This is a genomic window from Streptomyces sp. NBC_01515 (genome assembly GCF_045040345.1).
In the GTDB taxonomy this organism is placed as follows: Bacteria; Actinomycetota; Actinomycetes; order Streptomycetales; family Streptomycetaceae; genus Streptomyces.
In genome coordinates, this window is record NZ_CP109416.1 from 2564167 (window position 1) to 2792391 (window position 228225).

Below are 228225 nucleotides of genomic sequence, written 5' to 3' on the forward strand. Positions count from 1 at the left end.
TTGGGGGACCGCTCGTTCGGATTCCTCCAGGTCCAGGACGTCCTTGACGTGGAGGTAGCCCATGAAGGCGCCGGTCTCCGCGGCGATCGGGAAGCGGGAGTAGCCGGTGCGGGCCGTGAGGGCGACGATCTCGCCCGGGGTGACCGAGGGGCTGACGGTCACCAGGTCCTCGCGGCGCAGGAGGACGTCGGTGACCGGGCGGGAGCCCAACTCCAGGGCGTCCTCCAGGCGTTCCTGTTCCTCCGGGTCGAGAAGTCCGGCCTGTCCTGAGTCCTCCACCAGGCGGTTGAGCTGTTCGCTGGTGAAGACGGCCTCGACCTCGTCCTTGGGTTCGACGTGGAAGAGCCGCAGGATGCCCTGGGCTACGGCGCCGAGGGCCACGGTGATCGGCCTGCAGACGCGGGCGAAGGCGACCAGGCCGGGGCTGAGCCACATCGCGGCCTTCTCCGGCGCGGCCATCGCGAGGTTCTTCGGAACCATCTCGCCGATGACGAGGTGGAAGAAGACGACCGCGGCGAGCGCGAGGACGTAGCCGAGGGGATGGATCACGCCCTCGGGCAGGTGCATCCACTCGAAGACCGGCTCCAGGACGTGCGCGACCGTCGGCTCGGCGACCGCGCCCAGCGTCAACGAGCAGATGGTGATGCCGAATTGGGCCGCCGCCATCATCTGCGGCAGTCGCTCAAGGCCGTAGAGGACCTGGCGGGCGCGGGCCGTGCCGAGGGGTTCGATCTGGCTGCGGCGGACGGAGACGAGGGCGAACTCGGCGCCGACGAAGAAGCCGTTGGCGAGCACCAGCAGGACGGCGAAGAGGAGTTGGAGGACGGTCATCGGGCCGCCTCCATGACGTTCACCGCGGGAGTCGTGCGGACGAGGCGGACGCGTTCGGCGCGGTAGTGGCCCACCTGGCGCACCGAGAGCCGCCAGCCCGGGAGTTCGGCCTTGTCGCCGGGGGCGGGGATGCGGCCGAGGAGGTCGGCGACCAGTCCGGCGACGGTCTCGTACGGGCCCTCGGGGACGTCGAGGCCTATGCGCTGGAGGATGTCGACGCGGCAGCTGCCGTCGGCGTCCCACGCGGGCTTGCCGTCCTCCGGTAGTGCCGCGGCGAGTTCGGGGACGTCCTGGCCGTCGTGCTCGTCGCGGACCTCGCCGACGAGTTCCTCGACGATGTCCTCCAGGGTGACCACCCCGGCCGTACCGCCGTATTCGTCGACGACGACGGCGATCGGCTGTTCGCTGCGCAGCCGGGCCAGCAACGGTTGCACGGGCAGGGTCTCGGGGACCAGTACCGGGGCCTTGGCGATACTGGTGACGGACGTGCGGAGTCGGGCGTGCGAGGGGACGGCCAACGCGTCCTTGAGATGGACCATGCCGACGATCTCGTCGATCTTCTCGCGGTAGACGGGGAAGCGGGACAGACCGGTGGCGCGGGTCAGGTTGACCACGTCCTCGGCGGTCGCCGACGACTGGAGCGCGCTGACCTTCACCCGCGGGGTCATGACGTGCTGCGCGGTCAACTCGCCCAGCGACAACGTCCGTACGAAGAGATCGGCGGTGTCCTGCTCCAGCGTGCCGGCCTGCGCCGAGTGCCGGGCCAGGGAGACGAGCTCGCCGGGGGTGCGGGCCGAGGCCAGCTCCGCGGTGGGCTCGACGCCGAGGGCGCGGACGAGCTTGTTGGCGACGGTGTTCAGCGCGGCGATCACCGGGCGGAACAGGCGGGCAAAGGCGTGTTGTGGTGCGGCGACGAAGCGTGCGACCTGCAAGGGCCGCGACACCGCCCAGTTCTTGGGCACGAGTTCACCGATCACCATCTGCACGGCGGAGGCCAGCAGCATGCCGACGACCACGGCGACGCCGGAGACGGCGCCCTCGGGGATGCCGATCGCGCTGAACGGACCGTGCAGCAGCTCCGCCAGGGCCGGTTCGGCGAGCATGCCGACGACCAGGGAGGTGATGGTGATGCCGAGCTGGGTGCCGGAGAGCTGGAAGGACAGCTCCTTGAGCGACTCGACGACCGTGGCGGCCCGTCGGTCGCCCTCGGCGGCGGCCTTCTCGGCCTCGGGACGCTCCACGGTGACGAGCCCGAACTCGGCCGCGACGAAGAAGCCGTTGGCCAGAATCAGCAGCATCGCCGCTCCGAGGAGCAACAAGGGGATGGTCATGCCGCCGCCTCGATATGTCGGGAGGGGGCGGCGCAGGTACTACAGGACGATCCGTCCATCGCTGGAGGGAGTCACTCCTCGGGTCGCAGGGTGCCTCTGAAGACAGGGGGGAACATCGGTGGCGGAGGCGGGAACGAAAAACGCCACCGACAACAGATTAATCAAGACATGGCCATCTACGGCAGATCCCTCAGGGACCGGTCCTCGGCGAGGGCCCGCAGAGCGCGCGCGTCGGCGATGGCCCGCTCCTTGGCGATACCGGGCTGGATGCCGAGCACGGGCAGGCTGGTGCCGTCGCTGAGGTTGAGGAAGACCCAGGGGTCGCCGGGGCGCAGATTCACCTGGAGGATCTCGGCCCAGGCCAGCCGGCGCCTGCTGACGATGTTCACGACGGTGACACCGGACTCGTCGGCGACGACCTTCACCCGGGCGAGCATGGCCAGTACGCCGAAGAGGAGGGCACCGGTGAGGACGAAGCTGAGCTTCTCCCCCGGGGTGAGCTGCTCCAGGAGCATCGCGACGGTCGTGATGACGACGAAGATCGCGATGCCCGCGGTGAGCAGCACGGCACGGGTGCGGCCCGGCCGGAACGTGACCGGCAGGGCGGGGAGTTGAGACATGGCTGGCGTGTTCCTCAGAGACGGCAGGCGTGGATGGCCGTCGTCAGGATGGCCCGGGCGCCGATGTCGTACAGGTCGTCCATGATCCGCTGGGCTTCCTTGGCGGGGACCATCGCGCGGACGGCGACCCAGCCCTCGTTGTGCAGCGGGGAGACGGTCGGGGACTCCAGGCCGGGGGTGAGCGCGACGGCCTTCTCCAGCTGCTCGACCCGGCAGTCGTAGTCCATCATCACGTACGTCCGGGCGACCAGGACGCCCTGGAGGCGGCGCAGGAACTGCTGGACCTTGGGCTCGGCGGTGTCGTCGGTCTCGCCGCCGGTGCGACGGATGACGACGGCCTCGGACTTCATGATCGGGTCGCCGAAGACCTCAAGTCCCGCGTTGCGCAAGGACGTTCCGGTCTCGACGACGTCCGCGATGACCTCGGCGACACCGAGTTCGATGGCGGTCTCGACGGCGCCGTCGAGGTGGACGACGGAGGCGTCGACGCCGTTGTCCGCGAGGTACTTGGCGACGATGCCCTCGTACGAGGTGGCGACCGTCTTGCCCTTGAGGTCCGCGAGGGTGTTCGCGGCGCCCGGCTTGGAGGCGAAGCGGAACGTGGAGCGGGCGAAGCCGAGCGGGAGGATCGGCTCGGCACTCGCGCCGGAGTCGATGAGCAGGTCGCGGCCGGTGATGCCGATGTCGAGGCGTCCGGAGGAGACGTAGATCGCGATGTCGCGGGGGCGGAGGTAGAAGAACTCGACCTCGTTGACCGGGTCGACGATCCGCAGCTCCTTGGACTCCCGGCGCTGCTGGTAGCCGGCCTCATGCAGCATGTCCGCCGCAGGTCCTGACAGGGAACCCTTGTTGGGGACGGCGATGCGCAGCATGAGGTCGGCTTCCTTCGCGTGAAGAGTGGTGAGGAAAGGGGTGAACTGTCGGAAACGGTTCTAAAGGGGTTTTACAGGTGGGCGTAGACGTCGTCCAGCGAGATTCCGCGGGCGACCATCATCACCTGCACGTGGTAGAGCAGCTGCGAGATCTCCTCGGCGGCCGCCTCCTTGCCCTCGTACTCTGCGGCCATCCACACTTCGGCGGCTTCTTCCACGACCTTCTTGCCGATGGCATGGACGCCCTTGCCGACCAGCTCTGCGGTGCGGGAAGTGGCGGGGTCGCCGGTGGCGGCCTTCTGCTGGAGCTCGGTGAAGAGCTCCTCGAACGTCTTATTGGACATGGTGCTGCCCACCCTATTGCAAACAATCGTGGGCTTAACGCCACGGTTCAGATACTGAGCGGAGCGTGGCCGCCGTCGCGACGGCCGCGGTCACCGCCTCGTGCCCCTTGTCCTCGTTCGACCCCTCCAGGCCGGCCCGGTCGAGGGCCTGCTCCTCGGTGTCGCAGGTCAGGACGCCCATGCCGACGGGGACGCCGGTCTCGACCGAGACCTGGGTGAGGCCCTGGACCACGCCCTGGCACACGTACTCGAAGTGCGGGGTGCCGCCCCGGACGACGACACCGAGGGCGACGATCGCGTCGTAGCCCCGGCCCGCCAACACCTTTGCCACGACCGGGAGTTCCCAGCTGCCGGGGACCCGGAGCAGGGTCGGCTCGTCGATCCCCAGGTCGTGCAGGGCGCGCAGGGCGCCGTCCACCAGACCGTCCATCACCTTTTCGTGCCACTGCGCCGCGATGACGGCGACCCGCAGGTCTCCGACGTTGCGTACGGACAGTTCCGGTGCACCCTTGCCGCTCACGTTCTCTGGTCTCCTCGGTGACTTCTGAAGGTGTCCTACGGGTATTGCCGGTTGCTCTTACTGGTTGCCGCAGGTGGACACGGGGGCCGTGTCCAGCCAGGGCAGGTCGTGCCCCATCCGGTCCCGCTTGGTGCGCAGGTAGCGGAGGTTGTGCTCGCCCGCCTGTACGGGCATCGGCTCCCGGCCGGTGACCTTGAGGCCGTGCCGGACGAGCGCGTCGGTCTTGTCGGGGTTGTTGGTCATCAGGCGCAGGCTGTGGACGCCGAGGTCCTCCAGGATCTGCGCGCCGGCGCCGTAGTCCCGGGCGTCGGCGGGCAGGCCGAGTTCCAGGTTGGCGTCGAGGGTGTCCCGGCCGCGCTCCTGGAGTTCGTACGCCCGGAGCTTGGAGAGCAGGCCGATGCCGCGTCCCTCGTGGCCGCGCAGGTAGACGACCACTCCCCTGCCCTCCTCCTGGATGCGCTCCAGGGAGGCCTCCAGCTGGGGGCCGCAGTCGCAGCGCAGGGAGTGGAAGACGTCGCCGGTGAGGCATTCGGAGTGGACGCGGACGAGGACGTCCTCGCCGTCGCCGATCTCGCCGTGGACGAGGGCGACGTGCTCGACGCCGTCGACGGTGGAGCGGTAGCCGTACGCGGTGAACTGGCCGTGTCGGGTGGGGAGTTGGACCTCGGCCTCGCGGCGGACGGTGGGTTCGGCGGCCTGGCGGTAGGTGATCAGGTCCTCGATGGAGATGATCGTCAGGCCGTGCTTGCGGGCGAAGGGGATCAGTTCGGGGAGGCGGAGCATACGGCCGTCCTCGCCCGCGATCTCGACGATCGCGCCGGCCGGGCGCAGGCCCGCCAGGCGAGCCAGATCCACGGCGGCCTCGGTGTGGCCGTTGCGGACCAGCACGCCACCGGTGCGGGCGCGGAGCGGGAAGATGTGGCCGGGGCGGACCAGGTCGTCGGGCTCGGCGTTGCCGCTCGCCAGGACCTGAAGCGTGGTCGCGCGGTCGGAGGCCGAGATGCCGGTGGTCACACCGTGAACGGGCGAGGCGTCCACGGAGACTGTGAACGCGGTTTTCATCGACTCGGTGTTGTCCTCGACCATCTGCGGGAGCCGGAGCCGGTCCAGTTCGTCGCCCTCCATGGGGGCGCAGATCAGGCCGCGGCACTCGCTCATCATGAACGCGATGATCTCGGGGGTGGCCTTCTCTGCGGCGATGACGAGGTCGCCCTCGTTCTCGCGGTCCTCGTCGTCGACGACCACGACGGGGCGGCCGGCCGCGATGTCCGCGATGGCCTGCTCGACCGGGTCGAGGGAGAAGTCCTCGAAACCGTCTGTGCTGTACAGGATCGGCGGGATAGAGGGGGGGACGCGATGGGGGTCCCCCCAGGCTTTCGGCTCTGGGGGAGTCTCGTTCAGGGCGGTGGTGGGTGACGGGCGGGCTGTCATGCCGGCGCTCCTTCCAGGACGGGCTGCGGGGTCTTGCGGGAGCGCAGCCACCAGTCGCGCATGCCCCACAGGACGAGTGCGCCGTAGATGACGTAGACGAAGCCGGAGAACGCGAAGCCGTTGGCGAAGTTGAGGGGGACGCCGACGAGGTCGACGAGGAGCCAGGCGAACCAGAACTCGACCATGCCGCGGGCCTGGGCGTACATCGCGACGACGGTGCCGACGAAGATGTAGGCGTCGGGCCACGGGTCCCAGGAGAGGGACGGGTACGCCTTGAAGAGGGCCGCTACGGCCACGGTCCCTACGGCGGCGGAGCCGGCCAGGATCGCGCGCTCGCGCCAGGTGGCGAAGCGGGGGGTGATGTGGCCGTCGGCGGTGCCGCCCCCGCCGCGGTTCCACTGCCACCAGCCGTAGACCGCGACGACCATGACGACGACCTGCTTGCCGGCGCTGCCGGAGAGGTGGGCGGTGGCGAACGCGGCGAAGAGGATCACGCCGGAGACGAACTGGGTGGGCCAGCTCCAGATGGACCGCCGCCAGCCGAAGGCGAGGCCGATCAGTCCGATGACGTTGCCGATCATGTCCGACCACTTGATGTGCTGGCCGAACAGGACGAAGGCCTCGGAGTTGAGCCAGTTCACGGGGTCACCTCACGCGCGCCCATCAGCCGCTCCACGTACTTGGCGATGACGTCGACCTCAAGGTTGACCGGGTCGCCGGGCTGCTTGAGGCCGAGCGTGGTCAGGCCGAGGGTGGTGGGGATGAGGCTGACGGTGAAGTAGTCCGGGCCCGCGTCGACGACGGTGAGGCTGATGCCGTCGACGGTGATGGAGCCCTTCTCGACGACGTAGCGCGTGAGGTCGGCCGGGAGGGAGATCTTGACGAGCTCCCAGTTCTCGGACGGCTTGCGCTCCAACACCGCGCCGGTGCCGTCGACATGACCCTGCACGATGTGGCCGCCGAGGCGGGCGCCGAGGGCCATGGGGCGTTCGAGGTTGACGCGGGAGCCGACGGCGAGGACGCCGAGGCTGGAGCGGTTCAGGGTCTCGGCCATGACGTCGGCGGTGAACTCGTCACCCTCGAACTCCACGACGGTGAGACAGACGCCGTTCACGGCGATGGAGTCGCCGTGCTTCGCGCCCTCGGTGACGATGGGGCCGCGCAGACGAAAGCGGGACGCGTCGTCGAGATTCTCGACGTCGGTGACCTCACCCAGCTCTTCGACGATTCCGGTGAACACTTCCCGGGTCCTCCTGCCTCATAGGGCACGGACTCCGGGGCCTGTCGAAGACGACAGAATGAAACGGACGAAAACACCGGGAACGACGCCGGACAGAACCCGTCCACACAGGACGAGCCGATACGGCGGCGCGCACGAATGCCCGCCCGCCGCGCACTGCCTCCCATCCGGACTTTAACCGTCGGTCCAGGAATTCCACCTGGTCAACCGGCCGCTGAACAACACGGACGGGTCGCGGACTATAACCGCCGGTTCGGACTTTCACCGACCCCGGAGTGCGCTGCTTCTGGTACACGGCAAGTGTGCCACGCCAGGCAAGGGTCCATCCAGGTGAAGGGTGTGGGCTGGCTCACAGACAGTGCCATTGGCCTTCTCAACCGGCCCCTACCTGCTGGATCATATGGTCTAGTCCTTTTCGGATCTCCGGAGGGGACACCCCTGGACCGGTCCGGCGGTGGTGACGACGGCCCTTGCCCACCGCCGGGCCACTCAGCGCGCCGCGTCTCTTCTGGCGATGCCGGTCGGCGTGCTGACGTTCGCGGTGCGGGGCGGGTTGTCGGGGGCGTGCGGGCTGTGATGAACCCGGACAAGCCGGGGTTTACCGGGGGCAGTTGGCCGGGGCGTGGCGGGCCTGCCGAACACCGGTGACCGCCAAGAAGCGGGCTCCGCACGGCAGTTGAGGGACTATCCGAACAACTCGCCCTGCGCGCCGTCCTGTGCCGTCAGCAGCGCGCCGCGCAGCACGGCGGCGCCGCCGAGGACGCTCGGGCGCACCTCTGCGGGCAACGGGGACATGCGGACGATCCGCTCCGCGACCCGTACGGCGAGTTCGTCACCACCCGCCTGCCCGACCTCGCCGCCGAGGACCACGCACCCGGGGTCCAGCAACGCGACGACCGACGCGACACCGAGGGCGAGACGGTCGGCGAGGGCGTCAAGGAAGCGGGTGGCGGCGGCGTTGCGGGGGCCGGTGTCTCGCGTGGGGTCCGGACGACGGGCGTCGACGCTCGCATCCGGGTCGCTCCCGGCGTCGACACCACCGTCCGAGTCACCCGCATCGGGCCCACCCCCGAGACCGACGCCGACATCCGAGTCCCCCACATCGGACTCACCCCCGAGACCGACACCGACATCCGAGCCACCCACATCGAGCCCACCCCCGGCATCGACGCCCGCGTCACCCCCGACACCGATGCCGCCCACCTCCGCGACAGCCCACCGCACCACCCCCGCCGCGCCGGTCCCCTCCCCCGCACCGTCGGCCCCCAACACCCCGCACTCCCGGGCCAGTTCAAGCACAGCCCCCGCTCCCGCCAACGAGTGGAAACCCCCCTCGCAGTCCGTCGCCGAAGGGAACCCCCTCGTCCCCGGTACCGGCAGGAAACCGATCTCGCCCGCACCCCCGGACGCACCCCTGCGCAACATCCCGTCCAGCACCACCGCCGCACCGATCCCCATGCCCAACCAGAGCAGCACGAACGTGTCCCGGTCGTGGGCCGCGCCGTCACGCTGCTCGGCCAGCGCCGCGAGGTTCGTCTCGTTCTCGGCGACGATGCGGGTGTCGGGGAGGCGTTCGTGGAGGGCGGCGACCAGGCGGCGGTGCCAGGCGGGGAGGCCGGTGGTGTCGCGGAGTTCGCCGGTGGCCGGGTCGATGAGGCCGGGGGCGCCGACGCACACCGTGTGGAGGTGTTCCGCGCCCGCCTCCTTCGCCGCCCGTTCGACCAGCGCCACGGCCTGCTCGACCGCCGGGCCCGTGCCCGATTCGCCGTCGATCGGTACCGACGCCTCCGCGAGCACCCGGCCGACCAGGTCGGAGACGAGCACGGAGACGCCCTCCGTACGGACGTCCAGCGCGGCCAGGTACGCGCGGTTGCCGACGATGCCGTACAACCGGGCGTTCGGGCCGCGCCGTTGCTCCCCGGATTCGCCGACCATCTCGATCAGCCCGGAGGCCGTGAGGCGTTCGACGAGGTCGGCGACGGTCGGCCGGGAGAGTCCGGTGAGCTGCTTCAACTGCCCTGCCGTCAGGGGGCCTTCGTGCTGCAGCAGGCGCAGGGCGAGCCGATCGTTGATGGCCCGGGCGGTGCTCGGGGATGCGGGCATGCCGGGAATCCTCCCAGATCGAGGGGGTGCGGCGGGCGGCCGGTAACTCTCTTTCTATCAGGCAGGGTTCCTGATAGTTTACCCGGCGCAAGCGGGACGAGAACGCGTGAGCAGGTATTTCTACGGCGGCGGGGACGCGCACAGCAGGAGGGGCCGGACAATGAGTGAAGTGGTCTACGACCGACGCGAGGTGAAGCGTGCCCGGTACGCCGTGGCGGCCGTCTTCGCGGTGCACGGCGCGGTCACCGGCTCGTTCGCGACCCGGGTGCCGTGGATCCAGGAGCACGCGCACGTCGCCGCCGGCTGGCTCGGGTTCGCCCTCGCCTTCGGGGCGTTCGGCGCCTCCTGCTCGATGCCGCTGGCCGGCTGGATCACCCACCGCTTCGGCAGCCGTACGGCCCTGCGCGGGCTGATCGCCATGTGGACCATGTCCCTGGTGCTGCCCGCGCTCGCGCCCAACCTGGTCACCCTGTGCCTGGCGATGTTCACGTACGGCGCGAGCGCGGGCATGGCCGACGTCGCGATGAACGCGCTCGGGGTCGAGATCGAGCGCCTCCTCGACAAGTCGATCATGTCGAGCCTGCACGGCATGTGGAGCGCGGGCGCCCTGATCGGTTCGGCGGGCGGCACCCTCGCCGCCCACCTCGGCTCGGACGCCCGTGTGCACCACCTGATCGCCGCCGTGATCCTCACCGTGCTCGGCGTGACCGCCTGCCACTGGGTGCTGGACATCCCCCCGGGTGTGGCGGAGGAAGCGCCGCCCCGGTTCACGCTGCCGCCGAAGTCCGCGCTGCTCATCGGCGCGGTGGGCTTCTGCGCGGTGTTCGCGGAGGGGGCGAGCCTGGACTGGTCGGCGGTGTTCCTGAAGGACCAGTTGGGTACGTCGGCGGGGCTCGCGGCGGCCTCGACGACCGGCTTCATGCTGACGATGGCGGTGGCCCGGCTGGTCGGCGACGGGGTGGTGAACCGCTTCGGCTCGGTGCGTACGGTCCGCGCAGGCGGGGTGCTGTCCGTGTTCGGCGGGCTGCTGATCGTCCTCGCGGAGAACCCGGCGCTGACGATGGTCGGCTTCGCGCTGCTCGGTCTCGGCATCGCCGTGGTCGTCCCGCTGTGCTTCGCGGCGGCGGGCCGCAGCGGCCCCAACCCGAGCCAGGCCATCGCGGGTGTCGCGACGATCACCTACACCTCGGGTCTTGTCGCGCCGAGCCTGATCGGCGGGGTGGCGCAGGCGACGAGCCTGGTCGTGTCGTTCTGCCTGGTCACGGTGTTGGCGGGCGGGCTCGTGGTCTTCGCGGGCGTGCTCCGCGCCGGGGACCGCGACCGCCCGAAGGTCAGCCCGCCGAGCGCAGCAGTGTCCGGCCCACGGACCTGAACCCCTCGCTCCAGGGCGCGGGGCGCAACGTCCCCGCGTCCAGCCGGACCAGGACCCGGGTACCGGTCGCATAGGTCGTCACTCCGTCCGCCGAGCAGAACCGGAAGCCGTACGTCAGGCCCGTCGTCCCCAGCCGGTCCAGCCAGAGGTGTACGGCGTACACCCCCGGCCTGGTGACCGGCGCCTCGTAGCTGATCAGCAGTTCCTTCACCACGTTGCAGGCGTCCCCGGCGCTCGCCCAGTCGCCGTCGAAGCGGACCCCGTGCCCATGCCACAGCTCGGTCCACGCCCGCTCGACGAGGAGCGGATAGCGGGCGTTGTGCAGCATGCCGAGCGCGTCGAGATCGTCGAAGTGCACGGTGACGGCGAGGAGTTGGCCGTAGGACAGGACGGTGGCGGGCGGGCTTTCGACGGTCACGGCGGGACTCCCGAGCGGTGCTGGTGGGGCGGTGGAGACTGTGGGGACCGCCCCATTCTAAGCGACCGCTCAGGAGCCCCTGTCGAGAAGGCCCTGCTCGGACGGGCCTACGGGGAAGGCCTACGGGAGGCCCTCCGAGTCCTTCGGGGTGGGCCGGTCAACCGGCGATCGAGTCCAGTTGCTCGGCCGCCGGGCGCAGCGCCCACAGGTCGCCGCCGGGCGGCGCCTCCAGCTTCGGCAGGGCGGCCTTCGCCTTCGCGTCCCCCGCGTCGGCCGCCGCGTGGACGACGTCGCTCGCCGCGTACCGGTAGAACTCCAGCTCCGGATGCGACCACGCGGCGGTCCCGGTCGCGGCCGGCAGCAGATAGTCCACCGCCTTCAACAGGCCCTGCCCGTCCGGGCCTTGATAGGTCCACAGGTTCACGCCGACGTGCCGGCCGATGGCGGCGAGCCGGGTGTACGCGACCAGGTCGAAGGTCGAGTAGTGCCAACTCCGCGTCCGGGCAAGCTCCTGCGGCTGGCTGCCGTCGCCCGCGATCTGCGGGTCGATGCGTTTGACGCGCGCGTCCAGCACGGTTCGCCTGGCCAGCGCCTTGTCGCCGGTCGCGTAGGCGAGGGCGGCCAACTCCATGTCGTAGAAGGTGCCGTGGTTGTTGGCGGCGGCTCCCTCCTCCTTGCCGAAGGCGCTGTTCTTCAGCCAGCCGAGGAAGTCGGAGTTCCAACCGGCCATCGCCGTACGGTCGTTCCTCGTCCAGCCGGGGGCGCCGGTGCCGAGGATCGCGACGGCGTCGACGACGCTGGTGTACGACTGGGAGAAGTCGATGATGCCGATGGCGCGGCCGTCGTACTTGCACGGGATGAACTGGGCGTGGTCCAGGTTGGGGTTCATCTTCGTGGCCGGGTCGAGGAACCAGGTGCGCAGGACCTGGTCGGCCTTGTGCGCGTAGCGCTTGTCGCCGGTGTAGTACCAGGCGAGCGCGAGGTCGTACGTCGAGTCGAAGACCTTCTCCACGTCCTGGCGGTCGGTTCCCGTGTCGACCTCGGGGTTGCGCTGGCCGTCACGCTGGACGTACGGGCAGCCCCACGGGTTGTCGGCGGTCGGGGTGGTCGTGGGCCACCAGTAGGGCGCCTGGCTCAGGTAGTCGTGAACGTCCCCGCCAGGAGCGGGCTTTGGTTTGTCCACGACCGTCCAGGGGCCCTGGTGCAGCCAGTTGTCGGCGCGGGCCGTCAACCGCTTCACCGCCCGCCGGAGTTGGGGATCCCCGCGGTCCAGGCGGAGCTTGGTCTGCTGGAGGCGGGTGCCGTCGAGGACGGCGGTGCGGGGGACGGCCGGCGCCGGGTGCGCGGAGGCGGAGGGAATGACGACGGCCGTGAGCGTGGCCACGGCGGCGAGCAGGACGCCCAGTCGGGATCTGGCACTCGACTTTGCACTCACCGATCAACTCCGATCAGGTATATGAACACTGTTCACGAGTGGAACCGTGCGAGCGTAGAACCACCAGGTAGCCGTGACAATGGTCCGGACCGATTTCACGTACAGAGAAAGCGACCCCACCATGGACCTCGGCGTGCGCTGGAAGCTGCACGGTGACGGGCGGACGCCCGCGCCCGGAGCGGTCGTCCGCCCCGACGAACGGCTCTCCTGGCCGCGCACGGTCGGGCTCGGCGCCCAGCACGTGGTGGCGATGTTCGGGGCGTCCTTCGTGGCCCCGGTCCTGATGGGCCTCGACCCCAACCTCGCGATCATGATGTCCGGCGTCGCGACCGTGATCTTCCTGCTCGCGACCAGGGGCCGGGTGCCCAGCTACCTCGGCTGCTCGCTGTCCTTCGTGGGCGTGGCCGCCGTGATCCGCGCGCAGGGCGGGACGAGCGCGACGGTGACCGGCGCGGTGTTCGTCGTCGGGGTCGTGCTGTTCCTGGTCGGGGTCGCCGTGCAGCGGTTCGGGGCGCGGATCATCCACGCCGCGATGCCGCCGATCGTCACCGGCGCGGTGGTCATGCTGATCGGCTTCAACCTCGCCCCGGTGACCGCCGCGACGTACTGGCCGCAGGACCAGTGGACGGCCCTGCTGGTCATGGCGTTCACCGGTCTGGCCGTCGTCTGTCTGCGTGGTTTCTGGTCCCGCGTCGCGATCTTCCTGGGCCTGGTCTTCGGCTACGGCATCTCCTGGGCGTTCGACCGGATCTTCGGCCGCATCCACTCGACGAGCGCGAGCGGCGAGGTCACCGACCACTGGCGCCTGAACCTCTCCGGCGTCGGCAGGGCCGACTGGGTCGGGCTGCCGTCCTTCCACGGACCGACCTTCCAGTGGTCGGCGATCCTGGTCGCACTGCCGGTGGTCATCGCGCTGGTCGCCGAGAACGCCGGACACGTCAAGGCAGTTGGGGAGATGACCGGCGACTCACTCGACGACAAGCTGGGCACCGCGATCTCGGCGGACGGCGTCGCGTCCATGCTGTCGACCGCCGTCGGCGGCCCGCCCAACACCACCTACTCCGAGAACATCGGCGTGATGGCCGCGACCCGCGTCTACTCCACCGCCGCCTACTGGGCCGCCGCCGGCTTCGCGCTCCTCTTCGGCCTCTGCCCCAAGTTCGGCGCCATCGTGGCCGCGATCCCGGGCGGGGTGCTCGGCGGAATCACCGTCATCCTCTACGGCATGATCGGCCTGCTCGGCGCGCAGATCTGGCTCAACTCCGGTGTGGACCTGCGCAATCCGCTGAACCTGGTACCGGCCGCGGCGGGCATCATCATCGGCGTCGGCGGGGTCACCATCAAGTTCACCGACAACTTCACGCTCAGCGGTATCGCGCTGGGCACGCTCGTCGTCATCACCGGCTACCACGCCCTGCGCTTCCTCGCGCCCGCCCACCTCAAGGCGGACCAACCCCTGCTGGACGAGGGGACGTCGTCGTACGACTCACCGGGCGAGGCCGGTCAGCGCGCCAAGTCGTAGGCGTACGACGCCGTGAACGTGCCGGCCGCGCCCCGGCAACCGTCCGACTCCCCCGGCAACTTGACCCACAAGTAGCCGTCGATCCGCGCCTCCCCCGTGTTGAGAGTTGGCGCCCGGCCGATCTTCCGGCCCGCCGGATCGCACCACTGGCCGTCGGCCGGGGCGCCGTTGCCGTTACGGCTGGTGTCGATGACCGCGCCGAGACCCGCGGGGCCGCCGAGGGCATCCAGCACCCTCCGGTCGTAGGCGATCTCGGCCGAAGTGGCGTGGAAATTCGAGACGTTGCTGAAGATCCCGTCGGAGGAGGCGGCGGAGGCCGCGCCCGCCTGCTTGAGCAGGGCCGCCTGCTGTACGGCCGGGTTCCAGTCGGAGTGGCCCGCGTCGTAGTACACGCGGGCCTTCGGGTCGGCGGCCTTCAGGACGCGGCCCGCGCGGGCCAACGCCTCGAAGCGGTCGGCGCGTTGGACCTCGGACAGGCAGTCGGCCTGGGCTATCGAGTCGGGTTCGAGGATCACGACGACCTCCCTGGAACCCAGTCCCGCCGCGAAGTCGTCGATCCACCCGTCGTACGCGTCGAAGTCCGCCGCCCCGCCCTCGGACGCCCCGCCGCAGTCGCGGTCCGGAATCGCGTACGGCACGACGACCGGCACCCGGCCCTGCGCGGCGGCGCCCGAAGTGACCGCGCGGACCCGGGAGGTGATCGTCGACGGTGTGAAGTCCGCGAACCACACCGCCTCCGGCTGATCGGCGATCCGGGACTCTATGACCTCGGTACGGGGGTCGTCGGGGTGAGCGCGGACCCAGTCCAGGACCTGGGACTCGGGGTGGCGGTAGAGGCTCGGGGAGACGGCCGCCGACTGCTTCTTGCCGGTCTTCTCGGGAGAGGGCGCGGTGGTGTTCTTCGGCTGGGCGGAGGTGGAGGCCGAGGAACTGGCCTTGGTGGACACGGGTGTTGACGGCACGTCAGGCAGCGGCACGAGCAGGGTCGCCCCGGTCCCATCGGGCCTCGCCTCGTTCGCACCGCGCTCGTCGTCCAGCGCGTTGATCATCCCGGTCACCGTGCCGACCGCGACCACGACCGACGCGGCCACGACCAGCACGCTCCGCCGGGCGAACCGACGGCGCTGCCGGCCACGTGAACCTGACACGCTGCCGCCCCCCTCCCGCGCACCGGACCCGTTCCCCCGTTCTGGGGAAGTGTCGGGCTCGGCGGCACCTCGGCCAGCCTAGGGCTGGGACGCTGCCCCCATGGGGCAATTGGCACACTTCACCACACCCGTGGACAAGGTCGTCTCCCGGCTGCGCGCGCTCGACGAGGAACTGCCCGCCCGGGACGGGATCGCGGTGTTCAACCGCGTCTATCTCGCCGTCACGGAGGCGGTCGACCGGAGTGTCGACGCCGGGCGGTTCGCCGACGCGCGGGCCGCGATCACGCTGGACGTACGGTTCGCGGAACGGTACCTGGCGGCCGTGGACACAGCGGCCAACGGGCGCCGCCCGCCCGCCTGTTGGCGCCCGCTGTTCCAGCTCCGGCGCCATCCCGGCGTACGACCGCTGCAGTTCGCGCTCTCGGGCATCAACGCACACATCGGTCACGATCTCGCGCTCGCCGTCGTGGACGCCTGTCGCACGCTCGACTGCGAACCGGCCGAGCTGGAGGACGAGTTCGACCGCGTGGGCGATCTCCTCGTGTCGCTGGAGGAGCGCGTCCGCGAGGAGCTGATGCCGGGGCCCGACCTGTTCCAGATCGCCGATCCGCTCACGCATCTGCTCGGCTCGTGGAGTCTGGAGCGCGCCCGGGAGGCCACCTGGACGGCGGCGCGGGCCCTGTGGGCGCTGCGCGGACTGCCCGATGTCGCCGAGGAGTTCACGGAGCGGCTGGACGCGGCGGTGGGATTCGCGGGCCGGATGATGCTCACGCCACTGCCGGACTGATCCAGCCATACCGGTGAGCAGGACCCGCCGGGCGGCCTCGCGCGAGTTACGTTGACGGTTCAAATGCCTGTTGCGAAGGAGCACGAGCATGGCCACCAGGTTGGGTCTCAGTCTTCCCCAGACGCACCAGTACGACATCGGCAAGGACGTCCCGGACGTGGCCCGCGCGGCCGAGGAGATCGGCTACGAGAGCCTCTGGGTGTTCGAGCGCGCCCTCTTCCCGGAGCCCGCGACGCAGGGGCTCTACGGCATGGAGGGCGTTCCGTGGCCCGATGAGTACCGCTCGGTCGCCGAACCTCTGGTGACGCTGGCGTTGGCCGTGTCGGCCACCCGGCGGGCCCGGCTCGGCACCAGTGTCTTGGTGGCCCCGCTCCACGGACCCTTCCAACTGGCCCGGACGCTCGGCACATTGGACGCGGCGAGCGGCGGCCGGGTGGTGGCCGGGTTCGGCACCGGCTGGTCGCTCGACGAGTACGCGGCGGCCGGGGTCGCCCCGTTCAAGGACCGCGGCAAGGTCCTGGACGAGGTGATCGACGTATGCCGTGCGGTGTGGGGCCCGGACCCAGTGGCGTACGAGGGCGGCCTGACCACCATCAACTCGTCGGTGGTCGGCCCGAAGCCCGCCCGGCCGATCCCCGTGCTGCTGCCCGCGATGAGCAAGAAGGCGCTGACCCGACTCGTCGACCGCGCCGACGGCTGGCAGCCGGTGGCCATGGGCGCCGAGCAACTGGCCGCCGAGTGGCGGACGTTGCGCGACCTGGCCGCCGAGCGCGGCCGTACCGAGCCCCTCCAGTCGGTGGCCCGGATCAATCTGCGGTACACCCCCAAGGCCTACGAGGGCGCGGACCGGCCGCCGTTCCACGGCAACTTCGACCAGATCGTGACCGACCTCGTGGCGCATGTCGAGGTCGGTCTCGACGAGTACTTCTTCGAGTTCGCCGGCGCCCCGCGCGACGCCGAGGAACTCAAGGACCTCGCCGCCGAGCTCTACACGGCGGCACGCGCCGCCGGGGTCTGAACTCCCGTCAGTCCTCGGGCAGTTCGACCGGCGCGATCTCGTCGTAGACGTCCCCCGGCCCGGGGTTCGTCGGGTCGGTCGTGCCGCCGAGCTGGTGCATGACGCCCCAGACCGCGTTCAGCGCGGTCTGGACGGCGCCCTCGGCCCAGCCGGCGGTCCAGGAAATGTCGTCGCCGGCTAGGAAGACGCCCCGCTTGTCCGCGGGCAGCCGGTCCTGCATGAAGTGGGTGAACAGGCGCCGCTGGTAGCGGTAGTGGCCGGGGAGGTTGGCCTTGAACGCGCCCATGAAGTAGGGCTCGTTCTCCCAGGAGACGGTCACCGGGTTGCCGATGACGTGCTTCCTGATGTCGACCTTCGGGTAGATCTCGCCGAGCGACTTCAGCATCACCTCCATCCGCTCGTTCGCGGACAGCGGCAGCCACTTGAGGCTGTCGTCGCACCAGGTGTACGAGAGGCAGATGACGGCGGGCTTGTCCGGGCCGTCGTCCAGGAGGTAAGTCCCGCGCGTCATACGGTCGGTGAGGGTCATCGACATGACGTCCCGGCCCGTCGGATTCCCCCTGTCGTCGACGGCCTTGTCCAGCCAGAACGGCCGGTCGACGGGAACGAACAGCTTCGAGCTCTCCATGTAGTGGGTGCGCTCGATCGCGGTCCAGTGGTCGATCGGGAAGAGCGAGTCGTCGCAGGCGATCTTCGAGAGCAGCATCCAGGACTGGGCGGTGAAGATCGCCGCCTGGTAGGTGCGGATGTCGCCGTTCGCGTCCGTCACCGTGATGCCGTTGCCGGCCGTGCGGTGCAGCCGGGTCACGGCGGGGCGGGGTGCGCCGCCCACGTGCAGGGAGGCCAGCGAGGTGCCGTAGGGCCAGTGGACGATCTTCTGGGGCTCGCGGTCCCAGAGGCGGAGCGGGAGTTGCTGGGAGCCGCCGACGATGCCGCGGTGGTGGTCGTCGGCCTCGGTGTAGACGACGCGCAGGATTTCGAGGATCGAGTTGGGGAAGTCGGTGTCCCAGCCGCCGGTGCCGAAGCCGACCTGGCCGAAGATCTCGCGGTGCCGGAAGGACCTGAAGGACTCGGAGTCGCAGAGGAAGCCGTAGAAGGTCTGGTTGTCGAGTTTCTCGACGAGCTTCGACCAGATCTCGCGGATGCGCGGGACGTCGCGTTCGCGCATGGCGCGGTTCATGTCGGAGAAGTCGGCGCCCTCTTCGAGGCAGGCGTTCCAGGCGTGCATCACGTCGCGGTAGACCTGCGGGAGGTCGTCGACGGTGGTCGCGTAGTGCGACTCGCCCTTGAGGTCGACGACCGTCGAAGGGGTCGCCTCCGCAAGGGGGTTGGGGAACGGCCGGGTCTCAAGTCCCACCAGGTCGATGTAGTGCTGGAGGGCGGTGGAGGAGGGCGGGAACCGCATCGCGCCCATCTCGGCGGTGAGGGACGGGTCGCACCCCTCGAAACCGACGGTCCGCAGCCGCCCGCCGATCTGGTCGGCCTCGTAGACGACGGGCTTGAGGCCCATCTTCATCAGCTCGTAGGCGGCCACGATGCCGGACAACCCGCCACCGATCACGGCGACTTCGGTGCCGTGCTCGGTCGCGGGTATCTGGCCGAGGCCCGCCGGGTGGGCGAGGAAGTCGTCGTACGCGTACGGGAAGTCCGGCCCGAACATGGTGATCGGCGGCTGCCGCTCGTCGGCGTGCTGGACGGCGTTGGGCACCGTGGACGTCATGGGGTACGGACTCCTAGCGGAACAAGAACAAGAGCAAGAACAAGTGCAGGAACAGCAGGGGGGATTCAGGCGAGGGACCCGTAGAGGGCGGGGCGACGGTCCGTCAGATACGGGTTCGCCGCACGGGAGTTGGCCAGGAACTCGGGGTCCAGGTCCGAGAGGAGGAGTTCCTCGCCGCGGCCGGCGCGGGTGCGGGCGACTCCGTCGGGTCCGGCGAGGGTGGAGAGGCCGAAGAAGTCGAACTCCCCTTCCTGGCCGATGCGGTTGATGTACGCCACGTACATCTGGTTCTCCCAGGCGCGCACCGGGACCAGTGCTTCGGCGACGAACTGGAACGGGTGCATGTTCGCCGTCGGGACGAGGAGCAGGTCGGTGCCGGCCAGGGCGTGGGCGCGGACGGGCTCCGGGAACTCGACGTCGTAGCAGATCATCAGGCCGACGGTCAGGCCGTTCAACTCGGCCTGGACGACCGGCTGTTCGCCCGGTGTGAAGTGGGCGCGCTCGAAGTCGCCGAAGAGGTGGGTCTTGCGGTAGTTGGCGAGGCGGGTGCCGTCGGCGGAGATCAGCTGGGCGGAGTTGTGCACGGCGTCGCCGTCGCGCTCGGGGTAGCCGTAGGCGATCGCGAGTCCGTGGCGGCCGGCGATCTCGGCGACCGTGTCGGCGGAGTCGCCGTCGGCGGGCTCGGCGAGGCGGCCGATGTCGTCGCCGATCGCGTATCCGGTGAGGAACATCTCCGGCGCGGCGAGCAGCCCGGCACCGCCGGCCGCGGCCCGGCCCGCGGCCTCGTCGAGGACCTTGAGGTTCTCGACGACGGAGCCGGGGCGGCCGGAGCTCTGCAGGAGGGCGGTGCGCATGTGTGTTCCTCACCGGTACGAAAAGGTTGAAGAGCCACCTATCGGGGCCCACCTAGACGGTACGGCCGACGGGCCGGGCCGGACAAGAAGGAGCCGTTGCGCGCCGGTGAGCGGTTCGTTGCGTGCGGGTGGGGCGGGGCGGCGATTCGTTGCGTGCCTGGTGAGCGTCGGCCGTCCCGGTGCGGCGGACCGGCTGTCAGACCCCGGGCATAGGTTTCCGCCCATGAATCCTGACCTGATCAACCGGCTCACACCCTTCCGCGCGGAAGCACTGGGGCGCGGGATACCGCCCGAGGACGTCGAGCGGTGGATCGCCACCGCCCGTCCGTCCGGGACCCTCGTCACCGGCGGGGACGGGCCGGTCGCCGGCAGGTTCGGCGGACCCCTGCTGCTGCCCGCCGACGCCCCCGACCCCTGGTTCCCGTTACTAGCCACCCTCGACTGCGCGGCCCTGCCCAAGGAGACGGCGGGCCTCCAACTGCCGCCCGACGGCCGCCTGTTGCTCTTCGGCTTCCCCGAGATGACGTACTACGGCGGCACGGCCGGTGAGGTCGTGTACATCCCCGAGGAGACCCCCGTCGAGGAGCGGAACACGAAGTACCCCTGCGTCTACGGCGAGGAGGGGGACGCGTTCGACGACACCGACACGCTCGCGATCTACGAGCAGTTCCCGCAGGAGGAGCTGCGGCTGGCCCCCGACATCTCCCTGCCGCACCACTTCCTCGCCCCGTCCCCGGACCCCGGCGAGGAGATCGGCACGCTCCCCGGCCATCCCCGCGCCTGGGACCTGGCCGAGGTGTGGGAGGAGACGTACGGCGACATCGTCGTCGACGGACCGCTGCACATCGGCGGGTACGCCTCCCACGAGTGCACGGAGACGGACCCCGTCACGGACGCGGCAGCGGAGGCGGAACAGGCGCACCGGCACCGCGCCGAGGCGGCTCCCGGGTCCACCGACGCCATGGAACTCCCCGCCCCCGAGGAGTGGACCCTGCTCGCCCAGTGGGACATCGGTCTCACCGGGCGGGAGGGCTCCACGCTGCACTGGGTGATCCCGCGCCAGGATCTGGCCGAACGCCGATTCGACCGGGCGCACGTGTCCTTCTTCTGGAACCCCTGATCCTTTTCTGACCCCCTGAAGGCCCGTGCCCAAAGGGGCGCGGGGAACTGCGCGCCCAGCCGCAACGAACCGGCAGCCGACAACGGACCTCCCAGCGCAGCACTTACCCGCGAGGCACCGCAAACACCGTGAGGACAGCCGCGTGGTCCGACGGCCAGCAGTTCGACGACACATCCGGCCAAGGGCCAGGCGTGCCGACCACGAACGTCCGGGAGTCGAGCACGGTCAGCCCCCGGTGCAGGACGTAGTCGATACGGTCCTGCGGCTCGGCCCGCCCGCTGCCGTCCTCGTTCACCGGGTGGATCGGTGACCAGGTGTGCCCAGGATCCGCGGCCGGGTCCGGGTGGGCCTCCCGGTACGAGTCGCGCAACCCCGCGTCCGCCGCCGCCTTCGTCACCGGCCACTCCACATCCGGCCAGTCGAGGTGCGAGGGGCTGTTGAAGTCACCGACCAGGATCACAGGGACGGCGTCATCGGCCACCTCCCCGATCCGGCCGAGGGCATCCCGCATCTGGGCGAGCCGTACCTCCTCGTGGGCGATCAGCTCGGCGGCCGGAAGCCCGTCGTAGGCGGACTCGTAGGGGCCGTAGGGCGTGCAGTCGAGGTGGCAGGTCCACACGTCGATCTCGCGGCCCTCGGCGACGGCGATCCGGACCCCGGCGGCGCCGTAGAAGCCGACGTCCGGATCGCCGAAGCGGGCGGTGATCGGGTGGCGGCTGATCACGCCGAGGTTCTCGCCGGCGCGGTGGTGGTGCCAGCCGAGCGCCTCGGCGAGTTCCTCGGCGGCGGTGCCGCCGGTCTCCTGGAGGCCGACCACGTCCGCGCCGGTCTCCGCGATGGCCTTGAGCTGCTTGGTCCGGTGATCGTCGACCTTGCTGCCGCCGAGCCAGAGATTCCAGGTCAACACGCGTAGCTCCGACGGCGGTTGGTGCGTCACCATCGCGCGCAGGTCCGCCGGGGTGACCCCGACGAGGCTGTCCCGTACGGTCCGGCCGGGGGCCGCGTCGATCGGGGCCAGCGACGGCACGGCGAGGACCGCGCAGCCGGCCGCCTCGGCGGAGCTGACGCCGGTCTGGGTGTCCTCGACGGCCACGCAGGCCGCCGGGTCGACGCCGAGGGCGCGGCAGGCGGCGAGGTAGGGGTCGGGGGCGGGCTTGGTGAGCCCGGTGTCGTCGGCGGTGACGGAGACGGCGAAGCGGCTCGCGCCGAGGGCGTCGAGGACGGTGTCGGCGACCGCGCGGGGGGACGCGGTGACGAGCGCCGTGGGGACGCCGTCGCGGGCGAGGGCGTCGAGCAGGTCGAGCGCGCCGGGGCGGGGCACGATGCCGGTGCGGACGCGGGCGGCGAACTCCCGGTGCAGGGCGTCCGCGAGGTCCGCCGCCGAGGTGCCCGTGGCCTGGGCGAGCCAGTCGGCGGTGTGCTCGACCGGGCGGCCGAGCACCTCCGGCTGGTCCGCGTCCGTCAGGGTTCTGCCCGCGACCTGCTCGACCGCCTCCCACCACAGCCGCTCGGTGTCGACGAGCGTTCCGTCCATGTCGAACAGGACGGCCTGGAGCGGGAGTTGGGCGTGGGGGGTCACGTTTCTCTCTTTCACTGCGGGTTCACAACGGGCCGGTGGGCCCTACGGGTTGACGCGTTCTGCCACGAGGACCGGCCGTTCCGGCAGCGACACGCGTACGGCGACTCCGGCGCCCAGGGTGGTGGCCTCGTGCGTGGGCAGGTCGGCCTTGACCTCGGTGCCGTCGCCGAGTCGCACGCTGACGCGGACGACCGCGCCGAGGAACGCGGTGCCGACGACACGCGCGTCTCCGGCCTCGTCGGCGTGCACGTGGATCGCCTCGGGCCGTACGAGCACATCGACTTCGGGTCCTGCCGGTGCCTCGCCGTCGACCGGCAGCCGCTGGCCGAGCACCTCCACGACCCCGTCCGAGAGCTGCCCCGGGAGCCGGCTCATCGTGCCGACGAACTCGGCGACGAAGGCGGTCGCGGGGCGGCCGTACAACTCGGCCGGTGCGGCGCACTGTTCGAGCTGTCCGGCGCGCATCACGGCGACCCGGTCGGCTATGGACAGGGCCTCTTCCTGATCGTGCGTCACGAAGAGGGTGGTGATGCCGAGTTCCTGCTGGAGGCGGCGGATCTCCTCGCGCAGGGAGAGGCGCACCTTGGCGTCGAGCGCCGAGAGCGGTTCGTCCAGGAGCAGGACGCGCGGGCGCAGGGCGAGCGCGCGGGCCAGGGCGACGCGCTGCTGCTGGCCGCCGGAGAGCTGGTGCGGGAAGCGCTCGCCTTTGTCGCCGAGCCCGACGAGGTCGAGCAACTCGGCCGCACGGGACCGCCGTTCAGCCGTACGGACCTTGCGCATGCGCAGGCCGAAGGCGACGTTGTCGAGGGCGTTGAGATGCGGGAAGAGGCTGTACGACTGAAAGACCATCCCGGCGTCACGGCGATGGGCGGGGACGTCGGTGACGTCCTTGCCGTCGACCAACACCTCGCCGGAGGTGGGGTGTTCGAACCCGGCGAGCATGCGCAGGGCGGTGGTCTTGCCGCAGCCGGAGGGGCCGAGCAGGGCCAGGAACTCGCCGGGCCGCACGGTCAGGTCGAGTCCGTCGAGGGCGATCGTGGGGCCGAACTCCCTTCGCAGGCCCCGGAATTCGACGGTGGCGGCGTTGTCCGTCGAGGTCTTCTCAAGCGTGGTGGCGGTCATGGATCATCCCCGGGACGAAGCGGTTTTGTCGCGCCCGCCGACACCGGCGAGCGTGAGGAGGAGTGCCCAGGTGACGACCAGGCTGAGCACGGAGACGGCGACGGAGAGCTGGGCGTTGGACCCGCCGACGCTGTAGATCCACACGGCGAAGGGCTGGAAGCCGAGCAGTTGGGCCACGGTGAACTCGCCGAGCACCAGGGCCAGGGTGAGGAAGGACGCGTTGAGCAACGCCCCGCGCAGGTTGGGCAGTACGGTCCGCACCAGCGCCTGCGGCCAGTTCGCGCCGCAGCTGCGGGCGGCCTCGACGAGGGTCTTCACGTCGATGGCGCGCAGCCCGGAGTCCAGCGCCCGGTACACGAACGGCAGCGCCATCACGACGTAGGCGAGGACGAGGATGAACGGAAAGCTCGGGTTCTGGATGGCGACGAAGGTCTCGAACAGCGGGGTCCGGGACAGGTAGTCGGGGCCCCACTTGAGGACGGTGGCGATACCGGCGACGAACGCGATCGGCGGCACCACCAGCGGCAGCGAGCAGATCACCTCGACGACCGGGCGCAGCCGGGGCGCGCCGAGCCGTAGCGCGACCATGGCCGGGACCATGAGGAGCAGGACGACGGCGATGGTGGCGGCGGCGAGTTCCAGCGAGAGCACCAGGCTGGAGGTGAAGCCGTCGGCGGAGACGATCTGGGTGTAGGCGTCGAAGGTGACGCCCTCCCCCGGCACGTCGACCGTGAAGACCACGGACGCGGCGAGCGGCACCAGGAAGTACAGGGCGGCGAGGCCGAGGACGACCCACCGCCAGAGGTTCAGGCGTCCAGCCATCGCGCGCTCCGTCGTTGCAGGGGCAGGTACACGGCCATGACCAGGCCCGCGACCAGGACCATGTCGAGGCTGAGGGCGAGGGCCACGTTCTCCTGGCCGACCAGCACGTTGCCGGAGATCGCGTCGGCTATCTGGAGGGTGACCAGCGGGACCGAACTGCCCACCATGGCCGCGGCGGTGGCGTACGCGGCGAACGCGCTGCCGAAGAGCAGCACGAATCCACCGAGCAGGGACGGCGCGAGGACCGGCAGGGCGACGTGCCGCCAGTACTGCACGCCGGTGGCGCCGTTGTTCTGGGCGGCCTCGCGCCACTGGGTGCGCAGGCCCTCCAGGGCCGGGGTGATGGTGAGGACCATCAGCGGGATGAGGAAGTACAGGTAGACGAGGACCAGGCCCCAGAAGCTGTAGAGGTCCCAGCCCTTGTCCTTCAGGCCCAAGTGGGTCGTCAGGACACCGGCGTTGCCGAGGGTGGCGACGAACGCGAAGGCCAGCGGGACACCGCCGAAGTTGGCGAGGACGCCGGACGCGGTGAGCACCGCCTCGCGCAGCGCGCGGAAGCGGGAGGTGACGACGACCTGCGCGAGCGGCAGCCCGAGCAGGGTGCCGAGGGCGCCCGCGAGGGCGGACAGCTTGACGCTGCCGATCAGCGCGGTGAGGTAGGCGCCCTTGAGTGACTCGGTCAGGTTGGCGGTGCTGTACGAAGTGGCGCCCGTCGTCTGGTTCTTGACGGTGAAGGCGCCGTTCAGCATCGCGACGGCGGGCACCCCGAAGGCGACCGCGACGAAGACGAGCAGCGGGACCACGGCGATCCAACTGGGGACGCGGCGCCGCCGCTTCACAGAAGCGGCGGCACCCACGTCGGCCCGCGTGAGCGTGGCCGTCATCCGGAGACGGCCTTCGCCCAGCCGGACGCGATGACGGTCTTGGCCTTGCTCTGCTGGGCCTCGGTCGGGAAGGCCGGCGTGCCGGAGACCTGCGGGAGCTTGGCGGCGGCGGTCTTGTCGAGCGTGCCGGCCGACTCCATCGAGGTCATCAGCGCCGGGCGCGCGTAGCCCTTGAGCCACAGGTTCTGGCCCTCGGCGCTGTACAGGTACTCCTGCCACAGCCGCGCGGCGGCCGGGTGCGGGGCGTCCTTGTTGATGGCCTGCGAGTAGTACTGCGCGTACTGGCCGTCGCTCGGGATGGAGACCTTCCAGTCGACGCCCTTGGACTTGAACTCGTCGGCGTAACCGGCGTTCAGGTAGTCCCAGTCGATGGAGATGGGCGTCTCGCCCTTCTCGACGGTGGCCGGGGTCGACTCGACGGGGGTGTAATTGCCGTTCTTCTTCAGCTTGTTGAAGAAGTCGAGACCCGGCTGGATGTCGTCGAAGGAGCCCTTGTTGGCGAGCGCCGCCGCGTACACGCCGCCGAAGGCCGAACCCGACTTGGTGGGGTTGCCGTTGAGGGCGACCTGGCCCTTGTACTGCGGCTTCAGCAGGTCCGCGAAGGTGGTCGGACAGGTCTTCACGCGCTTCGCGTCGCAGCCGATGGAGATGTAGCCGCCGTAGTCGTTGAACCACTGTCCCTTCGGGTCCTTCTGGCCCGCGGGGATCTGGTCGAAGGAGGCGACCTTGTACGGCGCGAGCAGGCCCTGCTGGGCGGCGCTCAGCGCGAAGGAGGAGCCGAGGTCGAGGACGTCGGGCGCACGGTCCTGGCCCTTGCGGGAGGTCACGGCGTTGATCTCGTCCTGGCTGGAGCCGTCCGGGTTCTCGTCCGTGATCTTGATGCCGTACTTCTTGGTGAAGCCGTCGATGAGGGCACCGTAGTTGGCCCAGTCGCGGGGCAGCGCGATGGCGTGCAGCGTGCCCTCCTTCTTGGCCGCCTTCACCAGGGCGTCCATGCCGCCGAAGTCGGCGACGGAGGTGGCGGTGGCGGCGTTCTTGCCGTCGGCGGTGGTCGACGAGTTGGTGGGAGCGGCGCCGCAGGCGCTGAGGGCGAGCGCGGCGACGACGGCGAGGGATCCACCCAGGACGGCGTTTCTCGGCGGGGACACGGTCACGGTCTCTCCAGGGGTGCGCACGAGGGTTTGAGCAGAGCGGAGAACTTGTCTGAACAAGTTGGCCTCAGTACGCCCGCCGATGGTGTCTTGTTCGTAAACATTGGCGAAACCGTGACCCCTTATTCCCTGCACACTCCTGGCTGACACGGATCACCAAGGGAACTCGACTACGCTGCTCACGCTGTGCACAGTGGCCAACTCGGAGGGGAAGCATGACGGCGCGACACGAGGAGATCGCCGACGAGCTGCGCAGAGCCATCGACCGTGACGAGTACACAGTCGGCAGCCTGCTGCCCGCGGAGACGGACCTCGCGGCGCAGTACGGCGTCTCGCGCGGCACGGTCCGCCAGGCCGTCGCGGCCCTCACCGCCGAGGGGCTGATCGGCTCCCGCCAGGGCGCCCGCCGGGTGGTGCTGGCCAGCCGCCGCAGCCAGAGCTTCGCGGAACTGCGCAGCTTCGCCGAGTGGGCCCGCGCGATGGAGCGCGAGGCGACCGGGCACGTGGTCGCGCAGGAGTACCGCCCGGCCACGGCCGAGGACGCCGTACGCCTCCAACTCACCGCGGGGATCCCTGTGTTGCACGTCCTGCGGGTCCGCGGCCTGGACGGCGAGCCGGTCCTCCTGGAGCGGACGGTGTACGCCGACTGGATCTCCCCCGCCGTCGAGGCGATCGAGCCGGAGTGCCCGTCGGTGACCCAACGCCTGTACGACGACACGGGGTTGGTCTTCGCCTACGGCGAGCACGTCATCGACGCGGTCGCCGCGGGCGCCCAGGACGCGGAGCTGCTGGGCATCCGCCGCACCAGCCCCCTGCTCCGGGTCCGCCGGGTCACAACGACCCGCGAGGGACGGCCGGTTGAGTGGTCGGACGACCGCTACCGCTCGGACGCGGTGAGCTTCAGCGTGCACAACTCGATAGGGAACAACGCGCTGGCACGCAAGACGGCGGAGTGAGCCCGGGGGCGGTTCGGGCGCTCAACCGGCCGCCACACAGAACTCGTTGCCCTCGGGGTCGGCCATCACGACATGGTGTCCGTCGAACTCGGTGAGCACCCGGCCGCCCGCTTCCACCAGCCGCGCGGCCTCGGCTCCGATCGCCGCCCATCTCTCCTCCGGGCCGCCCCGCACCGGCACGCGGATGTCCAAGTGCAGCCGGTTCTTTGCGGACTTGGGCTCGGGGACCTTGAGGATGGACAGGCGCGGGCCGACGCCGTCGGGGTCGCAGAGCCAGGCGCCGTCGTCCTCGGAGTCATCCTCCACCGGCTCGAACTGCGCGGCCCACTCGGCACGCGTGGCGAAGGGAGCGGGCGGTGGCTCGTCGACGTAGCCGAGGGCCGTTTTCCAGAACGCGGCGAGGAGCGGGGCGTCGTCGCAGTCGAGGGTGAGATCGATCCGTGCTGCCATGCCCTCGACCGTACGGCGCCCCACTGACAGTCGCCCCCGCGTGCTTACGTCGGCGAGCCCGACGAGAAACGCCGGAGCAGCGGCGACAGCACCAGCACCGACTTCGTGCGCTCCACGAACGGCTCCCCCGCGATCCGCTCCAGCACCCGTTCGAAGTGGCGCATGTCGGCGGCGAAGACCTGGACGACCGCGTCCGCGTCGCCGGTGACGGTGGACGCGGCGACCACCTCCTGGTAGCGCTCCAGGCCGCGTCGGATGGTGTCCGGGGAGGTGTTGTGCCGGCAGTAGATCTCGACGAACCCCTCGGTCTCCCAGCCGAGCGCCGACGGGTCCACCCGGACGGTGAAGCCGGTGATGGCGCCGGTGGCCCGCAGCCGGTCCACGCGCCGTTTCACGGCGGGCGCGGACAGGCCGACGAGCTGCCCGATGTCCGCGAAGGAGCGGCGGGCGTCCTCGGCGAGGGCGTGCACGATGCGTTCGTCGAGTTCGTTCAGCACGGTGGATCGATCACTTCTCGGGTGGTGCGGTGGGTGCCAGTCGGGAGCGGCGGTGGCCGTATACGAAGTAGAACACGAGCCCGACGGCCATCCAGATTCCGAAGACCACCCAGGTGACGGCCGAGAGGCTGCCCATCATCCACACGCACAGCCCGAAGCCCACGGCGGGCAGCACCGGCGACAGCGGTACGCGGAACGTGCGGGACATCTCCGGGCGGGTCCGGCGCAGCACCACGACGGCGATGTTGACCAGCGCGAAGGCGAAGAGCGTGCCGATGCTGGTCGCGTCCGCGAGCTGACCCAGCGGGATGGCGGCCGCGAGGACCCCGCAGAACAGGGACATGGTTCGGTTTTCGGCGATGCCCTGTTCAGCCCTCGTCCGGCTCCCCCGCGAGGGCCCGCGCCGCGGCCATGTCCTCCTCGTCGAACCCGATCCGCCCGGGCTGTCCGAACACCTCCGCCTGGGCGTCGATCCAACGGGTGTGCGCCTCCCACGCGGCCTGCTTGCTCATGCCGAGCGCGGCCCCGATCTGCGTCCAGGACGCACCGGCCTCACGGGCCGCGCGGACGGTGAGCTGACGGCCGTAGGCGGCCTTGCGGGCGACGACCTCGCTCAGGGCGAGCAGTTCCAGCGTCTCGGTCCGGTCGAGGGCTTCCGCGTCGCTGCCGAAACCGGCCAGGGACTCGCGGGTGCGGAGGTTGTCGAGGCGGGCGACCGCGGTGAGGAGGGTGTGCTCGGGTTCGATGCTCTGGGGTGTGGTCATGGATGCAGCGTTGCGTCAGGGCTGCTTGACGTCAAGGGGGCCTGACGGCAGTTCCTTGGTGAGGAAGGTGCAGGGGTCGACGCACTCGCGGGTGACCCCGTCACGGTCCTCGTACGACCAGCGGTCCACGTAGTCCGTCAGGCGCCGGTAGCCGAGACGGGCGTAGAGGTCCGCGGCCCTCGGGTTGTCTGCCGCGACGCCCAGGCCGAGGGCCGTACGGCCGTGCTCCCGGGCCAGTTCCTCGGCCCGCCGGATCAGCGCGCCGCCGATGCCGCGCGAGCGCAGCTGTGGGGGCCATACGGCGAGACCGTTGAGTTCCGGGCAGCCGGGCAGGGCGGCCCGCACCTCGGGAGCCGCGCAGCCGTCCCAGATCACCTCCGCGTGCCCGACGGGCCGGCCGTCCAGCCAGGCGACGAGATAGGTGCCCCCGCCCTTTTCCTGCCGCGCGAACCGGCGGGCATGGGTCGATACGGCCCCCGGCGAGCCGATGCACTGGTCGAGCAGCGCCACGTCGGCGGCCCGGCACACGGCGATCTCCATACGCCCGACGGTAGCTTCCGGAGCACGCCGACGGCCTCCGAATATCCCGGGGCCGGGACAACGGGGGCCATAGAGAAGGGAGTTGGTCGCTCCAGCCCACGCGCAGCGGCTCGCCCTAGAACGACAACCACCGCAGCACGCCGACAGCTCCCCGAAACACCTCGGCGCCCGGAGCAACAGGGGCCAATGGAAGAGGAGTTGGTCAACTCCAGCCCACGCGGAACGACTTGCCCCAGGGCGACAACCGCCGCGGCACGCCATCGGCGCCCCGAAGCACCCCGGACGCCGGGACAACGGAGGCCGTACGAAGGGGAATTGGCCATCCCCAGCCCATGCGCAACAGCTCGCCCCAGGACGACAACCACCGCCCTACGCCCATGCCCCGAAACACCCGGACGCTGGAACAACAGAGGCCACACAAAAGGAGGTTGGCCAGCTCCAGCCCGCGCGCAACACCCCACCCCAGGACGACAACCACCGCCCCACGCCCACGCCCCGAAACATCCCGGCGCCGGAACAACAAGGCCCGCAGAGCAGGAAGTCGGTCAGCTCCAGCTCGCGTGCAGTGGCTTGCCCTCCGCGTAGCCCGCCGCGCTCTGGATGCCGACGATCGCGCGCTCGGCGAACTCCTCCAGGGAGGCGGCGCCGGCGTACGTGCAGGAGGAGCGGACGCCCGCGATGATCGAGTCGATCAGGTCCTCGACGCCCGGGCGGGCCGGGTCGAGGAACATGCGGGAGGTGGAGATGCCCTCCTCGAACAGCGCCTTGCGGGCGCGGTCGTAGGCCGACTCGTCCGACGTGCGGTTGCGGACCGCGCGGGCGGACGCCATGCCGAACGACTCCTTGTAGAGGCGGCCGTTGGCGTCCTGCTGAAGGTCGCCGGGAGACTCGTAGGTGCCCGCGAACCACGAGCCGATCATCACGTTCGACGCACCGGCGGCGAGGGCCATCGCCACATCGCGCGGGTGGCGGACACCGCCGTCGGCCCACACGTGCTTGCCGTACTTCTTCGCCTCGGCGGCGCACTCCATGACGGCGGAGAACTGCGGCCGGCCGACGCCGGTCATCATGCGGGTGGTGCACATCGCGCCGGGGCCGACGCCGACCTTGATGATGTCGGCGCCCGCCTCGATGAGGTCCTTGACGCCCTCGGCGGCGACGATGTTGCCGGCCACGATGGGGACGTGTGGATCGAGGGCGCGGACCTGCTTGATCGCGCTGATCATCGACTCCTGGTGACCGTGCGCCGTGTCGATGACGAGCGTGTCGACGCCCGCGTCCAGCAACTGCTTGGCCTTCTGTACGAAGTCGCCGTTGATGCCGACGGCGGCGGCGATGCGGAGCTTGCCGTCCGCGTCGACGGCCGGCGAGTACAGCGTGGCGCGCAGCGCGCCCTTGCGGGTGAGGATGCCGGCGAGCTTGCCGTCCTTGTCGACGGCGGGCGCGTAGCGGCGGTTGGCCGCGTCCAGCCTGCCGAACGCCTCGCCCGGGTCGATGTCCGCGTCGAGCAGCAGCAGGTCCCGGGCCATGACCTCGGCGAGCTGCGTGAAGCGGTCCACACCGGTCAGGTCGGCGTCGGTGACGACACCGACCGGGCGCTGGGCCTCGTCCACGACGACACCGGCGTTGTGCGCGCGCTTGGGCAGCAGGGCCAGCGCGTCGGCGACGGTCTGGTGCGGGGCCAGCCGGATCGGGGTGTCCAGCACGAGGTGGCGGCTCTTCACCCAGGCGACGACCTCGGTGACGACCTCGATCGGGATGTCCTGCGGGATGACCACGAGGCCACCGCGCCGGGCCAGCGTCTCGGCCATCCGGCGCCCGGCGATGGCGGTCATGTTGGCGACGACCAGCGGGATGGTGGTACCCGTGCCGTCCGGAGAGCTGAGGTCCACGCCCTGACGCGATCCGACCGCGCTGCGGCGCGGCACCATGAAGACGTCGTCGTACGTCAGGTCGTACGGGGGCTGGATGTCGTTGAGGAAACGCACGTGCTGCACATCCCAGTCGATCAGAGGTGGTCCCCGGACAGGTCAGCCAGGGGGAAGAGCACGTACTTCATTGTCCCATGTCGGGCGCGATGCCATGCCTCGGATCATCGTCCAGGCAGGTCGACGGCGCCCCTGGAGGAACGCCCAAACGAACCTGTGATTCAGGTGTGGGCAACCTTCGGGACACCTCGCGTATCGAACGGGCATGACTTTCCACCGCACGGTGCTCGGGGCGGCGCTCGCCGCCGCGGTGCTGGCCCTCGCACCAGGATCCGCGGCGCTGGCCGCCGGTCCTTCCCCCTCGCCGACACAGCCCTACGCCGTGATCGAAGCGGACAAGCAGCTCAACGTGGGGGCGGTGGCGCAGTCGGTCCACGTGGGCTGGACGTTCTACGACGGCGGGGCGAACGTTCCCCCGCAGACGAACGAGACGCTCGTCATCGATGCCCGGGACCTGTCCGGCGTCGCGAGCGTCGCGGTCGGCGACCCGAGGTGCACGACCGCCGGGCAGGTCCTCACCTGCGTCGACAAGGACACCGCCCAGCAGCCGTACGTCGACTTCACCGTGCGGGCGGACGCGGGCGCCGCCGTCGGCGCCACCGGCACGCTCACGTACACCGTCTCCGCCGATCACGGCACCGGCGCGACCGCGGAGGCGAAGGTGGTCGTCGGCGTCCCGGATCTGGTCGTGGGCAAGGTTCCGGACGTGACGCACGCCAAGCTCGGGTCCCGGGTTGAGCTTCCGCTGCGGCTGCGCAACACCGGCGACCTGGCCACCGACCGGCGCATCATGCTGCGCTGGGAGTCGACGGGCGGGCTGGTCTTCGACCGGAAGTTCTCCAACTGCGCCTACGGCGACGGCGACGACCCCGTCGAACCCGGCAGCCAGGCGTCCGTCACCTGTGTCCTCACCGCCCCCGTGGCCGCGGGCGCCACCGTCGAGCTGAGCGGCCCGCTGACCGCGACGGTCGGCGAGCACGTCCTGACCGCCGTGACCGACTACTCGGCCGAGCTCCTGAAGCCCGGCGTGGACCCGGGTGGCGGCAGCCACCCGGGCACCGGGCCCGCGCTCACCCTGGTGCCCGCCTCCGGTGCGGGGGACGGTTTCGAGAGCGGTGCCACCGGCCGGGTCGACGTCTCGACCGACAGCTCCGCCGATCTCGCGGCCACCGCCGCGGTGACACCCCGCCGCACGGCCGGCGAGTGGACCCTGACCCTGAACGCCGTGAACCACGGCCCGGCCTCCGCCTACGGCGTCGGCGACAAGGCCGTCGCCCTGGTCGACGTGATCCTGCCCAAGGGCACGGTCGCGACCGGCAACGCCTTCGAGGAGGGCGAGGACGGCCCCTACGGCGCATGCTTCCTCTGGGTCAGCGACACCAGGACGGCACCCTTCGCGGCGGGCCATCGGCACTACGTCTGCCCCGTGCCGCGCGGTGTCGCCGCCGGGAGGAGCCAGCTGTTCGTGCTGTGGGTGAAGGCGGCCAAGGACTACACCGGCGCCAAGGGCGCGGCGACCGTGCGCCCCGGTCCGGCGGGCATCGCCCTCAACGACCGGAACACCGCCAACGACAGCGTGACCTTCACCTTCGACACGGCGGGCGCGTCACCGACGTCGAGCGCGTCGGCGTCCTCGCCGACGTCCGGCACGTCCGCCACGCCGGGAGCGTCAGGCGGCACGTCGGCCACACCGACCACCACGACGGCCGCGCCCGGCGGCACGCTGCCCCACACGGGCACCGGCCCCATGGCCCTCATCGCCACCGCGGCGGGCGGGGCCGTGGTGCTGGGCTCGGCCGCGCTCCTCGTCGCCCGCCGCAGGCGGCGTTCCCGCTGACGCGGAGCGGCCGGATCAGTACAGGAAGCGATGCAGCGGAGCCGACTCGGTCAGCAGCATCGTGAGCCGGTGGGCGAGGCGCTGCCACGCCTCGTCCTGCCCGTAGCTGAGTCGCACGTCCTCGTCGCCCGCCGCCTCGACCGCCGCGAAGAGGATGGCCGTATCGGCGTCGGGCGTGAGGTCCACCAGGGAGAGCACCCGGGCCAGCGCGCCGACCAGGCCGACGGCGGTCTTCTCGGGGGTCAGGACGGTGGTGCGGACGGTGGCCACGACACCCGAGGGGTCGGGCAGGTCCGGCGGTGCCACGAGGAGTCCGGACAGTTCGCGCAGCAGCGCGTACAGCAAGTCCGTTTCCTCCGTGGGCAGTTCGACGATGCGCAGCCCCTCGTGTTCCCAACGGCCGTTCGGCTGCCACACCTTGGGCCCCCGCGCGACCGCCTCGGCGAGTGTCTCCCGCACCCGCCGGAAGGCCACGAGCCCGTCCGCGAAGAGCGCGTGCCCGCTCACCCCGCTCACGGACTCGGCCAGGGGCGCCAGCAAGTGCTCTTCCACCCGGTCGCACTGCGCTTCGAGGTCCGGGTCCACGACCACGAGACGAACCGACGTGCGCTGCTCCTGTTGCTCCATACCGAACACTCTGCCAGCCGCCTCGGACAATCGGGCCAGGGCCTGTCCGGCGGATCAGGTCGCAGGAAATCGGCGGTGACTGATCGGCGCCGGTGAGCGGGGCCTGGTGCGTGCAACTGCAAGGCGGAGGAGGGCGTCGACGCGGAGCGTCGACAACCGACGACAACGCGGCAGATGTGCGTGCCAGGCCCCGCGTCTGCGACAAGATCCGCTGGACAGGCCCTAGGGCCTGGTTCCGCCCAGCGCGAGGACGACCGAAAGCTCCGGTGTGCGGTCGGCCGCGTCGCCGAAGACGTCGACGGCGGTCTCCCACTCGTCGGGCCGTGCCTTGGCGTACGCCTGCCAGTTCTCTACGACGACCAGCAGTCCCTGCTCCACCGCGCCCGCGGGCCACACGGTGTGGTCGCCGAGGCTGTCGGCGAGGGCGTCCCAGTTCCGGCCGAACCAGTCGGGCAGGGACAGCGCACGGGCACAGCGGTCCATCAGACCGGCCTTGTCGGTGACCCCGTCGAGGTCGAGCGTGACCGCTAGCTGCGTCATCTCAGTACCGTCCTGAACGACTTGTAGTGATCATCGGTGTAGTAGATCTCGGCGTCCTGCCCGGTGACAATGCGCCGGGCCCCGCGATCGCGCGAGCCCGGTGTCCTGACGGTGTATTCGTGGTAGTAGCCGCGCTTTTGCTGGGGCAGCAGCTTCTCGTAGTTCCCGAAGACGACCCCGTCCTTGGCGTACGGGAAGGGGCCGCCTTCGTCGATGAGAGCGACGGTCCGCCGTGCCTCGGCGGGGAGTTGGGAGAGCTTGACCGTCGCGGTGCCGGTACCGCTGGTGGTCGTGGAAGAACAGCCGACCGGCAGCAGGACGGCCAGACAGACGAGAAGCACCCGGGAGACGAACCGCAGCAGCATGCGCCCGATGCTGCCACGGCCGTCCCCGCACGACCTTCTGCCAGGGTCCGTCAGATCCCGTCGGGGTCCGTCCGGCTGAGCGCCGACTTCGGCGGGGAGCCGGCCGTCATCAGATAGTCGGCCGCCGCGGTGTCCGTCACCAGGCTGGTGACCAGACCCGAACGCAGCACCGCGTCGATCGCCGCCGCCTTCCGCTGCCCGCCCGCGATCGCGACGACCTCGGGGATACGGCGCAACTGGTCCGCCTTGACGGTGATGCACCGCTCACCCAGGTCCCGGCCGACCCGGCGGCCCTCGGCGTCGAAGAGGTGCGCGGAGGTCTCGGCGGCTACACCGAGGGACGAGTAGTGCGCCCGCTCCTCGTCCTTGAGCATGTCGTAGACCGTCGAGATGCCCGGCTCCCAGGAGCCGATGGAGACGCAGGCGACCGTGACCTTGTCGAAGTACTCGAAGGCCCGCGCGATCCCCGTCTGGTGGCGCAGCGCCTCCGCGGTGGCCGCGTCCGGCAGCAGCATCGGCGCGTAGATGGGGTGGGCGTCGCCGCCCGACACCTGCGCGGCCCGCCGTACGGCCTCGACCGAGCCGCGCTCGGCGGTCCCGGCGTCGTACACGCCCGTCAGCTGGACCACCGTGCAGGGCGGCAGCCGGTCGAGGGCGGCGGCCATGTGGATGGTGGACCGGCCCCAGGCCAGGCCGAGCACATCGCCTTCGTTGACCAGCTCGCCGAGCAGGTCGGCCGCGACCTCCCCGAGGTTCTCGGGATCGGGCGACTCCTCGCTGACCTCGGCCGGGGACTCGACCACGACGGCGTGCCTCAGGCCGTACCGGGCACGCAGCGCGTCCGAGCGCTCCGCGTCCAGTTCGGCCGGTACTCGGATCTCGATCCGTACGAGATCCCGTTCGAGAGCGGTCTCCAGGACCCGGGCCACCTTGAAGCGGCTGACGCCGAACTCCTCCGCGATCTGGATCTTGGACTTGCCCTCAAGGTAGAAGCGGCGGGCCATGGCCGCCGCCTGCACCAGCTCAGCGGGTCCCATCCGCATGGCTGACCGGCCCGCCGACATACCCGACACGGCGTTCTCCTCACTGCTGTTCACACTCTGGGTTCGCCGTTCATCCTCGCAGATCCGGCGTACTTGATCAGCCTTGATGGCCGCCGTTCACATACCTGCCGCTCAGTGGTCGCACGCCCAGGATGCCTTGCTCACGGCCCCTTCGGCCTGTGTGCGCAATGCACGTACCGCCGCGGCCGGGTCGGATGCCCCGTAGACCGCCGAACCGGCGACGAACACGTCGGCGCCCGCGTCCGCGCAGCGCTCGATCGTCGAGGCCGAAACTCCTCCGTCGACCTGCAGCCACAGCTCCAGTCCGTGCTTCTTGATCAGCTCCCGGGTGCGGCGGATCTTCGGCAGCATGATGTCGAGGAACGACTGGCCGCCGAAGCCCGGCTCCACGGTCATGATCAGCAGCATGTCGAGTTCGGGGAGGAGATCCTCGTACGGCTCGATGGGCGTCGCGGGCTTCAGCGCCATGGACGCGCGCGCTCCCTTGGCCCGGATCTCGCGGGCGAGCCGTACCGGCGCACCCGCCGCCTCGACGTGGAAGGTGACGGAGGAGGCACCCGCCTCGACGTACTGCGGCGCCCAGCGATCGGCGTCCTCGATCATCAGATGGCAGTCCAGCGGGGTGTCCGTCGCCCGGGCCAGCGACTCTACGACCGGCACGCCGAGGGTGAGGTTCGGGACGAAGTGGTTGTCCATGACGTCGACGTGGAGCCAGTCGGCGCCGGCCACTGCGTTCGCTTCATCGGCGAGGCGGGCGAAGTCTGCGGACAGGATGCTGGGGTTGATCTGGACGGCCATGCCCCAAGCCTGCCATGCCCTCCGGGGGTTGGCCGCATCGGTCCGTTGTGGATGCGCTCGGTTTTCGGGTGCCGGTCGTGTGTGGCTGGTCGCGCCCCGCGGCGGAGCCGCGAATCGACGCTGCCCCGCGCCCCTTTCGGGGCGCTCTTCCTGGACCGGGTCGAAACAGTGCCGTTCCGGTCAGCGGACCAGGGCGTGACCCGGGGTTTGGGGGAGCCCATGCTCGGCTGCACGTCACACGTCGTCACGGGGGAATGCGTAGTGGGCCGGACAGAGACAGAGTTGGTCGCGCTGCACGCACGGCATCTCAGCGCCGGGCGCGGGCGGCTGGCCGCGATGTTCGGGAACATTGTGGAGGAGTCCGCGCGCGGCGCTGAAATCACCTCCACCGACGGCACGAACTACCTCAACTGCGGTGGGTACGGCGTGTTCTTCGTCGGGGGCGGGCATCCGCGGGTCGTCGCGGCGGTGCGGGAGCAGGCGGGGCGGCTGGCGTTGTCGACCCGGCTGTTCCTGGACCCGGTTTCCGGGCTCGCCGCCGAGGCCCTCACCGGGGTCGCGCCGGCCGGTCTGGACCGGGTGCACTTCTCCGGGTCGGGGACCGAGGCCGTCGAGGCCGCCGTGAAGCTGGCCCGTGCGCATGGCCGACGGCGGTTGATCTCGATGCGGGACGGCTATCACGGCAAGACCCTTGGGGCTCTTTCCCTGACGGCGAAGGCGCTCTACCAGGACCCGTTCCGGCCCCTGCTGCCGGATGTCCAGCATGTGCCGTTCGGCGACACCGACGCGCTGGCCGCGGTGCTGGGTGATGGCGGTGCGGACGCCTGCGTGGTCGTGGAGCCGGTGCAGAGCGAGGCCGGGGTGATCGTGCCGCCGTCCGGATATCTGGCGGCGGTGGCCGCGCTGTGCCGCGAGCATCGCGCGTTCCTGGTGGTCGACGAGGTGATGACCGGGCTGGGGCGGCTCGGCTCCTGGTGGGGCTGCGCCGCCGAGGGCGTACGGCCCGACGTGCTCGTGACGGGCAAGGCGCTGTCCGGCGGGGTGCTGCCGGTGGCGGCCACGCTGGCCACACAGGAGGTGTTCGAGCCGTTCGACAGCGACCCGTTCCTGCACACCTCCACCTATTCCGGCGCTCCGATCGCGATGGCCGCCGTCAGCGCGACCATCGGGGTCATCCGGGACGAGGGGCTCGTCGAACGGGCCGCCGCCATCGGCGCCCGGCTGCTCCCCGCGCTCCGGGCCGTCGCCGCCGACCGTGCGCCCGGCCTGGTCCGTGAGGTGCGCGGTGCCGGGGTGCTGATCGGGATCGAGCTGGTGGACGCGGGGGCGGCCGGTGAGTTCCTGCTGGAGATGGTCGACCGCGGGGTGGTGGTCAACCACTCCCTCAACGCCCATCCGGTCGTCCGGCTGACCCCGCCCGCCGTGCTCTCGCCGGCGCAGGAGGCCCGGCTGCTGGAGGCCGTCGAGGGTGCCCTGACCGCGATGGCGAAGTCCCTGACCTGACCCTCTACGGCCACCTCCACCAAGGCTCCCGAAAGGCTGACGACGATGCCCGGCATCCCCAACACTCTTGAAAGCAAAGCGAGTTCACTCGGCCCGCCGCACCCACAGACCGTGTTACTCACCGGCGCCAGTGGCGTCTTGGGCACCGCCCTGCTGCCGTATCTCCGCCACCACCACGTGATCGCGCTGGCGCACCGCAGGCCCCCCTCCACCTCCGCCGAGGTCCTGCCCGGTGACATCACCCGGCCCCAACTGGGCCTGGACATCGCCTCCTACCGGCACCTGTGCGCACGGACGGACGCGGTGGTCCACGCCGCCGGCATGGTCGCCTTCGGGTCCGGCCGCGCCTCGATGCACACGGTGAACGTCGAAGGGGCCGGACGGGTCGCCCGGTTCGCGGCCGACGCCGGTGTCCCGCTGATCCACGTCAGCACCGCGTACGTGGCCCGCTACCGGGAGATCCTGGCCGCCGGCGGCAACCGCGCCGAGCGGGCCGGGAACAGCCCCGCGGACTACGTGGCCTCCAAGATGGCCGGCGAGGAGGCGGTCGCCGCGGCCGGGGGCAGCGTGACGGTCGTCCGCCCGTCGATCATCATCGGCGACTCCGTCACCGGCGAGATCGCCGAACCGCAGGGGCTGCACACCTTCGCCCAACAGGTGCTCCGCAACCGCCTGCCCTTCGTGCCGAGCGACCCCGCGAGCTACGTCGACTTCGTACCGCAGGACGTGGTGGCCCGCGCGATCGTGTCCCTGCTGGACGACGGCGCACACCCCGCCGAGTACTGGCTCAGCGGCGGGGCCCACGCGCTGACCTGCGACCGGTTGGTCCAGGTGATCGTCGAGGAGGCGGCGGAGGCGGGCATCGCGGTCCGGCCGCTGCGGGTGCTGGCGCCCGATGTCGTCGAACGGCTGGTCCGCCCGGCGTTCTTCGACGTGGTGCCCGAGTGGGCGCAGACCCGGCTGGACCGGCTGCTGGACATGTCGTCGGTGCTCTTCAACGAGGAGCCGCTGCCCAGTTCGCTCGCGGACCTCCCGGGTCTGGAGGCCGCGGCGGAGACACAGGCCAACGAGGACGCCTGGCGGGCGTCGGTGCGGCGCCTGATCACCGACCGGCTCGGCGCCCGGGCGTCGGCGTGAGCACCCTGCCGAAGACACCGGCGGTCCCCCGTGGCTGCCGTAGCGATCCCGCGGATCGAGGAGGAGACGGCGATGTACTTTCTTGAACCCGAGCGCGCGGTGCTGGACCGGTTCCTGCCCGGTCTGGACGAGCGGCTCGCCGAGTTGCCGCAAAGCGAGCGGGAGCGCCCGGGTGGACCCGCGCTCCCCCTGTTCAAGGCCGCGGGCGGCCCCGCCCTGCTGGTTCCGGCGGAACACCGCGGTCTCGGCATCGGCGCCGAGGACGCCGTGTCGTTGCAGCGCGCGATCGGCGCGCGCAGCCCCTCGCTGGCGGTGGCGACCACCATGCACCACCTGTCGGTGGCCGGGCTGGTGCAGGCGTACGAGGTCGCGCAGGGCATGGAATGGATGCTGCTGGAGGCCGTGGCGGACCAACGGCTGCTGGTCGCCTCGGGGTTCGCCGAGGGCCGGTCGGGACAGTCGATCCTCGACTCCTCCATCAAGGCGCACCAGGACGGCACCGACGTGGTGCTCAACGGCGTCAAGAAACCGTGCAGCCTGTCGGCGTCCATGGACCTGCTGAGCGTGTCGGTGACGCTCGACGACGGACAGGGCCCGGAACTCGCCGTGGCCGTGGTCCCCGCGGCCACACCCGGTATCTCCGTGCACCCGTTCTGGGGCAGCTTCGTCCTCGCCGGGGCGGAGAGCGACGAGGTCCGGCTGCGCGACGTCCACGTCCCGCCGGATCTCGTGGTCCGCACCGGGCTCGGCGAGGACCGCACGCTGGACCCGGTCCAGACCGTGGGCTTCGTGTGGTTCGAGCTGCTGATGTCCGCGTCGTACCTGGGGATGGCCAGCGCGCTGGCCGAGCGCGTGCTGTCGGCGAAGCGGGCGAGCGCCGCCCAACGGGCCGCGATCCTGGTCGAGTTGGAGTCGGCCATGGGCGGCATCCGCGGTGCCGCCGCCGCGATGGACACGGGCCGCCCGCTCGGCCAGGACGACCTGCTCCGCGCACTGGTCTGCCGCTTCTCGACGCAGGACACCATCGACCGCGTGGTCCCGCGCTGCCTGGAGGCGCTGGGCGGCATGGCGTACGTCTCCACCGACGACACCGCGTATCTCGCCGCGTGTTCGGCCGCGCTCAAGTTCCATCCACCGTCACGGAGTTGGGCCGCGGAGGGCATGTGCGCGGCCTTCGCGGGCGGCCCGCTGGTGCTCGGCTGAGCACCGTGCCCGCCCTGCCCCGAAAGCCCAAGACCCTTACGGAGAAGCCCATATGACCTGCCACGTACGTATCGAGGCGATCGTCCCGGACGGAGACGCCACCCATGTCTTCGACCGGGTCCAGGACTACGAGCGGTACACCGACCACACGGACACGGTCCGGTCCGTCACCGTGACGCCCGACGGTCCCGACACCGTGGAGTCCGCCTGGGAGGTGCACTTCCGCAGCGGTCTGCTCCGCTGGACCGAGCGGGACGTCATGGACCCCGTCGCCCGGCGCATCACCTTCGACCAACTCACCGGCGACTTCGCGAGTTTCGCGGGCACGTGGGACATCACCCAGGCCGGTACGGACGTGAGCGTCCTGTTCACGTGCGAGTTCGACCTGGGCATCCCGAGCCTGGAACCGATCATCAACCCGGTCGCGATGCGAGCCCTCGACGAGAGCATGGGCCTCATCCTGCGCGGCCTCCTGGGCGAGGACATACGGCTCACCGGCAGCCGCCGCGACACGGCCGCGGCGATGCGGTGAACGTCGGCGGGTCCGGCGACCCCCGGCCGTCCGTACACCCACCCCGCCTCCAACTGCCTTACCACCACGCCCACTTGCGTACCACCCGCCAACCTTGAGGAGAGCCCCGTGGACCAGCGCCGAACCGTCGTGCTCGACCCCTACGGCAGGGCAGGCCCCGAAGAAGCCGCCCGCCTCCGCGCACTCGGCGCCCTCGTCCCCGTGGAACTGCCCGGCGGTGTCCCCGCCTGGGCGGTCACCCGGTACGACCTGCTGAAGTCGCTGATGCTCGACCCCCGCGTCAGCAGGGACGCCCGCCGCCACTGGGCCCTGTACGGCAAGGTCGCCGGCGAGCCGGGATGGGCCTGGCTCTACAGCTGGACCAGCATCGTCAACATGCTCAGTTCCTACGGCGAGGACCACACCCGCCTGCGGAAACTCGTCGCCCCGAGTTTCACCCGGCACCGTACCGAGGCCATGCTCCCCCGGGTGCGGGAGATCACCGCGGGTCTGCTCGACGCGATGGCGGAGGTCCCGGCGGGCCAAGTCGTCGATCTGCGGGCGGAGTTCGCGCATCCGTTGCCGATGCGGATGATCTGCGACCTGTTCGGTGTGCCGGAGCGGATGCGGGCCGCGGTCGCGCGGCTCATCGAGGGAATCATGGACACCACCGGCACCCCCGAGCAGGCCGCGGACGTCCTCGAACAGATCGTGACGGTGCTGCCGGAACTGATAGCGGAGAAGAGCGAACACCCCGGCGACGACCTGACGACCGAGCTGATCACGGTCCGCGACCAGGGCGACCGGCTCTCCGAGGAGGAGCTGATCCACACCCTTCTCCTCGTCATCGGCGCCGGTTTCGAGACGACCGTCAACCTGATCGGCAACGCCGTGCACGCCCTGCTCCGCCACCCCGACCAGCTCAAGCAGGTGCTCGCCGGGCAGTCGACCTGGGAGCAGGTGATCCAGGAGACGCTGCGCTGGGCCCCGTCGATCGCCAACGTGCCGTTGCGCTACGCGGTTTCCGACATCACGACCGCCGACGGTACGACGATCCGCGCCGGGGAGGCCATCCTCACGACCATCGCCGCGGCGGGCCACGACCCGGAGCGCTTCGGCCCCGACGCCCACCTCTTCGACGTGGCCAGGAACGCGGACGGCCATCTCGCCCTGGGCATCGGCGTGCACCGCTGCGTCGGCGCCCCGCTGGCCCGCATGGAGGCGCTCACGGCACTGCCCGCACTCTTCGCCCGCTTCCCGGGCATCTCCCTGGCGGTGGAGGACGACGACCTGGAGCAGGTCCCGTCCTTCATCGCCCAGGGCTGGCGCGAACTGCCCGTCCGGCTCACTCCCCCAACTCCCTCCGCCTGACCGGGAGTCGACACGACAGCGGCCCCTCCCTCCGCACACCCCGCTCGGCGATGTCCCACCCGAGGTGCGAGAATCCTGCACTTCACCGGCCTTCAGCAGCGGGCAGGGCACCTCAGCGAAGAGGGAGATGGCATGGGCACGGGACAGCCGTTCGGCTCCTACCAGAACGAGATCTACCTGAACGGGCTCGGCGGCATCGTGCCGTCCTACCCCATGGCCTTCGCGGAGTTGGAGGACCGGGCGAGTTCCGCGCTGCCGCCCTCCGTGTGGTCGTACGTCGCGGGCGGCGCCGGTGACGAACGCACCCAGCGGGCCAACGCGACCGCCTTCGACCACTGGGGCCTGGTCCCCCGCATGTTCGTCGGCGCGGCCGAACGCGACCTGTCCGTAGACCTGTTCGGGATGAAGCTGCCCTCCCCCGTCTTCATGGCACCGATCGGCGTCATCGGCCTGTGCGCCCAGGACGGCCACGGCGACCTGGCGACCGCAAGGGCCTCCGCGCGCACGGGAGTTCCGATGGTCGCCTCCACGCTGACGGTCGACCCGCTGGAGGAGGTGGCAGGCGAGTTCGGAGAAACTCCGGGCCTCTTCCAGCTCTATACCCCCACCGACAGAGACCTCGCCGCGAGCCTCGTCCACCGAGCCGAACAGGCGGGCTACAAGGGCATCGTCGTCACCCTGGACACCTGGGTCACCGGCTGGCGCCCCCGCGACCTGTCCACCGCCAACTTCCCGCAGCTGCGCGGCCATTGCCTCGCCAACTACACGAGCGACCCGGTGTTCCGCGCCCGCCTCGCCCGCACCCCGGAGGAGGACCCCCAGTCCGCGGTCCTCCTCTGGACCCAGCTCTTCGGCAACCCCCTCACCTGGGACGACCTCCCCTGGCTGCGGTCCCTCACCGACCTCCCCCTGATCGTGAAGGGCATCTGCCACCCCGAGGACGTGCGCCGCGCGAAGGACGGAGGCGTGGACGGCATCTACTGCTCCAACCACGGCGGCCGCCAGGCCAACGGCGGCCTCCCCGCGCTGGACGCGCTGCCCGCCGTGGTCGAGGCGGCGGACGGCCTCCCGGTCCTGTTCGACTCCGGCATCCGCAGCGGCGCCGACATCGTCAAGGCCATCGCCCTGGGCGCCACCGCCGTAGGCATCGGCCGCCCGTACGCCTACGGCCTCGCGCTGGGCGGCACGGACGGCATCGTCCACGTCCTCCGCTCACTCCTCGCCGAGGCCGACCTGATCATGGCCGTGGACGGCTACCCGACACTCGCCGACCTCACGCGGGAGGCGCTTCAGCGCGTGGTGTGACAACCCACGCCAGACGCAGAGCCCCGAGCACGAGGGCTACCGGCGAGCCCGGATCGCGCACCGATGAGTTTCCCGCGCCGCGCCGGTCTACCCGCCGGAGTCCGACTCACGGAAGGCTGGCGCCATGCGGAAACTGATCTACGGCATGAACCTGACCCTGGACGGCTACATCGCCGCGGCCGGCGACGACATCGGCTGGAGCGGACCGCCGAGCGAAGAGCTGTTCCAGTGGTGGCTCGACCACGAGCAGGCGAACGGCCTGTCGCTGTACGGGCGCAAGCTGTGGGAGACGATGAGCTCCTACTGGCCGACCGGCGACCAGCAGCCGGGTGCCACCCCGGCGGAGATCGAGTTCGCGCGGAACTGGCGGGACACGCCGAAGGTGGTGTTCTCCTCGACGATCGACAAGGTCGACTGGAACACCCGCCTGGTCACCGGCGACGCGATCGCCGAGATCACCCGGCTCAAGGCCGAGGACGGCGCCCCCATGAACATCGGCGGCGCGACGCTCGCCGGCGCGGCCATGCGCGCCGGACTGGTCGACGAGTACGCGATCGCCACCCATCCGGTCCTGCTGGGCGGCGGCACGCCGTTCTTCACCGCGCTGGACAGCTGGGTGAACCTGAACCTGGTGGAGACGCGGACACTTCCCGGCGGCGTGATCCTGACCAGGTACGAGACGAGGCGCTGAGCGGCGGCACGGGAGACGTCGACATCAGCCGCGAGACCCCGCACGCGGCCGGCAGGTCACCCGGTCCGGCGGATGAGCGCCAGGTACATCGCGTCGGTGCCGTGCAGATGCGGCCACAGCTGTACGTCGGGACCCGCGCCGAGTGCCGGGACGTCCGGCAGGAGCGGGCGGGCGTCGATCAGTTCGGTGTGCGGGTACTGCTTGAGGATGTCGTCGACGACGGCCCGGGTCTCGGCGAGGTGCGGTGAGCAGGTCGCGTAGCCGACGACACCGCCGACGCGCACGGATTCGAGCGCGGTGCCCAGCAGATCGCGTTGCAGGGGCGCGAATGATTCGAGGTCCTCCGGGCGGCGCCGCCAACGGGCCTCGGGCCGCCGACGCAGGGCGCCGAGCCCCGTGCACGGCACGTCCATCAGCACGCGGTCGAAGCTGCCGGGACGCCAGGGCGGCCGGGTCCCGTCGGCGGTGATGACCTGGTACGGCCCCGGGTTCCCGGCGAGCGACTTCGCCACGAGTCCGGCCCGGTGCGGCGCCTTCTCGGAGGCGAGCAGCATCGCCCCGCGCTCGGCGGCCACCGCGGCGAGCAGCGCGGCCTTGCCACCGGGCCCGGCGCACCCGTCGAGCCACTTCTCGTCCGGCCCGTCCAGCGGCGCGTTGGCCAGCGCGAGGGCGACCAGCTGACTGCCCTCGTCCTGCACCCCCGCACGCCCTTCCTTCACCGCTGCCACGGCCCCGGGCTCCCCGCCCTCGCTGAGCCGCACGGCGTACGGCGACCAGCGCCCCGGCACCGCAGCCTCCTCGCGGAGCAGTTCCTCGGTGGTGGACCGGCCGGGCCGGGCGACCAGGGTCACCTCGGGCCGTTCGTTGTCGGCCTCCAGCAGGTCCTCGATACCGGCGCGACCGCCGCCGAGCGAGTCCCACAGCGCGGAGACGATCCAGCGCGGGTGCGAGTGCACGATCGCGAGGTTGTCCTCGGGGTCGTCGTCGTAGGGCGGCGCGACCCGCTCGATCCAGGTGTCGAGGTCGTCCTGCGCGACCTTCCGCAGCACGGCGTTGACGAACTTGGCCCGCCCGTCGCCGAGGACGACCCGGGCGAGCTCGACGGAGGCCGACACGGCGGCATGCGTCGGGATCCGCGTCCCGAGCAGTTGATGCACGCCAAGACTGAGCACATCCAGCACCGGCGGGTCGACCTCGCGCAGCGGCCGGTCGACACACGAGGCGATGATCGCGTCGTAGGTCCCCTGCTTGCGCAGCGTCCCGTACACCAGCTCGGTCGCGAGCGCCGCGTCCCGGGCGTCGAAGTCGCCCTTCTCGCGCGCCTTCCGCAGCAGCGGCGGCAGCACGAGGTTGGCGTACGCGTCCCGCTCGTCCACGGCCCTCAACGCCTCGAACGCGAGGAATCGGACAGGGTCCTTCTGCGGCCGACGGTAGGGCTTGCCGGGCTTACGGGGTCGCGGGGACTGCTCACTCACGAAAAAGGTGCTCCGGATTTCTGGCTGAGATGTGTGCCCAGGGTACGTCGCACGGGGGTGCGTGTGCGCGGGACGTCGGGGGCATGGGGGTACCGAAGGCCCTGCGGTGCCCGGGGTGCCGGGGGCCGGGGTGCCGAAGGCCGTGCAGTGCCGGGGCGCCAGGGGCCCCAGAGCGCAGGAGGTACCCGGAGTACAGGGGGGTGCCCGAGGCCCCGAACTGCCCGGGGTCCCAGGGGTCCCGGGATCTAGGAGGTCCCGAGCGCCCCGACACTCTCCCCCGCACCGATCCGCGCCCCGCGCGCCCAGTCCGCCGCCCGCATCGGCTTCTTGCCCTGGGCCTGGACCCACAGCAGCTCGACGGCGTACGAACCGGTGCCCACGTAGACGTTGTTCTTGCCGACGGCCAGCGCACCGGGCGCGAGGTCGGTCCGGTCCGGCACGGGCACCGCCTGGATGAGCTTGAGCCGCTCACCGCGGAACACGGTCCAGGCGCCGGGCGCGGGCGTGCACCCGCGCACCACCCGGTCCACCCGCAGCGCGGGAGCCGCCCAATCCACCTGCGCGTCCTCGACGTTGATCTTCGGGGCGAGGGTGATGCCCTCGTTCGGCTGCGGTACGGCCTTCAGGGTGCCGTCCTCGATGCCGTCCATGGTCGCGGCGAGCAGCCCCGAGCCGGCGAACGCGAGCCGGGTGAGCAGGTCACCGCTGGTGTCGGTGGGGCGGATCTCCTCGGTGACGGTGCCGTAGACGGGCCCGGAGTCGAGGCCTTCCTCGATGAGGAAGGTGGAGGCACCGGTGATCTCGTCGCCGGACATGACGGAGTGCTGCACGGGGGCGGCGCCGCGCCAGGCGGGGAGCAGTGAGAAGTGCAGGTTGACCCAGCCGTGGGCGGGGATGTCGAGGGCGACGCGGGGCAGCAGGGCGCCGTAGGCGACGACGGGACAGCAGTCGGGCGCGATCTCCCGCAGCCGCTCCAGGAACTCCGGGTCGCGCGGCTTGACGGGCTTCAGCACCTCGATGCCCGCCTCCTCGGCCCGCTCGGCGACGGGACTCGCCACCAGCCTGCGCCCACGCCCGGCCGGCGCGTCGGGCCGCGTGACGACGGCGGCCACCTCGTGCCGCCCGGAGGCGATCAGGGCGTCCAGGGCGGGAACGGCGACCTCGGGGGTACCGGCGAAGACGAGCTTCATGGGAGGGTTCGGGCCTCTCGGGCGGAGGTGGGCGGGCAGCGCACCAGTCTATGGCGCGTCCCGGCACAAGCGCCCGGCGGCTCACATCCGTCAACTCTCTGTCAACTCGCCGACAACTCACCGGCGCCCGCAGCGCACACCGATTCAGCGGGGGCGTACGCATATGCCCCTACGCCCCCTCCGCGTGACCAGCGGAGCGCACAGGCGTTGGTCAAGAAAGAGTTGACCTCCTTGGGCCGCATTCGCGCGGCCCGATCCTTTTCAACGCCGGTTCGAGAGGCTTGTTCATGGCCGACCACGCAACCCACGACGCCCAGGCTCGGGCCAGCCTGCACTTGCTGGTGCGGGACATCGAGCGGGTCCGCCGGCAGGTGGACGCACTGCGCACGCTCACCGCCCAGCTGGGCAACGTCTACCGCCCGCGCCGCTCCGGCCCGTCCACGGGCTTCGTCGTCTACGGACGCGCTCCCGCCCCGACGGTCCGTCTCGCGCAGGAACTGCGGGACAGTGTCGAGACCCTGGTCACGGCCGCCGTGGACTTCGACCGCTCACTCGGCTTCTCGTGGGACGCGGTCGGCTCGGCCCTGGGTGTCACCAAGCAGGCGGTCCACCGCCGCTACGGCGCCCGCCGCGCCGCGACCCAGGCCGCGGCCGACGCCGAGCGCACGACGGAGGCCGCGACGACCCGCCCGGTGACCGTCAACACGGGCCTCCCGACCATGCCCACGATGCCCGTCCTCCCCACGGTCCCCGCCGCCCGCTCCATGCCGACCCAGCCCACAGCGGGCAGCCCCACCCTCCGCGAAGAGGCCAGGCCCACAGCCTTCCCCAGCCCCCGCAACGGCTGACCCCACAACGAACCCCACCTGCCTCCCGGCCAAAACCCGGGAGGCAGCGCCATGCCAAAACCCACTCACCCGCAGCCAACACCCACACACCGCACCCGTGCACGGCCGCCCGCGAGTGATACCGCGTCTTCGTCTACGCCCACCGGCACACCCCACCCGCACGCGGCCGGCCACCGTCGGCAAAAACCCCACGGCAAAGGTCCATGCCTCAGCCAGCCGTAAACACCGGAACCGCGAGCGCACACCCGCCACCCGCCACCCGCCACCCGCCACCCGCCACCCGCCAACGGCGAGAACCCCCACAGGAAACGTCCACCTCTCAACGAACGGTGAACGGGCGGTGCGCGGGTGGGAGACAAACCGAGGCCGAAGGCCGAGGCAGCTCACCCAATATCCGGCGGATCAACACGCACCCGCACCACATCCCCCCCACCCCGAGCCATCCGAGCAGCCTGCGCAGCCTTCAACGCCGCAGCCAACGCCCCCCCACTCCCCGGCCGCACCCGAATCAACGCCCGCACCCACTCCTCCCCCACAGCCGGCCCCCCCACCCGCCGAGCCCCCCCACCCACAACAACCGGCACCGCCACAGGCCCCAACACCTCAGCATCAGAAGGCAGTTCAACAGCGGCAAGAAACTCCGCGACAGCCCCCGCAACCCCCGCCACCGCAGCCATCCGAGAAACCGGCGGAAACCCCAACTCCCCCCGCTCCGCAAGCTCCCGCACCGCATGCCCGACGGGATCCCACCGCACCAACGCCTGCACAGGCCGCAGGGTAGGTTCCGCAACCACGACAACGGTCCCCCCAACCCCCTGCGCCCGCACCAACGAACTCGCCGCGATCCACCGCCGCAACGCATCCTCCCCGGCCCGCAGATCAGGCCGCCCGAGCATCGCCCACCCGTCCAGCAGCAACGCCGCCGCATACCCACCCTCGGCAACCGGCTCGGCCCCCGGCGTACTCACGACCAACGCGGGCGTCCCCGGCACCGTGTCGAGCACCTGTTCCCGCCCGGACGTCCGCACCGGCACCGCGGGAAACGCCCGCCCCAACTCCTCCGCGGTCCGCCGCGCCCCCACGATCTGCGCCCGCAGCCGGAACCCCCCGCACTCGGGACAGTGCCAGGAGTTCTCCTCGACCCCGCACCACCCACACCGCAGCACGCCCCCGTCCTGCCCCTCCAACGGCCCCGCACAGTGCCGACACCGCGCGGCAGCCCGACACTGGGCACACGCCATCCGCGGCACATACCCCCGCCGAGGCACCTGCACCAGCACAGGCCCGTGCTTCAACCCCTCCCGCACCGCCTGCCAAGCCAACGTAGGCAACCGCGCGGCCCGAGCCGCCTCGTCCCGCGCCAAGTCCCCGTCCCCCACGGTCCGTACAAGCGGAGCGGCCCCCCGCACCTGCTCGCGCGACGCGACCAACGGCCGCGCCCACCCGCTCTCCACCAGCTGCGCGGCCTCCACCGTGCAACTCCAACTCCCCAACAAGAAGCCGCACTTGTCCAACGCGGCCCGCAACAGCAGCACATCCCGCGCATGCGGCTGCGGCGCGTGCGGCTCGCTGTGACTCCCGTCCCCGTCGTCCCAGATCGCGACAAGCCCCAGATCCTGAACCGGCGCGAACATCGCGGCCCGCGTCCCGACGACCGCGCGCACGGCTCCCCGCCGCACGGCCAGCCACTGCCGATACCGCTTCTCGGGCCCGGCATCGGCGGTGAGCAGCGCATGCCGCCCCTCCCCCAGCAGCGCGGTCAACGCGGCGTCGACCCGCCCGGCGGCCCGCCCGTCCGGTACGACGACGAGCGCCCCGCGCCCCGAGGCGAGTGTCGCGGCGACGGCCCGAGCGATCTCCTCGCTCCACCCGGGCCCCGGCAGCGCGTTCCACACAGCCCGCGGCGCACCCCCCGAGGCAAGCGCCTCCAGAAACCCGGCCCCGCGCTCGTACCGCGCCCAGGACCCCGCCTCGGGCACCTCGGGCGGCGGCAATGGCGTCGGCGACGCCTTCTGCTCGGCCCGAGCACTACGCGGCGGCACGGCGAGCTGCAGCACATCGGCAAGACTCCCGGCATACCGATCGGCTACGGCCCGAGCGAGCCCCAACAACTCTTCACTCAGCACCGGCTCGGGCGACACGACCTGCGCCAGCGCGGCAAGCGGCCCGGAGTAGTCGGACCCGGCCAGCCGCTCGACAAGAAACCCGTCGATCAGCCCCCCGCCCTCACGCCGCCCGTCCCGCACCCGATGCCGCCCGGCCCCGAACCTGACCCGAACCCGCACCCCGGGCTGCGCATCGGCGTCAAGCTCCTCGGGCACCGCGTAGTCGAAGTACCGGTCAAGATGCAGCACCCCCTTGTCGACAAGCACCCGCGCCACGGGCAACTCCTTGGCCAACGCGGCCCCCCGCCACGTCCGCGGCTTGGCCTTCGGCCCCTTCGCCTGCCGCACACTCTCCCGAATCAGCGCAAGCTGCTCAGGCGGCGCACCCTCCGCCCCACCGTCCCGTTCCCCATCAGCGCTGCTCACCCTTGCATTCTTACCAAACCCGACTGACAACGACCGCAGCCCGCCGCCCGCGCATGATCTTCTACTCCCCGCCGAGGACCTGAACGATCAGATGTTCAGCGAGGGCCATGTCCGCGTCCGGGTCACCGTCCCGGAACCGCCCCCCGGCCTCCGAGGCGGCGAACCCGAGCATGAACGTGGACAGCAGCCGCTCGGCCCGCGGAATCCGCTCCTCCTGGAGACCGGCGGCGCGCAGGGCACCGTAGACCGCGTTCCGAGGCCCGACGGCCTCCGGTGTGACCGCCGGCCGTTGGAAGAGCAGCAGGAACAGGTCGGGATGGCGGCGGGCCGTGGCCCGCATGCTGCGGGCGAGCAGGCGCAGTTGCTCACGCCAGTCGAGCCCGGGACCGGGCACCTCGATCTCCAGCAGCAGCCGCTCCACGAGGCCGTCGAGGAGTCCCTGCTTGTCGCCGACGTGCCGGTAGAGCGTCATCGGGTTGACGTCGAGTTCCTGTGCGACGGCCCGCATCGTGACGGCCGCCAGTCCCTTCCGGGTCGCCAACTCCCATGTCACGTCCAGCACTTGATCACGACTGATCCGCCGTGGCGTCACTTGACATCCTCCCTCGGAGCTACGTATACACAGTATACGTATACGTTGTATATATCGACGGAATCGAGGGAGTGCCCATGCTGACCGTCACCGGCCTGCGCAAACGCTGGGGCCCCGTCCAGGCCCTCGACGGCTTCGACCTCCACATCGAGCCCGGCGAGATCTGCGGCCTGATCGGCCACAACGGCGCCGGCAAAACCACCTTCGCCCGCACGGTCGCCGGCCTGGAGCGCCCCGACGCGGGCACAGTCCACGCAGCCGGAGTGGATCTCAGCACGGCCCCACGCTCCGCCCGCACCCTGATCGGCCTGGCCCCCCAGGAACTGGCCCTCTACCCCACCGCCACCCTCCGCCAGAACCTGCGCCTCTACGGCGGCCTCGCGGGTCTGCGCCGAACCGAACTCCGTGCCGAACTGGCCGCCGTAGCCGAGGAGTTGCTCCTCACCGACGTACTCGACCGCCCGGTCGCAACACTCTCCGGCGGCCAGCAGCGCCGCGCCCAGGCGGCCACGGTCCTCCTCCCCCGCCCCCGCGTCCTGCTGCTCGACGAACCCACCGTCGGCGCCGACCCCACCACCCGCGAAGCGCTGCTACGACTCGTCAGGACCCGCGCCCACGAAGGCGCCGCGATCTGCTACACCACGCACTACCTACCGGAGTTGGAGCACCTGGACGCCACCCTCGCGGTCGCCGCGTCCGGCCGCGTGATCGCCCGCGGCAACCGCGCCGACCTCCTCGACGGCCTGCCCGGCGAAGTCACCATGACGTTCACCGGCGCCGTACCGGAGCACCTCGCACAGACCTCAACTACCCCTGGCGAACTACGTTTCAGCACCCCAGACCCGGCACAGGAACTGGCCCGAATCCTCCGGGACCTGGGCCCCGACACCACCCGAGTCCGCTCGGCCACGATCCGCGAACCCTCACTGGACGACCTCTACCGCAGCCTGGCCACCGGTCAACTCCCCACGGAGACCCACGATGCGGCCTGAACTCACGTCGACCACGGCCCGCCGCACCTGGGTCATGACCCGCCACACCCTCGTCCTGCTCGTCCGGGACCCGGGAACCCCGCTCGCCTACACCGTCATGTCCCTGGTCCTGCTGAGCGTGCTCCACCCGGTGTACGACCGCCTGGCCACCCCCGGCACACCGGGCGTCGTGCGGGCCGCTCCGGGCATCGCGGTGATGTTCACCCTGCTGGCCCTGGACGTGGCAGGCCAACTCCTGCTGTCCGAACGCACTTGGCACACGTGGGACCGCCTGCGCTCCGGCCCGGCGTCCCCATCGACCATCCTGGCCGGTAAAGCGGCCCCCTTGGTCACACTCTTCCTGATCCAGCAGGCCGTCCTCTTCCTCTTCGCGACCGCGGCCTTCGGCTTCCCCCTCGCCGCCGGCACCTGGCGCGTCCCCCTGCTGGCCCTCCTCTGGGCGGCCTGCGTCACCTCCTGCGGCCTGGCACTCGGCGTCCACGCCCGCACCCAGGGCCAGTTGGCCGCCGCCTCCGACATCGGCGCCCTCACCATCACCTGCCTCAGCGGCTGCCTGGTCCCCCTCACCGTCCTCCCCCACTGGGTCTCCACGGTGGCCCCCGCGACCCCGGGCTACTGGGCCCTCCACGGCTTCCAGTCGGCCGTCACCGGCGACACCCACGCCTACGCACACTCGGCGGCGGTCATCGTGGCCATCACAGCGGCGGCACTCCTCATCTCGTCCCGCGGCATCCGCCGCCGACGCCGGTGAGAAACACCGAGGCCCGGCTCCCCCCAAGGGAAACCGGGCCTCGCATAGCCTGACGAACGACGCGGAACCTACAGTCCAGCAGCCTTGCGCAGCGCGTCCACGCGGTCGGTGCGCTCCCACGTGAAGTCGGGGATCTCGCGGCCGAAGTGGCCGTAGGCCGCGGTCTGGGCGTAGATCGGGCGCAGCAGGTCCAGGTCGCGGATGATGGCGGCCGGACGCAGGTCGAAGACCTCGTCGATCGCCTTCTCGATCCGGTCCGTGTCGACCTTCTCCGTGCCGAACGTCTCGACGAACAGACCCACCGGCTCGGCCTTGCCGATCGCGTACGCCACCTGCACCTCGCAGCGCGAGGCGAGGCCCGCGGCGACGACGTTCTTGGCGACCCAGCGCATCGCGTACGCCGCCGAACGGTCCACCTTGGACGGGTCCTTGCCCGAGAACGCGCCGCCACCGTGGCGGGCCATGCCGCCGTACGTGTCGATGATGATCTTGCGGCCGGTCAGACCCGCGTCACCCATCGGGCCGCCGATCTCGAAGCGGCCGGTGGGGTTCACGAGGAGGCGGTAGCCGTCGGTGTCGAGCTTGATGCCGTCTTCCACGAGCGCCTTCAGCTCGGCCTCGACCACGAACTCGCGGATGTCGGGGGCGAGGAGGGACTCCAGGTCGATGTCCGACGCGTGCTGCGAGGAGACGACCACGGTGTCGAGGCGGACGGCCTTGTCGCCGTCGTACTCGATGGTGACCTGGGTCTTGCCGTCGGGGCGCAGGTACGGGATCGTCCCGTTCTTGCGGACCTCCGAGAGGCGCTTCGCCAGGCGGTGCGCCAGGAAGATCGGGAGGGGCATCAGCGTCGGCGTCTCGTCCGTCGCGTAGCCGAACATCAGGCCCTGGTCGCCCGCGCCCTGCTTGTCGAGCTCGTCCCCTTCTTCACCTGCGGCGGAACCCTCGACCCGCTTCTCGTACGCCGTGTCGACACCTTGCGCGATGTCCGGGGACTGCGCGCCGATGGACACCGACACGCCGCAGGAGGCGCCGTCGAAGCCCTTCTTGGAGGAGTCGTAGCCGATCTCCAGGATCTTGTCGCGGACGAGCTGCGCGATGGGCGCGTAGGTCTTGGTGGTGACCTCGCCGGCCACGTGCACCAGGCCGGTCGTGATCAGCGTCTCGACGGCGACCCGGGAAGTCGGGTCCTCCCGCAGAAGCGCGTCGAGAATGGTGTCGCTGATCTGGTCAGCGATCTTGTCGGGGTGACCTTCGGTCACGGACTCCGAGGTGAAAAGACGACGGGACACAACGCTCCCTGAGGTTGCAGCGGCTGCTGGCTGATCATTGGCGGACGGACGGGAGCTGCGCCCGACATCGTCCGAGAACAGTTTATCGGTCGCGGTCGACAGACGGTCCACCTGTCTCGCCTCTCGGGAAACGCTGTGACCTGCGGCACGCGCATTTTGCCGAATGCCTGGTGCCGTTGGCCAGAGCCGCCACGCACCAATGTCAGGTTTCGCCGAACTGACAGACGACCGACAGATGGCTGAAACAATTCAGGTGAGACGGTGTGCGACCAGGTCCCACACGGTCTCGGCCAGGGCTTCCTTCGGACCGTACGGAATGGCGGTCTCGCTTCCGTCGACACCCAGTACAACCGCCTCGTTCTCCTCGGAGCCGAACGTCTTGCGCTCCCCCACCTCGTTCACCACCAGCAGATCGCATCCTTTGCGGGCCAGTTTGGTGCGGCCGTTGGCGAGGACGTCGTCCGTCTCGGCGGCGAACCCGACGACCACCTGGCCGGGCCGGGCCCGGTCGGCGGAGATCTCCGCGAGGATGTCCGGATTCCGCACCAGGACGATCGGGTCGGGTTCCCTGTCGTCCTTCTTCTTGATCTTCCCGGTCGCGTACTCCGCCGGCCGGAAGTCCGCGACCGCCGCGGCCATGACGACGGCGTCCGCGTCCGCGGCGGCCTTCAGCACCGCTTCCCGCAGCTGTACGGCGGTCCCGACCGGGACGACGTCCACGCCCGCCGGATCCGGCAGTCCCGTGTTCGCGGCGATCAGCGTGACCCGGGCGCCCCGGGCGGCGGCGGTGCGCGCGAGGGCGTAACCCTGCTTGCCGGAGGAGCGGTTGCCGAGGAAGCGGACCGGGTCGAGGGGCTCGCGGGTGCCGCCGGCGCTGACGACGACGTGCCGGCCCTTGAGGTCGGGCTCGGTGACGCCCCGCGCGAGCACCCGGCGGCAGACCTCGAAGATCTCGGCGGGGTCGGGCAGCCGCCCCTTGCCGGTGTCGACGCCGGTCAGCCGGCCGACGGCGGGCTCGATGACGACGGCGCCGCGGCGGCGCAGCGTCGCCACGTTCTCCTGCGTGGCCGGGTGTTCCCACATCTCGGTGTGCATGGCGGGCGCGAAGACGACCGGACAGCGGGCGGTGAGAAGGGTGTTGGTGAGGAGGTCGTCGGCCAGGCCGTGGGCCGCCTTCGCCAGCATGTCGGTCGTCGCCGGTGCCACGACCACCAGGTCGGCGCTCTGGCCGATGCGCACGTGCGGGACCTCGTGGACGTCGTCCCACACCTCGGTCGAGACGGGGTGCCCGGAGAGCGCGGACCAGGTGGCCGCGCCGACGAAGTGCAGGGCGGACGCGGTGGGGACGACACGGACGTCATGGCCCGACTCCGTCAGTCTGCGCAGCAGCTCACAGGCCTTGTACGCGGCGATGCCACCGCTGACCCCCAGAACGACCTTGGGCTTGTCCACCGTCTCTCCCCGAACTCGGAAACCTGCGTGCGACTCGACTCGTGTGGCCTGTACGACTCCATGACACACCACAGGCCCGACAGTCGCTGCCGGGCCTGTGGATAAAGCTGCTGCGTCTCAGGTCGCGGGGCCCTCGACGGCCTCGGAGGTCAGCAGACCCGCGTTGATCTCGCGCAGGGCGATGGAGAGCGGCTTCTCGTGGACGTGGGTGTCGACGAGCGGACCGACGTACTCAAGCAGGCCCTCGCCGAGCTGCGAGTAGTACGCATTGATCTGACGGGCACGCTTGGCGGCGTAGATCACGAGGCTGTACTTCGAATCGGTGGCCTCAAGAAGCTCGTCGATCGGAGGGTTGATGATGCCCTCGGGAGCGGTGATGGAAGAGGACACGCTCTGCCTTCCGAAAGATGGGATGAGATCGGAAAAACGATCACACAACTTCCATCAAGGCTAGCAGCTCGCGCGCTACGTCCTCGACGGAGGTGTTGACCAGGGTCGCGTCGAACTCGGGCTCCGCCGCGAGCTCGATCTTGGCCGCGTCCAGGCGGCGCTCGATCACCTCGGGCGGCTCGGTGCCCCGTCCGGTGAGCCGGCGCACCAGTTCCTCCCAGGAGGGAGGAGCCAGGAACACCGAGTGCGCCTCGGACATGGACTCGCGGACCTGCCGGGCGCCCTGGAGATCGATCTCCAGGAGGACCGGCACGCCGGACTCCAGGTGTTCGAGCACAGCCGTACGCGGCGTGCCGTAGCGGTTGCCGGCGAATTCGGCCCACTCCAGCAGCTCGCCGTTGGCGATCAGCTTGTCCATCTCCTCGTCGGAGACGAAGAAATAGTGGACGCCGTGCTTCTCGCCGGGGCGGGGCCTACGGGTCGTCGCCGACACCGAGAGCCACACCTCGGGGTGTTGCTTGCGCATATGGGCGACGACCGTGCTCTTGCCGACCCCAGAGGGGCCGGAGAGCACGGTCAGCCGCGGACGTACGTCCGGGGGCTCGGGGGTCGTCCCCCGGAATGTTGCAGCCATGCAGCGATTATTCCAGCAATCCCGGTGTGCCCGGGACTCCTGGTCCGGAGTACCCGGACTCAGGAACCAGTGCTGCCGAACTCACGCTCCAGGGAGGCGATCTGGTTGGAACCAAGGCCACGGACACGGCGGCTCTCGGAGATACCGAGTCGCTCCATGATCTGCTTGGCGCGGACCTTGCCCACGCCGGGCAGGGACTCAAGCAGGGCGGAGACCTTCATCTTGCCGATGACGTCGTTCTCCTGGCCCTGCTTGATGACGTCATGCAGGGAGGCGCCGGAGTGCTTGAGTCGATTCTTGACCTCGGCCCGCTCCCGGCGAGCCGCGGCGGCCTTTTCGAGCGCGGCTGCGCGCTGTTCAGGGGTAAGGGGCGGAAGAGCCACGCCTACGTCACCTCGGATGTCGAACTGTCGGATACGGACCGGTGAGGAACCTAGTCGCCCCACACCTGGGGAGCTACGAGCAACACGCTGCCCGTTGACTCTGCTCGGAGACTAGCGGCCAGGGACGCCAGAGTCAGCGAGAACAGAGGAAAAGTCCTGGTCAGCCTGCGCCAGGCCGGACATTTCCGACATAATGCCCCTGATTTGAGGATGTATTCAGACTCAAGTCGCTCCGGAGTCGCCCGTCGAGCCACTCATCGGAGGACTCGATCGACCCGTTCGAACACCTCAGACGGTCGCAAAGGCGACGCGGATCTCCTCCGCGAAGCCGTCCGAGGCCGTCCGCAGGGCCCCCACGTCGGGACCGTGACGTAGAACACTCCGGCTCACGTTCGGGACGACGTTGCGCAGCACCGCTCCGAAGACCCCGGGAAGATCGGCCGGAGTGGCCCCCTGCGCCCCGACGCCGGGCGCGAGAAGCGGACCGTTGACGTCGAGGTCGTACGACGACAGGTCGCCCAGGGTGGCGCCGACGACGGCCCCGAAAGAGCCCAGCGGCTCCTCCCCCGCGTTCTCGGCGGCCAGGTGGGCCAGCATGGTCGCTCCGATGTTCCGGCCGTCAGCGCGCACCGCGTGCTGCACCTCGCCACCCTCCGGGTTGGAGGTCAGCGCGAGCACGAAGAGACCGGCGCCGCTCTCCCGCGCCAGTTCGATCGCCGGGGCGAGCGAGCCGTAGCCGAGATACGGCGAGACGGTCAGGGCGTCGGAGAAGAGCGGGGAGTCCTTCCGGAGGAAGGACTCGGCGTACGCGGCCATGGTCGAGCCGATGTCGCCGCGTTTGGCGTCCATCACGACCAGCGCACCGGCCGCGCGTGCCTCCTCGACGGACTTCTCCAGGACGGCGATCCCGCGCGAGCCGAAGCGCTCGAAGAACGCGCTCTGCGGCTTCAGGACGGCGACCCGGTCGGCGAGTGCCTCGACGACCGTGCGGCTGAACCGCTCCAGCCCGGCGACGTCGTCGTTCAGGCCCCACTCGGTGAGCAGCGAGGCGTGCGGGTCGATGCCGACGCAGAGCGGGCCGCGTTCGTCCATGGCCGTGCGGAGACGTGCGCCGAAGGGTTCGAGAGGGCTCATACCGGCTTCCTTGCGTCGGTGCCGACCGCGTCGGCGAGGGTGGCGTACGGGCTCGTGCGCAGGCGTGCGGCGAGGCCCTTGTGGATGGCGCGGCCCCAGAAGGGCCCTTCGTAGATGAAGGCGCTGTAGCCCTGCACGAGCGTGGCACCGGCGAGGATGCGCTGCCAGGCGTCCTCCGCGTTCTCGATGCCGCCGACGCCCACGAGGGTGATGCGGTCGCCCACGCGCGCGTAGAGGCGGCGCAGTACCTCCAGGGAGCGAGCCTTCAGCGGGGCTCCGGACAGTCCGCCGGTCTCCTTGATTAGTTCGGGTTCGGATGTCAGACCGAGGCCTTCGCGCGCGATGGTCGTGTTCGTGGCGATGATGCCGTCCAGGCCGAGTTCCACGGCGAGGTCGGCGACCGCGTCCACGTCCTCGTCGGCGAGGTCCGGGGCGATCTTCACCAGGAGCGGGACGCGGCGGTCGGTCACCGCGCGGTCGGCGGCCTCGCGGACGGCGCTCAGCAGCGGGCGCAGCGCCTCGGTCGCCTGGAGGTTGCGCAGCCCGGGCGTGTTGGGCGACGACACGTTGACGACGAGGTAGTCGGCGTGCCGGGCGAGCCGCTCGGTCGACTTCACGTAGTCGCCGACGGCCTCTTCCTCGGGTACGACCTTGGTCTTGCCGATGTTGACGCCGACGACGGTCCGGAAGACCGCCTCACGCGCCTCCAGACGGGCCGCCACGGCCGCGGAGCCCTCGTTGTTGAAGCCCATGCGGTTGATGAGCGCCCGGTCCGGCACAAGGCGGAACAGCCGCTTCTTGGGGTTGCCGGGCTGCGGCTCCCCCGTGACCGTGCCGATCTCGACGTGGTCGAAGCCGAGCATCGACATGCCGTCGATGGCGACCGCGTTCTTGTCGAAGCCGGCGGCGAGCCCGAACGGGCCGTGCATGCGCAGCCCGAAGGCCTCCGTGCGCAGTTCCTCGAACCGGGGCGCGAGGGCGGCCTCGACGAACGTCCGCAGCACGGGGATGCGGACGGCGAGCCGGATCCAGCGGAAGCCGAGGTGATGGGCCTGCTCCGGGTCCATCCGTTTGAAGACCAGACGGAAGAAAAGCTTGTACATGTCTCAGGTGTCCTTCGAAACCTCGTGAGCCTCATGAAGAGCGTGAGCCTCATGAAGAGGGGGACACCGTTTCCGGTGTCCCCCTCAGGGCTGCTAGTCGCGGGCCGCGGTCAGGTGTTGAGCGTGTTCCTGGAGTGAACGCACGCCCACGTCACCGTGGTTGAGGGCGTCGATGCCCTGGACGGCGGCGGCGAGCGCCTGGACCGTCGTCAGGCAGGGCACGGACCGCGCCACGGCCGCCGTACGGATCTCGTAGCCGTCGAGGCGGCCTCCGGTGCCGTAGGGCGTGTTGACGATGAGGTCGACCTCGCCGTCGTGGATGAGCTGGACGATGGTCTTCTCGCCGTTCGGGCCGACGCCCTCGGACTGCTTGCGGACGACCGTCGCGTTCAGGCCGTTGCGCCGGAGGACCTCGGCGGTGCCGGAGGTGGCGAGCAACTCGAAGCCGTGGGCGACCAGTTCACGCGCCGGGAAGATCATCGAGCGCTTGTCGCGGTTGGCGACCGAGATGAACGCGCGGCCCTTGGTGGGCAGCGGGCCGTAGGCGCCCGCCTGGGACTTGGCGTACGCCGTGCCGAAGACGGAGTCGATGCCCATGACCTCGCCGGTGGAGCGCATCTCCGGGCCGAGGACCGTGTCGACGCCACGCCCGTGGATGTCGCGGAAGCGCGACCACGGCATGACGGCCTCCTTGACGGAGATCGGCGCGTCGAGCGGGAGTTCGCCGCCGTCGCCGTGGGCCGGGAGCAGCCCCTCGGCGCGCAGTTCGGCGACGGTCGCGCCCAGCGAGATGCGGGCGGCAGCCTTCGCGAGCGGCACCGCGGTCGCCTTCGAGGTGAAGGGGACCGTACGGGACGCGCGCGGGTTGGCCTCCAGGACGTAGAGGATGTCGCCGGCCATCGCGAACTGGATGTTGATCAGTCCGCGGACGCCGACTCCCTTGGCGATGGCTTCGGTTGAAGCCCGCAGGCGCTTGATGTCGAAGCCGCCCAGGGTGATCGGCGGCAGGGCGCAGGCCGAGTCGCCGGAGTGGATGCCGGCTTCCTCGATGTGCTCCATGACACCGCCGAGGTACAGCTCCTGGCCGTCGTAGAGCGCGTCGACGTCGATCTCGATGGCGTCGTCCAGGAAGCGGTCGACCAGGACCGGCCGCGAGGGGCTGATCTCGGTGGACTCGGCGATGTACGACTCCAGGCGGGTCTCGTCGTAGACGATCTCCATGCCCCGGCCGCCGAGGACGTACGACGGGCGGACGAGGACCGGGTAGCCGATCTCGTCGGCGATGGCCTTGGCGCCCACGAAGGTCGTCGCGGTGCCGTGCTTGGGGGCGGGGAGGCCCGCATCCGCGAGGACCTGGCCGAAGGCGCCGCGGTCCTCGGCGGCGTGGATCGCCTCGGGCGGGGTGCCGACGATCGGGACGCCGTTGTCCTTGAGAGCCTGCGCCAGGCCCAGCGGGGTCTGACCGCCGAGCTGCACGATGACGCCCGCGACGGGGCCCGCCTGCTGCTCGGCGTGGACGATCTCCAGCACGTCTTCGAGCGTGAGCGGCTCGAAGTACAGGCGGTCGGAGGTGTCGTAGTCCGTGGACACGGTCTCGGGGTTGCAGTTGACCATCACGGTCTCGTAGCCCGCGTCGCTGAGCGCGAAGGAGGCGTGGACGCAGGAGTAGTCGAACTCGATGCCCTGGCCGATGCGGTTGGGGCCCGACCCCAGGATGATGACCGCGGGCTTCTCGCGCGGGGCGACCTCGTTCTCCTCGTCGTAGGACGAGTAGAAGTACGGGGTCTTCGCGGCGAACTCGGCGGCGCAGGTGTCGACCGTCTTGTAGACCGGGCGGATGCCGAGCGCGTGCCGGACCTCGCGGACGACGTCCTCGCGCAGACCGCGGATCTCGCCGATCTGCTGGTCGGAGAAGCCGTGCCGCTTGGCCTCGGCGAGCAGCTCCGGGTCCAGCTTGTCGGCGGCGGCCAGCTCGTCGGCGATCTCCTTGATGAGGAAGAGCTGGTCGACGAACCAGGGGTCGATCTTCGTGTACTCGAAGACCTCCTCCTGGGTGGCGCCCGCGCGGATGGCCTGCATGACGGTGTTGATCCGGCCGTCGGTGGGCCGTACGGCCTCTTCGAGGAGCTGGGTCTTGTCGCCGGGCTCGCCCACGAAGGTGAACTGGCTGCCCTTCTTCTCCAGGGAGCGCAGCGCCTTCTGGAAGGCCTCCGTGAAGTTGCGGCCGATGGCCATGGCCTCGCCGACCGACTTCATGGTGGTCGTGAGGGTCGAGTCGGCGCTCGGGAACTTCTCGAAGGCGAAGCGCGGGGCCTTCACGACGACGTAGTCGAGGGTCGGCTCGAAGGAGGCCGGGGTCTCGCGCGTGATGTCGTTCGGGATCTCATCGAGCGTGTAGCCGACGGCCAGCTTGGCGGCGATCTTGGCGATCGGGAAGCCGGTCGCCTTGGAGGCGAGGGCCGAGGAACGGGACACGCGCGGGTTCATCTCGATCACGATGACGCGGCCGTCGACCGGGTCGATCGCGAACTGGATGTTGCAGCCGCCGGTGTCGACACCGACCTCGCGGATGATCGCGATGCCCACGTCACGCAGCACCTGGTACTCGCGGTCGGTCAGCGTCATCGCCGGGGCGACGGTGATCGAGTCGCCGGTGTGCACGCCCATGGGGTCGAAGTTCTCGATGGAGCAGACGACGACCACGTTGTCGTTCTTGTCGCGCATCAGCTCCAGCTCGTACTCCTTCCAGCCGAGGATGGACTCCTCCAGGAGGACCTCGGTGGTGGGAGACAGGGTGAGGCCCTGGCCGGCGATGCGGCGCAGCTCCTCCTCGTCGTGGGCGAAGCCGGAACCGGCGCCGCCCATGGTGAAGGAGGGGCGGACGACGACCGGGTAGCCGCCGAGGGTGTCGACGCCGGCGATCACGTCGTCCATGGAGTGGCAGATGACCGAGCGGGCGGACTCGCCGTGCCCGATCTTCTGGCGTACGGCCTCGACGACGTCCTTGAAGAGGTTGCGGTCCTCGCCCTTGTGGATGGCCTCGACATTGGCACCGATCAGCTCGACGCCGTACTTCTCCAGGGTGCCCGCCTCGTGCAGCGAGATGGCGGTGTTGAGCGCCGTCTGACCGCCCAGGGTGGGCAGGAGGGCGTCCGGCCGCTCCTTGGCGATGATCTTCTCGACGAAGTCCGGGGTGATCGGCTCGACATAGGTGGCGTCGGCGATCTCCGGGTCGGTCATGATCGTCGCCGGGTTGGAGTTGACCAGGATGACGCGGAGGCCCTCGGCGCGCAGGATGCGGCAGGCCTGGGTGCCGGAGTAGTCGAACTCGGCGGCCTGGCCGATGACGATCGGGCCGGAGCCGATGACCAGGACGGACTGGATATCGGTGCGCTTAGGCACGCTGGCCCTCCATCAAAGACGTGAAGCGGTCGAACAGGTAGGCGGCGTCGTGCGGGCCGGCCGCCGCCTCGGGGTGGTACTGGACGCTGAACGCCGGCCGGTCGAGCAGCCGCAGCCCCTCGACGACCTGGTCGTTCAGGCAGACGTGCGAGACCTCGGCGCGGCCGTACGGCGTGTCGGAGACCTTGTCGAGGGGCGCGTCCACGGCGAAGCCGTGGTTGTGCGCGGTGACCTCGACCTTGCCGGTCGTACGGTCCTGCACGGGCTGGTTGATGCCCCGGTGGCCGTACTTCAGCTTGTACGTGCCGAAGCCGAGCGCGCGGCCGAGGATCTGGTTGCCGAAGCAGATGCCGAAGAGCGGGGTGCCGCGCTCCAGGACGGCCCGCATGACGGCGACCGGGTGGTCGGCGGTGGCGGGGTCGCCGGGTCCGTTGGAGAAGAAGACCCCGTCGGGCTGTACGGCGTAGACGTCCTCGACGGTCGCGGTGGCCGGGAGCACGTGCACCTCGATGCCGCGCTCGGCCATGCGGTGCGGGGTCATGCCCTTGATGCCGAGGTCGACGGCGGCGACGGTGAACTTCTTCTCACCGATCGCGGGGACGACGTACGTCTCCTTGGTGGCGACCTCGGCGGAGAGGTTGGCGCCCGTCATCTCGGGAGCCTGGCGCACCTCGGCGAGCATGGTGTCGTCGTCGGGCAGCGTGGGCCCGGAGAAGATGCCGACGCGCATGGCGCCGCGCTCGCGCAGATGACGGGTCAACGCGCGCGTGTCGATGCCGGAGATCCCGACGACACCCTGGTTGCGCAGCTCCTCGTCCAGCGAGCGGCGGGAGCGCCAGTTGGACGGCACGCGCGCGGGGTCGCGCACCACGTAACCGGCGACCCAGATGCGGGACGACTCGGGGTCCTCGTCGTTCACGCCGGTGTTGCCGATGTGCGGGGCGGTCATCACGACGACCTGGCGGTGGTACGACGGGTCGGTCAGGGTCTCCTGGTAGCCGGTCATGCCGGTGGAGAACACGGCCTCGCCGAAGGTCACCCCCACGGACCCGTAGGCGCGGCCGCGGAAGATCCGGCCGTCCTCCAGGACGAGTACGGCGGGAACCTTGGCGGCTCCCCTGGTGGAGGTCGTCATCGTGCGCCTTCCGTGTCGGTCGTTTCGAGACTCTTGTTGATCATGCTGTTCAGGGTGTCGACCCACTCCGTGTGCTCGGCCGCGTGGTCGGAGCGGAACCCGGAGTCGATCAGCCGGTCCCCGTGCGCCCACGTCACGACCAGCAGGCCGCCCTCGCTGAGGACCTTCCCGGCGATGCCCTTGCCGAGCAGGGCCTCGCGCAGCGCCCCGGCCGGGATGAAGAAGTCGGTGGCTCCCGGTCGTACGACATCCAGGCCGGCCTCCATCAGGGTCAGCTCGACCCGGCTGCGGGTGCCCAGGCCGTGCGCCACGATGCGGTCGAGCCACTGCCCGGCGGTGGTGGAGCCGTGGTAGCGGCCACTCATCGACAACACAGTCAGTTTCGCCTCGCCCAGGTCTTCCGGCGCGGTGGGCAGCTCGGGGACGTCGCCCTGGAGCGTGCCGCGCCACTTCCAGCCCTCGCGCATCAGCCAGTAGACGAGCGCGATGAAGAGGGCGAGGCCGACGAGCCAGCCGATGCGGGCGGCCCAGTCGGTCACCGGGGCGGACTTCTCCCCGGCCGCGAGGTGGGTCAGTTCCAGAGGTGTCACGTGAGCTTCCCGTCGACGAGCGTGGCCTTGCCCCGGAGCCAGGTGTGCGTCACACGGCCCGGCAGCTCACGCCCCTCGTACGGGGTGTTGCGACTGCGCGAAGCGAAGCCCGCGGGGTCCACCGACCCACGGTATTCCGTGTCGACGAGCGTGAGGTTGGCGGGCTCACCAGCCGAGACGGGACGGCCGTGGCCCACCGCCCGCCCGATCTCGGCGGGCTTGACGGACATGCGATCGGCGACCCCGGTCCAGGTGAGGAGCCCGGTGTCCACCATGGTCTCCTGCACCACTGACAACGCGGTCTCCAGGCCGACCATCCCCATGGCTGCGGCGGCCCACTCGCAGTCCTTGTCCTCGTGCGGGTGCGGGGCGTGGTCGGTGGCGACGATGTCGATCGTGCCGTCGGCGAGGGCCTCGCGCAGGGCCAGCACGTCGCGCTCGGTGCGCAGGGGCGGGTTGACCTTGAAGACGGGGTTGTAGGAGCGCGCCAGCTCATCCGTGAGGAGGAGATGGTGCGGGGTGACCTCGGCGGTCACGTCGATGCCCCGGGACTTGGCCCAGCGGACGATCTCGACGGACCCGGCGGTCGACAGGTGGCAGATGTGGACGCGGGAACCGACGTGCTCGGCGAGCAGGACGTCCCGCGCGATGATCGATTCCTCGGCCACCGCCGGCCAGCCCCCGAGCCCGAGTTCGGCGGAGACGACGCCCTCGTTCATCTGGGCGCCCTCGGTCAGCCGCGGCTCCTGCGCGTGCTGGGCGACGACTCCCCCGAAGGCCTTCACGTACTCCAGCGCCCGGCGCATGATCACCGCGTCGTCGACGCACTTGCCGTCGTCGGAGAAGACGGTGACCCCGGCGGCCGACTCGTGCATCGCGCCCAGCTCGGCGAGCTTCTTGCCCTCCAGGCCGACGGTGACGGCACCGATGGGCTGCACATCGCAGTAGCCGTGCTCCTGGCCGAGCCGGTAGACCTGCTCGACTACACCGGCGGTGTCGGCGACCGGGAAGGTGTTGGCCATGGCGAACACGGCCGTGTAGCCACCGCTCGCGGCAGCCCGCGTACCGGTCAGGACGGTCTCGGAGTCCTCGCGGCCGGGCTCGCGGAGGTGGGTGTGCAGGTCGACGAGACCCGGCAGCAGCACCTTGCCGTCGGCCTCGACGACCTCGGCACCTTCGGCGGACAGTCCACTGCCGACCTCGGCGATGGTGTCCCCGTCAATCAGCACGTCCTGCGGCTCGCCGCCGAGGACCTTCGCACCGCGGATCAGGATCTTGCTCATGTGACTTACTTCTCCTCGATACGGGCGTGGCTGACGGCGGGTTCGTTGCCGCCCAGAAGCAGATAGAGCACGGCCATCCGGATGGACACTCCGTTTGCGACCTGCTCGACGACGGTGCAGCGGTCCGAGTCGGCGACCTCGGCGGTGATCTCCATGCCCCGGACCATCGGCCCCGGGTGCATCACGATGGCGTGCTCGGGCATCTTCGCCATCCGCTCGCCGTCGAGGCCGTAGCGCCGTGAGTACTCGCGCTCGGTCGGGAAGAACGCCGCGTTCATGCGCTCGCGCTGGACGCGCAGGAGCATCACCGCGTCGGACTTGGAGAGCGTGCTGTCGAGGTCGTAGGAGACCTCGCAGGGCCAGGCGTCGACGCCGACCGGCACCAGGGTCGGCGGGGCGACGAGGGTGACCTCGGCGCCGAGGGTGTGCAGCAGGTCGACGTTGGAGCGGGCGACGCGGCTGTGCAGGATGTCGCCGACGAGCGTGATCCGCTTGCCGTCCAGGTCCTGCCCGAGCCCGGCGTCCCGGCCGACGAGCCGGCGCCGCATGGTGAACGCGTCCAGCAGGGCCTGCGTCGGGTGCTGGTGGGTGCCGTCACCGGCGTTGATGACGGCCGCGTCGATCCACCCCGAGGTGGCGAGCCGGTACGGCGCTCCGGAGGCACCGTGCCGGATGACGACCGCGTCGACGCCCATGGCCTCCAGGGTCTGCGCGGTGTCCTTCAGGGACTCGCCCTTGGAGACGCTCGACCCCTTGGCGGTGAAGTTGATGACGTCGGCGGAGAGGCGCTTCTCGGCGGCTTCGAAGGAGATACGCGTGCGCGTGGAGTCCTCGAAGAAGAGGTTGACGACGGTACGGCCGCGCAGGGTCGGCAGTTTCTTGATCGGCCGGTCGGCGACCCTGGCCATCTCCTCGGCGGTGTCGAGGATCAGGACGGCGTCGTCGCGGGTGAGGTCGGCGGCCGAGATGAGATGACGCTGCATCTGTCAGGCTCCGTAAGGCAGTTCAGGTTTGGGGAGAATCCGGGCGCGCGGGGACACGGCGTGCCGCGAAGGCACGGCGTCCGGCCGCTACGGGGTCTGCTTGACGCCGAGCAGCACGGTGTCGCGACCGTCCTCCTCGGCGAGCTGGACCTTGACCGTCTCCCGCAGCGACGTGGGGAGGTTCTTGCCGACGTAGTCGGCGCGGATGGGCAGTTCGCGGTGGCCTCTGTCGACCAGGACCGCGAGCTGCACCGCGCGGGGGCGCCCGATGTCGTTCAGGGCGTCGAGGGCGGCGCGGATGGTGCGGCCGGAGAAGAGCACGTCGTCGACGAGGACGACCAGGCGGCCGTCGATGCCGTCACCGGGGATGTCGGTGCGGGCCAGCGCGCGGGGCGGGTGCATGCGCAGGTCGTCGCGGTACATGGTGATGTCGAGGGAGCCGACCGGGATCTTGCGGTCGGTGATCTCTTCGAGCTTGACGGCGAGCCGCTGGGCGAGGAACACGCCCCGGGTCGGGATACCGAGGAGGACCACGTCGTCGGCGCCCTTGGCGCGCTCGACGATCTCGTGGGCGATGCGGGTCAGGACCCGCGCGATGTCGGGGGCTTCGAGAACCGGCCGGGCATCGGACTCGTACTGCTGGGTGTCCATAAGAAACGGACCTCCTTCTCCGCCTCACGGGACGGACCTTAAAGGACGTCGGATTTGCGCCATCCACGGTAGCAGGCCGGGGCGACACCCCTGATCACCCCTATGGAGTAATCGGACACCGGTACCACGGAAGAGCCGGTGCGGACCATTCGGCTTGACGCAGCAGCGTAACGCTGCGTAACCTCACAGTGAGTTACCAGCCGCGCGGCGCGGAAACACTGCAGCCGCGTCGACACAGTGTCCGGGAGCTATATGTCCAGCGAATACGCCAAACAGCTCGGGGCCAAGCTCCGGGCCATCCGCACCCAGCAGGGCCTTTCCCTCCACGGTGTCGAGGAGAAGTCACAGGGACGCTGGAAGGCGGTCGTGGTCGGCTCGTACGAGCGCGGCGACCGTGCCGTCACCGTGCAGCGCCTCGCCGAGTTGGCTGACTTCTACGGGGTTCCGGTGCAGGAGCTGCTGCCGGGCACCACGCCGGGCGGGGCCGCCGAGCCGCCGCCGAAGCTGGTGCTGGACCTTGAGCGGCTGGCCCACGTGCCCGCCGAGAAGGCCGGCCCGCTGCAGCGCTACGCGGCGACGATCCAGTCCCAGCGCGGCGACTACAACGGCAAGGTGCTCTCGATCCGCCAGGACGACCTGCGCACACTCGCCGTCATCTACGACCAGTCCCCCTCGGTCCTCACCGAGCAGCTCATCAGCTGGGGCGTACTGGACGCGGACGCGCGTCGCGCGGTCTCCCACGAGGAGAACTGAGCCGCTCCCGCCGAGCCGCTTCCCGTCTCAGCAGAAACGTGCCGCCGGGGTGGCCGGAACTTCACCGTTCCGGCCACCCCGGCGGCTTTCTGCGGGCCTCAGGAGCCTCATGCGTACGGGAACGCCCTCATGCCTGCGGAAACGCCGGAGGGCCCGCAGCGGTCGTGCTGCGGGCCCTCCGGCGTTTCGCTCGCGTATCGCTCTCGCGTACTGCTTACGCCTCGTCGCGGCGCAGCGAGGGCTTCAGGTCCTTGAAACGGCCCAGCAGGCCGTTCACGAACGAGGGCGACTCGTCCGTGGAGAACTCCTTCGCCAGCTGCACCATCTCGTCGAGGACGACGGCGTCCGGGGTCTCGTCGGCCCAGATCAGCTCGTAGGCGCCGAGGCGCAGGATGTTGCGGTCCACCACGGGCATGCGGTCGAGCGTCCAGCCGACCGAGTACTGCGCGATCAGCTCGTCGATGCGGCGCGCGTGCTGCGCGTACCCCTCGACCAGCTCCATCGTGTACTCGCTGACCGGGGGCTGCCGGGTGTCGTCCCGGGAGAGCCGGATCCAGTCCGCGAGGACCGTGGTGACGCCGACTCCGCGCTGGTCGCCCTCGAAGAGGATCTGGAAGGCGCGCTTGCGGGCCGTATTGCGGGCAGCCACGGTTAGCTGTTCACCCGGCCGAGGTAGTCGCTGGAGCGGGTGTCGACCTTGATCTTCTCACCGGTGGTGATGAAGAGCGGGACCTGGATCTGGTAGCCGGTCTCCAGGGTGGCGGGCTTGGTGCCACCGGTGGAGCGGTCGCCCTGGACGCCGGGCTCGGTCTCCTGGATGACGAGCTCGACGGCGGCCGGCAGCTCCACGAAGAGCACCTCGCCCTCGTGCTGCGCGACCGTGGCGGTGAAGCCCTCGATCAGGAAGTTGGCGGCGTCGCCGACGGCCTTGCGGTCGACCATGAGCTGGTCGTAGGTCTCCATGTCCATGAAGACGAAGTACTCGCCGTCCATGTACGAGAACTGCATGTCGCGCTTGTCGACAGTGGCCGTCTCGACCTTGACGCCGGCGTTGAACGTCTTGTCGACGACCTTGCCGGAGAGCACGTTCTTGAGCTTGGTGCGCACGAAGGCAGGGCCCTTGCCGGGCTTGACGTGCTGGAACTCGACGACGGACCAGAGCTGGCCCCCGTCGAGCTTGAGCACCAGGCCGTTCTTGAGGTCGTTCGTGGAAGCCACGGTTGCGGAATCTCCTGGACTGACGTGGACGACCACGGGACACGCGCACAGCTCGGAAAAGCTAGAGCGCGAGCAGCTCCTTGGTCGTGATGGTGAGTAGCTCGGGTCCGCCGTCCGCCTCAGGGCGTACGACGAGCGTGTCATCGATCCGGACACCGCCCCGGCCCGGGAGGTGAACCCCCGGTTCGACGGTGACCGGCACGCAAGCGTCCAGTTTACCCATGGCCGCGGGGGCCAGCTGCGGCTCCTCGTCGATTTCGAGCCCGACACCATGGCCGGTGAGGGCTGCGAGGCCTTCTGAGTACCCCGCTGAGTCCAGTACCTGGCGGGCCGCGCGGTCCACGTCACGGTAGGCGGCGCCGGGGGTCAGGGACTCCCGTGCGGCCCTCTGGGCGGCGAAGACGAGGTCGTAGAGCTCGATCTGCCAGTCGGCGGGAGAGGTCCCGATGACGAACGTACGGCCGATCTCACAGCGGTATCCGCGATACATGGCACCGAGGCAGACAGAAAGGAAATCTCCCTCCTCGACCCTGCGATCGGTCGGCCGGTGACCGCGTCGGCCGGAGTGCGGGCCGGTGGCGACGGAGGTCGCGAACGCGGGGCCGTCCGCTCCGTGGTCGACGAGCCGCCGCTCCAGTTCGAGGGCGAGATGGCGTTCGGTACGGCCGACGAGGATCGACTCCAGCAGCTCTCCGAGGGCCTGGTCGGCGATCTCGGCGGCGATTCTCAGACAGGAGATCTCCTCCTCGTCCTTGACCACCCGCAACTGTTCGACCGCGCCGCCGATGTCGGTGAGGCGGAGCGTGGGGGCGACCGAGCGGAGGGCTCGGTGGCGGGCCACCGTGAGGTGATGCTCCTCTACGGCCATGGATTCGGCGCCGTGCGCTGCCGCGAGGTCCGCGGCGGATACGGCGGGGTCGCCGTCGGGGCCGGGGAGTGTGTGGACGCGCAGGGTTTCGTCGGGACGGCCCTCCGCGGGGCGCTCGTCCAGCGGGACCGTGCAGACCAGCGTGTCGTCACGCTTGCCGAGCAGCAGGACAGTGCCCTGTGGGGCTGGACCGGCCAAGTAGCGCACGTTGGCTGGTTTGGTGACCAGCGCGGATTGGCTGCCGCCGGCTTGGGCTCGGTCCCTGAGCCTTGCTCGGCGGGCTGCGTAGACCTCTGACATGAGATGAGCGTAGGAGGGGTGGCTGGATTGTGCTGGTTGGGAGAGTGCCGTTCGGGGGACGGAGCATGAGTTTCGACTGCGGGTCCGTGGGGGCTGGTCGCGCAGTTCCCCGCGCCCCTAAAAGACACAGGTCCCGTTCGTCACCAGCTCGGCGGACTCGCTATGGATCGTGCGAGTACGTCGTTGAGGACCTGGGCCGTCTGCTGTACGTCCATCTGTGAGTTGTCGATGATCGGGAGGCCCGAGCCGTACCAACCCGCCATGCGGCCGTGGATGCGGGCGACCTCTTCGTCGGTGAGGCGGCGGTTGCCGGCGCGTTTGGCGTTGCGTTCCAGGACGATTTCCAGGCCCGGCAGCAGGACCACCGGGAGGAGGCCGGGACCTACGTGGCGTTTCCAGCCGCCGAGGCCTACGACGGGGCGGTCGGGGAAGACCGCGTCGTCGAGGATGCAGGAGATGCCGTTGGCGAGGAAGTTGCGGGCGGAGAAGCCGCAGGTACGGCGGGCGAGGCGGTACTGGGCCTCGGAGTGGTCGTTCCAGCCGGACTGGGGGTCGGCGAAGCCGGAGCGGACCCATTCGCGGACGTCGTCGAGGCTGATGTGGGCGGTGGGGACCCGGCGGTGGTCCGCCCAGTACTTGGCGACGCTCGTCTTGCCCGCGCCGGCGGGGCCGATGAGCAGCACCGCGAGGGTGGTGGAGGTCGGGTCGGCCGCGGCCTGCGCCGGTGGCGTGCTGGGCATGGGCACGGGGCCGCCCGGCGGGAGCTGGACGTGGCCGGTGGTGTCCGGGGCGCGGCGCGGGACCGCGTGCGGCAGCGGCGGGGTGGGCGCGAAGCCCGGGGCCGGTGGCGGGGGCGGCACGGGGGCCGGGCCCGGTTGGGGCGGTCCCGAGTGTTGTCCGGCCGGGGACCAACCGGTGGTCGGTCCCTGCCCCGGCTGGTGGGGCGGCGGCAGCGGAGACCCCACTGCGTGCTGCATCCGGTGCCACTCCGTCTCGTACAAGGCAATTGGCGCTGGCAGCGGGCCCGAACCCGCCGCCTACCGAACGGTACCTTCCCCGGCCGCCATTTGGTGAACGGCCGGGGAGAGGCCGAAGTGCCCGTCCGCGCAAGGCGATTCGGGCGGAAGGGCCTTGGCGGTACTTACTCGCCCACTTCGCCGTACGCGGCGAGCAGGACGGCCGGGTCGGGGCCCTCCAGGACCGTCGGCTTGGCGAGGCCGTCGAGGACGATGAAGCGCAGCATGTCGCCGCGGGACTTCTTGTCGACCTTCATGGTCTCCAGCAGCTTGGGCCACTGGTCGTAGCGGTAGCTGAGCGGCAGGCCGACCGATTCGAGGACCGTGCGGTGCCGGTCCGCCGTCGCGTCGTCCAACCGGCCCGCGAGACGGCCCAGTTCGGCCGCGAAGTGCATGCCTACGGCCACTGCCGCGCCGTGACGCCACTTGTAGCGCTCGTTCTTCTCGATGGCGTGCGCGAGGGTGTGGCCGTAGTTGAGAATCTCGCGCAGGCCCGACTCCTTGAGGTCGGCGGAGACGACCTCGGCCTTGACCTTGATGGAGCGTTCGATCAGCTCGGCGGTGTGCGGGCCTGCCGGGGTGCGGGCGGACTCCGGGTCGGACTCGATGAGGTCGAGGATCACCGGGTCGGCGATGAAGCCGGCCTTGATGATCTCGGCGAGCCCGGAGACGTAGTCGTTGACCGGGAGGGAGTCCAGCGCGGCGAGGTCGCAGAGCACGCCGGCCGGCGGGTGGAAGGAGCCGACCAGGTTCTTGCCCTCGGCGGTGTTGATACCGGTCTTGCCGCCGACGGCCGCGTCGACCATGGCGAGCACGGTCGTCGGTACGGCGATCCAGCGGACCCCGCGCAGCCAGGTCGCGGCGACGAAGCCGGCCAGGTCGGTGGTGGAGCCGCCGCCGACGCCGACGATGGCGTCGGAGCGGGTGAAGCCGGACTGGCCCAGGGCCTTCCAGCAGTAGGCGGCGACCTCGGCGGTCTTGGCCTCCTCCGCGTTCGGCACCTGGATGGCGACGGCCTCAAAGCCCTGCCCGGCCAGGTCGGCGCGCAGCGCCTCACCCGTCTCGTCGAGCGCCTCGGGGTGGATGATGGCGACCCGCTTGGCCTTGTCGCCGACCAACCCGCCCAGTTCGCCCAGGAGTTGACGGCCCACCAGGACCTCGTACGGGTCGCTGCCCGCCGTGCCGCCGACCTGGATCCGCGTCACTGACTCGCTCATGCTTCCTTCAACTCCAGTGCGTCCAGGACGGCTTGGGTGACGTCCTCGGGGGTGCGGCCGTCCGTGGGTACGACGGCCTGCGCGACCTCGGCGTACAAGTGCCGCCTGGCTTCCATCAGTTCGCGCCACTGCTTGCGCGGGTTGATCGTGAGCAGCGGGCGGGCCGCGTTGAGGCCGGTGCGCTTGACCGCTTCGTCCACGTCCATGGAGAGGTAGACGACCCGGTGTCCGGCGAGCAGCGCGCGCGTGTCCTCGTCGAGGATCGAGCCGCCGCCGAGCGCGAGGACGCCGTCGTGTCCGGCGAGTGCCTGGTGCACGGCGCGCTTCTCGACCGCGCGGAAGACGGGCTCGCCCTCGTCGACGAAGATCTCGGCGATGGTGCGGCCCTCGGCGGCCACGATGTCGTCGTCGGTGTCCCGGTAACCGACGCCGAGCCGCTCGGCGAGCTGCTGCCCGACGGTGGACTTGCCGACGCCCATGGGACCGACCAGGACGACGAGCGGGGCCGCGGTCACCGGATGACCAGGTTCTCAAGGTACGAGCGCACGTTGCGGCGGGTCTCGGGCACCGAGTCGCCGCCGAACTTCTCGGCCACGGCGTCCGCGAGGACGAGCGCGACCATCGCCTCGGCGACGATGCCGGCGGCCGGGACCGCGGAGACGTCGGAACGCTGGTGGTGGGCCTGGGTGGCCTCACCGGTGACCACATCGACGGTCTGCAGGGCGCGCGGCACGGTCGCGATCGGCTTCATCGCGGCACGCACGCGCAGCAACTCGCCGGTGCTCAGCCCGCCTTCGGTACCACCGGAGCGCCCGGAGACGCGCCGAATGCCTTCATCGGTGTTGACGATCTCGTCGTGCGCCTGCGACCCGGGCACCCGAGCCAGCTCGAACCCGTCCCCGATCTCGACACCCTTGATCGCCTGGATACCCATGAGGGCACCGGCGAGGCGGGCGTCCAGCTTGCGGTCCCAGTGCACGTGCGAACCGAGCCCGACAGGAACGCCGTAGGCAAGGATCTCGACGACGCCACCGAGGGTGTCACCGTCCTTGTGGGCCTGGTCGATCTCGGCGACCATCGCCTTCGAGGCGTCGGCATCGAGGCAGCGCACGGGGTCGGCGTCCAGCTTCTCGACGTCGGCGGGCGTGGGCAGCACACCCTGCGGCGCCTTGGCGGAGGCCAGCTCGACGACGTGCGAGACGATCTCGATCCCGGCCGTCTCCTTGATGTACGACCGCGCCACCGCACCCAGCGCGACACGGGCGGCCGTCTCCCGCGCGGAGGCCCGCTCCAGGATCGGCCGGGCCTCGTCGAAGCCGTACTTCTGCATACCGGCGAGGTCGGCGTGACCGGGACGGGGCCGGGTCAGCGGCGCATTACGGGCGAGCCCCGCCAGAATCTCGGGGTCGACCGGGTCGGCCGCCATGACCTGCTCCCACTTGGGCCACTCGGTGTTGCCCACCATGATGGCCACCGGCGAACCGAGGGTCAGACCGTGCCGCACACCGCCGAGGAAGGTGACCTCGTCGCGCTCGAACTTCATGCGCGCACCGCGTCCATAACCGAGCCGGCGCCGGGCCAGGTGGTCCGCCACCATGTCCGTGGTGATCGGCACACCGGCGGGAAGACCCTCCAGCGTCGCCACGAGTGCGGGACCGTGGGACTCCCCCGCGGTCAGCCAGCGCAACCTGCTCAACGGTGCTCCTCATGCTCGCGCCCTGGTACTGCTGCGTACGCGCGTCCTCGCATACGCCAACGGCGCGACCGGGTGCGCGGCCCTGGCCCGCCGCCCCCGATCCTCCCACGTCCGGGGCACGGACCTGGCCTACGGTCCAGGGGGCGGACGAGGGGTGGTGGGCGTGACGATCGAGGGATGCCTTCTCGCCCCGCTCGCTTGGGCCTAGGCCAGAGGTCGACCGACGCACCGCTTGGACGCCTTGCGGGGGCGGGGTCAGCAGTCGGACGGCGGCTTCTTGAGGGCCTTGCCGGGGCGGGTCGGAAATCGGCCGGCACCCACTTGCCTGACCTGACGAGCCAAGGCCGGCGGTATGTCGGCGCCACCTCTGCAGCCTTACCGGGTCGAGGCCAGGAGTCGGCCGACGATCGCTTGCGCGCCTAACCAGGTCCGGATCGGCGGTCCGCCTGCGCCTCCTCGGCAGCTCTACCGGGTCGAGGTCAGGAATCGAACCACGCCTACACACCCACCCCGCAGCCCAGGGGCAATGGCCAGCAGGACCCGTCGCTCGCCCTACCAGGCCGGGTTCAGCAGGCGGCGGGCGGCCTCGTGCCCACCCCATCGGCTCAGGGCCAACGGCCGATCAGCGCCATCTCACTCACCCACCAGGTCCAGGGCAACGGTCCAGCACGGCACCCTCGTCGCCCTACAAGGTCCGCGGCAACAGCCCACCACACCCGCTCCCCCGCTCTGTCAGGTCAAGGCCAGCAGTCGCCCAACGCCCTCGCGGCGCCCACCCCACGAAATCCACGCAGGCACCCAGCCAACGCCATCCCCGCCGCCTCGGGGCCAGCAAGCAGCCGGCCGCCCCACTCACCCCGCCCCCACCCAGACCCACCTCACCGCCCCGCCAACGCCCTCTCCCCCGCCCTCCGCATCGCGTCCACCGGCGCCGGACGACACCCCGTCATCTGTTCCACCTGAAGTACCGCCTGGTGCACCAACAGATCGAGGCCGCTCACCACCGCACCCCCATAGCCGGACCAGCGGGCCGCGAGGTCCGTGGGCCAGGGGTCGTAGAGGACGTCGAAGAGGGTGGCGGGGCGTTCCGGTACCGCGGACGAAAGGGCGTCTGTCGTGCCGGCCGGGGTGGTGGCGAAGACCAGGGGCGCGCGCAGGCCTTCCGCCGCGTCCGCCCAGTCCGCCGTGCGGACCTCTACGTCCAGCCGCTTGCCCCACTGCCGCATCTCCGCCGCGCGCGCCTCGCTGCGGACGTACGCGACGACCTCGCCCGTGCAGATGCGGGCGAGGGCCGCGAGGGCGGAGGAGGCGGTGGCGCCGGCGCCCAGGATCGCGGCGGAGTCGACCTGTTCGATGCCGTGTTCGCGCAGTGCGGCGACCATGCCTGGGATGTCGGTGTTGTCGCCGACCCGGCGGCCGTCGTCCGTGAGGACCACGGTGTTGACCGCGTCCACCGACGCCGCCGTCTCGCTGATCTCGTCGAGCAGCGGTATCACCGCCCGCTTGAGCGGCATGGTGAGGGACAGGCCCGCCCACTCCGGGCCGAGGTCCTTGAAGAAGCCCGGCAGGGCCTCCTCGTCCACGTCGAAGCGGTCGTAGGACCAACCGTCCAGCCCCAGCTCCCCGTATGCCGCGCGATGCAGCACCGGGGAGAGGGAGTGGGCGATGGGGGAACCGAGCACGGCGGCCCGGCGGGCGTCAGTTGCCCGAGGTGGCATTGAACTTTTCCTTGAGTGACTGGAATTCGGCGTACGTCTTGGCGAATTCGGTCTTGTTCTCACCGTCGGTCGCCACGAAGTAGATCCAGCCGTCGTGCGTCGGATTCAGCGCGGCAGCAAGCGCCTCGTCACCGGGGTTGTCGATGGGACCGGGCGGCAGGCCCTTTTGGGTGTAGGTGTTGTACGGGTCCTTGTTGCTGTTGATCTCGGACTCGCTGATGTGGATGGTGCTCTGGCCCTTCAGGTAATTGAAGGTCGAGTCGAATTGCAGGTACCGGTTCGTCTCGGTATTCGTGGTCTTGAGACGGTTGTAGACGACTTCGGCCATCTTACGGAAGTCCTCGTGCGTCTTGCCTTCGGCCTGGACGAGGCTCGCGACCGTGATGACCTGCAGCGGACTCGTGAGATTGAACGCCTTCGCCTTGCCCGCGAGGTCGTACTTGCCGTAGGCCTCGCTGGCCTGGGCGACCATCTGCTTGAGGACTGACTCGGGCTTCATACCCTTCGCGACGCCATAGGTGCCAGGGTAGAGGAATCCCTCCAGTGGGTCCTTGATGTCCTTGTTGTCGTTCGCCCAGCTCGGCAGTCCGAAACTCTTCCAGTCGGCTTTCGCCACCTTCTTCGTGGTGCCGCTGGAAAGACCAAGTTGCTTGTCGAGTTCGGAGTAGATCTTCGTGGTGCGCCAGCCTGGAGGAACGATAAAATTGCTCTGACTCTTGGGGTCGAGCATCAGCTTTACGGCACTCTCGGCGGACATGTGCTCCTTGAGCAGAAAGACGCCGGCCTGGATCTTCTTCCCGTCGGGATTCTGCGACTGGGCGGCGACGAACGCGTCGACGCTCTTCACGACGCCCTTTTTCTTCAGCTCCTGGCCGATGGTGTAACCGCCCGCCCCCTTCGGGATGCTGACACTCACCGAACCGGTGCCGTCGCCCGCGTAGTCCGGCGCCGAGCCGAAACGGTTCTGGTAGAACTGCCAGCCGAAGTAGCCGACCGTGGCCAGGCCGCCGCCGAACACCATGACGACCACGAGGCAGGCGCAGCCGTTGCGGCGCTTCCGCTCCTTGCCGCCTTTGTCCTTGCCCTTGCCTTTGCCGCCCTTGCCCCGCCGACGCCCGTCCGGCTCGTCGTCGGCCTCGTCGTCATCGTCACCGCCGCCCGCGAAGAACGCGTGTTCGCCCTGATCGGGTCCCGGGTCCCAGTCGGTCCGCTCGGGTTCCGGCTCGGTGCGTCGCCTGCTCGGCGGCTCCGGCGGCGGGAACGCGTCGGACGTGCCGTAGAAATCGGGCTGTTGTTCGCCATAGGCGGCGGCCTGTTGCCCGTAGGGGTCGACAGGGTCCGCGACGTACGGGACCTGCGCGGGCGCGCCGGTGCCGTCCCAGCCGCCCTGCTGATATTGCTGCTGCTGATCGGCGTACTGCTGATGGCTCTGATCGGCGTACTGCTGTTGGTCGGCCCACTGCTGTTGGTCGGGGTACTGCTGCTGGTCGGGGTACTGCGGGTTGCCCTGCTCGTCGTAGACCTGGTACTGCTGCTGCGCCTGACCGTAATCGGCCTGCTGGCCATGGCCCCAGTCGCCGTACTGCTGCGGCTGCTGCGGCTGTTCCGGATAGTGCTGCGGCTGGCCGCCGTAGGAGGACTGCTGGCCCGGCTGGGCCTGCTGCCCTTCCCATCCGACGTCCCCGAACAACGGGTCCTCCGGATGCCACGGTTCGGAGCCTGGGCCCCGGCCATACTCAGTCATCGATCCCCTAGAGCCGCGAGGCGGCGGTCACGGCGCTTGCGGCTCCGGCTCCCGTCCCGCCTCTTGCTGTGCCATGGCTGTTCGAACACCATCGCATCGCGCGGAACGTTACCGTATCGCGATCAGATGACCACTTCGACGCCCTCGCCGGGTGGTTTACCTGACACCCGTTCGGATTCCAGCGCCTGCTGGAGGATGATGACCGCGGCTGCCTGGTCGATGACCGACCGGCCCTTCTTGGACTTCACCCCTGAGGCGCGCAGTCCCTGACTGGCCGTCACCGTGGTCATCCGTTCGTCCAACAGTCTGACCGGTACTGGGGCGATGCCCTTCGCGAGTTCCTGTGTGAAGGCCCGGACCTTCACCGCGGCCGGTCCCTCGCCTCCCTTGAGGGAGCGTGGGAGACCGACGACGACTTCGATCGGTTCGTACTCCTCGGCGAGTTGCTTCAGCCGGCGGTGTGCTGCCGGGATGTCGCGGCCGGGGACCGTCTCGACGGGAGTGGCGAGGATCCCGTCGGGGTCGCACGAGGCGACCCCGATCCGGGCGTCCCCGACGTCGATCGCGAGTCGACGTCCTCTTCGCATGTTCGCGGCCGTTTCTTACTTGGCCGTGTCGGCGACAAGGCGCTCGACGGCGTCCACGGCCTCACCGACGGCGGCCGGGTTCTGGCCGCCGCCCTGGGCCACGTCCGGCTTGCCGCCGCCACCGCCGCCGAGGGTCTTGGCGGCCGCGCGGACCAGGTCGCCGGCCTTGAGACCGCGCTCGCGGGCGGCCTCGTTGGTGGCGATGACCGTGAGCGGCTTGCCGTTGTTGACCGTGAAGAGGGCGACTACGGCGGCGCGTCCGCCCTGGATGCGGCCCCGCACGTCGAGGACCAGCTTGCGCAGGTCGTCGGCGCTCGTGCCGTCCGGCACCTGGCCGGTGACCAGCGCGACACCGTGCACGTCCTTGGCGGACTCGACGAGACCGGCCGCGGCCTGCAGCACCTTCTCGCCCCGGAACTTCTCGATCTCCTTCTCGGCGTCCTTCAGCTTGCCGAGCATGGCGGAGACCTTCTCCGGAAGCTCCTCCGGGCGCCCCTTGATCAGCTCCTGGAGCTGGGCGACGACCGTGTGCTCACGGGCGAGGAAGTTGTAGGCGTCCACACCGACGAGCGCTTCGATACGGCGGACCCCGGAGCCGATCGACGACTCGCCGAGCAGCTTGACCAGGCCGAGCTGGGAGGTGTTGTGGACGTGGGTGCCGCCGCACAGCTCCTTGGAGAAGTCGCCGATGGTGACGACCCGGACCCGCTCGCCGTACTTCTCGCCGAACTCGGCGATGGCGCCCTGCTTCTTGGCCTCGTCGAGGCTGAGGACCTCGGCGTGCACGTCCAGGTCGCGGGCGAGCACCTCGTTGATCTTCTGCTCGACGTCGGTCATCACGGCCGTGGGAACCGCGGACGGCGATCCGAAGTCGAAGCGGAAACGGCCCGGCTGGTTCTCGGAACCGGCCTGCGCGGCCGTCGGACCCAGCGCGTCACGCAGCGCCTGGTGGGTGAGGTGGGTGGCCGAGTGGGCGCGGGCGATGGCGGTACGGCGGCGGATGTCGATCGCGGCCTCGGCCTTGGCGCCGACGGTGACCTCGCCGTACTGGACGACGCCCTTGTGGACGTAGACGCCCGGGACCGGCTTCTGGCAGTCGCGGATCTCGATCACGGCACCGGACTCGACCTTGATGCGGCCGGTGTCGCCGATCTGGCCGCCGCCCTCGGCGTAGAAGGGGGTGCGGTCGAGGACGATCTCCACCTCGTCGCCCTCGGTCGCGGCCGGGGAGGAGACGCCGTCGACGAGGATGCCGACGATGGTGGACTCGCCCTGGGTGTCCGAGTAGCCGATGAACTCGGTCTCGCCGGCCTTGTCGGCGATCTCGCGGTAGGCGCCGACGCCCGCGTGGCCGGTCTTCTTGGCCTGCGCGTCGGCCTTGGCCTGGTCGCGCTGCTGCTTCATCAGGCGCCGGAAGCCGTCCTCGTCCACGGAAAGGCCCTGTTCGGCGGCCATTTCGAGGGTGAGGTCGATCGGGAAGCCCCAGGTGTCGTGGAGCAGGAACGCCTTGTCGCCGGCGAGGACCTTGCCGCCCGACTGCTTGGTGTCGGCGATGGCGGTGTCGAGGATGTTGGTGCCGGCCTTCAGCGTCTTGACGAAGGCGGCCTCCTCGGCGAGGGCCACGGTCTCGATGCGCTGGCGGTCGGTGACCAGCTCGGGGTACTGCTGGCCCATCATCTCGATGACCGTGTCGATGAGGTCCTTGACGACCAGACCCGTGGCACCGAGCAGCCGCATGTTGCGGATGGCGCGGCGCATGATGCGGCGCAGGACGTAACCGCGGCCCTCGTTGCCAGGGGTCACACCGTCGCCGATGAGCATCACGGACGTACGCATGTGGTCGGTGACCACGCGCAGGGAGACGTCGGATTCGTGCGACTCGCCGTACTCGACGCCGGTCAGCTCGGTGGCCTTCTTGATGACGGCCATGGAGGTGTCGATCTCGTACATGTTCTGCACGCCCTGCAGGATCATCGCGAGGCGCTCCAGGCCTAGGCCCGTGTCGATGTTCTTGCTGGGCAGCTCGCCGAGGATCTCGAAGTCCTCCTTGCCGATGCCCTCGCCGCGCTCGTACTGCATGAAGACGAGGTTCCAGATCTCCACGTACCGCTCGTCGTTGACGGCCGGGCCGCCCTCGACGCCGAACTCGGGGCCGCGGTCGTAGTTGATCTCGGAGCACGGGCCGCAGGGTCCGGGGACGCCCATCGACCAGTAGTTGTCCTTCTTGCCGAGGCGCTGGATGCGCTCGGCCGGGACGCCGATCTTCTCGCGCCAGATGGTCTCGGCCTCGTCGTCGTCGAGGTAGACCGTGATCCACAGGCGCTCGGGGTCGAGGCCGTAACCACCCTTGTCCTGGGGCGAGGTGAGCAGCTCCCAGGCGTAGGTGATGGCGCCTTCCTTGAAGTAGTCGCCGAAGGAGAAGTTGCCGCACATCTGGAAGAACGTGCCGTGGCGGGTGGTCTTGCCGACCTCTTCGATGTCGGGCGTGCGCACGCACTTCTGCACGCTGGTGGCGCGCGGCCACGGCGGCTTGACCTCGCCGAGGAAGTACGGCTTGAAGGGGACCATGCCGGCGGGGACCAGGAGCAGAGTCGGGTCGTCCGCGATGAGCGACGCCGAGGGGACGACGGTGTGGCCGCGCTCCTCGTAGAAGCTCAGCCAGCGGCGGCGGATTTCAGCCGACTCCATCAGTGGTCCTCATTCCGGTTGTACGAGTACGTCGTCCTGTCGTTTCTTTCGACGGACAGGGGGGTGTTGCGGTTCTCGATGGCGATGTGCTGCCGGGGCGCCGGGAGTTCGGGGTCGACCGGGGCGTTGATCCCCAGCGCGTCGCCGAGTTCGGCCTCGCGCTGGGCCATGCCCGCGCGGACGTCGAGCGCGAAGTGCACCGCGCTGTCCTTGAGCTTGTGGCCCGCTGCGAGCGCCTTGTTGGCCGCGGCGACGGCGAGGTGCTCGGGGGTCAGCTGCTTCAGCTTGCGATTGACCTTGGTGGTCGCCCAGACACCGGCGGCCACGCCCGTGCCGAACCAGAACGTACGGCGGAACATCGCTCGGTCAGTCCTTCTTCCGGGTGCGCTTGCCCCGCCGTCCGGCCGGGACGGTACGGCCCACGATCACCGTACGACGGGACGCCCCGGACGGCGCGGGCACGTCCTCGCGGCGGCCGCCCAGGGCCCGGCGGACGCCGTAGCCGAAGGCCGCGACCTTCACGAGGGGCCCGCCGAAGGTGGAGGCGACGGTGGTGGACAGTGCGGAGGCGTTCGAGGTGACTTCCTGGACGTCGGAGGCGATCGCGTCGACCCGGTCGATCTGGGTCTGCGCGGAGCGCACCGCCGCGGAGGCGTCGGCCAGCAGCGGCACGGCCTGGTCGGTCACGTCCGCGACCAGCTTGGTGGTCGCCTTGAGCGTCTGGGCCAGCCTCACCAGTGCGACGGCGAGGAACGAGACCAGGATCGCCCAGAAGACGGCCACCAGGATCCCGGCCACCTCTCCACCGGACACCTGACACCCGCTCTCGTAAACACCTGTTGATGACTCTTGATGACTCGTCCGAGCCTATCGCGCCGGAGGCGGCGCCCCGTAAACACCTGTGGATAACCGCGCCCGAGCCTATCGCGCCGGGGGTGGCGCTCCGTACCGCATTACCGCCCCGCGCGCAGTGGAGTTGCGCGAAGCGATTGTACGGACTGAATACGGTTCAGTACGCTCCGTGTTCCATGCGAGCTTCCCATGGCGGCGACGCCACCGCGGACGGCAATCTGCCCCTCGAACCCGACCGGTTCGTGGGCCGCTCGGCCGAACTCACCGAGCTGGCCCGGGCGCTCGATGCCTCGCGCCTGGTCACGGTGACCGGTCCCGGCGGGGTCGGCAAGTCACGGCTCGCGGCCCACGCGGCGGCCCTCTCCGCGCCCCTGGACGGGGTGTGGCGGGTGGAACTGGCGCCGGTGCGCGACCCGGAACTCGTCGACTTCGCGGTCGTGGAGGCGCTGGGGCTGACGGATCACACCGCGCGGTTGCCGCGCGAGGCGTTGCTCGCGCATCTGACGGATCGTCAACTCCTCTTGGTTCTGGACGGGTTCGAGCATCTGGTGGAGGTGTGTGCCGAGCTGGTGGCCGAGTTGCTCGGGCGGGTGCCGGGGCTGCGGGTGCTCGCGGTGGGGCGGCGGCCGTTGGAGCTGGCGGGTGAACGGGTCGTCTCGGTGGCGCCGTTGGGCGAGGACGAGGCGGTGGAGCTGTTCGCCGACCGGGCCGCGCAGCAAGGCGTCGCCCTCGACGAAGACGACCCGGACGTACGGGAGTTGTGCCGGCGCCTCGACGGGATTCCGCTCGCCGTCGAGCTGGCGGCGGGGCGGCTGCGGGCGTTGGCACCCGGGGAGTTGCTGGCGCGGTTCGACGACCGGTTCCGGCTGCTGGCCGGCGGGCGCAGGGACGCGTTACCCCGGCACCAGACGCTGCGGACGGCGATCGGCTGGAGCCATGAACTGTGCACGCCCGAGGAGCGGTTGCTGTGGGCGCGGCTCTCGGTGTTCGCCGGGCGCTTCGACCTGGAGGCCGCCGAGTACGTGTGCGGCGGCGACGGACTGCATTCGGACGGCGTCCTCGACGTGCTCTCCGAACTCCTCGCGCAGTCCGTGGTCGTCGGCGAACAGACGCCGACGGGCGTGCGCTACCGGATGCTCGACACGATCCGGGCCTACGGCGCCGACTGGCTGGAGGCGACCGGGGACGCGGCCCGGCTGCGGCGCAGGCACCGCGACTGGTATCTGGGGCTGGCCACGTGGTGCGAGCTGGACTGGTTCTCGCCGCGCCAGGGCGAGGTCGCCGCGCGGGTCGAGGCGGAGCTGCCGAATCTGCGCGGCGCCCTGGAGTACTGCCTGACCGAGCCGGACGAGACGCACCTGGGCCAGTACCTCGCGGGCTCCCTCTGGTTCTACTGGGCGGGCTGCGGGCGCCTCGCGGAGGGCCGGCACTGGCTGGAGCAGGCCGTACAACTCGACTCCGAGGACACGGCGAACGACCAGTCACGCCTGAAGGCCCTCTGGGTGCTCGGCTACGTGGCGATTCTCCAGGGCGACACCGTGCCCGCGCTGGCCGCGCTCCAGGAGTGCCGCGAGGAGGCGGACGAGGCCGCGAACCCCACGGCGGTCGCCTACGCCGAACACCGCACCGGCTGCCTGGCGTTGGTCACGGACGACATGCCGCGCGCGGAGACCCTGCTGCGCTCGGCGCTCGACCGCTACCAGCAGATCGGCGAGCTGAACAGCAACGTACTGATGGGCCAGGTCGAACTGGCGATGACCCGCGCGTTCCAGGGCGATCTGGCGGACGCGGTGAAGCTGTGCGAGGACGTCCGCCGCGTGTGCGAGGACCACGGCGAGCGCTGGACCCGGGCGTACGCGCTGTACGTCCTGGCCTACGTCGCCTGGAGCGACGGTGAACTCCCGCTCGCGCGCGACCTGTTGGCGGACTGCCTGGGCAGCGCGCACGGCTTCCGCGACCTGCTGGGCTCGGTCCTCGCGGTCGAGCTGCTGGCCCTCGTCACCGTGGCGGAGGGCGATGCCGCCGAGGCCGCGCTGCTACAGGGTGCGGCGGGCGGGATGTGGCCGTCGGTGGGGCTGCCGCTGTTCGGCTCGGCGTACTACAACGCGCCGCACGAGCTGTGCGAGGCGATGGCCCGCGAGCGGCTCGGCGACGAGCGGTACGCGGAGTGCGTACGGGACGGGGCGCGGCTGGACCGGGAGGCGGCCGTGGCGCGGGCGCTGGGACAGGAGCGGTCGCTCGACGCCGTGCCGGTACCGCGCGGCCCGGTGCGGCCCGCGACGGTGAGCGTGGACATGCGAAAGCCCGCCGCCTCGCCCACCCGGAAGGGCGGGGAGACGGCGGGCTGACACGCAGTGGTGCTACGTCCGTTGAGTGATCAGCGGGCGTAGTACTCGACGACGAGCTGCTCGTCGCAGATCACCGGGATCTCCTTGCGGTTCGGCTCGCGGTCCAGGCGGAACGCCAGGGCGCCGAGGTTCACCTGGAGGTAGCGCGGGGTCTCGCCGTCGGGGGCGAAGCCACCGGCGCGGGAGACCTCGAACAGCGTCTTGCTGCGGCTGCGCTCGCGGACCATGACGACGTCGTCGGGCTTGACGCGGAAGGACGGCTTGTCGACCTTCTGGCCGTTGACCTCGATGTGGCCGTGGACGACCATCTGGCGGGCCTGGTAGATCGTGCGGGCGATGCCCGAACGAAGGACCAGCGCGTCGAGACGACGCTCCAGCTCGATGATCAGGGCCTCACCGGTCTTGCCCTGGACCTTGGAGGCACGCTCGTAGGCGCGGACGAGCTGGCGCTCGGACACGTCGTACTGCGCGCGCAGACGCTGCTTCTCCAGCAGACGGACCTTGTAGTCCGAGTTCTGCTTGCGGCCACGACCGTGCTCACCCGGCGGGTAGGGACGGGCCTCGAAGTACTTGACGGCCTTCGGGGTCAGCGCGATGCCGAGGGCACGCGACTTCTTGACCTTGGGGCGGGACTGATTCGCCACTTCTTATCCTTTTTCTCTTCGGCTGCCTCAGGGTTACGGGAGGTCGCATCCGCAGCCGGGGAAATCCCGACAGGCCCCGAAGGACTTGTCAGGCAGCCGTTCCCCTGATCTGGGCACATACGTGCAGCACACGAACGGCCCACCGGCCGGTCCCGGAACCCCGGGTGGTGGTGGGCTGCCCGCGACACCTACGAAGGTGCGCGACGCTCCTGGATCCGAAGATCCGGCTGGATGTCCCGCCTGAGGCGCCGACCGGAGTCGGACACGGGACGCAGCACTGCGCAGGATTCTACAGGGTGCTCAGGACCGCTTTCGACCGAGGCGTTTCCTGGTCCACTCGACCGCGTCCGCGTACCGGGCCTCGGCGCCGTGCCGGGTCGGTTCGTAGTACGTACGGTCCTTCAGCTCCTCCGGGGCGTACTGCTGCTCGGCGATGCCCTCGGGCAGGTCGTGCGGGTAGACGTACCCCTGCGCGTGACCGAGCTTGGCGGCGCCCTTGTAGTGCCCGTCCCGCAGGTGCATCGGCACCGGGCCGGCGTGCCCCTTGCGTACGTCCTCCATGGCGGCGCCGATCGCCGTGGTCGCCGCGTTCGACTTGGGCGCGAGGGCGAGGGCGATGGTGGCGTGGCTGAGGGTGAGCGCGGCCTCCGGGAAACCGATCATCGCCACGGCCTGGGCGGCGGCGACCGCGATCGGCAGCGCGTTGGGATCGGCGAGGCCGATGTCCTCGCTCGCGGAGATCATCAGGCGGCGGGCGATGAAGCGGGGGTCCTCGCCGGCCTCGATCATGCGGGCGAGGTAGTGCAGCGCCGCGTCGACGTCCGAACCCCGGATGGACTTGATGAGGGCGCTGGCCACGTCGTAGTGCTGGTCGCCGTCGCGGTCGTACTTCACCGCCGCGCGGTCGACGGTCTCCTCCAGGGTCTGGAGGGTGATGTCCGGCTCGCCCTTGTCGAGGGCTGCCCCGGCGGCGGCCTCCAGGGCGGTGAGCGCGCGGCGGGCGTCGCCGCCGGCGATGCGCAGCAGGTGGTTCTCGCTGTCCTCGGGGAGGGTGACCGCGTCCTTCAGACCGCGCTCGTCGGACAGCGCGCGGCGGATCAGGGCGCGCAGGTCGTCGTCCGTGAGGGGTTCGAGGGTGAGGAGGAGGGAGCGGGACAGGAGCGGGGAGATCACCGAGAAGTACGGGTTCTCCGTGGTCGCCGCGATCAGGGTGATCCAGCGGTTCTCGACGGCCGGGAGCAGGGAATCCTGCTGGGCCTTGCTGAAGCGGTGGATCTCGTCGAGGAAGAGGACGGTCTCCTTGCCGAAGCCCCCGGTGGCGCGGCGGGCGCCGTCGATGACCGCACGGACCTCCTTGACGCCCGCGGTGATCGCGGACAGCTCCACGAACCGCTTGTCGGTCGCCTTGGAGACGACATACGCGAGGGTCGTCTTGCCGGTGCCCGGCGGGCCCCAGAGGATCACGGAGGAGGGTCCGGCCGGGCCGCCCGCCCCCTCGCCGACCAGTCTGCGCAGGGGTGAGCCCGGCTTCAGCAGGTGCTGCTGGCCCACGACCTCGTCGAGGGTGCGCGGGCGCATCCGTACGGCCAGGGGACTGCTGGACGGGTCCTTCTCCTGGCGTTCTTCGGCTGCGGCGGTGAATAGGTCGGGCTCCACGTCCAAAACCCTATGTCACGCCACTGACAATCCCGTCGGGGCCGGGGTCAGGCCCAGAGCTGGGTGCCCCAGCGGGTCAGGATCAGCATGGCGATGATGCCGACGTGGGTTACCGGGAGGACCCAGGTGAACTCGCCCAGGAAGTTCTTGACCGGGCGCGGTGCCTTCAGGAAGTCGTTGCGGATGTTGAACGACGTGACGTACCAGAACATGGTGATCGTGGCGACCCAGGCCAGCGAGCACCACAGGCACAGCGCGTTGATCCGGTACAGCGACTGGAACTGCAGCCAGGTGCAGAAGGCCACCCCGAAGAGCGTGCCGAAGTTGAAGGTCAGCCAGTACCAGCGCGGGAACTGGACCCGGGTCAGCAGGCTGATCCCGACGCAGATGACGATGCCGTAGGCGACCAGGCCGAGCATCGGGTTCGGGAAGCCGAAGGCGGCGGCCTGCTTGCTCTCCATGACGCTGCCGCAGGAGACGATCGGGTTGATGCTGCAGCTCGGGGTGAACGTCTTCCCGGCGAGCTTGCCCTCAAGGATCTTGAACTTGTCGATCGTGATGACCCAGGCGGCGAGCAGTCCGGCCGCTCCGGTGATCACCAGCAACAGGGCGAAGGCCCGACTGCTGCCCACCGTGCGCGGCTCCGCGGCCGTGTGCTCCGGCTCGGAGTCGGTGGAGACGTCCTTCACTGTCGTCTTGCTCATCACGCCGATCCGTCACTTGAGAGTTGGACCTTCTTCGGGCAGGGCCATTGTGCCGCACGCGCACCTCTGTCCACCGTTCGATGGACATAAGGAAGTACGCACGGTCGTCCCTGAGCGCTCGATTCCGGACGATGCTCGTCGCATGACAACACAGGCGAACGAACTCGCAGTGGATGTGCGGGGGCTGCGCAAGCAGTACGGGGACGTGACCGCCGTGGACGGAATCGACCTCCGGATCCGCACGGGAGAGGTGTTCGGCCTGCTCGGACCCAATGGGGCGGGCAAGAGCACCACGGTCGAGATCCTCCAGGGCAACCGCGGCCGGGACGCGGGCGAGGTGTCGGTGCTCGGTTCGGACCCGGCGACGGGCACGCGCGCGTGGCGATCGCGGGTCGGAATCGTCTGGCAGGACGAATCCGCACCCGCCGAGTTGACGGTCGGCGAGACCGTACGACATTTCGCGCGCTACTACCCCCGCCCGCGCGACCCCGAGGAGGTCATCGGCCTGGTCGGTCTTGAGGCCAAGGTGGACAGCCGTATCAAGGCCCTGTCGGGCGGCCAGCGCAGGCGTCTCGACGTGGCCCTCGGGGTGATAGGTGGCCCCGACCTCCTCCTCCTGGACGAGCCGACGACCGGTTTCGACCCGGCGGCCCGGCGCCAGTTCTGGGACCTGATCCGCAAGCTCGCCGACGAGGGCACCACGATCCTCCTGACCACGCACTACCTGGAGGAGGCGGAGAACCTCGCCGACCGCCTCGCCATCGTCGCCAAGGGCCGCGTGGTCGCCGAGGGCGAACCGGCCGCCCTGCGCGAGCGCCACGGCACCGGAGCCACGGTGGAGTGGACGGACCTGGACGGCACCCCGCGCGCGGAGCACACGGAGACTCCGACCAAGGTCGTAGCCGAACTCACGCACCGCTTCGACGGCGAGATCCCCGGGCTGCTGGTCAGCCGCCCCACCCTGGAGGACGTCTACCTCCGGCTGACCGGACAGGAGGACGCGCGATGACCACGACCACGACGGTTGCGCAGGCCCGGACGAAGACCTCAGGAGAGCGGCTCCCCGGTGCCTGGGGACTCGGCCTGCAGCGAGGTGTGCTGGAACTCAAGCAGTTCTTCCGGCAGCGCGACCAGGTGGTGTTCACCTTCGCCTTCCCGGTCGTCTTCCTCTTCCTCTTCGCGTCGATCTTCAAGGACGACGTCCGGGGCGCGGGCATCAACGCCTCGCAGCTCTACGTCCCGGCGATGATGGCCGCCGGCATCATGTCGACGAGTTTCCAGTCCCTCGGCATCTCGATCGCGATCGAACGCGACGAGAAGGTGCTGCGCCGGCTGCGCGGCACGCCGATGCCACCGGCCGCGTACTTCCTCGGCAAGATCTGGCTGGTTCTGGTCACGGGCCTCATGGAGACCGCGATCCTGCTCCTCGTCGGCACCACGCTCTACGACGTGGACCTGCCCTCGTCGGCGGTGAAGTGGCTGGACTTCGGGTGGATCTTCGTGCTCGGTCTGACGGCGTGCGCACTGCTCGGCATCGCGGTCAGCTCCGTCCCGAAGTCCGGCAAGAGCGCGACCTCCGTGGTCGTACTCCCCTTCCTGGTCCTGCAGTTCATCTCCGGGGTGTACATCTCCATCGACACCATCCCGGACTGGATGCTCAACATCGGCGCCCTGTTCCCGCTGAAGTGGATGTGCCAGGGGCTGCGCGGGGTGTTCCTGCCCTCGTCGGCACAGGTGCTGGAGCAGGCAGGGAGCTGGGAGTTCGGGAAGATCGCGCTGGTGCTCGGGGCGTGGTGCGTCGGAGGATTGCTGCTGTGCCTGCTGACCTTCCGGTGGAAGAACCGGCGCGACGGATGACCGCTCCGCACGGGGCGACGGGTTCGTACACCTGGGACCGCTCGTTCCGCCTCTGGGACACGTACTTCGCCCTGATCTGGCTGGCCACCCTGGTGTTCGTGCTCGGCACGAGCCAACCGGGGTGGCCGGTACGCGTCACGGCGGCCGCACTGCTCGTCCCGCTGATCCCGCTCTACGTCTGGGTCGGGCGCCCAGTCCTTCAGGGCGACCCGCCGGACGAACGCAGGGCCGTCGGCTACCTCATCGCGGAGATGGCGCTGTTCCTGCCCTCCGCGGTCCTGGTCGGCGAGACCCGATTGCTGGCCTTCGCCCTCGTCCCGCCCTGCTTCATGGTGCTGCGGCTGCGCTGGGCGCTGATCGCGGTGACCGTGATCAACATCGCGCCGGTGATCGGCTGGGCGCTGCTGTGGTGGCCGGGCGCGCAGGACGTGTTCTTCAATTCCGTCTTCGCGGTGGTGACTCTGGTCTTCTCGATGGCCCTCGGCACCTGGATCATCCGCGTCATCGAACAGAGCCAGGAGCGCGCGGAGTTGATAGCCGAGCTGGACGCCAGCCGCCACGAGGTCTCCCGACTGTCGTCGGCCCACGGCGCGTTGGCCGAACGGGAGCGCATGGCCCGCGAGATCCACGACACCCTCGCCCAGGGCTTCACCAGTCTGCTGATGCTGGCCCAGGCGGTGGAGGCGGAGCTGGACGACGATCTCCCGCAGGCCAGGCGGCACTTGGCCCTGATGGACGAGACGGCCCGGCAGAACCTCGCCGAGGCCCGCGCCCTGGTCGCCGGCGGCACACCGGCCGACCTGGAGGGCGCGTCCCTCTCGGACGCCCTGCGCCGACTCGCCGCCCGCCATGACGCGCCCCTCCAAGTCACCGGCCCGGTACGTGTGTTGCCCGCCGGTCCCGAGGTCGTGGCCCTGCGCTCCTGTCAGGAAGCGCTCGCCAACGCCCGTAAGCATGCGGGGAGTTCGGCGAAGGTGAGCCTCGCGCTCACGTACTCCGACGATCAACTCACCGTGTCGGTACGGGATGACGGATGCGGCTTCGATCCTGGTGCGGTGTCCGGCGGTTACGGTCTGGCGGGGCTGCGGACCCGGGCGGCGGAGGCGGGTGGGACGGCGGTGGTACGGAGCGCGGTGGGCGAGGGGACGACGGTGACGGTACGGCTGCCGGTATCGCCCGCATCACCTGAATCCCCTGTATCACCTGCGTCGCCGGTATCGCCTCTGAGGAGTTCTCGATGATCCGGATCATCCTGGCCGACGACCATCCCGTCGTACGGGAGGGCCTGCGCGCGATGCTCAGCGCCGAACCGGATCTCGATGTCGTCGCCGACGCGTCGAGCGGGCCGCAAGCGGAGGCGCTGGCCGCCGAGTTGAGGCCGGACATCGTGCTGATGGACCTGCGGATGCCGGGTGGCGGGGGTGTCGACTCCATCGTGCGGATGAGTGCGGCCGGGTTGGCGTGCCGGGTGATCGTCCTCACGACGTATGAGACCGACCGGGACATTCTGCGGGCCGTGGAGGCGGGGGCGGCGGGTTATCTGCTGAAGGATCTGCCTCGGGGTGAGCTCGCGGACGCGGTACGGGCCGCTGCGCGGGGCGAGACCGTGTTGGCGCCGTCTGTGGCAGCGCGGTTGGTGGACCAGTTGCGGACCAGGCCGGAGCGGCCTCGGTTGTCCGAGCGGGAGATCGCGGTGTTGCGGTTGGTGGCGGAGGGGTGCACCAACGCGGAGATCGGGCGGCGGTTGTACATCGGGGAGTCGACGGTGAAGACCCATCTGCTGCGGGTCTTCGGGAAGTTGGGGGTGGATGACCGGACGGCGGCTGTGACGAGTGCGATGCGGTACGGGTTGCTGGACTGAGGATTTCGCCCCCGCCGCCCCTACCCGTCCCGTCCTTCTGGGGCTCCGCCCCAGACCCCGCTCCTCAAACGCCGGAGAGGCTGAGTTGTCGTCGGCCGGGGCTTGATCTTTCAGCCCGTCCGGCGTTTGAGGACGAGGCCGTTCAGGCCGAAGCGGGGGTCTGGGGGCGGCAGCCCCCAGGGATGGGACGGGTAGGGGCGGCGGGGGCGAAGAAACCAGGCCTCAGCCCAGCTTTGATTCCAGTTCCGCCACGATCTCGTTCACCCCGACCGCCCGCTGGTCCCCGGACTCCATGTCCTTCAGCTGCACGACACCCTCGGCGAGATCACGCTCGCCGGCGACGATCGTGTAGCGGGCCCCGCTGCGGTTGGCGCTCTTCATCGCGCCCTTGAGGCCCTTGGAGCCGTAGGAGAAGTCCGCCGCGATACCGAGCTTGCGGAGTTCGGTGACCTTGGTGAAGAGGACGCGGCGGGCCTCGTCGCCGAGCGGAACGGCGAACACGCTGGTGGACGCGGGGAGTTCGAGTTCGACGCCCTCCGCCTCCAGGGCCAGCACCGTACGGTCGACGCCCAACGCCCAGCCCACGGAGGGCAGTGCGGGACCGCCGATCATCTCGGAGAGGCCGTCGTAACGGCCGCCGCCGCCCACCGCGGACTGGGAACCCAGACCGTCGTGGACGAACTCGAAGGTCGTACGGGTGTAGTAGTCCAGGCCGCGGACCAGCTTCGGGTCGTCCTCGAAGGAGACGCCCGCGGCCGTGATCAGCTCGCGGACCTCCTCGTGGTACGCCTTGCACGCGTCACAGAGGTAGTCGCGGAGCAGCGGCGCGTCCGTCAACTGCTTCTGGACGTCGGGGCGTTTGTCGTCGAGGACCCGGAGCGGGTTGATGTCCGCGCGGCGCAGGGTCTCCTCGTCGAGGTCCAGGCCCCGGAGGAAGGTCTGCAGCGCCTCCCGGTACACCGGACGGCACTCCTTGTCGCCCAGGCTGTTGAGGAGGATGCGGAAGTTCCGCAGGCCCAGGGAGCGGTACGCCTGGTCCGCGAGGATGATCAACTCGGCGTCCAGCGCCGGGTCCTCGGCACCGATCGCCTCGGCGCCGACCTGCGAGAAGTGGCGGTAACGGCCCTTCTGGGGGCGCTCGTAGCGGTAGTACGAGCCCGAGTACCAGAGCTTGACCGGGAGGTTGCCCAACTTGTGCAGGTTGGCCTCAAGTGCCGCACGCAGCACGGAAGCCGTGCCCTCGGGACGCAGGGCGAGCTGGTCGCCGCCCTTGGTCTCGAAGGCGTACATCTCCTTGGTCACGATGTCGGTCGACTCACCGACCCCGCGCGCGAACAGCTCGACGTTCTCGAAGCCGGGCGTCTCGATGTAGCCGTAGCCGGAGTTGCGCAGCGGAGCGGCGATCGCCTCGCGCACGGCGAGGTACTTGGCCGACTCCGGCGGAATCAGGTCGTACGTGCCCTTGGGGGCCTGAAAGGTGCTCACGAAAATCTCTCGTCACATTCCTCGTCGGGGAGCGTCCTGGGCTCCCTGGCCGCCGGAGGCCACCTCCCGCAGATACGGGTTGGTGGCGCGCTCCTGGCCGATGGTCGTCTGGGGGCCGTGGCCGGACAGCACCACGGTCGAGTCGTCGAGCGGCAGGCACACACGGGCCAGCGAGTCGAGGATCTCGGCGTGGGAGCCGCCGGGCAGGTCGGTGCGTCCGATGGAGCCGGCGAAAAGCAGATCCCCGGAGAAGAACACGGAAGGGATCTCCGTGTTCTCGGGCATCTGGAAGGTCACCGACCCCCTGGTATGGCCGGGCGCGTGCGCGACCGAGAACTCCAGTCCCGCGAGCGCGAGCCGCGCTCCGTCGGTCAGCTCCTTGACGTCGTCCGGCTCCCCCACGGTCAGCTCGCCCATCAGCGGCATCCCGATCGAGCGGCCGAGCGCCTTCTCGGGGTCGCTCATCATGTACCGGTCCTCGGGGTGGATCCAGGCCGGCACGTCGTGCGCGCCGCACACCGGGACGACCGAGGCCACATGGTCGATGTGACCATGGGTGAGGACGACCGCGACGGGCTTGAGCCGATGCTTCAGAAGCGCTTCCTCGACTCCCTGGGCGGCCTGATGGCCCGGGTCGATGATCACGCACTCCTCACCGGCGGCGGGGGCGACGAGATAACAGTTCGTCCCCCAGGCCCCGGCGGGGAACCCGGCAATGAGCACGATCGTCCTTCGTTGTGTCGATACGGGTGGGGATAAGGATCCCTGCGTCAGTGGTCAGAGCCTACCGGCGCTGCCGAATCCTCAGCGAACCCATATACGGTACGGGGCACACGCAGGCGGTCGGCTCACAAGACGCACGCGTCCCAGTCGACGTACGAGACGCATGAGGAGAGAATCCGGTGGTCACCCAGGAACAGCGGAAGCGGCAGCTCGCGCGGGAGAAGTTCTTGCGGCAGCAGCAGCGGCGTACGTCCGCTCGACGCAAGGCACGCATGCGCAACTCGGTGATCGCGTCGGTGCTCGGCGTGATCGTGATCGGCAGTGTCGCGCTCTACACGACCGGCGTCCTGAAGAACGACGACGACAAGTCCAACGCGAGCGCGGACGTGACGCCCACGCCCAGCGCCTCGGCGACGAAGAAGGCGCCGGACCCGTGCGCCAAGCCGGCGGCCGGCAAGATCAAGACGGAGACCTGGAAGAAGGAGCCGGCGGTCACGATCGACAAGTCGGCGAAGTACACGATGAAGCTGGCGACGACCTGCGGTGACATCGACATCGCGCTGAAGACGTCGGCCGCGCCGCACACCGTGAACTCGTTCGACTTCCTCGCGGGCAAGGGCTTCTTCGACCACACGAAGTGCCACCGGCTCACCACCAGCGGCATCTACGTGCTGCAGTGCGGCGACCCGACGGGCGCGGGCAGCGGCGGTCCCGGCTACACGATCCCGGACGAGAACCTGAAGGACGCCAGCCTCAAGGGCGGGACCTACCCGGCGGGCACGGTGGCGATGGCGAACACCGGTCAGAAGCACACCGGCGGCAGCCAGTTCTTCCTCGTCTACAAGGCCAGCACGCTCCCGGCGAGCTACACCCCGTTCGGTACCATCTCGGCCTCCGGGATGAAGGTCCTGAACAAGATCGCGGCCGCGGGCGAGAGCACGGGCGCGGGTGACGGAGCACCGAACGCGACGGTCGTGATCAACAAGGCGACCGTCACGAAATCCTGACCGTCAACAGCGAAATTTCGGTCGCGCGGGATGCGGACAGGCAACCCGCCGGTCGCCTATGTTGGCCGTGACGAAACTGTGGACGATGCCCGGGGGCACAGCGGCCCTGTGCAGGCATCATGTGGAGGAGGCGCTGTGAGCAGCGACCCGTGGGGACGCGTCGACGAGACGGGGACCGTGTACGTGCGTACGGCCGACGGCGAGCAGGTCGTCGGTTCCTGGCAGGCCGGCTCCCCCGAGGAGGCGCTGGCCTACTTCGAGCGCAAGTACGAAGGCCTGGTTGTCGAGATCGGCCTCCTCGAAAAGCGCGTGAAGACCACCGACCTGTCGGCGAAGGACGCGCAGGCCGCCGTCGACCATCTCCGTGAGCAGGTCGACGCCCACCACGCGGTGGGCGACCTGGCCTCGCTGGGCGTCCGGCTGGACAAGCTGGTGGAGACCGTCGAGGCGCGCCGCGAGGAGCGCAAGCAGCAGCGCGCCAAGCAGTCCGACGAGGCCCGGCACTCCAAGGAGGCGCTGGTCGTCGAGGCGGAGGAGCTGGCGCAGTCCGACCAGTGGCGGGCGGCCGGTGAGCGGCTGCGCGCGCTGGTGGACACCTGGAAGGGTCTGCCGCGCCTGGACCGCAAGTCGGACGACGAGCTGTGGCACCGCTTCTCGCACGCCCGGTCGGCCTTCTCCAAGCGCCGCAAGGCGCACTTCGCGTCGCTGGACGCGCAGCGCGAGGACGCTCGCAAGATCAAGGAGAACCTGGTCGCCGAGGCCGAGGGTCTGTCGGCCTCGACGGACTGGGGTCCCACGGCCGCGCGCTACCGCGAGCTGATGGCCGACTGGAAGGCGGCGGGCCGCGCCCAGCGCGAGCACGAGGACGATCTGTGGAACCGCTTCCGCGGCGCCCAGGACGTCTTCTTCGCCGCCCGCAGCTCGGTCTTCGCCGAGCGGGACGCCGAGCAGACGGAGAACCTGAAGCTCAAGGAGGAGCTGGCCGAGGAGGCCGAGAAGCTCCTGCCGGTCACCGATCTGAAGGCGGCCCGCGCGACCTTCCGCTCGATCAACGAGCGCTGGGAGGCCATCGGCCATGTGCCGCGTGACTCCCGCCCGAAGGTCGAGGGCCGGATGCACGCGATCGAGCGGGCCCTCCAGGAGTCCGAGGAGACCGAGTGGCGCCGGACGAACCCGGAGGCACGCGCGCGTGCCGAGGGTCTGACCGGTCAGCTCCAGGCCGCCGTGGACAAGCTCACGGGCCAGATCGAGCAGGCCCGCGCGCAGGGCAACACTTCCCGCGCCGACAAGCTCCAGCGCGAGCTGGAGGGCCGCCAGGCCCTGCTGGAGCAGGCTCTGAAGGGCCTCCAGGAGTTCGGCGGCTGACCTCCGCACGCATCAAGAAGGGGCTCCCGTACGCACCGTACGGGAGCCCCTTCTTCGTATGCCCTACGTCTTGTTGCGCGCCGACGTCACGCGGTAGACGTCGTAGACCCCCTCCACGCCCCTGACGGCCTTCAGGACGTGGCCCAGGTGCTTGGGGTCGCCCATCTCGAAGGTGAAGCGGGAGGTGGCGACGCGGTCGCGGGAGGTCTGGACGGCCGCGGAGAGGATGTTGACGTGCTGGTCGGACAGGACGCGGGTGACGTCCGAGAGGAGCCGGGAGCGGTCCAGGGCCTCCACCTGGATGGCGACCAGGAAGACCGAGGACTGGGTCGGCGCCCACTCGACTTCCAGGATGCGCTCGGGCTCGCGGGACAGTGACTCCACGTTGACGCAGTCGCTGCGGTGAACCGATACACCGCTACCTCGCGTGACGAAACCGATGATGGGGTCGCCGGGGACGGGCGTACAACAGCGGGCCAGTTTGACCCACACGTCGTCGACGCCCTTGACGACGACACCGGGGTCGGCGTTCGACCGGCGCTTGCGCCCCCGGCCGTGCGCCGGCGGCACGCTCTCGTCGATCTCCTCGGTGGCCGCCTCCTCGCCGCCGAGCGCCTGCACCAGCTTCTGTACGACGTTCTGCGCGGCGACATGCCCCTCGCCGATCGCCGCGTACAGCGAGGAGATGTCGGGGTAGCGCATCTCGTGCGCGAGCGTGACGAGGGAGTCGCCGGTGAGGATGCGCTGGATCGGCAGGTTCTGTTTGCGCATCGCGCGGGCGATGGCGTCCTTGCCCTGCTCGATCGCCTCGTCGCGGCGCTCCTTGGAGAACCAGGCTCTGATCTTGTTGCGGGCGCGCGGCGACTTCACGAAGCCGAGCCAGTCGCGGGAGGGGCCCGCGCCGGGCGCCTTGGAGGTGAAGACCTCCACCAAGTCGCCGTTGTCCAGGGTGGATTCGAGCGGTACGAGGCGCCCGTTGACCCGTGCTCCTATGGTCCGGTGGCCGACCTCGGTGTGCACCGCGTACGAGAAGTCCACCGGGGTGGCGCCCGCCGGCAGCGCTATCACGTCGCCCTTCGGCGTGAAGACGAAGACCTCGTTGCGGGACAGGTCGAAGCGCAGGGACTCCAGGAACTCGCCCGGGTCCTCGGTCTCCTTCTGCCAGTCGAGCAACTGGCGCAGCCACGCCATGTCGTTGAGGTGGTCGTCCTTGCCGGTGGTCCTGGGTGTCTCCGCGCGCACCTTGGAGGTGCCGGCGACGGCCTCCTGCTTGTACTTCCAGTGCGCGGCGATGCCGTACTCCGCGCGGCGGTGCATGTCGAACGTGCGGATCTGGAGCTCAACGGGCTTGCCGTTGGGGCCGATTACGGTGGTGTGCAGCGACTGGTACATGTTGAACTTGGGCATCGCGATGTAGTCCTTGAACCGGCCGGGGACCGGGTTCCATCGCGCGTGCACGGTGCCGAGGGCCGCGTAGCAGTCGCGGACGGTGTCCACGAGGACGCGGATGCCCACCAGGTCGTAGATCTCCGCGAAGTCGCGGCCACGGACGATCATCTTCTGGTAGACGCTGTAGTAGTGCTTCGGTCGGCCGGTGACGGTCGCCTTGATGCGGGCGGCGCGCAGGTCGGTCTGGACCTCGTCGGTCACTATGGCCAGGTATTCGTCACGCTTCGGTGCCCGCTCGGCCACCAGCCGGACGATCTCGTCGTACATCTTGGGGTAGAGGATCGCGAAGGCGAGGTCCTCCAGTTCCCACTTGATGGTGTTCATGCCCAGGCGGTGGGCGAGCGGCGCGTAGATCTCCAGGGTCTCGCGCGCCTTCTTCTCCTGCTTCTCGCGCTTGAGGTAGCGCATGGTGCGCATGTTGTGCAGGCGGTCGGCGAGCTTGATGACCAGGACGCGCGGGTCCTTGGCCATTGCTACGACCATCTTGCGGACGGTCTCGGCCTGCGCGGCCTCGCCGAACTTGACCTTGTCCAGCTTGGTGACACCGTCGACGAGGAGGGCCACGGAGTCGCCGAAGTCGCGGCGGAGCTGGTCGAGGCCGTACTCGGTGTCCTCGACGGTGTCGTGCAGCAGGCCGGCCATCAACGTGGCCGGGTCCATGCCGAGTTCGGCGAGGATCGTGGTGACGGCGAGCGGGTGCGTGATGTACGGGTCGCCGCTCTTGCGCTTCTGGCCGCGGTGCCAGCGCTCGGCGACCTGGTAGGCGCTCTCGACCTGGCGGAGGGTGGCCGTCTCGATCTTCGGGTCGTTGCTGCGCACTATCCGCAGCAGGGGCTCCAGGACCGGGTTGTACGGGTTGGAGCGCTGGACGCCGAGGCGGGCGAGACGGGCGCGGACGCGGTTGGAGGAGCCGCCGCCGGTGCGTGCGGGCTGGCCGGCCGTGGGACGGGGCGCGGGAGGGGTGGCCGCCGGGAGCTCGGCCGGAGCCGGCTTGGGGCGCGCGGGCTCGGCCGCCTTGTCGGCGGGCGCCGACCGGTCGTGCTCCGCCGCCGGGCGCGGTTCGGCCGGTGCGGTGCTCGCGCTCGTGGCGGGTTCCGCCGCGGGGCCCGGGGTGGGCTCGGGCTTGGCGGCGGTCAGGGGCTGGGCCTCGTCTGCCAAGAGGACTCCTCGTGCGCGATCCGGGTCCCCAGGTCAGGCTCCGGAGTGCCCATGGTAGCGATCCCGGGCTCCGGGCTCGCCTTCAGGCCGATGTGAGGGCCGTCAACGGATGAAACGCGAGGGGCTGCCCCAGGATTCCGCGACGCGGCTCCGGGGCGATCAGAGGGTGTCCTGCGGGTGACGGGGAGGGACCGGCGGCGACAGCGCCGCGCGCTGGGCGGACTCCTGTGCCGGTGCCCGGTCGCCGACGCGGACTGCGGGTACCGACGCACGGGGAGGACCGGCGCCACAAGGTCCGCGATACACCGGCGGGCCGCCCGGTCCCGCCAGGGCGATCTGAGGACGTGCCTCGGGTGACGGAGCAGGGACTGGCCGCCGACAGCGCCGCGCTCCGGGCGGACTGCCGTGCCGGTGCCCGGGTGTCGGCACGGGCTGCCACTGAAGGGCTGCGCCACAAGGTCCGCGATGCGCTGTGGCCGCCTGCCCGGGTGCAGAACGCGATCGCGTTCTGTACGGCCGTCGCCTCGCGAGCGTTCCCACGAGGCCGCCACTACGCGAACGGCCGTCCCGTTGAGACCGGGACGGCCGTTCGTCGTGAACATCTGCTGGCCTGCTCAGAGCTTGAGCAGTGCCTCCAGAGGAGCGCCTTGGAGGGTCGGCTCCAGTCTTGCCCGGCCGCCGAGGAAGCCCAGCTCCATGAGGACGGCGACGCCCGCGATCTCGGCGCCCGCCCTGCGGATCAGCTGGAGGGAGGCCTCGGCGGTGCCGCCCGTGGCCAGGACGTCGTCGACGACCAGGACGCGGTCTCCGGCGCTCAGGTCCTCGGCGTGCACCTCGATCTCGGCGGAGCCGTACTCCAGGTCGTACGCCTGGCTGAGGGTCGCTCCGGGGAGCTTGCCCGCCTTGCGCACGGGGATGAAGCCGACGCCCGCGCGGACGGCCACCGGGGCGCCGAGGATGAACCCGCGGGCCTCCAGGCCCACGACCTTCGTCGCACCGGTGCTCACGACGATCTCGGCGAGCGCGTCCGTGAGCGCCGTGAACGCGGCCGGGTCCGCCAGAAGCGGGGTGATGTCCTTGAACATCACCCCCGGCTCCGGGTAGTCGGCCACATCGCGGATACGGCTGAGCAGCAGCTCCTGGACGTCGGTCATCGACGCTTCCCCGAGGGACGCCCACGGCCGCGGTTGCGGGACGCCGGCTGGGTTCGCGGGCCGACGACGGCTGCCGCGTCCTCGGGCTCGTCGTCGTAGTCGTCGTCCGAGTGGTTGGTGACCTCGGGCTCCGGCTGCTCGCCCTGCGCGGCGGCCTGGGCGCGCTTGGCGAGGACGCGCTTCCTGAGCGCCTTCATCTGCGGCTCGGCCTCCTTGAGGTCGGCGACGAGCGGCGTGGCGATGAAGATCGAGGAGTACGCACCGGCCGCGAGGCCGACGAACAGCGACAGCGAGATGTCGTTGAGCACACCCGCGCCGAGGAAGCCGCCACCGATGAACAGCAGGGCCCCGACCGGCAGCAGGGCGACGACCGTGGTGTTGATGGAACGCACCAGCGTGCCGTTGATCGACCGGTTGGCGATGTCGCTGTAGGTCCACCGGGTCTGCTTGGTGATGTCCTTGGTCTGCTCCTTGAGGCTGTCGAAGACGACGACCGTGTCGTAGAGCGAGTAACCGAGGATGGTCAGCAGACCGATCACCGTGCCGGGCGTGACCTCGAAGCCGACGAGGGCGTAGATGCCGATGGTGATGGTGATGTCGTGGATCAGGGCGACGAGCGCGGCCAGGGCCATGCGCCACTCGAAGGCGATCGCCAGATAGATCACGACCAGGACCATGAAGATCGCCAGGCCCTCCCAGGCCTTGTTGGCGATCTGGTCACCCCAGCTGGGGCCGACCAGATCCGCGGCGATGTTCTCGGAGCTGACGTTCAGGTCCTTCGACAGCTGCTTCTTGATGCTGTCGGACTGGTCCGTGTCGATGCCGGCGATCTGGATGCGCAGGCTGCCGTCGCCGAGCTTCTGGACGACCGCGTCGTGACCGGAGGCGTCCTCGGCGTACTTCTCCGCCTGGCTCACCGAGGCGTTCATGCCCTTGGGCGTGGTGAAGGCGGCGCCGCCCTGGAACTCGATGCCCATGTTCAGGCCGCGCACCGTCAGGCCGAGGATGGCCGTGATGGTGATCAGGATCGAGATGCCGTACCAGATCTTGCGATTGCCGACGAAGTCGTACCCGACCTCGCCACGGTGCAGCCGGGCGCCGAGGTTGCCGAGCTTCGACATCTCACGCCTCCTTCGGGTCGACGGGGGCGGAGGGACGGCGGGTGCGGCGCAGCGGCGGCTTGGCGCCCAACGCCTTCGGGTCGATGCCGGAGAACTTGTGGCCGTCCGCGAAGAACTTCCGGCGGGCGAGGATCGTCATCAGCGGCTTGGTGAAGAGGAAGACGACGACCACGTCGAGCACGGTGGTCAGACCGAGCGTGAACGCGAAGCCCTGGACCTTGCCGACGGTGACGATGAACAGCACCGCGGCGGCGAGGAACGACACGAAGTCGGAGACCAGGATCGTGCGCCGGGCACGGGGCCAGGCCCGCTCGACGGACGGACGCAGCGAGCGGCCCTCGCGGATCTCGTCCCGGATGCGTTCGAAGAACACGATGAACGAGTCCGCGGTGATACCGATCGCGACGATCGCACCGCAGACGGCCGGCAGGTTCAGCGCGAAGCCGATGCCCGGGCCGAGCAGCGCCATGATCACGTAGGTGAGGATCGCGGAGACCAGCAGCGAGGGGATCGCGATGACCGACAGACCGCGGTAGAAGATCAGCAGGTAGATGACGACCAGCGCGAGGCCGATGGCGCCCGCGATCAGACCGGCGTGCAGCTGCTCGCCGCCGAGGGCCGCGGTCACCGTGGTGACGCTGTCCGTCTTGAAGGTCAGCGGCAGGGCGCCGTACGACAGCATGTTGGCGAGGCTCTGGGCCTCCTCCTGGGTGAAGCTGCCGGAGATCTCCGCGCTGCCGCCGGTGATCGACGAGGCGACGGAGGGGCTGGAGACGACCTGGCCGTCGAGGACGATGCCGAACTCGTTCTGCGGGGCGGTGTTCTTCGCCAGTTCACCGGTGACCTTGGCGAACTTGTCGCCGCCCTTGCCGGTGAAGTCCATGGTGACCTGCCAGCCGGCGGCGGTCGTCGTGTTCAGGACGGCCGCCGCCTTCTTGACGTCGGTACCGTCCACGGCGGCGGGGCCGAGCACGTACTTGTACCAGACGCCCGAGACCTGGCCGCAGGCCACGGTCGCGTCCTCGGCCTTGGCGTTCTTGCCGGCGCTGTTCTGGACCGACTTCTTGGAGCAGTCGAGCGCGGTGTACTGGGCCTCCAGCTTGGCGGCCGCCGCGGTGGCGGCGGCGCTGCTGTTCGCCGACGGGGTGGCGCTGGCCGAGGCCGAGGCGCTGGGGCTCGCGGACGAGGTGGTGTCGGCCTTCAGCGCGTCGCTGGCGGCACGGCCCTGAGAGGTGGCGGTGGCCGTCGGGGTCGCGGAGCCGGTCTTCGACGAGGAAGCGCTCGCCTTGGAGCTGGGCGAGCTCGACGGGCTGCTGGAGGTGCTGCCGGACGCGCTCGGTGACGGGCTCGCCGTCGCGGCGCCCGTGGAGGCCTCCGTGGCCAGGACCGGGCGGAAGTACAGCTTGGCGGTCGTACCGACCTGCTGCCGCGCCTCCTCCGAGTTCGTGCCCTTGGGGATGTTGACGATGATGTTCTTGGAGCCCTGGGTCTGGACCTCGGCCTCCGAGACACCAAGACCATTGACACGGCGGTTCATGATGTCGACCGCGGTGTCCATGTTGGTCTTGTTGATCGACGATGCCTCGCCGGGCTGGGCCACCGCCCGCAGCGTGATGCTCGTGCCGCCGGCCAGGTCGATGCCGAGACGCGGAGTGTTGTGCCCGGATGCGAACATGCCACCGGTGAGCGCCACGATGGCGATCAGGATGAGGGCCAGCGAGCGCCACGGCTTGCTCTGGGCGCTCGCGCTGCGGCCCCTCTTAGGTGCTGCCACCTTCTCGTACTCCCTCTCGGGCCGCTCCGCGCCGGGTCAGCGCGGCTACGGCCATGACATGGTGTCGGGATCCCGTGCGAGTGACGCACGTACCGGGTGCGCGGGGCGCGAGCGGGTCGCGCCGCGCTCCCGGGACGTTACTACTTCGCGTCGGTGTCGCCGTCGGTCTTCTTCGGCTCTTCTTCCGTCTTCGCCTCGGCGGGCTTCGCCGGCTCCTCGGTGGCGTCGGCCGGCTCGTCGGCCGCGTCCTTCTTGCCGAGGTCGATGGGCTTGTCGTCGGAAGAGTCGGCGGCGGGCTCGTCGGTGTCGGTGAGGGAGGAGGCGTCGTCCGGGACGATGTCGGCGTCGTCCTTCAGGTCGTGCTCGATGCCGTGGACGATGCGGTTGTACTCGTCGTCGGTGAGGACGGCGCCGATCGCGTTCTTCGCGAAGAGAAGTTCGATGCCCGGGCCTGCGTCGAGGAGAACCGTCTCCTCGTTGACTTCCTTGACCGTCGCGTACACGCCCCCGATCGTGCGGACGCCGGTGCCGGGCTGCATGTCACTACGCATCGACGCGGCCGCCTGCTGCTTGCGCTTGGCGGAGCGGGTCATCAGGAACATGGCCCCGATGAGCACGATGAACGGGAGGAGGGTCACGATATTCACGGGGCGGAATTTCCTTCGCACGACCGCGGCGGTGAGCGGCCTGGTGGATGGGGGTGGTCGGCGCCGCCCACAAAGGCGGCATCGGCGGAGTCTAAGCGAGTCCACGCTGATGGAACAACGCTCAGCATGGCACCGGGGTTCCTGACCCGGCCAGTGCCCCCGCCGTCACGCCCCGAACAGGTCCCCTTGTCCGTTTCCCCCGGTTGACGAGCGGGGCGGGGTGAGGCCGAGATGCGCCCACGCGGCGGGGGTGGCGACGCGTCCGCGCGGTGTGCGGGCGAGCAGTCCCTCGCGTACGAGGAAGGGTTCGGCGACCTCTTCGACGGTCTCGCGCTCCTCCCCCACGGCGACGGCGAGCGTGGACAGTCCGACCGGTCCGCCGCCGAACAGCTTGAGCAGGGCTTCGAGGACACCGCGGTCGAGCCGGTCGAGGCCGCGCCCGTCGACCTCGTAGACCTTGAGGGCGGCTCCGGCGATGTCCTGGGTGATGAAGCCGTCGGCCTTGACCTGCGCGTAGTCCCGGACGCGGCGCAGCAGCCGGTTGGCGATGCGGGGGGTGCCGCGGGAGCGGCCGGCGATCTCGGCGGCGCCCGCGGGGTCGATCTCCACGTCGAGGAGGTTCGCCGAGCGGTGGATGACGCGCTCCAGCTCGGTGGGCTCGTAGAACTCCATGTGCGCGGTGAAGCCGAAGCGGTCGCGCAGCGGGGGTGGCAGCAGCCCCGCGCGCGTGGTGGCGCCGACCAGGGTGAACGGCGGCAGTTCGAGCGGGATCGCGGTGGCGCCGGGGCCCTTGCCGACGATGACGTCGACGCGGAAGTCCTCCATCGCCATGTAGAGCATCTCCTCGGCGGGCCGGGACATGCGGTGGATCTCGTCGAGGAAGAGGACCTCGCCCTCCTGGAGGGAGGAGAGGATCGCGGCGAGGTCGCCCGCGTGCTGGATGGCGGGGCCGCTGGTGATGCGGATCGGGGCCTCCATCTCGGCCGCGATGATCATCGACAGGGTGGTCTTGCCGAGGCCGGGGGCGCCGGAGAGCAGCACGTGGTCGGCGGTGGCGCCACGCGCGCGTGCGGCGCGCAGCACCAGGTCGAGCTGCTCGCGGACCTTCTCCTGGCCGATGAACTCGCCCAGGTCCTTGGGGCGCAGGGCGGCCTCGACGGCCTGGTCCTCGCGGTCGGCGACCGAGCCCACCAGCCGCTCGGCGGCGGTCTCGTCGGTCGTGTCGTCCCAGTTCACTGACGGTTCTCCTAGCGGGCGCGGTTCAGGGTCTGCAGGGCCGCCTTCAGCAACTGCCCCACCTGCGGCGTGCCCTCGGCGGCCTCGGCCTGCGGTGCTACGGCGGCCACGGCCTCGTCGGCCTCGCGGGTGGCGTACCCGAGGCCGATGAGGGCGGCGTGCAGCTGATCGCGCCAGCCGCTGGTGACCGGGGCTCCGATCGCCGGGGCGGACCCTACGGGTGCGCCGAGCCGGTCCTTGAACTCCAGCAGCAGCTTCTGGGCGCCCTTCTTGCCGATGCCCGGAACCGCCATCAACGCCTTCTCGTCCCCGGCGGCAACCGCCCGGCGCAGCGCGTCCGGGGTGTGCACCGCGAGCATCGCCTGCGCGAGCCGGGGGCCGACACCGGTCGCGGTCTGGAGCAGCTCGAAGATCTGGCGTTCGTCGTCGTCCACGAAGCCGTACAGGGTGAGCGAGTCCTCGCGGACGACGAGGGAGGTGGCGAGCTTGGCGGGCTTGCCGAGGCGGAGCGTGGACAGCGTGTTCGGCGTGCACTGGATGGCCATGCCGACACCGCCGACCTCGACCACCGCGGCGTCGGGGGCGAGTGCGGCGACCGTGCCACTGACGAAGGCGATCATGCGGTACGGCCTTTCGATGCGTGCGAGGTCTTCGGTGCTTGCGGGGGTTGAGGGGCTTGCGTGGCTTGCGGTGCTTTGCGCGCGCCGGCCGCGTGTTGGGCGACCGCCTGTTGCAACCGGTTCTGGGCGACGGCCTGTTGGAGGCGGTTGGTCGCGGGGCCGCGCCAGATGTGGCAGATGGCGAGGGCGAGGGCGTCGGCCGCGTCGGCGGGCTTCGGGGGCGCGTCGAGCCGGAGGAGTCGGGTGACCATGGCGCCGACCTGGGCCTTGTCGGCGCGGCCGTTGCCGGTGACGGCGGCCTTGACCTCGCTGGGCGTGTGCAGGGCGACGGGGATGCCGCGGCGGGCGGCACAGAGCATCGCCACGGCGCTGGCCTGGGCGGTGCCCATCACCGTGCGCACGTTGTGCTGGCTGAACACCCGCTCCACGGCGACGAATTCGGGCCGGTGTTCGTCCAGCCACGCTTCGATGCCCTGCTCGATGGCGACGAGGCGGAGCCCCAACTCGGCGTCCGACGGGGTCCGTACGACACCGACGCCGATCATCGTGAGCGGCCGGCCCGCGACGCCTTCGACCACTCCGACACCGCATCGGGTGAGTCCGGGGTCGACACCCAGTACCCGCACTCCAACCCCCCTCGTTCGATCGCCTGTTTGTGCAGGCTATCGGGTGTCACTGACAAAGCGACGGGCCGACGGGGTGTGTCCCGTCGGCCCGTTGAACCGCTTGTTCGACTTCAGCTCGCGGCAACGCTACGCGTCGACCTTCTCCATGACCTCGTCGCTGACGTCGAAGTTGGCGAAGACGTTCTGCACGTCGTCGCTGTCCTCCAGGGCGTCGATCAGCTTGAAGATCTTGCGCGCGCCGTCCTCGTCGAGCTCGACCTGCATGGTCGGGACGAAGTTGGCGTCGGCGGAGTCGTAGTCGATGTCGGCGTCCTGGAGCGCGGTGCGGACCGCGACCAGGTCGGTGGCCTCGGAGATGACCTCGAAGGACTCACCGAGGTCGTTGACCTCCTCGGCGCCCGCGTCGAGCACGGCACCGAGGACGTCGTCCTCGCCCAGCTCGCCCTTGGGGACGATGACGACACCCTTGCGATGGAACAGGTACGAGACGGAGCCGGGGTCGGCCATGTTCCCGCCGTTGCGGGTCATGGCGACGCGCACGTCCGAGGCGGCGCGGTTGCGGTTGTCGGTGAGGCACTCGATGAGCACCGCGACGCCGTTCGGGCCGTAACCCTCGTACATGATCGTCTCGTAGTCGGCGCCACCGGCTTCGAGACCGGCGCCGCGCTTGACCGCGGAGTCGATGTTCTTGTTCGGGACCGAGCTCTTCTTGGCCTTCTGGATGGCGTCGAACAGCGTCGGGTTGCCGGACACATCGGCGCCGCCGGTTCGGGCCGCGACCTCGATGTTCTTGATCATCTTCGCGAAGAGCTTGCCGCGCTTGGCGTCGATCACGGCCTTCTTGTGCTTCGTCGTAGCCCATTTAGAGTGGCCGGACATCTGCCTGTCTCCTTCGCGTAACCCAACTCTTTACGAACCCCAGAGATCCTACTAGGACCCCGGAGCCAGGTTCGCGCGCACCATGTCGACGAACAGGGAGTGCACGCGGTGGTCGCCGGTCAGTTCCGGGTGGAACGACGTGGCGAGCGCGTTGCCCTGGCGGACCGCGACGATGTGGCCCTCGTGTTCGGCGAGGACCTCGGTCTCGGCACCGACGGACTCGACCCAGGGGGCGCGGATGAAGACGCCCTCCACAGGATCGCCCTCGATGCCCCGGACGTCGACAGCTGCTTCGAAGGACTCGTTCTGCCGTCCGAAGGCGTTGCGGCGCACGATCATGTCGATGCCGCCGATCGTCTCCTGGCCCGAGCGCGGGTCGAGGATCTTGTCGGCGAGCATGATCAGGCCGGCGCAGGTGCCGTAGACGGGCATACCGGCACGCACGCGTGCGCGAAGGGGGTCCATGACCCCGAAGAGGACGGCCAGCTTGGAGATGGTGGTCGACTCACCCCCGGGGATGACGAGACCGTCCACCTCGGCGAGTTCCTCGGGGCGCCTGACCTGCCTGGCCACGGCGTCGGCCGCGGCCAGGGCGATCAGGTGCTCCCGTACGTCCCCCTGGAGGGCCAGGACGCCGATGACAGGGGCTGAAGACACATCCGCCATGGGTGGTTACCAGCCGCGGTTGGCGTAGCGCTCGGTCTCGGGGAGGGTGTCGCAGTTGATGCCGACCATGGCCTCGCCGAGGTTGCGGGACGCGTCCGCGATGATCTTCGGGTCGTCGTAGAAGGTGGTCGCCTTCACGATGGCGGCGGCGCGCTTGGCCGGGTCGCCGGACTTGAAGATGCCGGAGCCGACGAAGACGCCCTCGGCGCCGAGCTGGCGCATCAGCGCCGCGTCGGCGGGGGTGGCGACGCCACCGGCGGAGAACAGCACGACCGGGAGCTTGCCCAGCTCGGCGACCTCGCGGACGATCTCGTACGGGGCGCGCAGTTCCTTGGCGGCGGCGTACAGCTCGTTGTTGTCGAAGCCGCGCAGCTTGGCGATCTCGTTCTTGATCTGGCGCAGGTGGCGGACCGCCTCGACGACGTTGCCGGTGCCGGCCTCGCCCTTGGAGCGGATCATCGCGGCGCCCTCGGCGATACGGCGCAGGGCCTCGCCCAGGTTGGTGGCACCGCAGACGAAGGGGGTCGTGAAGGCCCACTTGTCGGAGTGGTTGACCTCGTCGGCCGGGGTGAGGACCTCGGACTCGTCGATGTAGTCGACGCCGAGGGACTGCAGGACCTGGGCCTCGACGAAGTGGCCGATGCGGGACTTGGCCATGACCGGGATGGAGACCGCTTCGATGATCTCCTCGATCATCGTCGGGTCGGACATCCGGGCCACGCCGCCGTCCTTGCGGATGTCGGCGGGGACCCGCTCCAGGGCCATGACGGCCACGGCACCGGCGTCCTCGGCGATCTTCGCCTGCTCGGCGTTGACCACGTCCATGATCACACCGCCCTTGAGCTGCTCAGCCATGCCGCGCTTCACGCGCGCGGTGCCGGTCTCGGGAGTCTGGGCGGAGCTGGGGGTGCTGGACACGGGGTGACCTCACTCGGTGAAAGAGGGTTGCTGCAGTACCGAGGAAACGTCAGAGATGCAGGCCACAGCAAGGGCCAATGGGTAGGCGGTGGATCGTTTTCGAACCGCTGTGCCCCACGGTCGTGTCCTAGGGCCATGTCCTACGGCCCTAAGTTCCACGGCTGTGCCCTGCGGCTGTTTTCTACGCGGCCCTGTCCACCAGTGCCGCCGGCGGCTCGTCGTCCATCTCGAAGGCCATCGGGAAGGGGGCGTGTCCGGCCAGCCGGAACCAGCGGACCTTGCGGTGCCGACGCAGGGCGCGGGCGGCGCGTACGGCGTCGTTGTGGAAGCGCCGGGCCATGGGCACCCGCCGTACCGCCTCGGTGAGTTCGTGGGCCGCCGCCTCTCCCCCGGGTGCCTCGCGGACGCCCTCGACCTGCGGGGCCTCCGCGAAGACGGCGCGCAGGGCCTGGCTCAACTCGCTCTCGGCGACCTCCCGTTGCTCCTCCTCGGCCTGCCGGGCGGCGTGCGCGGCCTCGTAGAGGACGATCGAGGCGGCCGGGTCGAGGACGCCGGAGGTGGCCAGTTCCTGGGTCACTGAGGCGCGGCGCAGCAGTTGGGCGTCGAGTGCCGCGCGGGCCGCGTCGATCCGGGTGTGCAGCCGGTCGAGCCGTCCCGCGGTCCAGCTCAGGTACAGGCCGATCGCGACGACGGCGACGAGGATCCAGATCAGGGTTGCGGTCACGGGCGGCAAGCCTACGGGGCCGTTCCACTCGGGTTGACCGGGATTCGTGCGGGGGGTTGGTGTGGGCGTTGTGGGGGCTGCCGCCCCCACGCCCCCGCTTCGGCCTGGACGGCCTCGTCCTCAAACGCCGGACGGGCTGGATGTACCAGCCCGTATCAAGAAGTTGCCGCTCCTCAGTCCCGCGCCAAGCCGAACCTCGCCCGGAGTCCGGTGCGTTCGTCGGTGGCGACCGCTGCGGCACCTGCGGTCACCGTCTCGTAGACCGACAGGATGTCCGCGCCGACCGTCGACCAGTCGAAGCGGCGCACGTGGGCACTTCCGCTCCGTCGCAGCTCCGCCAGGCGCTCGGGGTCGCCCAGGAGCCGTACGGCCGCGTCGGCGAGGGCGTCCGCGTCCTCGTTGGGGAACAGCTCGCCGGCGACGCCCTGGTCGAGGACCTGGGCGAAGGCGGGGAGGTCGGAGGCGAGGACCGGGGCGCCTGCCGACATGGCCTCCACGAGGATGATGCCGAAGCTCTCGCCGCCGGTGTTGGGGGCTACGTAGAGGTCGATGCTGCGCAGGAAGCGGGCCTTGTCGTCGTCGCTGATCATGCCGAGGAACTCGACGCGTGAACGCAGTTCCTTGGGGAGCGATTCGACGGCCTCCTCCTCGTCGCCTCGGCCGGCGACCAGGAGTCGGGCGTTCGGGCGCGCGGCCAGGATCTTCGGGAGGGCGTTCATCAGTACCGGGAGGCCCTTGCGGGGCTCGTCGATGCGCCCTATGAAGCCGATGGTCTCGCCCTGCCACTCCGGCTTGGATTCGGCGCGGGCGAAGAAGTCGACGTCGACGCCGTTCGGGATGACGACCGCGTCGCCGCCGAGGTGTTCGACGAGCGTGCGGCGGGCGTACTCGCTCACGGCGATGCGCGCGCTGATCTTCTCCAGGGCTGCCTGGAGGATGGCGTACGCGGCGATCATCGCCCTGGAGCGCGGGTTCGAGGTGTGGAAGGTGGCGACGATCGGGCCCTGCGCCGCCCAGCAGGCGAGCAGGCCGAGGGACGGCGAGGTGGGTTCATGGATGTGGATGACATCGAACTCGCCGTCGTGCAGCCAGCGTCGGACCCGGGCGGCGGACAGGAAGCCGAAGTTCAGGCGGGCCACCGAGCCGTTGTACGGCACCGGGACCGCGCGGCCGGCCGAGACGACGTACGGCGGCAGCGGGGTGTCGTCGTCGGCCGGGGCCAGGACGGAGACCTCGTGGCCGAGCCGGATGAAGTACTCGGCGAGGTCTCTGATGTGGAACTGGACGCCGCCCGGGACGTCCCACGAGTAGGGGCAGACGATGCCGATCCTCACGAGGGCCCCTTCGTGGGATCGAGATCCGCGAGCCACAAGCGCTGCAGCATGTGCCAGTCCTCCGGGTGGTCGGCGATGCCGGTGGCGAAAGCGTCTGCCAGCGCCTGTGTGATGACAGACGTCTTCTCGGCCCGGTCACCTGACTCGGGTACCTCTACCGGCGGATGGACACGGCCCTTCATGACCGGTGAGTCGTCGTACCAGAGGGTCACGGGGAGCAGGAGTGCGCCGGTCTGCTGGGCCAGGAGAGCCGGGCCCGCGGGCATGCGGGTGGGCTCGCCGAAGAACTTCACCTCGACGCCGGAGGCGGACAGGTCGCGTTCGGCGACCAGGCAGACCAGGCCGCCGTCGCGCAGGCGGCGGGCGAGCGTACCGAAGGCGGTGCCGCCGCTGTGCGGGAGGACCTCCATGCCGAGGCCCTCGCGGTAGGCGACGAAGCGGTCGTAGAGCGTCTCCGGCTTGAGGCGTTCGGCCACCGTGGTGAACGGGGTCTCCAGCCTGGTGGTGACCCAGGCGCCGGCGAGGTCCCAGTTGGCCATGTGGGGCAGCGCGAGGATGACACCGCGGTCGGAGGCGATGCCGTCGGTGAGGTGGTGGACGTCCTTGGGGTCGAAGCCCGCCTTCACGCGCTCGGCGCTCCAGGCGGGGAGCCGGAAGGACTCCATCCAGTAGCGCAGGTACGACCGCATGCCCGCGCGCGAGAGCTCGGCGAGCCGCTCGGGGCTCGCGTCGGGCACCACGCGCGCGTAGTTGCTCTCCAGCCGTTGCACACCTTTGCCGCGCCGCTTCCAGGCGAGATCGGCGACGGTGCGGCCGAGCCGGACGGCGGCCGGCTCGGGGAGCTTCTTGACGGCGCCCCAGCCGAGGCCGTAGAGCGCGTCCGTCAGCCGCTCCTGGGCACTGCTCACGGAGTCGCCCCGCTGCTGTGCTGCTCCGGGGCCTCCTGGGCCGCCGTGGCGTCGGCCTCGGCGGCCTCCCGGCGGACCGTGACGACGCGCTGGATCAGCGTGACCAGACTGCCGACGGCGACGATCCACAGGGCGATGGGCAGCAGCCACTGGATGCCCGGGACGCCGAACTTGTGCAGACCGGCGAGGCCGCACGCCACGAGTGAGATCACGAGCCGCTCGGCCCGCTCGACCAGGCCGTTGACGGCGACCGGCAGGCCGATCGACTCGCCGCGCGCCTTGGTGTAGGACACCACCTGACCGCTGGCCAGGCAGAAGATCGAGACGGCGCACAGGGCGATGTTGTCGCCGCCGCCCGCGTACCAGAGGGCCAGGCCGCCGAAGACCGCGCTGTCGGCCACCCGGTCGAGCGTGGAGTCCAGGAAGGCGCCCCAGCGGCTGGAGCGGCCCAGCTGGCGGGCCATGTTGCCGTCGACGAGGTCCGAGAACACGAACAGCGTGATCACGACCGTGCCCCAGAAGAACTCGCCCATGGGATAGAAGACCAGCGCGCCCGCGACCACTCCGGCGGTGCCGAGGAGGGTGACCGTGTCGGGGCTGACGCCCCGGCGGATCAGAAATGCGGCGAACGGCGTGAGGACACGCGTGAAGAATGCACGCGCGTACTTGTTCAGCATGGCCTTCCCGAGGGTCGGTGTCGCCGCGCGGCCCCTGCTGGCCACCGGCTGGCCCATCGTAGCCACGCGCGCGCGTGGGCGACGGCCGGGCACCCGCGCGCCCATGTTTCGAATGGTGCGGCATGACGCGATGCCATCGGTGTCACGGCCGGATCGCGTCCCGTGTATGGACGCACCGTGACGGGAGTGGAAAGCTCGAACCACCGCGGGCGTCATCGGAGCCGCCACCGCACGCGGCTGCGTGTGTCCGCGCCCACAGTGACCTCACCGTGTACGGGAGGCAAGGCCATGGGCGACAAGGCGAACGCACACTCCGGAGCCGCCGGCAGGGCTACAGCGGCCGACCACCCCGCGTCCGTACGGAATGTGGTGCTGGTCGGCCACTGCGGATCGGGCAAGACGACTCTGGTGGAGGCCCTCGCGCTGACCGCGGGGGCGGTGAACCGGGCGGGCCGCGTGGAGGACGGCGGCACCGTCTCCGACTACGACGAGATCGAGCACCGGCAGCAGCGCTCGGTGCAGCTCTCCCTGGTGCCCGTCGACTGGGACGGGTACAAGGTCAATCTTCTCGACACCCCCGGGTACGCCGATTTCGTCGGCGAGTTGAGGGCCGGTCTGCGAGCGGCGGACGCGGCCCTCTTCGTCGTCTCGGCCTCCGACGGCGTGGACGGCTCGACCCGCATGGTGTGGGAGGAGTGCGCGGCGGTCGGCATGCCGCGCGCCATCGTCATCACGCATCTGGAGTCCGCGCGCGCGGACTTCGAGGCGATGACCCGCACCTGCGCGGAGGTCTTCGGCGCGGACGACCCCGACGCCGTACTCCCCCTGTATCTGCCGCTGCACGGCGCGCCGGGGCCGGACGGGCACGCGCCCGTGTCCGGTCTGGTCGGGCTGCTGTCGCAGAAGGTGTTCGACTACGCGTCCGGCGAGCGCAAGGAGTCGGAGCCCGGGCCCGACCAGCTGCCGCGGATCGAGGAGGCACGCAACCGGCTCATCGAGGGGATCATCGCGGAGAGCGAGGACGAGACCCTCATGGACCGTTATCTCGGCGGCGAGGAGATCGACGTCAAGACGCTGATCGGCGACCTGGAGCGGGCCGTGGCGCGCGGGGTCTTCTTCCCCGTTCTGGCGGCCGCTCCCGCCGCCGAGGGCGCCCGGCAGGGTCTAGGCACCGTCGAGCTGCTGGAGCTGATCACAGGCGGCTTCCCGACCCCGCTGGAGCGCGCGGCGCCCGGGGTCACCACGGTCGACGGCAGGGCGCGGGAGCTCAAGCCGTGCGACCCGAACGGGCCGCTGGTCGCCGAGGTCGTGAAGACCGCCTCCGACCCGTACGTCGGCCGGGTCTCCCTGGTGCGCGTCTTCTCCGGGACGCTGCGGCCCGACGCGACCGTCCATGTCTCCGGGCACGGGCTCGCCGACCGCGGGCACGAGGACCACGACGTCGACGAACGCGTCGGTGCCCTGTCCGCGCCCTTCGGGAAGCAGCAACGGGCGCTCACGCACTGCATCGCGGGCGACCTCGCGTGCGTGGCGAAGCTGGGCCGCGCGGAGACCGGGGACACGCTTTCGGCCAAGGACGACCCGCTGCTCATGGAGCCCTGGGAGATGCCCGACCCACTGCTGCCGCTCGCCATCCAGGCACACAGCAAGGCCGACGAGGACAAGCTCTCGCAGGGCCTGAGCAGGCTCGTCGCCGAGGACCCCACCATGCGCCTGGAGCAGAACCAGGACACCCACCAGGTCGTCCTGTGGTGCCTCGGCGAGGCCCACGCGGACGTCGCCCTGGAGCGGCTGCGCAGTCGCTACGGCGTCCAGGTCGACCTGGTCCCGCACAAGGTCTCCCTGCGGGAGACGTTCGCCGCCAAGGCGCAGGGGCGCGGCCGGCACGTCAAACAGTCCGGTGGGCACGGGCAGTTCGCGATCTGCGAGATCGAGGTCGAGCCGCTGCCGGGCGGCACGGGCATCGAGTTCGTGGACAAGGTGATCGGCGGCGCGGTGCCCCGGCAGTTCATCCCGTCGGTGGAGAAGGGCGTAAGGGCCCAGGCAGCAAGGGGAGTTGCGGCCGGCCATCCCCTTCTGGACGTACGGATCACGCTCCTGGACGGCAAGGCGCACTCCGTGGACTCCTCGGACGCCGCGTTCCAGACGGCCGGGGCGCTCGCCCTGCGGGAGGCCGCGGTCGACGCGAAGATCCACCTCCTGGAACCGGTGGCCGAGGTGACCGTGCTGGTCGGCGACGACTACGTGGGCGCGGTGATGAGCGACCTGTCCGGGCGGCGGGGCCGCGTGCTCGGCACCGAGCAGACGACCGGCGGGCGCACACTGATCCGCGCCGAGGTCCCGGAGATCGAGATCGGCCGCTACGCCGTGGACCTCCGCTCCCTCTCGCACGGCACCGCACGCTTCAACCGCACCTACGCCCGGCACGAACCGATGCCTCCGCAGATCGCCGAACGGATCCGCGAAGAGGCGGGCGACGCCTAGCAGTTGATGCCAGGCGGCCCACTTGTGGCGTGCGGCGACCCACAAGTGGCCTAAAGGGAACGATCACTTCCGGGTTGGCGGGCGGCTTCGGCTGTCCGCCGACGAATGTCAGTGATGGCCGATACGCTGATGACCTGATCAACAGGTGTGCGGAGCACGGAAGTCGGGAAAGCCGCAGAAGCGGGAACAGCGGCGATCGGGGGCGGGAATGACCGTTGACAGCGGTTACGCGGACATCTTCGGACCACAGGTCCCGCGTACCGGCGACGAGGGGCAGACGGCGACCTTCGCGCTGGCCTCGGCGGCCTACCGGGACAACCCGGTGGCCGACATCAAGAAGGCCGACAACGAATGGCACCAGACGGCCGTCAACGAGGGCCGCAAGTGGGCGACGATCTTCCGCCCCAACCTCGGTGAGGCGTTCTCCGGCGCCCTGGTGGCCCGCATGCTCGGCCCCGGACGCAAGCCGCTCATCCAGTCGTTCGGCACCGAACCGCAGTCCGTCGTCGAGCACGCCCTGGCGGCCAACAACATCCGCCGCGCGCGGGACAACAGGCTGTCCACGATCATGGTGCTGTGCGGCCTGCTGTTCCTCCCCGGGCTCATCGTCTGGCTGCTGGTCTTCCAGCTGCGCAGCCTGATCGACAAGCGCACCCAGACGAACAAGAGGGCCGGCGCGATCGCCACGACCCTGCTCGTCGCCGTGGGCGCGGTCGCCGTGATCTTCCTGATCAAGATGCCCTTCGCGGGCTTCTGGTCCTGGTACGCACGCGCGTGCGTCGTCCTCCCCGTGGTCGGCTGGCTGTGGGCCAAGCAGGTCTGCGAGAACACCGCGAAGGATCTGCGCGGGCGCTGGGACAGCCTGCTGTCCGGCAGCAGCGTCGGCGCCAAGGTCCCCGAGGCGGTGCCGACCAGCCCCGGCGAGACCCAGGCCGAGCAGCTCCGCCAGTCCCTGGCCACGCTCAGCGCCGAGCAGCAGTCCAACTCCATCTTCTACGCGGGCCCCAAGGGCATCCTCGGCATGGGCACCCGCTGGGGCAGCTGGCAGCTCGCCGAGGACCTGATAGCACGGGACCCCTCCCGGGAGATCCACCCCTTCCGCAGCTGGGACGTCATCCGCAACATCCACGACGACCTGCGCATGCTGGAGCGGAACACGATCAACACCGGCGGCTTCCCGAAGGCGTCCATACGCCACTGGGTCGTCACGCCGATCGGCGAGGGCGCCAAGGCCGTGTCCCGGCCCGGGGGCACGGACGTCGACGCGTACCAGGTCAAGACGCACGCGATCCAGGACATCTGCAACAAGCAGCAGTTCGGCGCCGGCGACCGGCACTACCTGGGCGTCCAATGGACGCTCTGGGAAGGGCAGTTGGTCATCACCATGATGATCACGGTCACCGTGCTGCACAAGACGCTGCGCATCGAGATCACCGGGCACGCCCTGGGACCCGTGAACTCCCTGTTCACCGGCAAGCCCGAGGCGCCGTCGAAGGACGTCCAGAAGACCCTCAAGCCGTGGGAGACCCGCAAGGTCAAGCTCCCGCTCGTCCCCGCCGACGAGGTCGTACGCCTCGCCGTGCGCGCCCCGATCACCTGGTACCCGCCGCTGCTGAACTGGCTCGGCGGTTCCATATCCCTGCCCGAGCCGTTCGGCCTGCGGCACGCCTGGGCCGACCAGCCCTGGCGCCACCGCTTCATGGCGGACGACGCGCTGCGCGCCGCGACACCGGTCCTGCGCGTGGTCCACGCCGCGGCGATCCGCGTCCTGGACGAGAACGGCGTGGACACGGAGAAGTTCGGCAACCGCTCGTCGTTCCTCAGCACGAACGTGCAGGACGCGTCCCCCAGGAAGGCCGACCTCTACGACGCGTGAGCGACCACGTAGGGCACCGCGTGGCTCACGCCGTGGGCCACGCGTCCGCGAGCATCTTCCTTGTGTCCGCGAGCAGTTGAGGCAGCACCTTCGTGTGGCCGACCACCGGCATGAAGTTCGTGTCGCCGCCCCAGCGCGGGACGATGTGCTGGTGGAGGTGGGCGGCGATACCCGCGCCCGCCACGCTCCCCTGGTTCATGCCGATGTTGAAACCGTGGGCGCCGGACGCGGTACGCAGGGCCGTCATCGCCTGCTTGGTGAGGGCCGCCAGCTCCACGGTCTCCGCGTCCGTCAGGTCGGTGTAGTCCGCGACGTGACGGTAGGGCACGACCATCAGATGGCCGCCGTTGTACGGGTACAGATTCAGCACCCCGTACACCAGCTCACCGCGCCTGACGATCAGCCCGTCCTCGTCCGATTTCGCCGGAATCGAGCAGAAGGGGCAACCGTCGTCGGCACCCGGGCCGGTCGGCTTGTTCTCGCCCTGGATGTAGGCCATCCGGTGGGGCGTCCAGAGGCGCTGGAACGCGTCCGGCGTGCCCACTCCGATCTGCTGCTCCGGCTCACTCGTCATGCAGGGAAGCATATGGCTTCGCCCGTTCGCGGCGTGTCGCCGGGGTTGCGCGAAACCCCTCCCGCGCCAAGCTGGGCCGATGGACGACGACAGCCGCAAGGCCCGCTGGGAGCGGCGCACGGAGGTCCCCCTCGCCGTGGCGTCCCTGGTCTTCCTCGCCGCGTACGCGGTGCGCATCCTGGCCCACGGCCTGCCGGACACCTGGCAGGACCTCTGCCTCGCCGCGCTGTTCGCCGCCTGGGCCCTCTTCGCCGTCGACTACGCGGTCCGCTGGCGACTGAGCCGCCAACGCCTGCGCTTCGTCCGCACGCACTGGCTGGACACCCTGGTCCTGCTCCTGCCTCTGCTTCGACCGCTCCGCGTGGTCCGGGTGTACGAGGCCGTCCAGCGACGGCACGGACAGCCCCGACTCGCCCTGCACGCGCGCGTGATCGTCTACGCCGGCCTGTCCACCGTCCTGCTCGGCTTCGCCGGCGCCCTCTCCGTCTACCACGAGGAACACGCGGCCCCGGGCGCGACGATAAGGACGTTCGGCGACGCCGTGTGGTGGACCTGCGCGACCTTCGCGACCGTCGGCTACGGCGACGTCGCCCCCGTCACCCCGCTCGGCCGCCTGATCGCCGTAGGCATGATGGCCATCGGCCTGGCCCTGCTCGGCGCGGTCACCGGAACCTTCGCCTCCTGGCTGCTCCAGGTCTTCACGCGGGAGGACGACGAGAGGCCCCCGGGGATCTGAACTCCCCGAGGGCCTCCCGAACGACAGCGGACTCAGACCCGCGACAGCAGGCTCAGACCTGCGCCCGCTCCGCCACGACCTGCTCGATCTTCGCGATGGCGTCGTCGAACGCGATGCCGTTCTCCTGCGAGCCGTCGCGGTAACGGAAGGACACCGTCCCGCCGTTCATGTCCTCGTCGCCGACGATGACCATGAACGGGACCTTCTGCTTCTGCGCGTTGCGGATCTTCTTCTGCATGCGGTCCGAGGACGAGTCGACCTCGACGCGCAGCCCCTTCTTCTTCGCCGCCACGGCGAACTTCTCCAGGTACTCGACGTGCCCGTCCCCGATCGGGATACCGACCGCCTGCACCGGCGCCAGCCACGCCGGGAACGCACCCGCGTAGTGCTCAAGCAGCACCGCGAAGAACCGCTCGATGGATCCGAACAGCGCCCGGTGGATCATGACCGGCCGCTGCTTGGAACCGTCGGGACCGGTGTACTCCAGGTCGAAGCGCTCCGGCAGGTTGAAGTCCAGCTGGACCGTGGACATCTGCCAGGTCCGCCCGATCGCGTCCTTCGTCTGGACGGAGATCTTCGGCCCGTAGAACGCGGCGCCACCCGGGTCCGGAACGAGCGGCAGCCCCTGCTTCTCGGCGACCTGGCGCAGCGTCTCCGTGGCCTCTTCCCAGACCTCGTCCGAGCCGACGAACTTCTCCGGGTCCTTGGTCGACAGCTCCAGGTAGAAGTCGTTCAGGCCGTAGTCCCGCAGCAGGTTGAGGACGAAGGTGAGCGTCTTGTCCAGCTCGTCGGCCATCTGCTCGCGCGTGCAGTAGATGTGCGCGTCGTCCTGCGTGAAGCCCCGCGCGCGGGTCAGCCCGTGCACGACGCCCGACTTCTCGTACCGGTACACGGTCCCGAACTCGAAGAGGCGCAGCGGCAGTTCACGGTACGAGCGGCCACGCGCGTCGAAGATCAGGTTGTGCATCGGGCAGTTCATGGGCTTGAGGTAGTAGTCCACGCCCTCGTCGAGCTGCATGGGCGGGTACATGCCGTCGGCGTACCAGTCCAGGTGCCCGGACGTCTCGAAGAGCTTCCCCTTCGTCGCGTGCGGGGTGTAGACGAACTCGTAGCCCTCCTCCTCGTGCCGGCGCCGCGAGTAGTCCTCCATCGTGCGGCGGACGATGCCGCCCTTGGGGTGGAAGACCGCGAGGCCGGAGCCGATCTGCTCCGGGATGGAGAAGAGGTCCAGTTCACTGCCCAGCTTGCGGTGGTCGCGCTTCTCGGCCTCGACCAGGAAGTCGAGGTGCGCCTTCAGCTCCTCCTTGGAGGGCCAGGCGGTGCCGTAGATGCGCTGGAGCATGGGGTTCTTCTCGCTGCCGCGCCAGTAGGCGGCCGCGTTGCGCATCAGCTTGAACGCCGGGATGTTGCGCGTGGTGGGCAGGTGCGGACCGCGGCAGAGGTCCTTCCAGCACAGGTCGCCGGTCTTGGCGTCGAGGTTGTCGTAGATCGTCAGCTCGCCGCCGCCGACCTCGACGTCCGCGCCGTCGTCGGTCGACGCGGAGCCCTTGATGCCGATCAGTTCGAGCTTGTACGGCTCGTCCGCCAGCTCCTCGCGAGCGTCCTCGTCGGTCACCACGCGCCGCGAGAAACGCTGGCCGCGCTTCTGGATCTCCTGCATCTTCTTCTCGATGGCCTTGAGATCCTCGGGCGTGAACGGCCGCTCGACGTCGAAGTCGTAGTAGAAGCCGTCCTTGACCGGCGGGCCGATGCCGAGCTTGGCCTCGGGGAACAGCTCCTGCACGGCCTGCGCCATGACGTGCGCGGTGGAGTGGCGCAGGATGTTGAGCCCGTCGGTGGAGGAGATCTCGACGGGCTCGACCGCCTCCCCGTCCTGCACCTCGTACGCCAGGTCCTTCAGCTCCCCGGCCACGCGCGCGGCGATGATCGAGCGCTCGCCGGCGAAGAGTTCCGCGGCCGTGGTGCCCGTCGTCACCGTGCGCTCTTCCCGCTCGGAATCGCGTTGGATGATCACACGGACGTCTGACACGGGTCTCTCCTGACTACAGGGTGGATGCGGCGCCATACCGTGAGCGCGCGCAATAGGGGATCGTACCGACCCTAAGGGGCCCACCGCTAAACGGTCGCCCCCGGCCCCCGCTCCCCATCTCTCCCCTCCGCTCCCTCAGTCCTCCCCGCTGCACGCCTCCTCGAAGAAGTCGAGGTTCTCCTGGAGGGACTTCATCAGCCGGTCCCGCTCCGCCTCGTCCACCTGCACGGGTGCGACCCCGGAGGCGCCGGTCAGCCGACGGAACCCGCCCCGGCTCTCCAGCCGCCCGTGCACCCGCACCGGCAGCCCGACGAGGTGGGCGTGCCCGGCTATCCGGTACGACTCCTCGTCCAGGGTCATCCGGACGTGCCCGACCTCGGCACCGGCGATCACCTGCATCCGTACGGTGCCCTCGCCGCGCGGCCCCGACCTGCGCATCCGCACCACCGAGCCGGTGATGCGCACGGGCATGGCCGGTTCCTCGCGCAGATAGCGGGCCCCGGCCGCGCGCAGCACGGGCAGGTCGCCCGGCGAGAACTCGACGGCCTCGGCCTGCGCGGCACACCCCTCGGGGACTCCCGCGCCGGGCGCCCACTCGACGGCGATGCGGGCGCCCTCGGTGCCGCGCACGAGCGCGACGACGGCTTCGGTCAACTCCCGGCTGACGCCCGCCTCCACGGCCCCGTCGAAGGCGTCCATGCCGCCGGTGGCCCGCTCGTAGTCGATGGCCTCTCGGGTGGCGTACAGCGCCTGGTGGAGGCGTACGGCGAGGTCGCGGCCGGTGTCGACGGGAACGAACGCGGTGAGTTGACGGCCGCCGGGCGCGGAGCCGACGAGGACGTGTTCCAGGGACGCGGCGGCGGGGCGGCGGTGGCGGGCGCCGTAGTAGCCGGCACGCGCGCGTGTGGCGAGTGCGGCGGCGAGCAGCATCTGCCGTGCGGCGGCGCGGAGTTGCTCTTCGACCGTCCAGGACGCGGCCCCTGCCGGTCCGGTCGGGATGTCGCGCCACCAGCGGATCTCGTCGCTCGGTACGGCGAGGCAGACGAGGACCTCGCGGGCGGAGGGGGTGTTGCTGCGGGCGAGCGCGTCGAGCGCCTCGCCGAGGAGGTCGTCGCTGTCGGGGAAGGCCCGGCGGCTCGGGGACCAGCAGGCTGGTCCCCGAGCCGCCGGGCCCGGGTGGGGTCCAGCGGCCGTACCGTCCGGGCGCTCCGCCGCGCCGCTGCCAGCCGTGCCGGCGCAGCAGGGCGCCGAGGACGGCGGGGTCGACCTGGTCGGGCTCGGGGGGCCGTTCCCAGGAGGTGGGGTCCACGGGATGCGGTCGTACCGTCCGCAGGTGTTCCTCGACCGAGCGGTGCCTCATGGCCTGCCTCCCGTCCCGACCCGCGTCATGATCTCGCACAGCGCCCGGTCGTCGAAGATGCGCGAGGTCGGTATCCGCACGGTGGTCCGGGTCCGGCCGGTGATCGCGTGACCGGCGAGGTTGACCCAGTAGCAGCAGTGCCGCAGGTCGAGCCGGTCGTGGCTGGCGCGCAGCCAGTCGTCCTGGGAACGCGGGACGAGCATCACGACCAGGATCTTGTGCACCGAGACCGGTGTGCGGGCGAGCTTGCGCAGATGGTCGTTGTCGAGCGTGAAGGAGAAAGACCGTCCCGGCGGATTCGGCGGGATCTGGTAAGTGCACTTGAGCTGCACTTTTATCGTGACCTCGTCGTCCACCGTGTGCCCGGGCGAGCCGTGACTGACGTGCCAGTCGATGCCGTTGTCCGGGAAGGGTTGCGACAGCGAGCAGCCGGCCGCGGCGGCGACGGCGTGCAGATAGCCCACCTGCAGAGTCTCCATGCAGGCGGTGGTGGCGAGCGATCCGCGCTGGGGTGCCGTCCGTTCGGGCAGCAGCCCGCCCCGCTCGGGCTGCGCTATCACCATGGCCAACAGCCTTCCAAGTTCAGGTGAATTGCTGTGCTGAATGCCTGATCGGGTCGCTGAACTGCAAAGACCCGCACTCCTGTTGTGTCCTTCCGGCGTACGGCGCAAACAGCCCGGGTATCACCAAACAGGCAGAAGACGGTACGTCAGCTGCCGTGGGTGAACAAGGAGTTGTGTACGTATGACGTGCTGGTACGAGGGCCCGTTGGCCGCGTTCGACACGGAGACCACGGGCGTGGATGTGGAGACCGACAGGATCGTGTCGGGCGCCGTCGTCGTCCAGGACGCCCCCGGTACCCGTCCCCGGGTGACCCGGTGGCTGGTGAACCCGGGGGTGCCGGTGCCCGCCGGGGCGACGGCGATCCATGGACTGACGGATGAGTATCTTCAGCGCAACGGCCGCTGGCCCGCGCCGGTGATGCGTGAGATAGCCGACGAGCTGGCCGAACAGGCCGCGATGGGACGCCCGTTGGTGGTCATGAACGCACCGTTCGACCTGACCCTGCTGGACCGCGAACTGCGCCGCCACCGGGCGTGCTCGCTGGACCACTGGTTCGAGTCGACACCCCTGCTTGTCCTGGACCCCCGGGTCCTGGACAAACACCTGGACCGCTACCGCAAGGGCCGCCGCACCCTCACCGACCTGTGCGCGCACTACGGCGTCACGCTGGAGGGCGCGCATGACGCCGGCGCGGACGCGCTGGCCTCCTTGGAGCTGATCCGAGCCCTGGGCCGCCGCTTCGCGACCCGCCTGGAACGCCTGTCCCCCGCCGAGCTGCACACCCTGCAGTCGACGTGGCACGCGGCCCAAGCACGCGGCCTCCAGGCGTGGTTCGCGCGCAGCGGCACCCCGGAGTCGGTGGACCAGTCGTGGCCACTGCGGCCAGGCCTGACGGCGGAGGCCGCATAGGCGGTCGGCACGCCGGCGCACAAAAAAGCCGGTCCGCAGCTGCGGACCGGCTTTTCCCGGTGGGCGATACTGGGTTCGAACCAGTGACCTCTTCGGTGTGAACGAAGCGCTCTCCCACTGAGCTAATCGCCCGGGAACGCACCGAACAATACAGGCCCCCGCGGGTTTCCTTCAAACCGCTTCCGTCAGACCGCTGCCAGGTGTGCGAGCAGCCCGCGCCGTCCGGCCCGCATCATCAGCGCGTGGTTGACGCGGAACACCGGCCGCCCGGGTACGGCGAACCGCCTGAGCAGCGGCCGGTTCAGGTCGACCTCCTGGTCGTAGCGAGCGAGCGTGCCCGGGCCGTCGGCCGTGAGGGTCCACCGCGCCCAGCCCACCAGATCGCCGGTCATCGCGATCTCCAACACCCCGGCGGCCGGGTCGCGCCGTACTTCGCGCGCGGTGAAGGTCAGGGCGTACGGCAGGCTCGCGCGGATGCGGATGACGCCGGTCGTGTCGTCGATCCGCTCGACCTCGCGCACCTGCGGCCACCAGCTGGGGTAGTCCTCGGCCCGTTCCAGGAACGGGTACACGACGGCGGGCGGCGCGGGCAGGGACCACCGGGCGCGGAAGCGGTAATGGGTCCAGTCCATGGCGGGAGTCTGCCCGGCCAGGGACCCGTCTCCCGGTACCTGAGTACGTTTTGAGTACGTGCGCTCATGTCGTACGGCGGTCAGGCGACCACACTCCGAGACATGACGCACATCCCGCCCCCGGCCGTCGAGTTGCGGATCCTGGACGCCGAGCTGCACCAACTGGACGCCCGCCGCGCGCAGTTGCTGCACCGGCGCGCCTGGCTGCTGACCGTGCTCCAGCCGGCCCGGCCCGCGCCCGTGACACCGCCGTTCGCCGCACCGCCCCGGCGCGAGGCCACCGCACCGAGCGTGCAGAACCTGCTGCTCCTGCTCGGCGCCACCCTGCTCATCCTCGCCGCGATCGCGTTCACGCTGGTCAGTTGGGGGAGCATGGGGATCGCGGGCCGGGCGCTGGTGCTCGGCGCGGTGACCCTGGCGACGCTCGCCGCACCCGTCGCGCTGCTGCGCCGGGGCCTGCGCTCCACGGCAGAGTCGCTCGCGGGCCTCGGGCTCGTGCTGACGGTGCTGGACACCTACGCACTGCACGAGGTCGCCTTCCCGGACGGGGACGGAACGACGTTCGCGGCAGCGGCGACAACCCTGCTGACCGCGCTGTGGGCGGCGTACGGCATCGGAATGGCAGCGCTCCCGAGCCCGGCCGTCACCCGCGAGGAACAGCCCCCCGCACCCACCCTTCTCCTCCCGCTTCCCTCGGCACTCACGCTCGCCCAACTCCCCTTGATTCTCTGGGTGGTTGCGGCCGGTGGGGGCATCCACACGGTCACGGCCGCGATACTGGTGACCGCCGCGATGGACATGATGATCGCGCTCCGGGTCTCCCCGAAGGCCGTCCGTTTCGTCGCCGTCGGCGGAGCGTTCGGTCTGGGCGGCCTGGGCGTGCTGACGGCCGGGCTGATCTCCTTGTCCTCGAACGGTCCGGGCGCCGCCGCCCGTGCGACGGCGGTCCTGGTGCTCGCGGCGGCGGGTGTGTTCGCCGCCGCGTGGCTCGCCCCGGGCCCGGGGCTGCGGACGGGCGCGGCCACGACGGGCGGCCTGCTCGTGGTCGCCACGCTCGGTGGCGTGCTGCGGGTGCCGTTGTCCTACGACTGGGCGGTTCTGGGCTATCTCGCCTGTGGGATAGGCCTGTTGGCGCTCCTCCGGGGCTCGCTGCCCGAGCCGGTGCGCCGCGGCCTCGGCCTGGCTTCCCTCGGCGTACAGGGGATCGCACTGCTGTTGACCCTGCCGGCCGTCGTCACCACCCTGTTCGGCCCGGCCGCGTGGCTCTCCCGCATCTGGTCCGGCGCACCGGACGACGCGCGTGCCGCGGCGACGGTGGACATCCCGTGGCCCATGCACGAGACCACCGCTCCCCTGGTGCTCGTCGCGGTCGCCGGAGTGCTCACGTTCGCGGTCCGCAGCACCGTGTGGCGACCCCGGGCCCTCGCCACCGCGCTGACCCTGGCGTGGGTGACGGCGATGATCGTCCCGACCGCACTGCAACTTCCCTACGTTGTCGGCCTGTTGGTGGACGGGCTCATCGTCGCGGCCCTGCTCTCGCTCACGCACCGCGTCGCCACAGCCCTCGCCCTGTTCACCTCCCTCGTCCTCGCCTCCCTCTCGCTGGCCTCCGAACCGGCCACGCTCGCCGTACTCGCCTCACTGACCGCTCTGTTGGCGGCTGCGGCCTGGCGCGGGCGCCTGACGCCGGTCTCCGCGGGCTTCTCGCTGGGGTACGCAACTGCCCTCGCCTGCGCGGTGGGTGGCGCCCTCGGCTGGCAGCCGCAGCACATCGCGTTGCTGGTGCTCGCCGTACCGGTGACGGCCGCGGTGCTCGCCGCGCGCCTCACCGATCCGGTGACGACGCTGGTGGTCGAGTTCTCGGGTGCCGTCGCGGGTGTACTGGCGATCGGTCTCGCCGGTGCCGAACTGCCCGTCCTGGCGCTGGTGTTGGCCCTCTGCGGAGTGATCGCGGCGGGCACGGCGCTACGGCCCGAGCGCAGGAGCGTCGGCTACGCGGCCGCCGCCCTGTTCGTCCTCGCCACCTGGGTACGGCTGTCCACGTGGAACGTCGGCAGCCCCGAGGCGTACACGCTGGCGGTGACCGTCCCGGCGCTGCTGGTGGGCGCGCTGCGCAGGCGCCGCGACCCGAACGCCTCGTCCTGGACGGCGTACGGCCCCGGGCTCGCCGCCACGCTCGCGCCGAGCCTCCTCACGGCCTGGGCGGACCCGCACTGGACCCGCCCGCTGCTGCTGGGCGCAGCCGCGCTGCTGGTCACACTGATCGGCGCGCGGCACCGCCTCCAGGCACCGCTCCTCCTCGGCGGCGGCACCCTCGTGCTGGACACCCTGCACGAACTCGCCCCGTACATCGCCCAGGCCGTCGGCGCCCTCCCCCGCTGGGCACCTCCCGCCCTCGCCGGAGTCCTGCTGCTCGCACTCGGCGCGACGTACGAGCAGCGGATCCGGGACGCCCGACGGGTGCGGGAGGTCCTGGGCAAGATGAACTAGATGAGTAGTTCCGATGTGTCTCAGTGGTCGTAGGCGATCAGTGACCTGGTGATGGGTGCGCCGATGGCGCGGTTGTGCCAGATCGCGCAGGTCATCGCCAGGATCCGCTGGGCCACGCGGACGCCGACGCCTTCGATGGTCCGGCCGCCGTGGTGTTCGAGGTCGAGCTGGCCCTTGAGGGTGTCGTTGACCGACTCGATCAGCTGCCGCACGGTCTTGAGCAGGGCTTCTGCGGGGTGTGGGGTGCCGCGGTTGCGGTAGGAGGGCCGCAGCAGCTGGATGCCGCGGGCGGCGAGGAAGCGGTCGAGTTCGGCGGCGGTGTAGCCCTTGTCCGCCAGGATCAGCAGGCCCGGCCGGGCGGCTGCCAGGTGCGGCTCCTCGTCGATCAGGGCGGCCAGCACCTGCCGTTCGTCGATCTTCGGGTCGGCGAGGGCCCAGGTGACGGGCAGTCCGGCCGGGGTGCACACCAGGTGCAGTTTCAGGCCCCAGTAGAAACGGGAGTGGGAGCGGCAGTAGCCGTAGTTGGCCCAGCCGGCCAGGTCCGAGCGGCGCACGGTTTCCCGGGAGCGGGCGCACTCGACGGGCGTGGAGTCCACGACCCACAGCGGGTCCAGCCACAGGTCGGTGTCGGCTGCCAGTGACCGGATGACCCGCTTGACCAGGGGCAGAGCCGCTCGCAGGCGCTTGTTGTACGCGGGCCGCTGCGGCAGGTACGGGAACATTCTGTGCAGGTGAGCGTGCGCGAAGCGCAGCCATCGGGCCTCGCAGTGGAAGCCCAGGACGGCCTGGGCCACCGCCAGGGTCACCAGCTCGGCATCGGTCAGCAGCGGCGGACGCCCACGCCACCGCGGTGTCTTCAAATGGTCATCGACATGCACGTACAGTGCCGTCAAGAGGGTGTCTAAATCGGTCGTCACAACCCGATGTTGGACACCCTCCCTGCGTCCGTGAACCCCACAATCGGAACTACTCGTCTAGCCCCGCGCTAAGGCATCTTGTCGCCGAGCAGCGCCAGGTTCTCGATGGCGGCGAGGCCGTACAGCGCGGTGTCGTTCGAGGACACCCAGGCGGCCTCGCTGCCCGGGACGAGCGTCACCGGGCCGGTCAGCGGCTCCGTCTTCCACGGGGACGACTCCATGTAGCCGTCGGAACCGTAGAACTTGGTCCACGCCCGCTTGGCGAGCGTCGCGTCGCCGAGTTGTACGGCGGCGTAGGCGTCGAGGCGTGAGTGGCCCTGGAAGAGCAGCAGGGTGCCGAAGTTGGAGCCGTAGCGTGCCGCCTGTTCGGTCTTTGAGGCGTTGAAGTAGCGGCAGTAATCCATGTACACCTCCTTGAACTTGGGCATGTCGACCAGGTGAATCAGCTCCGCGCACAGCTCGTTGAGGCCGAAGACGGCCGAGAGGTGCGAGACGGAGACGACGGGCGCGGAGGCGACGGCGAACTTGCCTGTGTCGAGGTCGTACAGCCCGCTCCCCTGCACAAATCCGTTGGGCTGGGCGGCGATTGTCTCCATGGTCGACAGGACGCGCGCCTTGGCCTTCTCCCACTTGGGGCCCCTGCGTTCCCACTCGGTCAGCCACGCCGACACCAACCCGCTCCAGTCCGTGCCGAATCCGATCGACAGGGCGTGCCGGTCGGGGGTGTACGGCGCGGTGCGGATCTTGCGGATCGGGTCGAGGACGAGGAAGGTCTCGTCGGAGTCGACGTTGGCCGCCATGAGGTCGCCGACGCGTTCGTCGGCGGTGAGGAAGTAGTAGTAGCGCCGGTAGGTGGTGTTGGCGATGCGCTGCTGCTTGGCGCTGTCGGCGTAGTGCTGGACGCCGTGCCGGGTGCCCAGGCCGGCCCATTCGCCGAGGTGGTAGACGTCGACCTCGCCGGTGTGCCGGGTGAGCGCCTCGGCGAAACGGAAGATGTCCGAGCGGCCCGAGCGGATGTACGCGAACCAGAGCCAGATGTCCGGCGACAGCTCTGAGTTGTCCCACGCGTAGCCACCGATGTCGTACCGCCACTGGTGCCGCACGGTGTCGTACGAGTGCATGAAGTCGCCGTAGTCCCAGAAGCCGTACCAACGGCGTTGCGCCACCTGGTCCTTGTAGTAGGTGAAGAGGAAGTCGAGGTGGTCCTCGATCTTCGTCTTGGCGGTGGTGGAGCGGTCGGGCTCGGAGTAGAGGCCGGGGCCGAAGACCTTGGATTTGATCAATTGCTGCGGTGGGGCGGCGAGTTGGGGCAACACCCTGACGGCGCCCACCTGTTGGGCGAGGGCCTCCGGCGTCGGCGTCGACTCGTTGGCCCAGAAGAGGAGTTCGGAGGTGCGGGCGATGCCGTACGGGGTGCCGAACTCGGGCTCGTAGTCCTCGTAGGTGATTTCGAGGCCTTCGAGCTGCTTGGCGTACGTGTCCTGGCCCATGCCGTCGTGGTAGAAGCGCAGGTCCATCGGCTGGGCCTCGGGCGACCAGAGCCAGAGGGTGACCTCGGCCTCGTCGGTGTGGGCGTCGCGGATGTCGAGCTGCGCGGGGAACTTCTCCCAGAAGTCCCGCAGCCCGAAGGAGAATCCGCCGCTCGCGCCGCCGACGTAGCCGAATCCGGAGGCGTGCCCGCCACCACCGGCGGGGATCCAGCCGTGGCCCGTGGTGGTGCGCTTGCGCAGGGTGAAGCCGTCGGCGGAGAGCTGGGAGAGGGTGTAGTCGCCCCACTTGGGGATGTACTGGAGGCGGCTCGTCACGCGCTGGTCCCAGGTCGACGGGTCGGCCAGCTTCTGGCCCGCGTACTGGGCCGCCTGGACGGTCGCGCCCGGGTCGCGGCGCAACCCCGTGATGCCCTGAACTGCCTCACGCAGCAGGCCGGTTCCTTCGCCGCCGATGCGGATGTGACGGTCGTACGCCGCATCCCTCATCGGCACGGTGAAGCGAACCCCTAGCCCGCGGATGAAGTCTCCGCTCGCCTTGCCCGGTTCCACCGTGCCGTCGAAAGTGATCGTGTGCACCATGCGGAAGGAGTCGGCACCCGCGTAGAAGTAGAGGCGGATCGAGAACGGCAGCCAACTCCGGCCGCCCTTACGGTGTTTGCCGTCGATGCGGACCACCGCCCTTACCGGGCCGTCCTGTTCGACGGTGACCTCGCCGATCACCCCGTCGAAGCGCTCGGTCTTCACCGCGCCCTGGTCCTCGTCCTCGATCTCGGGCTGGCGGATGAGGACGAGACGGCCGTTCTTCGCGATCTCCGTGCCGCCCCGGGTGACCGACTTGATGAGGGTGGAGCCGTTCTTGCCGATCTTCGCGGTGATGACCCCGGTCGAGACGTCGATGGTGCCGCCGCTCCTGTCGACGGTGACCTTCTTGGCGGGGGCGGCCGTGTCCCCGGCGGTGAGGGTGAGCTTGCCGGAGCCCGAACTCACCGCGTGGGCCGTCCACTTGAGGGAGCCGTCGGGCCAGTAGGCGAGCGGCCAGGACTGCACCGGCACGGCCGTACCCTCGGCGTCCGTCAGCGCGAAGGTCTGGTCCTCCTGGTAGGTGCCCATCGGCCAGGGCACACCGACCGTCGAACCGGGCGCGGCGCCGAGACCGCCGTCCTCCAGCCAGTCGAGGGTCACCGGATCGCCGTCGGCCGCCGCGACTCTCGGCGCGGCCTGGGCATCCTTCGCACCCAGCGCCCAGCTGAACTGCGCGGCGGCTCCGGCGACGGCCGCCGCCTTGAGCAGGGACCTGCGGGGAATGGGAGACATGACCTGTCCTTTCCGTGCGGGAAGCTTTCTTCAAGTCCGTCTGGTCAGGGGCATGACATAGAGAGGTGCGACGCCGGGAACGCGCCGACCTGATGCGAGGGCACCGCCCGTCAGCGGCGCCGGTACCGCTCCTCCACGGCTACGGCCGCGGCGGCGACGGCCCCCAGCACGGGGACCGCCAGCGGTGCGATGAGCAGGGCGGAACAGCCGACGAGGACCAGCCCACCCACGAGCAGGAAGGAACCGGCCGGGTCGAGCACCGTACGGCGACCGGCCTGGGCGAGCAGCGCCCGCCAGGTGTCCCCCGGCACCCAGACGGCAGCCGCGCGCATCCCGGCCACGAGGGTCCCGAGCAACGCGAACACCCCGACGGCGCCGACGAGTTGCCCACCGGGCAGCCCGGCGCGCACGGCCTGGACGTCCACCCATACGGCGGCCCCCGCACCCCACCCGGCGACCCCGACGACCCACCCACCGCGCACCGCCGCCCGGAAGTCCGCGACGAACTCCCGCCAGCCGCCGCCCACATGAGCCGTACGTCGCCTCAAGTGCCGTGCCCCGGCGGCGAACGCGGCGGGATACGTGACAACTCCCGCCGACGCGACGGCGATCCACACCCCGGTGAGCAGACATTCGGCGAAGACCCCGAACCGCTCGGCGAGGACCGACTCCCTGCGTGCCTTCACGCGTGCTTCGGCCACCGGCTCAGCCCTTCAGTCCGGAGGTCGCCATGCCGTCGATCAGGTACCGCTGGAAGGCGAGGAAGAACAGCAGCACCGGCAGCAGCGCGACGAGGGACATCGCGATCATGCCGCCGTAGTTCGCGGCCACGCCGTCGGAGTCGCGGAACATCATCAGGCCCAGTGAAACGGTGTATTTTCCGGGCTCGTTGAGGTAGATCAGCGGGCCCATGAAGTCGTTCCAGGCGTTGATGAAAGTGAAGATCGCGCTGGTGATGAGCGCGGGCCGGCACAGCGGCAGCACGATCGACCAGTAGATGCGCAGGTGCCCGCAGCCGTCGAGCCGGGCCGCCTCGTCCAGTTCCTTCGGCAGGTTGCGCATGAACTGCACCATGAGGAAGACGAAGAAGGCCTCGGTCGCCAGGTACTTGCCGATCAGCAACGGGACGTAGGTGTTGACCAGTTGGAGCTTCTGGAACATCACGTACTGCGGGATCAGCAGCACGTGGTACGGCAGCAGGAGTGTGCCGATCATGAGGGAGAAGAGCAAGTTGCGGCCGGCGAACCGGATGCGGGCGAAGGCGTAGGCCGTCAGGGAGCAGGAGATGAGGATGCCGAGGACCGAACCGAGGGCGTAGAAAAGGGAGTTCTGGAAGAAGGTCCAGATCGAGATGTCGGCGATGCCCTTGGCCAGGCCCTTGAAGTTGGTGAGGATCGGGTGCCCGGGGAAGAGTTGCAGGCTGTTGATGACGTCCTTGCTCGGCTTGAACGAGGCGCCGATGACCCAGACGACCGGGTAGAGGACGACGGCGAGGACGGCCAGCGCGCCGACGTGCCAGACGAGCGAGCCGGTGCGCTTGCGGCCCAGGCCCGGGCCCGGGGACTTCGGGACAGCGGTGACACTCATCGAGCGGCTCATCGGGCGTCCTCCTCGTAGTGCACCCACTTCTTCTGCGACCAGAAGAGGACGGCCGTCACGAGCGCCACGGCGAGCAGCAGCATCCAGGCCATCGCGGACGCGAAGCCCATCTGGGCGTTCTTGAAGCCCTGTTGGTAGAGGTAGCAGGTGTAGACGAGGGTGGCGTCGGCCGGTCCGCACTGGGAGTTGGAGACGACGTACGCGGAGCCGAAGATCTGGAAGGAGTGGATGGTCTCCAGCAGCACGTTGAAGAAGAGCACCGGGGAGATCATCGGCAGCGTGATGTTCCAGAACCGGCGGAAGGGCCCGGCCCCGTCCATCGCGGCGGCCTCGTACAACTCCCTCGGCACCTGCTTCAGCCCGGCGAGGAAGATGACCATCGGTGCGCCGAACTGCCAGACGGTGAGCGCCACCAGGGAGTAGAGGATCCAGTCGGGGTCGCCGACCCAGCCGCCGACATGGGAGCCGAACAACGACTGCGTACGGTCCACCACGGCGCCGTCGGAGAAGAGCGTCCGCCACACGAAGCCGATCGAGACGCTCGCGCCGATGAGCGAGGGGGCGTAGAAGGCTGCCCGGTACAGGGCCTGGCCGCGGCGGCTCTGGGCGAGCAGCATGGCGACGCCGAGGGCGAGGAGCAGTTTCAGCGGGGTGCCGATGACGACGTATTTCGCCGTCACCTCGACCGACTTCTGCCACCGAGGGTCGTCGAACATCCGGGTGAAGTTGTCGAAGCCGATCCACTTCGGGCTGTCGAAGAGGTTGTAGTCGGTGAACGCGAAGTAGAGGGACGCGACCATGGGGCCCGCAGTCAGCAGCAGGAAGCCGGCGATCCACGGGGACATGAAGAGGTAGCCGGCGAGGTTCTCGCGGCGCCCCCACCGCTTCTTGGCGGCGGGGGTGGCGGAGCGGGTCTGCCGGGTGGCGGGCGGAGCGTCGTCGACGAGCGTCACGGCGGTTCCCATCAGGCGGAGAAGGCGGCCTGCGCCTCGGAGAAGAACTGCTTCACCGCGTCGGCGACCTTGGTCTTGCCCAGCGCCATGTCCCCGCCGATGCGGAGGAAGGCGGACTCGGCGGTGTCGGCGCCGGACGGGTGCGGGGTGATCGTCCCGAGGACACCGGCCTTGGCGGTGTCCACCTCGTACTGGGCGATCTCCTTCTGGACCGTGTCGGTCGGCTTGAACGCGTCGTACTGGTCGGTGGTCGCGAGGATGCCCCGGTCGTAGCCCATGATCTTGCCGACCGCGGGGTCGTGGACCATGAAATCGATGAACTGGGCGACTTCCTTCGGGTGCTTGGTGCGCGCCGAGCCGCTGAGCATCAGGGAGGCGAGGTACTGGCCGGTGTCCTTGCCGTCGGTGGTGGGGATCGGCGCGAGGCCGTAGTCGCTGGCGCCCTCCGCCGTGTAGCGGACGGTGAAGTTGTCCCAGGTGAATTCCGAGGCGCCGTGTCCGGCCGAGAGCGAGGACTTGGGGGTGTCCTGGGCGACGACCTTCGGGGAGGTGACGATGCCGGCCTTCACCCGGCCGTATCCGTCCGTCCACCACTCCGTCAGATCGGACTCCTCGAAACCCAGGCCGTCCTTGGTGAAGAACGCCTTGTCGTTCTGCCGGAGGTAGAGGTCGTACAGGTACATGATGCTGAAGTAGCCGGTGTCCCCGGGGACTCCGGTCCTGTCGTGGATCGTCTTGAGGGCCTTGAAGTACTCGTCCCAGGTCCAGCCCGCCGTGGGGTCGACGCCCGCCTTCGCGTAGACCTTCTTGTCGATGACCAGCGCCATGGTGTTCGAACCGACCGGAACGCCGAGCTGCTTGCCGTCGACCTCGCCGACCTTCACCACGCCCGCGCGGAAGTGATCCAGGCTCAGATTTCCCGCGTCGATCTGTGATCCGAGATCGAGCAGGACGCCTCTCTTGTCGTACTTCCGAAGAAATCCGACGGCGTTCTGGAATACGTCCGGTGGATTTCCGCCCGCGGCCTGCGTCTGGAACTTCTCCCAGAAAGAGGGATAGTCCTGAAAGTCCGTCTTCACCTTGATCTTCGGATACTTCTTTTCGAAGAGCGCGATGGACTGATTGATCTTTTTCGCCCGCTCCTCGGCACCCCACCACGAGTAACGGATCGTCACATTCCCGTCCGCGGACGTACCGTCGTTCCCGCCGCATCCCGTCGCGGCCACCCCCAGTGTGACCGCCGAGACTCCGGCGGCCTTCAGGACCGTACGCCTCTCCACATTCGTGCGGGTTCCCATGATGGGCCCTCCCCGTAGCGTCGTTGCCACCTGCATGAATCGTTTCAAGTAAGCGCTTGCTGGCACAAGGTACGGAGGCCCTCGGGGTGCGTCAATGATTCGGACAGGAATTTCTTGTGAACCGGCTGAGCGCTACGACGGCTCCGCCGGACGCGTTGCGGGTGCGACGGGACGGACACCGCAGGTGAGACGCGCGTGACCGGTCGGCCGAACAGGAAGCGGTCTGCCGTACCCGGACATCAAGCGGCCGAAAAACGCCTGGGCGATGGGGAGTTGACGGCGCGACCCGGTGACCGAACGACGACGGCCCGCCTGTGTGATCACAGGCGGGCCGTCGGTCCGGGTGGGCGATACTGGGTTCGAACCAGTGACCTCTTCGGTGTGAACGAAGCGCTCTCCCACTGAGCTAATCGCCCGGGCGCACGGAGAACATTACCCCATGTCAGCAGGTGCCCCGACCAGCGCGGAAAGGCACCCGGGCGCCGTCAGCGGGTCACTGGTCCTTGATCTTCCAGGGCATCACGACGCCGAACTTCCAGAGGTAGACGGCGACCAGGGCGATCACGATGACCAGGCCGATCGAGGTCAGGACGATGTTGCGGCGGCGTACGGCGGGGTCGAGTGCGCGCTGTGCCACCTCGGTCACCTTGCGCTTCGTCCAGCGGAGCACCAGCTGGGCCCAGACGAACTCGGTCGCCCAGATCGCCATGCCGCCGAAGATCACGACCCAGCCGGGTCCCGGCAGCGGCAGCATGATGATGCCGGCGACGACCACCGCGAGGCCGATGACGAAGACGCCGACCTGCCAGCTCAGGTGCAGCGCGCGGCGTGCCTTGATGAATTCCGGCGCCTTGGAACCGAGCCCCCGCCCGTCCCGCGCCCCGTCCGCCCGCGGCTCGTCGGTGGCCCCGTCCGACGCCACGACAACCTCACCCGGCTCGTCACTCCCCGTATTCATACGGACAAACCCTACCCGAGGGAAACCAGTCACCGGAATGGCCCCACGGAGCGATCGAGCCCTCGGCCGGAAGAGTTACGTAAAGGCACGCAAAACACTCAGAGGGGTTTACAACGGCACCGTAGGTGGCATGTCGATTTCGCCGACGTGCGAATCCCCGAGCGCACACTGAGCGAAAGGCCCTGGCGCTTATGAACACCACGGTCAGCTGCGAGCTGCACCTGCGCCTCGTTGTGTCGAGCGAGTCATCCCTGCCTGTCCCCGCAGGCCTGAGGTACGACACGGCCGACCCCTACGCCGTGCACGCCACCTTCCACACCGGAGCCGAGGAGACCGTCGAGTGGGTGTTCGCCCGCGACCTTCTCGCGGAGGGCCTCCACCGGCCCACCGGCACCGGCGACGTCCGTGTCTGGCCATCCCGTAGTCACGGTCAGGGCGTCGTCTGCATCGCACTGAGCTCTCCCGAGGGCGAAGCCCTGCTGGAGGCTCCCGCGCGGGCTCTGGAGTCCTTCCTGAAGCGGACGGACGCCGCCGTGCCACCTGGCACGGAGCACCGGCACTTCGACCTGGATCAGGAGCTGTCGCACATCCTGGCGGAGAGCTAGCGCGAGGTCCCAACCAAGCCGCCCGGCGCCGTCCGAACTCGGGGAGACGGCTCGGGCCTAGACAACCGCATAGGGCACACACCGGCGCCGTCGCCGCGATTCGTCGCGGGGGCGGCGCCGGTGCGCGTGGCCCCCGGTCGCACGATCTTCCGTGCCCCCGGCCCGCACGGCTCTCCGTGGTCCCGCCCGGGAGCGCTCTCCCGGGTCCGGGGAACCGCGAGGGGCACGATCCCGTTCTTAGAGACAGCGGGCCGCCCTCCGGGAAGCCACTACCATCGGCCAGCATCGGCGGGCGCCCGCCCGACCCCCAGGCCAGGGAGCGAAACGTGCTGATCACCCACGACACCCGGTGCGCCCTCGACACCGTGGTCGATCTGGTGAACACCGCACCGGAGGACGCCGCGGCGCCGGACGGACTGCAGGATGTCGCGCTGCTCGCGGATTTCGTACGAAACCACGAGATCAGCGATGTCGGGGTGCTGTCGGAGTTCGACCTCTCCGCCGTGCGCAAGATCCGCGGCCGGTTCACCGCGGTCTTCTCGGCCCCGGACCCCCGGACCGCCGCCGGGCTGATCAACGACCTGGTCGCCGCCGCGGGCACCACGCCCCGGCTCACGGACCACGACGGCTACGACTGGCACGTGCACTACTTCGCGCCGGGCGCCTCGGTCGCCGACCATCTCGCCGCCGACTGCGGGATGGCGCTCGCGTTCTTCGTGGTGGCCGGCGAGGAGGAGCGGCTGCGCCGCTGCGAGGCCCCGGACTGCCGGCGCGCCTTCGTCGACCTCTCCCGGAACCGATCCCGGAGGTACTGCGACAGCCGGACCTGCGGAAACAGGCTGCACGTGGCCGCGTACCGGGCACGGCGCAAGGAAGCGGCGGGCTGACCCGCCCGGCTTGAAGGACTTGATGAGTTCGTGGCCCCCGGCGGGTGACGTCGGGGACCACGAGTACGGCTCACAGCATCAGCAGGTCGTGCAGCGAGGCCATGAGCAGCAGACACCCGATCACCGCTAGGAAGATCATCAGCGGTGGCTGGGAAAGGGCGAAAAGGCACCCGCGCGGCTCGTCCTTCGGCGGCGCGGCGTCGCTCTGTGTCGTGTCCAGCATCTCGCCGCGATGATGACGCAGCGGAGACCCCTGGCGCGATCAACACGCCCGTTATGAGAGGGAGTTCGCCGAATTCCGTGATGTCCGTTTCGAGTCGCGACGACTCCTGAACGCTTACCGGCGGACCTGGCTCACTCTGTGTCGTTTCAGTCGCGGTCCCGTCCGACCGTCATATGCCGTGCTTCTTGAGGATGGCCTCGATGTCGCTGAAGTCCTCCCCGCTCTGCGCGCGGGGCGCTGCCGCCGGCCGGGTCGCCGGGCGCTTGGCCGGTCCCAGGGAGGGGGCTGAGGCCGCCGGGGCCACCGCGTCGGGCTGAGCCGAAGCCCGGGCCGCCCTGCGTTCCTTGCGGGTGCCGCCACCGCCACGGCGGCGCTCCACGGCGCGTGTGCCCATGAAGAGCACCCAGGCACCGCCCAGCACCACGAAACCCGCCCAGGCCGCAGGACTGAACGCGGTGTCGGCCGCCCAGCCGACGACCCCGGTCATCACCAGGCCGACCGGCACCAGCGAATAGGCGGCGATACGGGCGGCGGAGAGAAAACGCTTGCGGTACGCCGTGACCGCCGCGATGCCCAGGCCGGCCGCGGAGACGGCGGAACAGACGGTCTCGGCAATCATCCGGTCCTCCAGGCATGGTTCGGTCGGCAGGTCTCGGTCGCGCCCGGTTCGGTCGGGCACGCTCCCGGCACGCGGGTGCGAGTCGGGCAGGTCCAGTGCACACAGGCGCCGGTCGGGCACGTTTCGGGTCGGGCAGCGTGCGGTCGATCGGGCAGCGTTCACTTCGTCCCTTCCATCCTGCACCGTCCGGTCCCCGGGAGGCCATGCCCCGGTCGGACATCAGGGACATCTCCGGGTCGCATCCTCCCCAGGTGCCGGTCGGCGTCGTACGGATGCGGCCGGTGGTCCCGGTTCGAGGGGTGCGAGCGGTGCGGCCGGTGGTCCCGGTTCGAGGGGTGCGGCCGGGGCTGGGAGACTGGGCCCATGAGTGACCTCCCCTCCGTGCGCACCCCCGTCCTCGACGTCTGGTGCGAGCTCCAGTGCCCGGACTGCGACACCGCCCTGGACGATGTACGCGCCCTGCGGGCCCGCTACGGCGACCGGCTGGAGGTACGGCTGCGGCACTTCCCCCTGGAGAAGCACAAACACGCGTTCGCCGCCGCGCAGGCCGCCGAGGAAGCCGTAGAGCAGGGGCGGGGCTGGGACTACGTCGAGGCCGTGCTCGGCCGGGTCGCGGAGCTGGACCGTGAGGGAGAACCCTTCCTGGTCGCGGTGGCCGGTGAACTCGGTCTGGACGCAGAGGAGTTCGACACCGCCCTGATCGACGGCCGGCACATCCTGATCGTCGACGCCGACCAGGCCGAGGGCAAGGCCATCGGCGTGACCGGCACCCCGACGTATGTCATCGGCGGCGAGCTTCTCGACGGCGGCAAGAGCCAGGAAGGGCTCCGCGCCCGCATCGAGGAGATCGCCGACCGGTTGCTCGCCGGGGGCGAGTGAGCCTCGGAGAAGAGAGGCTCAGAGCAGGCTCTTGTACAGGTGGTAGGTGACCGTCTCGTAGCCGAGTGACTCGTAGAGCCGCTCGGCGGGGGTGTTGCCCGCGAAGACGTTCAGGCGAATGGTCGGCAGACCGGCCGCGACGCCCTGCGCCTCGGCCAGGAGCATCAGCGTGCGGCCGTGGCCTTTGCCCCGATGACGCGCGTCGGACTCGACGTCGTAGACGAAGGCCTTGCCGTCACGGGGACCCGACCAGAGCGTGCCCACCGCGTTCCCTTCGTGCTCCAGAACGCTGAAGATCATGTTCGCGGTGGCCAGTCCGTCGGGCACCATGGCGGCGTTGCCCTCCAGCGCCCTGGTCCGGGCCTGGGCCTCGGGCACCCCGCGCTCGGTCCAGTTCTCCACGACCGCCTCCGTCCCGAGCGCCTTCCAAGGGCCGTACTCCGCCTCGGTCATCGGCCGCGCCCGGCTCCCCGCGGGCAGTTCGGGCGCGATGTCGCCGAGGGGCTTCTCCATGTGGCGGTTGCGGACGACGTAGCCGAGGTTGGTCGCCATCTTGAGCGCCACCTCCGCCGCCGCGGGCACGGATGCCTCGATCCGCTCGCAGCCCCAGCCCCGCGCCACCTCCTCGGCGGCGAGTGCGGCCACGGTGCCCCGGCCGCGCCGACCGTCCTGCTCTTCGATACGGAGGTCCAGGATCTGGGCGACCGAGTCGCCGAAGAACGGACTCGTGCCGAGGTGTATCGCGCCGACGGGACGGCTGTTCACACACACCTGGTAGCGGCGTGAACGCGTCCCGTCGGCCTCGCGCTGAAGCGGCTCGGTCGGCCGCAGGGTCGTGGTCATCAATGGTGTTCTACCCGACCTGGAGCGCCAGGTCAGCCTCTTAAAAGAGGCCTTTATGGATCAAGGTCGTCGCCCGACCGCTCGTCGAACACGCGCATGGCCTTGGCCGTCACCGGCCCTGCGGTACCCGGGAGTTGACGCTCGTCGACCAGGTGAACGGCCTGTACGTCCCGCAGTGACGACGTGAGGAAGACCTCGTCGGCGCGTTCCAGGACGTCCAGCGGCAGGTCGGTCTCCTTGGCGCCGGTCCATTCGACGGTCAGGGCGCGGGTGATACCGGCGAGGCAGCCGGAGGCGACCGGCGGGGTGTGGATCTCGCCGTCCAGGACGACGAAGACGTTCGACCCTGTGCCCTCGCAGAGTCGGCCGACCGTGTTGGCGAACAGGGCCTCGGAGGCGCCGTGTTGGTGGGCGCGGGCGAGGGCGACGACGTTCTCGGCGTAGGACGTCGTCTTGAGGCCGGTGAGGGCGCCGCGTTCGTTGCGGGTCCAGGGGACCGTCACGGCGGCCGTGGAGTCGGTGCGGCGCTTCGTCTCGCCGAGGGCGACCACGAGGGTCGGGCCGTGCTCACCGCGGTCGGAGCCGAGGGGGCCGTGGCCGCCGGTGTACGTGATGCGGAGCCGGCCGAGCGGCATCGGGTTGGCGTCGAGGACGGCCGCGCAGCCGCGGCGGACCTCGTCCAGGTCGGGGTCGGGCAGCCCGAGGCCGCGCGCGGAACGGGTCAGCCGGTCGAGATGCCGGGTCAGCGCGAACGTCTTGCCGTCCGTCACCTTCACCGTCTCGAAAATGCCGTCGCCCACGGTCAGTCCGTGGTCGAAGACGGAGACACGGGCGGACTCGATGTCCTGCAACCCGCCGTCGAGCCAGATCTTCATGAAAGAGCCTCTCCGCTCACCTCGTACGCGCCCGACGCTATCGCGAGCAGCCGTGACGCCTTCAGCTCGGTCTCCCGCCACTCCCCCTCGGGGTCCGAACCCCAGGTGATGCCCGCGCCGGTGCCGAAGCGCAGCGTGCCGTCGGCGCGGTCGATCCAGAAGGTGCGGATGCCTACGGCCAGTTCACCGATTCCCCGGTCCGCGTCGACCCAGCCGATGCCCCCGCAGTAGGGGCCCCGGGGCGCGGTCTCCAGGGCGTCGATGATGCGCAGGGCACTGGACTTGGGGGCACCGGTGACGCTCCCGGGCGGGAAGGCGGCGGCGAGCAGCTCCGGCCAACCGGCAGCGGCGGGCAGTTCACCTCGTACCGTCGACACGAGGTGGACCAGACCCGGGTGCTTCTCCACGACGCAGAGGTCCGGCACGGTCACGGTCCCCGTGGCGCAGACGCGGCCGAGGTCGTTGCGGACCAGGTCCACGATCATCACGTTCTCGGCGTGGTCCTTCTGCAGCAGATCCGCCTCCGTCCGCCCGGTGCCCTTGATCGGGCCCGACTCGACGACGCGGCCGGTACGGCGCAGGAACAGTTCGGGAGAGGCGGTGGCTATCTCGACACCGTGGTCGGGCAAGCGGATCGTTCCTGCGTACGGCGCCGGGTTGCCGCGTGCGAGCAGGGCGGTGAGGGCGTCCACGTCGGCGCCGGGGGCGACCGGTGCGGACAGGACGCGGCACAGGTTGGCCTGGTAGACGTCGCCGGCCGCGATGTGGTCCCGGATGCGGCGGACGCCGGCGGTGTAGGCGGCGCGGTCGAGGGAGGAGGTCCAGGCCTCGGTCGCGGGGGCGTGCCAGGCGCCGGGGACGGGTGCCGGGACCGGTTCGTGTCGTACGTCGCGGAAGCGCGCGCAGGTCAGACGGCCCTCGAAGTCGGCCGCGACCGCCCAGAAGCCGATGGAGTCCAGGGCTGCGGGATCGCTGGTGACATCGAGGAGACCGGTGGCGACACGGCCGCCGAAACGGGCGAGAGGGGTGAGGCGGAACACGCCGTCGAGTCTATGGCGGGTGTCTCACAGGTTGCCCGGCCGTGTCACCGCGGGTGCCCTGACCATGTGTTCCCGTAGTCGCAGGCCAGCACGCTGCACAAACGCGTTTTTGTGCTGGCCCGGGAATCCGCTAGAGTTCAACTCGTCGCCGCGACGCGCAAGCCGAGCGGAAACGACAAGCGGACGTAGCTCAGTTGGTAGAGCGCAACCTTGCCAAGGTTGAGGTCGCCAGTTCGAACCTGGTCGTCCGCTCGCAGGAAAGTGGGGGATCTTCCCGACCCCCCGCACTCCTGGTGGAGTGGCCGAGAGGCGAGGCAACGGCCTGCAAAGCCGTCTACACGGGTTCAAATCCCGTCTCCACCTCCAAGGACGATTAGCTCAGCGGGAGAGCGCTTCCCTGACACGGAAGAGGTCACTGGTTCAATCCCAGTATCGTCCACTGGTCCGCAAGGATCCCCGCGCGATTAGCTCAGCGGGAGAGCGCTTCCCTGACACGGAAGAGGTCACTGGTTCAATCCCAGTATCGCGCACGCACCGCCCATGATCCCCGGATCGTGGTCCCGAGGACGATTAGCTCAGCGGGAGAGCGCTTCCCTGACACGGAAGAGGTCACTGGTTCAATCCCAGTATCGTCCACACACCGAAGCCCCCGGCGCTCACCGCGACCGGGGGCTTCTTCGTGTGCCAGTGCGTACCGGTCAGCTGGAGAACAGCATGTGGCCGAAGCTCTTGTGCCGGTTGTGGCCGCCGTGACCGCCGTAGTGGCCACCACCGTGACCGCCGCCGTGCGGGGCGCCCCAGGCGGGCGCGGACGGGGCGGGGTAGGCCTGCGGGCCCGGGGGCGGCGGGGCGGGCTGCTGCCACTGGGACTCCACGCGGGTCAGCGCCTCCAGCTCGCCGTAGTCGAGGAAGATCCCCCGGCAGTTGCTGCACTGCTCGATCTGGACACCGTTGCGGTTGTACGTGTGCATCGGCGCATGGCACTTCGGACACTGCATGCTCGGCTCAACTCCTCGCCCGTCGGTACATCTTGGTGTTTCCCCAGGACAGACTCCGTCCGACCCCGGTCGGTTGCACCCTACTTCGCGGATTCGGGCGCCAACTCGGCCGGTACGGAACCCATTCGGTCACACGCGTCCACGACGGCCCGCTCCACCTCGTCGAGTGGCCGGCCGGCTTGGACTGCCTTGACGATCGCCAGGGCGGCGGTCTGGACGGTGAGAGCGCGGGCGGGAACGTCCAGGGCGGGCCACGGGTCGCCGTCCGCGGGAACGGCCGGGCCGCCCGCCTCGCGGTACGCGGTCAGGAAACGGGTCCACTCCTCGGGCGGGAGCAGGCCGCACGCGTACCAGGCGGCGGGGCGGGCGAGGTCCCAGCCGGGGACTCCTACGCCCAGGTCGTCGACGTCGATCAGCAGCCACGGGCCGTCCGGGGCCGGGTGGCGGACGAGTTGGCCGAGGTGCAGGTCGCCGTGGCAGAGGGTGGTGTCGGGCTGGGGTGCCTCCGCGCGGGCCCAGGCGGGGAGCCGTGTCCAGGCGTGCAGGACGGGGGCGGCTGCGGGGTGGGGGCCGGCCTCGCGGAGCCGGGTGATCGCTCGGACCGCCTTGAGGGGGCCTCGCATGGGCGGGAGCGGGGTGGGGGGCGGGGTGCGGTGGAGGTGGGCGAGGAGGGTGGCCGCCGCTTCCCAGGGGGCCGCGTCCGGGTCGTCCGGGTCTACGGGGGTGCCGTACGGCCAGCACGTCACCAAGCGGTCGTGCAGGGGGAGGGCGGTGAGGGCGAGTGGGGGCAGGAGGATGCCGGGGAGGGCCTCGGCCGTGGTGAGGCGGGCGGTGAGGTCGGTGGGGTCCGTGTGCGGGGCGTGGGCCTTCGCGACGGTGTCCTCATGGCGGACGACTGTGCCGTCGGGGCGGTCCGTGAGGGTGGTGGTCGCTCCGCAGGGGCAGGGGGTGGTGCGCGCGTGGGCCGTGGTCCTGGCTCGGGCGGTGAGGTCGGAGAGCAAGGGGGTGCGGGGCATCGCGGTTCCTGGGGGCGGGGGTGCGGGGTGAGGGTTCGTCGTGAGCGTACGTCGTGGTGGGCCTTGGGATTTTCGCCCCCGCCGCCCCTACCCGTCCCATCCTCCAGGGGCTGCCGCCCCTTCCGCCCCGCTTGGGGGCTGCGCCCCCGGACCCCGCTTCGGCCTGAACGGCCTCGTCCTCAAACGCCGGACGGGCTGAGAGGTGATCGGCATCGAGAAAACATCGGTGTTCAAGTCACCAGTCGAAAACTGGCAAAGCAAAGCCGGCGCAGCTCCCCAGCTGCGCCGGCTTTTTTTGCCGTCCGCCGCACCCCCGTCCCCACGGGGTTTCATGGGTTGATGTCCCCGCCCGGACCGCTCTTCCGGGCCTGGGGTCGCCGCTCAGCGCCCCAGCATCACTCCCACGGACGACGCCTGTGTGGCCACGGTCTCCCAGCCGTCGAAGACGACGAGGAGCAGGACCGCCAGGGGAAGTGCCATCAAGGTCGCCACCAGTGGGTGGCGACGGCCCGTGCGGCGGGTGTGGAAGGCCGCGTTGTAAGCCTTGCGTCCCTCTTCGCGGATCAATGCCCGCGGTGCCGTATGGGCCATGGTCCCTCTCCTGACCGTGCTCCGTTGACCTAGCTCAGTTGTCGTTGGCAGCGGCGGGTGTCTGACCTCGGGGGACGAGTGCTGCACCCGCCGCTTGACCTCAAATCTAGGCGTGCGGCGGGTGCGGGTCGTCATGCCCTCGTACCGATTGGCGGGCCTCCCGGAGGATGAGCGATGACCTGCGGAGTACTCCCCTGGGTGGAGACCGGGTCCTACGTCTCGGGGTCTTCCCGGAGGGGTAGTCCGGTGTGCCCCGCTTTCTCTGAGCTGTCCTCGCGCGGGACCGGCTGCTCGACCAGGGCGAGGACCCGGGTCGCCATGAAGCGGGCGGTACGGACGACGGAGCCGCTGCGGGTGACTTCGCTCACTTCCACCACCCCTCGGCGCACCGCCGTCTCCACCCGACGGCCCGCCCTGCTCGCCACCACCTCGTATGTACGTGTTGTGTCGCCGGCGTCCACCACTATCTCGACGCGATCACCCTTCACGCGCTCAATCCCCCTTCTGTGATGGTTGGTTGGGGTCCGATGCGGTGTGAAGTCCTGCTGCTCGCAACGCCTCTGACCACTCTTCAAGTTTCCCACCCGGCACTGACAATCCGTCGGTTCGAGAGGGCGCGGCCTTTGCGCGCGGGCGGCCGTGGAAACGTAAGCTGTCGCTCGTCACACGGACCGGGCAGCGGGGATGAACATGGCGATGATGCGCCTGAGGCGCGAGGACCCGCGCGTCGTCGGCTCGTTCAGGCTTCACAGACGGCTCGGCGCGGGCGGAATGGGCGTCGTCTATCTGGGCTCCGACCGCAAGGGTCAGCGGGTCGCGCTGAAGGTCATCCGGCCGGATCTGGCGGAGGACCAGGAGTTCCGTTCGCGGTTCGCGCGCGAGGTCGGGGCCGCCCGCCGGATTCGCGGTGGGTGCACCGCTCGGCTGGTCGCGGCGGATCTTGAGGCTGATCGGCCGTGGTTCGCCACTCAGTACGTGCCTGGGCCCTCCCTGCATGACAAGGTCGCCGACGAGGGGGCGCTCGGCGCTGCCGAGGTCGCCGCTATCGGGGCCGCCCTGTCCGAGGGCCTCGTCGCGGTGCATGAGGCCGGGGTCGTCCACCGGGATCTCAAGCCGTCGAACATCCTCCTCTCCCCCAAGGGTCCGCGGATCATCGACTTCGGTATCGCCTGGGCGACCGGTGCGTCGACGCTCACGCATGTCGGTACGGCGGTGGGTTCGCCCGGGTTCCTCGCGCCCGAGCAGGTGCGGGGGGCTGCGGTCACTCCGGCCACCGATGTGTTCTCGCTCGGGGCCACGCTCGCTTACGCCTCGACCTCCGACTCGCCCTTCGGGCACGGTAGTTCCGAGGTCATGCTGTACCGCGTGGTGCACGAGGAGGCGCAGCTTCACGGGGTGCCGGACGCGCTCGCGCCGCTCGTCCGCGCGTGCCTCGCGAAGGATCCCGAGGAGCGGCCCAGCACGCTCCAACTGTCCCTGCGGCTCAAGGAGATCGCCGCGCGTGAGGCTCAGGGGATGGCCGATGTGCGGCCGCCGGGGCCGCGTGCGGCGGAGGCGGATCGGCCTACCGGGCGGCTCACCGACAGCTATCCGGAGCAGCAGCGCACCCAGGGGCAGCGGCGGCCGCAGAGTCCTCAGGGCTCTCAGGGGACGCCGGCGCCTCGTGGTGCCGCGCCGTCGTCCCGGGGTGGCGGTGGTCCGTCGCGGGGTGGTGGTAGTCCGTCGCGGGGTGACGGTAGTTCGTCACGTGGGGGTGCGGTGCCGTCCCGGGCCGGTCAGGCGCGGCCGACTCCGGCTGGGCGGAACAACACCCGGTCCGGCAGCGGGAGTCGTCCCGCGCCTCGCAGTGGTGCCGGGCGGACGGGGCCGCGGACCACGGGGACCGGGCGGCGGCCTGCGAATCCGCGGTTGCTGCGGCAGCGGTTGTTCGTGTTCGTCGTGGTGACGTTGCTGGTCGCGCTGGGGATCGCGGTGGCTCAGGGGTGTTCGGGGCCGGCGCATGGGCTTGGGCGTACGGGGCATGGGAGCGTCGTAGGGGCGGATGGTTCGGTTTCGGGCGGGCTGTACGGGGTCGCCGAGTAGCGGGGGTCGGTGGTGGTTTTTTCGCCCCCGCCGCCCCTACCCGTCCCATCCCCAGGGGCTGCCGCCCCTTCCGCCCCGCCCCGGGAGCTCCGCCCCCAGACCCCCATCGGCCTGAACAGCCTCGTCCTCAAACGCCGGACGGGCTGATGGTGGCGACCTGCGCTGGAAAGTGAACGCCGGACGGGCTGAGAACGCCGACCGGCGCTGGAAAGTGAATGCCGGGCGGGCTGAATGGCGGCGGCCTGCCCTGCATGATGAACGCCTACAACCCCGGCAGTACGTCCTCGAAGAACTCCCGGTCCGCGTCGAACGCCGGAGTCATCGTCAGGAACTCCGCCGGTGTCACCCAACGGACCTCCGACACCTCGCCCGGGTCCGGGACGATCGTGCCGTTGCCCGTTTCCGTGGCCGTCCACCAGTGGAGGCGGAAGGTGCCGTCGGCCGCGTCGGACTGCCAGACTTTGGCGAGGGGGGAGACCGTGAGGCCTACCTCCTCCTTGACCTCTCTGACCAGGGCTTCCTCCTGGGTTTCGCCTGGTTCCAGTTTGCCGCTGAGGGGTGCCCAGTAGCCGGCGCGGGCCGAGTCCGGGCCCCGGCGGATGACCAGGACCCGGTCCGCTCGTCGGAGGACGGCGACGATCGCCTCGCGCGGGGCCAAGCCGGCTCCTAGAGTTCGGGGCGGCCGGTGGCCACCGCGTAGAAGGCGACCGCGGCCGCGGCACCCACGTTGAGGGAGTCGACGCCGTGGGCCATGGGGATGCGGACCCATTCGTCGGCGGCGACCAGGGCCTGGGTCGACAGGCCGTCGCCCTCGGCTCCCAGCATCAGGGCTACCCGGTCCATCCGGTGCGGGGCCGCCTCGTCGAGACTCTTCGCCTTTTCGTCGGGGGTGAGGGCCAAGAGCGTGAAGCCCGCCTCTCGGACGGACTCCAGACCCTTGGGCCAGCTGTCCAGGCGGGCGTACGGGACCGAGAAGACCGCGCCCATGGAGACCTTCACGCTGCGGCGGTAGAGCGGGTCCGCGCAGTCCGGGGACAGCAGGACCGCGTCCATGCCCAGTGCCGCCGCCGAGCGGAAGATCGCGCCGATGTTGGTGTGGTCGTTGACCGACTCCATGACGACGACCCGGCGGGTGGTCTGGAGGAGTTCGTCCGCCGTGGGGAGCGGTTTGCGTTGCATGGAGGCGAGTGCGCCTCGGTGGACGTGGTAGCCCGTGACGCGTTCGGCCAGTTCCGGACTGACCGCGTACACCGGGGCCGGGAGTTCGTCTATGACGTCCCGCATGACGTCGACCCACTTCGCGGACAGGAGCATCGAGCGCATCTCGTAGCCCGCGTCCTTGGCCCGTCTGATGACCTTCTCGCCCTCGGCGATGAACAGGCCCTCGGCCGGTTCGCGCTTGCGGCGCAGCTCTACGTCGGTCAGGCCCGTGTAGTCACGCAGGCGCGGGTCGTCGGGATCCTCAACGGTGATGAGATCGGCCACAGGGTGATACTGCCTTGTCCTGGGTGTGGTGCCAACGGCTGGGAACGGGTTGTGTTACCCGGGGTTACGCAGATGCCGCGGATTACTCGGCTGTCCTCGGGCCTACGGCGACGACCGCGCCGATGACGATCACCGCCGGCGGCTTCACGTCCTCGGCGCGTGCCGTCTCGCCGACCGTCGCGAGCGTCGCGTCCACGCGGCGCTGGGCGGCCGTCGTGCCCTCCTGGATCAGGGCGACCGGGGTGTCGGCCGGCTTGCCGTGCGCGATCAGGGTTTCGGCGATCTTTCCGATCTTGTCCACGCCCATGAGGACCACCAGCGTGCCGGTGAGCTTGGCGAGGGACGGCCAGTCGACCAAGGAGCGCTCGTCGTCAGGGGCCACGTGGCCGCTGACCACCGTGAACTCGTGTGCGACCCCTCGATGGGTGACCGGGATGCCCGCGGCGCCCGGTACCGAGATCGAGCTGGAGATGCCGGGGACGACCGTGCACGGAATGCCGGCCTCCGCCAGCGCCTGGACCTCCTCCATGCCACGGCCGTAGACGTAGGGGTCGCCGCCCTTCAGCCGTACGACCGACTTGCCCTGTTTGGCGTGTTCGATCAGGGCGTTGTTGATGGCCTCCTGGGCCATGTACCGGCCGTACGGGATCTTCGCCGCGTCGATCACCTCGACGTGCGGGGGGAGTTCGGCGAGGAGGTCGCGGGGGCCGAGGCGGTCGGCGATGACGACGTCGGCCTCGGCGAGCAGGCGGCGGCCGCGGACCGTGATCAGGTCCGGGTCGCCGGGGCCGCCGCCGACCAGGGCGACGCCCGCGGTGCGGGTGCGGTGGTGCGGGGCGACGAGGGTGCCGTCGCGCAGGCCCGCGACGACCGCGTCACGGATCGCGGCGGTGTGGCGGGGGTCCCGGCCGCGCGCGTTCGTGGTGAGTACGGCGACCGTGACGCCCTCGCTGTGGCCCGTCGCCGGGGTCCATGCGGTGGCCTGGTCGGCGTCGTCGGAGCGGACGCACCAGACGCGGTTCGTCTCCGCTTCGGCGGAGGCCCGGTTGTTCGCTTCCGGGTCCGTGGTGGCGATCAGGGCGTACCAGGCGTTCGCGAGGTCGCCTTCCGCGTACGGGCGGCGCTCCCAGGTGATCTCCCCCGCGTCCGCCATCGCCTCCACGGAGGGGGTCGCCTCGGGGGATACGAGGGTGACGTCCGCGCCCGCCGCGATCAGCGCCGGGAGGCGGCGCTGGGCGACCTGGCCGCCGCCGAGGACGACGACCCTGCGGCCGGTGAGGCGGAGGCCTACGGGGTAGGCGGGGTTTTCGGCCATGAGGGATGCGGCTCCTCTTTTGCGGCGTGGGGTGGCCCTGACGTGCAGATTTTAAGGGCAGGGCGCTACGGCGGCTCGGCCGGTCCAGGGGCTGAGCGGCCTCGCCGACTGCGGGTGCGTGGTCCGTGCCCACCCGTCCCGCCCTGCGGAACGCCTGCCCACGGACCACGCGGGCACGGCGAAGGCTCCCGGAACCGCGGTACCGGAACGCCCTCGCGCCTACTTCTCGGTGACCCCCGCCGAGTCGAACGTCGCCACCTCGTGCATCGCCCGTGCCGTGCTCTGCACCAGCGGCAGGGCCAGCAGCGCGCCCGTGCCCTCGCCGAGGCGGAGGTCCAGGTCGACCAAGGGGCGCAGGCCGAGCTTGTTCAACGCCGCCACGTGACCCGGTTCCGCGCTGCGGTGGCCCGCGATGCAGGCCGCGAGGACCTCGGGGGCGATCGCGCGGGCCACGAGAGCCGCCGCGCCCGCGCTGACGCCGTCCAGGATCACCGGCGTACGCAGGGACGCGCCACCGAGCAACAGGCCGACCATCGCCGCGTGTTCGAAGCCGCCGACCGCGGCGAGGACGCCGATGGGGTCGGCCGGGTCCGGCTGATGGAGCTCGATCGCGCGGCGCACGACCTCCGTCTTGCGGGCCAGGGTCTCGTCGTTGATGCCGGTGCCCCTGCCCGTCACCTCGGCCGGGTCGGTGTCCGTGAACACCGAGATCAGGGCGGCGGACGCGGTGGTGTTCGCGATGCCCATCTCACCGGTGAGCAAAGCCTTGTTGCCGGCCGCAACCAGATCGCGGGCCGTCTCGATGCCCACCTCGATGGCCTGCTTGGCCTCCTCGCGGGACATCGCGGGACCGGTCGTCATGTCGGACGTACCGGCACGGATCTTGCGGGGCAACAGGCCCGGTGTGGCCGGGAGTTCGGAGGCCACGCCGACATCCACGACGCACACCTCGGCGCCCACCTGGCTCGCGAACGCGTTGCAAACCGCGCCGCCGCCAAGGAAGTTGGCGACCATCTGGGCCGTGACCTCCTGCGGCCAAGGGGTGACCCCTTGCGCGTGCACCCCGTGGTCGCCCGCGAAGATCGCGACGGCCGCGGGCTCCGGGATCGGCGGCGGGCACTGCCGGGACAGGCCCGACAGCTGCGCGGAGATGATCTCCAGCATGCCGAGCGAACCCGGCGGCTTCGTCATCCGCTTCTGCCGCTCCCACGCCTCGCCGAGCGCCTTCGCGTCCAGCGGGCGGATACCGGCGACGGTCTCCGCGAGGAGATCGTGCGGGTCCTCGCCGGGCAGCGCCCGACGGCCGTAGGTCTCCTCGTGCACGACCCACGACAGCGGGCGGCGCTTGGACCAGCCGGCCTGCATCAGTTCGGGCTCGTCCGGGAACTCGTCGACGTAGCCGACGCAGAGGTACGCGATGACCTCCAGGTGCTCCGGCAGGCCGAGCGCGCGGACCATCTCGCGCTCGTCGAAGAAGCTGACCCAGCCGACGCCGAGGCCCTCGGCGCGCGCGGCGAGCCAGAGGTTCTCGACGGCGAGCGCGGCGGAGTACGGCGCCATCTGCGGCTGCGTGTGCCGGCCCAGCGTGTGGCGTCCGCCGCGGGTCGGGTCGGCGGTGACGACGATGTTCACCGGGGTGTCGAGGATCGCCTCGATCTTCAGTTCCTTGAACTGCTTCGCCCTGCCCTTGGGCAGCGACTTGGCGTACGCCTCGCGCTGGCTCTGCGCCAGTTCGTGCATGTTCCGGCGGGTGTCCGCGGACCGGATGACCACGAAGTCCCACGGCTGCGAGTGCCCGACGGACGGCGCCGTGTGCGCCGCCTCCAGGACGCGCAGCAGCACGTCGTGCGGGATCGGGTCGCTGCGGAAGCCGTTGCGGATGTCCCGACGCTCCCGCATCACCTTGAGCACGGCCTCGCGCTCGGCGTCGTTGTAGGCGGGCGCGGCAGGGCCGGTGGACTCTCGTACGTCTTCCGCTTCCACTACGGCCGTGCTCTCTTCTTCCTGATCAGCGGCCCGGGTGTCCAGGTCGTCCGCGTGCTGTACGAGTTCCGGGTCTGCCTCACGGGGGGCGGGGACGGCGGCGAAGGGTTCCTCTGTGACACCCGGTTGCTCCTCCGCGGGGAGGACGAGCGGGTGCGGCGGCGTCGGTGCGAGGTGGGGGGTGGTGGGCACGGAGCCCTCCACCGCGACGAAGCGGCCGAGGGAGTCGTCCGGGTGGGGCTGCGGCTGCGACTGCAACTCCGGCTGCGGCTGCGGCTCCAGCGGGGCTTCGGTTGAGAGGAGGGCTTCCTCGGGGGCCGCCGTCTCCGCCACATGAGATTCGGCGGCTACGACAGGCTCGGGGGCCGGTGTTGCTTCGGGCTCGGGCTCGGGCTCGGCGAGAGGTGCGGCTTCGGGGGCGAGAGGTGTCTCAACTTCCTGGAAAGCGGCCGGAGTTGGCTCGGCTTCCTGGATGACCGCCGTCTCGTCGACCGGAGTGATCTCGGGAGCGTGAGGGGCTTCGAGAACCTGGTCGGGGGCGGGGGCGTATACGAGGTTCTCTGCCTGGACTACGACGTCCTCCGCCTCGCCCGGCTCCGGAACGGCTACGGCCTCGGGCTCCTGCACGGGGTCCTGAACCAACACCGGCTCGGGGGCGACTTCCTGCGCGAGTACCTCTTCGGGAGCCTGCGCGAGTAGGGGCTGGGCAACCTGCTCGTTAGCGGCAGCGAACCCGGCGTCGAAGCCCTCTTCGGCTCCCGCCGCAGGAACGGCCTCCGGCAACACCGCGCCCTCAGAAGCGAACGCCTCCTGGGGAACCGGCACGACCTCAGGCTCCGGCGCGACATCGACACCCGGTACGGGAACCGAGGCCGCAAACCGCTCCGGCGCCGACTCCTGCCCGGCATCCACGACAAACGCGGCCGCGGGAACCGGCACAGCCTCGAAGGCACCCGCATCCTCCGGCACGTACCCGGCGTCACCACCATGCCCGTCACCGCCAGGCACGAACCCCGCATCGGAGCCCGGCACCTCCACCTGCGCCTGCACCGGGGCCTGTACATGGTCCTGCACCCACGCCTGGTCCTGCACCGGGGCCTGCTCGGCACCCAACCCCTCGGTGCCCTCCGGCAGTTGACCCACCTCGGCAACACCGACACCGGCGTGCCCGGAGCCCTCCGTGCTCACGTGGGCGAAAGCGACCGCGGGCTCACCGTTGAACGACTGCCCGTGCCCCTGCCACGCCCCGCCCGCGTCGGGAGCCTGCGCCAGGTCGGCGTCCTTGCCGGCGCTCGCGCCCGCGGCCATGACGAGACCCGGCTCGGGCTCCGGCACGACCACCCCGGCGTCCAGGGCCATGGCGATTCCCCCGCCGACGGACTCGCCGACGAGCTGACCCTCCGGTTTGCCAACCGGAACAACCGTTTCCGCTGTCGGCACCCCGGCGCTCACCGGAACCTGGGCGCCCCAGGGAGCCGCGCCCTGCGGGGGCAGGTCGCGGAGCTGGGGTGCGTCGAAGTACTCGGGGCCGGTCGTCGGCGGACCCGCCTGCCGTACCGGCGCCCCGGCGGGACCGCGGTCGGCGAGGGAGCGGACCGGGCTCGCGGAGGTGTCGGGGAGGGGCGGGCCGAGGTGCAGCGGACGGCGCGGCGGGACCGGCGCGGGCGGCGGCGGTGCGGGCAGCCGGACTCCCCCGAGATCGACGGAACCGCTGTCACGCCCGGCCGTCTCATGCGGACCCGGCTCATGTACGGCAGCCTCGTGCGGAGCAGCCTCATGCGGAACCGGCTCGGGCACAGCAGCCTCGTGCGGGACCGGCTCCTGGGCAGCGGCCTCGTACACACCGGGCTCCTGCGCGACAGCCTCGTGCAAGCCCGGCTCGTAGACCGCCGCTTCCTGCGGGGCCGGCTCATGGACCGTCTCGAAAACGGGCTCGGGGGCGGGAGGCGGGACCTCGTTGCCCCAGGCACCCTGGGCGCCCGGGAGGAGCAGCAGGTCTTCGTCCTCGGTGGTGGTCTCGGAGAGGTAGGTGTACGCGCCGTGCGCGGGAACGCCTGGCTGTTCCACCATGCCTGCGTTCTCCGGCAGCCCCTCGGCCGGGATCTGGCCGGTGTCGGTCATGCGTACCCCTCGCCCATCGGTTAGTGCTTCTACGACCCGCTCACCGGGAACGGCGCACCGACCGCCCCGCAGTGGAGAACGAGCGTGCCTGTCCAGCGGCACGAACGACCCGACGTCAAAAGGCGACAAAACCATTTAGACGACAAAGCCATCGACTGGCATTGTCTCGGGCGTTCGGCCGTCGCGACAGCTTGATCCGCGACGGCCCGCTGTGGACTGCGCCACGTTGCGCGTCCTCCGGTTCCGCCGTACCACACTCACCCCAAAACGGGCGGGTTTTCCGGACATTGACGAACGAAGTGCCGGGTCACCCGATGCGGTACAACAGTCCGCCAGCCTACCGCGCGCAGTACGACAACAGGATCACGGGGACGGTACGAGGGGTCAGGAAACGCGCTCCGGAAGAAGGCCGCTGAGCAGGAACGCGACGCTCCGTTCCGTCTCCGTCCAGGCCCTGGTGTCGAGTTCGACGGACTGGAGGAGGGCGCACTCGACCTGGTAGCCGTGCTCCGTGAGGTCGCGGCCGACGAGTTCGGCCTCGTCGCGGGTGGAGGCGTGCGCCACGATGCGCTGCGGGCGCCGGTCGGCGACCGCGGAGACGACGGCCACTCCCCCGCCGCCGACGCGTACTACGTCGGGTTCGGGGAAGTTCTCCAGGATGTGCGGGGCGTCGCCCTGGACGATCTGGAGGTGCACGCCGAAGCTGCGGGCGGCGGAGTCGGTACGGGAGCAGGCCTGGGGATCCCGGTCGACGGCGATGACGGCGGCTCCGGCGCGGGCCGCCTCGATGGCGAAGGCGCCGCTGCCGCAGCCGATGTCCCACACGAGGTCTCCGACGCGCGGGCCGAGGCGGGCGAGCTGGGCGGCCCGGAGCAAGTCCGTCTCGCCTTCGCCCAGTTCACCGCCGTAGGCCTCGGCGGGCAGGGTCCAGCCGCGGGCGACGGCGGCCGGGTCGCGGCCGGCGATCCAGCCCTCGCCCGTGACGGCAGAGACGCCGGGGCCGACCGGGCCGCCCATGACGATCACGACGTTGGGGTCGCGCCAGGTGCGGTCGGCGGCCTTGTCGGAGGTGAGGACGGTGACCTGTTCGTGCTCGGTGCCGAGTTCCTCGCAGATGACGAAGGTGCGGTGGACACCCTCCAACAGCAGGCCGAGTTCGGCGGGGCCGGCGCCCGGTGAGGTGAGAACGGCGACTTTCGTGTGGGCCCGGCACACGTTCACCGCGCGTCGCAGGGTGCGCCTGTGTGCGACGACCACCTGAGCGTCGTCCCAGGGCATCCCGGCGCGGGCGAACGCCGCGGCCACGGAGGAGACGGCGGGGACGACCTCCACCTCCAGGCCGAACTCCGGTGCGCGCAGGGTCCGTACGACTCCGAAGAAGCCGGGGTCCCCGTCCGCGAACACGACCGCCGTGCCGCGGTGCCCGGCGATGCGGCGGGCGGCGAGGGCGACGCTGCCGAGGCGGATGCGCTCGGCGCGCTGCGACACCTCGGGGAGCGCGAGATGGTGGGGGGCGCCGGCCACCAGGGTGGCGGCGCCGAGGGCGGAGCGTGCCGCGGCGGTCAGCGGAGAGCCGTCCCAGCCGATCACCGTGACGCGGTCGGCCATCGTCGTCAGTCTCCAGGGGTAATTCGCAGGTCGTCGGGGAAAGCGGCCCGTACGCGGGCACCGTGAGGGTACCTGGTGCGGCTGGGCGGTGCTCCCTGTGCCGTACCCGCCGAATTCAGTTCCAGTCGGCGAGTGACGTGAAACCGTCGATGTCCGCGAGCTGTTCGGCCGTGCCCTCCAGGTCCTCCGGGAGGAGGCTCCACACGATGAAGTCGGTGCGGACGTCGCTCCAGGTGCCGTCGTCGGCGTGGACATGCACTATGCACGCGTTGCGCAGGACGCCCTCGCTGATGCAGCCGATCTTCTGGGCGACCTGCTGGGAGGCCGTGTTGTCGGCGGCGGTGCGCAGCTCGATGCGCTCCAACTTCTGGTCCCCGAACAGCCATTGGGCGGTCGCGAGCGCCGCCTCGGAGGCGTAGCCCTCGCCGCGGGCCCAGGGGGCGATGATGTACGACAGCTCGGTGGACCGGATGTGCCAGTTCGTCTTGCTCAACTGGACAATGCCGACGAGCCGTTGGGTGAGGAACTCGGTGACGGCGAGGTCGAGGCCGCGCCCCGAAGTGCGTTCGGCGGGCGCGTAGTCGGTGATCCACCGACGGGCGCCGGCCTCGGTGAACGGCTGGGGGACGTCGGTCCAGGCGGCGACCTGTTCGTCGTTCATCATCTCCGTCAGCGCGGGGATGTCGTCCTCGTCGAGGGGCCGGAGCACCAACCGCTCCGTGCTGATGGAGATGTTGGGGAAGGTGCTCGTCATGCGCCGCTCCGTAACCTTCGGAAAATGTTCCGGGCCTACCTGAACTGCCCAGCATGCAGCATGAAAGCGGGGAACCGCACCACGGGGTCCACTCATGGTGAGGGCGTGGACCCCGTGCGTGGTGATACGCCGTATACGCCCCCGTCAGCCGGAAGTGACCGGCAGGACAGAGCCCTTGTACTTCTCCGCTATGAACTTCTTCACGTCGGAGGAGACGAGAAGCTTCGCGAGCTTCTCGACGCGGGGGTCGTCCTCGTTGCCGCGTTTGACGGCCAGGAGGTTGGCGTAGGGGTTGTCCTTCGCCGACTCCAGGAGGATCGCGTCCTCGGCGGGGCTGAGGCCCGCGTCCTGGGCGTAGTTGTTGTTGATGACGGCCACGTCCAGGTCGTCGAGCGAGCGCGGCAGTTGGGCCGGGTCCAGCTCCTTGAACCTCAGGTGCTTCGGGTTGGCCGTGATGTCCGCGGGGGACGCGTCCGTGCCCGCACCCTTCTTGAGGGTGATCAGCCCCTTGGCGGCAAGGAGTTTGAGGGCGCGTCCCTCGTTGGTGGTCTCGTTCGGCACGGCGACGGTGGCTCCGTCGGCGAGCTTCGCGATGTCCTTGATCTTCTTGGAGTACACGCCCATCGGCGGCAGGTAGGCCTGGACGACGGAGACCAGGTCGGTGCCCTTGGACTTGTTGAACTCGTCCAGGAAGGGCTGGTTCTGGTAGAGGTTCGCGTCCAGCGAGCCCTCCTGGAGCGCGGTGTTCGGCAGGACGTAGTCCGTGAACTCCTTGATCTCCAGCTTCAGTCCGGCCTTCGCGGCCAGGTCGTCCTTGATGTACGTCAGGACCTCGCCGGCCGGCACGGCGGTGGCGCCGACGACGAGCGCGCCGTCGGCCTTGCCACCGCTCCTGCCGGAGTCGGAGCCCGAACCGCAGGCCGTGAGGCCGAAGACGGTCACGGCGAGTCCCGCCGCCGTGACGGCGATGCTCTTGCGCATGGTGATTCCCCCGGCTCTGTTCAGAAGGACGGTCAGAAGGACGGGATGACGGAACCGGCGTACTTGTCCTCGATGAACTTCTTCACCTCGGGCGAGGTCAGCAGCTTCGCGAGCTTCTTGACGCGCGGGTCCTTCTCGTTGCCCTTCTTCACGGCGAGGAAGTTGCCGTAGGGGTTGTTCGTCGCGGACTCCAGGATCAGGGCGTCCTTGGCGGGCTTCAGGCCCGAGGAGATCGCGTAGTTGCCGTTGATGACGGCCGCGTCGACGTCGTCCAGGGAGCGCGGGGTCTGGGCCGCCTCCAGCTCCTTGAACTTGAGCTTCTTCGGGTTCTTGGTGATGTCCGCGGGGGTCGCCTCGTTGCCCACACCGGACTTGAGGGTGATCAGCCCGTTCGCCGCGAGCAGCTTGAGGGCGCGGGCCTCGTTCACGCTGTCGTTCGGGACGGCGACGGTCGCGCCGCTCTTGAGGGCGTCGGCGCTCTTGACCTTGTGGGAGTAGAGGCCGAGCGGCTCCAGGTGGACCGTGACGACGGGCACGATGTGGGTGCCGTTCTTCTTGTTGAAGTCGTCGAGGTACGGCTGGTTCTGGAAGTAGTTGGCGCCCACCGAACCGTCCTCGGTCGCCGTGTTCGGCGTGACGTAGTCGGTGAACTCCTTGACCTCCAGGTCGAGTCCGGCCTTCTTCGCCAGGTGGTCCTTGACGTAGTCGAGGATCTCGGCGTGCGGCGTGGGGCTCGCGGCGACGACCAGCGGTCCGCTGTAGTCGGAGGAGGCCGAGGAGGAACCGCTGCCCGAGCCGCAGGCGGAGAGCCCGAAGGTGAGGGCTCCGGCGGCGAGGACGGCGGTGGTGAGCTTTGCGGTGTTACGCACGAAAAGTGCCTTTCCTGAAGGGTGTCGCGTGGTACGACCCCGCGATGGGTGGTGCGGGGAGTCTGGGGGTGCCTGGGTGCCTACGCGGCTTTCAACAGCCGGAGCCTCGGCGCGGCGCCGGACTGTCCGCCGCGCCGGTGCAGCGAGCGGGCCGCGTAGTCGCCGGCGAACTGGATGAGGGAGATGACGACCGCGAGGATCGCCACGGTGATCCACATCAGCTGGGTCTCGAAGCGCTGGTAGCCGTAGCGGATGGCGATGTCGCCGAGGCCGCCCGCGCCGACCGTGCCGGCCATCGCGGAGTAGCCGATGAGCGCGACGATCGTGGTCGTGGTGCTGGAGATCAGCGAGGGCAGGGACTCCGGTACGAGGACCTTGCGCACGACGGTCCAGGTGTTGCCGCCCATCGACTGCACGGCCTCGACGAGCCCGCCGTCCACTTCCCGGACAGCTGTCTCGACAAGGCGCGCGAAGAAGGGGATCGCCCCGATCGCGAGCGGCACGATGGCGGCCTCGCGGCCGATGGTCGTGCCGGTGATCGTCCGCGTGAAGTTCATCAGCGCGACCATGAGGATGATGAACGGCAGCGAGCGGGCGACGTTCACGATCTGCCCGATGACCTTGTTCGCGGCGACGTTCTGGAGCAGTCCGCCGCGGTCGGTCAGGACGAGCAGGATGCCGAGCGGGAGCCCTCCGACGACGGCGATGACCGTGGACCAGCCGACCATGTAGAGGGTGTCCCAACACGCCTGGGACAGCAGGGGCTGCATCTCCGACCAGGTCACTTGGCACCTTCCTTCAGCAGTACGGGCTCCTGGCCCACCACGTCGATCTGCAGGCCCTGTTCGCGCAGGAAGCCGATCGGCACGACGTTGTCGTCGTAGCGGCCGGGCAGTTCGATGCGCATGCGGCCGACCTGGAGTCCGCCGACGGTGTCGATGGCGGCGCCGAGGATCGAGATGTCGATGTTGTAGGTGCGCGAGAGCTGGGAGATGACCGGCTGGGTGGCTGCCTCGCCGTGGAAGGTGACGTCGACGACCGTGCGGTCAGCGCCGTGCGCCTCACCGCTGACCGGGAAGAGCGCGGAGGCCAGCTCGGAGCCCGGGGTCGCGAGCAGTTCGCTCACCGTGCCGGACTCGACGATGCGGCCGTTCTCCATGAGCGCGGCCGAGTCGCACACGTTCTTGACGACGTCCATCTCATGGGTGATGAGCAGGACGGTCAGGCCCAGCTGCCGGTTCAGGTCGCGCAGCAGCTGGAGGATCGAGCGGGTGGTCTCCGGGTCGAGCGCGCTGGTGGCCTCGTCGGAGAGCAGCACCTTGGGGTCGCCGGCCAGCGCGCGGGCGATGCCGACGCGCTGCTTCTGACCGCCGGAGAGCTGCGCCGGGTAGGACTTTGCCTTGTCCGAGAGCCCGACGAGGTCGAGGAGTTCGAGGGCCTTGGCGGACCGCTCCTTCCCCGACTTGCCGAGGATCTCCAGCGGCAGCTCGATGTTGTCCTGCACGGTCCGCGAGGAGAGCAGGTTGAAGTGCTGGAAGACCATGCCGATACGGCTGCGCGCCTGCCGGAGTTCCCGTCCGGCGCGCGGTCCGCGCCCGGCGAGGGCGGTGAGGTCCTGCCCGGCGACGGTGACCGTGCCCGCGGTGGGCTTCTCCAGCAGGTTGACGCAGCGGATGAGCGAGGACTTGCCGGCGCCGGACTGGCCGATGACGCCGTAGACCTCGCCTTCGCGGACGTGGAGATCGACGCCGTCGAGGGCGGTGACCTCACGGCCGCGTGAGCGGTAGACCTTGGTCAGGCCCGATGTGGTGATCACTGGGGTTCCATGACTGTCGGGTACGCGGGCGTGGGTGTGCCCTGGGTACGAGGGGGGAAATGTGCGCGGGGCGGCGTCAGTCACGTACGAGATGCGAGGTACGGACATGCCACAGCGGCTCGCTTCGGGGCGCGAGGCTCGGGGGTGGTGCGGGGGCCCTCTAGAAGGCGCACATTCGACACATACAACGAGCACCGGGCGTCAGGGTCGCCTCGGTCGCAAGGGTGCGGCAGCTCGTCGTGGTCATGGAATCAGTAAAGCAGACGTACGGTCCTGACAAAGTGCCGCTGTCCGCATGCCGGACAGCGGCGGACGCCCGTCAGGCGCGCACGGAGATCTCGACTTCCCCGTCGCTGACCAGGGCGGACAGGGCTGACAGGTCACTCACAACAAGATCGGCATCGAGCTCGTGGGCCTCGTGGGTTGTGGCCAATGCCACGGTGATCATTCCGGCCGCGCGGCCCGCCTGGAGTCCCGCCGGGGCGTCCTCGAAGACGACACACCGGGCCGGGTCGACACCCAACTGGCGGGCGGCGAGCAGGTAGGGCTCGGGGTCGGGCTTGCCGCGCGTGACGTCCTCGGCGACCACGAGGGTCTTGGGAAGGATGCCGGCGTGCGCGAGCCGGGCCTCGGCGAGGCGCCGGGTGGCGGAGGTGACGACGGCCCAGCGGTCGGCGGGCAGCGAGTCGAGGAAGTCCCGGGTGCCGGGCAGCGGAACGGCACCCCCATGGGGCACGTCCTCGACCTCCAGCGCCTCGATCCGCGCGACCGCCGCCGGGACGACGTCGGCGGGCAGCAGGTCGGCGGCTATCGCCACGGCGGTCCGCCCGTGCAGTTCGACCCGGGCGAAGTCCTCGGCGGTGATCCCGAACTCCTCCGCCCACCGGGTCCAGCACCGGCGCACGGATTCGAGGGAGGAGACGAGCGTGCCGTCGTTGTCGAACAGGAGGGCCTCAGCGTGGATCTTCATGTTCCCGACCCTACGGTCACCTGCCTTTTGGCCCGTAATAGGGTCACTGCATGCTTGATGCCCTGACGCTGGTGACCGGTGTCGCCGCGCTGCTGCTCGCCGCCTGGTGCGGGTGGGCGGCCTACCGTGATCAGCCGACCAAGGACTGGCACTTCATCGGCATGGCCGTCGTCACCCTGCTGGCCACGGTCCAACTGGTGGTCGGCATCGTGCAGTTGGCGCGCGGCGAGAAGGCGGAGCAGGGCACGGTGATCTTCGTGGCGTATCTGCTGGGCGCGTTCGCGTCCGTCCCGGCGGCGGGCTTCATGTCCCTGACGGAGCGCACGCGTTGGGGTTCGATCACGGCCGCGGCCGGCGGTGTGGTCCTCGCCGTGCTCGAAGTGCGGCTCTACGACATCTGGGGAAGCTGAGATGACCACCGTGGAAGAGAACACCGTGGAAGAGAAGCCCAAGCGGCTCATCAGCGGGCCCGGCATGCTGCTCGTCTGGTTCTACGGCGTGATGGTCGTCGGCGCGGTCTCCCGCTCCGTCTACCAGATCGCCACCGAGTTCGACCGGGCCCCGCTCGCCTACTCCCTGTCCGCCGTCGCGGGCCTGGTGTACGGATTCATCACGTACTCCCTGATCCGCGGCGGTGAGAAAGCCCGCCTGGCGGCACAGGCGTGCTGCGCCGCCGAACTCGCGGGTGTCCTCATCGTCGGTACGTTGACCGTGTTCGACAGCTCGGCCTTCCCGGACGCGACGGTCTGGTCGTACTACGGCGCGGGGTACATCTTCATCCCCGTGCTGCTGCCGCTGTCCGCGCTGTACTGGCTGCGGAAGAACCGCACGACCGAAACCGCCGACTCCGTCACGCCGTAGCGACGTACGCCTCGACCGGCTTCTCCAGGACGATCATCGGTACGCCGTCGTCGCCCTGGGAGGTGCCTACGGTCTCGTAGCCGACGCGGCGGTACAGGCGGAGGTTGCCCTCGCTGCGGTGGCCGGTGTGGAGGCGGAACTTCTTGGCGCCGCGTTCCCCGGCGAGGGCCGACTCGGCCGCGCGGAGGAGGCGGGCGCCGATGCCGTGGCCCTGGAGGCGTGGGTGGACGCAGAGCTTGCCGATGGCCGCCGCGCCGTCCTCGGTCACCGTGCCGCGGACCGATCCGACCACCTCCTCGCCCAGCCGGGCGACGAAGACGCAGTCGGAACCCACCTCGTCCCGGACCGAGTCGAGGCTCTGGACGAGCGGGTCGATGCGGTAGTTGCCGTACAGCGCCGCCTCGCTCTGGAAGCACAGGTACTGCAGCCTGAAGATCTGCTCTGAGTCCTGCTCGGTCGCCACCGAGATGGTCACGCTCATGCCCATGTGCGCACGCCTCCCGCTCACCTGATCGCCACTTGATTCCTCACTCCTATCCCCGTGCTTCGTGGGCCGCAACCTCCGGCGTCAGCAATCGCCGAAGACATCCCAGACATCTGGAACGTTCCGGGCCGAGACTGCCCTGTGAGATACCCAACTCCCCCGCGATCTCGCGGTAGGTGAGGTCCTTGGGCGACAGCAGCGCCTCCATCAGCCGCGGGCAACGGCCCGGCAACCGGCGCACCGCGTCGTGCAGCGCGCGATGCCGCGCCGCCGTGAGCGCGGCCTGCTCGGGGCCGCGGTCGCTGTCGTCGACAGGATCATCGGCGTACGACTGTTCAAGGCGAGCGGTACGGCGGCTGCGCTGGGCCTCCGAGCGGACCGCGCGGCGGAGCCAGCGCTGGGGGTCGACCGGGGGGCCGGAGGCGTCGAGGCGCTCCAGGAGGCGGAGCCAGACGGCCTGTTCGAGGTCGCCGGGCTCGGTTCCGGAGGCATATGCCTCGGCCGAGGCCTCGGCGGCGAGCAAGGGGCGCAAGGTGGCGACAAGTTGGTGCGTCATATGCGGCACGACGCGACCGCCCCGGCACGAGGTTGCCGGGGCGGCCGTCTGTCACTCCAACGGGGCGCGGGGCTCAGCCGTTGACGAAGTCCGCGCGGGCGAGCAGACCGGTGTCGGCGTTGTCGGTGAAGACCCCGTCGATGCCGGTGGCGAAGTACCGCTTGAAGGCGCCGAACGCGTCGCCGTAGGCGTCCGCGGCCGTGCCCTTGCGGTACTCCAGCGGCAGGAAGGGGTTCTCGTTGCGCATGGTGTAGGGGTGCAGGATCAGGCCCGCCTTGTGCGCGTCGGCGACCAGGGTGGTCTCCTTGTTCAGGCTGCCGTCGGCGTTCTTCGTGATGATCAGGTCGAGCGTCGGGCCCAGGCCGTCCGCGTACGTCGCGATCTCGGCGAGACCCTTCGGCTTGACCAGGTCGTCGACCGTGCGCGGGTCGCCCTGGTCGATGAAGTCGAAGGGCTGGGTGCCCGTGCCGGACAGCAGCACGACCAGCGGGTTGCCGACGAGCTTGTTGATCTTCGCGATGCTGGTCGGCTCGAAGGACTGGATCAGGACCGGCGAGTTCTTACGGTCCTTGCCGTGCTTGCGCAGGATCGTCGAGAGCAGCTTCTCCATCTCGAACCCGCGCTTGCGGAAGTAGGTGGGGTGCTTCATCTCGGGGTAGATCCAGACCTGCTTGCCGCGCTTGCGGGTCTGCTCGTCCTGCCACTTGAGGACCTCCTCAAAGGTGGGGATCTCCCAGCGGCCGTTGTAGAGCGTGTTGTGCGGGCGGTTGACCGGGATGCGCTCGATCGCGCGCAGGGTCTTCAGCTCGGCGAGCGTGAAGTCCTCGGTGAACCAGCCGGTCGTGGAGACGCCGTCCAGCAGCTTGGTGGTCTTGCGCGAGGCGAACTCGGGGTGGTCGGCGACGTTCGTCGTGCCGCCGATCTCCGGCTCGTGTCGGCAGACCAGGTGGCCGTCCTTGGTGGGGACGAGGTCACCGGCCTCGACGATGTCGGCGCCCAGGTCGAGGGCCAGGTTGTACGAGCCGAAGGTGTGCTCCGGGCGGTAGCCGCTGGTACCGCGGTGACCGACGATCGTCGGCTTGGGCAGGTCCTTCAGGCCGCTGCCCCCATGGCGGGCCGTCGTGGCCTCGGCGGCTCTCGCCGTACCCGCCGGTCCGAGTGCGGCCACTCCCGCGCCGAGTACGGCGGCGCCGAGCAGCGCCCGTCGTCCGGTGCCGCCCACTCGCTCGTTCGGCCCCTGCGTTCCCTGCGTGTCCATGAAACCTCCTGGCGTCGCCCCGTTCGCTGCGCGCCGATCGTAGGTGCGCGTACATGACGAACGGGAGACCTCGGCCGGAACACGGCGGTGACGCTGGATGTCGTACCGGCTGGCAGGTTTGACCCGCCGTCACCGAGGAACGCGAGATGCGTCACAACATGGCGGCCCGGTTACGGGACGGTCCTGGCGCGGCACCGCAGGTAAACGTGCGTCAACACTGCGTAAGACCTCGGTGAACCCGATGTGCAATACCCCGGGCGCCGCGAGTATCGTCCTCACCTGCACCGATTTATATCGAACCCCTTGACACCGGAGGGCCCGTTGTCCCGCTTCGCGCTCATCAAGGCACTGCTCGGACCGATCATGCGCCTGATGTTCCGCCCCCGGGTGGAGGGAATCGAGCACATCCCGGGAGACGGTCCGGTGATCCTGGCCGGCAACCACCTCACGTTCATCGACTCGATGATCCTTCCGCTGGTCTGCGACCGGCAGGTGCTGTTCATCGGCAAGGACGAGTACGTCACCGGTGAGGGGTTCAAGGGCCGTCTCATGGCCTGGTTCTTCACCGGGGTCGGGATGATTCCGGTGGACCGGGACGGGGCGAACGGCGGCGTCGCCGCGCTCATGACCGGGCGGCGCATCCTGGAGGAGGGCAAGGTCTTCGGGATCTACCCCGAGGGGACGCGGTCGCCCGACGGCCGGCTGTACCGGGGGCGGACCGGGATCGCTCGGCTCACGATGATGACCGGGGCGCCGGTTGTTCCGTTCGCGATGATCGGGACGGACAAGTTGCAGCCGGGCGGGGCGGGGTTTCCTCGGCCGGGGAAGGTCACTGTTCGGTTCGGTGAGGCGATGGAGTTCTCCCGGTACGAGGGGATGGACCGGGACCGGTATGTGCTGCGGGCTGTGACCGACTCCGTGATGACTGAGGTCATGCGGTTGTCGGGGCAGGAGTACGTGGATATGTACGCGACCAAAGCCAAGGCTGCGTAAGCCTCCGGCGGTTGACCGTTTTCGACTGCGGGTCCGTTGTGGCTGGTCGCGCCTACGCGGCGGAGCCGCACATCGATACAGCCCCGCGCCCCTTACGGGGCGCTTTCCAACCGTTGGCCTCGCAGCATGAACCATGCTGCGACTGCCGTTGCCAGTAGGACTGTTGCGCCTACCGCCGATGCCACGCTGAGGCCGCTGACGAAGGCTTCTCTTGCTGACGTAAGCATCTGCTGAGCCGTCTGTGTGGGCATACTTGCCGCTGCTTCCACCGCGCCGCCCAACGACTCGTGCGCTCCGCTCGGAGTGCCCGCCGGAGCTGCGAAGCCTCGGTACACGCCCGTCACGATCGAGCCGAGTACGGCGATTCCCAGGGCCGCGCCCAACTCATAGGCCGTTTCCGAGACCGCCGATGCCGCTCCCGCCTGTTCCTTCGGTACGGAGGAGAGGATGACGTCGGCTGTCACCGTGAAGGAGAAGCCGGCGCCTACACCGACCACCAGCAGGGCGGCGCCCAGGAGTGGGTAGCCGGTCGACTGGTTGAGGGTGGTCAGTACGGCGAGGGACAGGCCGACCGCTGCCAGGCCGCCGGCGACCACCGCGCGGACCGAGAAGCGGCGGGCTGTCCTTCCCGCGATCAGGCCGGCCGCCACCGCGCCTACGGCGGCGGGGATTTCGGCCAGGCCCGCCTCGAACGGGCCCCTGCCCTGGACCAGTTGCAGGTACTGGGAGAGGAAGAAGACCAGGCCGGACAGGCCGAGGATGGTCAGCAGGTCGGCCAGGACCGCCGCGCTGAAGCCGCGGTTGCGGAACAGGCGCATGTCCAACAGGGGTGCGGGGAGCGTGAGTTGGCGGCGTACGAACCAGTACAGGGCCGCCGCGCCCAGTGCGCCCACCGCGAGTGAGGGCAGCTCGAAGCCGTGGGTCGCGGCTTCCTTGACGGCGTAGACCACGCCGATCACGCCGATCAGGGAGAGGACCACGCTGATCAGGTCCCACGGGCCCGGGTTGGGGTTCTTGGACTCGGGGAGGGTCTTGATGCCTACCAGGACCAGGACCGCCATCACGGGCAGGTTGATGAGGAAGACCGAGCCCCACCAGAAGTGTTCGAGGAGGAAGCCGCCCGCTACCGGGCCGACTGCCGTACCGGCGGAGGCTGTTGCGCCCCAGATGCCTACGGCGAGGCTGCGTTCGCGCGGGTCGTGGAAGAGGTTGCGGATCAGGGCGAGGGTGGCGGGCATCAGGGTCGCGCCCGCGACGCCGAGGAGCGCCCGCGCCAGGATCATCAACTCCGGTGTCGTGGCGTAGGCGTTGAGGATCGAGATCGCGCCGAACGCCGTGGCTCCGATCAGCAGGATCTTCTTGCGGCCTATGCGGTCGCCGAGGCTGCCCATCGACACGAGCAGGCCCGCGATGACGAAGGAGTAGACGTCGCCGATCCAGAGGAGTTGGGTGCCGGACGGCTTCAAGTCCTCGCTGATGTAAGGGGTTGCGAGGCCCAGGACGGTCGCGTCCACGGCCACCAGCAGCACGGCGAGCACGAGGACGGAGAGCGCGAGCCAACGGCCCGGGCGCTTCTCCGTCTCCGATGCGAGGGCCGGCCGCAGGGTGCTGGTCATGATTCCTCTCTCTGTGTTTCGTCTCGTCGTAGTGCGCCGCCGAGCAGCAGCTCGGCGATCATGCGGGTGAAGTCCTTGGGGGCGCCCTTGCCGCTCTGCACCATCCAGGCGCCGGAGGCCAGCAGGCCGAACAGCGCCTCGGTGAGCCAGGCAGGCGTCAGGTCGATGCGGAACTCGCCGTTCTGCTGGCCGCGCCGGAACACGGCGGTGATGCGGTCGTCGATCCGGGCCCAGCCCGCGTGCTGTTCCTCGCCCTCGAACAGCTGGTTCTCGGTGTAGAGGAAGGCGAGCAGACCGGCGGCCGGTTCTACCTCGCGGACGAGCCGTCGTACGGCGTTCTCGGCGGGGTTCTCGTCCAGCCGCGCCGCCTCCAGCGCGGTCTCGCACTCCGCGATGCCGAGTGCCTCCAGCGCCCGTACGAGCGCGTCGCGGCCCGCGAACTGGCGGTGCAGCGTGGCCCGGCTGATCCCGGCCGCCTTGGCGACCTCGTCCATGGTCGCGGTGGACTTGCGGGTCAGCAGGGCCGCGGCGGCGCGGAGAACGTGGTCGCGGTCGAGAGCCATGAGACAACCATAACCCACATGAGACACTCACGTCTCATCGGGTGCATGACTGTCTCATGGGTGGTGGGTTGCCAGGGGTTTTTCTCAGTGCCAGGGCAACTGCCCGCGCTTCTCCCAGTACGTCCGCGGCTCCTCGGCGAGGGTCGCGAGGCGGGACAGCTGGTCGTCGTCGAAGTCCACGACGGCCGCGTGCAGGTTGGACGCGAGCTGGCCGACGGTCGCCGCGCCGGAGAGGACCACGCCGGACCAGGGTTCGCGCAGGATCAGCGCGAGGGCGACCGCGTCGGAGCCCAGGTTCGTCTCCTCGGCCACGGCCTTCAGCGCGTCCGGGGCGTGCGGGTCCGCCAGCCTTCCGTTGGCCATGCCCTCCTTGACGATCACCGTGAGGCCGGCGTCGTGGGCCTCGGCGAGGGCAGGGCCCGCAGAGGTCTCCAGGGCGTTGTACGTCGACTGGACCGTACGGAAGAGGGGCTCGCCGTCCACCGTCACCGTGAGCGCGGCACGGATCGCGTCCGCCTGGGCGGGGCCACTGGTGGAGAAGCCGATGGTGACGCCCGTTGCCGCCAACTCGGCCAGTTTCGCGTGGAGTTCCTTGTCGGTGAGGGCCGGGCTGTCGGGGGTCACCGAGTGGATCTGGTAGAGGTCGAGGCGGTCGCCGAGCAGTTCGGCGGTCTCGGCGCGCTGGCGGTCGTAGGTCCGGACGCTGTGGTCCTTGACCTCGTGCTTCTCCGCGTCCATGGTCCAGTCGGCGGTGTAGGTGTAGCCCCACTTGCTGCCGACCACGATGTCGTCCAGGTCGGGGTGGGCCTTCAGCCAGTCGGCCAGGAACTCCTCGGAGCGGCCGTAGGAGCGGGCTGCGTCGAAGTAGCGGACACCCTGCGCGTACGCGGCGTCGAGGAGGTCGTGGGTGCGGGTGCGGAGGGTTTCTACGGTGCGGTGCTCTCCGAGGTCTTCTTCTCGGCCCAGGTTGATGTAGCCGGGGCGGCCTACTGCGGCGAGGCCCAGTCCGATGTGGCTGGTGGGGGTTGTTGCGTTGGCCAGTCGGGCGAAGGGCATCGCGGGCTCCGTTGGTCGGCTGTGGTGCGGCTTTGACCAACGTAACCCTTGATGACCTTCGCCCTTGAGCTCGGGTTGTTGCGGTGCGTTTGGCGGGTGCGGGTGCGTTGTGGCTGGTCGCGCAGTTCCCCGCGCCCCTAATAGCGCTTAGCTCTTCGCTGTTGACCAGGCGTGCTGGGTCTCCAAGTCGCGCTTCACCTCGGCCAGTTGGATGGCTACCGCGCTCGGGGCCGTGCCGCCTCGGGCGTTGCGGGAGGCCAGGGCGCCCGGCACGTTCAGGACCGTCCGCACCTCCGGGGTCAGGTGGGGGGAGATCTTCGCGAACTGTTCGTCGGTGAGGCCGTCCAGTTCGATGCCCTCGGACTCGGCGACCTTGACGCACTCGCCGGCGACCTCGTGGGCCACCCGGAAGGGGACGCCCTGCTTGACCAGCCACTCGGCGATGTCCGTGGCGAGGGAGAAGCCGGCCGGGGCCAGTTCCTCCATGCGGTCGCGGTGGATGGTGAGGGTGGCCATCATGCCGGTGAACGCCGGGAGCAGGACCTCCAGTTGGTCGATGGAGTCGAAGACCGGCTCCTTGTCCTCCTGGAGGTCGCGGTTGTAGGCGAGCGGGAGGGCCTTGAGCGTGGCCATCAGGCCCGTGAGGTTGCCGATCAGGCGGCCGGACTTGCCGCGCGCCAGCTCCGCGATGTCCGGGTTCTTCTTCTGCGGCATGATCGACGAGCCCGTGGAGAACGCGTCGTGCAGGGTCACGAAGGAGAACTCCTTCGTGTTCCAGATGATGATCTCCTCGGCGATCCGGGAGAGGTTCACCCCGATCATCGCGGTGATGAAGGCGAACTCGGCGACGAAGTCGCGGGAGGCCGTGCCGTCGATGGAGTTGGCGACCGAGCCGTGCTCGAAGCCGAGGTCCTTCGCCACCGACTCCGGGTCCAGACCCAGGGAGGAACCCGCCAGCGCGCCCGAGCCGTACGGGGAGACGGCAGTCCGCTCGTCCCACTGGCGCAGGCGTTCCGCGTCCCGGGACAGAGGTTGCACGTGGGCCAGCATGTGGTGGGCGAACAGCACCGGCTGGGCGTGCTGGAGGTGGGTGCGGCCGGGCATCGCCACGTCGGGGTGAGCCTCCGCGAGGCCGATCAGCGCGTCCTGGAGGTCGGCGATGAGGCCGCCGAGAGTGCGGGCGTGGTCGCGCAGGTACATCCGGAAGAGGGTCGCGACCTGGTCGTTGCGGGAGCGGCCCGCGCGCAGCTTGCCGCCGAGGTCGGGGCCGAGGATCTCCAACAGGCCGCGTTCCAGGGCCGTATGGACGTCCTCGTCGGCGATCGTGCCCACGAGGGAGCCGTCGGCGACGTTCGCCGCGAGCTGGTCGAGGCCCGCGAGCATGCGGTTCAGCTCGTCGTCCGTGAGGAGGTTCGCCTTGTGCAGCACGCGCGCGTGGGCGCGGGAACCGGCGATGTCGTAGGGCGCGAGCCGCCAGTCGAAGTGGACGGACGCGGACAGCTTCGCCAGGGCCTCGGCGGGACCGTCGGCGAAACGACCGCCCCAGAGCCGTACGTCACCGCTGTTGCTGCTCACTTGCGCTGCTCCTCAAAGGCCGTGGGCGGGTCGCGATGTTCCGCGTTGTCCCTGTGTCGTCCCTGCATTGTCTCGCATGCATGATTATGCAGAGTTCTGTATGAATCGTCAATTTTAGTATCCCTTGAACGGCAGCAACCGCTTACCCGTACCTCTCGCCGGACGCAGGCGCCGCGTTTCTCCCCACGAGTCACCCCCAGTCCCCCTGACCCGAGTGAGGCATTCGCATGTCCAGGGCTCTCCCCAAGTACAACAAGCGTCGCGTCGTGTTCATCGGCGGTGCCGCCGCCGTGGTGCTGTCCGGCGCGGTCATCGCCGGGTCCGCTCTCGCCGGGACGCCGGACAAGAGCAGCACCGCGCAGAGCGCCCGGACGTTGGCCGACACGGGGACGATCTCCTGCCCCGACGTGAAGTCGCAGCTGCCCGCTGTTCCGGCTTCCGCGCAGGCCGAGGTCGACCGGAACCTCGCCCTTCTCGACACCCAGATCGCCGAGGCCAACAAGCGACTCGTCGACACCGTCGGACAGGGCGGCGCCAACTTCGTCCAGAACGCGATCCTCGGCCCGCTGAAGGACAAGCGGACCTCGACGATCGACCGGATCGCCATCGCCATCGGCCGTCAGGGCACCAAGCCGACCGGGCTCGACTCCCTGGCCACCTGCGCCCTCAGCACCGGTGGGACCGACGTCGGCGGGACGGAAACGGGCGGAACCGACACCGGTGCGACCGACACCGCGACCCCGAACGCCACGGCGTCCGCCACCGACGCGGCCGGGGGGACGGACACCACCACGGCGGCCGGGACCATCTCGTGCCCCGACGTGAAGTCGCAGCTCCCTGCCGTTCCGGCTTCCGCGCAGGCCGAGGTCGACCGGAACCTCGCCCTTCTCGACACCCAGATCGCCGAGGCCAACAAGCGACTCGTCGACACGGTGGGGCAAGGCGGCGCCAACTTCGTCCAGAACGCGATCCTCGGCCCGCTGAAGGACAAGCGGACCTCGACGATCGACCGGATCGCCATCGCCATCGGCCGTCAGGGCACCAAGCCCTCCGGTCTCGACTCCCTGGCCGCCTGCACGCTCACCAAGTGACGTGACAGGCAGCCGTGGCCGCCCCGATGAACGCCGGCCGGGGCGGCCACGGTCATGCCAGGACCGGCTATCTCTTCCCTGTTTGGCCCAACTGAGCTGCCGTCACCTCGTGTGCGCTCTACCGTCTGAGCCATGCGTCCCGGTGTTCTCACCCTTGCGTCCGCTTCCCTCCTTCTGCTGCTCGGTGCGGTGCCCGCGCGTGCGGCGGAGCCTCCGTCACCCTCGTCGCTCGCGGATACCGGGGGTGGGAGTCAGCTGATCCTGGCGGAGGCTCCGCGTGCCAATTCCACTGCGGGGACGCTGAGTTGGTGGGAGCGGTGGGGTGGGGCGTGGGTGAAGGTCGGGTCGGTGGCGGCTCGGTTCGGGGCGAAGGGGCTCGTCGAGGGTGGGGCTCGTCAGCAGGGGTCCTATACGACTCCGACCGGGTTGTACGACCTGCCGTTCGCCTTTGGGATCAAGGCGGCTCCTGGTGGGACCAAGGCCAAGTACCGGCGGGTCAGCGGGAGTTCGTGGTGGTGTGAGGACACTCGATCCCGGGTCTACAACCGGTGGAGTGAGCCGCTGGCGGGTGATTGTCGGGCGTCCGAGTCCGAGCGGTTGATCTCTTATACGACGCAGTACGCGTACGGGTTCGTCATCGGGTTCAACTACGCCAAGCCCGTGAAGGGGCGGGGGGCGGGGATCTTCCTGCATGTCAACGGGCGTGGGGCTACTGCCGGTTGTGTATCTGTGCCGAGAGATGCGATGCGGAGGATTCTTGCGTGGGTTGATCCTGGGCGGAGGCCGCATATTGCCATGGGGACGGTGAGCGGGGCTACGGCTATTACTCGGTACTGAATCGCGAAAGCGCCGTTTCGCTATCGGTCGTACGACGAATGCGGGCCGAATGCGGCTGGTCGCGCCCACGCGGCGGAGCCGCATATCGACACAGCCCCGCGCCCCTAAGCAGCTCCGCCTGACGGAAGTTTCACCGTGAACCTCGTCGCCCCTGCGCGGCTCTCCAGGGTCACGCTTCCTCCATGCGCCTCCGTCACCGCCGCAACGATCGACAGGCCCAGGCCCGCTCCTCCCCCGCCGCCCTCTGTTCGGCGGCGGTCTGCTCGGGTGAAGCGTTCGAAGACTCCCGGCTGGATCTCGGCAGGGACTCCAGGGCCGTCGTCGTGGACCACCAAGCAGGTTGGCCCGTCGGCCGGTTCCGTCTCCACCGTCACCGTCACCTCTGTGCCAACGGGTGTGTGCAGACGAGCGTTGGCCAACAGGTTGGCCAGCACCTGTTGGAGGCGGTGGGCGTCGCCCGTGACCGTGACCGGTTCCTCGGGGAGTTCGAGGGTCCAGCGGTGGTCGGGGCCGGCGGCGCGGGCGTCGGCCACGGCGTCGAGGACCAGGCGGGTGAGGTCGACCGGGCGGCGCTCGAGGGGGCGGCCCGCGTCGAGGCGGGCGAGGAGGAGCATCTCGTCGACCATGACGCCCATGCGGGCGGACTCCGCCGCTATGCGTTCCAGCGCCCGGGTGACCTTCGGCGGGACGGGGTCCGGGTGGAGGAGGGCGAGTTCGGCGTGGCCCCGGATCGACGCCACCGGGGTGCGCAGTTCGTGGCTGGCGTCGGCCGCGAAGCTGCGCAGCCGTTCCTCGCTGGCGTGCCGGTGGGTGAGCGCGTCCTCGACATGGCCGAGCATGCGGTTGAAGGCACCGGCGACCTTGCCCACCTCGCTGCGCGGGTCGGACTCGGGTGCCCGGGGCGGCAGGGTCACCTCACCGCTGGCCAGCGGGAGTTCACTGACCCGGGTGGCCGTGGCGGCGACCCGGCTGAGGGGCCGCAGGGACCAGCGCACCCAGAGCGCGCCCGCGAAACCGGCGATCAGGAGGGCCGCGCCGAAGACGATCGCCTCGACCGCCTCCAGCCGGTGGACCGTGGCCTCCACGGACTCCAGCGGGAGCCCGGTGATCATCACGTCGCCGTCCCGGCCCGCGGAGGCGAGGACCCGGTACCCGCCGAGGGACGAGAGATGGAGGGTGCGTGCCGTGCCTCCGGCCGGGACCGCGGCGAGTGCCGTCCTGTCCCGTGCGCTCAGGGTGACCTTCAGGTCCGTGGTGGCGTCGTCCTTGTCGGTGGGTACGACCGCCGCGTTGGTGACGGTGCCGTCGACCAGGCGGGCGCCGAACGTGCCCGGTGCCTGCCGGCGGGTGTCGCCGCGTTCCCGGTCGTCGGCGTCGTGGTCGGTCAGGGTCTGGCCGTTGTGCTCCAGGCTGGCCGGGAACTGGGTCCCGGCCTCGGTCAGTTGCTGGTCCAGGCGTCCGGTGAGGAAGCCGTCCAGCTCGATCACCGCGGCCACCCCGACGGCCGCGCAGCTGACCGCGAGCAGCACCACCAGGCCCGCCGTGAGGCGCGCCCGCAGGGTGTGCGGCCACCGCAGTCCCCGCAGTCCCCTGCACACTCCCCTGCGCATCAGGGCACCGGCTTGAGCACGTACCCGGCCCCGCGCACGGTGTGGATCATGGGGGCGCGGCCCGCGTCCACCTTCTTGCGCAGGTACGAGATGTACAGCTCGACGACATGGGCCTGGCCGCCGAAGTCGTAGGACCAGACGCGGTCGAGGATCTGGGCCTTGCTGAGGACGCGGCGCGGGTTGCGCATGAGGAAGCGGAGCAGTTCGAACTCGGTCGGGGACAGCTCGACGAGTTCGCCCGCGCGGGTGACCTCGCGGGCCTCCTCGTCCATCACCAGGTCCCCGACCGTCATCCGGGGGCCCTCCTCCTGCTGACGGGCCATGCCCGCCCGGCGCAGCAGTCCGCGCAGCCGGGCGACGACCTCCTCCAGGCTGAAGGGCTTGGTGACGTAGTCGTCGCCGCCCGCGGTGATGCCGGCGATACGGTCCTCGACCGTGTCCCGGGCGGTGAGGAAGAGGACGCAGACGTCGGGCTTCACCTCGTGCAGGGAGCGCAGCACGCTGAAGCCGTCGGTGTCCGGGAGCATCACGTCGAGGACGACGGCGTCGGGCCGCAGCTCACGCGCGCCGACGAGCGCGGAGGCGCCGTCACCGGCCGCGCGGACCTCCCAGCCCTCGTAGCGCAGGGCACCGGACAGCACCTCGGCGAGGTCGGGGTCGTCGTCGACGACGAGGACGCGCACGGGGGTGCCGTCGGGGCGGGTGAGGGCCGGTCGGCCGGAGCGGGTCGTGTTCATGGCGTTTACCAGCATCTCCCCTGGCGGCGCCCCCGGCCGCCGTGGGCCGCTCTGAGTTTCCTCTGAGAAAGCTGAGAAAGGCGTCCGCTCAGAGAGCCCTCAGAGGTTCGGCCCGCACAGTTGCGTGCAGGACGGATGAAAGGACGCTCACATGACCACCGTGTACGAACGGCGGACGGCACCGCCTGTGGCGCCGGCTCCCCGGCGTTCGCCGGCGGGCGCGGTGCTCGGGCTGCTGTGGGCCGGTGCGGCGGCCGCGGTCGCCCTGTGGTGGGCGGACACCGGGTCGGTGGTCGGGGCCGCGGGCTGGCTGACCGGGGTCGGGCGGATGGCCGGACTGCTGTGCGGGTACGCCTGTGCCGTGCTCGTCGGTCTGATGGCGCGGGTGCCGCTGCTGGAGCGCCGGGTCGGCTCGGACCGGGTGGCCCGCTGGCACGCGATGGCCGGGCGGTACACGATCTGCCTGCTGGTCGTGCACGTCGTGTTCATCCTGCTCGGGTACGCCGCCCAGGACCGTGCCTCGATCGTGCACGAGACGGTCACGGTGGTCCTGGACTATCCGGACATGCTGAAGGCGACGTTCGGCGGGGTCATCCTGTTCGCGGTCGGCATCACCTCGGCCCGGGCCGCGCGGCGCAAGCTGAGTTACGAGTTCTGGTACTACGTCCATCTCCTCACGTACGTCGCCGTGTTCCTCGCCTTCTTCCACCAGCTGTCCCTGGGCAACGAGTTCAACGGCGACGCGGGAGCGACGGACGCCTGGTACGCGCTGTACCTCGGCGTCGCGGCCCTCGTCCTCTGGTACCGGATCCTCGCCCCCGTGCGGCTCAATCTGCGGCATCGGCTGCGGGTCGAGTCCGTGCACCGGGAGGCGCCGGGTGTCTACTCCGTCGTCGTACGCGGGCGGCGGGTCGACGAACTCGGCGCGGAGGCGGGGCAGTTCTTCCGCTGGCGGTTCTTCGGTGAGGGCATGGGCTGGGCGTCGACGCCGTACTCGCTGTCGGCGCCGCCCCGCCGGGACCTGCTGCGGATCACGGTCAAGGCGCTCGGCGACCACAGCGCGGCCGTGCCGTTGCTGCGGCCGGGTGCCCGGGTGTGGGCGGAGGGTCCGTACGGGTCGATGACCGCCCAACGGGGTTCCGGGCAGCGGTCGTTGCTGATCGCGGCCGGGGTCGGGATCACCCCGCTGCGGGCGCTGTTCGAGACGCTGCCGGGTGAGGTGACGTTGCTGTACCGGGCGCGTACGGCCCAAGACCTGGCGCTGGGGGCCGAGTTGGAGGCGATCGCACAGTGGCGCGGGGCGAAGGTGCTGTACGCGCTCAACGGGCCGCAGGGGCAGCGCCCTTCGCTCGGCGCGGCGGCCCTGCGCGCGGCCGTGCCCGGTCTAGCCGGGCACGACGTGTACATCTGCGGTCCGCACGCGTTCGCCCAGGAGTTGTACGGGGCACTGCGCGCCGCCGGTGTGCCGGACCGCCGTATCCATCACGAGTCGTTCGAGCTGTGAGGCCGTCGTGCATCCGTTGAGGAAGAACCGTCCGCTGCGCCGGATCGTGCTGGCGAGCGCGGTCACCGCGTCCGGTCTGGTGCTGCTGCTGGCGCTGAAGCCGCACACGACGCCCGCGATCGCGGTGGCGCCCGCGCCGGTCAGCTCCAACTCCGGTACGGGCTCGGGCGGTTCGACCGCCACGGGTACCAAGACCGTCACCGGGGACACCGTGCAGACCCAATGGGGTCCCGTCCAGGTGAAGATCACCGTGAAGAGCGGCAAGATCACCGATGTCACCGCGGTCCAGTCGCCGTCGGGCAATCCGCGCGACCAGGAGATCAACTCCTATGCCCTGCCGGAGTTGCGGAGCGAGACGCTGGCCGCGCAGAGCGCCAAGATCGACACGGTGTCGGGAGCCACCTACACAAGTGACGGTTACCGCCAGTCACTTCAGTCCGCACTGGACTCTGCGGGACTCTGAACGCACAGGCGCAACGGCACGTACTTCAGGGCCAAGGGAGCAGCCCACCCCCCTTGCCCCGTCCACGGAGGAACCGTGACCACCACGCTCGCAGGCGGACGTGCCGCCCGCCGCCAGACGATGCGCCGCATCCGCCCGCGCCGCTCCCCAGCGACCCTGCTGCTGCTCGCCGTCTGGGCGGGCGCGGTCGGGGTGCTGTGGCTGTGGTGGCACAACACGCCGTCCATCGCCGACCAGAACGGCAAGATCCTCAACGCGGGCCGTATCACCGGCCTGTTGGCGGGCTATCTGATGGCACTCGTCGTGCTCCAGATGGCCCGCGTGCCCGCCCTGGAGCGCCGGGTCGGCTCCGACCGGGTCGCCCGCTGGCACGCGATGAGCGGCCGCTACACGCTCTGCCTGGTCTTCGCGCACGTCTTCCTCATCATGTGGGGCTACGCCCTCCAGGCGGGCAAGACGCTGAGCGACATCGTCCAGCAGACCATCGACTCGGTGAACCAGCTGCCCGACATGGGCAAGGCCGCGATCGGCACGGGCCTGTTCCTGCTCATCGGCCTCTCGTCGATCGGCGCCGTCCGCCGCAGGCTGCCGTACGACACCTGGTACCACGTGCACCTGCTGACGTACGCGGCGGTGTTCTTCACCTTCTGGCACCAGATCACCACGGGCAACGACTTCGCGCTGACGCCGATCGCCAAGACCGTCTGGTACGGGCTCTACGGCACGGTCACCGCGCTGGTGGTCTGGTACCGGATCCTCACCCCGATCCGCCTCAACCTGCGGCACCGGATGCGCGTCGAGGCGGTCATCGAGGAGACGCCCGGCATCGTGTCGGTGCTGATCAGCGGGCGCAAGCTGCACCGGATCGGCGCGGAGGCGGGGCAGTTCTTCCGCTGGCGGTTCCTGGCGCCGGGCATGCGGTTCAGCTCGCACCCGTACTCGCTGTCGGCGGCACCCCGCCCGAACATGCTGCGGATCACGGTCAAGGCGATCGGCGACCACAGCGCCCGGCTGCGCGAGCTGCGGCCCGGCACCAGGGTGTGGGCCGAGGGCCCCTACGGCGCGATGACCTCGCAGCGGCGCACCCGCGGCAAGGTGCTGCTGGTCGCGGGCGGCGTCGGCATCACGCCGATGCGGGCCCTGTTCGAGACGCTGCCCGGCGCCGCCGGTGACATCACCCTGCTCTACCGCGCGAACACTACCCAGGACCTGGCGCTGTGGGACGAGTTGGCGAAGATCGCCGACGAGCGCGGCGCCCGGCTGATGTACGCGGTCAACAGTCCCGGCGGGGAGCGCCCCGACATCTCGGCGGACTCGCTGCGCCGGAAGCTGCCGGACATCGACCACCACGACGTCTTCATGTGCGGGCCGCCCGGCTTCGCGCAGTCTGTCTACGAAGCACTGCGCGGCGCCGGGGTTCCCGCCCGCCGTATCCATCACGAGTCGTTCGAGATGTGAGCGACGGGAGTCAGGAGCGATGAAGAAGAGTCACCCCATCCGGCGTGTTCTGCTCGCGAGCGCCGCCACCGTGTCCGGGATCGTGCTGCTGCTCTCCCTGAAGCCGGCGTCGGATCCAGCCTCGGCGTCCGCGCAGGGTGCGGGGACCCAAGGTGCCGCCGCCGCGCAGGAATCGCCCCAGGGCGGTGCCGCGGCGGCCGGGACCTCGACGGTCACGGGCGCCGTCGCCCAGACCCAGTACGGGGTCGTCCAGGTACGCCTGACGGTCGCCAACGGCAAGATCACCAAGGCCGAGGCGGTCCAGGCGCCCAAGGGCGGCACCAGCGACCAGAAGACGGCGCTGTCCGTGCCCAAGCTGAACCAGGAGGCCGTCGCCACGCAGAGCGCGGACATCACGTCCGTGTCCGGGGCGAGCTACACCAGCGCCGGCTACAAGCAGTCCCTTCAGTCGGCCATCGACAAGATGAAGGCCGCCGTCGCCAACACGGCCGCCCCGTCGCAGAGTTCGGCCGCCGGGTCGGGTCAGGCCGCCCAGGCCAAGACCGTCACCGGTGATGTCGTGACGACCGAGTACGGGCCCGTCCAGGTCCGGATCACCGTCGCGGGCGGCAAGATCACCAAGGCCGACGCGGTGCAGGCCCCGAGCGGTGGGACCAGCGACCAGAAGACGGCGCTGTCGATCCCGAAGCTCAACCAGGAGGCCGTGGCCGCCGGGAACGCGAACATCGACTCCGTGTCGGGTGCGTCGTACACGAGTGGCGGTTACAAGAAGTCCCTGCAGTCGGCGCTGGACAAGGCCGGTGGCTGACACGGTGACCGATCCCGCGGCGGCTCCCGCCGAACTGCGGCACGCCGAGGAGGTCATGGGGACGGTGTTCTCCTTCGACATCCGCGGCGGGGAGCCCGAGGCCGTCCGAGCCGCGCTGGAGCAGGCGGTCGCCCAACTGCACCGTGTCAACGAGGTGTTCAGCACCTACCGCGACGACAGCCAGGTCTCCCGGCTGGCCCGCGGCGACCTGACCCTCGCGGAGTGCGACGCCGAGGTCGCCGAGGTGCTGGAGCTGGGCGCCGAGGCGGAGCGGGTGAGCGCCGGCTGGTTCAGCACCAAGTACGAGGGACCCCTCGACCCGACCGGCATCGTGAAGGGCTGGGCCGCCGAGCGCGCGGCCGAGCTGATCGCGGCGGCGGCCGGGGTGAGCGGGGTCAGCGTCAACGGCGGCGGCGACGTCCAGATGTTCGGCGTCCCGGGACCGCACCGGCCCTGGCGCGTCGGCGTCTCGGATCCGCTCCGCCCGGGCGGTCTCGCGGCCGTCATCTCGGCCGCGGGCACCGACCAGTTGGCCGTGGCCACCTCCGGTACGGCGGAGCGCGGGGCGCACATCGTGGACCCGTCCACCGGCAAGTCCGCGGTGACCGACCTGGTCGCCGTCACCGTCGTGGCACCGCGTCTGACCTGGGCCGACTGCTGGGCCACGGCCGCGTTCGCGATGGGTTCGCGGGAGGGTCTGGCCTGGCTGGAGTCGCTGCCCGACGTCGAGGCGCTGCTCATCACGGCCGGCGACGAGGTGCGCTGCACCGGCGGCCTGGCGGCCAGACTCGGCTGAAGCCCCATGCGAGTCGGGGGTGCACCGGACAACTCCGGTGCACCCCCGACTCGTTGGCCTGTATCAGTCTTTTTCGCGTACGTCAGTGGTCGTTCTGCGCCAGCCGCAGCAGATGGTCCGCGAGGGCCTGCCCGCCGAGCGGGTCCCGGCTGATCAGCATGAGCGTGTCGTCGCCGGCGATGGTGCCGAGGATGTCCTGGAGTTCGGCCTGGTCGATCGCCGAGGCGAGGAACTGGGCGGCGCCCGGCGGGGTGCGCAGGACCACGAGGTTGGCGGAGGCCTCCGCGGAGATCAGCAGCTCCGACGAGAGCCGCCGCATCCGCTCCTCCTTCGCCGACTCCCCCAGCGGCACGCGCGGGGTGCGGAAACCGCCCTCGCTCGGCACCGCGTAGATGAGGTCGCCGTCGTTGTTGCGGATCTTCACCGCGTTCAGCTCGTCCAGGTCCCGGGAGAGCGTCGCCTGGGTGACACTCAGCCCGTCGTCGGACAGCAGCTTCGCCAACTGGCTCTGGGAACGCACCGGTTGCCGGTTGAGGATGTCCACGATCCGGCGGTGGCGGGCGGTGCGGGTCTGCGGCACGGCAGGCCCCGCGGTGTGCTCGTGCTCCTGCGCCTGACTCATCGTCGACTCATTCTCCGGATCATCCGTCCCCCTTGGCCACGTCCAGGACCCCGGGCAGCGCCCGGAGGAACGCGTCCGCCTCGTCGTCGCCGAGGTTCAGCGGTGGCATCAGCCGTACGACATCGGGGGCGGGCGCGTTGACCAGGAAGCCCGCGTCCTGAGCCGCCTGTTGCACCTGGGGCGCGAGCGGCTCGGTGAGCACGATACCCAGGAGGAGGCCCGCACCCCGGACATAATCGATCAACGGGTGGCCCAGCGACTCGATTCCGTCGCGGATCTTCTCGCTCTGCCGCTTCACGTTGTCGAGGAGATCCTCGTTCGCGATGGTGTCGAGTACGGCGAGTCCGGCGGCGCAGGCGACCGGGTTGCCGCCGAACGTCGTGCCGTGCTGGCCGGGTTGGAGCAGCTCGGCCGCGCGCCCGAAGGCCACGGTGGCGCCGAGCGGCAGCCCGCCGCCGAGCCCCTTCGCGAGGGTCACGACATCGGGCAGGACGCCTTCGTGGGCCTGGTACTCGAACCAGTGCCCGGTACGGCCGACCCCGGTCTGCACCTCGTCGAGCACGAGCAGCGCGCCGTGCGCGGCGGTGATCGCGCGGGCGGCCTTCAGGTACCCGGCGGGCGGTACGACGACCCCGTTCTCCCCCTGGATCGGCTCGATGATGACGAGCGCGGTGTCGTCGGTGACGGCGGCGGCGAGGGCCTGCGCGTCGCCGAAGGGCACGTGCGTGACGTCGCCGGGCAGCGGCAGGAACGGCTCCTGCTTGCCGGGCTGGCCGGTGAGGGCGAGGGAGCCCATCGTCCGGCCGTGGAAGGCGCCTTCGGTGGCGACCATGTGCTGACGGCCCGTCAGGCGGCCGATCTTGAAGGCGCCTTCGTTGGCCTCGGCACCCGAGTTGCAGAAGAACACCTTGCCGTCCCGGCCGAAGCGCTCAAGGAGCCGTTCGGCGAGGGCGACGGGCGGTTCGGCGATGAACAGGTTGGAGACATGGCCGAGTTCGGCGATCTGCTTGCCGACGGCCTCGACGATCGCCGGGTGGGCGTGCCCGAGGGCGTTGACCGCGATACCGCCGACGAAGTCGGTGTACTCGTTGCCGTCGGCGTCCCAGAGCTTGGCGCCCGCGCCGCGGACGAGGGGGAGCTTCGGGGTGCCGTAGTTGTTCATGAGCGACCCCTGCCAGCGCTGGGTCAGCTCCTCATTCGCGGTCATACGGCATCCCCCTGCTTCTTGCCGGACTTCTTGGCGGACTTCTTCTTGGCGGACTTCGGGTCGGGCAGCTCGTCCGGCACGACCATCGTGCCGATGCCCTCGTCGGTGAAGATCTCCAGCAGGATCGAGTGCTGGACCCGGCCGTCGATGACCCGGGCGGTGGTCACGCCGTTGCGCACGGCGTGCAGGCAGCCCTCCATCTTCGGCACCATCCCGGAGCTCAACTCCGGGAGCAGCTTCTCCAGTTGGGTGGCGGTGAGGCGGCTGATCACCTCGTCGCTGTGGGGCCAGTCCTCGTAGAGACCCTCGACGTCCGTGAGGACCATGAGGGTCTCGGCGCCCAGCGCAGCAGCGAGTGCCGCAGCAGCCGTATCAGCATTGACGTTGTAGACATGTCCGTCGTCCTCGCTCCTGGCGATCGACGAGACGACCGGGATGCGGCCGTCGGCGAGCAGGGCCTCGATCGCGCCCGTGTCGATCGCGGTGATCTCACCCACCCGCCCGATGTCGACCAACTCCCCGTCGATCTCGGGCAGATGCTTGGTGGCGGTGATGGTGTGCGCGTCCTCGCCGGTCAACCCGACGGCGAGCGGCCCGTGTTGGTTGAGCAGCCCGACCAGCTCGCGCTGCACCTGCCCCGCGAGCACCATCCGTACGACGTCCATGGCGTCCTCGGTGGTGACGCGCAGGCCGGCCTTGAACTCGCTGACGATGCCGTGCCGGTCGAGGGCGGCGCTGATCTGCGGGCCACCGCCGTGCACGACGACGGGCTTGAGGCCCGCGTGGTGCAGGAACACGACGTCCTGCGCGAACGCGGCCTTCAGGTCCTCGTCGATCATGGCGTTGCCGCCGAACTTGATGACGACGGTCTTGCCGTTGTGCCGGGTCAGCCAGGGCAGCGCCTCGATGAGGATCTGCGCCTTGGGCAGCGCGGTGTGCTTACGGGTAGTGCTCATGACGAGTACGCGCTGTTCTCGTGGACGTAGTCCGCGGTGAGGTCGTTGGTCCAGATCGTCGCGGTCTCGGAACCGGCGGCGAGGTCGGCGACGATGTGCACCTCGCGGTAGCGCATGTCGACCTTGTCGCGGTCCTCGCCGACGCCCCCGTCCTTGCAGACCCACACGCCGTTGATGGCGACGTTGAGCCGGTCGGGTTCGAAGGCGGCCTTGGTCGTGCCGATCGCGGACAACACCCGTCCCCAGTTGGGGTCTTCGCCGTGGATGGCGCACTTGAGGAGGTTGTTGCGGGCGATGGAACGGCCCACCTCCACGGCGTCGTCCTCGCTCGCGGCGTTGACGATCTCGACCTTGATGTCCTTGCTGGCACCTTCGGCGTCGCGGATGAGCTGCTGCCCGAGGTCGTCACAGACGGCGCGGACGGCCTCGGCGAACTCCTCGTATCCCGGGGTGACTTGGGAGGCGCCGGAGGCGAGCAGCAGCACGGTGTCGTTGGTGGACATGCAGCCGTCGGAGTCGACCCGGTCGAAGGTGGTGCGGGTGGCGGCCCGAAGTGCCTTGTCCAGTACGTCGGTTGCGACGTCGGCGTCGGTGGTGAGGACCACGAGCATGGTGGCGAGGCCGGGGGCGAGCATGCCGGCGCCCTTCGCCATACCACCGACGGTCCAGCCGTCCTTGGTGGTCACGACGGCGGTCTTGTGCACGGAGTCCGTGGTCTTGATGGCGATGGCGGCCTTCTCACCACCGTGCTCGGAGAGTTGACCGGCGGCGGCCTCGACTCCCGGCAGCAGCTTGTCCATCGGGAGCAGGAGTCCGATGAGCCCGGTGGAGGCGACGGCCACCTCGGCGGCGTTGAGCCCGAGCGTGTCCGCGACCTTCTCGGCGGTGGCGTGCGTGTCCTGAAAGCCCTTCGGCCCCGTACAGGCGTTGGCGCCACCGGAGTTGAGGACGACGGCGGAGACCTTGCCGCCCTTCAGCACCTGTTCCGACCACAACACCGGCGCGGCTTTGACGCGGTTGGAGGTGAAGACGCCCGCGGCGGCGAGGCGGGGCCCGGTGTTGACCACGAGGGCCAGGTCCGGGTTGCCGTTCTCCTTGATCCCGGCGGCGATACCCGCGGCCGTGAATCCCTGTGCTGCCGTCACACTCACGGCGCGACTCCGATCGTCGTCAGCCCGGTGGACTCGTCGAGCCCGAGGGCGAGGTTCATGCTCTGTACGGCACCGCCCGCGGTGCCCTTGGTCAGATTGTCGATGGCGCTGATCGCGATGATGCGTCCCGCGGCCTCGTCGTACGCGACCTGCACCTGAACGGCGTTGGAACCGTAGACGGACGCCGTCGCGGGCCACTGTCCCTCGGGGAGCAGGAACACGAAGGGCTCGTCGGCGAAGGCCTTCTCGTACGCGGCGCGCACGGACTCCCCCGTGACTCCTTCACGCGCTTTGGCGCTGCACGTGGCGAGGATGCCGCGGGGCATCGGCGCGAGGGTGGGCGTGAAGGACACGGTGACGGGCTCACCGGCGACCTCACCCAGGTTCTGGATGATCTCGGGGGTGTGCCGATGGCCGCCGCCGACGCCGTACGGGGACATGGACCCCATGACCTCGGAGCCCAGCAGGTGCGCCTTGGGCGCCTTGCCGGCGCCGGAGGTCCCGGAGGCGGCGACGATCACGGCCTCGTTCTCGGCGAGCCCGGCGACGTACGCCGGGAAGAGCGCGAGCGAGGCGGCCGTCGGGTAGCAACCGGGCACGGCGATGCGCTTGGATCCCGCCAACGCGGCACGGGCGCCCGGGAGTTCGGGCAGGCCGTAGGGCCAGGTGCCGGCGTACGCGGAGCCGTAGAACTTCTCCCAGTCGGCCGCGTCCTTCAGCCGGAAGTCGGCGCCCATGTCGACGACGAGGACGTCCGGGCCGAGTTGCTCGGCGACGGCGGCGGACTGTCCGTGCGGCAGCGCGAGGAAGACGACGTCGTGTCCGGCGAGGACTTCGGGGGTAGTTTCCTGGAGGACCCGGTCGGCGAGCGGCAGCAGATGCGGTTGCAGCGCGCCGAGTTTCTGTCCGGCGTTGGAGTTGCCGGTCAGGGCACCGATCTCGACCTCGGGGTGCGCCAGGAGCAGACGCAGGAGTTCCCCACCCGCGTATCCACTCGCTCCGGCCACTGCCGCACGTACCGCCATGGAACCCTCCTCATCGATGGCATGACTATACGTTTCGCTGCACGTTTATGCAATCCGAGTGGGTGGGTATGCACCCAGGCCGGCGAGAACATTCGATCGTGGGGGTGCGGTGGCCGCGGCCTCCAGTCCGTGGTGGTCGTCGAGGAGGAAGTGGGACCGACCGGCCGTCAGCGGACCCGACGGTTCGACACCACCGTTCCAGGCCGCGACGCCCTACTGTCGTCGGCATGACGGAGCCCGTGGCAGCGACGCGTACACCCGAGCACTCTCCCGGTACGGCACGCCTGATCGCTCTGTCCGACGGGATATACGCCATCGCGATGACGCTGCTCGTCATCAACGTGGCGGTCCCCGCGAATCTGCCGGCCGCCGCCTTCCACAAGGCCCTGGGCGACGCCCTGCCCAGCCTCGGCGCCTTCGCGCTCAGCTTCACCCTCATCGCCGGGTTCTGGCGTGACCACCGCCGCATCCTCACCGCGGTGCCCGTCGAGACGGGCGTGGTCACCCGCCTCACCCTCCTCGGCCTCGGCCTGGTCGCACTGCTGCCCTTCCCCACCGGGCTCCTCGCCGAGTACGCCTCACAGCCCGACGCCGTCGCCCTCTACGCGAGCGCCATGGCCGCGATCCACGCGGTGCACGCGGCGCTCCTGCTGCTCACGCAGCGCCAGGTGCACCCCTCGCCCGACTCCCCCGCCGCCAGGGCCCGCCGCCGCTTCACCGTCCAACTGGGCTCCAGTGTCCTGGTGTTCGTCCTCTCCATTCCCCTGGCCTACGTCAACACGGCCGCGGCGATGTGGTTCTGGATCACGATCATCCCCGCCCATGTGGTCCTCGGCCACTACCGCCGCCGGTCGGGGCAGGACTGACACCGCTCGGTCAGGATCGCTCGGCGAGTACGGCTTCGAGTTGGGCGACGTGGCGGGCCTCGGCCTCTTTGCGGACGGCGGCGAAACGGCGGTCGACGATCAGCACCGGGATCAGCCAGAGATAGCCCCACAGGCTGAAGTGGTCCACGACTCCCGTCCGCCGCAGCGTCGTGTTGGTGGCGAAGCACAGGATGAGGCTGACCGCCCACGCGGCCGTCCGGTACCGGCCGAGGAGGCGCACCGGCGCGTTCCACGGACCGGAGAGCGCCTCCAGGGTCGTGGCGCGCACGGTGGCGGCCCGGTCGAGGGTCTCGGCGCCCCGCGTGATCGCGTCGTCGCCGTCCCGCTGCCGGAGGTCCTCGGCCAGGGCGCGGGCCTGGGCCTCGGTGTCACGGCCCCGGAGGGCGCCGACCACCGCCCCCATCCTGATGTCCTCCCAGTAACCGCGCCGGGCCCAGCGCTCGGCGGCGGCGAGCTGTCCCGCCTCGGCGGACTCCGGTGCCAGTTCCTTCAGGCGCCGGGAGAGGACGGGGGCGCGCGCGGCACGGCCGGGGTACTCGAACGCGTCGGCGCGCAGGCAGAGTTCGGCGTATCCGGCGAGGAGCCCGAGGTGGTCGCCGTCGAGCGCGAGTCCCGCCCGGAACGCCTCCTCCGCGCGATCGTCGTGGTCGTCGTCGTCCTCGACGGCATGTCCGAGGGCCAGCCAGCAGTAGAGGTCGGCCTGCGGCCCGAGCTCGTCCAGCCCCTCCTGCGCGGCGCGCCGGACGGCCGCGTTTCCCCCCGCCAGGAACAACTGCTCGCAGCGGTTCTGATACACGTCGATCGTGGTCGTCCGGCTCATGTGGCATCCCCCTCGTGAACCCCCTCCCCAGGGGGAGGGCAAGTGTGCGGTTCGGGTAATCCCCAGGTCAAGCATGATCCAACGGTTCGGATACGGGTCCCGCTCACGCGTCCGCAGTGGTCCCCGACAGGGCTTGACCTGGAGCGCGCTCCAGGTTCTACCGTTGTGTTCATGAGCAGCGGACAGCCCCTGAATCCCCTCCATGGGGACCGGGAACCCACCCTCACGATCGCCCAGGTCGCCGAGCGCACCGGTCTCTCGCACGACACCCTGCGCTACTACGAGAAGGCCGGCCTGATCGAGCGGGTCGGGAGGACCACCGGGAACCAACGGCGGTACCAGGCCGCGGACTTGGCCTGGCTGGAGTTTCTGCTGCGGTTGCGCGGGACGGGTATGTCGATCGCCGACATGCAGCGGTTCGCGGCGCTGCGGGCGGCGGGGGACGTCACGGTCGCCGACCGGCTGGCGATGCTGCGCGGACATCGGGCCGAACTGGCCGACCGGATCAGGGCGTTGCGCCGCAACGCGTCCGCGCTGGACGACAAGATCGACCACTACGAACGGCTGCTCCTCGACGGGGTCGAGCACGAGCGGCCTGGATCGGATGAACCGACATGAGCGCGAGCACCACCCGTGAAGAGCGTTTCGCCCACGGCCTGGAGGTCCTGAAGCGGGTCGACGGCGAGGCCGGGCAGCGGGTCGTCGACTCGCTCGCCGACATCAGCCCCGAACTGGGTCACCAGGTCGTCGCCTGGGCCTTCGGCGAGATCTACGACCGTCCCGGACTCGCCCCGCGCGACCGCCAGTTGGTGACGCTGGGCATGCTCACCGCGCTCGGCGGCTGCGAGGCGCAGCTCGATGTGCACGTGAACGCGGCGCTGAACGTGGGCCTCACACCGGAGGAGATCGTCGAGGCCCTGACGCACTCCGCCGTGTACTGCGGTATCCCCAAGGCGCTCAACGCCACCTTCGCCGCGAAGAAGGTCTTCGCCGAGCGTGGGCTGCTGCCGCTGGGACAGCAGGCCACGCCGGAAGCGGAAGCTACCTCTGCCTGATCCTCAGGAACGTGACCGAGTTCGCCGGGAAGGTGTAACTGAACCTGCCCGCAACCCCCTTGAAGGTGGACACGACCGGCGCGACCGCCGTCGCCGTCTCGCTGTTCACCGCGTCGGGCGCGGCGGCGAGCGTGGTCACCTTCGCCTTGGAGGAGACCTTCGCGCCGCCCAGGTCGATCGCCGTACGGGCCGCCGAGGACTGGTCGTTGACGACCTTGACGATCAGGTCACCGGTCTTCGCGTCCTTGCTGACGACCTGACGGAACGGCTCGGCCGGCTTGTCGTCGGCGAAGCTGCCCCACTCCTGGCCGTCGAGGTAGAGGGTGACCTGACGGCCCCTCACCTTGATGTCGACGTCGTAGGCGCGGCCCGTCTCGATGGTGCCCGGCTTGGCGACCAGCGTCGACTTGCCGCCGTCCACGGCCTGTTCGACTGCGGTCTGGGTGTTGTTCCAGCCGCCCAGGTTCCACCAGTAGTAGTTGCCGGTGTCCTTGACGCCGAAAGCGACCAGGAAGCCTTCCTTTCCTGCCCTCTTCGTGGCCTGCACGTGCAGGTCGTAGTCGTGCCAGGCCGGGTCGCCCGCCGACACCATGGTGTTCTCGGCGGCGGTGTCGGTCTGGACGTACTGCCCGTCCTGGAGGCTCCAACTCCCGCCTCCTGTATGGGTCCACCGGTCCGCCGTGTCACCGGAGAAGTCGTCGGAGAGCAGCGCCGAACCGTCCGAAGCCGTCACCTTCACGTCGTCGTACGCCGCGCTCGTCGCCCAGGTCGACAGGCCGACCGCGCCGGAGATCGGGGCGACAAGTGAGGGTGTTCCGGTGGCCGTTGACGGCACCACCCGGGTACCGACGTTGTTCATGAAGAGCTTCTGGACCTCGTAGTTGGCGGAGCCCCAGGAGGCGTGGTTGTTGAACCACACCAGGTCCGGGCGCCACTGGACGTAGTCCTCGTTGGCGAACAGCGGTGCATAGGAGGCGAGTTTGACGACATCGGCGTTGCGTTCCAGGCCGGTCATGTACGCCGCTTCGGCGAGGCCGTTCTTGAACGCGTTGCCGCCGGAGGCGTATTCGCCGAGGAAGACCTTCGGGCCGGTGCGGTCGTAGGAGTCGTAGCGGTCGTTGTTCTGCAGGAACCACTGCGGGCTGTTGTAGTAGTGCTCGTCGACCATGTCGACCTTGGCGTCCTTGTTGAGCTGCCAGGCCGTGTCGAAGGTCGAACCGCTGTCGTCCGGGCCCGCGTTGGAGATCACGGTCATGTACGGGTACTTGGCCTCGATCGCCGTACGGAACCGGGTGAAGCGGGCGAAGAACTCGGCGGGGAGGTTCTCCTCGTTGCCGACCTCGATGTGGGTGAGGTGGAAGGGCTTGGGGTGGCCCATCTCGGCGCGCAGCCCGCCCCACTTCGACGTCACCGGCCCGTTGGCGAACTCGACGAGATCCAGGGTGTCCTGGATGTGCCGCTTGAGCAACGCCGGGTCGTCGACCGCCTTGTTCTGGCCGCAGCCGGTCACCAGGGCCGGTACGACGGGCAGCGGCATCGCGCCGATGTCCTCGGCGAGGCGGAAGTACTCGTAGTAGCCGAGGCCGTAACTCTGGTTGTAGCCCCAGACGTTGGAGTTCGTGGCACGGGTCTCGACCGGGCCGACGGTGTCCTTCCACTGGTACGAGCGCGTGCGCTGGTAGCCGGAGGCGGCGCTGTAGTCCTCCATGGAACCGGTGTTGACCAGGCAGCCGCCGGGGAAGCGCACGAAGCCCGGGTGCAGGGCGGCGATCTTCTCGGCGAGGTCCTTGCGCAGGCCGTTCGGCTCGTGCTTGTAGGTGTCGCGGGGGAAGAGGGACACCATGTCGAGGGCGGTCGCGTCGGACGAGGCGACGGTGAGGCGGCCGGCGGTGCTGGTGCGGGTCGCGGTGAACCTCGCCCGGTACTGCGCCCAGCCGTTCTTCCTCACCTTCACCCGGTGTGCCGTCGCCAGTGTGCCGCCGGTGTCCTGGAGGCTCACGGTGAGCGTGGTGCCGGTATCGGCGCGGGCCCACACCGAGAAGTCGTACTTCTTGCCGTCCTCCACGGCGATGCCGGTGTTGTAACCGGCGTTCGTGACGGACGAACCGGCCGTCAGGGAGAGGTAGTTGCGGTTGGTCTCGTTGAGACGGCCGGCGTCGTTCACCACCTGGGCCGTGCCCGCGACCGCCCAACCGGTCAGCGGGGTGTACGACTTGTTGTCGTCGGTGGAGTACTCGAAGGACCGGTTCTGCACGAGCTCGGCGTACAGGCCGCCGTCGGCCGCGCGGTTGATGTCCTCGAAGAAGACCCCGTACATCGTCCTGTCGATCGCGGCGCCCCGCGCCGACGGGTCGACGGTGATCGCGTAGTCGGTGACGTCCGTGACGTCGTCGGCGTGGGCGGGTGCGGGGACGACGGCCGTCGCCAGCAGGAACGCGCTCGCCCCCAAGGCGAGTCTCAGGCGGGTGCGGCTGGTGCGTGACATGGATACTCCGCGGCTCTTGAAGGTGCCCTGAAGCCGCCCGGAAGCCGCTCCAAGGTTGTTCGAGATATCAGACGCTGGTCAGCACTTCGAACGGCAAGATAGGGAAGGGGCGTGAGCACGTCAATGGGGCCGGCGCGGCCGGGGACGTAGGGTCGAGGGCATGCATGCGCCGTTGCCCTACCTGGTCATGCGGAAGGGATGACGATGGGCGAGTTCTGGCCGGTGGCGGACGTTTTGGCGTATCTGTCCGGGAGTTGGCGGGTCCGGAGGTCGGTACGGGACCTGTCGAGCGGGGACGAGGGCGACTTCGCGGGTACGACCGTCTTCAGCGCGCTGCCCGAAGAGGGTCTGCTGCACACGGAGTCGGGCACCTTCACCTGGCTGGGCGTGGCCCGTCCCGCCGAGCGGACCCTACGCTTCCTGCCGGGCGGGGCAGCGGGGACGGCCGACGTGCGCTTCGGCGACGGGCGGCCGTTCCACGACCTGGATCTGACCGCGGGGCACCATGTCGCCGACCATCCCTGCTCGGCGGATCTGTACCGGGGCGAGTTCACGGTTCAGGACGCGGACCACTGGCGGACGGTGTGGCGGGTGGGCGGGCCCGCGAAGGATCTGCTGCTGAACACGGTGTACACGCGCGGGAGTTGAGCACCAACGCCCTCACCCGCTGCACCCACAGCAAGACCCGCCCCGCCCTACACCCGTCTGGACTGGACCCCCGCCCCGTCGAACCGCAGGTTCCAGCGCCCCGCATGCCCCGTGACCGTGGTGGTCGACAGCGGACGTACGTCGAGGTTCCAGTAGGTCGACGGGGGTGCCTTGAGGGCGTAGACCAACGCGGCGCGGATGACGGAGGGTTCGGCGACGGCGACGATGCGGCCCCCGTCGTCGTCGGGGCGGGTGTCCAGCCAACCGCCCACCCGGGCGATGAAGGCCAGCAGGGACTCGCCGCCGTGCGGGGTGGAGCGGGGGTCGGCGAGCCAGGCGTCCACCAGGGCCGGTTCGCGGGCCATCGCCTCGCCGAGGGTCAGGCCGCGCCAGCGGCCCATGTCGCAGTCCCGCAGGGCGAGTTGCACCAACGGGGTGTAACCGAGACCGTCGCCGGTGGTCCGGCTGCGCGGGGTCGGCGAACAGTAGCGCAGCTCCGCCGCCGCCAGCGGCAGCAGGACCGGGGCGGCGCGCTGCACCTCGTCCCATCCCGCCTGGTCCAGCGGGCGGTCGTCCTCGAAGCGCTCCGCGAGCAGCGGGGAGCTGCGCGCGGCGGCGACGAACGTGACCCGAAGTAGCATGCGGCGATCGTGATCCCGCCGAAGTACGCAGGTCAAGGGGTGCCGAACGAGCGTTACCCAGGGTGGGCGAAACCTCACTTCGAAGTCGGGACCAGGCGGACAACTCACTCGAAAATGAGGGCCATCCACCGGTCGGGCCGCTCCAATGGCTTGAATCCGAGCTTCTCGTAGACCCCGTGGGCGTCGTGCGTGGCGAGCAGGATCCGCCGCAGTCCGAACGGCCGCAGCTCCTCCCGTACGGCGCCGACGAACGCCGTGCCGACGCCCTTGCCGCGCACCGACGGGTCCACGTACACATCGCACAGCCACGCGAACAACGCCTCGTCGGTCACCACGCGCGCGTACGCCACCTGCTCCCCCGAAGTCGTGTCGTACACCCCGAAGTTCAGCGAGGACGCGACCGCCCGCTCGTGCTTCTCGCGGGGCCGGTCCATCGCCCAGTAGGCGTCGGTGGACAGCCAGCGGTAGGTGCGGTCGATGTCGACGCGGGCGGGGTCGGCGGAGAACTCATAGCCGTCGGGGAGGCTCGGGATGTCGTTCATGGCGGGAGGCTCGCAGGTCAGGGGGCGAGGTGTCGAGCGGTTTTGACCGGCGGCCCGGGCGTTGTCAGTGCCGGGTGGCAGGCTTTGGACTACTGGTTCGAGGACGGGGGGGCGGAGCTACGGCCTGCTCACCGAGGCCCCCGGGCTGGAGCACCTCCGCGTCAGAGCACCTCCTCGCAGGCCGCCCGAAGCCGTCGTACGCCCTCCACGATCTCCCCCGTCCCCGCGACCGCCGCAAAGCTCAACCGGACGTGGGCGGCCGGAGGTTCGGCGCTGAAGTAGGGGCGGCCGGGGGCGATGGAGACGCCCGCGCGGAGGGCCGCGATCGTCAGGGACTGTTCGTCCATGCCGTCGGGGAGGCGGAGCCACAGGTGGTAGCCGCCGGAGGGGATGTGCGGGAGGGAGAAGGTGGGGAGTTCGAGGCGCAGAGCGGTCGTCATCGTGTCGAGGCGGGTCTTCAACTCGGTTGAGATCGCGCGGAGATGGCGGGGCCAGGCCGGGGAGCCGACGAGTTCGAGGGCCGCCTCCTGGAGTGGGCGGGGGACGAAGAAGGTGTCGACGACCTGGATGGCGCGCAGGCGTTCCAGTACCGGGCCGTGCGCGGCGAGGGCGCTGACCCGGAAGCTGGGCGAGGTCGCCTTGGTGAGCGAGCCGACGTGGACGACGACTCCGTCGGGGTCGTCGGCGACGAGCGGGCTCGGCAGCGGGCCCGCGTCGTCGTGCACGAGCCGTCGTACGAAGTCGTCCTCGATGACGAACGCGCCCGCGTCGCGGGCGATGCGCAGGACCTCCGAACGGCGGGCGGGGGCGAGGACCGCGCCGGTCGGGTTCTGGAACAGGGGCTGGCAGACGAAGACCCGGGCGCCGGTCGCGCGGAACGCGTCGGCGAGCAGGGGCGGTTTCACGCCGTCCGCGTCCACCGGGACCGGGACGGGGCGCAGGCCCGCAGCCCGCGCGATCGCCAACATGCCTGGATACGTGGGGGATTCGACGAGGACCGGTGCGCCCGGGGGTGCGAGGGCGCGCAGTGCGGTGGTGAGCGCGCTCTGGCCGCCCGCGCTGACCAGGACGTCGGCGGCTGTCACCGCTCCGCCGATGCTGCGCGCGAACCACTCGCGCAGTTCCGGCAGGCCCTCCATCGGCGGCCGTCCCCAGGCGCCGGGGCGACGGCCGGCCCGGGACAGGGCTGCCGCCATCGCGCGCTCGGGCTGGAGGGACGGGTGCAAATAGCCGCCGTTGAACTCGATCACGCCCGGCGGCGGGACGGCCAGCGTCGCCAGGACCGCTGAGGCGTCCACCGTGCGCGGGACGAAGTCGGCGGTGCCGTCCGCGCTGAGCGCGACCTCCTGCCAGGAGGTGTCCCCCGAGACGGCGGCGGTCGCGGGGCGGGGCGTCGCCCGGAACGCGCCCGCGCCGGGCCGGGTGACCACCAGTCCCTCGGCGGCCAGCTGCGCGAGGGCGCGCGAGACGGTCACGGGGCTCACCCGGAACCGTTCGACGAGCGCCCGGCTCGACGGCAGCTTCCCACCGGGTGAGTAGCGGTTGAGTTCCTGTCGGAGGCAATTCGCCAGTTCACCGACACTGCTACGCTCGTGCATGAGAGCACACGATAGCGCTACCGCCCCGAGCCCGATAGCGGTCAACACCGGTACCGGCCCCGATTCCGCCCCCGCACCGGCCCCCGCGCTCGGCGTCCGCGCCGGTACCGTCCAGGCCGCGCTCGGTGTGATCGCCTTCTCCCTCACCTTCCCCGCCACCGCCTGGGGGCTCGAAGGCTTCGGTGCCTGGTCGTTGGTGGCCGTGCGCAGCGTCCTCGCGGCGGTCATCGCGGGCGGCTGCCTGCTGGCGCTGCGCGTCCGCGTGCCCGGCCGTCGGCACTGGGGCGGGCTGGCCGTCGTGGCCGCCGGAGTGGTGGTCGGTTTCCCGCTGCTCACCACGCTCGCGCTGGAGACGTCAACCACCGCGCACGCGGCGGTGGTTGTCGGCCTGCTGCCGCTGACGACCGCCGCGCTGTCCGCGCTGCGCACCGGCATCCGCCCCTCGCGCACCTTCTGGACGGCCGCGCTCGCGGGCGCCGGCGCGGTGATCGCCTTCACGGTGCAGCAGAGCGGCGGCGCCGTGACCACCGCCGACCTGTATCTCCTCGCCGCGCTGCTGGTCTGCGCGGCCGGTTACACCGAGGGCGGCCGGCTGGCCCGGGTCATGCCCGGCTGGCAGGTCATCGCCTGGGCGCTGGTCCTGTGCCTGCCGCTGACCGGGCCCGCCGCCGCGATCGCGCTGTCGTACGACACCCCGCACCTCACCGCGCACAGCGTGGCCGGGCTGCTGTGGGTCGCCGCCGGTTCGCAGTTCCTCGGGCTCGTCGTCTGGTACCGGGGCATGGCCGCCATCGGCGTCCCGAAGGCAAGCCAACTACAGCTGGCCCAACCGCTGCTCACGCTGGTGTGGTCGGTCCTGCTGCTCGGCGAACACCTGCCTGTGGCCGCCCCGTTGACCGCGGCGGCGGTGCTGGTGTGCATCGCCGTCACGCAACGGGCGCGGAGTTGAGGGCTACAAATCCCGCTTCCGGAACGGGAGTTCAGCGCGGAGCGTTCGCGGGCTCCTGGTAGTGGTCGGCGACCACGCGGGCCATCGCGCCGATCGGATCGACCGCCACGTCCCGGGCCGCGAAGAAGACATGCCCGCCGAACTGGGGGTACTTGGCGGCGAGCGTGAGGTGCCGGGAGAGTTCGGCCGGGTCCTGCCAGGCCGCGGGCTGTGCCGGGTCGCCCGCCTTGTACAGCGCCTCACCCGCGTAGAGCCGCGTCTTCGTGCCGCGCGCCACCTCCGCCCACCAGGGCAGCAGCTTGGCGTAGTCGGCGGCGGCGAAGCCGATGTTCCAGTACAGCTGCGGGACGATGTAGTCGATCCAGTTCTCGCGCACCCACTTGCGGGTGTCCGCGCAGAGGTCGTCGTACGTCTGCACCCCCGCCCGGGTGTCGGAGCCGAGCGGGTCGGTCGCGATGTTGCGCCACACGCCGAAGGGGCTGATCCCGAAGCTCGTGCCAGGGCGGATTCGCTGGATGCGGGACGCGGTCTCGCGGATCAGTTTGTCGATGTTGTCGCGGCGCCAGGCGGCCCGGTCGGCGAAGCCGCCGCCGTACCTGTCGTAGGCCGCGTCGTCGTCGAAGGTCTGGCCGGCCACCGGGTACGGGTAGAAGTAGTCGTCGAAGTGGACCCCGTCGACCGGGTACTTCTTCACCGCGTCGAGGATCGCGTCCTCGACGAAGGCGCGCACCTGGGGCAGTCCGGGGTTGTAGTAGAGCTTCCCGCCGTACGCCACCACCCAGTCCGGGTGCTTGCGCGCGGGGTGCGAGGCGACGAGCTTGGTCAGGTCGGTGTTGTTGGCGATCCGGTACGGGTTGAACCAGGCGTGCAGTTCCAGCCCCCGCGCATGCGCCTCTTCCACGGCCGTCTTCAGCGGGTCCCAGCCGGGGGCGACGCCCTGGGTGCCGGTCAGGTACTGGGACCAGGGTTCGTACGGCGAGGGCCACAACGCGTCGGCGGTGGGCCGTACTTGGAACATCACCGTGTTGAGGCGGTCGCGGACCGCCGTGTCGAGGTGGGCGATCAGTTCGGTGCGCTGCTGTGCGGCGGTGAGGCCCGGGCGGGAGGGCCAGTCGCGGTTGGCCACCGTCGCCAGCCACACGCCCCGCATCTCGGTGACCCCGCGCGGACGACCTGCCGGCCTCGGCGCGCGCCCGGGTTCCGCCGCCGCGCTGCCCGTCGTGGCCAGCGTCGACAGCGCGGCCATCGCGAACGCCCGACGTGACAATCGCCCCATCTGCACACCCCCATACGCTGTGGATCCGTGCTGTCACGGATCGTCTCCGCGCCCCAGGATGCCCGACCCCGGCGATCGATCATCGATACTTGCGGGTAACGTGCACGATCGGAGCAGGCGTCGGACAGCGGGGCCCTGCAACGAGCCGTAGATCAGCGAAGGGGACGATGTGACCGACATCGAGCGCGTCGGAGTGGTCGGCTGCGGCCAGATGGGCGCCGGTATCGCCGAGGTGTGCGCCCGCTCCGGCCTGGACGTGAAGGTCGCCGAGACCACCGGCGAGGCCCTGGAGATCGGCCGCACCCGGCTGTTCAACTCGCTGGCCAAGGCCGCCGAGCGCGGCAAGATCACCGCCGAGGAACTGGCGGAGACGCAGGCGCGGCTCAGCTTCACCACCGATCTCGGCGAGTTCGCCGACCGCGACCTCGTGATCGAGGCCGTCGTCGAGAACGAGCAGGTGAAGACCGAGATCTTCCAGGTGCTCGACCAGGTCGTGACCCGCCCCGACGCGATCCTGGCCTCCAACACCTCCTCGATCCCGCTGGTGCGGCTCGCGGTCGCCACCTCGCGCCCCGACCAGGTCATCGGCATCCACTTCTTCAACCCGGCCCCGGTGCAGAAGCTCGTCGAGCTGATCCCGGCGCTGACCACCTCCGAGGGCACGCTCAGCCGCGCCCAGCTGTTCGCCGAGAAGGCGCTCGGCAAGCACGCGATCCGCGCGCAGGACCGCTCCGGCTTCGTGGTCAACGCGCTGCTGATCCCCTATCTCCTGTCCGCGATCCGGATGTTCGAGTCGGGCATCGCCAGCCGCGAGGACATCGACAACGGCATGGAGCTGGGCTGCGCCCACCCGATGGGCCCGCTGAAGCTGGCCGACCTGATCGGCCTGGACACGGTCGCCTCGGTCGCCTTCTCGATGTACGAGGAGTACAAGGAGCCGCTGTACGCCGCTCCCCCGCTGCTCCAGCGCATGGTCGACGCGGGACGCCTCGGCCGTAAGTCCGGCTCGGGCTTCTACACCTACGCCTGAGCACTTCCCTCGCGGCAACTCACCGTAATACTTTGGCGGTTGCGGGCCCGGCACTCTTCGGAGCGCCGGGCCCGCGCCATTCACACACCGTGTGCGCGCCGGGCCCGCATATGCCGCTCGCACACTCTCCCCTGGTGCCCACCAGGCGAGTTGACTCTTCATGCGCATGCAAGGGATGTTCCGACTACGGAAAGGAGCGGACCCGTGACCGCCGACCCCGAGCATCCCGTGGTCCATGGAGAACTCGCAGAGTTACGCCGCCGCCTCGACGTCGCCTACGCGCGTGTCGAAGGAGGGCTGGCGCTGCTCAGCCATCGCACCGAGGAGACGGACAAGGAAGTGGATGACCTGAGCGCGCGAATCGTTGCACTGGAGCACACGCGGTGGCCACTGCCGGCTATCGCCGCACTGACCGCCGTAGGTGCCCTTGTCGTGACGGTCTGGCAGGTTCTGGGACGTTAGACGTTCCGTTCGAGGGTCGGTGGGTCGGCCGCGGGTTCGTCGTGGCTGGTCGCGCCGTTCCCCGCGCCCCTTTGGGGCGCTGCGTCCTGCCCCAGCCTCAGATGGTGCAACAGTAGTAACGCGGCCGCCATGTTGGCGGCCGGGACCTCCCCGCGGGCGACCATGTCGGGATGCACGCGAGTTTGAGCGGCACCCATTCCCGGCGGTCCGACTCGAAGTCGTCCACGGGGTGTCCGGTGTACTCGCCCTCGTCGGCCCAGTAGATGTGGTGCCGGGCGTCCGTGAGCCCGTTGGACGGCTCCACGCTCATCAGGTGGTGCAGGGGCCCCGGCCGCCAGCCGGTCTCTTCCTCCAGTTCCCTGGCGGCCGCGCGCGCGATGTCCTCGCCGTCCTCCACGACGCCGGCCGCGAGCTCCCACCCCCAGCTGTCGGTGATGAAGCGGTGCCGCCACAGCAGGAGTACTTCGTTCGCCTCGTTGACCACCGTCGCCACGGCCACCGGACGAAGCCGTATGAGGAAGTGGTCGAGGTGCCGGCCGTCAGGCAGTTCGACATCCGCGAGATTGACGCTGAACCAGCGATTTGAGTACACAGTTTGTTCGTTCTGTTTCGTCCACTGCACGGTTCTGCCACCTTCCGTCGAGTAAGTGGCAATATCGCAGCAGGGACTGTGTTGTGGTCTACGGCGCTTTCCAGGGCGCGTTCTACAGCGGTACGCGCAGTGCCCCGTCGATGAGTTCGGCCGCCTCGGTGGTACCCGCGCAGTCGCTGCGCACCAGGTACTCACGGACCGCGCGGAGTCTGTCGCGCAGCCGCTGGGACTCCATGCCCCGCGCCTGCTCGGCCATCTGCACCGCCGTGGCCACCGCTTTGTCGGCGTTTCCCCGGCGCAGTTCGATCTGGCTGAGCATGGCCAGCCGGTGCACCCGGCCCCGGTCGTGCGCCGGAGTGTCCACGGCCGCCGTGGCGTGTTCCCCCGCCGCCGTCAGATCGCCGAGGCTGAGAAGCGCCTCCGCCACCTGGACGTTGACCAGGCCCGGCTGGACATAGCCGGTCTCGTCGGGTTCGTATCCGCGCCGGATGCGTTCGGCGGCCTGCTCGGCACGCCGGATGCAGGACAGGGCGCTCGTGCCGTCGCCGAGGTGCGCGTACGCCTTCGCCTGCATCGCGTACAGGTCGGAGGCGAGCGCCGGGGTGATCTGCCGGCCTGCGGCGCGCAGCGCGGCCTCCGCGAAGGCGACGGCCTGGCGGAACTCCCGCATGAACAGCGACTGGTTGACGAGCAGCGCGATGACGTACGCGCCAAGTCCCCGGTCATTGCTGGCCTTTGCGAGCCTGAGCGCCTGGTGGAAGTAGCGCTGGGCGAGCCCGTGCGCGTCGGAGTCGTAGGCGCAGATGCCCGCGATGGCCACCAACCCGCCGGTGGCACGGTGCAGTTGGCGGCCGGTGGCGTCGGTGTAGCTGCCGCGCAGCAGGGGCGCGGTCTCGGAGTTGAGGAAGCCGACGATGCGGGTGCGGGTCGCCACGCCGCCGGCCTTGCGGTACATCTGCTCGTAGTGGGCGCGGGCCGAGCGCAGCATCTCGATGTCGGCCATGCTCACCCGGTGCCGGCCGCCGCGCGAGACGTCGACGTCCTCGGGCGGGTTCTCCCACTCCCACACGGGCATCACCGCGGGCGTTCCGGTGACCGCGGGGGCGCCAAGGATGTGCGGGCGCTGCTGTTCGTCGGAGCGCCACAGGGCGGTGGCCCGCTCGACGAAGCCGGAGAGGGAGGTGCCGTGCGGGGTGGCCGGTTCGCCCGGTACGCCGAGGCCGATGTCGTCGAGGGTGACGGGTCTGTGCAGGCGGGTCGCGAGCACCTCGCAGATCAGGTCGGGGACCTGGCCCCGGGGGCGCTGGCCCTTCAACCACCGTGCCACGGCGGTGTGTTCGTACCGTAGCGCGAGCCCTCGGGCCCGTCCCGCCTGGTTCACGTGGGCGGCGAGTCCCGCGTGCGAGATTCCCGCCTCGTCCAGGATCGCGTCGAGGAGTGTGTTGGGCTGCATGGATGGCCCCCCGGATGACTCGGTGCGGACAGAGTAGTGCGGGTCCGTTCACACGGGGTGTGAACGGAGTACGCGAATCCGCGGCGTGTGCACACTGTCGCGGAGAGTTTCCAACCGGTTGACTGGATTGCCTCGCAAGAGGCCGGCCGGGCCGCCGGCTCCCCCTCGTAAGTGCGGCGGCCTGGCTTTGCGGGGCGGAACGGTGCGACTAAACGCCGTTGTGTTGTGGGTGGTTGGTCGGGTGCTGCGCCGTCGTGGCTTGTCGCGCCCCCGCGGCGGAGCCGCTGATGTCACAGCCCCGCGCCCCTGAGGGGGTGGGTGTGGGCCTGCGATCGTTGCGCAGGACGAGTAACGCAACGTCATCTGTGGGGGTGCCGCCTGCGTGGCGGAGCAGTGCCGTGAAGACTGAGCCCAGGACCGACTGGGGTGCTGGGAGCGGGTGTTGAGCCACCGCAGCGCTCAACGCATCCTTCAACGGGAAGAAGCGGCCCCTCCCATCACGGGCGTCCTCCGCCCCGTCCGTGTAGAGGAACAGCGCCTCGCCCGGGAGGAGTTGGCCGCAGCGGACGAACGGCAGCTCGGCCGGCAACGGGAACGGGCCGAGGGGCGGAAGAGGATCGGCCCGGGCAAGTGGCTCGACACTCTCCCCGCTCAGCAGGTACGGCCACGGGTGACCGCAGTTCAGCCCCCGCACCTCACCGTCCCTGCCGATCTCCAGCAGCAGTACGGTGACGAACTCCTCGGCGACCGGGCTGTCGGGGTCGAGGCCGCCGGACGCGGGGTGTTCCGCGCGGGCGCGTTCGCGCAGGTGGCGGGCGAGGGCACGCTCCAGGCGGCGCAGGACGCCCTCCAGGTCGGGCTCGTCGTGGGCGGCCTCGCGGAAGCTGCCGAGCACGGCGGCGACCGTGCCGATCGCGGAGATGCCGTGGCCGCGTACATCGCCCATCACGACCCGGACGCCGTGCTCGGTGGCGATCACCTCGTACAGGTCACCGCCGACCACCGCACCTCGCTCCGCGGAGAGTTGGGCGGCGGCGATGTTCAGCCCGTCGAGGCGGGGTGGCAGCGGGCGCAGCAGGGCGTTCTGGGCGGCGCCGGCGATCTGGCGGATCTGCCGCAGTTCGCGGAGCAGGGAACGGCGGACCTGGACGATGAGACCGGTGCCGACCGCGAAGAACACCGCGCTGGTGACGATGCGGGCGCCCAGGCTGTTCTGCTGGGCGAGCGGGCAGGTGAGTTTGTAGGTGATCGCTATGGCGCCCCAGACCGTGGGCAGCCCCAGGGCGAGCGCCCTGCGCAGCGGACGGCGGGCACGCGTCCTCGGGCGCGTCCTGCGGGGCACCCCAGCCTTGATGCGGATCATGCCTGTGGCCCCCCAAATAGGCCCCGACAGCGCAATCGGACCGACCCCGAGAGGCCGGTCCGATTCTGTCGACCACATGCCCCGATCGGGCCACATCACCCGAACTTCTCACCCGAACGAGTGAGACGACAAATACAGGCCCACGGTGATGCCCTCAAGGGGTGCGGGGAACTGCGCGACCAGCCACAACGAACCCGCAGCCGGCAAACAACAGCAGCTCCCCACCCCTTAGCCCAGTCTCAGCCGCGAAGCACAGCTCCAACCCGCGACCCGGCCAACGCCACCGCCGCATCCCGAGCCGCCGACGCCTCATCGACAGTCAACGTCCGATCAGCCGCCCGGAACCGCAACGCATACGCCAGCGACTTCTTCCCCTCGCCCAGCTGCGCAGCGTTCTCGTAGACGTCGAACAACCGGATCGACTCCAGCAGTTCACCCGCCCCCTCACGCAACGCGGCCTCAACACCCGCATGCGGCACAGCCACATCGACAACGAGCGCGACATCCTGCGTGGCAACAGGGAACGTGGAGATCTTCGGCCCCTTGGGAACCCCCGAAGACGCCAACTCAAGGACATCCAGGTCGAGTTCCATCGCACTGGTACGCGCGGGCAGCCCCAGCGTCTTCAGCACACCAGGGTGCAACTCCCCGGCATACCCGATGACTTGCTCAACACCCTCGACGACAACCGCGAGTTCCGCGCAGCGACCGGGATGCCAGGGCCCGTACTGCCCACCCCGCACGAGGAGTTCGGTCCCGGCCTCCCGCGCCAGCACCCGCGCCGCCTCGACCGCGTCGGCCCAGTCGGACGGACGCCCCTTGCCCCACCACCCGGCCTGCTCACGCGCGCCCGCGAGGACGACCGCTGCATGCCGGGGCTGAACGGGCAGCGCCTCCGTAAGAGAAGCGATCTCCTCGTCGGTGGGACGCCGGTCGACAGGCAGCCGTACCGCGATCTTCAGCTCTTCACGTGGGTGGAAGACCAACCCGGTCTCGAACAGCGCGAGGTCATGCGAGCCACGACCGTCGTTCCGGCGCAGCGCACCGAGCAGGCCCGGCAGCAGCGTCGTACGAAGCGCGGGCTCCTCGTCCGAGAGCGGGTTGACCAGCTTGACGACCTTGCGGTTCGGGTCGTCGGCGGTCAGGCCGAACTGGTCGAAGACGTGCTCGCCGACGAAGGGGTAGTTCGGCGCCTCGACGTAACCGGCACCGGCCAGCGCGCGGCCGATACGGCGGTGGAGGCGCTGGCGGTCGGTGAGGCCCCGGCCCGCGGGGGGCTTGGGGAGCGTGGAGGGCAGGTTCTCGTAGCCCTCCAGGCGGATGACCTCTTCGGCCAGGTCGTTCGGGTCGGTGAGGTCGGGGCGCCAGGACGGGACGGTGACGATCAGCTCGTCCTGCCCGTACACGTCGCAGCCGACCTGCTGGAGACGCCGTACGACGGTCTCGCGGCCGTAGGTGACACCCGCCACCTTGTCCGGGTGGTCCGCCGGGATCGTGATGGTGTGCGGGGCCGAGGGCGCGATGACCTCGGTGACGCCCGCGTCCGCCGTACCGCCGGCGAGGAGGACCAGGAGGTCGACCGTGCGCTGGGCGGCGGCCGACGCGGCCTGCGGGTCGACGCCCCGCTCGAAGCGCTTGGACGCCTCGGAGGCCAGCTTGTGGCGGCGGGCCGTACGCGAGATGGAGAGCGCGTCGAAGTGCGCGGCCTCGACGACGACCTCGGTGGTGGTGCCCTCGGTGTCGTCGATCTCGGTGTTGGCGCCGCCCATGACGCCCGCGAGGCCGATGGGGCCCCGGTCGTCGGTGATCACCAGGTCCTCGGCGTCCAGCGTGCGCTTGGCGCCGTCGAGGGTGGTGAGCTTCTCGCCCTGCTCGGCCCGGCGCACGCCGATCGGTCCCTGGACGCGGGAGCGGTCGTAGGCGTGCAGGGGTTGGCCCAGTTCCAGCATCACGTAGTTGGTGATGTCGACGGCGAGCGAGATCGGGCGCATGCCCGCCTTCTGGAGGCGGCGCGTCAGCCAGAGCGGGGAGCGGGCCTCGGGGTCGAGGCCGGTCACCGTGCGGGCGGTGAAGCGGTCGCAGCCCATCGGGTCGGAGACCTGGACCGGGTAGCCGAAGGCGTTCGGCTGCGGGACGTCCAGGAGTGCCGGGTCGCGCAGCGGCAGGCCGTAGGCGATGGCGGTCTCGCGGGCGACGCCGCGGATCGACAGGGCGTAGCCGCGGTCGGGCGTGACGGCGATGTCGAGGACCTCGTCGACGAGCTGGAGCAGCTCGATCGCGTCGGTGCCGACCTCGTGCTCGGGCGGCAGCACGATGATGCCGTGCGAGCCGTCGTCGCCCATGCCCAGTTCGTCGCCGGAGCAGATCATGCCGTGCGAGGTCTTGCCGTACGTCTTGCGCGCGGCGATCGCAAAGTCGCCGGGCAGGACCGCGCCCGGGAGGACCACGACGACCTTGTCGCCGACGGCGAAGTTGCGGGCGCCGCAGACGATCTCCTGGGGCTCGCCGGTGCCGTTGGCCCGGCCGACGTCGACCGTGCAGAAGCGGATGGGCTTCTTGAAGCCCTCCAGCTCCTCGATCGTGAGGACCTTGCCGACGACGAGCGGGCCCTTGATGCCGTCGCCGACCTGCTCGACGGTCTCGACCTCCAGGCCGACGGAAATGAGCTTGGCCTGGACGTCTCGGCCGGTCTCCGTCGCCGGCAGGTCGACGTACTCCCGCAGCCAGGAAAGCGGGACGCGCATCAGATCTCCATCCCGAACGGCCGGGTGAACCGGACGTCGCCCTCGACGATGTCTCGCATGTCTTCGACGTTGTGGCGGAACATCAGCATCCGCTCGATGCCGAACCCGAAGGCGAATCCGCTGTACTTCTCCGGGTCCACACCGCAGGCCACGAGGACGCGCGGGTTGACCATGCCGCAGCCGCCCAGCTCGATCCAGCCCTCGGAGGAGCAGGTACGGCAGGGACGGTCGGGGTTGCCGACGGACTCGCCCTTGCAGACGTAGCAGAGCATGTCCATCTCGGCGGACGGCTCGGTGAAGGGGAAGTAGTTCGGGCGCAGCCGGGTCTTCATCTCCGCGCCGAAGAGCGCCTGGACCATGTGGTCGAGGGTGCCCTTGAGGTCGGCCATGGTGAGGCCCTCGTCGATGGCGAGGAGCTCGATCTGGTGGAAGACCGGGGTGTGCGTCGCGTCCAGCTCGTCCGTGCGGTACACGCGGCCGGGGCACACGATGTAGACCGGCGGCTCGCGGTCCAGCATGGCGCGGGCCTGCACGGGGGACGTGTGCGTCCGCAGCACGACACCGGACTCGTCGCCTTCAGTCCCCTTGGGGCCCTGGACGAAGAAGGTGTCCTGCATCTGCCGGGCCGGGTGGTCCGGGGTGAAGTTCAGGGCGTCGAAGTTGAACCACTCCGCCTCGACCTCGGGGCCCTCGGCGATCTCGTACCCCATGGACACGAAGACGTCGGCGACGCGCTCCATGAACGTGGTGAGCGGGTGCCGGGCGCCGGCCGGAACGCGGTCGTACGGCAGTGTGACGTCCACCGCCTCCTCGACCAGGACGCGGGCGTCCCGGTCGGCCTCCAGCTCGGTCTGGCGGGCGGCGAGGGCCTTGTTCACCGCGCCCCGGGCCTGGCCGACGAGCTTGCCGGCCGCGGCCTTGGCCTGCGGGGGCAGCGCGCCGATCTCGCGGTTGGCGAGGGCGAGCGGGGAGGTGCCGCCGGTGTGGGCGATCTTGGCCTCCTGGAGCGCGTCGAGGTCACCGGCGGCGGCGAAGGCGGCGAGCGCCTCGTCCCGCATGCGCTCGATCTCTTCCGGTTTCAAGGCCTCGACCTCTACAGGGTCGTACGACTTATTCGGTGCCGACATCTCTTCCCGTGCTTCCGGTTGGCTGGCGGATGGTCCCCGTCCCGACTCGACTCGGGGGACGCGTCGTCGTCCCTGAAACGGGGACGCAAAGGTGCCAAAGGCCGAGTCTAACGGGGGTGAGGCAGGTGACATCGCCCGTGGGGCCTCGTCGGCGGCTGCGGCAGGGCTACTGCAGATACGCCGGGGTGCCCACGGGCAACATAAATCGGAACTCGGCGCCGCCGCCCGGGGCGCGGCCGACCGTGATGGTGCCGCCGTGGGCCTCGACGATGCCCTTGACGATGTACAGCCCGAGGCCGGTGCCGCCGCGCTTGCTGCCCCGCCAGAAGCGGGTGAAGACGCGGTTCATGGACTCCTCCGGAATGCCTGGGCCCTCGTCGCTCACCGTCACCGAGGTGCCGGTCTCCTCCCCTTCGCGGGGGGAGGCCGAGGCCGTGACGTCGATAGTGACGGTTCCCTCGCCGTGCCGCACCGCATTTTCCAGCAGGTTGCTCAGCACCTGGTCGACCTTGTCGGGGTCGGCCCACAGATCGGGCAACGGCTGCTCGACGCGGAGCAGGAACCGGTCGGCGGTCTGGCCCGCGGCGACGTACGCCTGGATGTGACGGCCGACGGCGGCGCCCATGTCGACGGGCTGGCGGCGCAGCTCCAACCGCCCGGAGTCGATGCGGGAGATGTCGAGCAGCTCGGCGATGAGCCGGGTGACGCGGTCGGCGTCGGCGTCGACGGTCTCCAGCATCAGCCGCTTCTGGTCGTCGGTGAAACGTTCCCACTTCGCGAGCAGGGTCGCGGTGAACCCCTTGACGGAGGTGAGCGGAGAACGCAGCTCGTGCGCGACAGTGGCGATCAGCTCGGCGTGACTGCGCTCGGTACGGCGCCGGGCCTCGGTGTCCCGGAGGGAGACGACGACCCGACGAACAGGACCAAGGGGTTCCGTACGAACGTAGCGCGCGGTGACAAGAACCTCATGACCGCCCGGCAGCAACAGGTTCCGCTCGGGCTGCCGCACCCGGATGGCCAACCCGCCGTAGGGATCGGTCAGTTGCCACCAGCGGCGCCCCTCCAGATCCTCTAACGGAAGGGCCTTCTCCAGCCGTTGCCCGAGAGCGTCGGAGGCGGCGACGGAGGTGATGCGCTCGGCGGCGGCGTTGAAGCAGACGACCTGCCCGTGCTCGTCGGCGATGACCAGGCCGTCGGCCAGTTCGTCGGGGTCGATGCCGAGGTCGTCGTGCCGGGCCTCGGACGGCCGGGGCACACCCCGTGCTCCCGGCGCGCTGCTCGTGCCGACAGTCATCCCCGTACCCCACCTCTTCTCATACGGCGCAGGTGGCCCCCGAGCTGGTCACCCTACTAGCTGCCGGTGACAGAGCGGCACCCTCCGGAGGCGCGCTGTGCACGCGCCGACGCATACAGACATACGGCGGCGGCGGTGGCGAGGTTCAGGCTCTCGGCCTTCCCGTGGATCGGAACCCGCACAACGGCGTCCGCGAGCCCCCGGGTCTCCTCCGGAAGCCCCCACGCCTCGTTCCCGAACACCCAGGCGGTGGGCCCGCCCATGGTCCCTTGATCCAGCTCGTCGTCGAGGTCGTCGGTCCCGGCCCCGTCAGCGGCGAGAATCCGCACCCCGATCCCCTTGAGCCCGGCCACAGCCTGCTCAACGGGCACCCCGACAACGACGGGGAGGTGAAACAGGGACCCCACGGAGGCCCGAACGGCCTTCGGGTTGTACAGATCCACAGAAGCATCGGTCAGTACGACGGCCTCGGCACCGGCGGCATCGGCGCACCGCAGAACGGTGCCGGCGTTCCCGGGATCCCGCACGTTCGCCAGCACGGCCACGAGCTTGGGGCGGCTACGGAGGATCTCCTCGAACGGAGTGTCGAGGAACCGACAGACCCCGACCAGCCCTTGCGGCGTGACAGTCGTCGAGATATCGGCGATGACCTGCTCATCCGCAAGATGCACGCGGGCACCGGCGTCACGGGCCTCCCCCACGATGTCGGCATACCGCTCCGCAGCCTCAACGGTGGCGAACAACTCGACAAGCGTGTCCTTGTACCCCGCTGCTTCCCGCACGGCCTGCGGCCCCTCGGCAAGAAACAGCCGCTCCTTGCCCCGAAAGTTCCGCTTGGCAAGCCGCCGGGCGGCGGAAACGCGGGAGGAACGAGGGGAGATGAGGTCGGGGGACATGCTCTGCTTCACCTTCAAATCTCAGGCCAACCGCAATCCCCTCAGGGGCGCGGGGAACTGCGCGACCAGCCACAACGGCCCCGCACCCGACAACGAACCGGGTCCGGGCCAGCAACAAAGGACCCGCAGGCTAAAAACCTGCGGGCCCTTCAAGTCACCGCTCAAGCCAGCGCAGCGTCACGCAGCCTTGGGCGCGTTCACGTCGCTCGGCAGAGCCTTCTGCGCAACCTCGACCAGCGCGGCGAACGCACCGGCGTCGTTGACAGCCAGCTCCGCGAGGATCTTGCGGTCGACCTCGATGTTCGCCGCGTTCAGACCCTGGATGAAGCGGTTGTACGTGATGCCGTTGGCGCGGGCAGCGGCGTTGATGCGCTGGATCCACAGCCGCCGGAAGTCGCCCTTGCGCTTCTTGCGGTCGTTGTAGTTGTAGACCAGCGAGTGGGTGACCTGCTCCTTGGCCTTGCGGTACAGACGCGAACGCTGACCGCGGTAGCCGGAGGCGGCTTCGAGGATCGCCCGGCGCTTCTTGTGGGCGTTGACTGCCCGCTTGACGCGTGCCACTTGTTTAACTCCTTGTAGCGGGGCCGTGGTTGGACTCACACGGCCCGGAATCGATGGGGTCCCGGTCCAGACGTACGGCGCTCAACCGGAGCGCCGCGTACGTCACTTGCCGAGAAGCTTCTTGATCTTCTTGGCGTCGCCCGGGGCCATCTCGGCGTTGCCGGTGAGGCGACGCGTCACGCGGGACGACTTGTGCTCAAGCAGGTGGCGCTTGCCGGCACGCTCGCGGAGCACCTTGCCGGAGCCCGTGATCTTGAAGCGCTTGCTGGCACCGCTGTGCGACTTGTTCTTCGGCATAGCGCCGTATCTCCTCGTCGGTGGCGCTCCGGTGCCCGGTCGTGAAACCGGGCACAGGTGGAGCGTCGCTCTTGTATCGGTTACACCCCTGGACTGGCGTCCGGGGATCAGGCGTCGGCGCGAGCCTCGGCCGGGGCCTCGACGGTCTCGACCTCGGTGACGTCGCCCTCGTCAACGATTTCCTCGTTGACGCTGTCCTCGTCGTCGAACTCGGACTCCGCGGCGTTCTGCGACTTGCCCGGGTTGGCCTTCGCCTCCGCCTTGCGGACCGCCTGGGCCTCACGGGCCTCGGCCATCGCCTCGGTCTTCTTCTTGTGCGGGCCGAGAACCATGATCATGTTTCGGCCGTCCTGCTTCGGGTTCGACTCGATGAACCCGAGGTCCTCGACGTCCGTGGCGAGACGCTGCAGCAGTCGGTAGCCGAGCTCCGGCCGGGACTGCTCGCGACCACGGAACATGATCGTGATCTTGACCTTGTCGCCCTGCTTCAGGAACCGGACGACGTGACCCTTCTTGGTGTCATAGTCGTGCGGGTCGATCTTCGGCCGGAGCTTCATCTCCTTGATGACCGTGTGCGCCTGGTTCTTGCGCGCCTCACGGGCCTTCATGGCCGACTCGTACTTGAACTTCCCGTAGTCCATGAGCTTGCAGACCGGCGGACGTGCACTCGCCGCAACCTCGACCAGGTCCAGGTCGTACTCCTGCGCAAGCTCAAGGGCCTTGGCAAGCGGAACAATTCCGACCTGCTCGCCGCTCGGACCGACAAGTCGCACTTCGGGAACGCGAATCCGGTCGTTGATACGGGGCTCGGTGCTGATGGATCCTCCTCGGTTAGCACCACACGGCCATCTGGCGGACGGCCGCGTTTGTCTTCGGTAGACAGACCTAACCGCGCCGGAACACAAAAAATGCCCCGGACGATCACAAGACGGGGCTCCAAAACACTGCCGGAGCACCGCCGCGATGATCGCGGGGCGCGCTTTCGGGCGACTCCATCGTCCGTACGGAACGATGGTGACCGCCTGACCGGGGTGACCCGCCGTCCGTGAGGACAGTCAGGTGGGAGATCGGAGCCTCCACTTGTTGGCCGGGCACCACGGTGCCTGGCCGGTCATCACACGAGGTTAGCAGCTCCCCGGGGGTGGTGCGAACCGCCGTACACCGGGCCCTATCGTGTGGGGCATGAGTGACACGCCTCCCGAGTCCACCAATGTTGACGCCCCCGACTTCGACGCCATGGCCCGCGACATCGCGGAGGTCCCGGCGGTCGAGGTGATCGTGACGGTCGCCGTGAATCTGATGAGCGCCGCCGCCGTGAAGCTGGGGCTGACCGAGGAGGGCGACAAGTACAAGGACCTGGACGAGGCCCGCAAGCTGGTCACCGCCCTGGCCGGCCTCCTCGACGCGAGCGCGACCGAGATCAGCTCCTTCCATGCGGCCCCGCTGCGCGACGGCCTGAAGTCCCTGCAGCTGGCCTTCCGTGAGGCGTCCCTCGTCCGCGACGAGCCGGGCCAGGGCCCGGGCGAGAAGTACACGGGCCCGATCTACGGCTAGCAGCTCACCCCATACGTACGTACAAGGGCTCGCCCGGAGGCGTCGCCCCGGCGGGCAGCAGTGCCAGGTCGAGGCCGCGCACCAGGCGGGCCCTCAGCGTCTCGTCGGCGGCGAGGCGCCGGGCCACCGCGCGGGCGGCCTCGGCGGCGGGCGCGGCCGGGTCGAGCACGAGCGCGAGGGTGCCGTCGGCCTGGCCAGGGCCGAGGTGCGCACGGAGTACGGCGGGCTCGGCGGCGACGGCGGTCCGTACCGCGTCCACCACCGCCGGGTCGGTGAGCGGGTCGGCGGTCGTCCGTCCCTCCGCGACGGCGAGCAGCGCGGACCCGCTCAGTTCGTACGGCACGGGCCCGGCCAGGTCCAGCACGATCGTGTCCGCCTTCTCGTGCACGGCTGCCTGGAGGGCCTGGTGCAGGGGTACGGCCACAGGTCGGGCCGCCGGGTCCCAGCGGGCCAGCGAGTCGGTGGACGTGAAGGCGGGCAGCGCGGTCCGGCCGCCGGCCTTCAGGGTGGGCACGGCCATGTCGCTGGTCTTCTCGCGGCGCAGCCCGTTCTCGTCCTCCTCGACCTCGCCGAGGACGGCCACCACGGGCACGAGCAGCCGGGCTCCCTTGAGGGCCGCCAGGACGGGGCCCACGGCGGTGCGGTCCTCGGCCCAGGCGGCGAGGGCCGCGCTCAGTGCGGGGTCGGCCGTGCCGTCGTCGTCGGAGTACCCGGAGTCGGGAATGTTCTTGTTCGCCACGGTGACCGACCCTATCGGGGGGATGCTGCAGGGCTTGTGCGGGTCCTGAAATGCGGGGGACACAGCTTTCACGCGTTTCTCAGCCACAGTTGACAGACATCTAACTTCCGTCTCACGTCTCGCACAGTCGCCGCACCCACGATCGCGGGCATGGAGTCTTCCAGAGCCGCCCGCCGAAACCACCGCGCGCGTTCCTCTCGACGCCGTCCGCTCCCCTACATCGCCCTCGCCGCCGTGGCCGTCGTGGGCGTTACGGCGGGGGGAACCGTGTACGTGAAGGCACACGCGCACTCCGGCGTCGTATCGTCGGCGGCGGCGCCGTCGGCCTCGGCGTCGGCGTCGGCGTCGGGCAGCCGGGAGGCGACGGTGGAACCTGTGACGCAGCCGACGGTCGACTACGACGCGCTGCTGGCCAAGGCGATGACGGCGGTGACTCCGGCCGGCGACCAGAAGGTGTCGGTGGCGGTGCTCGACCTGACCTCCGGCGAGAGCGCGACGTACGGCAGTGGCGCCTTCGACACGGCGAGCATCGTCAAGGTCGACATCCTCGCGACGCTGCTGCTCCAAGCGCAGGACGCGGGCCGCCGGTTGACCGCGACGGAGAAGTCGTACGCCACCACGATGATCCAGAACAGCGACAACGACTCCGCGACCGCGCTGTGGAACATCATCGGCACGGCGGACGGGCTCGACGCGGCGAACAAGACGTTCGGGCTGACCGGCACCACGGGTGGCGCCGGCCCGCTCTGGGGCCTGACCCAGACGACGGCGGCCGACCAACTCACCCTGCTCCAGCAGGTGTTCGGGGACGACTCGAAGCTCAGCTCGGCGTCGCGGTCGTACATCCAGGGACTGATGAAGCAGATAGAGGCCGACCAGCAGTGGGGGGTGTCGGCCGCGGCCGACGGCTCCAAGTGGGCGCTGAAGAACGGCTGGTTGGCGCGCAGCACGACCGGTCTGTGGGACGTCAACAGCATCGGCCGGGTGACCGGCGAGGACGGCGACGCGTACCTGGTCGCCGTCCTGTCGAAGGGCAGCACGACCCAGACCAAGGGCATCACGCTGATCGAGGCGGCGGCGAAGGCGGGGGTCGCCGCGTTCGGCAAGAACAGCGGTTCGTCTACGGCGGCTTCGGCGTCCGCGACCGACTGACGCCGCCCGCTCGCGCGTTCAGAAACCCTCGTGGGGGCGTCGGCGCCGGCCGCGCCACAGGACGACCGCCGCGACGAGGAGGACTCCGCCGACGCTGCCCGCGAGGGGGCCCGCCCAGTCGGACGTGCTGCTGTCGGACTTGGCGGCGTCCGGTCCTGAACCGAAGTACTTCTTGCCGTAGGCGGCGGAGCGCAGGCCGGTGGGCTTGAGGGCGGCGGCGGACTTGATGGCGGCGGCGGGGTCGATGAAGCCGTAGCCGCGGGAGTCGTCGCGGCCGCCGGCCGGGGGGTTGCGGGCGGTGTCTTCGAGGAGCTTCTTGATCTGGGCCGGGGTCAGCCCCGGGTGGGCCGCCTTGATGAGCGCGACAGCCCCTGACACAAAGGCGGATGCGGCGCTGGTCCCCCACCCCTCGTAGTACTTGTGGTCGGGGTCGGCGATGACGACGTTGACGCCGGGGGCGCTGACCGTGGCGTACCAGCGGCGGGTGGAGAAGGAGGCACGGGTGCCGAAGCGGTCCACGGCGGTCGCGGCGATCACGCCCGGGTAGGCGGCCGGGTAGGAGACGTGGTCGCCCTTCTCGCCGCCGTTGCCGGCCGAGGCGACGACGGCGACGCCCTTCTTCAGGGCGTACTGCACGGCCTCGTCCTCGGCGGGCTCGGGGTGTGCGGAGGCGGAGTCGTCGCCGAGGGAGAGGTTGATGACGTCGGCGCCGTGGTCGGCGGCCCAACGGATGCCGTCCGCAAGGGCGTTGCCTCGGGTGGTACGGGCCTTGCCGCGGGCGGAGTCGCCGTCTTCGAGGATCACGCGGACGGGGAGGATCTTGGCCTCGGGGGCGATGCCGATGACTCCGTCGGTGTCGCCGGGACCGTGTCCGTGGCCGGCGATGATGCCGGCCATGGCGGTGCCGTGGCGGGCCCAGGCGCGGTCGCCCGGCTTGGCCCCGAAGCCGACCATGTCCTTGCCGGCGAGGACGTTGCCGGTGAGGTCGGGGTGGTCGGCCTCGACGCCGGTGTCCAGGACGGCGACGGTGATGCCCTTGCCCTTGGTCGTCTGCCAGGCCTCCTGGGTGTGCATGGCGTCCAGGGCCCATTCCTGGGCGCGTATGCCGTCGGCGTGCGCGACGGTGGACGGGACCAGGGCGAGGGAGGCGGCCAGGAGGGCGCTCAGCAGACCGGCCCGGCGGACGGTGACGCTCATGAGGTCTTCTTCTCCGAGCTCGTTGAGGCCCCCGAGGGCGAGTCGACGGTCTTGCGCAGGCTCCGCTCCACGCGGTCGGCGAGCCCCTGCGCCTCGTTGCCGAGACCGGCCTGGGCGGGGGCGTCGGTGCTGCCGGACGTGACGGCTTTGTCGGCGGGTTCGGGTGCGTCGACCGTACGGCCGTCCGCCCAGCCGGAGACGGCGTAGACGACGACGGGGGCGTCGGTGAGGACGGACACGGTCCACGAGGCCCGCTGCTTGTCGCCGAAGGCGGCGGCGAGGGTGCCCTTGGCGGCGTACGGGCGGGGCATGAGGTCGGTCCGGTTGCCGAGGTTCTCGTTCTTGAACCGGGTGGAGAGGGCGGTCATCACGGCGAGGTCGCCCTTGGCGAAGAGGATGCCGACGGTGGTGACGTAGCTCTGGGTGGCGTCGGTGTAGGTGGCCCGCAGGAGCCGCTGGCAGCCGACCGGGGCGAGGACGTCGCGCAGCAGCGGATCAAAGGCGTTCGCACAACCGCTGTCCGGGGCGACGGCGATCCGCGTCCAGGTGCGGTCGGCGCCGCCGGGCCCGGCCCCCTGCCCTTCCACCGTGGGCGGAAACAGCTGGTCGACAGGCACGCTGTGCCACAACTGCCCCGCGGCGGCGAAGGAAGTGGCACCACTGTCCACCCCGTCATCCCCCGTGAGCCAACTCCCGGTCACCGCACCGCCGATGAGCCCGAGACCGAGCACGACACAGACGCCGACAGCGGCGGTCCGGGACCGTATCCGCGCCCCCAACGGCCGCGGCCGCACCCGCTCGTCGTATCCCTCGGGTTCCCCGAACGACACGACCGGGCGTCCTTCGCCGGGGTTCAGGGACTCGGTCCAGGAGAAGGCGGGGTCGGGGGTGGGGTTGGGGGTGCCGGGGGTTGAGGGGGTCCAGGCGGGGGTGTGGGGGTCGTGGTGGGTGGGCGCGACTGGGGCGCTGGGGGTGGCAGTTGGCCAGGCTCGGGTGTCGGTGTTGTCGGAGGAGGGCCCAACTGGCTTGCTGGGGGCGTCCGTTGACCAGGCACGGGTGTCGGCGTTGTCGAGGGTAGGCCCAACTCGCTTGCCGGGGGCGTCCGTTGACCAGGCACGGGTGTCGTCGGGGATGGGCTTGGCTGGGGCTGGGCTGCTGGGAGCGGCCGGTGACCACGCGGTGGCGTCCTCGACGGTGGGTCCAACTGAGGTGCTGGGAGCGGTTGCTGACCAGGCACGGGTGTCGGAGTCGTCTGCGGTGGGCCCAACTGGGGTACGGGGGACGGGCGGTGACCAGGGGGCCGTGTCGTCGACGGTGGAGCGCTGTGCGGCGGGCGCGGAGGAGTCGGAGCTGGGTGCGGTGGGGTGGGGGCCGGAAGGGTAAGGCGCAGCGGGGTGGGTGTCAGCCGGCCGAGTGCCGGAGGGGTAGGGCGCGTTGCCACCGGAGGGCGACCACGCACCACGGCTGGGCGCGCCGCCTGTGGGATCCGTGAACGACTCGCCCCGCCAAGGGGTTTCCGGCCGGAGCCGGTCCGTGGTCTCCGAGATGGGCTCGGGGGCGGGGCTGGAGGGCGGAGCTGGAGGCCGAGTGGGGGTCGCGCTCTGCCGGTCGGGTGCCTGGTGCGGGGGCTCGGTTGACGGGCGGGGCGGGGTGGCGGCGGGGCCGGGAGGTGTTGCCGGGCGAGGGGAGTCCTGGCGGAGGCGGTCGGACGGCTGGGGCGAGGGCTCTGCTGCTGGGCTGGGCGGGGTGGTGGAACCGGCGGATGTTCCCGGGCGGGTGGGGACATAGCGCTGGCGGTCGGACGGCTGGCGCGGAGGCTCGGCGCTGGGGCGCGGAGGAGTGGCCGGGGCGGGAGAGGTTGCCGAGCCAGCGGAATCCTGGCCCATCCAGTCGGACGACGGGCGCGGAAGCTCGGCCTCGGGGCGCGGAGGAGTGGCCGGGGCGGGAGAGGTTGCCGAGCCAGCGGAATCCCGGCCCAGCCGGTCCGTCGACTGACGCGAAGGCTCGGCCCCGGGGCGCCGCGGAGTGGCCGGGGCGGAGGGCGTTGCCGGGCGGTTCGGGTCCTGGCCAAGCTGGTCGGACGGGTAGCGAGGAGGCTCGGCCTCGGGACGCGGCGGCGTGACCGGCGCGGGAGGCGTGGCCGAGCGAGCGGAATCCCGGCCCAGCCGGTCGGACGGCTGGGGCGGAGGCTCGGCCTCGGGGCGCCGCGGAGTCGCCGGGCCGGGAGGCGTTGCCGGGCGGTTCGAATCCTGGCCCAGGCGGTCGGACGGCAAGCGCGGAACCTCGCCCTCGGGACGCGGCGGCGCGGGAGGTGTGGCCGAGCGAGCGGAGTCCTGGGCCAGCCGGTCGGACGGCTGGGGTGGAACCTCGGCCGCCGAACCGGGCGGGGTAGCGGATTCAGCAGATGTTCCCGGACGCGTGGGGACATAACGCTGCCGGTCGGACGACTGACGCGGAGCCTCACCCTCGGGACGCCGCGGAGTGGACCGGCCAGGAGGCGTAGCCGAGCCGGCCGAATCCTCACGAGGCCGGTCGGACGACGGATGCGGGGCCTCGCTGGCGGGGCGCGGCGGGGTGCCCGAGTCGGCGGATGTCCCCGGACGGGTCGGGATGTACCGCTGCGAGTCGGACGACTCATGCGGAGCGTCGGTCGCCGAACCGGGCGAGGTAGCGGGGCCAGTAGGCGTTCCCGGTCGCGTGGGGGCATAGCTCTGCGGGTCGGACGACTGACGCGGCGCCTCGTCCTCGGGGCGCGGCGGAGTCACCGGACCGGGGGAAGCTGCCTGGCGAGCGGAGTCCTGGCCGAGCCGATCGGACGCTTGAGGCGGAGCCTCGCCCGCCGGACCGGGCGGAGTTGCGGAGCCGGGAGGCGTTCCCGGGTGCCCGGGGGCATGGCGAAGCCGGTCGGGCGACCGACCAGGGCCCTCACTCGCAGCGCGCGACGGGACACCTGGGGCAGGAGGCATCCCCGGACGAGCCGAATCCTGGCGCGACCAGTCGTACGCCTCACCCGGAGCCTCACCCGCAGGACGCGACGGAGCGCCGGAACCAGGAGGCGTTCCCGGACGGCCCGGGACATGGCCAAGCGGATCTGACGACCCACCGAAAGCCTCGCCTGCGGCACGCGACGGGACACCCGGAGCGGAAGCCGTCGCCGAACGAACCGAATCCTCGTGCAACCAGTCGAACGCCTCCCCCAGAGCCTCACCCGCAGAGCGCGGCGAACCAACGGAGCCGGGAGGTGTCGCTGCCCCGGTCGCATCCTGACGAAGCCAGTCGGACGACGAACCTGGGCCCTCGCTCGCAGGGCGCGGCAGGTTGTCCGAGCCGGCCGGTGTGGTCGGGCGGAAAGGGGTGGCCGAATCCGAACTGGGTTCCCACAGCCCTTCGTTACTACCTGTCGCCGCCGTAGGGCGGTGCGGCGGCCGGGGTGGGACCGTTCCCCGCGTGGCTCCATCGGCGTTCGCACGGAGCGCCTCGCCGCCGGGCGCGGGCGGGGTGTCCGGGAAGCGTGCCGAGGCTGGAGGAGGGGGTGGACTCACGGGGTCCATGGCACGGGGTGAGAAAGGCCGAAGGCCGGGAAAACGTGGCCGCCCGTCAGAGGAGACCGGTGGCGAACCAGCCCCGTCACGGTCATCGGAGCCGTTGTTCCGAGACGCGGTACGAGGATCAGGACCGGTGCTCGGAGACCCAGTACTCGAAGACACCGCGCCGGCATCAAACCCGTTGCCCGAAGCCCCAGTTCGCACATCGGGGCCGTTCCCGTCCCCCTGGAACACCGCGCCGGCATCGGCCCCACCGTTCTCCGGTGCCGTACGCCTACCGTTACCGCGGTCCCACCACCCCGTACTGGACCCGCCGCTCCCCGCCGAACCCGCACCGGAACCCGGCGCGAACGGTTCTCGCCCAGTCCGCGAAACTCCCGCAGCCCCCGAGTTACCCGACCCCGACACACCCGTACCCGTACCCGTACCCGTACCATCGCCCGGTCGCGGCGCATCCCCCGCCGCCCGTCGCCCGCGCGCGTGGGCACCCGAAGCAGGCCGCCGCTCCGACGCCCCACCGTTCACCGACGCACCCGGCATCCCCGGCGCACTCCACGCGTCCCAGGCACTCGAAGTACTCGACGCACCAGGCCTGTTCGGCGTACCAGGCGCCCCCTGCCCACCCCTCGAAGCGGAACTCGAAGCGGAACCCGGAGCCACCCCCGAAGCCGGACCGGAACCGACACTCGGCCCCCAAGCGAACCCCGAGGCCGGACCAGAAACAGACCCCGAGCCAGGAACCCAAGCAGAACGTGAACCCGGCCCCGAGGCAGAACCCGAAGTGGCCCCTGACGCAGCCGCCCCCGCGGCCCCCGCCATTCCGGAAGCCCCGGAAGTCCCCCTCGCCCCGGAACCCGCCGCCATCCCCGAATCCCCCACAGAACCAGAATGCGGTCGGTCCAAGTCCTCGCCCGTTGCCTCGTCGGCCGTCGGCCGCCCCGCCGAGTCCGTCACGTTCCCCGAATTCGTCCCGTTCGCCGGGTTCACAGGATTGACCGAACCCATCGAACCCATCGATCCCGTAGAGCCCGGCGCTCCCGGCGGCCGGTGCGGCGGCGTCGAACCCGCCGGTCCGGGGGCGCGTCGCGCTTCCGTGCTCATGCACCCCCCGTTTCCTCGTACCCGGGCCACCGTCTGCTCGCCTGCGGGCCGATGTACGCCTGCCCTTTGTCCGTACGCGGGCCGGTGTACTCCTGCCGTGCTCGTATACGGACCGGCGTCCACCCCGCTCTCACCCGGCACGACACAAAATCAAAGACACAGAAACAAAGTCGTCCCGAGCACGCATACCCGCAGCGGCGGACCGCCATCCCGGGCGCGGTCGAACGACCGGCGGCGTTTCCTCCGTGCGTGCGCGTCACTCTACGGGTTGACCCCGCTCGGACGGGAACCAGTCCACGCCCCCGGGGCATCTGCCCGGAACGTCCCCCTACCCTGCGGTAATCCTGTCTGGCAGGCTGCGTTCATGACTGCGCGCGCCGCCGACCGGGCCCGTTACGACCGGGCCACCGCCCACCTCGACGCCCCACTCGCGATCGTCGACCTGGACGCCTTCGATGCCAATGCGGACGACCTCGTCCGCCGGGCCGGCGGCAAGCCGGTCCGCGTCGCCAGCAAGTCCGTCCGCTGTCGAACCCTCCTCGAACGCGTCCTGGCCAGGGACGGCTTCGCGGGCCTGATGTCCTTCACCCTCGCCGAGTCGCTGTGGCTCGCCCGCTCCGGGTTCGAGGACGTCCTCCTCGCCTACCCCTCCGCCGACCACGCCGCCTTCGGCGAACTGGCCAACGACCCCAAGCTCGCCGCCGCCGTCACCGTGATGATCGACGACCCCGCCCAGCTCAAACTCATCGACGACTCACGCGACGGCGGCACCGAAGTCATCCGTGTCTGCCTGGAGTTGGACACCTCTTTGAAGCTGCTCGGCGGCCGTGTCCGCGTCGGCGCGCTCCGCTCACCGCTGCGCACCCCCGCCCAACTCGCCGACATCGCACGGACGGTGTCCCGCCGCCCCGGCTTCAAGGTCGTCGGGATCATGGCCTACGAGGGGCACATCGCCGGCGTCGGCGACTCCGTCGCGGGACGGCCGTTCCGGTCCCGTGCCATCCGGCTGATGCAGGCCACCGCCAAGCGGGAACTCGCCGAGCGGCGTGCCGAAGTGGTGCGCGCGGTAAGGGCGGTTGTGCCCGACCTGGAGTTCGTCAACGGCGGCGGCACCGGCAGTGTGCAGCACACCGCCGCCGAGGACGCGGTGACCGAGATCGCGGCCGGTTCCGGGCTGTACGTGCCGCGCCTCTTCGACAACTACACGTCGTTCACCGGCCGTCCGTCCGCGCTCTTCGCCATGCCCGTCGTACGGCGCCCGGGCGTCGGCGTCGTCACCGTCCTCGGCGGCGGCTACCCCGCCTCCGGCGCCGCCGGCCCCGACCGGCTCCCGGTGCCGTACCTCCCGGAGGGCCTGCGCTACGACCCCCAGGAGGGGCCCGGCGAGGTGCAGACGCCGCTGCTCGGGTCCCCCGCCGACGATCTCCTCATCGGCGACAAGGTGTGGTTCCGCCACGCCAAGGCCGGTGAACTGTGCGAGCGCTTCGACGCGTTGCACCTGATCGAGGGCGACGCGGTGACCGCGACCGTGCCGACGTATCGCGGTGAGGGCATGACGTTCCTCTGACGGATGACAGACCGACAGAAACGCGCGACGGCCCGGAAGTTGATTCCGGGCCGTCGCCGCGTGCCGGCTGACTGGCCGGCCGGCCGATCGCCCTCACATCCCGACCGCCTCTTACATCGGTGTGACGTACGCCCCCGAAATCCCGCCGTCCACAAGGAAGTCGGCGGCATTCACGAACGACGAGTCGTCACTCGCCAGGAACGCCACGGCCGCGGCGATCTCGGTCGCCTCCGCGAAACGGCCGACCGGGATGTGCACCAGGCGGCGCGCGGCGCGCTCGGGGTCCTTCGCGAACAGCTCTTGCAGAAGCGGGGTGTTGACCGGTCCCGGGCAGAGCGCGTTGACGCGGATGCCCTCGCGGGCGAACTGCACGCCCAGTTCACGGGACATGGCGAGGACACCGCCCTTGGACGCGGTGTACGAGATCTGCGACGTCGCCGCGCCCATCCGCGCCACGAACGACGCCGTGTTGATGATGGAGCCCTTGCCCTGGCGGCGCATGTACGGGATCGCTGCCTTGCAACACAGGTACACGGACGTGAGGTTGACGTCCTGGACGCGCTTCCAGGCCTCAAGGCCGGTGTCGAGGATGGAGTCGTCGTCCGGGGGCGAGATGCCCGCGTTGTTGAAGGCGATGTCGACGCTGCCGTAGGTGTCGAAGGCCGCCTTGAAGAGCGCCTCGACCTGTTCGGGGTCGGTGACGTCGACCTTCACGAACAGCCCGCCGACCTCGTCGGCCGCCGCCTTGCCATGGGTCTCGTCGATGTCGCCGCAGACGACGTTGGCGCCCTCGGAGGCGAGTCGGCGCGCGGTGGCGAGACCGATGCCGCTGCCGGCTCCGGTGATGACGGCGGTACGGCCGACGAGACGCCGGCAAACAATCTCTGAGGTCACTGTGCGGGGCCCTCCGTGCTGGTCGAAACGCTGCTGGTGGAGACGTTGCTGATGAAGACGTTCTTGGTTTCGGTGAAGGCGGTGAGCGCGTCCGGGCCCAGTTCGCGGCCGATCCCCGACTGCTTGAAGCCGCCGAAGGGGGTCCAATAGCGGACGCTGGAATGGGAGTTGACGGACAGGTTGCCCGCCCGGACGGCCTGCGAGACGCGCAGCGCGCGGCCCACGTCCCGGGTCCAGATGGAGCCGGAGAGGCCGTAGTCGGTGGCGTTGGCCAGGGCGATCGCCTCCGCCTCGTCCTCGAAGGGGAGCACCACGGCGACGGGGCCGAAGACCTCCTCTACGGCCACGCGCGCGTGCGGGTCGACCCCCGTCACCACCGTCGGCGGGAACCAGAAGCCGGGGCCCTCGGGCGCCTTGCCCCGGATGCCGGCCAGGTCGTCCGTGACGTACGAACGGACGCGCTCCAGCTGGACCTTGGAGATCAGCGGGCCCATGTCCGTCGTCTCGTCGGCCGGGTCGCCGACCGTCACTCCCTCGATCGCGGGGGTCAGGAGCTCCAAGAAGCGGTCGTAGACGCCGCGTTGGACGAGGATGCGGGTGCGGGCGCAGCAGTCCTGGCCGGAGTTGTCGAGGAAGGACATGGGGGTGGCGGCTGCGGCGGCCTCGATGTCCGCGTCGGCGAAGACGATGTTGGGGCTCTTGCCGCCGAGTTCGAGGGTGACGCGCTTGAGGAGTTCCGAGCCCTTCGCCAACACCTGTTTGCCCACGGCCGTCGACCCCGTGAACACGATCTTCGCGACGCCCGGGTGCTCGACGAGCGCGGTGCCCGCGACCGGGCCGTGGCCGGGGAGGACCTGGAAGAGACCCTCGGGAAGGCCTGCGTCCAGGGCGAGTTCGGCCAGCCGGAGTGCGGTGAGCGGGGTGGTCTCGGCCGGCTTGAGGATGACCGCGTTGCCCGCCGCGAGCGCCGGTGCGGTGCCCCACGCGGCGATCGGCATCGGGAAGTTCCAGGGCGCGATCACGCCCACCACGCCCAGCGGTTCGAGGATCGTGATGTCGAGGCCGCCCGCGACCGGGATCTGACGACCCGTCAGCCGCTCCACTCCCCCGGCCGCGTAGTCGAGCAGATCACGGACGTTGCCGGCCTCCCAGCGGGCGTTGCCGACCGTGTGTCCGGCCTCGCGCACCTCCAACCGGGCCAGTTCTTCGAGGTGTTCGTCGACGGCGACCGCGAAGCGGCGCAGCAGCCGGGCCCGGTCGGCGGGCGGCAGGGCCGCCCACTTCGCCTGGGCCCGGGCGGCGCGTACGACGGCGGCGTCCACGTCGGCCGCGGTGGCGGCCGGGACGGTGGCGACGACCTCCTCGGTGGCCGGGTTGAGCACCTGGAGTTCAAGCTCGTAGGACAACGAAGGACCTCTCACAGACGTTCGAAGGAGCGACGCAGCTCCCAGTCGGTGACGGCGGCGTCGAAGGCTTCCAGTTCGACGCGTGCCATGTTGCGGTAGTGCGCGACGACCTCGTCGCCGAAGGCGGCCCGGGCGATCGGGCTGTTCTCCCACAGCTCGGCGGCCTCGCGCAGATTGGTGGGGACGTGCGCGTAGTCGCCGCTGTAGGCGTTGCCCGTACAGGCCTCCGGCAGTTCCAGCTTGTGCTCGATGCCGTAGAGCCCGGCCGCGACGAGCCCCGCCACCGCCAGGTGGGGGTTGACGTCCCCGCCGGGCAGCCGGTTCTCGAAGCGCATGGAGCGGCCGTGGCCGACGACCCGGAGGGCGCAGGTGCGGTTGTCGTACCCCCAGGCGACGGCGGTCGGCGCGAACGAACCCGGCTGGAACCGCTTGTACGAGTTGATGTTCGGGGCGTAGAGCAGCGAGAAGTCGCGGAGCGCGGCGAGTTGCCCGGCGAGGAAGTAGCGCATGACCTCCGACATGCCACCGGGGTCGTCCGCGGTGCCCGCCATGGCGTTGCCGCCGTCGGCGTCGGCGAGCGAGAGGTGGATGTGGCAGGAGTTGCCCTCGCGCTCGTTGTACTTCGCCATGAAGGTCAGCGAGACGCCCTCCTGGGAGGCGATCTCCTTGGCGCCGGTCTTGTAGACGGCGTGCTGGTCGCAGGTGACGAGGGCGTCGTCGTAGCGGAAGACGATCTCGTGCTGCCCCGGGTTGCACTCGCCCTTGGCGGACTCGACGGTCAGCCCGGCGACGGTCATCTCGTTGCGGATACGGCGCAGCAACGGCTCGATACGTCCGGTCCCCAGCACCGAATAGTCGATGTTGTACTGGTTGGCCGGCGTGAGCCCCTTGTAGCCCGCGTCCCAGGCCTGTTCGTACGTGTCCTTGAACACGATGAACTCCAGCTCCGTACCGACCTGCGCGGTGAATCCGTGCTCGGCGAGGCGCTCCAGCTGGCGGCGCAGGATCTGGCGGGGTGCGGCGACCACCGGCGATCCGTCGTTCCAGGCGAGGTCGGCGATCAGCAGGGCGGTGCCGGCGTTCCAGGGCACACGACGGAGGGTGGACAGGTCCGGGTGCATGGCGAAGTCGCCGTAACCGCGCTCCCACGAGGACATGGTGTAGCCGTCGACCGTGTTCATCTCGGTGTCGACGGCGAGGAGGTAGTTGCAGCCCTCGGTGCCGTGCCGGAGCACGTCGTCCAGGAAGAACTGGGCGGCGAACCGCTTGCCCTGCAGCCGCCCTTGCATATCGGGGAAGGCCAGGACAACAGTGTCGATCTCACCACTGGCGACGAGGCGTTGAAGTTCCTCGACGCCCAGTGGGGGTGTGCGGTCTGCCACGGGAAAGCCTCCTTCGGCTTCTACGGTCAGCCGGAAGCCATAAGGTATTGCGGAGAACCATTGCTTGGGAAGGGGGTGCCGCCATATGTCGCTGGATGCGGAGAACGGGCTTGAGGACCGGTTGACCCCGGTACTGCGGCCGGTGCGGGCGGGCAACGGATTCGAAGAGGCGCTGGAACAGATACTGCAGGTCGTACGGCTGGGTCTGGTGCCGGGGGGCGAACGGTTGCCGGCCGAGCGGGAACTGGCCGAGCGGCTCGGGATCAGTCGGGTGACGCTGCGCGAGGTTCTGAAGGTACTGCAGGACCAGGGCCTCGTGGAGTCGCGGCGCGGACGCTACGGCGGGACGTTCGTGCTGCCGAAGTCGGACGCGGGCGGCGAGGACGAGCTGCGGCGGCGGATCAGCGCGGTCGACATCGAGGACGTGCTGCGGTTCCGGGAGGTGCTGGAGGTCGGCGCGACGGGCCTGTGCGCGACCCACGGCCTGAGCGCCGAACAGGCGGAGCGGCTGCGCGACGCCCTCGCCCGCACGCACGACGCCCCGCTCGCCGACTACCGCCGCCTGGACACCCTGCTGCACCTGACCCTGGCCGAGCTGTGCGGTTCCCCGACCCTGACCGCGCAGTACGCGGCGGTACGGGCCACGGTGAACGACCTCCTCGACTGCATCCCCCTCCTGGTCCGCAACCTGGAGCACTCGCAGCGCCAGCACATCGCACTGGTCGAGGCGGTCCTCGACGGGGACGCGGACGGGGCGCGGGAGATGATGCGGGAGCACTGCGCGGGGACGGCGGCGCTGCTGCGCGGGTTCCTGGCATGACGGCCTGACCAGCGGGGTAGTTCAATGGTTCGCACGGAGTCCATTCAATTCGCTTCATGTCGGAGGGGTGCATGGCGGGCAGGCCGCTGATCGGTGTCAGTACGTATCTGGAGGCCGGAGCACGGTGGGGCACCTGGGAGTTGGAGGCGGCCCTGCTGCCCGCCGGCTACCCGCGGCTCGTCCAGCGCGCGGGCGGGCTCGCCGCGATGCTGCCTCCCGACGCCCCCGAACACGCCCCGGCGACGGTCGCCCGCCTCGACGCCCTGGTCATCGCGGGCGGCCCTGACGTGGAACCGGTCCGCTACGGCGCCGACCGCGACCCCCGCACCGGTCCACCGGCTCCCGCCCGCGACGCCTGGGAACTCGCCCTGATCGAGGCCGCGTTGACGGCGGGCATCCCCCTGCTGGGCATCTGCCGGGGCATGCAGCTCCTGAACGTCGCCGTCGGCGGCACCCTCGTCCAGCACATCGACGGCCACGCGGAGACACCGGGCGTCTTCGGCCACCACCCGGTCAAGCCGGTACCGGGAACCCTGTACGCGTCGGCGGTACCGGAAGAGACTTCGGTCCCGACCTTCCACCACCAGTCCGTGGACCGCCTGGGCGCGGGCCTGACGGTGTCGGCCTGGGCCGAGGACGGCACCCCGGAGGCCGTCGAACTTCCCTCCGCCGACTGGGTGTTGGGGGTGCAGTGGCATCCCGAGATGGGTGAGGACCTGCGGGTGATGCGGGCGTTGGTGGAAGCGGCCGCGAAGGCTCGCTAGCCCCGCGAAAGCCCGTTAGCCCCGCGTCAGCGAGAGCAGTTCCCGTGCCGGTCCCGTCGGCCGGTGACCGGTGGGCCACACCGCTCTCAAGTCCCGGGCGAGAGTGACCCCTTCGACCGGGATACGCACCAGCCTCCGCATCGACAGCTCCTCCCCCACGGCGAGTTCGCTCAGCACCGCGGGCCCCGCTCCGCTCACCGCCGACGCCTTGACCGCCGTAGTGGACGACAACTCGATGAGAGGGCGGGCCAGGCCACCCAGCGCCGCGTCCAGTACCTGCCGCGTACCCGAACCCTCCTCCCGCAGGATCAGGGGCGTCGCCGCCAACTCCGCTGCCGGGACCGGGCGTTGACGGCGGGCCCACGGGTGGGTCGGGGCGGTCACGACGATCAGGTGGTCATGGGCGATCACCGTGGAATCCAGTCCGGCGGGCACGGACAGGCCCTCCACGAAGCCCAGGTCGGCCTCGTCGGCGAGGAGCCGTTCCGCGACCGTGGTCGAGTTGCCGGCCAGCAACGAGACGGCGGTGTCCGGGCGTTGGGAGCGCAGGGCGAGGAGCCAGCCGGGGAGGAGGTACTCGGCGATGGTCATGCTGGCGGCGACGCGGAGCCGGGAGTCGCGCCGGTGCCGTAGGGCCTGGGCACCCGCGTCGAAGGCGGCCGCCGCTTCCACGACCCGGCGGGCCCAGTCCGTGACCAGGGCACCGGCGTCGGTCAGGGTCGATCCGCGCGGTGAACGGTCGACCAGGGCGACGCCGAGCTGCCGTTCCATGGAGCGGATGCGGCTGCTGGCCGCCGGCTGCGTGATGCCCAGCTCGCGGGCCGCCGCGCCGAGACTCCCCAGCCGGGCCACCGCCAGCAACAGTTCCAGCGCGCCCAGGTCCGGCACCCGGTGCGCGATCGACCCGCCCCGCTGATCTTCCGTCTCGCTCCCGCTCATAAATCCAGTTTATGTCCCCATAGACACATACTCCCTGGTCGCGTGTCTCAGTCGGCGAGACGGTGGAGGCATGGTCACCGCCGTTCGTCATCTCGGACCCAACTGGTACGCCTCCGTCATGGGCACCGCCATCGTCGCCACGGCCGGTGCCGGGCTCCCGCTCCACCTCCCGGGACTGCGCACGGCCTGCACCGCCGTCTGGGCCCTCTCCCTCGCGATGCTGCTGACCCTGCTCGCCGCCCGCACCCTGCACTGGACCCACCACCGCGACCAGGCCCGCGCCCATCTCCTCGACCCCGCGATGGCCCCCTTCTACGGCTGCCTCGCGATGGCCCTGCTGGCGGTGGGCGGCGGCACCCTGGTCGTCGGGCGGGACTGGATCGGGGTCCGGGCGGCGGTCGCGCTCGACGCCGTGCTGTTCGGCGCCGGGACGCTCATCGGACTCACGGCGGCCGTCGCCGTGCCGTACCTGATGGCCGTACGGCACAAGGTGCACCCTTCCCAGGCGACCCCCGTGTGGCTGCTGCCCGTGGTCGCGCCCATGGTGTCCGCGGCCCTCGGCCCGCTCCTGGTGCCCCATCTGCCGCCCGGACAGCCCCGGGAGACGCTGCTCCTCGCGTGCTTCGCGATGTTCGGACTGAGCCTGCTGGCAACGCTGTTGATGCTGCCGCTGGTCTTCGCCCGGCTCGTCACCGGCGGACCGCTGCCCCTCGCGCTCACCCCGACGCTGTTCCTGGTGCTGGGCCCGCTGGGCCAATCCACCACCGCCGTGGGCAAGTTCGCGGACTTCGCCCCCGGTGTCGTACCGCCCGCGTACGCCCAGGGCTTCAGCCTCCTCGCCGTCCTCTACGGCGTGCCCGTCATGGGCTTCGCCCTGCTCTGGCTCGGCCTCGCCACCGCGCACGTCGTCCGCGCCCGCCGCCACGGCATGCGCTTCACGATGACCTGGTGGGCCTTCACCTTCCCGGTCGGCACCTGCGTCACCGGCGCCGAGTCCCTGTCCCGCCACACCGGCCTCGCCGTCTACGACGGGCTCGCGATCGTCCTCTACGGCGTCCTGGTCGCCGCCTGGGCCACCGCCGCCGCGCACACGGCCCGCGGCCTGCTCAGCGGTGCGCTGCTCGCAGGGCCGCGCCCAGCACCCGTGGCGCTTCGCCCAGTGACGGCCCGTACCACGTGAGGTGCCGGCCGCTGACGAGCGCGCAGGGCAGGCCGGCGAACGCCTCGGGTCCGTCGTCGGCGGTGAAGCGGTACGGCTCGTCCGGGAGGACCACCAAGTCCGGTGCCGCGGACCGCAGTTCGTCGACCGTGGCACGCGGGTAGCGCTCGGCGTGCGTCGCGTACACGTGGTCGACTCCCAGCCGGGACAGCACATCGCCCGCGAAGGTGTCCCGGTCCAGCACCATCCAGGGCCGCCGCCAGACGGGGACCACAGCGGTTCTACGGCTCTCCGGTTCCGGCAGCTCCGACCACGCCCGCTCCGCCTCGTCCAGCCAGCGCGGGCGGGTCGGCGCTCCGCACGCGTCGAGGACCCGGGCGAGTTCGCGGAAGGCCTGCGGGACGTCGCGCACCTCGGTGACCAGGACGTCAACACCCGCCTCGCGCAAGGCGGTCAGGTCCGGCTCGCGGTTCTCCTCCTCGTTGGCGATCACCAAGTCGGGGGCGAGGGCGAGGATCGGGTCGAGTTTGGGGTTCTTGGTGCCGCCCACGCGCGTCACATCAAGGTCGGGCGGGTGGCTGCACCAGTCCGTCGCGCCGACCAGAACTCCCGGAAGCGATACGGCGATTGCCTCGGTGAGCGACGGCACGAGGGAGACGACGCGCATCAGCGCTGGCGGTCCTGGACCGCCTCGATGTGCTCGGCCACCGCGACCACGACCACCCGGGTGTCCGGCACGGTCGCCCGCCAGCGGTGACGGACGCCTCCGGTGAGATACATCGTGTCGCCGCGCACCAGCCGGTACGCACGCCCCTCCGCCTCGATCTCGACGGCGCCGTCCGCGACGTACATCAACTCGTCGTTGCGGTGCTGGAATTCACGCCCGGCGTCATGGTCGCCGGTGAACTCCGAGGCGTGCAGCTGGTGATGACCCCGTACCAGGGAACGCATCCGGGGTGCCCCGAGCGACTCGGGCTCCTCCGCGCGGACGACGTCGACGCTGCACGCGGGGTCGGCGGCGGCGAGGAGTTCGACGGCCGTGGTGCGCAGGGCGTCGGCCACCTTCTCCAGGGAGCTTCGGCTGGGGCGGGCCCGGTCGTTCTCGACCTGGCTCAGGAAGGGCACCGACAGGCCGCTGCGTTCGGCCACGACGGCGAGGGTCAGGGACAGCGCACGGCGGCGCCGCCGTACGGCCGCGCCCACCCGAAGGGGCTGTTCTTTGTGGTCGCCCATAGCTCCGGCTCCCTCCTTCGCTCGTCGGTCCGCAGTTACTTCCGCAGCCACTTCCGAAGCTGCCTCTGCTGAGTTCTCTGCACCCTACGCATGTTCGGCAAACCGTTTCATGCGCCTGTCACATCCACGTCACACAGCGTGCGATCGGACGTCATGGTTCTGGCCAGTCCGTGCGGGCGCGCCGACCCTCGATCGGCGCGGGACTTCATCTCTACTCTTCAATGCGTACGCGGTCGCCTGTGTTCCCGCTCACCCGCGGGCCCGATTGCGGGGTTTCGTAGCGCTATGTGGTTGGCCGGATCCTTTTCGTACCGGATCGGGGCACAAAAGAGGTGGGCCCCGCCGCACGAAGGGGGGAACGTGCGGCGGAGCCCACCTCTGGGGCGGCGGCTGCGGGACTGTCAGGTCACCCGGCCGCCTGGTTCTTCGTGACCGGGGCCAACTGGTCGACGAGGCCCGGGTGTTGCTTCAGCCAGGTGCGGACGGCGTCCTGCTCCCCGCCCTTGCCGGACTTCTGGATCTGCGCCTCCAGACCGGTGAGCTGGGCCTCGGTCATCCTGAAGTCCTTCAGCCACTTGCCGACGTCGGGGTTGTCGTCGGCGAAGCCCTTGCGCGCCACGGTGTGCACGCCGTCGCCCTTGCCCCAGGCGCCCTTCGGGTCCTTGAGCTTCTTCAGCTTGTAGTCGCTGTACGCCCAGTGCGGCGACCAGAGCGTGACGACGATCGGCTGCTTCTTGGCGTACGCGCGCTTCAGCTCGGCCAGCATCGCCGGGGTGGAGCCGTCGACGACGTCGTAGGAGCCCTGGAGGCCGTAGTCCTTGAGGACCTTGGTCTTCAGGAGGCCCATCATTCCGGCGCTCGGTTCGATGCCGGTGATCTTCCCGCCGAACTCGGAGGCGTGGGTCTTGAGGTCCGCGAGGGAGTTGACGTCCTTCACGTACGACGGGACGGTCAGCTCCAGGGACGTGGAGCCGTACCAGCTGCCGAGGTCGTCGAGCTGCTTGCCGTACTTCTTCCAGTACTCAGCGTGCGTGGTGGGCAGCCAGGCGTCGGTCTGGAAGTCGACCTGGCCGGTGGCGACGCCGGTGTAGAGCGGGCCCGCCGCGTACTGGGTGGTGGTGACCTTGTAGCCGCGCTCCTCCAGGATCTCCTTCCAGAGGAAGGTGGAGGCGATGCCCTCGTCCCAGGGGATGTAGCCGATGGTGATGTTCTTGCCCTTGCCGACGTCCGTGGCGGAGGTCGCCTTGGTGCCGGAGGAGGAGCCGAAGACACCCATGCCGCCGGCCACCAGCGCGAGGACGACCACGCCGATCACGGCGAACGCCGGGCGGGGGCGATAGTTCCAGGGCTTGGCGGTGCCGGCCGCGCGGGCCTTGGCGGCGGCGCGGCGGCCGAGCGGGGAGATCTGGGTGCCGAGCGCACTGGTCATCCGGTCGAGGTAGATCGCGAGGACGACGATGCCGACGCCCGCCTCGAAGCCGAAGCCGATGTCGAGCTGGCCGATGGCCTCGTTGACGGCGCCGCCGAGGCCGCCGGTGCCGACCATGCCGGCGATGACGACCATCGACAGGCCCAGCATGATGACCTGGTTGATGCCCGCCATGATCGTCGGGAGCGCCAGGGGCAGTTGGACGCGCAGCAGGGTGTCGCGCGGTGAGGTGCCGAACGCCTCGGCTGCTTCGACGAGTTCGGCGTCGACCTGGCGGATGCCCAGCTCGGTCATGCGGACGCCGGGGGCGAGCGCGAAGATCAGGGTGGCGATGACGCCGGCGGAGGTGCCGAGGCCGAAGAAGAGGATCGCCGGGATCAGCAGCACCATCGACGGCATCGTCTGGAGCAGGTCGAGAGCGGGCCGTACGACCGCGCTGACCGCCCTGGAGCGGGCCGCCCAGATGCCCAGCGGGATCGAGATCACCAGGGCGATGGCGGTCGCCACGAGCACCAGGGCGAGCGTCGACATGGCCCGGTCCCACAGGTCGAGCGAGTCGATCAGCAGGAACCCGGCGAAGGCCAGGACACCCGCGACCAGCCCGCGCAGCCACCAGGCGATCACGGCGAGGATGCCCGCGAGGAGCAGCGGTTCGGGCGCGGTGAGGACCGCGTTGATGCCGTCGTACATGCCCTCGACGACCGTCTTGATCGCGTCGAAGAGCCAGGACATGTGGGCGAGGAGCCAGTCGACACCGGAGTCGACCCAGTCGCCGAGCGGGAGCCTAGGCATGGGCGGCCACCTCCTCTGCGGATTCCCCGCCCAGGAACGCGACAAGGCGTTCCTGCGGTACGACTCCCACGACCTCGTCGGCCGCGTCGAGCACCGCGACCGGGTGCGTGAGGCGGGCGCTGAGGGCGCACAGGTCGGTGAAGGGGGTGTCCGGGGTGGCGGTCGCGCAGTCGCAGTCCGCCTCGTGGCCGTCGACGCCGGTGTCCATGACGGCGGACGCGGTCAGCACCCGGGAGCGGTCGACGTCCTGGATGAAGGAGGCGACGTAGTCGTTCGCGGGGCGGAGCAGGATGTCCTCGGCGGTGCCGGTCTGGACGATGCGGCCGTCGCGCATGACGGCGATGCGGTCGCCCAGGCGCATGGCCTCGTTGAGGTCGTGCGTGATGAAGACGATCGTCTTCTTCAACGACTGCTGCAGTTCCAGGAGTTGGTCCTGCATGTCCCGGCGGATCAGCGGGTCGAGGGCGCTGAACGACTCGTCCATGAGGAGCAGGTCGGCGTCGGTGGCGAGGGCGCGGGCCAGGCCGACGCGCTGCTGCATGCCGCCGGACAGCTCGTCGGGCCAGGAGTCCTCCCAGCCGGCCAGGCCGCACAGGGCGAGCGCCTCGCCGGCGCGCTTCAGGCGCTCGGCGCGGGGCACGCCCTGCACTTCAAGACCGTAGGCGGCGTTCTCGCGGACGCTGCGGTGCGGGAAGAGCGCGAAGTGCTGGAAGACCATGCTGATCTTGTGGGCGCGGACCTCGCGGAGTTCGCGGTCGCTGAGCGCGGTCAGGTCCTGGCCGTCGAAGAGGACGCGGCCCGCGGTCGGCTCCAGGAGTCCGTTGAGCATCCGCAGGAGGGTCGACTTGCCGGAGCCGGACAGGCCCATGACGACGAAGATCTGGCCCGGTGCGACGGAGAAGGAGGCGTCGATGACGGCGGCGGTGGTGCCGTCGGCGCGCAGTTCCTCCCGGTCGGCTCCTTCGTGGAGCCGTTCGACTGCCTGGTCGGGTCGTCTGCCGAACACCTTGTACAGATGCTCGGCTTCTAGCCTGGCTGACACGCGTACCTCTCGATCGGGGGCAGGACAGGGAGACGACGGCGACGGGCCCGAAGGCCCCTCGACGGTTGAATGTGCAACCGACATCGCTCCGAGGCCGCGCCTGCCCATGCTTCCCGCGCGCAAACACAGGAGTGGCCCAGCTCACCAGCCTGCGGTGTTGGTCCCTCCGGGTGACGGCGAGGGGTGATCGCGGCCCTGTCGTGCGGCATGATGCGAGGCGTGACCGGACGACTGATGCTCCTCGACACCGCCTCGCTCTACTTCCGCGCCTACTTCGGCGTCCCGGAGTCCGTGAAGGCGCCGGACGGGACGCCGGTGAACGCCGTGCGCGGGCTGCTCGAATTCATCGACCGCCTGGTCAAGGACCACCGCCCCGACCAGCTGGTCGCCTGCATGGACGCGGACTGGCGGCCGCAGTGGCGGGTCGACCTGATCCCCACCTACAAGGCGCACCGCGTCGCCGAGGTCCGCGAGAGCGGCCCGGACGCGGAGGAGGTACCGGACACGCTCTCCCCGCAGGTGCCGATCATCGAGGCAGTCCTCGACGCGGTCGGCATCGCGCGCGTGGGCGTCGAGCGGTACGAGGCCGACGACGTGATCGGCACGTTCACGGCACACGCCAAGGGCCCGGTCGACATCGTCACCGGCGACCGCGACCTGTACCAGCTCGTCGACGACGCCCGCGGCATCCGCGTCCTGTATCCGATCAAGGGCGTCGGCACGCTCCAGCTCACCGACGAGGCGTTCCTGCGCGAGAAGTACGGCGTCGACGGCCGCGGTTACGTGGACCTGGCACTGCTGCGCGGCGACCCGAGCGACGGTCTGCCGGGCGTCCCCGGGATCGGCGAGAAGACGGCGGCGAAACTCCTCGCCGAGTTCGGTGACGTGCCCGGGATCATGGCCGCGATCGACGACCCCAAGTCCAAGCTGACCCCCTCGCAGCGCAAGCGCCTCGACGAGTCGCGGCCGTACGTCGCGGTCGCACCCAAGGTCGTCCGGGTCGCCGACGACGTACCGCTGCCGGATGTCGACCCGACGCTCCCGCACGCCCCGCGCGATCCGGAGCTGGTGGGCGCACTGGCGGAGCGCTGGGGGCTGGGCGGATCATTGCAGCGACTGCTCACCACGCTGGGCGCGTAAGCATTGTTCTTGCCCTTTCATTCTTGCCTTTCACAGAGAATGTAGTGCTAACTTAGGTAAGCCTAAGCATGGGAATCTGGGAGGCCGTCATGGCAGAACGTCCGGCACGGAAGCCGCGTAAGCCCCACTCCGCGCAGGTCGTCCGCACCGAGCGCCTGACTCCCCACATGCAGCGCGTGGTGCTCGGTGGCGAGGGTCTGGCCGAGTTCTCGGCGGACACCTGCACCGACCATTACGTGAAGCTGCTGTTCCCGGCCGGGGGCGCGGTCTACCCCGAGCC

General features: G+C 70.3%; 209 protein-coding genes, 7 tRNA genes, 4 pseudogenes and 1 riboswitch (2 of these 221 cut by a window edge). Of the genes and pseudogenes, 64 read left to right on the forward strand and 156 right to left on the reverse strand.

Annotated elements, in window-relative coordinates; genetic code table 11:
- The 10 genes from OG407_RS11215 to OG407_RS11260 all read right to left on the reverse strand — a co-directional run.
- A protein-coding gene (locus OG407_RS11215; RefSeq protein ID WP_403598159.1) for a hemolysin family protein crosses the window boundary here: on the reverse strand, window positions 1-831 show its 5' portion. The gene continues 240 nt to the left of window position 1, outside the view; 831 of the gene's 1071 nt are visible here — the first part of the coding sequence; it begins with the start codon at window positions 829-831; its stop codon lies off the left edge, out of view.
- Window positions 828-2162 carry a hemolysin family protein gene (locus OG407_RS11220; RefSeq protein WP_405857371.1) on the reverse strand — a complete coding sequence of 445 codons (1335 nt, stop codon included), beginning with the start codon at window positions 2160-2162 and terminating at the stop codon, window positions 828-830. Before OG407_RS11220 ends, OG407_RS11215 begins: the two co-directional genes overlap by 4 nt.
- Window positions 2163-2338: 176 nt before the next feature.
- Window positions 2339-2782, reverse strand: coding sequence for a PH domain-containing protein (locus tag OG407_RS11225; RefSeq protein WP_405857372.1), 444 nt, complete (start codon window positions 2780-2782; stop codon window positions 2339-2341).
- A gap of 14 nt (window positions 2783-2796) precedes the next feature.
- On the reverse strand, window positions 2797-3654 hold the full coding sequence (gene hisG, locus OG407_RS11230) for an ATP phosphoribosyltransferase (protein WP_033282334.1): 858 nt from the start codon (window positions 3652-3654) through the stop codon (window positions 2797-2799).
- 71 nt (window positions 3655-3725) lie between these two features.
- Complete coding sequence (locus OG407_RS11235; RefSeq protein WP_018534786.1) at window positions 3726-3998, reverse strand: phosphoribosyl-ATP diphosphatase; 273 nt, start codon at window positions 3996-3998, stop codon at window positions 3726-3728.
- Window positions 3999-4032: 34 nt separating this feature from the next.
- A complete protein-coding gene (gene ribH / locus OG407_RS11240; RefSeq protein WP_362982733.1) occupies window positions 4033-4518 on the reverse strand; it encodes a 6,7-dimethyl-8-ribityllumazine synthase in 486 nt (161 codons plus the stop codon).
- 57 nt (window positions 4519-4575) lie between these two features.
- A complete protein-coding gene (locus OG407_RS11245) occupies window positions 4576-5949 on the reverse strand; it encodes a bifunctional 3,4-dihydroxy-2-butanone-4-phosphate synthase/GTP cyclohydrolase II (protein WP_405857375.1) in 1374 nt (457 codons plus the stop codon).
- Entirely contained in the window at window positions 5946-6590 is a 645-nt protein-coding gene (locus OG407_RS11250) for a nicotinamide mononucleotide transporter family protein (protein ID WP_329351663.1), read from the reverse strand. Before OG407_RS11250 ends, OG407_RS11245 begins: the two co-directional genes overlap by 4 nt.
- Window positions 6587-7189, reverse strand: coding sequence for a riboflavin synthase (locus OG407_RS11255; RefSeq protein WP_403598146.1), 603 nt, complete (start codon window positions 7187-7189; stop codon window positions 6587-6589). The genes OG407_RS11250 and OG407_RS11255 overlap by 4 nt, the downstream gene beginning before the upstream one ends.
- 149 nt (window positions 7190-7338) lie before the next feature.
- Window positions 7339-7472: riboswitch (FMN riboswitch) on the reverse strand.
- 401 nt (window positions 7473-7873) lie between these two features.
- A complete protein-coding gene (locus tag OG407_RS11260) occupies window positions 7874-9292 on the reverse strand; it encodes an ROK family transcriptional regulator (RefSeq protein ID WP_405857377.1) in 1419 nt (472 codons plus the stop codon).
- Window positions 9293-9452: 160 nt separating this feature from the next.
- On the opposite strand from OG407_RS11260, the gene OG407_RS11265 reads away from it, so the two are divergent.
- Complete coding sequence (locus OG407_RS11265; RefSeq protein ID WP_405857378.1) at window positions 9453-10664, forward strand: MFS transporter; 1212 nt, start codon at window positions 9453-9455, stop codon at window positions 10662-10664.
- On the opposite strand, the gene OG407_RS11270 is transcribed toward OG407_RS11265, so the two are convergent.
- Together OG407_RS11270 and OG407_RS11275 are read right to left on the reverse strand one after the other, a co-directional pair.
- Window positions 10624-11082, reverse strand: a complete 459-nt coding sequence (locus OG407_RS11270; RefSeq protein WP_405857380.1) for an acyl-CoA thioesterase — start codon at window positions 11080-11082, stop codon at window positions 10624-10626. The two genes, OG407_RS11265 and OG407_RS11270, sit on opposite strands and share 41 nt — an antisense overlap.
- 157 nt (window positions 11083-11239) lie before the next feature.
- A complete protein-coding gene (locus OG407_RS11275) occupies window positions 11240-12517 on the reverse strand; it encodes an alginate lyase family protein (protein ID WP_405857382.1) in 1278 nt (425 codons plus the stop codon).
- A 121-nt stretch (window positions 12518-12638) separates the two neighbouring features.
- Here OG407_RS11275 and OG407_RS11280 point away from each other — a divergent pair, with 121 nt between their 5' ends.
- Complete coding sequence (locus tag OG407_RS11280) at window positions 12639-14039, forward strand: uracil-xanthine permease family protein (RefSeq protein WP_405857384.1); 1401 nt, start codon at window positions 12639-12641, stop codon at window positions 14037-14039.
- On the opposite strand, the gene OG407_RS11285 is transcribed toward OG407_RS11280, so the two are convergent.
- Window positions 14021-15139 (reverse strand): glycoside hydrolase family 6 protein, encoded by a 1119-nt coding sequence (locus OG407_RS11285; protein WP_405868362.1) that lies wholly within the window; start codon window positions 15137-15139, stop codon window positions 14021-14023. The genes OG407_RS11280 and OG407_RS11285 overlap by 19 nt on opposite strands.
- A 148-nt stretch (window positions 15140-15287) precedes the next feature.
- On the opposite strand from OG407_RS11285, the gene OG407_RS11290 reads away from it, so the two are divergent.
- Together OG407_RS11290 and OG407_RS11295 are read left to right on the forward strand one after the other, a co-directional pair.
- On the forward strand, window positions 15288-15974 hold the full coding sequence (locus OG407_RS11290; protein ID WP_405857386.1) for a DUF5995 family protein: 687 nt from the start codon (window positions 15288-15290) through the stop codon (window positions 15972-15974).
- Between the two features lie 88 nt (window positions 15975-16062).
- Window positions 16063-16992, forward strand: a complete 930-nt coding sequence (locus tag OG407_RS11295) for an LLM class F420-dependent oxidoreductase (protein WP_405857388.1) — start codon at window positions 16063-16065, stop codon at window positions 16990-16992.
- Between the two features lie 7 nt (window positions 16993-16999).
- On the opposite strand, the gene OG407_RS11300 is transcribed toward OG407_RS11295, so the two are convergent.
- Window positions 17000-18712, reverse strand: a complete 1713-nt coding sequence (locus OG407_RS11300; protein ID WP_405857390.1) for a flavin monoamine oxidase family protein — start codon at window positions 18710-18712, stop codon at window positions 17000-17002.
- 65 nt (window positions 18713-18777) lie between these two features.
- Window positions 18778-19566, reverse strand: a complete 789-nt coding sequence (locus tag OG407_RS11305) for a carbon-nitrogen hydrolase family protein (protein ID WP_405857391.1) — start codon at window positions 19564-19566, stop codon at window positions 18778-18780.
- A gap of 223 nt (window positions 19567-19789) precedes the next feature.
- On the opposite strand from OG407_RS11305, the gene OG407_RS11310 reads away from it, so the two are divergent.
- On the forward strand, window positions 19790-20686 hold the full coding sequence (locus OG407_RS11310) for a DUF1963 domain-containing protein (RefSeq protein ID WP_405857393.1): 897 nt from the start codon (window positions 19790-19792) through the stop codon (window positions 20684-20686).
- A gap of 103 nt (window positions 20687-20789) precedes the next feature.
- Here OG407_RS11310 and OG407_RS11315 read toward each other — a convergent pair whose 3' ends face one another.
- From OG407_RS11315 to OG407_RS11335, 5 genes are read right to left on the reverse strand one after another with little or no spacing between them, the layout of a single operon-like run.
- Complete coding sequence (locus OG407_RS11315) at window positions 20790-22265, reverse strand: HAD-IA family hydrolase (RefSeq protein ID WP_405857395.1); 1476 nt, start codon at window positions 22263-22265, stop codon at window positions 20790-20792.
- A gap of 42 nt (window positions 22266-22307) precedes the next feature.
- Complete coding sequence (locus tag OG407_RS11320; protein ID WP_405857397.1) at window positions 22308-23387, reverse strand: ABC transporter ATP-binding protein; 1080 nt, start codon at window positions 23385-23387, stop codon at window positions 22308-22310.
- A gap of 3 nt (window positions 23388-23390) precedes the next feature.
- Window positions 23391-24209 (reverse strand): ABC transporter permease subunit, encoded by an 819-nt coding sequence (locus tag OG407_RS11325; RefSeq protein ID WP_318015143.1) that lies wholly within the window; start codon window positions 24207-24209, stop codon window positions 23391-23393.
- Window positions 24194-25093, reverse strand: coding sequence for an ABC transporter permease subunit (locus OG407_RS11330; RefSeq protein WP_328684559.1), 900 nt, complete (start codon window positions 25091-25093; stop codon window positions 24194-24196). Before OG407_RS11330 ends, OG407_RS11325 begins: the two co-directional genes overlap by 16 nt.
- Window positions 25090-26247 carry an ABC transporter substrate-binding protein gene (locus OG407_RS11335; RefSeq protein WP_405857399.1) on the reverse strand — a complete coding sequence of 386 codons (1158 nt, stop codon included), beginning with the start codon at window positions 26245-26247 and terminating at the stop codon, window positions 25090-25092. The genes OG407_RS11330 and OG407_RS11335 overlap by 4 nt, the downstream gene beginning before the upstream one ends.
- 212 nt (window positions 26248-26459) lie before the next feature.
- Here OG407_RS11335 and OG407_RS11340 point away from each other — a divergent pair, with 212 nt between their 5' ends.
- Window positions 26460-27200, forward strand: coding sequence for a GntR family transcriptional regulator (locus OG407_RS11340; protein ID WP_405857401.1), 741 nt, complete (start codon window positions 26460-26462; stop codon window positions 27198-27200).
- Between the two features lie 21 nt (window positions 27201-27221).
- On the opposite strand, the gene OG407_RS11345 is transcribed toward OG407_RS11340, so the two are convergent.
- The 6 genes and pseudogenes from OG407_RS11345 to OG407_RS11370 form a co-directional block, all read right to left on the reverse strand.
- Window positions 27222-27650, reverse strand: coding sequence for a VOC family protein (locus OG407_RS11345; protein WP_405857403.1), 429 nt, complete (start codon window positions 27648-27650; stop codon window positions 27222-27224).
- 44 nt (window positions 27651-27694) lie between these two features.
- Window positions 27695-28147 carry an Lrp/AsnC family transcriptional regulator gene (locus tag OG407_RS11350; RefSeq protein WP_019059706.1) on the reverse strand — a complete coding sequence of 151 codons (453 nt, stop codon included), beginning with the start codon at window positions 28145-28147 and terminating at the stop codon, window positions 27695-27697.
- Between the two features lie 10 nt (window positions 28148-28157).
- A pseudogene (locus OG407_RS11355) lies at window positions 28158-28490 on the reverse strand (amino acid permease C-terminal domain-containing protein); the annotation flags it as partial.
- A gap of 25 nt (window positions 28491-28515) precedes the next feature.
- Window positions 28516-28911 (reverse strand): hypothetical protein, encoded by a 396-nt coding sequence (locus tag OG407_RS11360; RefSeq protein WP_405857404.1) that lies wholly within the window; start codon window positions 28909-28911, stop codon window positions 28516-28518.
- 15 nt (window positions 28912-28926) lie between these two features.
- Complete coding sequence (locus OG407_RS11365) at window positions 28927-29451, reverse strand: GNAT family N-acetyltransferase (RefSeq protein WP_405857406.1); 525 nt, start codon at window positions 29449-29451, stop codon at window positions 28927-28929.
- Window positions 29452-29996: 545 nt separating this feature from the next.
- Window positions 29997-31439 (reverse strand): GuaB1 family IMP dehydrogenase-related protein, encoded by a 1443-nt coding sequence (locus OG407_RS11370; RefSeq protein ID WP_405868364.1) that lies wholly within the window; start codon window positions 31437-31439, stop codon window positions 29997-29999.
- 205 nt (window positions 31440-31644) lie between these two features.
- Here OG407_RS11370 and OG407_RS11375 point away from each other — a divergent pair, with 205 nt between their 5' ends.
- Window positions 31645-33276 carry an LPXTG cell wall anchor domain-containing protein gene (locus OG407_RS11375; RefSeq protein ID WP_405857408.1) on the forward strand — a complete coding sequence of 544 codons (1632 nt, stop codon included), beginning with the start codon at window positions 31645-31647 and terminating at the stop codon, window positions 33274-33276.
- A 15-nt stretch (window positions 33277-33291) separates the two neighbouring features.
- Here OG407_RS11375 and OG407_RS11380 read toward each other — a convergent pair whose 3' ends face one another.
- The 5 genes from OG407_RS11380 to rpe all read right to left on the reverse strand — a co-directional run bounded on the left by OG407_RS11380 (window position 33292) and on the right by rpe (window position 36670).
- Window positions 33292-33903, reverse strand: coding sequence for a hypothetical protein (locus OG407_RS11380; protein WP_405857410.1), 612 nt, complete (start codon window positions 33901-33903; stop codon window positions 33292-33294).
- 222 nt (window positions 33904-34125) lie between these two features.
- Window positions 34126-34443 carry a barstar family protein gene (locus tag OG407_RS11385; RefSeq protein ID WP_405857412.1) on the reverse strand — a complete coding sequence of 106 codons (318 nt, stop codon included), beginning with the start codon at window positions 34441-34443 and terminating at the stop codon, window positions 34126-34128.
- Complete coding sequence (locus OG407_RS11390; protein WP_405857414.1) at window positions 34440-34808, reverse strand: ribonuclease domain-containing protein; 369 nt, start codon at window positions 34806-34808, stop codon at window positions 34440-34442. The genes OG407_RS11385 and OG407_RS11390 overlap by 4 nt, the downstream gene beginning before the upstream one ends.
- Before the next feature lie 50 nt (window positions 34809-34858).
- Window positions 34859-35905: a sugar-binding transcriptional regulator gene (locus OG407_RS11395; protein WP_200688342.1), complete on the reverse strand. Its 1047-nt coding sequence runs from the start codon at window positions 35903-35905 to the stop codon at window positions 34859-34861.
- A gap of 78 nt (window positions 35906-35983) precedes the next feature.
- Window positions 35984-36670, reverse strand: a complete 687-nt coding sequence (gene rpe, locus OG407_RS11400) for a ribulose-phosphate 3-epimerase (RefSeq protein WP_405857417.1) — start codon at window positions 36668-36670, stop codon at window positions 35984-35986.
- A gap of 282 nt (window positions 36671-36952) precedes the next feature.
- Here rpe and OG407_RS11405 point away from each other — a divergent pair, with 282 nt between their 5' ends.
- The 7 genes from OG407_RS11405 to OG407_RS11435 all read left to right on the forward strand — a co-directional run bounded on the left by OG407_RS11405 (window position 36953) and on the right by OG407_RS11435 (window position 44391).
- Window positions 36953-38173: an aspartate aminotransferase family protein gene (locus tag OG407_RS11405; protein ID WP_405868366.1), complete on the forward strand. Its 1221-nt coding sequence runs from the start codon at window positions 36953-36955 to the stop codon at window positions 38171-38173.
- Window positions 38174-38284: 111 nt separating this feature from the next.
- Window positions 38285-39310 carry an SDR family oxidoreductase gene (locus tag OG407_RS11410; RefSeq protein ID WP_405857419.1) on the forward strand — a complete coding sequence of 342 codons (1026 nt, stop codon included), beginning with the start codon at window positions 38285-38287 and terminating at the stop codon, window positions 39308-39310.
- Between the two features lie 72 nt (window positions 39311-39382).
- A complete protein-coding gene (locus OG407_RS11415; protein WP_405857421.1) occupies window positions 39383-40513 on the forward strand; it encodes an acyl-CoA dehydrogenase in 1131 nt (376 codons plus the stop codon).
- Window positions 40514-40565: 52 nt separating this feature from the next.
- The gene (locus OG407_RS11420) at window positions 40566-41045 is read left to right on the forward strand and encodes an SRPBCC family protein (RefSeq protein WP_327405452.1); all 480 of its coding nucleotides are present in this window, start codon (window positions 40566-40568) and stop codon (window positions 41043-41045) included.
- A 108-nt stretch (window positions 41046-41153) separates the two neighbouring features.
- Window positions 41154-42395 carry a cytochrome P450 gene (locus OG407_RS11425; RefSeq protein WP_405857423.1) on the forward strand — a complete coding sequence of 414 codons (1242 nt, stop codon included), beginning with the start codon at window positions 41154-41156 and terminating at the stop codon, window positions 42393-42395.
- Between the two features lie 132 nt (window positions 42396-42527).
- A complete protein-coding gene (locus OG407_RS11430; RefSeq protein ID WP_405857425.1) occupies window positions 42528-43700 on the forward strand; it encodes a lactate 2-monooxygenase in 1173 nt (390 codons plus the stop codon).
- 124 nt (window positions 43701-43824) lie between these two features.
- Window positions 43825-44391, forward strand: coding sequence for a dihydrofolate reductase family protein (locus OG407_RS11435; protein WP_405857427.1), 567 nt, complete (start codon window positions 43825-43827; stop codon window positions 44389-44391).
- A 56-nt stretch (window positions 44392-44447) separates the two neighbouring features.
- On the opposite strand, the gene OG407_RS11440 is transcribed toward OG407_RS11435, so the two are convergent.
- Window positions 44448-45866, reverse strand: a complete 1419-nt coding sequence (locus OG407_RS11440) for an RsmB/NOP family class I SAM-dependent RNA methyltransferase (RefSeq protein ID WP_405857429.1) — start codon at window positions 45864-45866, stop codon at window positions 44448-44450.
- Between the two features lie 245 nt (window positions 45867-46111).
- Window positions 46112-47056, reverse strand: a complete 945-nt coding sequence (gene fmt / locus OG407_RS11445) for a methionyl-tRNA formyltransferase (RefSeq protein WP_405857431.1) — start codon at window positions 47054-47056, stop codon at window positions 46112-46114.
- 287 nt (window positions 47057-47343) lie between these two features.
- Between fmt and OG407_RS11450 the strand changes: the two genes are divergently transcribed.
- On the forward strand, window positions 47344-47904 hold the full coding sequence (locus tag OG407_RS11450; RefSeq protein ID WP_405857433.1) for a hypothetical protein: 561 nt from the start codon (window positions 47344-47346) through the stop codon (window positions 47902-47904).
- A gap of 383 nt (window positions 47905-48287) precedes the next feature.
- Here OG407_RS11450 and OG407_RS11455 read toward each other — a convergent pair whose 3' ends face one another.
- Window positions 48288-50435: a primosomal protein N' gene (locus OG407_RS11455; RefSeq protein ID WP_405857435.1), complete on the reverse strand. Its 2148-nt coding sequence runs from the start codon at window positions 50433-50435 to the stop codon at window positions 48288-48290.
- A gap of 61 nt (window positions 50436-50496) precedes the next feature.
- Complete coding sequence (locus tag OG407_RS11460; RefSeq protein WP_405857437.1) at window positions 50497-51027, reverse strand: TetR/AcrR family transcriptional regulator; 531 nt, start codon at window positions 51025-51027, stop codon at window positions 50497-50499.
- Window positions 51028-51104: 77 nt separating this feature from the next.
- Here OG407_RS11460 and OG407_RS11465 point away from each other — a divergent pair, with 77 nt between their 5' ends.
- Both OG407_RS11465 and OG407_RS11470 read left to right on the forward strand, forming a co-directional pair.
- Window positions 51105-52019, forward strand: a complete 915-nt coding sequence (locus OG407_RS11465) for an ABC transporter ATP-binding protein (protein WP_405857439.1) — start codon at window positions 51105-51107, stop codon at window positions 52017-52019.
- Entirely contained in the window at window positions 52009-52770 is a 762-nt protein-coding gene (locus tag OG407_RS11470; protein WP_405857441.1) for an ABC transporter permease, read from the forward strand. Before OG407_RS11465 ends, OG407_RS11470 begins: the two co-directional genes overlap by 11 nt.
- Window positions 52771-52838: 68 nt before the next feature.
- Here the strand turns inward: OG407_RS11470 and metK are convergent, their stop codons facing one another.
- From metK to pyrR, 13 genes are all read right to left on the reverse strand, one after another.
- Window positions 52839-54062, reverse strand: coding sequence for a methionine adenosyltransferase (metK, locus tag OG407_RS11475; RefSeq protein ID WP_405857443.1), 1224 nt, complete (start codon window positions 54060-54062; stop codon window positions 52839-52841).
- 249 nt (window positions 54063-54311) lie between these two features.
- Window positions 54312-55514: a bifunctional phosphopantothenoylcysteine decarboxylase/phosphopantothenate--cysteine ligase CoaBC gene (gene coaBC, locus OG407_RS11480; RefSeq protein ID WP_405857445.1), complete on the reverse strand. Its 1203-nt coding sequence runs from the start codon at window positions 55512-55514 to the stop codon at window positions 54312-54314.
- A gap of 117 nt (window positions 55515-55631) precedes the next feature.
- Window positions 55632-55904 (reverse strand): DNA-directed RNA polymerase subunit omega, encoded by a 273-nt coding sequence (gene rpoZ / locus OG407_RS11485; RefSeq protein WP_019059732.1) that lies wholly within the window; start codon window positions 55902-55904, stop codon window positions 55632-55634.
- Window positions 55905-55944: 40 nt separating this feature from the next.
- The gene (gene gmk / locus OG407_RS11490) at window positions 55945-56538 is read right to left on the reverse strand and encodes a guanylate kinase (protein ID WP_327405439.1); all 594 of its coding nucleotides are present in this window, start codon (window positions 56536-56538) and stop codon (window positions 55945-55947) included.
- Between the two features lie 59 nt (window positions 56539-56597).
- A complete protein-coding gene (locus OG407_RS11495; RefSeq protein WP_019059734.1) occupies window positions 56598-56921 on the reverse strand; it encodes an integration host factor in 324 nt (107 codons plus the stop codon).
- Window positions 56922-57209: 288 nt separating this feature from the next.
- Window positions 57210-58055 (reverse strand): orotidine-5'-phosphate decarboxylase, encoded by an 846-nt coding sequence (pyrF, locus tag OG407_RS11500; protein WP_405857448.1) that lies wholly within the window; start codon window positions 58053-58055, stop codon window positions 57210-57212.
- Window positions 58052-59158 carry a quinone-dependent dihydroorotate dehydrogenase gene (locus OG407_RS11505; protein WP_405857450.1) on the reverse strand — a complete coding sequence of 369 codons (1107 nt, stop codon included), beginning with the start codon at window positions 59156-59158 and terminating at the stop codon, window positions 58052-58054. Before OG407_RS11505 ends, pyrF begins: the two co-directional genes overlap by 4 nt.
- Window positions 59159-59251: 93 nt before the next feature.
- Window positions 59252-62560: a carbamoyl-phosphate synthase large subunit gene (carB, locus tag OG407_RS11510; protein ID WP_405857452.1), complete on the reverse strand. Its 3309-nt coding sequence runs from the start codon at window positions 62558-62560 to the stop codon at window positions 59252-59254.
- Window positions 62553-63695: a glutamine-hydrolyzing carbamoyl-phosphate synthase small subunit gene (carA, locus tag OG407_RS11515; protein ID WP_405857454.1), complete on the reverse strand. Its 1143-nt coding sequence runs from the start codon at window positions 63693-63695 to the stop codon at window positions 62553-62555. Before carA ends, carB begins: the two co-directional genes overlap by 8 nt.
- On the reverse strand, window positions 63692-64285 hold the full coding sequence (locus OG407_RS11520; RefSeq protein ID WP_405857456.1) for a hypothetical protein: 594 nt from the start codon (window positions 64283-64285) through the stop codon (window positions 63692-63694). The genes carA and OG407_RS11520 overlap by 4 nt, the downstream gene beginning before the upstream one ends.
- Window positions 64282-65568 (reverse strand): dihydroorotase, encoded by a 1287-nt coding sequence (locus OG407_RS11525; RefSeq protein ID WP_405857458.1) that lies wholly within the window; start codon window positions 65566-65568, stop codon window positions 64282-64284. The genes OG407_RS11520 and OG407_RS11525 overlap by 4 nt, the downstream gene beginning before the upstream one ends.
- A gap of 5 nt (window positions 65569-65573) precedes the next feature.
- Window positions 65574-66551: an aspartate carbamoyltransferase catalytic subunit gene (locus OG407_RS11530; RefSeq protein ID WP_405857459.1), complete on the reverse strand. Its 978-nt coding sequence runs from the start codon at window positions 66549-66551 to the stop codon at window positions 65574-65576.
- Between the two features lie 87 nt (window positions 66552-66638).
- On the reverse strand, window positions 66639-67202 hold the full coding sequence (gene pyrR / locus OG407_RS11535) for a bifunctional pyr operon transcriptional regulator/uracil phosphoribosyltransferase PyrR (RefSeq protein ID WP_019059742.1): 564 nt from the start codon (window positions 67200-67202) through the stop codon (window positions 66639-66641).
- A 252-nt stretch (window positions 67203-67454) separates the two neighbouring features.
- On the opposite strand from pyrR, the gene bldD reads away from it, so the two are divergent.
- Window positions 67455-67955 (forward strand): transcriptional regulator BldD, encoded by a 501-nt coding sequence (gene bldD / locus OG407_RS11540; protein ID WP_019059743.1) that lies wholly within the window; start codon window positions 67455-67457, stop codon window positions 67953-67955.
- Between the two features lie 214 nt (window positions 67956-68169).
- On the opposite strand, the gene nusB is transcribed toward bldD, so the two are convergent.
- The 13 genes from nusB to OG407_RS11605 form a co-directional block, all read right to left on the reverse strand.
- On the reverse strand, window positions 68170-68604 hold the full coding sequence (gene nusB / locus OG407_RS11545) for a transcription antitermination factor NusB (RefSeq protein ID WP_043683949.1): 435 nt from the start codon (window positions 68602-68604) through the stop codon (window positions 68170-68172).
- A 2-nt stretch (window positions 68605-68606) separates the two neighbouring features.
- Complete coding sequence (efp, locus tag OG407_RS11550) at window positions 68607-69173, reverse strand: elongation factor P (protein ID WP_019059745.1); 567 nt, start codon at window positions 69171-69173, stop codon at window positions 68607-68609.
- Window positions 69174-69234: 61 nt separating this feature from the next.
- Window positions 69235-70341 carry an aminopeptidase P family protein gene (locus tag OG407_RS11555; protein ID WP_405857462.1) on the reverse strand — a complete coding sequence of 369 codons (1107 nt, stop codon included), beginning with the start codon at window positions 70339-70341 and terminating at the stop codon, window positions 69235-69237.
- 140 nt (window positions 70342-70481) lie between these two features.
- Window positions 70482-71318, reverse strand: a complete 837-nt coding sequence (locus OG407_RS11560; protein WP_328684519.1) for a Pro-rich N-terminal domain-containing protein — start codon at window positions 71316-71318, stop codon at window positions 70482-70484.
- A gap of 164 nt (window positions 71319-71482) precedes the next feature.
- Window positions 71483-72574, reverse strand: coding sequence for a 3-dehydroquinate synthase (gene aroB, locus OG407_RS11565; protein ID WP_405857464.1), 1092 nt, complete (start codon window positions 72572-72574; stop codon window positions 71483-71485).
- A complete protein-coding gene (locus OG407_RS11570) occupies window positions 72571-73089 on the reverse strand; it encodes a shikimate kinase (RefSeq protein WP_405857466.1) in 519 nt (172 codons plus the stop codon). Before OG407_RS11570 ends, aroB begins: the two co-directional genes overlap by 4 nt.
- Complete coding sequence (aroC, locus tag OG407_RS11575; protein WP_327405428.1) at window positions 73086-74270, reverse strand: chorismate synthase; 1185 nt, start codon at window positions 74268-74270, stop codon at window positions 73086-73088. Before aroC ends, OG407_RS11570 begins: the two co-directional genes overlap by 4 nt.
- 878 nt (window positions 74271-75148) lie before the next feature.
- Window positions 75149-75988, reverse strand: a complete 840-nt coding sequence (locus tag OG407_RS11580) for a shikimate dehydrogenase (protein WP_405857469.1) — start codon at window positions 75986-75988, stop codon at window positions 75149-75151.
- Window positions 75969-77732, reverse strand: a complete 1764-nt coding sequence (gene mltG, locus OG407_RS11585) for an endolytic transglycosylase MltG (RefSeq protein ID WP_405857470.1) — start codon at window positions 77730-77732, stop codon at window positions 75969-75971. Before mltG ends, OG407_RS11580 begins: the two co-directional genes overlap by 20 nt.
- 122 nt (window positions 77733-77854) lie before the next feature.
- Window positions 77855-78319, reverse strand: a complete 465-nt coding sequence (gene ruvX / locus OG407_RS11590; RefSeq protein WP_365308114.1) for a Holliday junction resolvase RuvX — start codon at window positions 78317-78319, stop codon at window positions 77855-77857.
- A gap of 15 nt (window positions 78320-78334) precedes the next feature.
- Window positions 78335-81007 (reverse strand): alanine--tRNA ligase, encoded by a 2673-nt coding sequence (gene alaS / locus OG407_RS11595; RefSeq protein WP_405857473.1) that lies wholly within the window; start codon window positions 81005-81007, stop codon window positions 78335-78337.
- Window positions 81007-81366, reverse strand: a complete 360-nt coding sequence (locus OG407_RS11600) for a hypothetical protein (protein ID WP_405857475.1) — start codon at window positions 81364-81366, stop codon at window positions 81007-81009. The genes alaS and OG407_RS11600 overlap by 1 nt, the downstream gene beginning before the upstream one ends.
- Window positions 81367-81373: 7 nt before the next feature.
- Window positions 81374-81820: a DUF948 domain-containing protein gene (locus tag OG407_RS11605; protein ID WP_063739143.1), complete on the reverse strand. Its 447-nt coding sequence runs from the start codon at window positions 81818-81820 to the stop codon at window positions 81374-81376.
- Window positions 81821-82035: 215 nt separating this feature from the next.
- Between OG407_RS11605 and OG407_RS11610 the strand changes: the two genes are divergently transcribed.
- Entirely contained in the window at window positions 82036-84207 is a 2172-nt protein-coding gene (locus OG407_RS11610; protein WP_405857477.1) for an ATP-binding protein, read from the forward strand.
- 29 nt (window positions 84208-84236) lie between these two features.
- Here the strand turns inward: OG407_RS11610 and rpsD are convergent, their stop codons facing one another.
- From rpsD to OG407_RS11625, 3 genes are all read right to left on the reverse strand, one after another.
- Window positions 84237-84851, reverse strand: a complete 615-nt coding sequence (gene rpsD / locus OG407_RS11615; protein ID WP_019066381.1) for a 30S ribosomal protein S4 — start codon at window positions 84849-84851, stop codon at window positions 84237-84239.
- 300 nt (window positions 84852-85151) lie between these two features.
- Complete coding sequence (locus tag OG407_RS11620) at window positions 85152-86507, reverse strand: replication-associated recombination protein A (RefSeq protein ID WP_403598000.1); 1356 nt, start codon at window positions 86505-86507, stop codon at window positions 85152-85154.
- A 47-nt stretch (window positions 86508-86554) separates the two neighbouring features.
- On the reverse strand, window positions 86555-87211 hold the full coding sequence (locus OG407_RS11625) for a vitamin K epoxide reductase family protein (RefSeq protein WP_403597997.1): 657 nt from the start codon (window positions 87209-87211) through the stop codon (window positions 86555-86557).
- 142 nt (window positions 87212-87353) lie between these two features.
- Here OG407_RS11625 and OG407_RS11630 point away from each other — a divergent pair, with 142 nt between their 5' ends.
- From OG407_RS11630 to OG407_RS11645, 4 genes are read left to right on the forward strand one after another with little or no spacing between them, the layout of a single operon-like run.
- A complete protein-coding gene (locus tag OG407_RS11630) occupies window positions 87354-88220 on the forward strand; it encodes an ABC transporter ATP-binding protein (protein WP_405857480.1) in 867 nt (288 codons plus the stop codon).
- Window positions 88217-89068, forward strand: coding sequence for an ABC transporter permease (locus OG407_RS11635; RefSeq protein WP_365308104.1), 852 nt, complete (start codon window positions 88217-88219; stop codon window positions 89066-89068). The genes OG407_RS11630 and OG407_RS11635 overlap by 4 nt, the downstream gene beginning before the upstream one ends.
- Window positions 89065-90309: a sensor histidine kinase gene (locus OG407_RS11640; RefSeq protein ID WP_405857482.1), complete on the forward strand. Its 1245-nt coding sequence runs from the start codon at window positions 89065-89067 to the stop codon at window positions 90307-90309. The genes OG407_RS11635 and OG407_RS11640 overlap by 4 nt, the downstream gene beginning before the upstream one ends.
- Window positions 90306-90929, forward strand: a complete 624-nt coding sequence (locus OG407_RS11645; RefSeq protein WP_403597986.1) for a response regulator — start codon at window positions 90306-90308, stop codon at window positions 90927-90929. The genes OG407_RS11640 and OG407_RS11645 overlap by 4 nt, the downstream gene beginning before the upstream one ends.
- A 222-nt stretch (window positions 90930-91151) precedes the next feature.
- On the opposite strand, the gene hisS is transcribed toward OG407_RS11645, so the two are convergent.
- Window positions 91152-92414 carry a histidine--tRNA ligase gene (hisS, locus tag OG407_RS11650; RefSeq protein WP_329351616.1) on the reverse strand — a complete coding sequence of 421 codons (1263 nt, stop codon included), beginning with the start codon at window positions 92412-92414 and terminating at the stop codon, window positions 91152-91154.
- 12 nt (window positions 92415-92426) lie between these two features.
- Entirely contained in the window at window positions 92427-93137 is a 711-nt protein-coding gene (locus OG407_RS11655) for an MBL fold metallo-hydrolase (protein WP_405857485.1), read from the reverse strand.
- 179 nt (window positions 93138-93316) lie between these two features.
- On the opposite strand from OG407_RS11655, the gene OG407_RS11660 reads away from it, so the two are divergent.
- Together OG407_RS11660 and OG407_RS11665 are read left to right on the forward strand one after the other, a co-directional pair.
- Entirely contained in the window at window positions 93317-94144 is an 828-nt protein-coding gene (locus OG407_RS11660; RefSeq protein ID WP_405857486.1) for a peptidylprolyl isomerase, read from the forward strand.
- Window positions 94145-94279: 135 nt separating this feature from the next.
- The gene (locus tag OG407_RS11665; RefSeq protein ID WP_405857488.1) at window positions 94280-95509 is read left to right on the forward strand and encodes a DUF349 domain-containing protein; all 1230 of its coding nucleotides are present in this window, start codon (window positions 94280-94282) and stop codon (window positions 95507-95509) included.
- 63 nt (window positions 95510-95572) lie between these two features.
- On the opposite strand, the gene OG407_RS11670 is transcribed toward OG407_RS11665, so the two are convergent.
- The 15 genes from OG407_RS11670 to pgsA form a co-directional block, all read right to left on the reverse strand.
- Window positions 95573-98116, reverse strand: a complete 2544-nt coding sequence (locus tag OG407_RS11670; RefSeq protein WP_405857490.1) for a RelA/SpoT family protein — start codon at window positions 98114-98116, stop codon at window positions 95573-95575.
- Between the two features lie 614 nt (window positions 98117-98730).
- Window positions 98731-99270, reverse strand: a complete 540-nt coding sequence (locus tag OG407_RS11675) for an adenine phosphoribosyltransferase (RefSeq protein WP_405857492.1) — start codon at window positions 99268-99270, stop codon at window positions 98731-98733.
- On the reverse strand, window positions 99267-100391 hold the full coding sequence (gene secF / locus OG407_RS11680; RefSeq protein WP_405857494.1) for a protein translocase subunit SecF: 1125 nt from the start codon (window positions 100389-100391) through the stop codon (window positions 99267-99269). Before secF ends, OG407_RS11675 begins: the two co-directional genes overlap by 4 nt.
- Window position 100392: 1 nt before the next feature.
- The gene (gene secD, locus OG407_RS11685; RefSeq protein ID WP_405857495.1) at window positions 100393-102165 is read right to left on the reverse strand and encodes a protein translocase subunit SecD; all 1773 of its coding nucleotides are present in this window, start codon (window positions 102163-102165) and stop codon (window positions 100393-100395) included.
- A gap of 140 nt (window positions 102166-102305) precedes the next feature.
- The gene (gene yajC / locus OG407_RS11690; protein ID WP_328684496.1) at window positions 102306-102812 is read right to left on the reverse strand and encodes a preprotein translocase subunit YajC; all 507 of its coding nucleotides are present in this window, start codon (window positions 102810-102812) and stop codon (window positions 102306-102308) included.
- 165 nt (window positions 102813-102977) lie between these two features.
- On the reverse strand, window positions 102978-104048 hold the full coding sequence (gene ruvB, locus OG407_RS11695; protein WP_019059776.1) for a Holliday junction branch migration DNA helicase RuvB: 1071 nt from the start codon (window positions 104046-104048) through the stop codon (window positions 102978-102980).
- A gap of 11 nt (window positions 104049-104059) precedes the next feature.
- Window positions 104060-104668, reverse strand: a complete 609-nt coding sequence (gene ruvA, locus OG407_RS11700; protein ID WP_328684494.1) for a Holliday junction branch migration protein RuvA — start codon at window positions 104666-104668, stop codon at window positions 104060-104062.
- Window positions 104665-105294 carry a crossover junction endodeoxyribonuclease RuvC gene (gene ruvC / locus OG407_RS11705; protein WP_405857498.1) on the reverse strand — a complete coding sequence of 210 codons (630 nt, stop codon included), beginning with the start codon at window positions 105292-105294 and terminating at the stop codon, window positions 104665-104667. The genes ruvA and ruvC overlap by 4 nt, the downstream gene beginning before the upstream one ends.
- Before the next feature lie 126 nt (window positions 105295-105420).
- Window positions 105421-106173 (reverse strand): YebC/PmpR family DNA-binding transcriptional regulator, encoded by a 753-nt coding sequence (locus OG407_RS11710; protein ID WP_403597947.1) that lies wholly within the window; start codon window positions 106171-106173, stop codon window positions 105421-105423.
- A 51-nt stretch (window positions 106174-106224) separates the two neighbouring features.
- Window positions 106225-106830, reverse strand: coding sequence for a pyridoxal 5'-phosphate synthase glutaminase subunit PdxT (pdxT, locus tag OG407_RS11715; protein ID WP_393043163.1), 606 nt, complete (start codon window positions 106828-106830; stop codon window positions 106225-106227).
- A gap of 15 nt (window positions 106831-106845) precedes the next feature.
- Window positions 106846-107757 (reverse strand): pyridoxal 5'-phosphate synthase lyase subunit PdxS, encoded by a 912-nt coding sequence (gene pdxS / locus OG407_RS11720; protein ID WP_200686525.1) that lies wholly within the window; start codon window positions 107755-107757, stop codon window positions 106846-106848.
- A 181-nt stretch (window positions 107758-107938) separates the two neighbouring features.
- Window positions 107939-108481 (reverse strand): hypothetical protein, encoded by a 543-nt coding sequence (locus tag OG407_RS11725; protein WP_365308089.1) that lies wholly within the window; start codon window positions 108479-108481, stop codon window positions 107939-107941.
- A gap of 173 nt (window positions 108482-108654) precedes the next feature.
- Window positions 108655-109815: a glycosyltransferase family 4 protein gene (locus OG407_RS11730; protein WP_405857500.1), complete on the reverse strand. Its 1161-nt coding sequence runs from the start codon at window positions 109813-109815 to the stop codon at window positions 108655-108657.
- Window positions 109812-110723 carry a phosphatidylinositol mannoside acyltransferase gene (locus OG407_RS11735; RefSeq protein ID WP_403597936.1) on the reverse strand — a complete coding sequence of 304 codons (912 nt, stop codon included), beginning with the start codon at window positions 110721-110723 and terminating at the stop codon, window positions 109812-109814. Before OG407_RS11735 ends, OG407_RS11730 begins: the two co-directional genes overlap by 4 nt.
- The gene (gene pgsA / locus OG407_RS11740) at window positions 110720-111457 is read right to left on the reverse strand and encodes a phosphatidylinositol phosphate synthase (protein WP_266878583.1); all 738 of its coding nucleotides are present in this window, start codon (window positions 111455-111457) and stop codon (window positions 110720-110722) included. The genes OG407_RS11735 and pgsA overlap by 4 nt, the downstream gene beginning before the upstream one ends.
- 231 nt (window positions 111458-111688) lie before the next feature.
- On the opposite strand from pgsA, the gene OG407_RS11745 reads away from it, so the two are divergent.
- Window positions 111689-113884, forward strand: a complete 2196-nt coding sequence (locus tag OG407_RS11745; protein WP_405857502.1) for an elongation factor G-like protein EF-G2 — start codon at window positions 111689-111691, stop codon at window positions 113882-113884.
- A gap of 208 nt (window positions 113885-114092) precedes the next feature.
- On the forward strand, window positions 114093-115760 hold the full coding sequence (locus OG407_RS11750) for a hypothetical protein (protein ID WP_405857504.1): 1668 nt from the start codon (window positions 114093-114095) through the stop codon (window positions 115758-115760).
- 25 nt (window positions 115761-115785) lie between these two features.
- Here OG407_RS11750 and OG407_RS11755 read toward each other — a convergent pair whose 3' ends face one another.
- On the reverse strand, window positions 115786-116346 hold the full coding sequence (locus tag OG407_RS11755) for an HIT domain-containing protein (RefSeq protein ID WP_033282250.1): 561 nt from the start codon (window positions 116344-116346) through the stop codon (window positions 115786-115788).
- A gap of 67 nt (window positions 116347-116413) precedes the next feature.
- Between OG407_RS11755 and OG407_RS11760 the strand changes: the two genes are divergently transcribed.
- Window positions 116414-117070, forward strand: a complete 657-nt coding sequence (locus OG407_RS11760) for a potassium channel family protein (protein WP_405857506.1) — start codon at window positions 116414-116416, stop codon at window positions 117068-117070.
- A gap of 52 nt (window positions 117071-117122) precedes the next feature.
- Here the strand turns inward: OG407_RS11760 and thrS are convergent, their stop codons facing one another.
- The 3 genes and pseudogenes from thrS to OG407_RS11775 form a co-directional block, all read right to left on the reverse strand.
- A complete protein-coding gene (gene thrS, locus OG407_RS11765) occupies window positions 117123-119099 on the reverse strand; it encodes a threonine--tRNA ligase (RefSeq protein ID WP_405857508.1) in 1977 nt (658 codons plus the stop codon).
- A 135-nt stretch (window positions 119100-119234) separates the two neighbouring features.
- A pseudogene (locus tag OG407_RS11770) lies at window positions 119235-120459 on the reverse strand (hypothetical protein).
- Window positions 120456-121022 (reverse strand): DUF4365 domain-containing protein, encoded by a 567-nt coding sequence (locus OG407_RS11775; RefSeq protein ID WP_019059792.1) that lies wholly within the window; start codon window positions 121020-121022, stop codon window positions 120456-120458. Before OG407_RS11775 ends, OG407_RS11770 begins: the two are co-directional and overlap by 4 nt.
- A gap of 181 nt (window positions 121023-121203) precedes the next feature.
- Here OG407_RS11775 and OG407_RS11780 point away from each other — a divergent pair, with 181 nt between their 5' ends.
- A complete protein-coding gene (locus OG407_RS11780) occupies window positions 121204-121932 on the forward strand; it encodes a 3'-5' exonuclease (RefSeq protein ID WP_405857510.1) in 729 nt (242 codons plus the stop codon).
- Between the two features lie 60 nt (window positions 121933-121992).
- Here the strand turns inward: OG407_RS11780 and OG407_RS11785 are convergent.
- Both OG407_RS11785 and OG407_RS11790 read right to left on the reverse strand, forming a co-directional pair.
- Window positions 121993-122064 (reverse strand) — tRNA-Val (locus tag OG407_RS11785).
- 53 nt (window positions 122065-122117) lie between these two features.
- Entirely contained in the window at window positions 122118-122564 is a 447-nt protein-coding gene (locus OG407_RS11790; protein ID WP_405857512.1) for an SRPBCC family protein, read from the reverse strand.
- Window positions 122565-122630: 66 nt separating this feature from the next.
- Between OG407_RS11790 and OG407_RS11795 the strand changes: the two genes are divergently transcribed.
- The gene (locus OG407_RS11795; RefSeq protein ID WP_405857514.1) at window positions 122631-125054 is read left to right on the forward strand and encodes an SCO7613 C-terminal domain-containing membrane protein; all 2424 of its coding nucleotides are present in this window, start codon (window positions 122631-122633) and stop codon (window positions 125052-125054) included.
- Window positions 125055-125074: 20 nt separating this feature from the next.
- Here OG407_RS11795 and OG407_RS11800 read toward each other — a convergent pair whose 3' ends face one another.
- From OG407_RS11800 to OG407_RS11835, 8 genes are all read right to left on the reverse strand, one after another.
- On the reverse strand, window positions 125075-125971 hold the full coding sequence (locus OG407_RS11800; RefSeq protein ID WP_405854185.1) for an IS982 family transposase: 897 nt from the start codon (window positions 125969-125971) through the stop codon (window positions 125075-125077).
- A gap of 68 nt (window positions 125972-126039) precedes the next feature.
- Window positions 126040-128775, reverse strand: a complete 2736-nt coding sequence (locus OG407_RS11805) for a Tat pathway signal sequence domain protein (protein WP_405857516.1) — start codon at window positions 128773-128775, stop codon at window positions 126040-126042.
- Between the two features lie 110 nt (window positions 128776-128885).
- Window positions 128886-129476, reverse strand: a complete 591-nt coding sequence (locus tag OG407_RS11810; RefSeq protein ID WP_405857518.1) for a hypothetical protein — start codon at window positions 129474-129476, stop codon at window positions 128886-128888.
- Between the two features lie 4 nt (window positions 129477-129480).
- Window positions 129481-130362 (reverse strand): carbohydrate ABC transporter permease, encoded by an 882-nt coding sequence (locus tag OG407_RS11815; protein WP_405868369.1) that lies wholly within the window; start codon window positions 130360-130362, stop codon window positions 129481-129483.
- 8 nt (window positions 130363-130370) lie between these two features.
- The gene (locus tag OG407_RS11820) at window positions 130371-131339 is read right to left on the reverse strand and encodes a carbohydrate ABC transporter permease (RefSeq protein WP_405857520.1); all 969 of its coding nucleotides are present in this window, start codon (window positions 131337-131339) and stop codon (window positions 130371-130373) included.
- Window positions 131339-132625, reverse strand: coding sequence for an ABC transporter substrate-binding protein (locus OG407_RS11825; RefSeq protein WP_405857522.1), 1287 nt, complete (start codon window positions 132623-132625; stop codon window positions 131339-131341). Before OG407_RS11825 ends, OG407_RS11820 begins: the two co-directional genes overlap by 1 nt.
- Window positions 132626-132969: 344 nt before the next feature.
- Window positions 132970-133041, reverse strand: a tRNA-Val gene (locus tag OG407_RS11830).
- 77 nt (window positions 133042-133118) lie between these two features.
- Window positions 133119-133583, reverse strand: a complete 465-nt coding sequence (locus tag OG407_RS11835) for a TIGR02611 family protein (RefSeq protein ID WP_405857524.1) — start codon at window positions 133581-133583, stop codon at window positions 133119-133121.
- 191 nt (window positions 133584-133774) lie between these two features.
- Between OG407_RS11835 and OG407_RS11840 the strand changes: the two genes are divergently transcribed.
- Both OG407_RS11840 and OG407_RS11845 read left to right on the forward strand, forming a co-directional pair.
- On the forward strand, window positions 133775-134188 hold the full coding sequence (locus OG407_RS11840; RefSeq protein WP_004002642.1) for an SsgA family sporulation/cell division regulator: 414 nt from the start codon (window positions 133775-133777) through the stop codon (window positions 134186-134188).
- Between the two features lie 326 nt (window positions 134189-134514).
- Window positions 134515-135075: a CGNR zinc finger domain-containing protein gene (locus OG407_RS11845; protein WP_019059823.1), complete on the forward strand. Its 561-nt coding sequence runs from the start codon at window positions 134515-134517 to the stop codon at window positions 135073-135075.
- Window positions 135076-135145: 70 nt separating this feature from the next.
- On the opposite strand, the gene OG407_RS11850 is transcribed toward OG407_RS11845, so the two are convergent.
- Window positions 135146-135298 (reverse strand): hypothetical protein, encoded by a 153-nt coding sequence (locus OG407_RS11850; RefSeq protein ID WP_019059824.1) that lies wholly within the window; start codon window positions 135296-135298, stop codon window positions 135146-135148.
- A gap of 169 nt (window positions 135299-135467) precedes the next feature.
- On the reverse strand, window positions 135468-135917 hold the full coding sequence (locus OG407_RS11855; protein WP_405857526.1) for a hypothetical protein: 450 nt from the start codon (window positions 135915-135917) through the stop codon (window positions 135468-135470).
- A 363-nt stretch (window positions 135918-136280) separates the two neighbouring features.
- On the opposite strand from OG407_RS11855, the gene OG407_RS11860 reads away from it, so the two are divergent.
- On the forward strand, window positions 136281-136796 hold the full coding sequence (locus tag OG407_RS11860) for a DsbA family protein (RefSeq protein ID WP_328684472.1): 516 nt from the start codon (window positions 136281-136283) through the stop codon (window positions 136794-136796).
- Between the two features lie 18 nt (window positions 136797-136814).
- Here the strand turns inward: OG407_RS11860 and OG407_RS11865 are convergent, their stop codons facing one another.
- Genes OG407_RS11865 through OG407_RS11875 form a run of 3 tightly spaced genes read right to left on the reverse strand, consistent with a single transcriptional unit; the run spans window position 136815 to window position 139554 of the window.
- Entirely contained in the window at window positions 136815-137639 is an 825-nt protein-coding gene (locus OG407_RS11865) for a GNAT family N-acetyltransferase (RefSeq protein WP_405857528.1), read from the reverse strand.
- A 53-nt stretch (window positions 137640-137692) separates the two neighbouring features.
- Window positions 137693-138514, reverse strand: coding sequence for an aminotransferase class IV (locus tag OG407_RS11870; RefSeq protein ID WP_405857530.1), 822 nt, complete (start codon window positions 138512-138514; stop codon window positions 137693-137695).
- On the reverse strand, window positions 138511-139554 hold the full coding sequence (locus tag OG407_RS11875) for a chorismate-binding protein (RefSeq protein WP_405857532.1): 1044 nt from the start codon (window positions 139552-139554) through the stop codon (window positions 138511-138513). The genes OG407_RS11870 and OG407_RS11875 overlap by 4 nt, the downstream gene beginning before the upstream one ends.
- Before the next feature lie 179 nt (window positions 139555-139733).
- Between OG407_RS11875 and OG407_RS11880 the strand changes: the two genes are divergently transcribed.
- The 5 genes from OG407_RS11880 to OG407_RS11900 all read left to right on the forward strand — a co-directional run bounded on the left by OG407_RS11880 (window position 139734) and on the right by OG407_RS11900 (window position 140190).
- Window positions 139734-139806 (forward strand) — tRNA-Gly (locus OG407_RS11880).
- 40 nt (window positions 139807-139846) lie between these two features.
- Window positions 139847-139920, forward strand: a tRNA-Cys gene (locus OG407_RS11885).
- Window position 139921: 1 nt separating this feature from the next.
- Window positions 139922-139993: transfer RNA gene (locus tag OG407_RS11890), tRNA-Val, on the forward strand.
- Between the two features lie 19 nt (window positions 139994-140012).
- Window positions 140013-140084: transfer RNA gene (locus tag OG407_RS11895), tRNA-Val, on the forward strand.
- 34 nt (window positions 140085-140118) lie between these two features.
- A tRNA-Val gene (locus OG407_RS11900) sits at window positions 140119-140190 on the forward strand.
- A 62-nt stretch (window positions 140191-140252) separates the two neighbouring features.
- Here the strand turns inward: OG407_RS11900 and OG407_RS11905 are convergent.
- The 4 genes from OG407_RS11905 to OG407_RS11920 form a co-directional block, all read right to left on the reverse strand.
- Window positions 140253-140552, reverse strand: a complete 300-nt coding sequence (locus tag OG407_RS11905; RefSeq protein ID WP_405857534.1) for a zf-TFIIB domain-containing protein — start codon at window positions 140550-140552, stop codon at window positions 140253-140255.
- Window positions 140553-140632: 80 nt separating this feature from the next.
- Window positions 140633-141568: a phosphotransferase family protein gene (locus OG407_RS11910; protein ID WP_405857536.1), complete on the reverse strand. Its 936-nt coding sequence runs from the start codon at window positions 141566-141568 to the stop codon at window positions 140633-140635.
- A 381-nt stretch (window positions 141569-141949) separates the two neighbouring features.
- Complete coding sequence (locus OG407_RS11915) at window positions 141950-142159, reverse strand: hypothetical protein (protein ID WP_317888187.1); 210 nt, start codon at window positions 142157-142159, stop codon at window positions 141950-141952.
- Between the two features lie 212 nt (window positions 142160-142371).
- Complete coding sequence (locus OG407_RS11920) at window positions 142372-142647, reverse strand: hypothetical protein (RefSeq protein ID WP_033282228.1); 276 nt, start codon at window positions 142645-142647, stop codon at window positions 142372-142374.
- A 196-nt stretch (window positions 142648-142843) separates the two neighbouring features.
- Between OG407_RS11920 and OG407_RS11925 the strand changes: the two genes are divergently transcribed.
- Window positions 142844-144241, forward strand: coding sequence for a serine/threonine-protein kinase (locus tag OG407_RS11925; RefSeq protein WP_405857538.1), 1398 nt, complete (start codon window positions 142844-142846; stop codon window positions 144239-144241).
- Window positions 144242-144503: 262 nt separating this feature from the next.
- Here the strand turns inward: OG407_RS11925 and OG407_RS11930 are convergent, their stop codons facing one another.
- From OG407_RS11930 to OG407_RS11980, 11 genes are all read right to left on the reverse strand, one after another.
- The gene (locus OG407_RS11930) at window positions 144504-144899 is read right to left on the reverse strand and encodes an NUDIX hydrolase (RefSeq protein WP_365308062.1); all 396 of its coding nucleotides are present in this window, start codon (window positions 144897-144899) and stop codon (window positions 144504-144506) included.
- 8 nt (window positions 144900-144907) lie between these two features.
- Window positions 144908-145726, reverse strand: coding sequence for an RNA methyltransferase (locus tag OG407_RS11935; protein WP_019059837.1), 819 nt, complete (start codon window positions 145724-145726; stop codon window positions 144908-144910).
- Between the two features lie 82 nt (window positions 145727-145808).
- Window positions 145809-147041, reverse strand: coding sequence for a uroporphyrinogen-III C-methyltransferase (gene cobA / locus OG407_RS11940; protein ID WP_405857540.1), 1233 nt, complete (start codon window positions 147039-147041; stop codon window positions 145809-145811).
- A gap of 219 nt (window positions 147042-147260) precedes the next feature.
- On the reverse strand, window positions 147261-151145 hold the full coding sequence (gene cobT / locus OG407_RS11945) for a nicotinate-nucleotide--dimethylbenzimidazole phosphoribosyltransferase (RefSeq protein ID WP_405857542.1): 3885 nt from the start codon (window positions 151143-151145) through the stop codon (window positions 147261-147263).
- A 384-nt stretch (window positions 151146-151529) separates the two neighbouring features.
- Entirely contained in the window at window positions 151530-152753 is a 1224-nt protein-coding gene (gene cbiE, locus OG407_RS11950; protein ID WP_405857544.1) for a precorrin-6y C5,15-methyltransferase (decarboxylating) subunit CbiE, read from the reverse strand.
- A 115-nt stretch (window positions 152754-152868) separates the two neighbouring features.
- Window positions 152869-153507: a GNAT family N-acetyltransferase gene (locus OG407_RS11955; RefSeq protein ID WP_405857546.1), complete on the reverse strand. Its 639-nt coding sequence runs from the start codon at window positions 153505-153507 to the stop codon at window positions 152869-152871.
- Window positions 153508-153651: 144 nt separating this feature from the next.
- The gene (locus OG407_RS11960; RefSeq protein ID WP_405857548.1) at window positions 153652-154488 is read right to left on the reverse strand and encodes a MetQ/NlpA family ABC transporter substrate-binding protein; all 837 of its coding nucleotides are present in this window, start codon (window positions 154486-154488) and stop codon (window positions 153652-153654) included.
- 32 nt (window positions 154489-154520) lie between these two features.
- Window positions 154521-155357: a MetQ/NlpA family ABC transporter substrate-binding protein gene (locus OG407_RS11965; RefSeq protein WP_403589948.1), complete on the reverse strand. Its 837-nt coding sequence runs from the start codon at window positions 155355-155357 to the stop codon at window positions 154521-154523.
- An 80-nt stretch (window positions 155358-155437) separates the two neighbouring features.
- Window positions 155438-156142, reverse strand: a complete 705-nt coding sequence (locus tag OG407_RS11970) for a methionine ABC transporter permease (RefSeq protein ID WP_317774850.1) — start codon at window positions 156140-156142, stop codon at window positions 155438-155440.
- A complete protein-coding gene (locus tag OG407_RS11975; protein WP_405857551.1) occupies window positions 156139-157173 on the reverse strand; it encodes a methionine ABC transporter ATP-binding protein in 1035 nt (344 codons plus the stop codon). Before OG407_RS11975 ends, OG407_RS11970 begins: the two co-directional genes overlap by 4 nt.
- Before the next feature lie 319 nt (window positions 157174-157492).
- The gene (locus OG407_RS11980; RefSeq protein WP_405857553.1) at window positions 157493-158143 is read right to left on the reverse strand and encodes an HAD family hydrolase; all 651 of its coding nucleotides are present in this window, start codon (window positions 158141-158143) and stop codon (window positions 157493-157495) included.
- A 50-nt stretch (window positions 158144-158193) separates the two neighbouring features.
- On the opposite strand from OG407_RS11980, the gene OG407_RS11985 reads away from it, so the two are divergent.
- Together OG407_RS11985 and OG407_RS11990 are read left to right on the forward strand one after the other, a co-directional pair.
- Complete coding sequence (locus OG407_RS11985) at window positions 158194-158553, forward strand: hypothetical protein (RefSeq protein WP_327405367.1); 360 nt, start codon at window positions 158194-158196, stop codon at window positions 158551-158553.
- 1 nt (window position 158554) lies between these two features.
- Window positions 158555-159004: a hypothetical protein gene (locus OG407_RS11990; RefSeq protein ID WP_405857555.1), complete on the forward strand. Its 450-nt coding sequence runs from the start codon at window positions 158555-158557 to the stop codon at window positions 159002-159004.
- Here OG407_RS11990 and OG407_RS11995 read toward each other — a convergent pair.
- The 3 genes from OG407_RS11995 to OG407_RS12005 all read right to left on the reverse strand — a co-directional run bounded on the left by OG407_RS11995 (window position 158994) and on the right by OG407_RS12005 (window position 161302).
- Window positions 158994-159491 carry a GNAT family N-acetyltransferase gene (locus tag OG407_RS11995; RefSeq protein ID WP_019059851.1) on the reverse strand — a complete coding sequence of 166 codons (498 nt, stop codon included), beginning with the start codon at window positions 159489-159491 and terminating at the stop codon, window positions 158994-158996. The genes OG407_RS11990 and OG407_RS11995 overlap by 11 nt on opposite strands.
- A gap of 46 nt (window positions 159492-159537) precedes the next feature.
- Entirely contained in the window at window positions 159538-160044 is a 507-nt protein-coding gene (locus tag OG407_RS12000; RefSeq protein ID WP_405857557.1) for a sigma-70 family RNA polymerase sigma factor, read from the reverse strand.
- A 73-nt stretch (window positions 160045-160117) separates the two neighbouring features.
- Entirely contained in the window at window positions 160118-161302 is a 1185-nt protein-coding gene (locus tag OG407_RS12005) for a glycerophosphodiester phosphodiesterase (RefSeq protein ID WP_405857559.1), read from the reverse strand.
- A gap of 321 nt (window positions 161303-161623) precedes the next feature.
- Here OG407_RS12005 and OG407_RS12010 point away from each other — a divergent pair, with 321 nt between their 5' ends.
- Window positions 161624-162295: a 1-acyl-sn-glycerol-3-phosphate acyltransferase gene (locus tag OG407_RS12010; RefSeq protein WP_019059854.1), complete on the forward strand. Its 672-nt coding sequence runs from the start codon at window positions 161624-161626 to the stop codon at window positions 162293-162295.
- Window positions 162296-162387: 92 nt separating this feature from the next.
- On the opposite strand, the gene OG407_RS12015 is transcribed toward OG407_RS12010, so the two are convergent.
- The 4 genes from OG407_RS12015 to argH form a co-directional block, all read right to left on the reverse strand.
- Window positions 162388-163911 (reverse strand): MFS transporter, encoded by a 1524-nt coding sequence (locus OG407_RS12015; protein WP_405857561.1) that lies wholly within the window; start codon window positions 163909-163911, stop codon window positions 162388-162390.
- The gene (locus tag OG407_RS12020) at window positions 163908-164474 is read right to left on the reverse strand and encodes a TetR/AcrR family transcriptional regulator (protein ID WP_405857563.1); all 567 of its coding nucleotides are present in this window, start codon (window positions 164472-164474) and stop codon (window positions 163908-163910) included. Before OG407_RS12020 ends, OG407_RS12015 begins: the two co-directional genes overlap by 4 nt.
- Before the next feature lie 84 nt (window positions 164475-164558).
- Window positions 164559-165530, reverse strand: a complete 972-nt coding sequence (locus OG407_RS12025) for an aldo/keto reductase (RefSeq protein WP_405857565.1) — start codon at window positions 165528-165530, stop codon at window positions 164559-164561.
- A gap of 147 nt (window positions 165531-165677) precedes the next feature.
- Window positions 165678-167105 (reverse strand): argininosuccinate lyase, encoded by a 1428-nt coding sequence (gene argH, locus OG407_RS12030; RefSeq protein WP_405857567.1) that lies wholly within the window; start codon window positions 167103-167105, stop codon window positions 165678-165680.
- Window positions 167106-167332: 227 nt separating this feature from the next.
- Here argH and OG407_RS12035 point away from each other — a divergent pair, with 227 nt between their 5' ends.
- Complete coding sequence (locus tag OG407_RS12035; protein WP_405857569.1) at window positions 167333-168196, forward strand: hypothetical protein; 864 nt, start codon at window positions 167333-167335, stop codon at window positions 168194-168196.
- Between the two features lie 132 nt (window positions 168197-168328).
- Complete coding sequence (locus tag OG407_RS12040; RefSeq protein ID WP_405857571.1) at window positions 168329-169033, forward strand: L,D-transpeptidase; 705 nt, start codon at window positions 168329-168331, stop codon at window positions 169031-169033.
- Window positions 169034-169137: 104 nt separating this feature from the next.
- Here the strand turns inward: OG407_RS12040 and OG407_RS12045 are convergent, their stop codons facing one another.
- Window positions 169138-170643 carry a sensor histidine kinase gene (locus OG407_RS12045; protein ID WP_405857573.1) on the reverse strand — a complete coding sequence of 502 codons (1506 nt, stop codon included), beginning with the start codon at window positions 170641-170643 and terminating at the stop codon, window positions 169138-169140.
- Window positions 170643-171380: a response regulator transcription factor gene (locus tag OG407_RS12050; RefSeq protein WP_328684445.1), complete on the reverse strand. Its 738-nt coding sequence runs from the start codon at window positions 171378-171380 to the stop codon at window positions 170643-170645. The genes OG407_RS12045 and OG407_RS12050 overlap by 1 nt, the downstream gene beginning before the upstream one ends.
- Window positions 171381-171531: 151 nt before the next feature.
- Between OG407_RS12050 and OG407_RS12055 the strand changes: the two genes are divergently transcribed.
- From OG407_RS12055 to OG407_RS12075, 5 genes are all read left to right on the forward strand, one after another.
- A complete protein-coding gene (locus OG407_RS12055) occupies window positions 171532-172884 on the forward strand; it encodes a ferric reductase-like transmembrane domain-containing protein (RefSeq protein ID WP_405857575.1) in 1353 nt (450 codons plus the stop codon).
- 7 nt (window positions 172885-172891) lie between these two features.
- Entirely contained in the window at window positions 172892-173347 is a 456-nt protein-coding gene (locus OG407_RS12060) for an FMN-binding protein (protein WP_405857577.1), read from the forward strand.
- A 75-nt stretch (window positions 173348-173422) separates the two neighbouring features.
- Window positions 173423-174805, forward strand: a complete 1383-nt coding sequence (locus tag OG407_RS12065) for a ferric reductase-like transmembrane domain-containing protein (protein WP_403589982.1) — start codon at window positions 173423-173425, stop codon at window positions 174803-174805.
- Window positions 174806-174824: 19 nt separating this feature from the next.
- Window positions 174825-175613, forward strand: a complete 789-nt coding sequence (locus tag OG407_RS12070) for an FMN-binding protein (protein ID WP_405857579.1) — start codon at window positions 174825-174827, stop codon at window positions 175611-175613.
- Window positions 175606-176409: an FAD:protein FMN transferase gene (locus tag OG407_RS12075; protein ID WP_405857581.1), complete on the forward strand. Its 804-nt coding sequence runs from the start codon at window positions 175606-175608 to the stop codon at window positions 176407-176409. The genes OG407_RS12070 and OG407_RS12075 overlap by 8 nt, the downstream gene beginning before the upstream one ends.
- Window positions 176410-176491: 82 nt before the next feature.
- Here the strand turns inward: OG407_RS12075 and OG407_RS12080 are convergent, their stop codons facing one another.
- The 5 genes from OG407_RS12080 to argC are packed head-to-tail and all read right to left on the reverse strand — an operon-like array spanning window position 176492 to window position 181370.
- Window positions 176492-177031, reverse strand: coding sequence for an arginine repressor (locus OG407_RS12080; RefSeq protein ID WP_327405350.1), 540 nt, complete (start codon window positions 177029-177031; stop codon window positions 176492-176494).
- 19 nt (window positions 177032-177050) lie between these two features.
- Window positions 177051-178238, reverse strand: coding sequence for an acetylornithine transaminase (locus OG407_RS12085; protein ID WP_405857584.1), 1188 nt, complete (start codon window positions 178236-178238; stop codon window positions 177051-177053).
- A complete protein-coding gene (gene argB / locus OG407_RS12090; RefSeq protein WP_403589990.1) occupies window positions 178235-179194 on the reverse strand; it encodes an acetylglutamate kinase in 960 nt (319 codons plus the stop codon). Before argB ends, OG407_RS12085 begins: the two co-directional genes overlap by 4 nt.
- Entirely contained in the window at window positions 179191-180345 is a 1155-nt protein-coding gene (gene argJ / locus OG407_RS12095; RefSeq protein WP_405857586.1) for a bifunctional glutamate N-acetyltransferase/amino-acid acetyltransferase ArgJ, read from the reverse strand. Before argJ ends, argB begins: the two co-directional genes overlap by 4 nt.
- A complete protein-coding gene (gene argC / locus OG407_RS12100; protein ID WP_405857588.1) occupies window positions 180342-181370 on the reverse strand; it encodes an N-acetyl-gamma-glutamyl-phosphate reductase in 1029 nt (342 codons plus the stop codon). Before argC ends, argJ begins: the two co-directional genes overlap by 4 nt.
- A gap of 227 nt (window positions 181371-181597) precedes the next feature.
- Here argC and OG407_RS12105 point away from each other — a divergent pair, with 227 nt between their 5' ends.
- A complete protein-coding gene (locus OG407_RS12105; protein WP_405857590.1) occupies window positions 181598-182236 on the forward strand; it encodes a TMEM175 family protein in 639 nt (212 codons plus the stop codon).
- Window positions 182237-182246: 10 nt separating this feature from the next.
- Here the strand turns inward: OG407_RS12105 and OG407_RS12110 are convergent, their stop codons facing one another.
- Window positions 182247-183077, reverse strand: a complete 831-nt coding sequence (locus OG407_RS12110) for a hypothetical protein (protein WP_405857592.1) — start codon at window positions 183075-183077, stop codon at window positions 182247-182249.
- 171 nt (window positions 183078-183248) lie between these two features.
- Between OG407_RS12110 and OG407_RS12115 the strand changes: the two genes are divergently transcribed.
- Entirely contained in the window at window positions 183249-183695 is a 447-nt protein-coding gene (locus tag OG407_RS12115) for a MerR family transcriptional regulator (RefSeq protein WP_405857594.1), read from the forward strand.
- Window positions 183692-184132, forward strand: a complete 441-nt coding sequence (locus OG407_RS12120) for a carboxymuconolactone decarboxylase family protein (RefSeq protein WP_405857596.1) — start codon at window positions 183692-183694, stop codon at window positions 184130-184132. The genes OG407_RS12115 and OG407_RS12120 overlap by 4 nt, the downstream gene beginning before the upstream one ends.
- Here the strand turns inward: OG407_RS12120 and OG407_RS12125 are convergent.
- Window positions 184119-186617, reverse strand: coding sequence for an alpha-L-arabinofuranosidase C-terminal domain-containing protein (locus tag OG407_RS12125; protein WP_405857597.1), 2499 nt, complete (start codon window positions 186615-186617; stop codon window positions 184119-184121). The two genes, OG407_RS12120 and OG407_RS12125, sit on opposite strands and share 14 nt — an antisense overlap.
- A 204-nt stretch (window positions 186618-186821) precedes the next feature.
- Here OG407_RS12125 and OG407_RS12130 point away from each other — a divergent pair, with 204 nt between their 5' ends.
- A complete protein-coding gene (locus tag OG407_RS12130; RefSeq protein WP_405857599.1) occupies window positions 186822-187265 on the forward strand; it encodes a DUF6314 family protein in 444 nt (147 codons plus the stop codon).
- 47 nt (window positions 187266-187312) lie between these two features.
- Here OG407_RS12130 and OG407_RS12135 read toward each other — a convergent pair whose 3' ends face one another.
- The 3 genes from OG407_RS12135 to OG407_RS12145 all read right to left on the reverse strand — a co-directional run bounded on the left by OG407_RS12135 (window position 187313) and on the right by OG407_RS12145 (window position 190046).
- A complete protein-coding gene (locus OG407_RS12135; RefSeq protein ID WP_403590005.1) occupies window positions 187313-187906 on the reverse strand; it encodes a histidine phosphatase family protein in 594 nt (197 codons plus the stop codon).
- A 104-nt stretch (window positions 187907-188010) separates the two neighbouring features.
- Window positions 188011-188448: a GNAT family N-acetyltransferase gene (locus OG407_RS12140; protein WP_403590007.1), complete on the reverse strand. Its 438-nt coding sequence runs from the start codon at window positions 188446-188448 to the stop codon at window positions 188011-188013.
- Between the two features lie 161 nt (window positions 188449-188609).
- Window positions 188610-190046, reverse strand: coding sequence for a PLP-dependent aminotransferase family protein (locus tag OG407_RS12145; RefSeq protein ID WP_405857601.1), 1437 nt, complete (start codon window positions 190044-190046; stop codon window positions 188610-188612).
- Here OG407_RS12145 and OG407_RS12150 point away from each other — a divergent pair.
- Entirely contained in the window at window positions 190045-190995 is a 951-nt protein-coding gene (locus tag OG407_RS12150) for a DMT family transporter (RefSeq protein WP_405857603.1), read from the forward strand. The two genes, OG407_RS12145 and OG407_RS12150, sit on opposite strands and share 2 nt — an antisense overlap.
- A 31-nt stretch (window positions 190996-191026) precedes the next feature.
- On the opposite strand, the gene OG407_RS12155 is transcribed toward OG407_RS12150, so the two are convergent.
- Entirely contained in the window at window positions 191027-192271 is a 1245-nt protein-coding gene (locus OG407_RS12155) for a glycoside hydrolase family 10 protein (protein WP_405857605.1), read from the reverse strand.
- A 211-nt stretch (window positions 192272-192482) separates the two neighbouring features.
- Here OG407_RS12155 and OG407_RS12160 point away from each other — a divergent pair, with 211 nt between their 5' ends.
- Both OG407_RS12160 and OG407_RS12165 read left to right on the forward strand, forming a co-directional pair.
- The gene (locus OG407_RS12160) at window positions 192483-193301 is read left to right on the forward strand and encodes a 3-hydroxybutyryl-CoA dehydrogenase (protein WP_405849300.1); all 819 of its coding nucleotides are present in this window, start codon (window positions 192483-192485) and stop codon (window positions 193299-193301) included.
- Between the two features lie 204 nt (window positions 193302-193505).
- Entirely contained in the window at window positions 193506-193763 is a 258-nt protein-coding gene (locus OG407_RS12165) for a hypothetical protein (protein ID WP_019059891.1), read from the forward strand.
- Window positions 193764-193846: 83 nt separating this feature from the next.
- Here OG407_RS12165 and OG407_RS12170 read toward each other — a convergent pair.
- From OG407_RS12170 to infC, 10 genes and pseudogenes are all read right to left on the reverse strand, one after another.
- Window positions 193847-194385, reverse strand: a pseudogene (locus tag OG407_RS12170) (NUDIX hydrolase); the annotation flags it as partial.
- A gap of 82 nt (window positions 194386-194467) precedes the next feature.
- Window positions 194468-195808: a transcriptional regulator gene (locus tag OG407_RS12175; protein WP_405857607.1), complete on the reverse strand. Its 1341-nt coding sequence runs from the start codon at window positions 195806-195808 to the stop codon at window positions 194468-194470.
- 208 nt (window positions 195809-196016) lie between these two features.
- Window positions 196017-197171 (reverse strand): PP2C family protein-serine/threonine phosphatase, encoded by a 1155-nt coding sequence (locus OG407_RS12180; protein ID WP_405857609.1) that lies wholly within the window; start codon window positions 197169-197171, stop codon window positions 196017-196019.
- A gap of 239 nt (window positions 197172-197410) precedes the next feature.
- On the reverse strand, window positions 197411-199915 hold the full coding sequence (pheT, locus tag OG407_RS12185) for a phenylalanine--tRNA ligase subunit beta (protein WP_405857611.1): 2505 nt from the start codon (window positions 199913-199915) through the stop codon (window positions 197411-197413).
- On the reverse strand, window positions 199915-201042 hold the full coding sequence (pheS, locus tag OG407_RS12190; protein WP_405857612.1) for a phenylalanine--tRNA ligase subunit alpha: 1128 nt from the start codon (window positions 201040-201042) through the stop codon (window positions 199915-199917). The genes pheT and pheS overlap by 1 nt, the downstream gene beginning before the upstream one ends.
- A 166-nt stretch (window positions 201043-201208) precedes the next feature.
- The gene (locus tag OG407_RS12195) at window positions 201209-202336 is read right to left on the reverse strand and encodes an ATP-binding protein (RefSeq protein ID WP_403590024.1); all 1128 of its coding nucleotides are present in this window, start codon (window positions 202334-202336) and stop codon (window positions 201209-201211) included.
- A 56-nt stretch (window positions 202337-202392) separates the two neighbouring features.
- Window positions 202393-203232 carry a TrmH family RNA methyltransferase gene (locus OG407_RS12200; RefSeq protein ID WP_405857614.1) on the reverse strand — a complete coding sequence of 280 codons (840 nt, stop codon included), beginning with the start codon at window positions 203230-203232 and terminating at the stop codon, window positions 202393-202395.
- 177 nt (window positions 203233-203409) lie between these two features.
- Window positions 203410-203793: a 50S ribosomal protein L20 gene (gene rplT / locus OG407_RS12205; protein WP_019066261.1), complete on the reverse strand. Its 384-nt coding sequence runs from the start codon at window positions 203791-203793 to the stop codon at window positions 203410-203412.
- 102 nt (window positions 203794-203895) lie between these two features.
- The gene (rpmI, locus tag OG407_RS12210; RefSeq protein WP_019065473.1) at window positions 203896-204090 is read right to left on the reverse strand and encodes a 50S ribosomal protein L35; all 195 of its coding nucleotides are present in this window, start codon (window positions 204088-204090) and stop codon (window positions 203896-203898) included.
- 107 nt (window positions 204091-204197) lie between these two features.
- Window positions 204198-204933 (reverse strand): annotated as a pseudogene (infC, locus tag OG407_RS12215) (translation initiation factor IF-3).
- Window positions 204934-205272: 339 nt separating this feature from the next.
- On the opposite strand from infC, the gene OG407_RS12220 reads away from it, so the two are divergent.
- On the forward strand, window positions 205273-205644 hold the full coding sequence (locus tag OG407_RS12220; protein WP_019065475.1) for a DUF1844 domain-containing protein: 372 nt from the start codon (window positions 205273-205275) through the stop codon (window positions 205642-205644).
- 4 nt (window positions 205645-205648) lie between these two features.
- Here OG407_RS12220 and OG407_RS12225 read toward each other — a convergent pair whose 3' ends face one another.
- On the reverse strand, window positions 205649-206383 hold the full coding sequence (locus OG407_RS12225) for an SseB family protein (RefSeq protein WP_405857616.1): 735 nt from the start codon (window positions 206381-206383) through the stop codon (window positions 205649-205651).
- Between the two features lie 150 nt (window positions 206384-206533).
- Between OG407_RS12225 and OG407_RS12230 the strand changes: the two genes are divergently transcribed.
- On the forward strand, window positions 206534-207535 hold the full coding sequence (locus OG407_RS12230; protein WP_405857618.1) for a serine hydrolase: 1002 nt from the start codon (window positions 206534-206536) through the stop codon (window positions 207533-207535).
- 18 nt (window positions 207536-207553) lie between these two features.
- On the opposite strand, the gene mycP is transcribed toward OG407_RS12230, so the two are convergent.
- Window positions 207554-208732 carry a type VII secretion-associated serine protease mycosin gene (gene mycP / locus OG407_RS12235; RefSeq protein ID WP_405857620.1) on the reverse strand — a complete coding sequence of 393 codons (1179 nt, stop codon included), beginning with the start codon at window positions 208730-208732 and terminating at the stop codon, window positions 207554-207556.
- Window positions 208729-209562: a hypothetical protein gene (locus OG407_RS12240; protein ID WP_405857621.1), complete on the reverse strand. Its 834-nt coding sequence runs from the start codon at window positions 209560-209562 to the stop codon at window positions 208729-208731. Before OG407_RS12240 ends, mycP begins: the two co-directional genes overlap by 4 nt.
- 4180 nt (window positions 209563-213742) lie before the next feature.
- Between OG407_RS12240 and OG407_RS12245 the strand changes: the two genes are divergently transcribed.
- Window positions 213743-214945 (forward strand): amino acid deaminase/aldolase, encoded by a 1203-nt coding sequence (locus OG407_RS12245; protein ID WP_405857623.1) that lies wholly within the window; start codon window positions 213743-213745, stop codon window positions 214943-214945.
- Window positions 214946-215056: 111 nt separating this feature from the next.
- Here the strand turns inward: OG407_RS12245 and OG407_RS12250 are convergent, their stop codons facing one another.
- Genes OG407_RS12250 through OG407_RS12260 form a run of 3 tightly spaced genes read right to left on the reverse strand, consistent with a single transcriptional unit; the run spans window position 215057 to window position 218627 of the window.
- Window positions 215057-215839, reverse strand: a complete 783-nt coding sequence (locus tag OG407_RS12250; protein ID WP_019064934.1) for a 3-oxoacyl-ACP reductase — start codon at window positions 215837-215839, stop codon at window positions 215057-215059.
- Window positions 215836-217245 carry an aldehyde dehydrogenase family protein gene (locus OG407_RS12255; RefSeq protein WP_405857625.1) on the reverse strand — a complete coding sequence of 470 codons (1410 nt, stop codon included), beginning with the start codon at window positions 217243-217245 and terminating at the stop codon, window positions 215836-215838. Before OG407_RS12255 ends, OG407_RS12250 begins: the two co-directional genes overlap by 4 nt.
- Window positions 217246-217256: 11 nt before the next feature.
- The gene (locus tag OG407_RS12260; protein WP_405857627.1) at window positions 217257-218627 is read right to left on the reverse strand and encodes a glutamine synthetase family protein; all 1371 of its coding nucleotides are present in this window, start codon (window positions 218625-218627) and stop codon (window positions 217257-217259) included.
- A gap of 85 nt (window positions 218628-218712) precedes the next feature.
- Between OG407_RS12260 and OG407_RS12265 the strand changes: the two genes are divergently transcribed.
- On the forward strand, window positions 218713-219447 hold the full coding sequence (locus OG407_RS12265; RefSeq protein ID WP_403590047.1) for a FadR/GntR family transcriptional regulator: 735 nt from the start codon (window positions 218713-218715) through the stop codon (window positions 219445-219447).
- A 71-nt stretch (window positions 219448-219518) separates the two neighbouring features.
- The gene (locus OG407_RS12270) at window positions 219519-220211 is read left to right on the forward strand and encodes a gamma-glutamyl-gamma-aminobutyrate hydrolase family protein (RefSeq protein ID WP_405857629.1); all 693 of its coding nucleotides are present in this window, start codon (window positions 219519-219521) and stop codon (window positions 220209-220211) included.
- A 15-nt stretch (window positions 220212-220226) separates the two neighbouring features.
- On the opposite strand, the gene OG407_RS12275 is transcribed toward OG407_RS12270, so the two are convergent.
- Window positions 220227-221150, reverse strand: a complete 924-nt coding sequence (locus OG407_RS12275) for a LysR family transcriptional regulator (protein ID WP_403590052.1) — start codon at window positions 221148-221150, stop codon at window positions 220227-220229.
- 70 nt (window positions 221151-221220) lie between these two features.
- Here OG407_RS12275 and OG407_RS12280 point away from each other — a divergent pair, with 70 nt between their 5' ends.
- Window positions 221221-222330, forward strand: a complete 1110-nt coding sequence (locus OG407_RS12280) for a TDT family transporter (protein WP_405857631.1) — start codon at window positions 221221-221223, stop codon at window positions 222328-222330.
- On the opposite strand, the gene OG407_RS12285 is transcribed toward OG407_RS12280, so the two are convergent.
- The 4 genes from OG407_RS12285 to OG407_RS12300 all read right to left on the reverse strand — a co-directional run bounded on the left by OG407_RS12285 (window position 222257) and on the right by OG407_RS12300 (window position 226805).
- Complete coding sequence (locus tag OG407_RS12285) at window positions 222257-222976, reverse strand: helical backbone metal receptor (RefSeq protein ID WP_405857633.1); 720 nt, start codon at window positions 222974-222976, stop codon at window positions 222257-222259. The two genes, OG407_RS12280 and OG407_RS12285, sit on opposite strands and share 74 nt — an antisense overlap.
- Complete coding sequence (locus tag OG407_RS12290) at window positions 222976-223542, reverse strand: XRE family transcriptional regulator (protein WP_328684402.1); 567 nt, start codon at window positions 223540-223542, stop codon at window positions 222976-222978. Before OG407_RS12290 ends, OG407_RS12285 begins: the two co-directional genes overlap by 1 nt.
- Before the next feature lie 406 nt (window positions 223543-223948).
- Window positions 223949-225763 (reverse strand): ABC transporter permease/substrate binding protein, encoded by a 1815-nt coding sequence (locus tag OG407_RS12295; protein WP_405857635.1) that lies wholly within the window; start codon window positions 225761-225763, stop codon window positions 223949-223951.
- Window positions 225756-226805: a glycine betaine/L-proline ABC transporter ATP-binding protein gene (locus OG407_RS12300; protein ID WP_405857637.1), complete on the reverse strand. Its 1050-nt coding sequence runs from the start codon at window positions 226803-226805 to the stop codon at window positions 225756-225758. Before OG407_RS12300 ends, OG407_RS12295 begins: the two co-directional genes overlap by 8 nt.
- 210 nt (window positions 226806-227015) lie before the next feature.
- Here OG407_RS12300 and OG407_RS12305 point away from each other — a divergent pair, with 210 nt between their 5' ends.
- A complete protein-coding gene (locus OG407_RS12305; protein WP_405868371.1) occupies window positions 227016-227945 on the forward strand; it encodes a 5'-3' exonuclease H3TH domain-containing protein in 930 nt (309 codons plus the stop codon).
- 89 nt (window positions 227946-228034) lie between these two features.
- Window positions 228035-228225 carry the beginning of a siderophore-interacting protein gene (locus OG407_RS12310; protein ID WP_405857639.1) on the forward strand. The gene runs 649 nt beyond the window's last position, so the window shows 191 of its 840 coding nt (coding positions 1-191); it begins with the start codon at window positions 228035-228037; its stop codon lies off the right edge, out of view.

Bases quoted from the DNA above. Each gene is read 5' to 3' on its own strand.
- OG407_RS11220 (WP_405857371.1), bottom strand. From the start codon at position 2,162: ATGACCATCCCCTTGTTGCTCCTCGGAGCGGCGATGCTGCTGATTCTG.
- OG407_RS11225 (WP_405857372.1), bottom strand. From the start codon at position 2,782: ATGTCTCAACTCCCCGCCCTGCCGGTCACGTTCCGGCCGGGCCGCACC.
- hisG (WP_033282334.1), bottom strand. From the start codon at position 3,654: ATGCTGCGCATCGCCGTCCCCAACAAGGGTTCCCTGTCAGGACCTGCG.
- OG407_RS11235 (WP_018534786.1), bottom strand. From the start codon at position 3,998: ATGTCCAATAAGACGTTCGAGGAGCTCTTCACCGAGCTCCAGCAGAAG.
- OG407_RS11245 (WP_405857375.1), bottom strand. From the start codon at position 5,949: ATGACAGCCCGCCCGTCACCCACCACCGCCCTGAACGAGACTCCCCCA.
- OG407_RS11260 (WP_405857377.1), bottom strand. From the start codon at position 9,292: ATGCCCGCATCCCCGAGCACCGCCCGGGCCATCAACGATCGGCTCGCC.
- OG407_RS11265 (WP_405857378.1), top strand. From the start codon at position 9,453: ATGAGTGAAGTGGTCTACGACCGACGCGAGGTGAAGCGTGCCCGGTAC.
- OG407_RS11280 (WP_405857384.1), top strand. From the start codon at position 12,639: ATGGACCTCGGCGTGCGCTGGAAGCTGCACGGTGACGGGCGGACGCCC.
- OG407_RS11290 (WP_405857386.1), top strand. From the start codon at position 15,288: ATGGGGCAATTGGCACACTTCACCACACCCGTGGACAAGGTCGTCTCC.
- OG407_RS11295 (WP_405857388.1), top strand. From the start codon at position 16,063: ATGGCCACCAGGTTGGGTCTCAGTCTTCCCCAGACGCACCAGTACGAC.
- OG407_RS11300 (WP_405857390.1), bottom strand. From the start codon at position 18,712: ATGACGTCCACGGTGCCCAACGCCGTCCAGCACGCCGACGAGCGGCAG.
- OG407_RS11305 (WP_405857391.1), bottom strand. From the start codon at position 19,566: ATGCGCACCGCCCTCCTGCAGAGCTCCGGCCGCCCCGGCTCCGTCGTC.
- OG407_RS11310 (WP_405857393.1), top strand. From the start codon at position 19,790: ATGAATCCTGACCTGATCAACCGGCTCACACCCTTCCGCGCGGAAGCA.
- OG407_RS11320 (WP_405857397.1), bottom strand. From the start codon at position 23,387: ATGACCGCCACCACGCTTGAGAAGACCTCGACGGACAACGCCGCCACC.
- OG407_RS11325 (WP_318015143.1), bottom strand. From the start codon at position 24,209: ATGGCTGGACGCCTGAACCTCTGGCGGTGGGTCGTCCTCGGCCTCGCC.
- OG407_RS11330 (WP_328684559.1), bottom strand. From the start codon at position 25,093: ATGACGGCCACGCTCACGCGGGCCGACGTGGGTGCCGCCGCTTCTGTG.
- OG407_RS11340 (WP_405857401.1), top strand. From the start codon at position 26,460: ATGACGGCGCGACACGAGGAGATCGCCGACGAGCTGCGCAGAGCCATC.
- OG407_RS11345 (WP_405857403.1), bottom strand. From the start codon at position 27,650: ATGGCAGCACGGATCGATCTCACCCTCGACTGCGACGACGCCCCGCTC.
- OG407_RS11360 (WP_405857404.1), bottom strand. From the start codon at position 28,911: ATGACCACACCCCAGAGCATCGAACCCGAGCACACCCTCCTCACCGCG.
- OG407_RS11365 (WP_405857406.1), bottom strand. From the start codon at position 29,451: ATGGAGATCGCCGTGTGCCGGGCCGCCGACGTGGCGCTGCTCGACCAG.
- OG407_RS11375 (WP_405857408.1), top strand. From the start codon at position 31,645: ATGACTTTCCACCGCACGGTGCTCGGGGCGGCGCTCGCCGCCGCGGTG.
- OG407_RS11380 (WP_405857410.1), bottom strand. From the start codon at position 33,903: ATGGAGCAACAGGAGCAGCGCACGTCGGTTCGTCTCGTGGTCGTGGAC.
- OG407_RS11385 (WP_405857412.1), bottom strand. From the start codon at position 34,443: ATGACGCAGCTAGCGGTCACGCTCGACCTCGACGGGGTCACCGACAAG.
- OG407_RS11390 (WP_405857414.1), bottom strand. From the start codon at position 34,808: ATGCTGCTGCGGTTCGTCTCCCGGGTGCTTCTCGTCTGTCTGGCCGTC.
- rpe (WP_405857417.1), bottom strand. From the start codon at position 36,670: ATGGCCGTCCAGATCAACCCCAGCATCCTGTCCGCAGACTTCGCCCGC.
- OG407_RS11415 (WP_405857421.1), top strand. From the start codon at position 39,383: ATGTACTTTCTTGAACCCGAGCGCGCGGTGCTGGACCGGTTCCTGCCC.
- OG407_RS11420 (WP_327405452.1), top strand. From the start codon at position 40,566: ATGACCTGCCACGTACGTATCGAGGCGATCGTCCCGGACGGAGACGCC.
- OG407_RS11430 (WP_405857425.1), top strand. From the start codon at position 42,528: ATGGGCACGGGACAGCCGTTCGGCTCCTACCAGAACGAGATCTACCTG.
- OG407_RS11435 (WP_405857427.1), top strand. From the start codon at position 43,825: ATGCGGAAACTGATCTACGGCATGAACCTGACCCTGGACGGCTACATC.
- fmt (WP_405857431.1), bottom strand. From the start codon at position 47,056: ATGAAGCTCGTCTTCGCCGGTACCCCCGAGGTCGCCGTTCCCGCCCTG.
- OG407_RS11450 (WP_405857433.1), top strand. From the start codon at position 47,344: ATGGCCGACCACGCAACCCACGACGCCCAGGCTCGGGCCAGCCTGCAC.
- OG407_RS11465 (WP_405857439.1), top strand. From the start codon at position 51,105: ATGCTGACCGTCACCGGCCTGCGCAAACGCTGGGGCCCCGTCCAGGCC.
- OG407_RS11470 (WP_405857441.1), top strand. From the start codon at position 52,009: ATGCGGCCTGAACTCACGTCGACCACGGCCCGCCGCACCTGGGTCATG.
- gmk (WP_327405439.1), bottom strand. From the start codon at position 56,538: ATGGCTGCAACATTCCGGGGGACGACCCCCGAGCCCCCGGACGTACGT.
- pyrF (WP_405857448.1), bottom strand. From the start codon at position 58,055: ATGAGCCCTCTCGAACCCTTCGGCGCACGTCTCCGCACGGCCATGGAC.
- OG407_RS11505 (WP_405857450.1), bottom strand. From the start codon at position 59,158: ATGTACAAGCTTTTCTTCCGTCTGGTCTTCAAACGGATGGACCCGGAG.
- carA (WP_405857454.1), bottom strand. From the start codon at position 63,695: ATGACGACCTCCACCAGGGGAGCCGCCAAGGTTCCCGCCGTACTCGTC.
- OG407_RS11525 (WP_405857458.1), bottom strand. From the start codon at position 65,568: ATGAGCAAGATCCTGATCCGCGGTGCGAAGGTCCTCGGCGGCGAGCCG.
- OG407_RS11530 (WP_405857459.1), bottom strand. From the start codon at position 66,551: ATGCAGCGTCATCTCATCTCGGCCGCCGACCTCACCCGCGACGACGCC.
- pyrR (WP_019059742.1), bottom strand. From the start codon at position 67,202: ATGGACACCCAGCAGTACGAGTCCGATGCCCGGCCGGTTCTCGAAGCC.
- bldD (WP_019059743.1), top strand. From the start codon at position 67,455: ATGTCCAGCGAATACGCCAAACAGCTCGGGGCCAAGCTCCGGGCCATC.
- OG407_RS11555 (WP_405857462.1), bottom strand. From the start codon at position 70,341: ATGTCAGAGGTCTACGCAGCCCGCCGAGCAAGGCTCAGGGACCGAGCC.
- OG407_RS11560 (WP_328684519.1), bottom strand. From the start codon at position 71,318: ATGCAGCACGCAGTGGGGTCTCCGCTGCCGCCGCCCCACCAGCCGGGG.
- aroB (WP_405857464.1), bottom strand. From the start codon at position 72,574: ATGAGCGAGTCAGTGACGCGGATCCAGGTCGGCGGCACGGCGGGCAGC.
- OG407_RS11580 (WP_405857469.1), bottom strand. From the start codon at position 75,988: ATGCCACCTCGGGCAACTGACGCCCGCCGGGCCGCCGTGCTCGGTTCC.
- mltG (WP_405857470.1), bottom strand. From the start codon at position 77,732: ATGACTGAGTATGGCCGGGGCCCAGGCTCCGAACCGTGGCATCCGGAG.
- ruvX (WP_365308114.1), bottom strand. From the start codon at position 78,319: ATGCGAAGAGGACGTCGACTCGCGATCGACGTCGGGGACGCCCGGATC.
- alaS (WP_405857473.1), bottom strand. From the start codon at position 81,007: ATGGAGTCGGCTGAAATCCGCCGCCGCTGGCTGAGCTTCTACGAGGAG.
- OG407_RS11600 (WP_405857475.1), bottom strand. From the start codon at position 81,366: ATGTTCCGCCGTACGTTCTGGTTCGGCACGGGCGTGGCCGCCGGTGTC.
- OG407_RS11610 (WP_405857477.1), top strand. From the start codon at position 82,036: ATGCGAGCTTCCCATGGCGGCGACGCCACCGCGGACGGCAATCTGCCC.
- OG407_RS11625 (WP_403597997.1), bottom strand. From the start codon at position 87,211: ATGAGCAAGACGACAGTGAAGGACGTCTCCACCGACTCCGAGCCGGAG.
- OG407_RS11630 (WP_405857480.1), top strand. From the start codon at position 87,354: ATGACAACACAGGCGAACGAACTCGCAGTGGATGTGCGGGGGCTGCGC.
- OG407_RS11635 (WP_365308104.1), top strand. From the start codon at position 88,217: ATGACCACGACCACGACGGTTGCGCAGGCCCGGACGAAGACCTCAGGA.
- OG407_RS11640 (WP_405857482.1), top strand. From the start codon at position 89,065: ATGACCGCTCCGCACGGGGCGACGGGTTCGTACACCTGGGACCGCTCG.
- OG407_RS11645 (WP_403597986.1), top strand. From the start codon at position 90,306: ATGATCCGGATCATCCTGGCCGACGACCATCCCGTCGTACGGGAGGGC.
- OG407_RS11675 (WP_405857492.1), bottom strand. From the start codon at position 99,270: ATGACCGACGTCCAGGAGCTGCTGCTCAGCCGTATCCGCGATGTGGCC.
- secF (WP_405857494.1), bottom strand. From the start codon at position 100,391: ATGTCGAAGCTCGGCAACCTCGGCGCCCGGCTGCACCGTGGCGAGGTC.
- ruvA (WP_328684494.1), bottom strand. From the start codon at position 104,668: ATGATCGCCTTCGTCAGTGGCACGGTCGCCGCACTCGCCCCCGACGCC.
- OG407_RS11710 (WP_403597947.1), bottom strand. From the start codon at position 106,173: ATGTCCGGCCACTCTAAATGGGCTACGACGAAGCACAAGAAGGCCGTG.
- pgsA (WP_266878583.1), bottom strand. From the start codon at position 111,457: ATGGGCCAGCCGGTGGCCAGCAGGGGCCGCGCGGCGACACCGACCCTC.
- OG407_RS11745 (WP_405857502.1), top strand. From the start codon at position 111,689: ATGGGCGACAAGGCGAACGCACACTCCGGAGCCGCCGGCAGGGCTACA.
- OG407_RS11750 (WP_405857504.1), top strand. From the start codon at position 114,093: ATGACCGTTGACAGCGGTTACGCGGACATCTTCGGACCACAGGTCCCG.
- OG407_RS11755 (WP_033282250.1), bottom strand. From the start codon at position 116,346: ATGCTTCCCTGCATGACGAGTGAGCCGGAGCAGCAGATCGGAGTGGGC.
- OG407_RS11760 (WP_405857506.1), top strand. From the start codon at position 116,414: ATGGACGACGACAGCCGCAAGGCCCGCTGGGAGCGGCGCACGGAGGTC.
- OG407_RS11775 (WP_019059792.1), bottom strand. From the start codon at position 121,022: ATGGTGATAGCGCAGCCCGAGCGGGGCGGGCTGCTGCCCGAACGGACG.
- OG407_RS11780 (WP_405857510.1), top strand. From the start codon at position 121,204: ATGACGTGCTGGTACGAGGGCCCGTTGGCCGCGTTCGACACGGAGACC.
- OG407_RS11790 (WP_405857512.1), bottom strand. From the start codon at position 122,564: ATGGACTGGACCCATTACCGCTTCCGCGCCCGGTGGTCCCTGCCCGCG.
- OG407_RS11795 (WP_405857514.1), top strand. From the start codon at position 122,631: ATGTCGTACGGCGGTCAGGCGACCACACTCCGAGACATGACGCACATC.
- OG407_RS11805 (WP_405857516.1), bottom strand. From the start codon at position 128,775: ATGTCTCCCATTCCCCGCAGGTCCCTGCTCAAGGCGGCGGCCGTCGCC.
- OG407_RS11815 (WP_405868369.1), bottom strand. From the start codon at position 130,362: ATGAGTGTCACCGCTGTCCCGAAGTCCCCGGGCCCGGGCCTGGGCCGC.
- OG407_RS11820 (WP_405857520.1), bottom strand. From the start codon at position 131,339: ATGGGAACCGCCGTGACGCTCGTCGACGACGCTCCGCCCGCCACCCGG.
- OG407_RS11825 (WP_405857522.1), bottom strand. From the start codon at position 132,625: ATGGGAACCCGCACGAATGTGGAGAGGCGTACGGTCCTGAAGGCCGCC.
- OG407_RS11835 (WP_405857524.1), bottom strand. From the start codon at position 133,583: ATGAATACGGGGAGTGACGAGCCGGGTGAGGTTGTCGTGGCGTCGGAC.
- OG407_RS11840 (WP_004002642.1), top strand. From the start codon at position 133,775: ATGAACACCACGGTCAGCTGCGAGCTGCACCTGCGCCTCGTTGTGTCG.
- OG407_RS11850 (WP_019059824.1), bottom strand. From the start codon at position 135,298: ATGCTGGACACGACACAGAGCGACGCCGCGCCGCCGAAGGACGAGCCG.
- OG407_RS11855 (WP_405857526.1), bottom strand. From the start codon at position 135,917: ATGATTGCCGAGACCGTCTGTTCCGCCGTCTCCGCGGCCGGCCTGGGC.
- OG407_RS11860 (WP_328684472.1), top strand. From the start codon at position 136,281: ATGAGTGACCTCCCCTCCGTGCGCACCCCCGTCCTCGACGTCTGGTGC.
- OG407_RS11865 (WP_405857528.1), bottom strand. From the start codon at position 137,639: ATGACCACGACCCTGCGGCCGACCGAGCCGCTTCAGCGCGAGGCCGAC.
- OG407_RS11870 (WP_405857530.1), bottom strand. From the start codon at position 138,514: ATGAAGATCTGGCTCGACGGCGGGTTGCAGGACATCGAGTCCGCCCGT.
- OG407_RS11905 (WP_405857534.1), bottom strand. From the start codon at position 140,552: ATGCAGTGTCCGAAGTGCCATGCGCCGATGCACACGTACAACCGCAAC.
- OG407_RS11910 (WP_405857536.1), bottom strand. From the start codon at position 141,568: ATGCCCCGCACCCCCTTGCTCTCCGACCTCACCGCCCGAGCCAGGACC.
- OG407_RS11915 (WP_317888187.1), bottom strand. From the start codon at position 142,159: ATGGCCCATACGGCACCGCGGGCATTGATCCGCGAAGAGGGACGCAAG.
- OG407_RS11925 (WP_405857538.1), top strand. From the start codon at position 142,844: ATGAACATGGCGATGATGCGCCTGAGGCGCGAGGACCCGCGCGTCGTC.
- cobA (WP_405857540.1), bottom strand. From the start codon at position 147,041: ATGGCCGAAAACCCCGCCTACCCCGTAGGCCTCCGCCTCACCGGCCGC.
- cobT (WP_405857542.1), bottom strand. From the start codon at position 151,145: ATGACCGACACCGGCCAGATCCCGGCCGAGGGGCTGCCGGAGAACGCA.
- cbiE (WP_405857544.1), bottom strand. From the start codon at position 152,753: ATGGCCGACCGCGTCACGGTGATCGGCTGGGACGGCTCTCCGCTGACC.
- OG407_RS11955 (WP_405857546.1), bottom strand. From the start codon at position 153,507: ATGACGAGCACCTTCCCCAACATCTCCATCAGCACGGAGCGGTTGGTG.
- OG407_RS11960 (WP_405857548.1), bottom strand. From the start codon at position 154,488: ATGCGCAAGAGCATCGCCGTCACGGCGGCGGGACTCGCCGTGACCGTC.
- OG407_RS11980 (WP_405857553.1), bottom strand. From the start codon at position 158,143: ATGAAGATCCACGCTGAGGCCCTCCTGTTCGACAACGACGGCACGCTC.
- OG407_RS11985 (WP_327405367.1), top strand. From the start codon at position 158,194: ATGCTTGATGCCCTGACGCTGGTGACCGGTGTCGCCGCGCTGCTGCTC.
- OG407_RS11990 (WP_405857555.1), top strand. From the start codon at position 158,555: ATGACCACCGTGGAAGAGAACACCGTGGAAGAGAAGCCCAAGCGGCTC.
- OG407_RS11995 (WP_019059851.1), bottom strand. From the start codon at position 159,491: ATGGGCATGAGCGTGACCATCTCGGTGGCGACCGAGCAGGACTCAGAG.
- OG407_RS12000 (WP_405857557.1), bottom strand. From the start codon at position 160,044: ATGACGCACCAACTTGTCGCCACCTTGCGCCCCTTGCTCGCCGCCGAG.
- OG407_RS12005 (WP_405857559.1), bottom strand. From the start codon at position 161,302: ATGGACACGCAGGGAACGCAGGGGCCGAACGAGCGAGTGGGCGGCACC.
- OG407_RS12015 (WP_405857561.1), bottom strand. From the start codon at position 163,911: ATGACCAGCACCCTGCGGCCGGCCCTCGCATCGGAGACGGAGAAGCGC.
- OG407_RS12020 (WP_405857563.1), bottom strand. From the start codon at position 164,474: ATGGCTCTCGACCGCGACCACGTTCTCCGCGCCGCCGCGGCCCTGCTG.
- OG407_RS12025 (WP_405857565.1), bottom strand. From the start codon at position 165,530: ATGCCCTTCGCCCGACTGGCCAACGCAACAACCCCCACCAGCCACATC.
- OG407_RS12035 (WP_405857569.1), top strand. From the start codon at position 167,333: ATGTCCAGGGCTCTCCCCAAGTACAACAAGCGTCGCGTCGTGTTCATC.
- OG407_RS12040 (WP_405857571.1), top strand. From the start codon at position 168,329: ATGCGTCCCGGTGTTCTCACCCTTGCGTCCGCTTCCCTCCTTCTGCTG.
- OG407_RS12045 (WP_405857573.1), bottom strand. From the start codon at position 170,643: ATGCGCAGGGGAGTGTGCAGGGGACTGCGGGGACTGCGGTGGCCGCAC.
- OG407_RS12050 (WP_328684445.1), bottom strand. From the start codon at position 171,380: ATGAACACGACCCGCTCCGGCCGACCGGCCCTCACCCGCCCCGACGGC.
- OG407_RS12055 (WP_405857575.1), top strand. From the start codon at position 171,532: ATGACCACCGTGTACGAACGGCGGACGGCACCGCCTGTGGCGCCGGCT.
- OG407_RS12070 (WP_405857579.1), top strand. From the start codon at position 174,825: ATGAAGAAGAGTCACCCCATCCGGCGTGTTCTGCTCGCGAGCGCCGCC.
- OG407_RS12080 (WP_327405350.1), bottom strand. From the start codon at position 177,031: ATGAGTCAGGCGCAGGAGCACGAGCACACCGCGGGGCCTGCCGTGCCG.
- OG407_RS12085 (WP_405857584.1), bottom strand. From the start codon at position 178,238: ATGACCGCGAATGAGGAGCTGACCCAGCGCTGGCAGGGGTCGCTCATG.
- argB (WP_403589990.1), bottom strand. From the start codon at position 179,194: ATGAGCACTACCCGTAAGCACACCGCGCTGCCCAAGGCGCAGATCCTC.
- argC (WP_405857588.1), bottom strand. From the start codon at position 181,370: ATGGCGGTACGTGCGGCAGTGGCCGGAGCGAGTGGATACGCGGGTGGG.
- OG407_RS12105 (WP_405857590.1), top strand. From the start codon at position 181,598: ATGACGGAGCCCGTGGCAGCGACGCGTACACCCGAGCACTCTCCCGGT.
- OG407_RS12110 (WP_405857592.1), bottom strand. From the start codon at position 183,077: ATGAGCCGGACGACCACGATCGACGTGTATCAGAACCGCTGCGAGCAG.
- OG407_RS12115 (WP_405857594.1), top strand. From the start codon at position 183,249: ATGAGCAGCGGACAGCCCCTGAATCCCCTCCATGGGGACCGGGAACCC.
- OG407_RS12120 (WP_405857596.1), top strand. From the start codon at position 183,692: ATGAGCGCGAGCACCACCCGTGAAGAGCGTTTCGCCCACGGCCTGGAG.
- OG407_RS12125 (WP_405857597.1), bottom strand. From the start codon at position 186,617: ATGTCACGCACCAGCCGCACCCGCCTGAGACTCGCCTTGGGGGCGAGC.
- OG407_RS12130 (WP_405857599.1), top strand. From the start codon at position 186,822: ATGGGCGAGTTCTGGCCGGTGGCGGACGTTTTGGCGTATCTGTCCGGG.
- OG407_RS12135 (WP_403590005.1), bottom strand. From the start codon at position 187,906: ATGCTACTTCGGGTCACGTTCGTCGCCGCCGCGCGCAGCTCCCCGCTG.
- OG407_RS12140 (WP_403590007.1), bottom strand. From the start codon at position 188,448: ATGAACGACATCCCGAGCCTCCCCGACGGCTATGAGTTCTCCGCCGAC.
- OG407_RS12150 (WP_405857603.1), top strand. From the start codon at position 190,045: ATGAGAGCACACGATAGCGCTACCGCCCCGAGCCCGATAGCGGTCAAC.
- OG407_RS12145 (WP_405857601.1), bottom strand. From the start codon at position 190,046: ATGCACGAGCGTAGCAGTGTCGGTGAACTGGCGAATTGCCTCCGACAG.
- OG407_RS12155 (WP_405857605.1), bottom strand. From the start codon at position 192,271: ATGGGGCGATTGTCACGTCGGGCGTTCGCGATGGCCGCGCTGTCGACG.
- OG407_RS12160 (WP_405849300.1), top strand. From the start codon at position 192,483: ATGGGCGCCGGTATCGCCGAGGTGTGCGCCCGCTCCGGCCTGGACGTG.
- OG407_RS12175 (WP_405857607.1), bottom strand. From the start codon at position 195,808: ATGCAGCCCAACACACTCCTCGACGCGATCCTGGACGAGGCGGGAATC.
- OG407_RS12180 (WP_405857609.1), bottom strand. From the start codon at position 197,171: ATGATCCGCATCAAGGCTGGGGTGCCCCGCAGGACGCGCCCGAGGACG.
- pheT (WP_405857611.1), bottom strand. From the start codon at position 199,915: ATGCGCGTCCCGCTTTCCTGGCTGCGGGAGTACGTCGACCTGCCGGCG.
- pheS (WP_405857612.1), bottom strand. From the start codon at position 201,042: ATGTCGGCACCGAATAAGTCGTACGACCCTGTAGAGGTCGAGGCCTTG.
- OG407_RS12195 (WP_403590024.1), bottom strand. From the start codon at position 202,336: ATGACTGTCGGCACGAGCAGCGCGCCGGGAGCACGGGGTGTGCCCCGG.
- OG407_RS12200 (WP_405857614.1), bottom strand. From the start codon at position 203,232: ATGTCCCCCGACCTCATCTCCCCTCGTTCCTCCCGCGTTTCCGCCGCC.
- rpmI (WP_019065473.1), bottom strand. From the start codon at position 204,090: ATGCCGAAGAACAAGTCGCACAGCGGTGCCAGCAAGCGCTTCAAGATC.
- OG407_RS12220 (WP_019065475.1), top strand. From the start codon at position 205,273: ATGAGTGACACGCCTCCCGAGTCCACCAATGTTGACGCCCCCGACTTC.
- OG407_RS12230 (WP_405857618.1), top strand. From the start codon at position 206,534: ATGGAGTCTTCCAGAGCCGCCCGCCGAAACCACCGCGCGCGTTCCTCT.
- mycP (WP_405857620.1), bottom strand. From the start codon at position 208,732: ATGAGCGTCACCGTCCGCCGGGCCGGTCTGCTGAGCGCCCTCCTGGCC.
- OG407_RS12245 (WP_405857623.1), top strand. From the start codon at position 213,743: ATGACTGCGCGCGCCGCCGACCGGGCCCGTTACGACCGGGCCACCGCC.
- OG407_RS12265 (WP_403590047.1), top strand. From the start codon at position 218,713: ATGTCGCTGGATGCGGAGAACGGGCTTGAGGACCGGTTGACCCCGGTA.
- OG407_RS12270 (WP_405857629.1), top strand. From the start codon at position 219,519: ATGGCGGGCAGGCCGCTGATCGGTGTCAGTACGTATCTGGAGGCCGGA.
- OG407_RS12275 (WP_403590052.1), bottom strand. From the start codon at position 221,150: ATGAGCGGGAGCGAGACGGAAGATCAGCGGGGCGGGTCGATCGCGCAC.
- OG407_RS12280 (WP_405857631.1), top strand. From the start codon at position 221,221: ATGGTCACCGCCGTTCGTCATCTCGGACCCAACTGGTACGCCTCCGTC.
- OG407_RS12285 (WP_405857633.1), bottom strand. From the start codon at position 222,976: ATGCGCGTCGTCTCCCTCGTGCCGTCGCTCACCGAGGCAATCGCCGTA.
- OG407_RS12290 (WP_328684402.1), bottom strand. From the start codon at position 223,542: ATGGGCGACCACAAAGAACAGCCCCTTCGGGTGGGCGCGGCCGTACGG.
- OG407_RS12295 (WP_405857635.1), bottom strand. From the start codon at position 225,763: ATGCCTAGGCTCCCGCTCGGCGACTGGGTCGACTCCGGTGTCGACTGG.
- OG407_RS12305 (WP_405868371.1), top strand. From the start codon at position 227,016: ATGCGAGGCGTGACCGGACGACTGATGCTCCTCGACACCGCCTCGCTC.